Origin of the sequence: Methylotenera sp., assembly GCF_029946165.1 — a bacterium.
Lineage (GTDB): Bacteria > Pseudomonadota > Gammaproteobacteria > Burkholderiales > Methylophilaceae > Methylotenera.
Genome location: NZ_JAQSDZ010000006.1, coordinates 1 through 230,686, shown reverse-complemented (window position 1 = coordinate 230,686; position 230,686 = coordinate 1). Strand labels below are relative to the sequence as shown.

Genomic DNA, 230,686 nt, shown 5'->3' with positions numbered 1-230,686 from the left:
CTGTTGTGGGCGAATATATTGCCGCTATTCTGGGGCTTATGTCACTTGCGTTTTTACCACCATAGTCTGCGCGAACACCAGCATTGATTGCCCATTCGTTGTTCAACCTATATTCGTCTTGCAAATATCCGCTCCACATATAACTATCGTGTTTTATGTTGCCAGTGGGGAGATAAAAGTCTTGCTGATAATCGCTGTGATATTCAAACCCATAAACAAGCTGTTGATTAGCAAAACCAGTGTAAGCGAAGGTTGTTTGTGCACCCCACCACCTCCCCATATCATTCTCTGCAAAAGGCTCACCACTAGATGTGCTTTTTGCAGAATACATGTATTGTCCATAGTAAAGCCTAGATGCGTTTTTTAAATTTTGACTCAACTCCACTTCATGCTTGAGGTTAATAAACGCATTGGTATCTTGTAAATAACCTGGCTTGCTGTTGAAATCTGTACCGTAAGAGGCTGCGGGGTCATCTTTTTTTCTACTGACATAAGCAGATTCCAAAGACCAATTTTGATAGTTAGCTTTAAAAAATAATCGACGATTTTTATCTTCATCTTGATTATTGGCTACACCAAAGTTAGTTGCAGGCGTATCAAAAGCGCTAAAGTAAAGATCTTGCCCTTGACTGTGGAAACCGGAAACGGAGAGCAATACATTAGCGCCATTATCTAGCTTATTGCCATAGGTTATTCTACCCTTGTAACCATCGTGGCTTTGCGCATCAATGGCTACTTGTAAACCTCCAAAGTCACTGCCTTTCTTCGTAATGACATTGATAATTCCATAAAAAGCGCCATTCCCATAGATCACTGCGCCTGGGCCAGAAACATACTCAACTCGTTCTATTAGTTCAGTGTCGAGTAAGCCATCAGAAGCAAGATAAGATGCATTATATAAATTATCATTCCCTTGGTAACCATCAATAAGCAACATTACTCTACCAGGATAATCTCCTGAGCGCCCAAAGCCACGACCACTCATATAGGTATAAACATGATCGCTAGAGGTATTTAAACCACGCATGCTATTAATAATTTCGGCCAAAGTACGATAGCCATAAGATTTAATATCTTTAGCCGTAATAATACTGACGGCTGAGGGGGAGTCGCTAACTTGCTGAACAATCTTTGATGCAGTAATAACTTCTTTTGAGAGTAGGCTTTCAATGTCAATTTCTGTCAGATTTTCATTACTTTCGGCGAAAACTATCGTGCTTACTGAAATTAGGTAAATTCCAAGGAATGAAGCTGCCACTATTCTAATTAAATCAATAAGGTAGGGAGTTCTAGGCGGTCTGGTTTTTAATGCGTATATCATAGTTTAGCTGTTAATTTATGCCCAATACTGTTTATTTCGTAAGGTTAATTATTAAGATGCAAGTTGTATACCACATGAATTCCAGCAGATTATTTAGGCGCTAATATTATCGACCACAATAGGAAGCCCCTTTTTTTCGTGCGCCCCCTAGCCCTTCAATAGTACTCTATATAGAGATTATACTTAATTGTAACTAGGTTGTAACTATCTGTAATTTTCTGTAATAATCACTTTAACTACCCAACTCGAGTTAAATGAAATAATAATGAAAGTTACCCAGAATAATGGCAAGACGTTCCAAGAATATGCAAATTTATTTGATGATATTTTTGAAAACGCTAACATCGGAACCTGCTTAATAAACATGCAAGGGCGTATTGAGAAAGTCAATAACTGTCTCTGTCAGGTTTTAGGATATTGTCATTCAGAAATGATCCACCTTTCTTTCGATGAGATTACTTCCCATCACTCAGTTAATACTAAATTAGAATTTATTCAGCGAATAACTACACCAAACGCAACTCAATCATCGTTTGAAGATACATATATTCATAAAAATGGGAATATGGTTTTTATGGAAGTGTTTAGCTCACCTATTAAAAATCTTAATGAGCAACAGCCCTATTTTATTGTTCACATGGTTGATATTACAGAGCGAAGAAATATCAACAATAAATTACTGGAATGTGAGGAGCAGTTACGTACTCTTTATGAGCACTCTCCATTGGGAATTGCGCTAACAGATATACATGGAAACATTGTTGACGCCAATAGCGCCTTTAGTCTTATATGCGGTTACTCTAAAGAAGAGCTAAAAACCCTTTCCTACAAGACCCTTACCCCAAAAAGTTATGAGGTGAATGATATTGCTCAACTAGAGTCTGTAAAAAAGACGGGCAAATATGGGTCGTATGAAAAAGAATATATTCGTAAGGATGGAGCTTTGGTTCCCGTTCTTCTTAATGGAGTCATGCTGACAGATTCGAAGGGCAATGGCTATATATGGTCTTTTATTAAAGACATCGCTGAACAACGCGCCATGCAAAAAAATCTTCTTCTCGCAATTACGGCCATTGAAAAGAGTAAATATGCCTTTTTTTGGATCGGATCCAGCGGTAATGTTAGATTGGCAAACGATTTTGCATCTCACAGTCTTGGATATGCTAAGGATGAATTACTTGGAAAGTATATTTGGGATTTTGACCCAGATCAGACTCAAGAAACGATCGCCCCCATCTTTGATTACATTAAACAAAATGAGTTGGCTATTTTTGAGTCGCGCCACCGCCGTAAAGATGGCTCGATTTTTCCTGTCGAAGTGACCGCTAATTACTTCACATTTGAAACTGAAGAGCTAGTTTTTTGTTCAGTACAAGACATTACTCTTCGCAAACAGACCGAAAAGAATCTTTTACTCACCCAATTTGCTATTGACCAGTCTTCTGTGGCAGTTTATCAGCTAGATGCCGAAGGTAGGGTCTTGTATGCTAATGAGGTTGCATGTCGAAACTTGGGTTACTCGGCTGAGGAACTGAGGATGTTAGGAGTGTCTGATATAGATATTCTTTATAACAAAGATGAGTGGCCTAAGCATTGGAGGATATTACGTAATTTAAAATCACTTTCATTTGAAACAGTGCAAAAGCGCAAAGACGGTAGTACTTTTTCAGCTGAAGTTTCAGCTAATTATATCGCATATGAGGGCATGGAGTACAACTTTGCATTTGTTCGTGATATCAGTGAGCGAAAACTTGTAGAGAAAGAGATTCAATTAGCAGCTACTACATTCGACTCTCAAGAGGCTATTATTGTTACCGACGCGGAAGGAAACATTTTACGCATTAATAAAGCGTTTACTAAGATTACCGGATTTACTGCTGAGGAAGCGGTTGGAAATAAACCTTCTATGTTCAGCTCTGGATATCACGATGAGAGCTTTTATCAGGTAATGTATGAAAAGCTAGAAAGTGAAGGCTTCTGGCAAGGAGAAGTTTGGGATAAACACAAAGATAATCAGATATACCCAAAATTACTTTCAATCTCTGCTGTTAGTGATGCTACTGGAAATGTCAGTCATTATGTAGGAAGTTTCCTCGACATAAGTGAGCGTAAGAAGTCAGAGGAGGAGATTTATAATCTTGCTTTCTATGACTCACTCTCTAAGCTTCCTAATCGACGCTTAATGATCGATAGGCTAGACCATGCGCTAGTGGCAAGTGCACGCAATAGTCAGTATGGTGCATTGTTATATCTTGATATCGACCACTTCAAGCATCTTAACGACACCAAAGGGCATCATTACGGTGATTTGCTAGTTATTCAGATCGCAGAGAGATTAAAAGCGTGTTTGCGTGAAAGTGATACTGTTGCTCGTTTTGGTGGCGATGAATTTATTATCATGTTAGAAAATATTAGTGACAAAGCTGATTTGACTGCGTTAAGTATCCAAAAAGTATGTGACAAAATAGTGTTAGCTTTTAATTCACCTTTTTTGCTTGAAGGCTTTGAGTATTACACCTCAGCAAGCATAGGCATGACGATGTTTCATGGTCGAGAGAGCAATCGCAAAGCATTACTCACTCAGGCCGATATGGCGATGTATGAGGCCAAGAAAGCAGGTCGAAATACGCAGAGATTTTTTGATCCAGCCATGCAGCTAGCATTGGATGCGCGCGTTGCATTAGAGCACTCATTGCTAAAGGCATTACCAAATAATGAATTTAGACTATTTTACCAACTTCAAGTCGACAGTAATGCTCATCCAGTGGGGGTTGAAGCATTAATACGCTGGATTCACCCTGAACGAGGACTCGTGTATCCAATGGAGTTCATCCCACTTGCTGAAGAGATCCGTTTGATTGTAGCCATTGAGAAATGGGTACTGGAAACAGCCTGTGCACAACTTAAGGTTTGGGAAACTACAGATATTGCTAGTGGTTTATCTATAGCCATCAATATTAGCGCCTATCATTTCCAGCAAAGCACTTTTGTTGATGATGTAAGAACGATTACTTATCGCTACGGAGTTTCTCCAAATAAGCTAAAGTTGGAACTCACCGAAAGCATAGTGATTGGAGATATGCAGGATGCTATAGCTAAAATGGAACAATTGAAAGCGCTTGGATTTATTTTATCCATGGACGACTTTGGCACGGGTTATTCTTCTTTGAGTTATTTGAGGAGATTGCCTTTTAATCAACTGAAAATGGATCGTAGTTTTATCATAAATGCACTTGAAAGCACTAAAGATAGCTTTCTTATTCAAATGGTGACTACTATGGCTGCGCAATTTGATATGGATGTAATAGCAGAAGGCGTAGAGACTAAAGAGCAGCAGCAACACTTAATTAAACTGGGATGCAAAGCATTTCAGGGTTACTTTTTCGGCAAGCCTATGCCTGTAGAGGCCTTAGAAGCAGAGTTAATGAAGAATAGCAACAAGGGGAGAGAGCATCAATAGGCCTAAGTCTTGTTTGGTGTTATTCAGAGGCCATGAATGATCAAAATAACTATGGAACCCCAATAACTTTTAAGTACTCTTCCAATGTTATGGCAATATTTTCAAGCGAGGATTTAGCTTTTGCTAAATCTATGTCACTTTCTAAATGAAGTTTATCTAGCATGGATTTGTGCTCTTCAATCGCTTTGACATGCTCGTTAAATTTACGGTCTTTTGAGTCATTGGCCATGATGATATTTTCCCTTTCCCTACCGTTAAATTTAATTTCTCACTATAACATCATACGCTTTTGGTGATTTAGCTCAAGGTGGGATTGATTGAGGGCAAATCTTTTTTATATTAATTAAATCCAGGGTCTTGACGTTGGCAGCTGTTATAAGTATAGTGCCGGCCTTCGGCGTGTAGCGTAGCCTGGTAGCGCGCCTGCTTTGGGAGCAGGATGTCGGGAGTTCGAATCTCTCCACGCCGACCAAATTTATATAAGTTTTAAATTTACATAGTTTTAATAATTGGTGGCAAACCCCAATTAGCAAAAAAGGAGCTTCGGCTCCTTTTCTGTTTTTGTCCGTGTAGATAAATTTACTCCTATATATAAATTGACTGGCTTGGGAATTAGGGCTAAATTCCATTTCGTGGATTTATTAAATATTCCCCCTTCTTTGCCGAGTACAACTCAACAATCATGATTGCCAATATCACCGAAATTCACGCCGTGTCTGAGGCCATCCGCGATGCAGTTGCACCTGTATTTCTACTGACGGGTATTGGCTCAATTCTCGGTGTATTGATTGGCCGCTTGGGGCGATCTATAGACCGTGCGCGGTTGTTAAATGATATGCCGCGTGATAAGCGAGAAAAGTTTAGCCACGAGTTTAAGATTGTTATAAAACGCACTAAATGGCTTAGAAGGGCGATCGGCTTGGCGACCCTGGCGGCTTTAAGTGTATGCGTTTCTATTGCGGCTTTGTTTATTTCTGTCGAGACTGGTTTTAAGATGCCGCATATCGTGTTGCTGGCATTTATCACCTCTATGTTTTCGGTGATTTTGGCACTGCTATGCTTTCTACGCGAGATTGTGCTGGCCTCGCGCGAGGTGATTGTGTCATTTAATCAGGATTAATGGCGGGCGAATATACTCGCCGCTTCATTCAATTAACCACCTAAGAATCTTTTAAATTTTCGGTTGCGTGACTGGTGTCATTTTTCTGTCTATCTTCGTGTCGGTTAGAAAATCTGCAGAGATTAATCATCTTTAAATAGTGATGCCGAAATCATAAACTTAAGCCAGTTTTCGATTGGGAATGCAGTCTTTAGCATCAAGAAACAAAGCATTAGCTCCCTAATGCTAATCCTATGTAAATCATGATCGTGCTAGCTAAATTTCAATCAAAATGGTGAGTTATTATAGAAATTGCAAATTATTCTAGTTTTATTCAATCATGCTTGGAAATTTTTCTAAATTTCATGTAATATGCGCACCTCGTTAGTCAGGCAGGGTGCTTAGCTCAGTTGGTAGAGCGTCGCCCTTACAAGGCGAATGTCAGCGGTTCGACCCCGTTAGCACCCACCAGTAATCCTGCAAGTGTGACTATCGTTTCTCTTTTTGAAAAAAATGAGAAACGAGTTTAAATGTGTTTTAATTAAAACACATCGTTTTTGGAGTGGTAGTTCAGTTGGTTAGAATACCTGCCTGTCACGCAGGGGGTCGCGGGTTCGAGTCCCGTCCGCTCCGCCAATAAAAAATCCCTACAAGCATTAGCTTGTAGGGATTTTTTCTATTCTGCGGGAATTAATTCATGTTTGAAATACTAAGCGGCTTGTAATAAGCCGCCCGTTTCATTATTTTTTTGCTGGTAATTTGGCTGCTGTACCTGTGCTACCCGTACCACCTGTTTTTGAAGGCGCAACGGCAGCTTTTGCTGGAGGGGCAACTTTAACTCCAAGGTCTGAGCGCATATGGGTAGAAGTAGCAACGCTAGTGTCAGTTGGGCAACCACCCATCACGGTATTACATTGGTAAGCAAGCGCGCTTTGTGAAGAAATCGCTAGCGCTAAAACAATCAGGTTAAGTTTCAAACTAAACTCCATATTCAAAAAATTTATAGCTGAGAAATCAGAATATGCGAATTGTTCCAGATACGTTTTGTTTTGGTTGTCATAATTTGTAAAAAAGTTGTTTCAATTTATTTCAATTCATGCGTCTGATATCGATGAATTTGCATATTTATTAATTTATTGAGCCTAGAAAATCAGGTTTCCCGAGTTCGACACCATTGTGACGTAAGATGTTGTAGCAGGTAGTGATGTGAAAATACACATTTGGGTTCACCCATTTTAATAAGTAATCTTGCCCGCTAAATTTCAAATCGATTTTACGCACATTAACTATTACCTCGCGAGACTCACTGCCTTCTAATTGCGCAGAATCTACTGTATCCAAAAATGCAATGGTTTTGGCAATACGCGTATACAGGTCTGCAAAAGTGCTTTCGTTGTCCTCAAATTTTGGTACCTCAAGTCTAGCTAGCCTTGCTGCGGCACCCTTGCTCATATCCGTGGCGATTTGCACTTGGCGAATTAGCGGATACATATCGGGGAAGAGTCGTGCGTTGAGAAAAATAGCATGCTCAATTTTTTTAGCATCGGCGTGTTCTTCACCAATTTTTAGAATGGATGTTAGATTACTTAATGCCCGATCCAAAGGTGGAATGGCTATTTCATACATATTGAGCATAATAATTTCCTAAAATAAAAGTTGAGTTAACTGTAAATCATACGCTTAACATTAAGCAAACTTTTATAATATTGTTATTTAATCAATGGGATTGATTACCAGTGCATCAATGATGGAAATTTTTTGCTTGGTGTTTTTTAGGCTTATGAAGTCTCTTTTTGATATCCGAGTTAAAACTGGATAAAAAATAATCCACTTAACTTTACGCATTAGCTTATGATGAAGCTATATTTAACGTTAGGAGAACTATCATGGCTAAAGGTCAAATTAAAAGTAATAAAGAAACCAAAAAACCTAAGAAGAGCAAAGATGTCGTAGTGCCTTCAGGCTCTGTTATTCCAACAAAATCGAGCACACTCAAAAAGTAAGGTCAGTTTTTAAGCTGTAGATTATTCATGTGACATACGATCTGCAGGGATAACATTTTAAAAAGCAATTTTAGCCTAGACTCTCGTGCGCCTCTTGAAAGGTCACTTCTTCCACATGATAGTAGTGATCTTCATACCACACGGTCCAGTCTTCTGCGCTGTGCATTGCTATTTCAAGTTGTGAGTGCTCACTCACTAGCTTGTTTTCTTCGTCTACCACTTGATAAATAATCATTTCACACCTCGCTTATAAGCTACATTCGGATCTTTCCTATTTTGATAATTTCCATACTGTTACTAATACATCGGCAAGTTAAAGCGCAAACTTTAGGGCAGATTGGTGCTTGAACTGTAAGTAAACAATAACAAATAATTGCGGCAATCGATTCAAGGAAAACACGCCGATTATTAGCTCAATTTATGGAAGTAAAATAAGCCCGCGAGCATGTTTGTGCAAAGCGGGTTTAGAAATAAACTAAGACTGAGCGGTGGGTAGATTGTAGAGCTGCACTACAACCCCCACATCAATTGACTACCAAGGTAAGTTTTCACCTAGATGAGAGAAACTGCCACTAGCACCATCATTTGCGAGTGTTGCTAACAGCACACTGGTTTTTCCACCCTCCGCTAACTCCATAGGCGCATGGCTTCCGCCAAGTTCAGTTTTTACCCAGCCAGGATGTGCAGAATTAACCTTGATATTCGTGTCACGTAACTCATGTGCTAAATGCACTGTGTAAGCATTTAATGCAGTTTTAGATGCGTTATAGGCAAAGGCTTTTGCTGGTTCTATTGGTGAATCTGGCATGCTATGTAAAGTGAGTGATGCCAAAATGCTGGAGAGATTTACAATGCGTCCCGCGGGTGCCTTTTTGATCAGTGGCAATAGTTTTTGTGTCAGGTCTATCACGGCAAATAGATTGGTTTGAAAGGTTGCTTGCAATACTTGAATGCTCACAGAACTACTGTTGTTGGCCAACAGTGTTTCTTGCAAAATGCCTGCGTTATTCACCAAAATATCCAATTTGCCATAGTGGGTGTTTAAATACTCAAACGCTTCATCTGCTGATTTAGCTTGGCTTGCATCGTAATGTATGGCTGTAGCTTGATAGCCTAGCGTCTGCAGTTCTTTAACTGCCGCTGCGCCTTTTGCCATGTCACGTACGCCGAGTACTAGAGTTATACCGAGTTCGCCTAAACCTTTAGCTGTTTCAAAACCTAAGCCGCGATTAGCGCCAGTGATAAATGCTACTTTTGTTTCCATTTTGAGTCCTTTTATGTGGAATGCGTTAATTTAATACCGAGTGGTAAATAAATAATAGGGCACATGAAATGGTTTGTCAAATATATTTATACTAATTGGTACAAAATTAATTATTCTAACTAGGAATAGGGTTTGACTCTTATGGCTACATACCTAAGAGATGACGGAAATTATTAATTTAGTCATGCAATGAGAAATGCACGACTAAAAAATATTGGGAGTTATAGAGGTTAATGCAATTGGTGCAGTTCTAACTTTCTCAATTGTGGTGCAACTTTAGCCGTTACAGCGACTATGCCCAAAGTCATCATCCCGCCAAATATGACGGATGGCACTAAGCCTAATAAACGCGCCGCTAACCCAGATTCAAAAGCGCCCAATTCATTTGATGAGCCAATAAATATACCGTTAATCGCAGACACTCGGCCACGCATGGCATCGGGCATAGCAAGCTGCAAAATAGTGGTGCGCATCACCACAGAAACGCCGTCAAAAATGCCAGAAAGCACTAGCATTGCGCAAGCCATCCAAATGTAGCTACTTAATCCAAAACCAATAATACATAACCCAAACCCAGCCACTGAAGCTAACAGCCAACGCCCTGCATGAAGATTGATTGGGTTTCGCGATAACCAGATGCCTGTCATTATTGAACCAATTGCTGGCGCAGACCTCAATATTCCTAGCGCCTCTGGTCCGTAATGATAAACATCATGGATAAACGCGGGTAACATGGCAACCGCGCCGCCAAAGAGTACAGCGAACATATCAAGCGCAAGCGCGCCCCAAATAATTTGATTACTAAATACAAAGCGCAAGCCTTCGGCAATGCTTTTAAAAACAGGCAGGCTATTAGTTGCTGCAGGTGGTTCGTCAATTTTAATAGAGCGCATAGCAATGGCAGCCGCCAAACATAAAGTAGCCGCCATTGAGTAAGCAAAGGTTTTACTCGCAAAACCAACCAGCAAACCGCCAATCGCAGGGCCGATAATTAGCCCAGCTTGAAAAACAGAGCTACCAATGGCCGAGGCTTTGGCGTATTCCTTACGCGCCAAAATAAGTGCAAATAGAGTGCTGTAGCTAGGGGCAATAAAAGCACGTTCTATACCCGTCAGCATGATAGAGCCATAAATCCAGTAACTAGCAGTCGCAGTATCACCGATTAAACCCATGGTTAATGCGGTAAGTGTGAGTGCATTTATACCTAAGCTAATAGCAGCTAAAGTACCAAAAAATCGACGTGAGCAATAATGATCCACTGCATGCCCGGCAAATAGTGCGCAAATAAAATACGGCACTACTTCAGCTAAACCAATTAAGCCAAGTGCAAGCGGGTCGTGGGTGATTTCATAAATATGCCAACCAACAGCCACTGCCATAATTTGGTAAGCCAATACCATGAGGATGCGGAAAGACAATAATTTGAGAAAAGCATGATGGTGACGAGTAAAAATATGCATGAATAAACTTATAACATTAAAACAATTTCGAAAATAAAAAGGTAGTTAAAAAATGTGTAAAATAATTCTAAATGCTAAAATAGCCAGTAGTGCTGTGAATAAGGCAGTAAGACTATGCAAATAGTCCGATGAGTCGTCATTGACCTAGTGTGACTCTGCCGATATAGATTAGGCGCACTGCTTATTTAGCTGAATTATCAAACGCTATTTTGGCACATGCCACAAATACCAGCTAGCAATCGTGCGATACGGGCTCCATGCTTTGCCAATTTCAGTGATTTCTTTGCGCTTTGGCGCAAGCTCAAGATTTTTCAGTCGTTTATAACCTTGCACAATCCCAAAATCATCGGCGGGCAGAACGTCCATGCGCGCCATGGTGAACATCAGTAACATTTCAACCGTCCAGCGACCTATACCTTTAAGCGACGATAGGCGGACAATTAAATCTTCATCTGTCATGGTATGTGCAATGACTCTACTGGGAACAAGCCCAGAAATAGCCCCTTGTGCAATGCCGAGTATCGTTACAGTTTTGCGCGCAGAAAACCCACAAGCTCTCAAGCTATCAAAGTCGGTGGCTAATAATTGTGAAGGTGCAGGAAACGCATCACCATAAATGGCCATTAATCGCTTGATAATGGCATCAGCGGCTTTGGCGTGTAATTGCTGATAAGCGACTGCACGGATTAAGGCTTCGTAAGGCTCGCGCTCAGACTTTTGCTCAAATTTACACTCTCCAACTGTCGCGATTAGTTGCGCCCAATCGGCGTCTAAGCTAGTTAAAAATTCGGTGGCTTGCTGAAAGGGGTAAGTATTTATTAACATTTATTTATTCTTGAGATGAATCAAGAGTAATGATGAGTAATCAAGTTACTATTATCTACGTAATTTTATTCTCGTAGTTGAGCCAAGCTCACTAAATTTTAGGTCGGAACTATTAAACATTATGCAAATTAACATTAATAAACCTAGTGTAGAAAATGCAAATAAATTTGCACTATTTAATCTTGGTTTTCGACCTTTCTTTTTAGGCGCGAGTATTTTTGCCATTATTTCGATGGTCGCTTGGATGCTTATATATTTATCTTATATTTCCGTAAGCATTGAAAATATTTCTGTCAGCCAGTGGCACGCACATGAAATGCTCTATGGCTACGGCATGGCTGTAGTAGCAGGATTCTTACTCACCGCCGTTAAAAATTGGACAGGGGTTCCAACCGTATTTGGAAAGCCATTAATGGTATTGTTTGCGCTTTGGTGTGCTGCTCGAGTGCTATTTCTGTTTGGTACTGCTCAATTGCCTTGGGTTGCGGGTGCGGACTTACTATTTGGCTTAATGTTAATCGTTGCGATTGCTATGCCAATCGTTAAAGCTAAACAATGGAAGCAGCTCGCAGTTGTTAGTAAAGTGGTCTTATTATGGGTGGGCAACATCGTTTTTTATCTTGGATGCTTTGGCGTAATCACCAGCGGTATGCAATATGCCATCAATGGCGCGGTATTATTGTTTATTAGCCTGATTTTAATGATAGGCAGACGTGTCATACCATTCTTTATTGAACGGGGTACAGATACCAGAGTTCAGCTAAAACAATCTAAATGGCTAGACATCAGCATATTGGTATTTTTTGTCGCATTATTCATCAACGCTATATTTATACAAACACCTTATTTAACCGCGCTGTTTGCTTGGACTTTGTTTGTATTAAACGGCTATCGCTTAATTAACTGGCATGCGGCGGGAATATGGAGAGTGCCTTTATTGTGGAGCTTATATTTATCAGCTTGGTTTATTAATGTTGGATTTTTCTTTTACGGTTTACAAGCGCTATACAGCAGCTTATTTATTCTGACTTTGCATATTTTCACTATTGGAGGCATAGGCTTAATGGCGCTCAGTATGATGTCGCGTGTAGCATTAGGTCATACTGGGCGAGATGTTAGAAAACCTTCACGATGGTTAGGGCTGGCTTTTGCGGGTTTAGTTGTTAGCCTGTTATTCCGTGCAGCTGTGCCTATATATGCTTCTGAGTTTTATGTGAGCTGGATGCTAATAGCAGCTATTTTATGGACACTAAGTTTTGCAGTTTTTGTGGTGATATATACACCAATTTTGCTCAAACCAAGAGCGGATGGAGCATTCGGTTAAGCATTTATAATGCAGGTAATTTAGTGATCTTAAGCCCAATTCGATATTGTGAGAATGCGGCCATCTTTCTATTGTTATAGTGCCTATGCTATTTGACGGAATATAAAGCGTCGTTTAGGATGGTTATTTTAGGTTATGTTTCAGAAAATTGCATATGACCCATCTCGAGTTTATTAACGGTATGACCCAAACACTGGCTTGGCCCGTTTTGGTTCTGGCGCTCTTGTTCTATTACAGAAACAAACTAACTGAATTTGCAATAGAGATGTTGGGGGTTAAGTTTCAAGTCAAATTGTAAAAAGAGGGAGAAGTGCCAAAGGCAAATACCACATCGGTTGGCATAAAGCACGAAACGGCTTATTACAAGCTGTATTCGAATGGGCTACTAATTCAGAATATAAAGCTTCTGTTAGCGCCTGGAGTCGAGAAGCTTCCATTGGTCTACCCTATAACATTTCCTAATGAATTACTCTCTATCCAAGTTATTGGAGAGGAAGCAGCTTGGCCTGTAAGAGCATCACTCGGAAACTGTGAACTAAAAATAACTCCCTCAAGTCATGAAAGAGAAATTCAACTAAAAATATCAGGCATATGAAACATAACCCATCCATCAAGTGGGACGCGCTAAAGCGCGCCCCTTATGTCAAACGTTAGCCACCAATTCAAAATGAACGCCCATACTCAGTCCAGCAATGACGCCAAGCTCGGCATCAAAGCTTATCAGAATCTTGTAGGCTCCCTACATGCGTTTGATCGGTTCGTGGCACTCATTCCTACTGGTGATCACATTCTTCTCTCATCTGTTTTCTGCTTTGCCGTTGTCAAGTACGCCAAGCCATTTGTTGAAACCGAAACCTCTTTTGGAAAAACTCGTTACCCTGTGCGTCACTTAAAAAACGAAAAAGGTTTCGACAACGCAATACACATCCATCTCGTAGAACTCCGAAATACGTTAGTTGCCCACGATGATCTGGAAAGTATCGAGCCGAGAATATTGCAGTTTTGCCTCTCCGTTAATCCGAGCGGATTTTCTATTCCGGTGTCGGTTGCGGTATCCAACAAGTGCCTTGCGTACCCAATAAACGCTGAAAGCGTTTTGAAACTGAAGACGCATGTTGAGGCATGCGCACAAGGTGCACTGAACAAAATTCATTCGGATTTTGCAAAAATCCGTGATGCGGCGCTTAAACACCCAGAGCAAGCTGACGAAGGGGCGCGCTATAAAAAGGATTATGGGCAAGCCAGAATAGAAAAAACAGGCTCCCAGCTTCAACCACCAGATTTCATGACTGATGAATGGCTGAATAGTAACGAGCCGAATTTCAGTCATATCCATAATGGTCTGCTCTATGAAGAGCTAAGAATACGGAGAGATTTCTATGGCCCCGAGCGAATTAAGTTACCCGATGGAAGTGAAATTCATATTTCACCCCCTGTTACGAACCAGCCTGTTGGCTAACACATCATTCAACACGGACTGGCGCGATAAAACCGCGCCAGCCGGTTAATTCAGACGTTAGGCAATTACAACAAAATGATTGAAGCCTTATTTAAGTTTCCGTTTACCGCTGTAATTAGCCTAGTTCAATTAGCGTTTAATTGCTCAAGGTTAAAGCTTGAGTGTGGTACATCAGACGAACCTAATGAAGATGGGGTTGGCAACTATATTGCCTTTTGGATAAAAATCATTAACCCAACAAAAGATAGTATTTATCTTGAGCGAATTGAAGCGAAAGATTCTAGGGGTGAAATATTCTTCCCTATGCTTATGGGTGAAAACTCAGTACAAGAAATTCAACCGCAAAGAAACATCGTTATACTCATACCATGTGGGCACATTGTTAATACAAGCCCTAAAGTTATATCAGTTGTTGATGCCACAGAAAAATACCATAACTTAAAAGGTAAAAAACTCTTAAAAGCAGTTGTAAAACTTAAAACAGAAGTTGCTAGGCTCAAAAATTTAGGTTTTGAAGTAAATCCAAAAACAAGGTGGAATAAAAGTGTACCCTCACAAAAAATTGCTTAACCCATTCATCAAGCGGGACGTGCTAAAGCTCGGTAGGTTGGGCTTAACTTGTGAAGCCCAACATTTAACTGAAAGGCATTAAGCCTTAGGTAAGTTGTCGCTCTCGCGCGACGGGCGAGTTACTTTCTTTTGCTTGTCCAAAAGAAAGTAACCAAAGTATACCCGCAAGGGGCATCCCCAACCTCGCTAAGTGCTAAAGCACTAAGTCGGTTGTGAAATTCACCCCCTACCGCTTGTTTTCTGAGATTAATATTACTTTTGGACGACAAGCGGAAACTCGCTACACTCAGACAGCCGCTTGCCGAAAACCTCCAAAAGTAATATTAATCTCAGGCGCGTTAACAGGGGATTAGCAATGTGGCGGTTTATCGGCTGGTTATTTAATTACCATTCCAGCTTGCTTCTGTCTATTTGTGACATTGTTTGTGGGTATCGGCTTCGTCTCCACCCACATTACGCCACCCTACAAAAATCAATTCGGTTATTCGGTTAAGCATTGATAATGCAGGTTATTTAGTGCTTTTAAGGTACTATCTGCCTTCGCTTAATCAATCAATATTATTTCCTCATGCAAAAAGAAGTTAAAGAGAAGCCTAATTACGCCATCGTGGCTGCAGTTCAAGTCCCAAGTGTCACAGACATTGAGTTTGACGCCTCGTTAAACGAGTTGCGCGAACTGGCTAAAACATTGGGCTTTACGGTAGTTAAAACCTTTGTGCAGAAACGCGCTGGCTTTGATGTGACGGCTTATTTGGGAGCAGGTAAGCGGCAAGAAATTCGCGATTATGTGAATAATGAATACGAAATCACTGAGGTCGAAGAAGTTGCTGCTAACTTGGGCGGCCTTAACTTGGGTGACATAGAAATCAATACGCTGTTGGTTGACCATGAAATATCGCCTTCTCAAGCGCGTAATCTAGAGCTGGAAGTGGGTTGCGTTGTGATGGATCGCACCATGGTGATTTTAGAGATTTTTCACCGAAATGCCCGCTCACGTGCGGCGCGTGCGCAGGTTGAGATTGCTCGCCTTGGCTACATGGCGCCACGCATGCGCGAAGCGGCAAAGTTGGCAGGTTCGCAAGGCCGGCAACGCAGTGGTGAAGGCGGTCGTGGCGCGGGCGAATCGCAAACTGAATTAGATAGACGTAAAATTCGTGATCGTATCGCCGAGCTACAACTTGAAATTGTGGCGATGGATGCTGAGCGCAAAACGCAACGTGCCAGACGTCAAGAGCGCCAAGGCATTGCAGGCATCGCGCTGGTAGGCTATACCAATGCAGGTAAATCCACTTTGATGCGCGCATTAACTGGTAGTGAGGTGTTGGTCGCTAATAAACTGTTTGCCACGTTAGATACCACCGTACGTTCTCTTTACCCTGAAAGCGTGCCGCGCATTCTTGTGAGTGATACCGTGGGTTTTATTAAAAACCTCCCTCATGGTTTAGTAGCCTCGTTTAAATCAACATTAGATGAAGCATTAGATGCCTCTTTATTACTACACGTCGTTGATGCAAGCGACCCTGGCTTTGTGCGTCAACTTGAAGTGACTAATGAAGTGCTTGAGGAAATTGGTGCGGATGTAGTGCCGCGGCTGCGTATTTTTAACAAAATTGATTATGTGGGCGACGCGGCAGCGCAAGCCGAGTGTGAAGCAGCGCTGCGCGCAAAGTACCCTGATTGCATTGTCATGAGCGCACGTAATCCTGACGATGTGGCTAAACTTCACCAAACTATCGTTGCATTTTTTCAGCAAGATTTGATTGAGGCGGAGCTATTTTTACCTTGGTCAGCGCAGCAGTGGCGCGGGAAAATCTATGCAAGTTGCCAAGTATTGGAAGAACGCTCAGATAATGATGGCGCCTTTTTAAAGGTGCGCGGCGAAGCTGAGGCTATTAATAAGTTGCGTGAACAAGTTCAAGGTAGTGTTCTGGATTAACTATTTAGAGGATTTATCCTCTAAATATTCATACTCATTAATCATAAAAACGTGCACCATGCACCAAAATGGTGTGTTTAAGTTGCACCTTCAGCGTGCGTACATTGATTTATTGTCTGTCCGAAAAATTCAAGCTGTATAAAAATACTTAACAAAATCATTGCGATAGGCATGATTTTAAATTTTGGCACACTAATTGCTTTTATACATTCAAAGTATTAAAGATAAGTTGCCATGTTAAAAGTAATGATTGTTGATAACGATTTGGAGCGTACCAAACCACTCAAGCAATCTCTGCTTGATACGGGGTACGAAGTTATCGCACATCTAAAAGATACGGTTAACTTAGATGATGCCTGTTGCGAGTTGCAGCCAGATATTGTGATTATTGATACTGACTCACCAAGCCGCGACACGTTGGAGAACATTTGTGTGATGACCATGAACGACCCACGGCCGATTATGATGTTTACGCATGATGGTGATAAAGAACAAATTAAGTTGGCGACGCAAGCAGGTGTATGTGCTTATGTTGTAGGAAGCATACCGAATGAACGGTTGCGACCAGTGATAGATGCGGCAGTTGCGCGTTTTGAAGAGTTTAAGAATTTACGTGTGGCTTTAACTGAAGCAAATACAAAGTTAAGTGATAGAAAATTAGTCGAGCGAGCAAAAGGCTTGATTATGAAGCAACGTAAGATTGATGAAGATGAAGCGTATAACTTATTGCGCTCCATGGCGATGCAAAAACATATGCGCATCGGTGCTTTATCAAAACAAATTATTGAGGCGGCAGAATTGCTGCTTTAAGTTAGACAGAATTAAATAGGTTAATGCTTATATTCAATGGTGAATTTAAGCGTTAACAGAAGTAATGAATTTAGAGCCAAAGCGGGCTCAAATTAAAAGTAATTCAAGGCAAAGGCGTCTTGGTAATCGATTGATTCTCTGTGTGAGAGTCGGTTGCTTATCAGGCGCCTTTTTTATTGGCCGTAAGTTTTGTAAATGTAATTTTAAGGTTTGAAAAACAGTTTGATTAATAGGAGATTTAAAGATGATGACTAACGATAAAACACTAAATCTAGATGTTAAGCCAACGGTAGATAGTAGCCGTCGTGACTTCTTTCGCACGACGATGGCTGGCGCTTTAGGCGCAGCTACAGTAATGGGTATTGTGCCAAAAGGTATCAGCACAAACGCTTATGCGGCTGGTTCAGACGCACCAGAAATTACTGAGGTGAAAATCGGTTTCATCCCACTGACTGATTGCGCGCCAATTGTTGTGGCTGCGGAAATGGGCTTTGATAAAAAATACGGTATCAAAATTACCCCATCAAAAGAAGCTTCTTGGGCAGCGATTCGCGATAAAACAGTCAATGGTGAATTACACGCAGCTCACGTGTTGTATGGCTTGGTGTATGGCGTGCAATTGGGTATCGGCGGTCAACAAAAAGATATGGCTGTCCTGATGACTTTGAACCACAACGGTCAAGGTATTACGCTGGCTAACCAATTAAAAGATAAGGGCGTTAAAGATGGTCACAGTCTAAAACGCTTGCTCGATAATGAAAATCGTGACTTTACCTTTGCGCAAACTTTCCCAACGGGTACGCATGCAATGTGGCTTAACTATTGGCTTGCGGCAAACGGTATCAACCCAATCAAAGATGTTAAAACGATTGTAGTGCCTCCACCGCAAATGGTGGCGAATATGCGTATCGGCAATATGGATGGCTACTGTGTTGGCGAACCATGGAATGCTCGCGCAATTTACGACAAAGTGGGCTACACCGTGACTACCACACAGGATATTTGGGTTGATCACCCTGAAAAAGTATTGGGTACTACGGCTGAGTTCGTTGCTAAAAACCCAAACACTTCACGCGCCATGATTATGGCAATTCTAGATGCTTGCCGCTACATTGAAGCAACAGAAAACCGCGCGAAAGTGGCTAAATTAATTTCAGGTAAAGCTTATGTAAATGCACCTGAAGAAGTGATTGCTGGCCGTTTTGTGGGAGACTACGACAATGGTATGGGCAAAAAATGGAAAGATCCAAACTTCATGAAATTCTTCAGTGATGGCAAAGTGAACTTCCCTTATTTATCAGACGGTATGTGGTTCTTAACACAGCATAAACGTTGGGGCTTGTTGAAGTCTGATCCAGATTATTTAGCGATTGCTAAGAAAATTAATCAAGTGCAACTCTACACCGAAGCAGCAACGCAATTAGGTATTAGCGTACCTAAAGATGTGATGCGCTCTAGTAAGTTGATAGATGGCGTGGTTTGGGACGGTAAAAATCCAGCTGCCTATGCTGCTTCATTCAAGATTAGAGCGTAAGTATTTAAAGTAGTTTAGGTGAATGACGGTAAGTTTAAGAAACACTCAGGAGTCAATTATGAGCGCGACTAATATAAGTAAGGAAAGCTTGAAAGCCATCATGCAAAGTAAAGAAACTGTTGTAAGCAAAGGAGCGGCTATGGCTGATGCAGGAAATTTAGGGATTGCCGTGGGTGGCGAAACTGAGGTTGTAAAAACTGAGGTAGAAAAAGAAGTGGCTAAAACGAGTAGTGCGCTACTTAGCCATAAACCAAGTAAGCGCAAAACACAAATTTATAGTGTTTTGAACGTGGTTTTACCACCAGTGTTTGGTGTTTTGCTACTACTCGCAGTGTGGACATTGATTTCACATCAATCTCCCAGTCTTCCAGGCCCACTCAAAACTTGGTACTCAGCGATTGAGCTATTTAGCGACCCTTTTTATAACCATGGACCCAATGATATGGGCGTAGGTTGGAATATTTTAGCTTCATTGGAGCGAGTGGCGTTGGGTTTTGGCTTAGCAGCGCTAGTGGGTATTCCGCTTGGCTTCATTATTGGTCGTTTTGAGTTCATGTCACGCATGACCTCGCCAATCATCAGTTTGTTACGCCCTGTTTCACCTTTAGCATGGTTGCCAATTGGTTTGCTTGTTTTTAAAGCGGCAAACCCAGCGGCAATTTGGGTGATTTTTATCTCAGCAATCTGGCCGATGATTATCAATACCTCAGTAGGTGTAAGTAAAGTGCCACAAGACTATATGAACGTGGCTAAGGTGCTTAATTTAAGCGAGTGGAAAATCGTCACTAAAATTCTTTTCCCCTTCGTTTTACCTTACATGATGACAGGTGTACGTCTTTCAATCGGCGTGGCATGGTTAGTGATTGTGGCTGCGGAAATGTTAACAGGTGGCGTGGGTATTGGCTTCTGGGTGTGGGATGAATGGAACAACCTGAATGTAGAGCACATCATCATCGCGATTTTTGTAGTAGGGATTGTTGGCTTGCTTTTAGAGTACGCGCTGACTCAAATCGCTAAAAAATTCAGTTATGAGTAATTTGTTTGCTAACTAATTAAATTTTAGATATTACTTTAGGAATGATCATGGAAAAAATACTGAACCCAGAAAAAGCAAACGCGGACAGATACGTGCAATTAGAGAATGTTGATATGACATTCCCGACCAAAAAAGGTGATTTTAACGCGCTAAAAAATATCAACCTTAACATTAAAGAAGGTGAGTTTATCTCAATTATTGGTCACTCAGGTTGCGGTAAATCCACCGTATTAAACCTCATTGCAGGCTTAACACAACCAACAGAAGGTTTACTTTTCTGCGCAGGCCGCGAAATTGCAGGCCCAGGCCCTGAGCGTGCAGTGGTTTTTCAAAACCACTCATTATTACCTTGGCTAACTTGCTATGAAAATGTGTCTTTAGCGGTAGAGCGCGTATTTGGTGCAAGTGCAGAAGAACCTGAAAGTAAAGCGCAACTTAAAGCGCGCACTGATGCGGCATTAGAGTTGGTAGGTTTAACCCACGCAACCGACAAACGCCCGAATGAAATTTCAGGCGGTATGAAGCAACGTGTAGGCATTGCCCGAGCTTTAGCAATGGAGCCAAAAGTATTGCTACTAGATGAACCATTTGGGGCATTAGATGCTTTAACTCGCGCAAATCTACAAGATGAGCTCATGAAGATTATGGCGAAATCTGGCTGTACCGCGGTCATGGTGACGCACGATGTAGATGAAGCGATTTTGTTGTCAGACCGCGTAGTGATGATGACTAATGGGCCGTCAGCAGGGATAGGCGAGATTTTAGACGTGAATCTCCCTAGACCAAGAGCGCGTTTAGAACTGGCAGAAGACAAAGACTACAACCATTTACGTAGCGAAGTATTGCGCTTTTTATATGAGCGCCATGCCAAAAAAGCAGCATAACAACATAATAAATATAACGAATATATAAACTCAATATCTTAATTAAAGGGAATAATATGAAAGTCAACTCTACATTCAAGCTTAATTTAATCATGGCTTGCACATCTTTAGCACTTACTAGCATGGCGCAAAGTGCTTATGCAGAAGAGGTTACAGAGGTGCCAGAATACACCTTGCTCGACTCTATTAAGCAGGGTAAGCCAATGACTAGCTTCCGTTTGCGTTATGAAGCTATCGACCAAGATGGTTTTCAAGTTTCGCCAGCAAACACCAGTAAGAAATTGGAAGATGCGAAAGCATTTACATTGCGCAGCTTAATTGGTTGGCAAACAGCTCCATTTCATAATTTCAGTTTTGCAGCGCAAATTACCGATGTGCATGCATTTACCGATGATTACAATGACAGACGAGACAACCTGACGGATCGCGGAAATAGCCAATACCCTAACGTAGTAGACCCAACTTATACAGACCTTAATCAACTATATGTTGACTGGACTGGTATCAAAAACACGAAGTTACGTTTAGGTCGTCAACAAGTCAATTTAGACAATGTGCGTTTTATTGGTGATATTGCTTTCCGTCAAAACATGCAAGTATTTGATGGTATTTCAGTGTTAAATAAAAGTATCCCTAATACCGAAGTTTTTGTAGCTCATTTTAATAAAGTACGCCAAATCAATACGCAACTTCGTGATGGCAACATTGATATTGTGAATGCAAAATATCGCATTTCACCAAGCGAATCAGTTACTGGTTATGGCTACTTCATTGATGTCGCCAACCTAAGCCAAAATAATGGTAATCCAGTAGCTGTTGGAACTGCAGCTCAAGGTGGTAACGGCTTAGGGGCTAGCCAAGATGCAACAAAAACAGCAACAACAGATGCTAGTTCAAAAACATTTGGTGTGCGTTTAGACGGTGTGCATAAAATCGATGATAACTGGAAAGCGTTATATACAGCTGAATACGCAAAACAAGATGATTACAAAGGCGGCAATCCATTAATTGATGCGCATTATTACAAAGTTGGTGGTGGTGCAATGTTTGGTGCTTGGTCTTTACGCATCGATCAAGAAGTGCTTTCTAGCAATAATGGCAAATATGCTTTCCAAACACCTTTAGGCACTAATCATCTATTTCAAGGTTGGTCAGATCACTTCTTAGCCACTCCTCGTCAAGGTATGGAAGATACATTTGTAACTTTGGCAGGCAGTATCGAAAAAGCTAAATTTTATGCTGAATATCATGTGTTCAAGTCTGATGAGAAATTTGCAACACTCAATAGCAAGCAAGGCGATAAGTACGGTACTGAATTTGACGCCAGCGTTGCATATCCATTCACGGACAAAGTTTTGGGTAAATTAGAGTATGCGAAGTTCAGTGAAGATGATGTGTATGGCAGCTTAACAAATGCAGCACGTAAAGGTGATAAAGAAATTATTTGGGCAACTGCAATGTACACGTTCTAAGTTAGCGCTCCACAAGCCTGCGTCATTAAGCATTCGTTTAATGGCGCAGCAAGTAAGTAAAATACAGCCACATCAGAAGATTAGTTACTCATTATTTAACAGCCAAATTAAACGTTAATTTTACTTCAATCGTTTTATTTCTTAGATTGAAGACAGCTGTAAACAATTCAAATGGCTTTAAAAATTGACCACCAACGACGGTGACTTTTCTAAGTTTTTTTATTAAGGTGCATTCATGGCTATCGTCAACAATACAAATACATTTAATAAATATAGCGGCTTACTCATTGCCGTGACACTGTTTCTGTTATTCAACTTAAGTGTGTTGGGTCTTAATTTCTACACCTCATCTACACTCGATAATGATGCCATTTCGATTAACTTAGCGGGTCGACAAAGAATGTTGTCACAGCGTACTGCTAAGGTTTTGCTGACCATTCAGGTAGATGCAGCGCAAGGTAAGTTTAACGATAAAAATACAGCAGAACTTAAAAAAGTAGTGTTATTGTTTGATGCGACATTGAATGCTTTTAAATCGGGCGGGCAAGTACTTGGTGGTGATGAAAAGGCGGTCACTCTTAACAAAGTAAGTGATTCAGCCGCCACAAAAGCCGTAGATGCTGCATTAACGATTTGGCAGCCTTATAAACAATTATTAACCCCAGTTATTAATAGCCAAGTGGTTGAAGAATCTAGCCTAGATGCCGCTACAGATTATGCAAGAGATCATAATCTTAAGCTATTAACGCTGATGAATGACCTCACTACGCAGTTAGAAAAAAATACTAAAGCTAAAGCAGGCAATTTAAAGTTAATACAAACTATTGCTTTAGTGTTGTCTTTATTGCTGTTTGGCAACATTGTATTTAACGCGCTACGCAAGTTGCGTGCTGCAGATGGTGAAATTGAGAAAGCGCAACGCGAAACGACTGAGATTTTAAATACCGTCAAAGAAGGTTTGTTTTTATTAGATCCTGAATTATTGATTGGCACCCAGTTTTCTAGCTCAATGAATAAAATTTTGCAGCATGACATTAGCGCAAAAGTGCCTTTTATGCCAATTTTGGAGGCTTTGGTTTCGGCAGAAGTTTTTAGCCAAGCGACCAATTACATTAGCCTGTTATTTGGCAATAAAGTTAAAGAAAATTTAATTTTGAGCTTAAATCCGCTTATGCAAGTGCGGGTTTATTCGACCACCTCAAATAATATAGCCAGCGCGCCTCGATACTTGAGTTTTCAATTTAACCGCGTGATTGAAGATAAGCGAGTATTACATTTATTGGTAACAGTGCAAGACGTTACCGAGCAAGTGACGCAGGCAGAAGAGTTGCTTAAGCTTAAAGGTCAATCTAATATTAATTTAGATTTCCTCCGCAAGTTGTTGGAAGCCGATAGTTTTCAACTACAACAGTTTTTGAAAAACACCAATACTGGTCTTAGCGCTTTAAATACCATATTGGCTAATGCTGATAAACGTGCGTCAAACCATGATGACTTGGCAAATCAATGCTTTCGCATCGTGCACTCCATTAAAGGTGAATCTGCAGCAATGGGTTTAGAGGCAATTGAGGCGTATGCCCATCAGTTTGAAGAGCACTTGTCCTTACTGCGTAAGAAAACCAATTGGGATACGCAAGAGGTTCTAAGTTTGCCCGTCATGCTCAGTGCTTTATTTGACCAAATTAGTCAAATTGAAGTCATTGTAAATGCTATTCAATTACATCTTGAGTCAGCCAATACCACTCAAAAACAAACTTCGGTGTCTAGCAGCATTAGTCATAACTTAACGCGTTTGGCGGCCCAAGTGAGCCAAAATCAAAACAAAAATGTGCGGCTTAATTTAAGTTTGGCTTTGCTTGATCAAGTGGAAACTAAAACCGCGATTCAATTGCAGCAAATCGGTATTCAGTTAATACGGAATAGTATTTGCCACGGAATTGAAACGGCGGCAGCTAGAGCCGCAAAAGGTAAGCCTCCGCATGGTGAAATAACCATCAGTACGCAAATGACACCCCAAGGCGCGATTCACTTTAGTGTTCGTGATGATGGTCAAGGCATTGTCCCCGCGCGCATACGAGCCGCTATGGTGGCGTCGGGTCGTTATTCAATAGAAATGGTAGACCAGTTAACGGATAAAGAAGTTGTTAAAAAGCTTTTTGAGCCTGGTTTTTCTACTGCAAGTACGGCTGATAAAGATGCTGGTAGTGGCGTTGGTATGGATCTCATTCAATCATTGGTGAACGAGATTGGTGGTGAATTAAAGATTGATACTAAGCCAGATGTATTTACCCAGTTTACATTCCGTATTGCACAACATAAAGCGCCTGCCATTAATTTGGAAAGCAATTTATTTGACAGCACTGTAAATGTGTTGGAGCGCGTAACATGAAGCTCATGATTGTTGATGATTCAAATATCATTAGAAATCGTATTGCACGTATTGCCTCGGATTCCTTTTTAAACCAAAAGCTACCGAATATTGAAATTGTAGGCGCAGCGGCCTCTGGCGTAGAGGCGCATGCTTTGTTTTTAAAAACGCGCCCAGAAATTGTCACTATGGATTTAACGATGCCAGAAATGGATGGGGTGGAATGCACGACACTACTCACTCAAGTTGATCCTCAGGTGAAAATTTTAATTATCTCTGCGCTTAGTGATAAAGCCACGGCAATTCAAGCATTAATGAATGGTGCCGAGGGTTTTTTGTACAAACCGTTTACGGATGATGAACTCATTAATGCATTATTGGAGTTGGTAGAAGAATGAGTGACTTAAGCGAGAAAGATATTGATGTTTTTATTGAAGCGGTTGGCGATTATTTTAAAAAAACGACACAAGAAGCCGCTTCTGTTGGTGTAGCTTACCTTGCTCGCAATGCGTTTCCCATGAATGACTTTACGGGCATGATTAAAGTCAGTGCCGATTATGACGGCATACTCTATTTTTCTGCGCCAAGCGCAATGTTGCGACATTTATTAACCGTCATGAAAGAGACTAATCAGTCGGATGAAAATCTATTGGATGCGGTAGGGGAAATCGCCAACACCATTTCAGGCAATGCACGCAAATATTTTGGTGAAAATATGGTCATTTCCATTCCTGAAAAAGTTGCAGGATTACCGAGCAGTTTTAATCAGCAAGCGCGTTACTATGCCTACGTAATCATTATTAAATGGAAACATTACAGTGCATCTTTAATTGTTGATATCTCTAGAAAACGATGATTTTTAATCAATAAATTCAATCTGAGGAGTGAATCCAAGCTATTTTCAATCAAATATTATGAATTGGCACTTTTATAGTGCGTTAATTTATTGATTGACTACTTTGGTGCATATATTCTCCTATAGAAAATATATGTCATTGAATTTATTGTATTTTTAGTTAGGCATGGATGTTGCTTTATATGCCTTGTATTTAATTAACTTAAAGTCTTATATAAAATGCAAAAAATGAAATTAGTAGTAGTTGGTAACGGCATGGCAGGCATGCGTACTGTAGAAGAACTACTTAAGATAGCGCCTGATATTTACGACATTACTGTGTTCGGTGATGAGCCGTATCCTAACTATAATCGCATCATGCTATCGCCAGTCTTGGCGAATGAGCAGACGATTGACGACATCATTCTAAATACCCGTGAATGGTACGCCGAGCATAATATTACCTTGCATACCAATGCGCGCATCAACAAAATTGATCGTAAAAATCGCGTGGTTTATGCGGAAGATGGCACGAGTGCGGAATATGACCGCTTGCTATTAGCTACGGGTTCAAAACCATTTATGCCACCTATTCCAGGTAACAATCTTGAAGGTGTCTTAGGCTATCGCGACATTAAAGATACTAATGACATGATTGAGGCTGCAAAAAAATACAAGCATGCAGTTGTAGTGGGTGGTGGTTTGCTTGGTTTAGAGGCAGCTAACGGCTTAAGTATTCAAGGTATGGATGTGACTGTTATCCATCGAAACGAATGGTTGTTAGAGAAACAGTTAGATAAAACAGCAGGCATCATGCTGCAAAAATCTCTAGAAGCTAAAGGCCTTAAATTTCATCTATCTACCAATACAGAAACGATTATTGGTGATGAAAATGGTCGCGTTAAAGCGGTTCGTTTTGCCGAGGGTTTTGAGTTACCTGCCGATTTATTAGTATTAGCTGTAGGTATTCGCCCGAATTTCGCACTGGCTGAATCTGCTGGTATCCACTGTGACAAAGGTGTAGTGGTGAATGACACCATGCAAACTTTTGATCCGCGTGTATATGCCGTGGGTGAGTGCGTTGCGCACCGTGGCATTTCCTATGGTTTAGTTGCGCCTTTGTTTGAAATGGCAAAAGTCTGCGCTAATCATTTAGCTAATTATGGTATTGGTTTGTACAAAGGTTCTGTCACCTCAACAAAATTAAAAGTGACCGGCATTGATTTATTCAGCGCGGGTGATTTCACTGGTGATGATGAAACTGAAGAGATTGTTTTGCACGATGCAGTTGGTGGGGTATACAAAAAACTCATCATCAAAAACGACAAAATCGTTGGTGGCGTGCTTTATGGGGATACCACGGACGGTTCGTGGTATTTTCAAATGCTTAGGGATAGCAAACCTATCCACGAGATTCGTGATCACTTAATGTTTGGTCCCTCTGCGATTGGTGATACTGGTCATCAAGGTCAAAGTCAAGCATCACTAATGACCAATGAAATGGAAGTATGTGGTTGTAATGGCGTATGCAAAGGCACTATCGTTAAAGCCATTCAAGATCATGGTTTATTCACTCTTGATGATGTGAAAAAGCAAACAAAAGCTGGTTCAAGCTGCGGCTCATGTGTGGGCTTGGTTGAGCAAATTTTAGCGTCTACTTTAGGTGGCGGATATGCGCCACCGTCAACCAGCAAAGCGGTTTGCGGTTGTACTGAGAAAAACCATGAAGAAGTGCGTGAAGAAATTCGCACTCACAAATATTTAAATATTCCAGATGCGATGGCAGGCATGGGCTGGAGTACGCCTAACGGCTGTGCAACTTGCCGTCCAGCGCTAAATTATTACCTACTTTCTACTTGGCCGCATGAAGCGAAAGATGATCCACAGTCACGCTTTATTAACGAACGCGTTCACGCCAATATTCAAAAAGACGGTACTTATTCAGTCATTCCGCGTATGTACGGCGGTGTAACTACACCAAGCCAATTACGCAAAATCGCCGATGTGGCTGATAAATACTCAGTACCTATGGTGAAAGTGACTGGTGGACAACGTATTGACTTGCTAGGCGTTAAAAAAGAAGACCTAGTCGATATGTGGGCAGATTTAGATATGCCATCTGGCTATGCTTACGGTAAGAGTATTCGTACGGTTAAAACTTGTGTTGGTAGCGAGTTCTGCCGTTTCGGTACGCAAAATTCCACCCAAATGGGCATTGATATCGAAAAAGCATTTGACCACATGTGGGCGCCACATAAAGTTAAATTTGCTGTGTCAGGTTGCCCACGTAACTGTGCAGAATCTGGCATTAAAGACGTTGGCATTATCGCGGTAGAGTCAGGCTGGGAAATTTATGTAGGTGGTAACGGTGGTATTAAAACTGAAGCTGCGCAATTTTTATGTAAAGTAAAAACTTCTGATGAAGTGCTAGAGTATTCAGGTGCGTTCATTCAAGTTTACCGTGAAGAAGCCCGCTATTTAGACCGCACTGTGCATTGGTTAGAGCGCGTAGGTTTAGAATATGTAAAACAACGCATACTCGAAGATGTAGAAGGCCGTAAAGCCGCATACGAGCGCTTGCTATACACATTGCAAGGTGCAGTAGATCCTTGGGCGGAGCGTGTAAATAATCGCAATAAACATAAAGAGTTTGAAGTGATTGAGGTGTAGATTTTTTGGATTGATTAATAAATCTATTTCATTTTAGGGTGGTTAAGGAAGTTTTATGCAAAAAAGTTTTTGGCAAGTAGGACATAAACCAACGTTGTTCTCAGCGTTTCTATACTTTGATTTAAGCTTTATGGTATGGGTATTGCTCGGACCATTAGCGGTGCAAATGGCGGCAGATTTAAACTTATCTGCTTCACAAAAAGGCTTGATGGTGGCAACGCCAGTATTGGCTGGCGCATTATTACGTATTGTGATGGGTGTGTTGGTAGATCAAATCAAACCAAAAATGGCTGGTCTAATTGGTCAAATTATTGTGGTCTTAAGTTTACTATTGGCTTGGTTGCACGGTATACAAAACTTTCAACAAGCGTTAATGTTGGGCATAGGTTTGGGTTTTGCAGGTGCGGCGTTTGCTGTTGCTTTGCCGCTCGCAAGCCGTTGGTATCCACCAGAGCATCAAGGAACTGCGCTAGGTATTGCGGGTGCTGGTAACTCAGGTACAGTGTTTGCTGCATTATTTGCACCCTCGTTAGCGGTTGCTTATGGCTGGAATAACGTATTTGGCTTGGCGTTAATTCCGCTAGGCATTGCGATGTTTGTTTACATCATTTTTGCTAAAGATAGCCCAGATGCACCGCCAGCCAAATCGCTTAGCCAATACGTGGCTATTCTGAAAGATAAAGACGCGTGGTGGTTTATGTTCTTTTACAGTGTGACTTTTGGTGGTTTTGTTGGCTTAGCTTCATCGCTCACCATTTACTTTAATGACCTTTATAGCCTAGGAGCTGTTAACGCAGGGTACTGTACAGCGGCCTGTGTGTTTGCTGGATCGCTAGTTCGCCCAATTGGCGGTTTGGTGGCGGACCGTATTGGCGGAGTTCGTACGCTATTGGCTATGTATAGCGTTGCTGCCGTATTATTAGTTATCATGAGTTTTGGACAACCAACTTGGCAGTTAGCACTCGCGATAATTATTCCTGTGATGGCAATTCTAGGTATGGGTAATGGTGCAGTATTCCAATTAGTACCCCAACGCTTCCGTAAAGAAATCGGTGTAATGACTGGTTTAGTGGGTATGGCTGGCGGTGTAGGTGGTTTCTACCTAGCGGCAAGTTTAGGTTACTTTAAACAAACTTACGGTAACTACCAAATAGGTTTGTTGATATTTGCAGGCTTAGCAGTGCTAGCAATGATAGGTCTAGCTGGTGTGAAAACTAGATGGAGAACGACTTGGGGTAGTGTGACTACAGCGAAAGTTTAAATTTAGTGGTATTAGCGCTGTAAAATAATCCCATGTCATTAAAATTTGAAATTGGCCAATCCAGCCTAACGGGTCCGCGCGCACGTAATGAAGATTACGTGGGTGTGGTCACTCCAGCAGGTACGCAATTAAGCATTAAAGGCGCACTCTTGGCGGTAGCGGATGGCGTCAGCGGCAATGCGGGCGGTGGTGAAGCTTCTGAAATGACCATGCGCACGGTGACCTCAGATTACTACGCCACGCCAGATACATGGGAGCCGCTAACGGCATTAGATAAAGTGCTTACTGCTGCTAATCGTTGGTTAATTGCCCAAGCTAACGCAAACCGCGATATGGTTGGCATGGCGACTACGCTTTCATTATTGGTATTACGTGGGCAACGTTATTATTCTGCACATGTGGGCGATACGCGTATTTATTTACTTCGAGATGGCAAGTTAAAGAAGCTTACTACTGACCACGTTTGGGATAGACCTGAGATGCGTCACGTGTTAAAGCGTGCGGTTGGCTTAGATCGACATTTAGAAGTGGATTATGCCGATGGTGCGTTGCAAGTCGGTGACGTGTTTGCTTTGATGAGTGATGGTGTTTGGGATGCATTAGGCGAGCAGGCTATTCATAAAACGATGGCGCTTTATGATAGCCCGCAAATGATTTGCGAGGAACTCACAAAATTAGCCATTGAAAAAGGTAGCACTGATAACAGTACCGCAGTTGCCGCTAGAATTACGCAGCTTGGAGAGGAAACACTTTCGGAGTTGTTAGCTGATGGTAGACATTTGATTGTGCCAAATAAGTTGCAGATCGGTGAAACCATAGATGACTTTGAAATAATCGAGGTTTTATATGAGTCTCGAGCAAGTTTGCTATACAAAGTACGCCACCTTAATAGTCGGCAATTGTTTGTATTAAAAACATTACAGCCACTTTTAGCCAATGATGTAGAAAGCTGTAATGGCTTGCTCAATGAGGAGTGGCTGGCAAAGCGTGTGGTTTCTCAATATGTGCCGCAAGTTTTTCCAGTGACTGCTGAGAAACGTAGCAAGCTTTATTATGTAATGAGTTGGCATGAAGGTTCGACGCTACAGCAGCGCTTAGATAGCGGGCATCATTTCACGGTAGTGGGCGTGGCTAAAATTGGAATTGATTTATTGCGCGGTATGGCTGCATTGCATCGGCTCAATATCGTACATAGAGATATTAAGCCAGATAACATTCACCAAGCGACTGATCAACGATTGCGTATTTTAGATTTAGGTGTAGCCTTAAGTAGTATGATTGTTGCCACCGAAATGTCACAAAACCCTGGAACACCAAGCTTTATGGCGCCAGAGTTATTTGATGGTGAACCAGCTACAGTGCAAAGTGATATTTATGCGGCAGGAGTCACGCTTTATTACTTGCTCACACGTAAATACCCGCATGGTGAGATTGAGCCGTTTCAACGTCCGAAATTTGGTGAGCCGATTCCACCGACAAGATATAGACCGGATATACCCTATTGGCTCGAAAATATCATTCTTAAAGCCATCGCGCGCGACTTAAAGTTACGCTTTGAAACTGCAGAAGAAATGTTATTAGCGCTTGAGCATGGAGAGTTAAAACCAATCTTAGCGCCAGCACGTACACCATTAATCGCACGTGCTAGATTAGTTAAATGGCAGTGGATTGCTATTTTTTCATTTGTTTTAAATTTATTGTTAATTTATTTATTAGTTGTTTCATAAGTTTGAATTAAGGTTAAAAAATCATGAGTAATTGGGTAAAAGTAGCGCCATTTGAAGATATTCCTAGATTAGGCGCGCGCGTTGTTCGTACAAAGAACAAAGATAATGTCAGTATCGACATTGGCGTATTTCGTTTAGAAGATGACCGCATATTGGCCGTCAATAACAGCTGTCCACATAAAGGCGGACCACTGTCAGAAGGCATTGTCTATGGTGACAAAATTGCTTGTCCTCTGCATAGCTGGAAAATCAGTTTAGTCGATGGCAAAGCAGATGAGCCAGATGTGGGTGAAACTGCCTGTTTTAATACAAAAGTTGAAGATGGCGTTGTATATCTAGAGCTAAAAACCTGATTAAGCAAACTAGATTCAACAAACTAGCCTAACAAAGATTCATATTTAAAGATTAGCAAAAAAGTGATTAAAGAAACCAAATCGACTTGTTGTTACTGTGGCGTTGGCTGCGGTGTCATTATATCTAGCCAAAATGACAAGATTATTGACATAAAAGGTGACCCAAATCACCCTGCCAACTTTGGGCGCTTATGCACCAAGGGTTCTACGCTACATCTTACTGCCAAGCTTGATAACCGCTTACTTTACCCTGAAATGCGTTTAACGCGAGAAGAAACGCGCAAACGCGTTTCTTGGGACGAATCACTTGATTACTTAACTGAACAATTTGCCCAAACCATCGAAAAGCACGGGCCAGACTCCGTGGCTTTTTATATTTCAGGCCAGTTATTAACTGAAGACTATTATGTGTTCAATAAGCTCGCCAAGGGTTTGATTGGCACCAATAACGTCGATACGAATTCGCGTCTTTGCATGAGTTCTGCAGTCACAGGATACAAAGCTACGTTGGGTTCAGATGCACCACCCGCATGTTATGAAGATATAGACTCTACCGAGTGCTTATTTATCACGGGTTCAAATACCGCATTTGCGCACCCTATTATTTTCCGCCGCATTGAAGATGCAAAGAAAAATAATCCAAATTTGAAAATTGTCGTGGTCGATCCGCGCCGCACCGATACTGCGCAAGCTGCAGATTTGCATCTCGCTATTTTGCCAGGCACAGACGTTGCCTTGTATAACGGTATGTTGCATGTATTGCTGTGGGAAGGCTTGCTGGATATGGCTTATATCCAAGCGCACACTAATGGTTTCGATGCGTTAAAAGATACTGTGCGCGAATATACGCCCAAAATGGTAGCAGATATTTGCGGCATTAAAGAAGCTGACATTATCACGGCAGCAAAATGGTTCGGCAAAGGCCCTAGCCTTTCTATGTACTGTATGGGTTTGAATCAAAGCATCCACGGGACAGATAAAAACGCAGCCTTAATTAACTTGCATTTAGCCACTGGGCAAATCGGTAAATTAGGCGCAGGACCATTTTCACTGACAGGTCAGCCAAATGCTATGGGCGGCCGTGAAGTCGGCGGCATGGCGAATTTATTATCTGCGCATCGTGATTTAGCTAACCCAGAACATCGCGCCGAAGTCGCTACACTTTGGGGGGTAGAAAGCGTACCAGCAACACCTGGTAAAACAGCCATCGAAATGTTTGATGCTGTGAAAGACGGCAGCATTAAAGCCATTTGGATTGCCTGCACCAACCCTGCGCACTCTATGCCAGACGTGAATAATGTGATTACTGCCTTACAAAATGCCGAGTTAGTGGTGGTGCAAGATGCTTACAACAATATCGATACCAACCAATACGCAGATGTATTGCTGCCAGCCAGCACTTGGGGTGAAAAAGAAGGTTCAGTCACCAACACCGAGCGACGCATTACTCGCGTGAATCCAGCCGTCCCAACGCCAGCAGAAGCGCGCCATGATTGGGCAATTATGGTGGATTTTGCGCAACGCTTAGAAAAACGTTTAGCTAAAAACTCTAACTTGTTCCCCTATACAACAACCGAAGAAATCTTCAACGAGCATCGCGAAACTACACGTGGCCGAGATTTGGATATTACTGGTTTGAGCTACAGCTTGCTTAACGAGCAAGGTCCACAGCAATGGCCATTTAGAACTGGCGACACGACTGGCGCAGCACGTTTATACACCGATGGCGTGTTTCAAAAGCCAGATGGTAAAGCACAATTTGTGAATACTATCTACAAAGGCACTGCAGATAAAACCGATGCACGCCATCCGCTGCATTTACTCACGGGCCGTTTGCGTGACCAGTGGCACGGTATGAGCCGCACCGGCACGGTGGCACAACTGTTTAACCATGCCGAAGAGCCCGTCATACAGATGAACGCGGATGACATGATGCGCCGCTCAATCAAAAATGGCGACATCGTCAAAGTGAGCAATAAGCGCGGCAGTTTAGTGTTGGTTGCGCAATTGTCTGATGAAGTGCAAGCCTCACAAACCTTTATAGCGATGCACTGGGGCAGTCAATTTATGCACGGCTTGGGCGTGAATGCCCTAATGCCGCCAAATTTTGATAAAACCTCAAAACAACCTGAGCTTAAGCACACGGCCATCAAAATTGAAAAGCTAGAGTTACCGTGGCGCATGACTGTGATGCGTACCATTGAAAACTTAGAGATGTTGGAAAAAGTACGTGGTTTATTAACCAACTTTGACTACGCCACTTGTGGTTTATTTGGCCGCAAAACTGAACATCATGTCGGCATGCTAATTTTACGTGCAGCGCATACACAAGCGCCAGATAAGGCATTAATTGAGAAAATTGACCTGATATTAGCGATGACAGATGACATGCCATTGCTCAATTATCAAGATGCAAAACGAGGCATTAGCAAACGAATTTTAGTCAGTAGTGATAGCGGCAAGCCAGAAGTCACAGGCGTGCGCTTGGTAGGTGAAACGCTTGCTACCGATTGGCTGAAAGAAGTGATGACCTCAGGTGAGTTTACCGCAGAGCTCCGCCGCTGGGCGCTCGCGCCACTCAGTATCCCGCCAGCAGGCCAGCGTAGCCGTGGCAAGATTATCTGCAATTGTTTAGATGTTGCCGAAAACAATATTATCGAAACCATCCAACTAGGTGCAGATTTAATCACTCTACAAAATAAACTGAAATGCGGCACAGAATGCGGCTCTTGTGTACCAGAGCTCAAACGCTTAGTCGCGGCAAATAGCAAACATTAGGTTTGTTTGCTGTATATAGATATAGCTGTGATGGGAATGTTGTTTTTTTAAAGAGTGACAGAGTCTTCATGAAATCGAATTAAATTTCTGCCTTCATCTTTAGCTTTATACATTGCAGCATCCGCCCATTTCATCAGGTCAATTTGACTGGAGCTATCTTTAACAAATACAACTGCTCCAATACTAGCAGTGCATCCATGTTCTATTACTTTATCCTTTTGCCCAAATTGGGTGACGGTAAGTAAGTATGGCTCAGCTAATACGTTTAGTATTTTTTCAGCAATCAATTTAGTTTCTGAAATTGATTCTGCCTCGTCTAAGCTTAGCTCACTCAGTATTACAACGAACTCGTCTCCACCAAGGCGTGCAACAGTATCAACTTCTCTAATGCAGCCCTTTACGCGATTGGCAACTTCTATCAATAGCAAATCCCCTGCTTGATGTCCGTGATTATCATTAATGGGTTTAAAATTGTCTAAGTCTAGGAACATCACTGCTCCGTAATATCCGCTACGCTTACTGGTTGCAATAGCCTTGGTTAATCTGTCATCTAACAGACGCCGATTTGGCAGTTGGGTCAGCGCATCATAGAAAGCAAAATTGCGCACTTGCTCTTCCATATTCTTGCGTTCAGTAATGTCAGTATGGGTTCCACACATGCGAGTAGCCCGCTGGTCGGCATCCCACGAAACTACTTGCCCTTGATCAAGTACCCACCTGTATTCACCATTTTTGGTACGCATGCGGTACTCAAGTGCATGAATTTTTTTAACACCGTCAATATTATCGCGAACTGATTGCCATACCATTTCACGATCTTCGGGATGAATAAAATCCACCCATTGCTTTACTGTCAGTTCAATATCACTTGATTGATAGCCTAGCATTTCTGCACAACGCTCATTCCTAGTCACAATGTTGTTTTTGATATCCCAATCCCAAAATCCAAGCTGACTGGCTTTTAAGACTAATTGCAATCGTTGCTCACTTGCATGTAATGCTTCTTCCGATTTTTTATACTCATTAACTTCAATCAGTGTGGCTTGCGCCGCTTTTAATGCCTCATAGGCTAGTAAGCGCCCTTGAACTTCTTTATGGTATTGAGATGGAGAAGGCAATTTAAGAACCTGCGGTGTAATATAAACTAGGGTTATTGCTGTCACTGCTGATAGTGCTGCTGTGAGGCCTTTCATACTCGCATCTATCCAATAAATCGGATTCCATAAAACCACAATGCCTAGCAAATGTGTAGTACCGCATGAAAGAATAAAGGCGCTAAACAGCAAGTAAATACCACGAAATTTTAAGTCTTTTCTTCGCCAGGCAATGTAAGTTAAGGTGAATGGAATTGAGTAGTAAGCAAGCACAATTGTGGCATCGGAAACTACATAGAACCATAGAAGACTCGGCGACCAGTTAATACAATAGCCATGTGGCAGCAAATTGCTAGCATTAAGTAATGTCGACATGATTAATTTCCAAAAACAAAGTTATCACTAGTATGGTTAAAATCTGTTGTTTGAAACGTTATTAACTTCAGTCATTAGCGTCTATTTCTGATCATTCTTTTGCCACTAAGAATCTTCATCCAACTTTAATAGATATTGGAAAGACATGGTAAGGATAGGCGGGTGAATTAATTTAAATTATATGTGAAAATTATTTAAATTTTATGTATATATAGCATTATTTTGGCAGTTTTTATAAAAAATTAGGGACATAACTAAAGTAGCGCAAGTTAATTGCAAGAGTGACTTGCTTGTCTGAAAGCGCTCAAGAAACTTGCATAATTAAAAGCGCGCTATAACACGCTTAATGCATTATTAAAGGATGTTTGAATGGATTTGTTTGATGGTATCGAAACAAACAAATTAGAAATTTCTAATGAAGCCTTTTTGCTAAAAGGTTACGCACTAGCAAATGAAGTGGCATTATTGAAAGATCTGACGCAAGTACTCAGCCAAGCGCCATTGCGACACATGGTGACAAAAAATGGTTTTGCAATTTCTGCGGCTATGACTAATTGTGGCGCGCTAGGTTGGGTGAGTGACCGCCAAGGTTATCGCTATGATAGCAAAGACCCGATTACTGATAATCATTGGCCTTTGATGCCAGAAAGTTTTCAGCAACTTGCAATTTCCTCTGCTGAGAATGCAGGGTTTGTTGGTTTCCAACCCGATGCTTGTTTAATCAATCAGTATCAAGTGGGTACAAGCATGGGTCTGCATCAGGATAAAAATGAGTTGGATTTTAACCAGCCAATTGTGAGCGTTTCATTGGGAATCCCTGCTGTATTTAAATTTTGCGGCTTAACGCGTACGGACAAAACCCTCAAAATCCCTTTAGCGCATGGGGATGTTGTTGTTTGGGGCGGTCAATCACGGCTAAATTTTCACGCAATAGCGCCACTGAAAATGAATACGCACCCTATTTTGGGTGCGTATAGGTACAACCTTACTTTTCGAAAAGCCGGTTAAGTTATAGTTTTAGCGCAGCTTTGATGCGTTTAAATGTTTGCGTCACAATGTTGCCATCAAGTTGGTAATGTTTATGCAATGCTTGTTTTACTTCCCAAGTGATTTTCACACCCGCTGGAAAAGTTACTAAATCACCCTTACCAAACGTAACAGTTGTGCCGCAGCAGGTCGTCACGACGCATTCACCTTCCAAAATATAAGCAATTTCTTGCTCTGGGAATGTCCATGGAAAAGTAGAAACTTCTTTTTGCCAAGTTGGCCATTTACTCACGTTAAGCGTATCAAGTTTTGATTGCGCTGGATTCTGTTCAACGGTGATTTCTTTTAATGGCGTTTGTTTCATGATGGGTTCTTAATGAATTAGAGATGCGCTATTTTAACGTATCGCAGGCAAATGATGATTGTTTAGTAACATAAGTAGTAAAATAGTCGTTTTGTATCAGCAATTATTTTATATGCGCATTAGTTTACAAGAAGCCGCAGCAAGGCTTCAAAATGGCGAAGTTGTGGCGATTCCTACCGAAACCGTATACGGCTTAGCGGCGGATGCGACGAATGATATTGCGTTGCAGAAAATATTCACAACTAAGCAGCGCCCTGCTGACCATCCGCTGATCGTGCATATTGGCGATATTAGCCAAGTTGCCGAGTGGGCCACAGACTTCCCAGAAGTTGCAGTTAAGCTGGCTAAAACCTTTTGGCCCGGTGCGCTTACCTTGATATTGCCAGCAAAGAATGATGTTTCACCAGTGGTGCGAGCTGGCGAGCCAACTATTGCGCTACGTGTGCCAAATCATCCTTTAACTTTAGAGCTGCTAAGAATAAGTAAATTAAGTGTTGCCGCACCATCTGCCAATAAATTTACACAACTTAGTCCAACTACGGCGGCTCACGTAGAGGAGGGTTTGGGTGATAATATTCCTGTGTTAGATGGCGGTGCATGCCAAGTAGGCATTGAATCAACTATTGTGAGTGTTACAACTGATGGGCAATGGCAACTACTACGTCCGGGTATGATTAGCGAAGCCGATATTGCTAAAATAGCAGGTCAGCCGCAGCGTAAAACGGTAGTTGAACAGTCGATGGATAAAGCAAATACGGTAGCCTTAACCCCTAAAGCGCCTGGCCAACATGCATTGCATTACTCACCACGCACACCCATGTTGTTATTTAAAGATCGAGCTACTTTAATTGAAACTTCTGTGCAATTAATAAATACAGGCAAAACTTGTGTTGCTTTAATCATTGGCGATGGCATTAAGCCTAGTTGTTACATTAGCCAGTTAGCTAATCAACCAAGAGAAGTGGCTGCGCAACTATATGGCGCTTTGCATCAACTAGATTCCTTAAAAGTTGACAGTTTATTAGTTGAATTGCCGCCAGATACTCCAGAATGGGCTGCGGTGTTGGATAGATTAAGTCGCGCTGGTTTTAGTAAAGCCAATTAGAGTAGTAAAGTAATAGGCTAAAGCATAAAAGTCTAACGTATGTGTATGATTTGGGTTTGCAATAAATACGGAAATTTTTAAAGGATTCACAGTATGACGAAAAAATTAAATCAATTGATTATCGTGGCAAGCTTAGTTGCATTGCCATCATGTAGCTCTATTAACCTTAATCCATTTAGCAGCAATGAGCAAGAGCACTCAGCCACGCCACAAAATGCAATTGCTTACAAATGTGATGAAGGCAAACAATTTTATGTGCGTATGCTAAATAACGGCAAAGATGCTTGGTTGATTTACCCTGATCATGAAGTGAATCTCACTAAAACTGACAACAATCGCTATACCAGTGGCCTCATTACATTGTCGACTAACGGTGATGCAACAACCTTAACCGACGGTGAAAAAATCGCCTACACTGGTTGCAAGCCGCAGATTAAAAAGTAAATTAACGAGATTAATTAGCGCTTGCCTACAGCAATAAAAGGGCGTAATTTAACTATTCATCTTTGAACTCTTTGTATACCTATAGAGGTTTCACCATGGATAATAAATACGGTTTGGGTAGTACCAAGGTGGCTACCGAACAGCACGAAGCGAATCATAAAACGCCTATTGAGACTGCTAAGCATTGTAAGTTTTGCGGAAGTGTGGATTTGGTATTAAGCCCTACCATGCACGACCATCGCTGTGCGCAATGCGGTGAATTACAAAACGATGTGCCGCAAGGCTATTCATCTGGAAGAAGTAGTGATTTTTAGGCTTAAATCCAACTTGTATGTCTAAGGTCAAAGACAAGTCTTGTATTTTTTCTCAAAACATATAAATAAAGCAAAATAAACGGCTAAAAGTGCGAATTTATAACGATTTAATTCGCTAAAAGTTTTATAATCTTGCGTACAAAAATACCCTTTCCATTAAACAACTCCAAAAGAGAAGATAAATGTCTACACAAAATGCTGATATTGGCCTAGTTGGCCTTGCTGTTATGGGCCAAAACTTGGCTCTGAATATTGCCGATCATGGCTATACCATTGCGGTTTACAACCGTGATTCTAAAAAAATGGTGAACTTCATTGAAGAATGTAAAAAAAATGAGCCTTCACACGAACGTGTTGTAGGTCATGCTGATTTAGCATCATTTGTTTTAAGCATTAAACGTCCACGTAAAATTATTTTGTTAGTTAAAGCTGGTAGCGCAACAGACGTTACGATTAACGCTTTATTACCTTTCTTAGAGCAGGGCGACATCATTATTGATGGCGGTAACTCATTGTGGACAGATACGATCCGTCGTGAAAAAGAATTGGCTGTTAAAGGCATTGATTTCATCGGTTCTGGCGTTTCAGGTGGTGAAACTGGCGCACGTTTCGGTCCATCATTAATGCCATCAGGCACACGTAAAGCTTGGGCGAGTTTAGAGCCAATTTGGCGCGATATTGCAGCTAAAGTTGACGCTGTTACAGGCGAACCTATGGAAGGTGGTACACCTGGTAAGCCAGTTGTTGGCGGTTTCTCATGTGCTGAGTACATTGGTCCAGATGGCGCTGGTCACTACGTAAAAATGGTGCACAACGGTATTGAATATATCGACATGCAATTGATTTGCGAAGCTTACTGGTTAATGAAAAACTTGCTTGGCATGCCAGCAAATGAAATTGGTAAAGTATTTGAAGAGTGGAACAAAGGCGAATTATCAAGCTTCTTGATTGAAATTACTGCTGATATTCTGCAACAAAAAGACCCAATGGGCCCTGGCTTCTTGGTAGACAAGATTCTAGATACTGCTGGTCAAAAAGGTACAGGTCAATGGACTGCAGCGAACGCGCTTGAATTAGGTGCACCAGCTAACGCGATTGCAGCAGCAGTTTACGCACGTGCGCTTTCAAGCTTAAAAGAAGAGCGTGTTGAAGCTAGCAAAATCTTAAAAGGCCCAGAAATTAAAGTTGAAGGCGACAAAAAAGCGATTATCGACGCGATTAAAAATGCTTTATATTGTTCAAAAATCTGTGCTTACGCGCAAGGTTTCCAATTGATTGATAAAGCACAAGTGGCTTACAATTGGAAATTGAACTTCGGTGAAATTGCTCAAATTTGGCGCGGTGGTTGTATCATCCGCGCACGTTTCTTGCAAAAGATTACTGATGCGTATGCATTGAATTCACGTTTGAAAAACTTGATGTTAGATCCATACTTCACACAAGCCATGAATGATGGTCAAGCAGGCTGGCGTAAAGTGATTGCCTTGGCAGTCACAAACGGTATTCCAGCACAAGGTTTTGCGGCGGCGATGGCTTATTATGATGGTTACCGTAGTGCGGTATTGCCAGCTAACTTGTTACAAGGTCAACGTGACTACTTCGGCGCACATACTTATGAGCGTACTGACAAACCACGTGGCGAGTTCTTCCATTTGGATTGGCCAGAAGCTGGTCGTCCACAATTAGAAATCTAAAATTTAGACTCTAATAAATAAGTAATTTAGCAATGTAAAAAAGGGCAGATTTTCTGCCCTTTTTTATTGTTTAGCAATTCGCGAGTTTTTGCTAGTTTTTGGAAAGATGCCGTGTGTTTTTTAGGCTGAGTAATATACTAATGCCCAGCACTGCAATGACCACCGCTAGTGAAACGGCAACTGGAATTTTAAACCATTCCACAATCAGCATTTTAGTACCGACAAACATGAGTACAACGGCCAGGCCATATTTGAGTAAGTGAAATCTATCTGCCATGTCTGCCAATAAAAAGTACAGCGCACGTAGGCCTAGAATAGCAAAGATGTTGGAAGTAAATACGATAAAGGGGTCGCTAGTAATAGCAAAAATGGCAGGAATACTGTCCATTGCAAAAATTACATCTGAAAACTCGACAAGGACTAAAACTAAAAACATAGGCGTGAACCAGCGTACGCCATTTTTAGTTATCCAGAATCTGTCACCATGATAACTATCGGTGATACGCAAGTGTCGGCGAAGCCATTTGAGCAACGGATTTTGCGCTAGATTTGGTTCTTGGTCTGCAAAAATAAACATTTTGATGCCAGTGATAAATAAAAAGGCGCCAAACACATAAAGTACCCAATGAAACTCGGCAATCAGCCATGCGCCAAGCAGTATCATTAGTGCTCGCAGCACAATCGCTCCTAATACACCGTAAACTAACACGCGCTTTTGAAATTCAATTGGCACGGCAAAGTAGGAAAACAACATGACGAAAACAAAAATATTGTCCATTGCTAAAGTTTTTTCTAACAAGTAGCCCGTGAGATACTCCATTACCTTGGCATCGGCTATCTCTCGACCAGAGGTGTGGTCTAACCAAGCCCACAAGGCGCCACCAAATAATAGCGCTAACGAAAACCAAATGAATGACCAAGCTAGCGCTTCTTTAGCGCTGACTTTATGTGCACCTTTGCGGCCTAATGCGAACATGTCTATAGACAACATAGACACCACAAACATGCCAAAACCTGACCACATCCACCATGTTGCAATTGATTGCATTTCAGCCATTGGTTTTATTGTCTTTCTTCTTTAATTTAATATTAATCAATCTAGGTTTTTTGATCTAAACCTTTGAATCTTACTGCTCGTTATCTATTAACTCATCTTCATCCAAATGAGCCGTCCATTCACGCCAGACTGCCCATACCACTGACAGCACGATTGGTCCGATAAATAGCCCTACTAAGCCAAAAGCGAGTAACCCCCCTAGTACGCCAAACAGCACTAATAAAAATGGTATTGGGCTAATACTGCTAATAAATAACGGTCTGAGTACATTATCAAGTTGGCTAACGATAGCAGCTCCCCAAATCCATACGCCAATAGCTGCGCTAGTTTCGCCTTGCAACAATAATAATAGTCCTGCCGCGCCCCATGCTAATGGTGTGCCGAATGGAATTAGCGCTAATATCATGGTTAATACGCCAAACATTACTGGTGATGATAATCCCGCGACCCAGTATCCAAGCCCAGCTACAATCCCTTGGACTAAAGCGGTAAGTAAAATTCCATAGACTACAGCGCGAGTAGTGGTGCCAGCAGCATGTAGATAATCATGAGCATTGGCACCGATAAATCGTTCCAACACGTGCCGTAATTCGCGCATAATACGTGTGCCATCACGAAAAAAGAAAAATAAAATCACGACAACAAATATCATTTTCGCCAAACTTTTGCCTAATCCACCCGCTACCATGCTCAGGTCAGCTTTGTGCTCAGCAAGCCATGTTTTAACGATTAGTGAAGCGCCATGCGGATTAGCAGTTAAGTGAGCATGCTGTTGCATTAGCCAATCACCAATCCAAGGTAACTGGCGTAATGTTTCAGGTACAGGCGGTGGATTAGCTAAAAATGTTTGAAGCGCAGGTAATAAATGCCCAAGTTCTAATTGCGCCAGCCAGATTAGCCAGATTAAAGGTAAAAATAGTGTAAGCCCTAATAATGTTGTGGCTAAAAGTGCTGCAAAGGTATCTTTATTAGTGCACCAGCGTCGAATTTTCTCAGCCAATGGCCATGATGCATACGCCAAAACGCCTGCCCATGCGATAGGAGCCAGAAACGGAGCAATGACCATAGAGGCCAGCGTGATTAGGCCGCCTAATGCGAGCCATGGCACTATACGGCGACTAAACGTTGTTTTGGCGTTAAGCATTGATTAAACCACTTCTACTTTTACGCAATATTCCGCAATGCATCAATGCGCTCAGATAAGTCTGGATGGCTTGAAAATAAACGTTTGAAACCTTTAGAACCTTGACCAGAAATGCCAAAAGCAGCCATTTGTTTTGGTAAAGCATTAGGCTCATGTTCTGCTTGCAAACGTTCCAAAGCAGCAATCATTTTTTTAGCACTCGATAGTTTTGCCGCCCCTGCATCTGCACGAAACTCGCGTTGACGTGAGAACCACATCACAATAATCGATGCCAATATGCCCAGTAATAGTTCTGCAATGATCATTGTGACAAAGAACGCAGGACCGGTACCCTTTTCCGTTTTAAAGACGATTTTATCTACTGCATAGCCAATGACGCGTGACAAAAACATTACAAAGGTGTTGATCACACCTTGAATTAAAGTGAGCGTGACCATGTCGCCATTCGCAATGTGCGAAACTTCGTGGGCAAGAACCGCTTCAGCCTCATCTTTGCTCATTTTGTTGAGTAAGCCGCTTGATACAGCGACTAAAGAACTATTTTTAGTCATCCCAGTTGCAAAAGCGTTTACTTCAGGTGAGTTAAATACCGCTACTTCTGGCATTTTAATCCCAACCATATCGGCTTGTGCGCGCACCGTTTTAATCAACCAAACTTCAGTAGGCGTGCGGGCTTCTTCAATCACTACCGCGCCAGACATGCGCTTGGCAGACCACTTAGACATAGCCAGCGAGATAAATGCACCACCAAAACCCATAATGGCGGCAAATGCCAATAAGTTGCCTAAATCTAAACCGTTAGCATTGAGATATGGTTCTACCCCAAGAATGCGCATGGTTACTGAAAGTACTAACATAATGGCAAGGTTGGTGGCTAGGAAATAAATAATACGTTTCATTGCGAACTCCAAAACATCAAAATTGAGCAGTAAGTCTCATCTTTAGTTTGCTCAAGCTAAAGTAAATAGTTAAGTTTGTTTAATCATCTGTGGCTGATGGAATCGGAGCGGAGTCGTAAGTATGCTCACGTAGCTTCTCCAGTCTTCTGCTTAGTGTGCGTGAGCAGCGGTCACTCGCGCGGTCTATCGCCACATATAAATCAGCTTCGGTATCTTCTATCACAATGTTACTGTGACCAGCCAATACCAAATTAATTTGACATCTTTTATCGATCCCACCACGCGGCCCATTGATGTCCGCTAAGCTAATGCGAGCATGCATAACATGCCCATCATTTCTATCAAGCGCAAACTGCATGCGACGTGTGGCGTAGTCCCGAATCCCATCGGTTAATGAAAAACCATTTGTTTGAATATCAAGTTGCATCTTAATCTCCTAAATTAGCATTAACGTTTGCATATAGTAGGGGATTTAACACATCGTAAAAATAAAGATTATACTGATGAACAATTCGTAAAAAACTGATGATTAGCTGATTATGTTGAACTACAAACAACTGAATTATTTTTGGCAAGTGGCGCGTGCTGGCAGCATTGCCCGCGCTAGTGAGCAACTTGATTTAACACCGCAAACCCTTAGCGGCCAAATAGGTTTGCTAGAAACTTCCTTGGAGGCGACATTGTTTAAGCGCGTTGGCCGTGGCTTGGAACTGACTGAAACAGGCCGTTTAGCATTATCTTATGCTGATGAGATATTTGAAATAGGCGCAGAGATGGAGCAAGCGCTAATTGGCGGAACCGTAAAGCAAATAGCTACTTTTCGTGTGGGCATTGCTGATGTGATGCCTAAATCAATTGTTTACAACTTACTCGCGCCTGCGATGGCACTTAATGAGCCGATAAAAATCATTTGCAGAGAAGATAAGTTAGATAAGTTGCTCGGTGATTTAGCCATACACCGATTAGATTTAGTCTTGTCTGACAGACCTATGCCAGAACAATTAGATATAAAAGCTGATAACCATAAACTAGGTGAATGTGGTATCAGCTTTTTTGCTACGCCATCACTCGCAGCTAAGTATAGCAAAGGCTTTCCAGCTAGCTTAAATCACGCGCCATTATTAGTACCTAGCCTAGATACGGCAATGCGAGGCAGATTAATGCGCTGGTTTAATACGGAGCGTATACGCCCGCAAATTGTTGGAGAGTTTGACGATAGCGCTTTAATGAAGGCTTTCGGTCAAGCGGGGATTGGTATTTTTATGGCACCATCAGTCATCGCGTCTGAAATTACTCGGCAATATGGGGTCGTTGAACTTGGTAAAACTGAAGAGGTGCAAGATTATTACTACGCCATTTCAGTTGAACGGCGTTTTGATCATCCAGCCGTCGCGGCAATCCGCGATACGGCTAAACAAACGCTTTTTACAAATTAAAATACTTTTTTCGATTACATTGTTCTGCTGAATAGATTTAGCGCTAATTGATAGCATAGCATTGCAGTTTGCGCGTCGTAGCGTTCATCACCATCACGCATAAAGGCGTGTTGCGCATTGAATTCATGCCAAGTAAATGTGAGGTTAGCTTCCGTTAATTTATTGTAGACCTGTGTTCGCCCAGCGGTTGGGATATGATTATCTTGCTTGCCCCAAATCATCAACAACTCTCCAGTTATATCGCTCAGGCGCTCCATGCTATGCTGACCTGGTTTATTGGGGATGGTCATTGAGTGTAAATCGGTTGCATAGAAACAAGCGGTACTTTTGATTTCTGGTTGTAGGGCAGCGCGGAAAGCTAAGTGACCACCTATACAAAAGCCCATTGCGCCAATGTTGCCGTCATACCAATCTTGTTGTTTGATGTAGGCAATCATTGCTTGGTTATCTGTGTCGTAACCTTGCACGTCTTTGGCAGCTTTGTCTGCATTGCCTTTGTCACGACCCGCATCGTCATACGCCAACACAGTACCAATAGGATTTAACTCATGAAATACTTCAGGAACCAACACCACATAACCATGACTAGCGATGATTTTAGCTGCGCTTTCAATCGGACCAGTTTGCTGAAAAATTTCTGAATAAAATAAAATGGTAGGAAATTTGTCGCCAGCGCTTGGTTTGCCGCCTACAGGGCGATGTATATAAGTGCGCATCACGCCTGTTGGGGTATTAATGTCTGCGATTTGGCTTTGAACTTTCATTGCTTACCTTCTAAATGATGGTGTAAAAAAATAATTTTGCTATTGTACAACGATGAAATTCATTAAGGTAAGGATGGTGCTGAATAACATTGTAATTTGAGAGGCTTACAAATTAATCATTTCATAATACATAGCCTTATATTTTTAATTCTGGACTAATTTCAAAGTACTATGAAATTAGTCGAGATAAGGTTTGCTATACAGGCTATTAATTTCGTAAAATGATGTTTTATATTGTAATTATTTTGCACAGCATAAATAATTACTTCTTGCTAAAGTTCACGCGATGTCTGTCACTATGCAACTCATTATTAATGGTAAACCACGCAGTTTTGATGCGCAAAACTTCACAGTAGCGCAATTGGTCGCTCATCTTAATTTAGAAGGCAAACGACTTGCCATTGAACGAAACGGTGAAATTGTTCCACGCAGCCAGTTTGCAGATACCGATTTGGCCGAGGGTGATAAGTTGGAAATAGTGGGCGCAGTAGGTGGCGGCTAGTGCTGACAGAAATATTCTGACAAGCCACACCAGATAGCTACGCTAACCACTCACCACCATGTTAAAAGGATACAAAAATTGTTAGATTTATTAAAAATTGCAGGTAAAAGCTATCAATCACGTTTGTTAGTGGGCACAGGTAAATATGCGGATTTTGCGCAGACTCGTGCGGCGATTGACGCCAGTGGTGCAGAAATTATCACGGTAGCAATACGCCGTACTAACATTGGCCAAAATGCTGGCGAGCCTTCTTTGCTAGATTTCTTACCGCCAGAAGAATTTACATATCTGCCAAATACTGCAGGTTGTTATTCCGCCGATGACGCAGTGCGTACATTGCGCCTTGCTAGAGAGTTGTTAGATGGCCACAAACTGGTTAAGTTAGAAGTGTTAGGCGACCCTAATACGCTTTACCCAAATATGATAGAAACACTTTCTGCGGCAAAAACATTGGTAAAAGATGGTTTTGACGTGATGGTGTATTGTTCTGATGACCCGATCATTGCCAAACAGTTAGAGGAAATTGGCTGTTGCGCGGTGATGCCATTGGCGTCTTTGATTGGTTCTGGCATGGGCATCTTAAACCCATGGAATCTACAAATTATTATTGCCAATGCGCAAATTCCAGTACTAGTGGATGCTGGCGTAGGAACGGCTTCTGATGCAGCGATTGCTATGGAGTTGGGTTGCCAAGGTGTATTGATGAATACCGCGATTGCCGCAGCGCGCGACCCTGTTTTAATGGCCTCAGCCATGAACAAAGCTGTGAAAGCTGGACGTGAAGCTTATTTAGCTGGTCGTATGCCTAAAAAGTTATACTCCGCCAGCCCAAGCTCACCTTCTGAAGGCTTGATGACAAAATGACCACGGATAAGCATTATGAATGCACCGTGACGGTTGAAACGGAGTTTCTTGAAGATCAATCAGATATTGCACGGAACCGTTACGCTTTTGCCTACCACGTTAAAATTGTGAATACAGGTAATGTTGCTGCGCAATTAATTAGCCGTCATTGGGTGATTAAAGAAGCGAATGGTGAACAGCAAGAAGTCAAAGGCTTAGGTGTGGTTGGCGCACAGCCTTTATTAAATCCTAAGGCGCATTTTGAATATACCAGTGGTACCGTATTAGGTACGCCTATGGGTGAAATGCATGGTACTTACCAAATGGTCGCGGATGACGGTACTCAATTTGATGTTGTGATTAATCCGTTTAAACTTAATATGCCTAGAGTTTTACATTAGTGTTGAATTCCCGTTTAGCCTCTAAAGCGATAATAATCAATTGATAAAAAGAATTACAACCCTTATTTTTATCGCATCTATTTGCTGTGGGCTGACTGCCTGCGCTAGTAAAACTTTAAAAGCAACTCCGCCCACTAAGCCTATCGCTAAATGCGAATGTGGCCCCAATAAAAATCCTGTGAAGTCCTCTGATTCTAGCTCTGTGCAAATTACTGAGCCAGATAAGCAGATTATAGAACCCAAGCCTGTAGAGGCAAAATCAACCGATATTAAAACTGCTGATATTAAAATCTCCGACTACGGTTTATTAAAACCTGCGTTATGGGAAGACGTTGATGGTTTGGGTCAAACAAAACAAAATTTATCTGATTTGAGTTTATCTTGGCCAGCTTGGATGCAAAGTTGCAGCACCCTCATTAATAAACCTATGTGGCAAAAAGTCTGCAATGCCGCTATACAACTCAATAATCAAACAGCCAATAAGCCGAGTTCAGAGGCCATTCTTGCGTATTTCAAACAAAACTTCTCCGTGTATAAAACGACCAATATTGATGGTACTGATAGCGGATTAATTACAGGATATTACGAGCCAATACTCAAAGGTAGCCGTTTCAAATCGGCCAAATACTCCAACCCTTTGTATCAAGCACCGACTGATTTGATTTCAGTAGAGTTAGATAGTTTATTTCCAGAGCTTAAATACAAGCGCGTACGTGGGCGATTGGTGGGTAATAAATTAGTGCCTTATTACAATCGTGCGGATATTGAGTCAGAAGCTGCGCCTTTAAAAGGGCGTGAGTTTATGTACATAGACGACATCATCGATGTTTTCTTTTTACAGGTACAAGGCTCAGGGCTAGTGAAGTTGGAAAGTGGTGAGCAAGTACATGTTGGCTATGCAGACCAAAACGGACTTACCTATAACTCTATCGGACGCTTGCTCGTAGAACGCGGTGAGCTGACGATGGCTAACGCCTCCATGAATGGCATAAAAAATTGGGCGCGCAACAATCCAAGCAAGCTTCGCGAATTATTGAATAGCAACCCCAGTTACGTGTTCTTTAGAGAGCTACCCGCAGGTTTACCGGGCCCACTGGGTGCGCTTGGTGTGCCTATTCTGGGCGAACGCGTTGTGGCAATAGATCCAAAATATGTGCCCTTAGGTGCCCCCGTATTTTTATCTACCACTGAGCCCAATAGCGCCAAGCCACTTAAGCGTTTGATGATGGCACAAGATACAGGCGGTGCGATTAAAGGCGGCGTGCGCGCTGACTTTTACTGGGGTGATGGCAATGAAGCTGGTGCTAAGGCGGGTGCGATGAAGCAAACTGGAAAGATTTGGGTATTTTTACCGAAAGAGTTTGTCATTAAATAAGTGAGAATTTGATTTATTAATCGCATGCGATAGAAAATAAAAAAGGGTGCATAAAGCACCCTTTTTGCATAAGCATAAGCTTATTTTGAAACTATTTATTCATAACGTACATTGTAACTTCAAAACCGAAACGCATTTCAGTAGCAGCTGGTGTAGTCCACATAATAGTTCTCCTTTTTAGATTAATTTCGTATCGCATTGCTGCTAAACGTGTAGTTACTATATGCCTGTACTAAATTAATAGAATGACTAGAGTCATGAATGACAGCTAATGAAATTCATTAGATTTAAATTAGTTGGCGGCTAGATTCTGGCTCTACGCTTTATTAGTTTACGTATGAGCCAAGTCAATCCACCTATAATAAATATCAATACAGCGGCTACTGGCAGTGGGAGCAAAGATGGGGATTGTAGCTTTAACGCGGCGCCATCTTTAAGTCTTTCAGGTAATGGATTTGGCGTGGTGGGTACGATCTTCCATTGGCTGCGGTCTGCTGGTGCTTGCTGCATGTATTGGTCAAAACTATAAACGGGTGCTAAACCAAAGGCGCGGCTAGATGGAATTTGTGGAATCCGTACAAAGTAAATCGCTTCAATATCTTCACCAATTTGGCGCATGTAAGGTGTGGTTGGGTTGTTATCAGTGTAAAGCTTTCTTGACCACTGATTGGCACCCAATAATAAATCTTCTCCAACTGCATCAAATGTAACCGCTGGAAAAAGACGCGTAGTTTCGGTGTTTAGATAATCATAAATCGCACGGCCTTTTGTTAAGCTCATTTCTGTGGCGCTTACGTAAAAGTAAGCGGCGGTGGCTTTAAGTAGGCTTTCTACTCCACGTGCTGGGATGTTCCAGCCTAGAGTGCGTAAAGTATCAATGCTGATACCCGCACAGTTATTACGCGAGTGATCATAAGCAGAACCATTACGATAAAAATGCGTAAAGGTTTTATTGATAGACGCTTGGAATTGCGCAGGCACTTTGTCCGTTTTTAACACTGCTACCAACATATAAGATGGGCGATAATAACTTTGACCACTATTTAAGTCATCTAAGTATTTATCCATGGGCGTCACGGCGGCAATAATGCCTTTTTCACTATTGGATGCAAGATTATAAAAGTTGTTCACCAGCCAGCGTGAGTAATCGCCACTGGGTTCCATGCGGCCAGTGACTACCGCAAAATGGCCGCCGTGCGCTTCGTCATCATCACCTTGTGCACCGTTAAGCAAGAAGCCAATAACGGCTTTCCCAGCCAGTTGCCTAGGTTCATTTTCAATAGGATGCGTATTTTTGGCCCATATCAAGCGACTTTCATACGCACTTTTAGCGCCGCCATTTTCAAATTGTACTAAAGACTTTAAGCTCTCCTCTTTTTGTAATGGCTTAAGCAGATCTAATAGATCAATTTTATAATCCTCAGGCCAAATAGTGTGCGCAGTAATCCATAAAGGCTGGGTGTATTTAGAAGTTTTTCCTGCAAAATCCAATGTTTCATTAGACCAATTGCCGCGAATTCTTACACTACGCTGACTAAAAAATTGCAATGTGCTGTCATTCCAGTAAGATAAATTAGTGGCAATTTTAGGAGCAAGACGTAGGCTCATATCTTGGCTACCACTGGCTTGAGCTTGTTTACCATTTTCAGTCAATATGGCATCTGTCACCACACCTTCAGCCCCCACCCAAATCAATGGCGGTAAATCTTTAACTGCCATGTTTTCATCTGTGGAGTCAGCACCCCAGTACCATTTTTTGACGATAATTTTTTCTTTATTAAAATACCAAAACATTTGTTCGGGCTTATCTGCCGCACAGCTTTTGGTGCAAGATTCCCCCGTAGTCAATGCCATGCTGTTTTCAGGATAAAGCCCTAGTTTTTCGTCTTCGGCATCAAAGTTTAGTGCAAAAACATGTGTACTGACCAATAACAAGCAGGATGAAAGTATTATTTCATTGATTTTATGCATATTATTTCGCTAATTTAATCCATGCAATAAATGTTTTGAAATATTCAGGTTGGCGAATGCACAGGTAGATAGTCACCAATACATTGAGCAATGCTGTGGCCAAAAACAACTGCGGAATATTAAGACCTTTGCCTAATAAGAATATTGAAAAACCTGCGGAAACCACCATAAATAAAGCATTCATAATATTGTTTGCCGCAATCACACGGGATTGATGACTTTTTTCAGCACGCGTTTGAATTAAGGCATAAAGCGGAACGATGTAAAGCCCGCCAAAGAAGCCTGTTAACGCAATATCAACCAGCAAGCGCCAGCGCGCTAAGGATTCATGGTTAAAGCTATAGACCACAGGGTTATAAGCATGGCTGTAGGTGATAAAGGATTTGTAATCGAACATCGATTTAGGATTCACGATTTCATGAAGATAGGTACTAGAAAAGTATAAATCTGCACCAAATAGTGTGAGGCCAATGGCACCGAATACCACCAAACCAACTTCTAACTTGCCTTTAGATAGCTTTTCACACATAAGTGAACCAATGCCAATGCCGATTGAAAAAACAGAGAGTAATAAAATAAAAACACTTTCATTGCCGAGTAATATGTCTTTAGCAAAGTTGGGAAATTGCGCCAATAAAGTCGCGCCGTAAAACCAGAACCAAGAAATGCCAACAATCGCCAGCCATACTGTTTGGTCTGCCCAGATGAATTTAACATTTTTTATCGTTTCGGTAATCGGGTTCCAATTGATTTTAAGGCCGGCATCTGCGGCAGGGGAGTTGGGTATACCGCGACTGCTAAAGTAACCTAAAAAGCCAATGGTAATAATGGCAATGCTGGTGAATAGTTCGTGATGCGCAACGGTGGCAAGTGATGCCCCTAACACTTGGCCTAACAAAATTGCCACAAAGCTGCCCATTTCCACCATGCCATTGCCTCCTATGAGCTCAGTTTCTTTTAGATGTTGTGGCAGGTAAGAGTATTTGACTGGACCGAAAATGGTTGAGTGCATGCCCATCATGAATAGCGCGGCAGCGAGTAGCCAGATGTTATGCAAAAAGAATCCAGCGCTGGCAAAGGCCATAATCCCTATTTCAAATACTTTTACATAGCGAATGATTTTCGACTTTTCGAATTTATCAGCAATCTGCCCCGCAGTGGCTGAAAATAGAAAGAATGGCAGAATAAATAGCCCAGGTAATAAAGTAGCAAGCGTTGCACCATCAATACTACTTAGGCTTGAAGCATGAAAAGCCACCAATGTAATGAGCGCGGTTTTAAAAACATTATCGTTAAAAGCACCTAAAAACTGTGTAAAAAAGAATGGGCGAAAACGCTGCTCCTTCATTAAGGTGAATTGATTGCTCATGGAAAGATTCCTATTTTGTAGTTACTATTCGAACGCTTTTATCTGAATTTTTTTTTGCGCACATTTATTTGGTTGCGCTTATTCTTTAGTGTCTGTTTTAATTAAAGAGAATGCCATGCCAGCTAGTAGCAGTACCCCTAAAAATAAACCACCCCACAATAGCCAGCGTTTGTAATCGATAGGCGCAGTCCAAGTGTTGGCGGCTTGTTCAACTGTTGAGTTGTTAGCACTCACTTCCATCGTAAGGCCTGAATTTGCTAGAGCTTGTATTTTTTCTATCTTGTAATCTAGAATTAAGTTAGTGATAGGAACGTTGTTCACAATACTTGGTTTTTCACCAACATGCAGCGTGAAAGGTGCCTGCCCACGGGCGTTCCATACTACTGTTGATGGTAGCCAGCCTAAAGATAACGTTGGGCTTTCGACACCGATACCGCCACTAGCTTGGTTGAATTGTAAACGCCAATAACGCGCTACGGTTGGCGATAAAACTACATCTGGGCTAGTGAAAGTTTTGCCTTGTTGCATCAAGCGATACACTGATGCGGTAGTGAGATATTCCCAAGGCTCGTTAGTATTGTTACGCACTTGAATTGTTGCATTGGTAATCGTGTTATTTTGCGGTAGTTTGATTTGCAAATAACTGGCAGGAAAATGCCCAGCAGATTCAAAGTCAATATTCACTAAACCATTTTTAGTGTCTTCGCTTCGCTCTATCAATTGAATAGTTTGCAGCACTAACTTAGGGGTGATGCTTTGCATTTTGCTGTATTCTGCATTCGCTTTTGTTAGCTTGAAATTTGCGTTATTTGGTTCAGTGGTGCGAATTTGTAAATAACGCGCTTCGCTTGGGCTATTGAGCGAAATGTTATTTTGTAAGATGCTGCTGTTTGCATTGCTAGTTTTGAGTAATACCGCGTTCCCTGCATGCGACCAGTGTTGTAAATCGTCACTTGTGAGCACTTCTAAGGTGAGTAATTTGCCGTCAACACCTTGCCAATCAACCGAGATGGTTTCTAAGGGCGCATGTTTTTTGCCAGCATCTAGCAGATAAATCGAGTTGGTATTTTTGCTAACATCGGCTTTGTCATTGCTTGATACAATATCAATTAAAGTGTTGCCCGTATTTTTCTGTAGATGAATTCGCAATTCATTTGGGTTGTCTAGAGCACTTTCTTTAATCGGATAAATAATCAGCGGTTTGCTATCTTGATGCGTTGTGGTTTGCGGATGCAAGTCCTCATAGGGTATTAGCGCATAAGGCACTTGTTCGCCTGAAGCGTTTTGAATAGTCAGGTCTTGCAGCGTGCTGCTATGCGTATATTGATAGACTTCTTTGCTGATGGTCGTTTGATAAAACGGGTCATTGCCATTAGCATCTAGCTTAAAACTAGCAGCTGTAACAGGCATGCTTGTGCTGATTAGCAAACATGCGATGATCAGATTAGTCATTTTCATATTATTCCTTAAATAGTCTCAGTCTTTAAACCTGCTATCGAATCCGCATTAGCGACATCTTTTGTGGCAGGCGGCAAAGGGGCAAAATAACCCATCACTAGCAACATCACTCCAGCACCTATAAATGAAGCAATGCGTTCTACCGAGCCATGTTGGGATAAGTCGAGCAGGAATAATTTAGCCACTACCAAGCCCATTAAAGCCGCGCCGACAATCCAAATTTGGCGTTGACCACGCTTATGCGCAAGTAGCATGAGTGCGAAGGCAGTAATGCCCCACAAAAAGGTGAACGACATTTGTACCGTCGAGTTGTTAAAGATAGAGACCCATTCAAATGGAGTGCCTACCCAATGATGCAAGGTGCGCAACAACACGCCATTGAGCAAGGTAAAGCCCATGATTCCTGGTATAACAGGCATCATGTTTAGGAGCTTGCCTAAGTGTTTATTTACACCGCGATGCCAGATAAACAACATTAGTAAAACGGCCCCCAACGTAATATCTAGCGGGTTAATCAGCGGTACATAAGGCAGTGGTGCCGCGTTGCCGCTTGAGTTAAGTGACATGAACATAAACCAAGCGATGAGTGATGCAACCATTGGCACACAGCCAATCCAAGCCCAATTGCGTGCGCTACTGAGTTGAACGCTGGTGAGCGTGCTTTTGCTTGCGAACTGCCAGCGCGTGATGCCTAATACGATGGCAATTGGAATAATCGCCCAACCAATGTCTTTCCATACATTGGATTCTTGCACGTATAGACCAAGCTGATACTGCCACTCCATAACGCCTATAATTGCGCCTATCCATAACAATGGAGCGCGAAGAAACGAGCCATTTGGAATATGGTCGCGCTTAATCAGCCAGATGTAGGCGGCAAAACTACCCAGCCAACTATAGGCACCGTAATAAGCAAATGGGTGTTTGCTATCGAACGCGGCTAAGAAAAGCTCCCAAAGCAGGGAGATTGCCATGGCTGGCATTAATAGCAGGCTTAATTTAGTAAGCTTTTCCCATCTAAAGAAGCGCGAAACAAATGGTAGTAACACGCTAGTGATGGCGATAAATGCGAGGCTTGCGTGCATGAAGTAATTACTAGCTAACAGCTCATCTATTGCGGTTAAGCCCGATGAAACCCACCATAACCAGCCCCACAAGGCCAATATTGTAGTCAGCAATGAGAATTTTTCAGGACGCAACTTATTCCACAACGCACCGCAAGCCCAGCCAGAAAGCGCGATAAAGGCGACACCTAAATACATATTCTGGTTGGTCACACCTGTGTAACCAGTTAACCCCCAACCCTTAATAAAGGCCAGTGCCGCGAGTATTTGTAAGGCCAAGCCAGATAATGTTGGGAAAGTGCGATTTTGACGTAAACCAACCCAAAGCAAGCCTACACCTTCAACCGCCCAAGCGGCCGACGTCCAACGCCCATCTAAAGCAAGTGGTAAAGTCAGAGTTATAAAGCCTATGCCAAGCGCTAAAAAGCATTCACCCAAGAACTTAAGTGTTTCGAGTTTACGTTTGAACACCCACCAAGCTAAACCAATGTAGAACACACCAAGTGCTAACGCGCTATATGCCAGTCCAAAATGCGAGTCTCTCAGTAAAGCATATTGCAAACTAAATGCCACTAATGGCGTGCCAAATACCAAGGTGGCATCCACATAATCACTCGCTTTAGCCGCTTGGCGATGAGCGAATAACACCGCAATACCAGTATACAACAAGAAGAAAATAATCAGGAATGGTTCGGTGGTGGCAAAGTTATCTGGCACATAACTTTTTGCACCCCATAATGTGCCAATGATAAACGTGAAAGCCCAGCCCAGCACATTAAGCGGACGCCAGCTTTTATGAAATGCAACATAGGCTATGGCTAGATTAAGCACGAGGTAATAGCTAAATAAGCCTACATGGCTACCATGCCCTGTTGATGTTAATACAGGCGCTAAGAAACCACCTGCAAAGCCTAGTACGGCGAGTGGCATGGCCGATTGTTTGACTGCGATAAATGCTGAAAGGAACGCGATAGCCACAAGTAATGGAAAAGCTGCGCCTGCAGGTATGAGTAGATACAGCTTTAACGCGGCGAAAATCGTTAGATATAAAACACCAATACCACCGCCTTGTAAAGCCCATGAGTACTCGGTACGTTTATCGCGCAAGCGCCAGCCGATTACCAGTAAAGCAATGCCGCCTAAAGCCACTGCGGCTAAACGTAATTCGATAGGTATAAAGCCATTATCAACCGCAAGTTTTAGTAAAAAGCTAATGCCGATGAACAAAATGACAATGCCAGAACGCACGAGTGTATTGCCGCCAAATAGCCAATCTTTTGCCGCAGTAATGCCTTTTTCAATAAAATTGGGTTCTGCTGGTTTAATTGGTGGTCTTGTGATGGTTCTTGGGGCATGACCTGTACTAGAAGGACTAATTGGTTCTTTAGGGGTACTTTGTACATTAGCAGTTTGGATGCTGGGGTTTACAGAAGCTAAAACTTGCTCATTCAAACTGCTATCAGCGATTGTTTCTGCTGCAGTTGAGTTTGTTTCTTTAGCCATAGGTATGGTGTCGGCATTCAGTACATTCACTGGATTAATCACCAATGTTGGTGTTTCTGTTTTAAGCGCAGCAACTGGCAGCATTATATTCTGCTGCTGGCTTTCCACGATTTTTTTCAGGGCATCCAATCGTGTACTTAATCGAGTGATTTCAATATTTAATTTGTTAGTCTCTCGCTCGACCTCCCTAATCTTTGCGTCTTTATTATTAGAGGTGAATAGTGATAAAAATCCCGCTATGCCGCCGATTGCGATGACGATTCCTAATAATCCCAACATTAAAAATAATGACTCCATGATGCCCCCCCTTAATCTACTTGAGAATTTACTTAAGTATTTTTACTATGTTTTTTATCAAACACTCTTCTTGTTTCAAAAACCTCTTTTGAAAACCCTACACCTTGCCATTGCATTAAACGTTTCACTGCAAAATCAAACATTAATGGATTGTAATTGCGTAATGTTTGCAGAAATAATAAATGTGACTCTTCCAGCAAACCATCGCGGCAAAGCTGCTTGGTAGAAACGAGCGGCAATATGGCAGGTAACGGATAATCAGTGCCATTAAGTAAACGACCTTGCCAGTCAGTACGTGATAAAAGCGGCTTAATGACCCATGCATGGTTGAATAACGTGATGGCTGAAATTTCACCAAATACTAAATTTTGGTAATCAGGTGTATCCATCATACGGGTAAACAAATCAAAACTTTTTACCGTTACATTCTGATGGTCTAAGTCCTCATCATAGCCATCACTTGCGCAGTGAGCGAGTATCACACGCACGCCAGAATCCAGCGCTTTGCGCATTTTTAACGGATTACCAAAAGCTTGGTTGCCGACTTTCACTGCGCTTTCGCGACCAGTGTGGCTAATAATCGGCATGTCTAAATCATGTAGCTTTTGATAAAACTTAGCGCATTTGGGCGAAGCGGGGTCTATATTCATGCCCGTAGGTAGCCATTTAATCGCACGAGCCCCTTCGCTGTGAGCCTTTTCTAGCGCATCTATTGCATCAGGACGATATGGATGAATCGAAGCGACCCATTCAAAATACTGTGGATATTGATTGGCGATTTTTTCTGCGTATTCATTGGGTACGTGAAATATAGAGCTCTTACTATCAGCAACACCTTGTTCATTGCGAAACCAGTCAAATGCAAATAGCATGGTTTTATAACCGCTGGGCATCTCACTCGCTAATTGTGTCATCCGTGTAACAAAGCTAGCATCTTCATTATGCTCAACGATGCATCCACCATTCATGTAAAAGTTTTTCTGCACTTTTAAAATCGGGTGCATCCAACTTTCCATATTGGGGTTAAACCATGCGCCACTGCCGCTATCCCCAGCGCCTATGATATGGGCATGGCAATCCCATACTTGGCTTGCATCAATGCCTGCCCAAATTTTTGTCATCAGCGGGTGGTTTTTTAATTCGTCTGGTAGACCCGATAAGCATGGGTTGTTAAACCCAGATTCAGGCCAGAGTCTAATGCCAGCCACTGCGCTGCCTGATAGGCCAAGTGCTGCTGCGCTAAGTAAAAACTGTCTACGATTCATGTATTGTTGAGATTAAATAGCGAATTTTTACAGAAAGCCTGTAAAAGACGAGCGCACGCTAGGGCGAGTGCCTTCGAATGGCATGGGTTTACCTTTGACTAATTTTTCATATAAAGCTAAACCGTTCTCATCAAATTTGCTGTCGCTACCATCGTCAAATACTAGCTTGCCATCATGACCAAATAACACTAATTGCAATGGGTCAGTTTCTGTAGCACCCGCGCGCAGTGCAATATCGTCTGGCGTAATAGCAAAACTACCAAATACATTTTTAGTGACAAAATCCACCTGCGGATAGGCGATATAGACCAGCTCTGAACATACGATGGTATCAGTAGTGTTAACGTCAAAATTAAAGTCGTATTTCTTACCTAAATTGCCCAAGGCAAGCGTTACGGCCTCAAGTCTATCAGCTATTGTGAGGTGTTTTGGGCGCAAAATCGCCACGTCATCTACATTCATAAAGTCTTGTAATTTATTTAGCTGAACGCCATTCCTTAGTGCTTCCACCACACCGTGACCTTCAGTAATCTTAGCTAGATTCTTTTGCACAACGGGTAACTCCAGCGCATTCATTTCGCGCAATTGATCGGCAGTGCCTATGTAAATAGCTGCATGCCCAAAATGCCCTGGGATGCTTTTGTCGGTAAGCGTGAACGGTGTTTTCTCTAGCAAAATGTCGCCAGGTTGCAGTTGCGCCAGCATATTTTTTAACATCACGGCATCATCTTTAAGTTTGCCAGCGCGCCAGCGCACTACGCCCATGGTGTTGCCAACGACTTTTGAACTGGTGAATTTGATTTTATTTAAACCGCGCTCTGACAAATCAACCGCACCGCCAGCAGCTTTGACTGGTAAAGAAAAAATCTCTTTAAATACATTGCCGCCCTTTAAGCCTTTAATCATCGTGCTTAGCGCGATTTCGCGATACAGTGATTGAATGGAAGGTGAACTCTGACTTATTTGCAGTTCAATTTCAGATTTATTATCCGTAAAGAAATGCACAGCATCGTTAAACGTTTTACGATATTCAGGGTTGTTAGAGCGTATGGTTGAAGAGTCATAAAAACCTTCTGGAATGCCGAACTCTGGATAGCCCTCATTAAGTTTATTGCGTAATAAATGATTGTTATCCAAGGCGTTATGCATTTCTTTGCTATTTTCAAACAAAGTCACTGCGGCTGACATGGCAATAACGATCTCAGCCACCCGCGCTTTGTCATCAATTTCGTCATCTACACGATATAACGCACTTCGATGTGATAAGGCTTGTTTGAATAGGTTGTTGCGTAAGTCATGTGCCTCAGAAAGTGCTTTCGCCATGCGCAAGGCGTAAGCAGAAGGCAGTGCGCCATGATGTTTTTTAATTGCCTGATTTGAGTCATTCACAAAGTGAGGCAACTGTTCCCGCAGCTTTTTTGATTTATCAATGAGGCTTAATACTTGCAGCGCATCGTGCTCAAAATATGACGTGTTATTTAAGTTTTGGTTTTGAGTATTGGGGTTTATGAGGCTGCTGGATTCTGGTTTGCCTAAACTTTCAATTGAGGTGGTTGCATAAGCAGGAGCTGCCATTAGTAGCGATAGACCTACAACATGAAAAAGTATTTTATTAAAAACCGCTATTCTTTGAAGCGTGATTTTATTATGATTCAATTGAAAGTCCCCGATTTAAAGCTTATTTAAGCGGCTTCTGCCATTTTTTTAAGTGTGACGTAATCTGTTTTACCTGTGCCAAGTAAGGGTAACTCTTCTACATAAATTATTTTGCGGGCGATGGCAATTTCTGGGCTGCCTAGATTTTTAGCCACTATTTGTAGGTCTTCGCGCTTTAATCCACGGTCAGAAGTAAATAGAATGATATTTTCACCGCGCTGAACATCGGTTTGCGTACTAGCTGCATGTTGGTGCTCTGGTGCGGCTGTGCATGCGATTTTTTCAACCACTTCAAGCGAGACCATTTCCCCCGCCACTTTGGCAAAACGTTTCACTCGACCTTTAATATGAATAAAACCTTGCGCATCAATTTCTACAATGTCGCCAGTGTTGTACCAGCCCTCTTCAGGCGGAATCAGTACGCCGGGGTTATCGAATAAATAATAACCCTTCATGACGTTTTCGCCTTTTACATGCAGCAGACCGCCATTATCAATACCTGGTATCGATTCGAGTTTGTGTTCCAAGCCTGGCACGAATTGGCCAACACTGCCGTTTAAGTTGGCCATTGGTGTATTGGCAGAAAGTACTGGCGCGCATTCCGTGGCACCATAACCTTCCAAAATGCGAATACCGAATTTCTCAGTATAAGTTTTGCGCACTTCGTCATTAAGTTTTTCTGCACCAGCTACCACAATTCTAAGTTTGTAAAAATCGTAAGGATGCGCGAATTTTGCGTAATTAGCTAAGAACGTACTGGTGGCAAAAAACACGGTACAACCACGGTCATAAATCACTTCTGGAATCACTTTATATTGCAGCGGAGATGGGAAAAGGTGAATTTTGATACCGTTGAGTACGGGTAGTAATGAGCCAGTAAAACCAAAAGCATGGAATATTGGTAATACCATCATGAATTTGTCTGTTGGGCTAAAATCTAAAATTGCCATGATTTGTGACATGTTGGACAACAGACTTTTATGCGAATGCACAACGCCTTTAGGCTTACCTTCAGAGCCTGATGTAAATAGCACTACTGCAGATTCATCTGGTTTATTCACTTCCATGGCTGCACGTGGGTAATGCAGAGCGTAGCCCATTAACCAAGCGCGATCCACCACACCAAAACCTGCGCGTAAATCTTCTAAATATAGTACTTTAAGGTTTTTAAGCTCGGCAATCACGCTTTCTAACTTAGCCGTTTCAATAAATTTACGTGAAGTAATAACGGTTTTGATACTGGCCGCGATACATGCGTTTTGCATGCCAGCAGTGCCTGATGTGTAGTTAATCATGGCAGGTACGCGGTTGAATGCACTCATACCTAAGACCAGTGCGATAGTGTTGGTGATGTTCGGCATCAGCACGCCTACGGTTTCGCTGGCGCTACTCACTTTAGTCACAATACGGCCGAGCGCTAGACTCTTTTTTAGTAAGTCTTGATAGGTTTCTTCGGTCTCATTCATATCTTCAATAAGTTTGTAATTGCTACCAAATTTATCGATGGCATCTAAAAAAGATTCAAATAGCGTGCGTCTTTTTTGCGCCTGAAATAACATTTTTTGCATGACGCTACGCATACCTTCACCCGCAATGCGGCGGCGTTGCTTGCCTGTAGGAAAACCATGATGAGTCGCTTTAGGCATGACAATGTTTGTGGTTGGCATGACAGTGAGTGTGACTTTTGGCAGTAATCTTCTTGGATGATGACTGGTTAATCGCCCAAAATATGACTCAGCCGCGCCATCAATGCGTACAGGCAGAATAGAAGCACCAGTTTTTGCGGCGACAAAACCTGGGCCGTCATAAACCTTCATTAAGTTGCCTGTTAAAGTGATGCGACCCTCTGGGAAAATTACTACGTTTTCGCCAGATTCTAGTAATTTAATTACTTTTTTCATGGCAAGTGGGCTGCTTGGGTCTACCGCCAAATGGGGAGTTAAACGTAAAGCTTGCCTAAAACTCCATTTCTTTAACACCGAGGTATGTACGACAAAAGTGGCTCTTTTAGGTAAAAACAAACCGAGTAGTAAGCCATCTAAAAAGGATTCATGATTAGCGACAATGAGCAGCCTGTTTTCTGCGGGCACATTCTCCAAACCGCGTACTTGAACGCGAAACAGAATCTTGCAAATGAATCGTAAAATCTTGGCCAACATTTCAGCTCTCCCCAGCTTTAGTTGTTATAACTAGTAGTCAGTATTTATTTTTCTTTATATTTCGGTTTCAATATAATGCATTACGCCATTTATAGCGCTAATGATTAGGCTTTTATTTACCCAAAAATACACTTCTTTACCAATTTTCTCGCTTTGTAGTGCGCCGCTTTGATGCAGAATTTTTAGATGATGCGTCACCGCTGTACGGCTTAATGTTGAAGCCGCAGCGATTTGCATAATATTGAGTCGTTCTTCTTTTTCAAATGCCAATAGAATGCGCTGTCTATGCGCGTCACCAAGTGCAATAAATAGGTGCGCGATATTTTGCCATTCATCAGGAATCGTTGTGATTATCTTCATAACTATATAATTAGTTATTTAGTTTTATCTGTCAAGTGCTTTTATTGAAGTATTTTTATTTAGCGTTAATTATTGAGGCAGTATAAATAAAAACGGGCACCTAGGTGCCCGTTTTTAAATTACTGCCTAACTAACTATACATATTACTTATGAATGATATGCACGTTCACCATGTTCAGTTGTATCTAAACCTTCACGTTCAGACTCTTCAGAAACACGTAGACCGATTAACACATCCACAATTTTGAAAGCAATGAATGATACAACTGCAGAAACTACGATTGCTGTAACCACTGCGTAAATTTGTGCAGTCATTTGAGCAGCAAAGTCATAAGTACCTACAGCGTTTGCTACGTAGTCATACACGCCCATACCACCTAGTGCGGGGTTAACAAGCACACCTGTAGCTAGGGCACCAAAGATACCGCCAACAGCATGTACACCAAATACATCAAGTGCGTCATCGTAACCAAACATGTATTTCACTTTAGCTACAAAGAAGTAGCAGATTGGTGAAACAAGCAAGCCGATGATAATTGCGCCCATAGGACCAACAAAGCCGCAAGCTGGTGTAATTGCAACCAAGCCAGCAACCGCGCCAGAAGCAGCGCCTAACATTGATGGTTTGCCTTTGATGAACCATTCAGACAATGCCCATGATAATGTAGCCGCGCCTGTTGCAATCATTGTGTTAACTAAAGCTAAAGCTGCATAACCGTTAGCTTCTAAGTTAGAGCCAGCATTGAAGCCGAACCAACCAACCCATAGTAAAGCAGCACCTACCATTGTTAACGTCAAGCTATGAGGAGCCATAGACTCTTTACCGTAACCGATACGTTTACCAACCATAATTGCACCAACTAAACCTGCCACACCTGCATTAATATGAACAACAGTACCGCCCGCAAAGTCTAGTGCACCTTTAGCCCATAACCAGCCTGCGTTAGCAACAACAGTTTCAAGTGATTTAGCATCAGTAATAGCATCAGGACCATCCCAGTACCAAACCATGTGAGCCATTGGTAGGTATGAGAATGTAAACCACAACACCATAAACGCCAAGATTGCAGAGAACTTCATACGTTCAGCAAAAGCACCGATAATCAATGCTGGAGTGATAGCCGCAAACGTTAATTGGAAAGCCACGAATACTAACTCAGGAATTACAACGCCTTTGCTAAATGTTGCGCCAACTGAATCAGGTGTAATGCCAAGTAAGAACGCTTTACTTAATCCGCCAAAGAATGGATTGCCACCCGTGAACGCAACACTGTAGCCGTAAATAGCCCAAAGCACGCCCATGAAAGAGAAAATCATAAAAGTTTGCATTAAAACAGATAGCATGTTTTTCTGACGAACAAGGCCGCCGTAAAACAGACCTAAACCAGGGATTGCCATCAGCGTCACTAAAATAGTCGCTAGTAACATCCATGCAGTATCGCCCTTATTTGGCACAGGTGCTGGCGCTGCAGCAGCTGCAGGTTCCGCTTCAGTAGTTGCTGCTGGAGCAGCCGCTTCAGCAGAAGGTGCGGCCGCTTCAGGCATGACTGCTACATCAGCTGCTGGTGCAGCATCTTCAGCAAATGTATTAGCTGTAAAACCTAATCCAAGTGCCGTGACTAAAGCAAACATCGAGAGTAATTTTTTCATAATGATCCCCTTATAGAGCCTCAACGCCGGTTTCACCGGTGCGAATGCGAATTGCTTGTTCTAAATTGGTAACGAAAATTTTACCGTCACCGATTTTGCCTGTAGCAGCTGATTTTTCTATCGCTTCAATTACTTGATCGAGTAAATCGTCATCAATTGCGACTTCTAATTTAACTTTAGGTAAAAAATCCACTACGTATTCTGCACCACGATACAACTCTGTATGACCCTTTTGACGGCCGAAACCTTTTACTTCTGTTACGGTAATGCCCTGAACGCCAATGTTAGACAGAGCCTCCCGAACTTCGTCAAGCTTAAATGGCTTGATAATAGCTGATACAAATTTCATATATGCCTCCTAGTTATGTGAAGTCATGCAACAGAAAGTGTTGAAACTTCTTGTTACATTGTGAGCTATAAATGGCAAAAGTGCAGCCACATCAAACTCAAAGTAAAAAATACTTACGCAGAATACAAGCAAGGCACGTGCCAACATTTAATTTCATATAAATCAATCAGATAGGTTTATTTTTATTAATATATGCTTTTGTCTTTACTCTGTAAAACCTGATAAACTGGACATAATGTTCACAAAGTTTAGAAAGGTACGTCATGTTTAGTACAGATAAATTAAATGAAATATCAAGCAAAATCAAAGAGATAGTAAATAACTCGCCCTTAGGTGATGCAGACAAGAATATTCACGCACTAATAAAGAGCGTGCTCACCAAAATGGAGCTTGTTTCTCGTGAGGAGTTTGATGTGCAGGCTGAAGTCTTGCGAAATACGCGTGAAAAGCTCTATTTGTTAGAAGCAAAATTAGCTGAGTTAGAGTCCCTGCAAAAGCATCAGCAATGAGTTTGGCGGTTTGTATAGTTTCGCATTAATAAGGGGTGGATGCACCAGAGTGGTGGTTGAAGTCCATTTGCATACGGATTGTCGAGATTTAAGATTGGTGAAATAGTCTTACATGAGTTGATAATGTAGGCCATATCATCCGCCTACAGCTATTAGAGTGCTCAAGCCTGAGCAAATCTAAAGGTGACTTTCGACGGTCATTGTCTCAGGGGCTATGTGGTTAGTAAGTCATGCCAATATTGTGAAATGAGGTGAGGTTGTAACAGATGCAAGCCATCTTAACAAATCTGGCAAATAATCCAGCTAGATTAATACTATCAGTGGTTCGCTTCGGTTTGAAAGCAGGTAGATCCGATGAGATTTGAGTGTGGTGATCATCCCTTGAAAGTGGATGAGCTTGTAAAAACAGTGCAAGATTAAGCTTAAATGGCTTGATGATAGCGGATAAAATATCCGCTATCATCATATTGGTTGTTAACAATAACGGGCGAAAAGCCCGTTATTATTCTGATTTATTTAAAACGCACGACCTAATGTAACTATAAAGCGATCTTCACCTAAGTCATTCGTTGCTGCGCTAGCATCAAAGCTTGAACCGCCGTAACCTTTGCTGCCCCAGTAACTACCGTTGGAATTGCCCACATAGTAAAGACCTGCGTTCCAACCTTCGGAATTGGCAATTTTGAATGCTTTGCTTAAACCAATTTTGTAGTCGGTGTAATCAGGATTGCCACTTTCAGGAGTTGCTGATGGCATTTGACCTGAGCTAGATACATAGTCTTTATTAAGTTCGCCCGCAACATTTAAATGACCAACATGGCCCACTAAAGTCAAGTTATACCATGGCAATGGATACGCTGCATTTAATTCAATATAAGTAGAGCCTTTTGTGTCACCATCCCAACCTGTTTTCTTTTCAGCACCAAACCAGTCACCTAAAGTCACTGATGCTTTAGCACTTAGCCATTGATATGATAAGCCAAAGTTAGCTTCATAAGTATTAAAACTACCACCTTCGGGAGTTTGATCGGGAACACCTAGGTAATTATATTTTTTCCAGCTAGCACCTGGATAAAAGTAACCAATAGCACCTACAGTGTAGCCTAGGCCTTCTACTGCCGAGATTGAACCGTTATAGCCAGCATATGCATCTAGCTCTACTGATGCATCTGGGAACGTATTTGGTGAAATGCTTGAACCCCAAGCGCCAGCATAAAACCCGCTTGTGTGAACCACATCCATACCGAATTGTACTGCAGGTTTGTGCCAAGATTGTGAAACACCGCGTGTGTAGTAGTCTGAAACAACGCCAACGTTTGTTGTTACAGACCAGCTAGGTTCAGGTGCTTTAGATGCATCAACTTCTGCAGCCTCTTCCGCAGCAGACACGAACGAAGGTACTGCAAGAGCACTTAATACTGCTAATGATAATATTGATTTACGCATGCTATTAACTCCAAATAAAAAAAGTGTTATCTAAAAAGTACACGGTTTCATTAAGCAAGTGCCATGCCAGAAATAAAATGCTTTGTAATCAATGTGATATAAAGTTATGTGATTGTTATGTTTATATAATCATAGGAAATAATCTGCTAAACTAGGCCTAATAAATAATGAATTTAAAATGTTTGGAACGCAGGAAATTATATAAATGTATAATAAAATCAAACAGATAGTTACTGATTCGCCTTTGGCCAACTTAGAAAAAAGCATAAACGCACTATTAATGAGCGCATTCACCAAAATGGAGCCGGTGAATCGTGATGCCTTTAAAGTTCAGGCAGAGGTGTTGGGTAATGCCAAACACAAGCAGTTGTTAGGGATCAAATTTCCACAATGCTTATTATCAAAGCGGGCGTCATGAGTCTTGCTGTATTGTATAGCCGTGCATTAAACGGTATGGATGCGCCAGAGGTTGTGGTTGAAGTGCATTTGGCAAACGGATTACCTAGTTTTACGATTGTAGGATTGCCAGAGGCTGAGGTAAAAGAAAGTAAAGATCGAGTACGAGCCGCCTTGCAGACCGCCCAATTTGAATTTCCCGCGCGGCGTATTACTGTAAATTTGGCTCCCGCAGATTTACCAAAAGAGAGTGGGCGTTATGATTTGCCAATTGCTCTAGGCATATTGGCGGCAAGTGGACAAATACCAACTGAACCATTATCACGATATGAATTTGCAGGCGAGTTAGCATTAACGGGTGAATTGCGTCCAATTCGAGGCGCGCTGGCAATGACTTCAAGCATGATGCTTGATGCAAGTAATCTAAAAACTAAGGGTAATGCTACAAATGAAAGCATGCCCCAAAAGCGTGCATTTATATTGCCTCATAATAGTGCGGCAGAGGCTGCGCTCGTTAAAGAAGCTATTATTTATCCAGCGAATTCATTATTAGAAGTTTGTGCGCATTTGAGTGGGCATACGGCGTTAACGCAATTGGAATCAGCTGACTTTGTTCATGAAGTAAATTACCCTGACTTTAGCGATGTAAAAGCGCAAAGCATGTCTAAGCGCGCTTTGGAAATTGCCGCGGCTGGAGGTCATAGTGTGATTATGAGCGGTCCGCCCGGCACAGGTAAAAGCATGTTGGCATCGCGCTTTGTTGGCATTTTGCCTGAAATGACCGAGTCGGAAGCTTTGGATACTGCAGCCATACAATCGCTTAATGGAAATTACAAGCTAGAAAACTGGAAGCGTAGACCTTATCGAGCGCCACATCATACGGCTTCGGCGGTAGCATTGGTCGGTGGTGGTGGAATTCCACGGCCAGGTGAGATTAGCTTAGCACACCATGGCGTTCTGTTTTTAGATGAACTTCCAGAGTTTGACCGTAAAGTGCTTGAAGTATTACGAGAGCCATTAGAAAGCGGTCGCATTACAATTTCGCGTGCCGCAAGACAAGCAGATTTTCCTGCAAACTTTCAATTAATCGCAGCCATGAATCCCTGCCCTTGTGGATATTTAGGACATCACAACAATAAATGTCGCTGTACGCCAGACCAAGTGTCACGATACAAAGCTAAAATCTCAGGGCCGTTGTTAGACCGCATTGACATTCATATTGAAGTGCCTGCGCTGAGCGAAGATGAGCTAACAAAAGCCAGTGTAAGTGAACACTCACAAGCGATAAGGCTCAGAGTAGAAAGCGCTAGAGAGAAACAGCTTAACAGGCAAGCTAAGCCAAATAACCTGCTAGGCACTAAAGAAATCGAGCGGTATTGTGTGACCGATGAAGCGGGAATGCAGCTGCTTAAACAAGCGATTAGCCGATTAAGTTTATCCGCACGGGCTTATCACCGCATATTAAAAGTCGCCCGCACGATTGCCGATTTGGCAGGAGATGATGCGATAAAGCCTATTCATATTGCAGAAGCCGTTCAATATCGAAAATACGATAAAGCTGTTTAAAAGAAAGAATTAGCTAAGACTTTCAGATTATGCAAATGCAGTTCGCTGCAAGTCTGCAGAACTAATAGCATGTTAAAATGACATGCAATAGCAAACAAAACATATTGATTCACCGAAAGTAACTATGCAAGACAATCATTTATCCGCCACAGAGCAGCAACTACGTACATTAATGGCTCAGCGCATCTTAATTTTAGATGGCGCGATGGGTACGATGATTCAGCAATACAAGCTGTCCGAGGCTGATTATAGAGGTTCGCAGTTTGCTGATTTTAAGGCGCCAGCAGGTGAGCGCGAGTTGTTCGTTAAGGGTAATAATGAACTGCTTACTTTAACGCAACCACATATCATTCAAGAAATTCACGAAAAATATCTAGCCGCAGGTGCCGATATTATTGAAACCAATACTTTCGGTGCTACAAGCGTTGCGCAAGATGATTATCACATGGCGCATCTAGTGTACGAAATGAACGTGCAAGCCGCCAAGCTTGCAAAAGCATCATGCGATAAGTACAGCACTCCAGATAAACCGCGCTTTGTAGCGGGTACGCTTGGCCCTACACCAAAAACTGCCAGCATTTCGCCAGATGTGAACGATCCAGCCGCGCGAAATGTGAATTTTGATCAGTTAGTAAACGCTTACTTAGAGCAAGCTCGAGGCTTGGTCGAGGGCGGCTCAGATATCTTAATGGTTGAAACGATATTCGATACGCTTAACTGTAAAGCCGCTCTGTTTGCTATTGATACGTTTTTTGAAGAAGTTGGCTACACAATGCCAATCATGATTTCTGGCACGGTGACTGATGCATCAGGTCGTATTTTATCAGGGCAAACCGTTACCGCTTTTTGGAACTCAGTCCGCCATGCAAAACCTATCACTATCGGTTTAAATTGTGCATTAGGTGCAACGTTAATGCGCCCTTATGTAGAAGAGCTTTCGAAAATTGCCGAAACCTTTGTGTGCATTTACCCTAATGCGGGCTTGCCGAATCCAATGTCAGATACGGGCTTTGATGAAACGCCTGATGTGACTTCAAATTTGGTTAAGGAATTTGCAATCAGCGGCTTTTTAAACATCGCAGGCGGCTGTTGCGGCACCACGCCAGACCATATCAACGCAATCTATAACGAAATTAAAGATATCGCGCCGCGCCAAGTGCCAACCATACCCGCATACACACGTCTCGCAGGGTTAGAACCTTTTGTGATTGACGAGGATTCTTTGTTTGTTAACGTGGGTGAGCGTACCAACGTTACAGGTAGTAAAGCCTTCGCGCGCATGATTATTAATGAACAATATGATGAGGCACTTTCTGTTGCGCGCCAACAGGTAGAAAACGGCGCGCAAGTCATCGACATTAACATGGATGAAGGCATGCTTGATGCCGTTAAAGCCATGACACATTTCCTGAATTTAATCGCCAGCGAGCCGGATATTGCACGCGTGCCGATTATGATTGACTCAAGTAAATGGTCAGTCATTGAGGCGGGCTTAAAGTGCGTGCAAGGCAAGTCAATTGTTAACTCAATCTCAATGAAAGAAGGCGAAGCGGAATTTTTACGCCAAGCTAATTTATGCCGTCGTTATGGTGCCGCAGTCATCGTGATGGCGTTTGATGAAAAAGGCCAAGCCGATACTTACGCCCGTAAGATTGAGATTTGCAAACGTGCTTATGATTTATTGGTAGGCATGGATTTTCCGCCAGAAGACATTATTTTTGACCCGAATATTTTTGCCATTGCCACGGGTATTGAAGAGCACAACAACTACGCGGTTGACTTTATTGAAGCCACGCGTTGGATTAAGCAAAATCTGCCACATGCCAAAATTTCAGGCGGTGTGTCGAACGTGAGTTTTAGCTTCCGCGGCAACGACCCTGCGCGCGAGGCGATTCATACCGTGTTTTTATACCACGCCATTAAAGCGGGCATGACGATGGGGATTGTCAACGCGGGCATGATGGGCGTTTATGATGACCTTGCGCCAGAGTTAAAAGAACGCGTAGAAGATGTTGTCCTTAACCGCATTAGTGATCCAGACAATCTACTTGTACCAACAGAACGCCTGATTGAAATCGCAGGCACTTTGGTAGCAGGCGGTAAAAAAGAAGCTGCAACGCTAGAATGGCGCGGTTCGCCAGAAAACCCAGTGCCAGTTGAAAAACGATTAGCGCACGCTATGGTGCACGGCATTACCGAATTTATTGTAGAAGATACCGAAGAGGCACGGGCTGCAGTTGAAGCGAGTGGCGGTAGACCTATTCATGTCATTGAAGGTCCGCTTATGTCGGGCATGAACGTGGTGGGGGATTTATTTGGGCAAGGTAAGATGTTTTTGCCGCAAGTTGTGAAATCCGCGCGCGTGATGAAGCAAGCGGTAGCGCACCTTATCCCTTTTATTGAAGCTGAAAAAGCTGCGGACGAAAAACGCACTGGTATTGTTGCTAAGCCTAAAGGCAAAATGGTCATCGCTACCGTTAAAGGTGATGTGCATGATATTGGCAAAAACATTGTCTCTGTGGTGCTGCAATGTAATAACTTTGAAGTGGTTAACATGGGTGTGATGGTGCCAGCGGCCGAGATTCTAGCCATGGCAAAAGCCGAGAATGCCGACATTATCGGCTTGAGCGGTTTAATCACCCCAAGCTTAGAAGAAATGACGTATATCGCCAGAGAAATGCAGCGTGACCCGTATTTTAAAGACATGCAAATGCCGCTATTAATCGGTGGTGCTACTACCTCACGCGCGCATACCGCGGTGAAAATTGCGCCACATTATGATGGCCCAATTGTCTATGTACCAGATGCCTCACGCTCGGTTTCAGTCATGCAAAATTTGCTCACGCCAGAAACGCGCGGTGCCTATTTAGCCGAGATTCAAGCAGATTACGAAAAAGCACGTACTCAGCACGCTAACAAAAAAGGCGTGCCTTTACTTACGCTAGCAGATGCGCGGAAGAACAAAATGGCTTTGAGTTTTGCCGGCGAATTTGCACCTGTAAAACCGAAATTTATTGGTCGCCGCGTATTCAAAAACATTGATTTAAGCCTAATTGCCAAATACATCGATTGGGGACCTTTTTTCCAAACTTGGGATTTAGCTGGTCCTTACCCAGCAATTTTGAGCGATCACGTAGTGGGCGAAGCTGCCACTAAAGTGTTCGCCGAAGCGCAAGCAATGTTGAAAAAAATCATCGATGGTCGTTGGTTAAGCGCAAACGGGGTGATTGCCATCATGCCCGCCAATACGGTCAATGACGATGATATTGAAATCTATACGGATGAAACTCGTAATCAAGTGGCGTTCACTTATTACGGTATGCGTCAGCAAAGCGTTAAGCCCGTGATTGATGGCGTACCGCGCCCCAACCAATGCTTAAGCGATTTTGTAGCACCTAAAGGCATTGCAGACTATGTCGGTTTATTCGCCGTCACCGCAGGTTTGGGCATAGAGAAAATCGAAAGACGCTTCATTGATGCGCATGACGACTATAGCGGCATTATGTTTAAATCTATAGCAGATAGGTTGGCTGAAGCTTTTGCTGAATACATGCACGAACGTATCCGTACAGACTTCTGGGGTTATGCAGCTGATGAAAAATTAGCGGTCGAAGCGCTAATTAAAGAGCAATATCAAGGTATTCGCCCAGCGCCAGGCTACCCAGCATGCCCAGACCATACGGTAAAACCTGATATGTTCAAGCTATTGCAATGCGATGAAATTAGCATGACACTAACGGAATCATTCGCCATGCAGCCCGCCGCCGCCGTTTCAGGCTTTTATTTTGCGCACAAAGAAGCCAAATATTTTAGTGTAGATAAAATTGGCACCGATCAATTAGAAGACATAGCAAAACGTAGAAACTTGCCTAAAGACTATTTAGAGCGCTGGTTGGCGCCGAATTTGAGTTAAGAAAATAAATAATATGCACATTCACATTTCAGGTATTTGCGGTACATTCATGGGCGGCATCGCGGTGCTGGCTAAGCAAGCTGGGCATCGTGTTACGGGTTGCGATGCTAACGTTTATCCACCGATGAGCACACAGCTTGAGGCGCAGGGTATAGAGCTGATTGAAGGTTTTTCGCCTGAGCAAACCAAACTTAACCCTGATATTTATGTGATTGGTAACGTGGTTTCACGCGGAAATCCCTTAATGGAAGAGATTTTAAATCAAGGTTTACCTTATATCTCTGGCCCACAATGGTTGGCGGAGAATGTGTTGCAAGGTAAGTGGGTGCTTGCTGTGGCAGGTACGCATGGCAAAACGACAACGAGCTCCATGTTGGCTTGGGTGTTGGAATATGCGGGTTTAGCGCCAGGCTTTTTGATAGGTGGCGTTCCTGAGAATTTTGGCGTTTCTGCGCGTTTGCCGCAAACACCAAAGCAAGATAAAAAAAGCACTTCACCATTCTTTGTGATTGAGGCGGACGAGTACGATACGGCTTTCTTCGATAAACGCTCTAAATTCGTCCATTATCGCCCCCGTACAGCGGTACTTAATAACCTTGAGTTTGACCATGCTGATATTTTTGATGATTTAGCGGCGATTGAAAAACAATTCCATCATTTGGTGCGCACTGTTCCGCAACAAGGTTTAGTGGTGAGCAACAAGCAGGAAAGCTTGCAGCGCGTGATTGATAAAGGCTGCTGGAGTAATCTAGAATATTTTGGTGCTGGTGAATTAAAAGCGAGTGATGGTTGGGCAATACAAAACGTTGATGCACAAGGTCGTTTTGATGTGTTCTTTAAAGGTGAGCGTCAGGGTAATTTAAGCTGGGATATACTAGGCGAGCATAATCGAATGAATGCACTGGCTGTGATAGCCGCCGCGCGCCATGTAGGTGTTGCACCTTGTATTGCGATTGAGGCATTAAGTGAATTTAAAAATGTGAAACGCCGCATGGAAATCAAAGGTGTGGTGAACGACATTACCGTTTATGATGATTTTGCGCATCATCCAACAGCGATTGAAACTACGGTGGCAGGTTTGCGCAGTAAAGTGGGTAAGGCGCGAATATTAGCCGTATTAGAGCCGCGCTCTAATACAATGAAATTGGGCGTAATGAAAAGTGCATTACCAGCCAGTTTGCAAGAGGCCGATTTGGTGTTTTGCTATGATGCAAATCTGGGCTGGGATGCAGCTGAGGCCTTATTGACTATAAAAGACAAAGCCTCTGTATATCAAGATTTGAATGCACTAGTAGCAGCCATTACTAACGCCGCAAAACCGGGTGATTATGTACTCGTTATGAGTAATGGCGGCTTTGGAGGCGTACATCAAAAAATATTAGACGCAATCAAATAAGCGTTTAACAATATATTTTTGGTAGATTAAAACTTGGCTAAATCCATTAAGAAAAAACAAGTAGTGGCTACAAAGTCACTTATCGTTAAAGCTAAAACGATGAGCGTGATGGCTAAGGCTATTTGGATTTCATTATTGGTGCATGCAATCATATTAAGTATTCACTTTGAGCCCGCACTTAAAAAATTTAAAGATAAACTACCTACCTTAGAAGTCATGCTGGTGAATGCTAAAACGCTCACTAAGCCACATAATGCCGATGTGTTGGCACAAGCCGATTTAGATCGCGGTGGAAATACTGACCAAAATCGCAAAATGAAGTCTGCATTACCCGCTATTAAGCAGCAAAAATCCGAGTTTACCGTGAAGCCTTTGGCAGAAGTTAAGTCCGGCAAAAAAGCGGCAAAAATGATGGCCGAAGAAACAAAAGAGCAAAAGCATGTGGCAGAGTTAGAGAAGCAAGCGCAAGAGCTGATGACGCAACTGCAATCAAATCAAAAAGTAGAGTCCTCGCCAGTGCAAAAATCTGCCGCAAAAGAAGCTGACATGGGTAACCAAGAAAACCCCAATAAAAAGCTAAATATGAGCGATTTAACCGCAGCGGCACTAGAAATGGACAGGTTAGAAGCGCTAATTTCTAAACAGCAAGATGAATATCAAAAGCGCCCAAAGCGTAAATTTATTGGTGCAAGAACACAAAAATATAGTTACGCGCTTTATGTGGAGTCATGGCGTCAAAAGGTGGAGAAAGTTGGTAATCTCAATTACCCTGAAGCCGCTAAGAATCTAAAAATGTATGGTCAATTACGAATGACAGTTTCAATTAAAGCTGATGGAAGTATAGAAAAGGTTGTCATTAACCAAAGCTCAGGCCACAAAGTATTAGATGAAGCCGCCAAACATATTGTAGAACTCGCCGCACCTTATTCAAGATTTCCAGATGAAATGCATAAAGAGGTTGATATTCTTGATATGACGCGAACTTGGACGTTTACTAAAGAAGATAACCTAGCCACTGAGTAATTCTGTTTGAAAATTATAATACTCGGCGTCAGATTCGCCTTGACGTACTAATCGTACTGTTTGCGGCTCTCTTTCTTGAATATTTCAATTTTGAAGCAGAATAAATTAAGCGTTTTTTATTTTTGAGAATAAAGAAATTTTAAAATGACCAACTATTTTGAACACCACGTATTTTTCTGCCTTAATCAGCGTGCTGATGGCGCGGCTTGTTGCGCGGATAAAGGTGCCGAAGCCGCATTTGATTATATGAAGTCGCGTGTCAAAAAATTGAAGTTAAGTGGTCAAGGCAAAGTGCGCATCAATCGCGCTGGTTGTTTAGATCGCTGTGGTGAAGGGCCGTTATTGGTGATTTACCCGCAAGCGATTTGGTACACTTTTGTCGATAATGATGACATAGACGAAATCATTGAAAGCCATATAATGAATGGTAAAGTGGTGGAACGGCTTGCAATTTAGCTATTGGCGGATTCAGACTCTAATGCACACTCAATGAGTCTACTTACTTTTGCAGCTAGTTGTTTAATGGTAGCTTCATCAAGAGCAGCAGCGTCCCCATCACGCGTAGCTTCACCCCAATGAGAATTTGGAAAATGTTTGTCATTTTCAAACCGTGGAATCACATGCCAATGCACATGCGGTGTTTTATTGCCCAAGCTGGCTAAGTTGATTTTATCTGGATTAAAAATCTCCCTAAGCGCCGTTTCTACTGCAAACACTGTCTTCATCATGCGAGCACGTTGTAATGGTGCTAAATCGGTCATTTCTTTGATATGTTCGATTAACTCTACGCGACAATACGCGGGATAATCCGCGTCATTAAGTAACACTACACGGCAGAAATCATCTTGCCACAGTATAATGTGGGGCGTAGGTATGCATAAGGCGCATACATTTATTTCAGCCATTAAGAAGCCGCTAACATTCTATCAAGGGTTAATTTAGCAAGCTTAGCTTCATGCGCAGGTACTTTTATCTGATTCACTACATTACCCTCAACCAAATTTTCTAGCACCCAAGCCAAATGTTGTGGGTCAATTCTAGCCATTGTTGAACATTCACAAACTACATGGCTCATAAACTGAACTAATTTACCTTGCGGCTTCATTTGTTCAGCTAAGCGATTCACTAAGTTTAGCTCGGTACCAACTAACCATTTAGTATTGGCTGGCGCGTCAGAAACCGTTTTGAGAATATACTCAGTCGAGCCAACAAAATCAGAGTTCTGGCATACTTCAAATGGAGCTTCAGGGTGAGAAATCACAAAGCCATCAGGGTGTTCTGCACGAAATTTGGTAATATTTTGCAGGCGGAACATTTGATGCACCGCACAATGGCCCTTCCATAACAAGATTTTCGCTTTTTTGATTTGCTCTTCAGTCAAACCACCCATTGGCTGATCAGGATCCCAAATTGGCATTTCATCAAGCGGTATACCCATTTTGTAGCCTGACCATCTACCTAGATTTTGGTCAGGGAAAAATAATACTTTTTCGCGTTGCTTAAAGCTCCACTCCAATATCTTCGGAGCATTGGTGCTAGTGCAAACAATACCGCCATGTTCACCGCAAAAAGCTTTTAGGTCTGCGGCTGAGTTAATATAAGTGACGGGTGTAATCGTCTCATCAAAATCTAGTACCTTACTGAGTTCGCGGTAGCTGCGCTCAACCTTGGCCAGGTTTGCCATATCCGCCATAGAGCAGCCTGCTGCAAGGTCAGGCAGAATAGCAATTTGGTCTGGGCGGCTTAGAATATCAGCCACTTCTGCCATAAAATGCACGCCTAAAAACACGATATATTCGGCATCTAAAGTTTCGCAATAGCGCGATAGTTTAAGTGAATCACCAGTGAAGTCCGCATGGCGATAGACGGTTTCATTTTGATAATGGTGACCAAGAATCACCAAGCGCTTACCTAACTTTTCTTTAGCGGCAATAATGCGGCGCTGACAGTCAGCGTCTTCGCTCGCTTGAAAGCGCTCAAACTTAATAGGAATGCTTTTACTTTCGGTGCTAATAGTGTCTGTTTGCATGATTTTTACTTAATTAAGGCAATTAATTCAATGTGATAGTTTACAACTTTAAGCCGTGTCGTTCACCTAATTTACTTAACGCGTCTACATTCGTCCACGAAAAAACGCGTTTTGCAGCCTCACGCCAGTCAACCCATTCATAGCGCAAATGTTCATCTGGGGCTAATTTGATAGCTAATTGAGAAGGAAGTTCTAAGCCGAATAAGTGCTCTGTATTGTGACTCACCTCTGGCGCATAGCGATGCCGCCAATGTGGATAAATTTCATATACATTAGAGGCTTGCCAATCTTGCAAATCAAATTGAGTTGCGTTTAAGCCAGTCTCTTCTTGTACCTCACGTATCGCAGCTTGTCTTGGCGTTTCACCTTGCTCTAAGCTGCCAGTGACCGATTGCCAAAAGCCAGCTTTATCCGCCCGCTCCATAATCAGCACTTGCAAGTCTTTAGTGTGAATCAATACCAAGGCAGTAATAGGGGTTTTAAACATATTGAATAAAGCAGATTATTACGTACGCTCGTTATTGGGTTTTCTGGGCTTGCACTAGATTTTTTGGTAGTTGAAATACAACGCTTTCGATCACACCTTGTAATTCTTGCACGTTACTTGCGCCTAGTTTTTCCAATTTAGCAATCACTTCATTGACAAGCACTTCTGGAGCAGACGCGCCTGCGGAAACGCCGATTTTTTTCTTGCCTACCAACCATTCTGCTTTTAAGTAGCTGGCATTATCTACCATATAGGATTCAACCCCCTGATTCTCAGCCACTTCACGTAAGCGGTTTGAGTTGGAGCTGTTAGGTGAGCCAACAATAATCACCAAATCACAATCCTTTGCCATGATTTTCACTGCATCTTGACGATTTTGCGTGGCATAGCAAATATCATCACTTTTTGGCGCATTAATCGCTGGAAATTTAGTTTTTAGCGCGTTAATCACCAGCGATGCATCATCAATAGAGAGCGTGGTTTGTGTGACATAAGCCAACATTAATGGATTTTTAACGGTTAAGTTAGCAACATCTTCGGGCGTTTCTACTAAATAAATGCCTTGGCTCCCCGCCACTTGTCCCATAGTGCCTTCAACCTCAGGATGACCTTTATGACCAATCATCACAATTTCCATATTGGCAGCGCGCATTTTAGCCACTTCTATATGTACTTTCGTCACAAGTGGGCAGGTGGCATCAAAAGCGCTTAATCCGCGCGATTCGGCTTCGGCACGAACGGCTTTTGAAACGCCATGTGCACTGAAAATCACGGTGCTACCCGTTGGAATTTCGTCCAGTTCTTCAACAAACACCGCGCCTTTGCTACGAAGCTCGTCCACTACAAATTTATTGTGGACGACTTCATGTCGTACATAAATAGGCGCACCAAATTTTTCGAGTGCTTGTTCAACAATAATAATCGCCCGATCAACCCCTGCACAGAAGCCGCGCGGGTTTGCTAATACTACATCTGCTGAAATTTGGTTTTTTGAATCGATATCTGTCATACACACTTTTTAATCATTAAATTCACTTAAGGTATAATGCACATATTAACCTAAATTAGAGTGCGCTTAAAATTCAACTAAGCTTAAAACATGAACAATCCTGCTTTAAATACAACAGCCGTTAAAAACACGGCAACACTTTTAATTACCTGCCCAGATAGCAAAGGGATTGTAGCCGCCATTGCTGATTTCTTATATCAGCATAATGCCAATATTTTGCATGCTGACCAACATCAGGATGCTGAGAATAATCTTTTTCTGATGCGCGTTGAGTGGGATTTAGCTGGCTTTAACCTTTTGCCAGATGACTTCGAACAGCATTTTGCCGAGATTGCAAAGCGTTTCAGTATGGAGTGGCAGTTAAAGCTTTCACAAAAACCATTACGCGTTGCCATTATGGTTTCACAATATGACCACTGCTTAGCGGATTTGTTGCATCGCCATAAAAATGGTGAGTTGGTGTGTGATATTCCGTTGATTATTAGTAATCATCGAGATACTGAAGCTTTAGCTAAATTTTACGGCGTTGATTTTCACTATATTGAAGTTAAAAAAGACAATAAGCCAGAAGCCGAAGCGCAGCAATTTGCATTGTTTGACAAGTATGAAATTGATTTAATCGTGTTAGCGCGTTATATGCAGATTTTGTCACCTGATTTTGTGGCGCGTTATCCTAAGCAAATTATTAATATTCACCATTCATTCTTGCCAGCATTTATCGGTGCGAGGCCTTACCATCGTGCTTTTGAACGCGGTGTTAAGTTGATAGGCGCCACAGGCCATTATGTAACTGAAGTGTTAGATGAAGGGCCAATTATCGAACAGGATATTGACCGAATTTCGCACCGCGACCAAGTTGAACATTTGATTCAAAAAGGCCGTGATTTAGAGCGTGTAGTGTTATCCAAAGCGGTGCGCTGGCATATTGAAAATCGTATTTTGTTATATGATAATAAAACTGTAATTTTTGATTAAGTATTCAATTTGACAACAAAAAAGCGAAGCCGATTATGCTTCGCTTTTTACTTTTAAAGTAGCCTACTTAACTATTTATCATCTGCAGCTGGTGCATAAAGTGGTGAGATTCCCACTTCATCTCTGGTGAAATCATTACACCCAGAGAAAAGCCGATGCAACAAAAAAAGTCATTTTGGTTTATGGTAAACACTGTTCTAGTGCAAACAAATCAGCAATCTGTTCGCGCTTCCTAATTAAGTGGCATTGGTCACCATCCACCATAACTTCAGCAACGCGAGGTCTAGTATTGTAATTGCTAGACATGCTCATGCCGTAAGCGCCTGCCGACATAATTGCCAGTAAATCTCCCTCATGTAAGGCTAACTCTCTGTCGTGACCCAGAAAGTCTCCGCTCTCGCAGACGGGCCCAACAATTTCATAGTTCACCTTAGCTTCATCACGCGGGTTTACTGCTTGAATATCATGATAAGCATCATACAAAGCTGGACGCATTAAATCGTTCATTGCCGCATCTACAATCGCAAAGTTTTTTGTTTCAGTTTGTTTTATGTACTCGACCTTCGTCAGCAATAAACCAGCATTGCCAACTAAGGCACGCCCTGGTTCAAATACCAGCTTAACATCACGCTCTCCCAGCTTATCGAGCATCGCTTTTGCGTAGGCAGTGAACTCTGGTGGAGCTTCATTGTTATAGGTAATCCCAATACCGCCACCTAGGTCAATATGCTGAATTTGAATTTTGTTTTCTGCCAGTGCATCAACCAATGTTAATACACGATCAAAAGCATCTAAAAAAGGAGAAAGTTCTGTAATTTGAGAGCCGATATGGCAATCAACACCATGAATGGCGATATTTGACATCTCATCTGCTTGTAAATAGATGTCCAACGCATCTTCATAAGCCACACCAAATTTATTGTTCTTTAAGCCAGTAGAAATATATGGATGAGTTTTAGCATCTACATTCGGGTTTACGCGCAATGAGACGGGTGCAATTTTACCCATAGACTTTGCTACATCGTTTAGGCGGGCTAATTCGCTTGCAGATTCTACATTAAAGCAAAAAATATCAGCTGCTAATGCAGCACGCATTTCTTCCGCAGTTTTACCTACGCCAGAAAATACAATCTTTTGCGGGTCACCACCCGCTGCAATCACTCGCGCTAGCTCGCCGCCAGAAACGATGTCGAAACCAGCGCCTAATTTAGCGAACAAGTTCAAAATTGCAAGGCTAGGGTTGGACTTTACAGCAAAGCAAACCAAGTGATTAGTCTCTAAAAATCCTTTGCTGAAATTTTGAAAAGCTTCGATTAGGGCTGATTTTGAATACACATAGCAAGGAGTGCCGAAATTCTCTGCAATCTTATTAATGGATATATTTTCAGCGAATAACGCATTGTTATTAAGTATAAATTTGTTGGATGTCATGGCAATTTTTAATGAGTAACGCGTTTAATAAAACTGAGTTATTAGTTAGGTTGTGGATATTGTTGTTCTGGAATGTACAACGGCCCTTTTGTGCCGCATCCGCCACAAAGCAGAGAGGCTAATATGATGACTCCGATTAAGCGTGCCACAGTTAATTTCCTAAAAGAACATGTTTTGTAATATTAACATAAATGACATAGCTGACTTGCGACGAATAAATTACCGTTAGTCAGCCTGATATAGCCGATTGTCTGTGTTCGCTAGATTTTTGATTTTTTCTCTGGATAATACATAAAATATAAAAGTGAACTGGATTGGATATACCTATGAAAAGTAACAAGTACAGCGTGGGATTTACACTCATTGAGCTAATGATTGTGGTTGCGGTGATTGGTATTTTGGCATCAATTGCGTTGCCTAGTTACACTGAGTACGTTAAAAAAGGCAGAAGGTCGGCAGCGCAGTCGCACTTAATGGAAATTGCCCAGCGTGAGCAACAATATTTGTTAGATTCTAGAGCTTACACATCTTCTTTAAGTACGCTTGGTGTAACAACGCCTGGGGATGTAGCTAGTTACTATACTATTAGCGTTGCTCCTGGTGAGGGAGATGTACCATACTTTAAGATTACAGCCACTGCTACAGGCAGTCAAGCGTCCGATGGTAACTTAACCCTGGATAGTTCAGGTGAAAAAACTCCCGCTGAGAAGTGGTGATAAGACATGTTGAATCGCAAACAGTTAAATATTATAAGTAAGAAAAGCATGAGTATGTCACGTTTGTTAGGCTTTACTTTGGTTGAGTTGATGGTGGTGATTGCAATCATCGCCATAATGGCATCAATTGCGGTGCCCTCTTTCAGTGCCACTATCGCTAACATGCGGGCTAAAAACGCAGCTTCAAGTATATATGATGGTTTAGTAAGAGCACGAAGTGAAGCGGTAAAACGCAATCTTACTGTGACGTTGGCGCCCGCTACTAGCTGGGCTCAGGGTTGGCAAATAACATCAAGTGATTCGACAACGGTGCTTGAAAAGTACACTTCAACTGGCACCGTGACTATTAGCGGCCCTACCAGTGTAGAGTATAAATCTACGGGTCGAGCCATAGGTACAGGGACATTTAACATATCGGCGACTAGCGGGTCAGCAACCACATATCGTTGTGTTTCTGTGACCCTAAGCGGCTTGCCAAAAATAAAGGCTTCCGCATGCTAAATCAAAAACTATTGAAACTGCAGATGCAAACTGGCATGAGCTTGATAGAGGTTATGGTTACCATTGTGATTGTTGCACTTGGTTTGTTAGGTCTTGCAGGCTTGCAAATGAAAACGCGAACCATAGAGTTGGAGTCTTATCAGCGCACACAAGCAATGGTGATACTAAATGGTATGGCTAGTCAGTTTCAAATGAACAGGCAGAATGCAGCCACTTATACTAGTGCTGGGCTTATAGGCGGGACAGTTGAGAGCTGCGTAGGAAAAGCAGGGGCGGCTTATGACTTATGTGAGTGGGGTAATGCATTAAGTGGCGCCGCAGAGACTTCAAGTGGGGATAACCTAGGTGCAATGATAGGGGCTAAAGCTTGTGTCGTTCAGATAAGCGCTCCTGTTATTACTGGAGCTTGCGCACCTGGTATTTATGAGCTTACTGTTACTTGGCAGGGTATGTTCAAAACAATTGCTCCAAATAACACTTGCGCAGCAAACTCCTATGGAGATGATGCTTTACGTCGCGCTATTTCGCTTCGTGTTGCAACGGGGGCGACTGAATGCATATGATCAATAATAAATATAATTTACCGGCTTGTAAAACTCATAGCAAAGCTCGTGAGGGTGGCTTCTCCTTAATCGAATTGATGGTCGCGATGGTCATAGGCTTGCTGATATTGGTAGGTTTATCAAGTATATTTATAAGCAGTAATCGGTCAAGTGTGGAAATGAGAAAGTCCACTCAACAACAAGAAAATGGACGCTATGCTTCACAGTTACTTTACGATGATCTTATGTTAGCGGGATATACAGCAGAGTTTGACTCTAGCCTTTTGACCACACCTGCAACTTTGCCAAACATTTGTTCTACTGATATGGCAGTGCTCCTAGAAGGACTCCCGCTTCATGTGCAGGGCATAAATGATGCAACTGTTACACCATCATGTCTTACCGATTTAAAAGACAATACCGATATTATAGTTGTAAAACGTGCCTCAACCTGTGTTACAGGGGCGACTGGCTGTGATGCATTTTTAGCGAACGCACCGCATTTTCAAGCTTCACTTTGCACACCATCTAGTGGTAGCTCAGAGTTGGCGTTTGAAGCAACTAGCAATGCTGAATACGCTGCTAACCACTTTGCCTTTAGCGATACATCGGGATCCTTTACTCGCAAAAAAACCAGTTGCGGCACTACCGTAGCCGATATTCACCGCTACTTAGTACACATATATTTTATAGCCAATAATAATGAAGCTGGTGATAGTATCCCCACTCTCAAACGTGCTGATATAGGAGCTGGGAGTTTTTCTATTGTGCCTTTAGTTGATGGAATTGAGGACATGCAAGTGCAGTATGGGATTGATGCCAATGATGATGGGGTGCCTGATAATTATTCATCAGCCCCTGCTTCCGTCGATGACTGGCGTAATGCGATGGCCGCTCGTGTTTATTTGCTAGCACGAACCACTGTTAGTACCCCGGGTTGGAAAGACGCGCGCACATATGAACTTGGTGATAAAACTGTAGATCCTGTTGGCGATTCCTATAAACGACGTGTTTATAGTACAGCTGTTCAGTTTGTAAACCCGTCTTGGAGGCGTCAATGAAACAATTAGCATTACCAAAGCGGTCTAAAGGTGTCGTGCTATTGCAAGCAATGGTCTTAATGATCCTGCTGTTTTTAATTGCGGTAGCTAGCTTTAATATGGGTAGGCAAAACACGATTATTGCGGGCAATATGCAAAACAAGGCTGAAGTATTAACTGCTGCTAATCAAGCTGTTGAAAAAGTTATCTCATCTACAAACTTTATAGATAACCCTAGTGCGGCCTTGCCATCAAACACGATAAGTTATGACGTGAATGGAGATGGTACTAATGATGTCACGGTGAAACTTGCACCTAAGCCTTGTGTAAAAAAATCACAGGTCATAAAAAACTCAGAGTTAGACGTCGACAACAGTAACGATTTGGCCTGTGCTATGGGCTCAGGTCAAAACTTAGGTGTAGAAGGGGCTACGACTGGCAACTCATTGTGTGCGAATACTATTTGGGAAGTGGTGGCAGAAGCTCAAGAAACTGCTACAGGGGCGAAGGTTGCAGTTACGACGGGTGTGGGTGTAAGGGTCTCTACAGATAACGCCACAAATACTGCCAATATGTGCCCATAATAAAAAGGAAGTCATCATGAACATTACTTTTAAATCGTTTCTAATTAATCTATTTGCAGTATTACTATCAATACAAGTGTCTACTTCAATAGCAGAAGATATTGATATTTTTACGGGCGATAGTGGGGGTTCAAGTGCAGATCCTAATGTATTGATTATTCTGGATAATAGTTCTAATTGGGCAGCCAATAATCAGGGTTGGCCCACCGATGCCGTCCCTCCTGTGGCTTGCGGTAATGATTGCAACAAGCAGGGTTATTACGAACTTGTAGCACTTCGTAAAGTGTTAACGAGCTTGAAAAAAGATGTTAATGGCAATATTGGTGTGAACTTAGGCTTAATGTTGTTTAATAACTCTAATGCCACTCGCGATGGTGCATATGTACGCTCTGCCATTACGCCAATGACGGCTGCAAATATCACTGCGTTTATTGCTAAAATTGACAGTATTATTACAAACTTTAACACGGAAACAGCGGCGTCTTCTGTGCAGTATAGTGCAGCCTTATTTGACGCATTTAAATATTTTGGTGGTTATACAGAAACCTTGCTTGCCAATAAAAATCAGTCACCTGCAACGAACCCTAGTTATAGTGGGATTCCCGTTTTTGGTACTCAATTCTGGGGTTCTAATAATGCTGACGGTACTAAACCAGATGCTGCAGCATACAGTGGTAGCAATTACGTGCCACCAGCACAATCTTCTTGCGGTAGAAATTATATTATTTTTATTGGTAATGGTTTTCCTGCTAAGGATAATATATCGCCTGATATGGGGCAAGTACTGAAGTATTTGACCAACCCATCGAGCCCGCCAGCATCCATTACCGAGTTTAAAATGCCTACTTATTCTTGTGCTAGTACGTTTGCTGATATTAGCCCTAGTACATGCTATAACAGTGATACCTTATGTGCGGCGGCAAAACCATCAGATTTAATCGAAGGTAAAAGTACTGACGTCCTTTATCAGTGTGCAAAGAGTTCTTGTAGTGGTAGTAAAAGGCTTGTGCAGAAATGCACCTCAGTTACCTCGACTTATACTACGCCAGCGTCAAATTCTGCCGACCGCTATGCAGACGAATTTGCATCGTTTTTAGCGAATACTGACGTATCTGAGACCATTGATCAGCAAAATGTCACTATGTTCACTATTGATGTCTATAAAGATCAACCTAGTGCAGATCAGTCTAGCTTGTTAAGAAATATGGCAAGTTATGGTAAAGGTTCATATTTTAGTGCAACAAACGCTGATGCTATTGCGGCAGCCATTGCTAAGGCCTTTAACAGTATTTTGGCGGTAAACTCTACTTTTGCTTCAGCCTCTTTACCTGTTAACTCTACCAACCGAGCTCAAAATGAGAACCAAGTGTATATCGGTATGTTTAGACCAGACGCAGATAGAAAGCCACGCTGGTTTGGTAATTTAAAACGCTACCAGATTATTAAAGCTGGTAATGATGTAGAACTAGCTGACAAAGATGGTGCTTCTGCAGTTAGTCCAACCACAGGTTTTATCCTAGATAGTGCCACTAGTTATTGGACCACAGACTCCCCTATGGATGTTGAAAAGTCTACTTATTATTGGTCTGACACCAATGTCTCTGTGACGCCTAGCCCAGCTAATCCTGATATAACTGGAGTAGCTGCTTTCTCAGATTTACCAGATGGACCTGTGGTAGAAAAGGGTTCTGTTGCTGAGTTGCTTCGTATCGGTAGTGGTAATTGGACGTCAAGCCGTACATTGTATACGACGCTTACCGCTTCGAGCACGTCACTTACAGCGACAACGAACTTATCAGCTGCGCCAAATTTGAATGATAGTCAGAAAAAATGGATGAGTGGGCTAAATACAGAGGCTGAAGCAAAGATGTTGTCTGCAACACAATCCAGACCATCAATTCACGGGGATGTGGTGCACTCTAGACCATTGCCTATTAGCTATGGAGAAGGCGACACCGTCATTTATTACGGAGCCAATGATGGCATGTTTAGAGCTATTAATGCGCAAGATGGAAGTGAAATGTGGGCGTTTATGCCATTTGAATTCGCTCAATCAGCTTTTGTAGATCGCCTACGTACTAATGACCCATTGATAAAGTTTTCGAACGACACTTCTGCTGATGCAGCAGCCTACTTGCCTAAACCTTACGGTTGGGATGGATCTATTGGTGTTGCACAAAGTCTGGATAATACTAAAGTATGGATTTACCCAAGCATGCGACGTGGTGGGCAAATGGTTTATGCTTTAAACGTTACCACTAAAAACTCTCCTAGCATTTTATGGAAGCAAGGATGTTACTCAGGTACTTGCACATCTGGTTTTGAAAATATGGGTCAGAGTTGGTCTGCCCCTGTGATTGCTCCAGTGGCCGGATATACCACGGAAAAAGTGGCTATGTTTGGCGGTGGTTACGATCCATGTGAAGATGAAAACTCAGCTTCACCCTCTTGTAACTCTCCAAAAGGCGCTAATGTATATATGGTTGATGCAGGAAGCGGAACGCTTCTTAAAAAATTTAACACTGATCGCAGCGTAGTTTCAGAAGTATCAGTTCTAGACGTAAATGGTGATGGTAAAGCTGATTATGCCTATGTGGCAGATACAGGTGGCAATTTATACCGTATAGACATGGTGCAAAGAGCAAGCTCTGGTGGCAATATTACTTATCCATCATTAGCTTACGCAGATTGGACAATAAGAAAAATTGCTTCTGCAGGAGGCAATAGAAAATTCTTTTTCCAACCTGCCTTGTTAGGAGTAGCGGGGCGTGTCTATATAGCGATAGGTTCTGGCGATAGGGAGCATCCACTGAAATCTCAATATCCTTACGATAGTGTAGTTAATCGTTTTTATGTCTACCTCGATAACTTGAGCGTAACATCGGGCGATAGTATTGATTTAAATAATCTTGTAAATAAAACGACGGATCTTGGTTGCGACTCTGCTTCTATTACACCGAGTTCAACTGCGACTGGTTGGTTCATGGATCTAAATCAGTACGGTAAAGGTGAGCAGGCTGTGACGTCAGCCTTGATTCTTGCTGGACAAGTTGTTTTTAGTACCAATCGTCCGATAGACCCAGCCCTGGGAAGTTGTTCTACTGGGCTTGGTGAGGCAAGAGGTTACTGGATGAATTTATTGAATGGCTCTGGAACCATTGATCAAACTAACCCAGGCAGTTGCGGTGGAGATAGGTCATCAAAATTTGTCAGTGATGGTATGCCCCCTTCACCAGTTGTGGGCACCGTATTAATTGATGGAAAACCAGAAACTATTGTGATTGGTGCAGTCGACCAAAGTAAAGGTTTGAATACACCAATTTCACCTGGTAAGGTAAGCCCTGCAGTTAAACCAATTCGTAAGCGAATCTACCATAAGGTACAGGGCCTAGATTAGTAGTGATAAGTTAATTTACGTTTTCACAACTACCACGATTAATCCTCGTGGTAGTTTGATATTCTAACTTTTCATTAATACTAGATTATTGAACACTCTTAAACTATTCGCGCTTAATTTTTCTTTATAAACGCAATATAATCGGTCATGCAAATATCGTCTATTTGCAATCACGCACTAGTTGAGGTATCTGAGCTAATGGTGCTATCTGGATCGTGAGTCAGTAGTTGATGCGTAATTAGGCCGTTGACTAAGCCAAAAAATAAGGCAGCTCCCGCAAAAACTGGAATTAAATACCCAACACCTGCATGTGGAATCAGCCATAACCTCACCACGATTAATTGCCCTGCAATATGTGCTAAAGCTGCGATTGTGCTTAATGATACAGCCCCAAAGTATTTTTTAGGTAAATGCATACTTATACCCAAAGCCCCCAAACTTACTAGTGCGCCAGTTAAGCTTAATAAGAATGTTGGTGACAAAAATTGACCCAATAATAGACTACTTGCAAACACCCGTAGAATGCTTACCCAGGCTGCCGTTGCAAAGCCGTATTTATATAGCACATATAAGGTAACAATATTAGCGACACCAGGTTTAACGCCTGGTAGTGGTGATGGAATAACCGCTTCCACCATATGCAAAACAATGGCAATTGCTGCTAATTTTGCAATACGGTGGACGTCCTCAGTAGTTTCTATCTGCGTGATTTTCAATTTGGCTGCTTGGTATTATGGCTAGTAATTAAGTGTGTCGTAGGGTTTGCTTTAACCAAGCAATTCCAAACTGATTTGATTCGGCAAGCAAATGGCAGCTTGCCCAGCGCGCGTTAACCAGCCTTGAAGCACACAGTATTGCGAATGACAGGGAGAATTTGCAATCCGTGCTTTACCTTGTGCGATGCTAATGGTGGCATCACCTAATTTACCATGCAGATTAATCTCGCGTTGTTGGTTTAAGCTGTAAGTGGCGTAAACCTTATCACCTAGCCGGATTTGCACTTTGGTGGCATGTTCATTAGTCCACAAAGTTTGAAATAAATAAATGACGCATAAGGTACTGGTTATCAGTACCAGTCAGTCACCTCGCCAAAAATTCTTGAGTAAGACCTTTAAGCTACGCGAATAGATTATTGCATCGTGCTGAATTTAACATTGGGGCTTAACCAATTGAGTTTTGTTCCCATATTCTTAGAAACAAAGATATTGGATTTATCATCAATGACCATATAATTTTCAATGTTAAATGCTTGTGCGGCCTGGCTTTTTCTTTCAGGTGATTCAATGAAAATAGGTTTTGATACCACATCTGAAAGCACACCTGCTTGAATTTGACCTGTTGCTTGAGGTGGCACAAGCACCGTAACCGCTTGTGTGTGCTGCGTTGGGTAGCCTGATCTAGGGTCAATGATATGACTGTAACGTTTACCCTCCAGCATGAAGTAACGCTGGTAATCACCTGAAGTGCCAATCGCCCAGCCATCGGGTAAATCTAAAGTTGCAATTGCGGTCGGGTCACGCGGATTTTGGATACCCACACGCCAAGGCTTATCTCCATGATTGCCGATGGCGATTATGTTGCCACCTACATTGATAAGCGCACCTTTAACATGTTGTTCACGTAAATAGGCCGCCGCAATATCGAGCGCATAGCCTTTGGCGTATCCACCTAAATCAATTTTTACTGAAGGATTATTGCTGTAAGCTGTGTTACCTTTAAGCACAATATCTGTCATCCTAGGATTAGCCTTTACGAGAGATTTTATTTTCTCAGCATCAATATTCACTGGGCTAAAGTCATCGCGCTGAAAGCCCCAAACTCCTATTAATTGGCTAATGGCTGGGTCAAACAAGCCATTTGATTTTACTGATAGTTTAGTAATATCAGCTAACATGTATGCTAAGTCTGGGCTGATGCTAATAGGTTTATTGCCCCGTGCAAACGCGGCATTGAGTTCACCGATTTCACTTAATTTATTAGCAGAGATTGGTTTCCATGCATGCAGACGATTATGCAACGATTGAAAGTCTTGCATAATTTTATCGCTTAGGATATTTGCACGAGAGTCAGTTTCCCCATAAATTTTAATGTCAACCAGAGTGCCAAAAATATAGCCCCGACTTTGATAGAGAGGTTCTTTTGCACAGCTGGTAAGGAACACACAAAGTAAAATTAAAAAGAAACGCATAGGCAGAAGAAGGGCATTAGGTTAAGGTTTAGTCAGTCAATATGGCATGCAATTAATTAGATAATTCTAGTTTAAATACTTTCAAGTCTATCCATAAATATCTGAGCTGGCTTACAAATAGATTGCTTGGCGATTTCTACCATACCTGTGGGGCTAGTGACATTGATTTCGGTTAAATGCTCACCAATCACATCTAAACCCACTAAAAACAAACCTTCAGCTTTAAGTACCTTACCTACTGTTGTAGCGATTTCTAAGTCACGCTCGCTGAGTAATTGTGCGACCCCCGTGCCGCCAGCGGCCAAATTACCACGTGTTTCGCCAGCTTTTGGGATGCGGGCTAATGAATAAGGTAACGGAACGCCATCAATCACAATGATACGTTTATCGCCTTGCAAAATTGCGGGTAAATAACGCTGCGCCATAATCGTGCGCTTACCGAAGTCGGTAATAGTTTCCAATATCACACTGATATTGGGGTCAGTCAAATTTAGCCTAAATATGCTACTGCCACCCATGCCATCAAGTGGCTTAACGACTATATCTTGGTGAGTATTTAAAAATGCTCTTATTAAATCGTTATTGGCGGTGACTAAAAACTCAGGTGCGAATTGCGGAAAACGCGTAACTGACAGTTTTTCATTCCAGCTACGAATTGCACTTGGATTGTTATAGACTTTTGCACCCTGATTAGCTGCAATTTCAAGTAAATAAGTACTGTAGAGATACTCGTTATCAAATGGCGGATCTTTGCGCATGATAATGCCATCAAAGTCTGCTGGTGCGAATTCTATAGACTCTTCTAATGTGTAACTTTGCTCAGTAAAAATTAATTTTTTCGCGCTGATTTTTGCTGTTGCGCCACGTAAAAAAAGCTCATGCTGCATGCTGACAAACAACTCATGACCACGCAGCCCGGCCTCGCGCATGATGGCTAAGCTGGTGTCTTTGTAACTTTTGAGGTTCTCGAGCGGGTCGAGAATAAAGTTGAGTTTCATGTCCGTATACTCATAGTCGCATGCTTTATTGGCTAAGCGGATCTTGTTCTTGCAACTCAATCGCGGCAGCGAGTAAAGCTAAACGTGCTACTACACCATATGCATAAAAACGGTTAGGCGTGGCATCAGGTGCGCCAGCGCAATCTGGTGTGCTGCATGGTTTTTCGAACGCAAGTGGCACAAATTGTGAGCCTGGTGCATTGAGGTTTTCATCTACACCGCGACCAGTATGTACGCGGTAGAATCCACCAATCACAAAATGGTCCATCATATACACCACAGGCTCTGCAACTGCTTCATTAATGCTCTCAAAGGTATAAACGCCTTCTTGTATGATGACCTCAGAAACTTGCAAACCTTCTTTTACCACAGACATTTTATTGCGCGCTTTACGATTTAAATCGCGTACATCATCGGGTGATTTCACCGTCATAATGCCCATGCCATAAGTACCTGCATCAGCTTTTACAATGACAAAGGGTTCTTGTGTGACGCCGTATTGAGTATATTTTGTCTTGATTTTTGCCAGTAATTCTTCTACTTTAAGGGCAAGGCATTCTTCACCGGTACGTGCGTGAAAATCTACTTCGCCACAGGTATCGAAATAAGGGTTTAACAACCACTCATCTATGCCAAGTAGTGCAGCGAATTCACTTGCTACGCGATTATAAGCAGAAAAATGCTGAGATTTACGGCGCGTACTCCAGCCAGCATGTAACGGTGGAATTAAATTTTGTTCGAGATTCTCAAGAATTGCAGGAATACCCGCAGACAAATCATTGTTAAGCAAAATCGCACAACTATCAAAGTCGCCAAGCTCATTGTTAATGAGTTTGATGCGATTGCCTATACGCACTACAGGCTCTAATAAAAGCGTATGACCATCCTGTGTTTCGAGCTTGGTGGGTTCGGTAATCTCTGGTGAAATAGAACCAACTCTTACATCTAGACCCGCTTTTTTCATAATATTCACAAGCTCAACTACATTGCGTAGGTAGTAGGTATTGCGAGTATGATTTTCAGGAATAATGAGCAATCGATGAGCTTCAGGGCAGACCTTCTCAACCGCCACCATTGCTGCTTGAACGCTTAAAGATAAGAAATCAGGATTGAGATTATTGAAGCCCCCAGGGAATAAATTGGTATCAACCGGCGCTAATTTGAAGCCAGAGTTACGTAAATCTACACTGGCATAAAATGGTGAGGAATATTCTAGCCATTGCGAGCGAAACCAATGTTCGATTTTCGGCATGGCTTCAAGCATGCTTTTTTCTATGCTAAGTAATGGACCATTGAGCGCGGTTGTTAGGTGTGGAACCATAGAATCTCTTTTCGGTATCTAGTTAAGGCTACTTTATCATCGCGACGTTAGTGTTGTCTTTTTTTGAATGGCTTTAAATGACTTCATGCGCTTGAACGTCAGCGTGATAGCTGCTTCTTACCATGGGGCCACTAGCCGTATTATTAAAGCCCATAGCCTCAGCTTTTTCTTTTAATTTTTCAAATGATGCAGGTTCTACATAGCGCATGACGGGCAAATGATGCACGCTTGGTTGTAAGTATTGACCCAAGGTTAACATGCTGACGTTGTGCGCACGTAAGTCGGCCATTACCTCTAAAATTTCTTCGTCTGTCTCACCCAAACCAAGCATTAGGCCCGATTTTGTGGGTACTTCTGGGTACATTTCGCCAAAGGTTTTTAATAGTTGTAATGAATTATTGTAGTCTGAGCCTGGACGCGCTTGTTTGTAAAGGCGCGGAATCGTCTCAAGATTGTGATTCATGACATCAGGTGGCGCATTACGCAGAATTTCCATGGCAACCTCTAAGCGACCACGAAAATCTGGCACGAGGATTTCAATTTTAATATTGGGCGACTGCGCACGCACAGCCTTTATGCAATCTACAAAGTGTTGCGCACCGCCATCTTTTAAATCATCACGGTCTACACTGGTAATCACCACATATTTGAGTTTCATTTGTGCGATTGTGCGCGCTAAGTTCTCTGGCTCATTCACATCAGGCGGCAGTGGTTTACCGTGAGCAACATCGCAAAATGGACAACGGCGTGTACAAATGTCCCCCAAAATCATAAAAGTAGCGGTTCCGCCACTAAAGCATTCACCGATGTTTGGGCAACTAGCTTCCTCACACACGGTATGAAGATTATTATCTCGTAGAATCTTTTTAATTTCTTGGTACCGCGCTGAATCAGGTGCTTTCATGCGTATCCACTCAGGCTTGCGCAGCATAGGCATCGGAATGATTTTGATAGGAATGCGTGAAGTTTTAGCGCTATCTATCTCTTTTACACCAGCAATTTTTGATGTTCTTACCTCAGTCATTTGTATTTCCATTTGCTAAATTATTTTGTGAGCCAAGATTTCTCATGAGCCGAGATTTTTCTTGAGTATGTTCAGTAACAACTCACTGATGGTTTCTAAATTGGCATTGATGCCTAATGCTCTAGTTTGTGTGACTTTTAAGCCCACATAGCCACATGGATCAATGGCACCGAACGGTGATAAGTCCATGTTTATATTTAAACTTAAGCCATGATAACAGCAATTATTTTTGATGCGTAAGCCTAATGAGGCAACCTTAGCTTCATCAATGTATACGCCAGGGGCATCGGCTTTTGCAATAGCTTTTTTACCAAAACTGTCTAGTAGCTCTATCACGGTATTTTCAAGCAAGCTTACTAATTTCCGAATATTAAGATTGCGCCGTTTTAGATCAAACAGCACGTAAATAATCAGCTGACCAGGCCCGTGATAAGTGATTTTTCCGCCTCGGTCAGTATGTACCAAAGGGATATCATTTCGAAATGGTAAGCGCACATTTTTACGATTTAAGCCCAGCGAGTATACGGCTGAATGCTCTGTTAACCATAATTCATCTGGCGTGTTGGCAGTGCGCTCTGCCGTAAACTTTTGCATGGCGTGCCAAGTGGTTTCAAAATCAGTCAAACCTAGCTGCCTGATTAAGAAAGATTGCTGCACGGTCATTGGTTTTAGTCGGGTGAAATTACTTTAAAAATTATTTATTAGTTTTAAAGCGCAAATTTAACTAATGGGTGTGTACTAATTAAACGATAAATATCATCTAATTGTACTTGTGATTCCACATGCACGGTGCAGGTGAGACTGGTATATTTCCCAGAGGAGCTTATCCTAGATTCAATATTTTCAGGATTGAAGGTTGGAATGATGGTTTGGATAAGCGAAATCACAGTCTCAGGAAACTGACTCTCAGTCTTTCCCATGACTTTAATAGGAAAGTCAGTTGGGAAGTCAATTAACGGGGGGGCGGTGTGAGGTTCTATGTCAGCCATAATGTGAGTCCGGTAATGTTTTTTATTGCATTAACAGTTTAATCGTATCCCAAGCGCGTCCTAATATGCCCGCGCCATCAATAGATTTTGCGGCAACTAAATTGCGCTCTTCTATGGTTTTGCCGTTGAGGGTGAATTTCACAGTGCCGACTACTTGACCTTTTTTTATCGGGGCAACAAGCGGTTGAGTGCTAGACATGACGGCCTTAATGTTGGCATAGTCACCTTTTGGAACGGTCACAAATAAATTGTTAGCTACGGTGGAAGCCACTTGATTTTCAGTGCCTTTCCAAACCTTAAGCTGATTAATAGCTTGCCCTTGTTTGTAGATTAATTTTGAATCAAAGTATTGATAACCATAATTTAGCAATTTCTGGCTTTCACTTGCTCTGGCTGAATCCGTTGGTGCACCTAGCACTACAGAAACGCGACGAATACCATCTCGTTTTGCTGAAGAAATTAAACAATAACCTGCGGATTCAGTATGACCTGTTTTCATGCCGTCTACATTGGGGTCAGACCACAACAAACGATTGCGGTTAGGCTGAGTGATTTTGTTATAGGTATATTCTTTAGTAGAGTATAAGCGCTGATATTGATCAGGAAAGTCACGTATCAGTGCCGTAGCTAGCGTAGCTAAGTCATCGGCAGTAGTAAAGTGTTGAGGATCTGGCAAGCCAGTTGAATTCATGTAATGGGTATTTTTCATGCCTAATCGAGCAGCTTCTTTGTTCATCATATCTGCGAATTGTGGCTCAGTTCCTGCAATACCTTCAGCTAACGCAATAGAAGAATCATTACCAGATTGAATAATCGTGCCATGTAAAAGCTCATCTACTGTTACAGGTTTGTTAGGTTCGATGAACATTTTTGAACCTTCCACTCGCCATGCAAATTCGCTTACTGGTAGTGTCTGTGTAAGAGATAGATGTCCATTTTTTAGTGCTTTAAAGGCTAAATATGCAGTCATGATTTTAGTCAGTGAAGCTGGCTCAATACGCATACTGCTATTTTGTGATGCGATTATGTAATTACTATTAAAATCTTTAAGCAAGTAAGCCTTAACCGCTAAATTTGGAGGCGGTGCGATTTGTGCACTCTCAGCTTGGACTAAGCCAGACATGGTCACTGTGCTCAGTACAACAGCGTATAAAATATTTTTTAATGGAGTAAAAGTTAAATTTTGCATGGGATTATGTTTTGATATTGTGGATTAATTAGTGACATGTGCGGCAATGTTTAATTGTCTGCGGATGTTAGCTGCCGAAACATCGGCATCAGATTTACTGGCATATGGCCCAAGTTTCACGCGATATAGGCCTCTATTATACACGTTAGCTACCCCTACATTTTCGCCTAGCTCTAAACTTTGGATTTTTTTCTGTAGTAAGTCGCCATTTGCTTCATTCTTAAAAGCACCTGCCTGAACATAAAATTGTGAGTGTAATGCGCTCGGAGCTGCACTCGTTGTGATGGTTATTACCGTGGATGCGGGCTCTAACGAAGAAGTTTTGGCAATAGGAGTTGTATTGCTCGGCGGTATGCTTTCATTCGATGGATTTTGTGTTGCGCTCGCCGTCTGCATTGATGGGTCAGTTGAGATTTTACGTAAAGCCTCAGGACTCGTATCTATTGTTTCCACTTCAACCAAGCCGCTACCTTGTTTAATTAAGCGCAATTGATAGGCTGCGGCATAAGATAAGTCAATCAGTCGATCACGTTTAAACGGTCCTCTATCGTTAATGCGCACGATGACAGAACGACCGTTTGCAGGGTTTGTGACTTTTGCAAAGCTCGGAATTGGCAAAATGGTATGTGCTGCAGTCATGGCGTACATGTCATAAATTTCACCCGTAGAAGTTTTTTTGCCATGGAAACGTTTGCCGTACCAAGAAGCAACGCCTTGTTTTTTATATGGCAAATAGTTAGTCATGGGCGTGTAACGCTGGCCCAATGCTGAATATGGCTTATTCGCACGTTTGTAAGGCTGTTCCGTTTTTAATGTTGCGCCAGGAATACTATCTATATTCGAGGGTGCATTTTCACCTGGACCATCATCTAAATAGTAGCCGCCTGAGCCTGGCTTGGGTTCTGTATTAGTGGGCTCGCTGGCAGGTAAAGCTGGGGTAGGCGGTTTATCTACGGATTTGAGTGGCGGACTCTGTCCGCATGCAGCCAGCATTGCGGTGATTAGCAGGACGAATACGTGACGATTTAGTGATTGATGGTTTGAAATTTTGAAATTCATTAAGTGGCTACCAATTTTTTGTGGGTATTAATGCTCATTAGAATACCTAAGCTAAGGCAAAGCGTCACCATAGAAGTTCCCCCATAGCTAATTAATGGTAATGGTACACCTACCACGGGTAATATGCCGCTTACCATGCCCATGTTAACAAATGCATAGGTAAAAAAAGTGAGTGTAATACTACCTGCTAATAATCTACCAAAAGTACTCTGCGCCTGTGATGCAATGTATAAGCCACGTAAAATAATTAAAGTAAATAATAGTAACAGCAATAAATTACCTAACAAGCCAAACTCCTCACCGAACACAGCAAAAATAAAGTCAGTTGTTCTTTCTGGTAAAAATTCTAACTGTGTTTGAGTGCCATTAAGCCAACCTTTACCTGCCGTGCCTCCAGAGCCAATCGCAATGATAGCTTGAATCGTATGGTAGCCTGCGCCTAATGGGTCTTGTGTTGGGTCTAATAAAATTTCGACACGCTTACGTTGATAATCATGCAACATCGACCAAAGTATAGGTGTAGAAGCTGCAAGTACAACTGCGCTACCAAGCATTAATTTCCAGCTTAAGCCAGCTAAAAACAAAATATAAAAGCCAGATGCAGTAATAAGCAATGAGGTGCCTAAATCAGGCTGTTTCATAATCAAGGCGACAGGTACTAGTAGCAATAGCCCACCTATCGCAAAATCCACCATTTTAGGTTTGCCTTCTTGCTTAGAAAAATACCAAGCAAGCATCATCGGCATGGCGATACGCATAATTTCTGAAGGTTGTATTTTAGTAAAACCTACATTCAGCCAGCGCTGCGCGCCATGACTAATCGAGCCGAACAATGCGACAGCAATTAATAGTAAAACGCCTAACACATAGAGTGGAAGTGCAACCCGCTCAAGTTGATTGGGCGCAATATTTGCGGCGATCCACATAAAGCTTAAGGCAAGCACAATGTTAATCCCTTGCCCGTATATGCGCTCTATACTTTGTCCTGATGCGCTGTAAAGCACAAATAAACCGAGCAATAAGGTAAAGAATAGGCACACCATGAGGAACGGGTCGATGTGCTTAAAAAAACGCTTAAGCAATTTATTAATCATGCAATTCTTCTTCTGGCAAAGGATGAGTTGTCACAGTACCTAATGCGTTATTAGGTGGTTTAACTGGATTTTTTTTATCATCCTTGGCTTGGGCAGGCTCTGGCATTTTGCCGAGTAAATAGTAATCCATCACCTTTCTGGCGATGGGTCCGGCAGTAGTGCCGCCGTGATTACCATTTTCTACGATAACCGCTATCGCGATCGTCGGATCATCGGCAGGGGCGTAGGCAATAAATAAAGCGTGATCACGATGGCGTTCATTTATGCTACTCGCATTATATTTGGCATTTTGTTTGATGCCAATGACTTGAGCGGTGCCAGTTTTCGCAGCAATGGCATATGGCGCATTTGCACCTACCCCAGCTGCGGTACCACCAGGTTGCGTTACCGCAATCATGCCTTGTTTAACGATATCGATATTTTCTTGTTTTAGTGGAATGGTGTCTTGCACCACGAGTGGTAAGGTTTGCACCTCATTAGTAATGGCTGTTTGGATCTTTGCGACTAAATGCGGTTTCATTGCAACACCATTATTCGCTAAGGTCGCGGTGGCTTGTGCTAGCTGCAGCGGTGTTACCAAGGTATAACCTTGGCCAATGCCAACTATAACCGTTTCACCTTGGTACCAAGGTTGTTTAAAACGTCGCATCTTCCACTCTGGCGTTGGTAAAAGACCGCCATTTTCACCTTGAATATCTATGCCCGTTTTACGGCCAAAATTAAAATGACTGACAAAACTCGTTAACTTCTCAATACCCAATTCTAACGCTAGGCCATAAAAAAATGTGTCGCAAGATATGGTGATAGCACGCTGCATATCTACCATGCCATGACCGCTCGGTTTCCAATCTCTATATCTATGCACGCTATTCGCTAATGTAAAATAACCTGGATCGCTAATGCTAAAAGGTGGAACACGTTTATTATTTTCCAAGCCAGCCATTGCCACAAAGGGTTTAAAAGTTGAGCCAGGTGGATAGATGCCGCGTATAGGTCGATTGATAAGAGGCTTGTCTAAAGAGTCATTAAGTAGTCTCCAATTTTCCACATCAATGCCATCTACAAACAAATTCGGGTCAAAAGTAGGTTGGCTGACGTAACTTAACACCTCCCCAGTTTTTGGGTTAATGGCAACTAATGCACCGCGATGTTCGCCAAAAGCGGTTTCTGCAATCTCCTGAATTTTACTATCAATAGTTAAAATAAGATTACTGCCAGGCACAGGCGGAGTGCTTGATAATACTCGAACGGCACGACCATCCTTATCAATTTCTACTTGTTGAAATCCAGTAGTGCCATGTAGTTGGCGCTCATAAAACTGCTCTATGCCACTTTTGCCTACATGATCGGAGCCTTTGTAGTTGGACAGGTCGCCGTTAATTGCGAGGGTTTCTAAATCTTTATCGTTGATGCGTCCGATGTAACCTACCAAATGCGAACCTTGTTTACGAAGGGGGTAGTGCCTAAATAGTCTGGATTTGATTTCTACTCCAGGAAATCGGTAGTGATTCACCGCAAAACTTGCCGCTTCTGCTTCATTTAAGTGGGTGCGAATTGGTACGCTTTCAAAGTTTCGGCTTTCCTCGCGAAGTTTGTTGAAGCGTTTGCGGTCTAATGAACTGACTTCCACTAACTTGCTAACTTCGGAGATGGTTTTTTCAAGATCATCCACCCTCGATGGGATAATTTCTAAGGTGTAAACAAAAAAGTTGTGGGCAAGTATTACCCCATTTTTATCGAGGATTAGCCCACGATTAGGCACAAGCGGCACAAGTGAAATACGATTGTTCTCAGCCAGCGTTTGATAGTGTTTATATTGGTTTAATTGTAAATATGAGAAACGTAGGGCTAGTCCGCTAAATAGTGCTAAAACAACAAAACCTGTAAAGCCCAGTCTAAGCTTAAAGTAATGCTGTTCGTGCTGAAAGTTCTTAAGTTCAGCGCGCATAATTAAATGCCTGTCATGAGAATATTAAGTCCCACGCGAGCGACCGCCCGTATTCAAGCCAAAAATGACCGCGACTCTCCATAATAAAACGCCAAGAATACTTGGTAAGAAGTAACTCCAACCTAAAGCATCAGCACCAGAGAAAGTCTTGATAATGAGCAGCACTATTTGCGAAATCATCAATAACAAAAATACATAAAATAATTGCTGGGTATGATTAAACAAAACAAGGCGGCGTTGATAAGTCACAGCAAAAAACGCAGTAATAGTGTAAGCCAAGGCATATTGGCCAAATATACCGCCCGTAGCTAAATCTACAAAAAGGCCTGTAAACCAAGCTGTGCCTACATTGCATAAGTTTGGTGCGCGTATTAACCAAAAAATAATGACCAGTAATATAAAATCTGGACGTATTTTCAGTGCAAACCCAGACCAAGGTAATAGTAGAAAAACGAACGCTATAATTAGCGACAGGTAGATAGATTTGAGCTTACTCGGCGGCATGTGGCTTGCTCGTATTGTTGGGAGGGGCGACTAGCGCTGGCTTGGATTCTGATGGTAATTGTATTTTTTCAGGCTCCGCTTTAATTGCAGCAGGTTTTGCGATTTCAGGTTTAGCTACTTCTGGTTTTACTACTTCAAGTTTTATTGGTGTGTTCTCAGATCTTTTGACTTTAGCCTCTTGCTTAATTGGGCTAATAATCTCTGTTTCAACAGGCTCGACCTTAGCTGGAATGCTGACTAAAAGCACTTGCTTATGATTTTCTACGCGCCCAGTCGGTACACAAATAATGCGTGCGAATGGTGAATCAGGTGTAACTTCAATCTGTGAAACTGTTGCAACGGCAAGCCCTGCAGGATAAACACCATCTATGCCTGAAGTTACTAATTTGTCGCCATGTTGAATGTCTACATTGGTTGGCAAATAGGGCAAATCTAAAGTGTTATCGCGACCATGCCCAAAAGCAATCGCCCGCAACCCATTACGTTCGACTTGTATTGGAATGGCTAATGATTTGTCGGTAATAAGCGTGACTTCACTGCTCAGTGGATAAATGCGCGTGACTTGACCAATTACACCCGTCGCGTCCACAACTGCCTCACCTGCAACGATATTATGTGTAGCGCCACGATTCACGATAATTTTCTTGGTGAATAGATCGCGCCCCACGTGCATAATTTCCGCTGCCACACTGGTTTCAACGATGGACTTGTTGATTTGTAATAATTGGCGAAGATTGTTATTTTCAAGTTCCAGTGCATTGAGTTTTTGCAAATCAACCGATTGTTTAAGCGCAGTTTGTTTTAACGTTCGATTCTCACTGAGTAAATACTGATGCGTTGAAAAGTACTCAGTAGTATCGCGGTAAAGCCTTGATGGTGCATTGGCTAATAATTGCAAAGGATGTAGCATCCCTTGAAGACTTTGGCGTACGCTCGTTAAGTACTCCAAGCGTGAATCTGCCGCCATTAATGCGAGAGAAAGTGCGGAGAAAAAAGCTAAGCGCGCAAGCGGGCTCGGGCCGCGCACAAAAAATGCTGGGGCGGATTGTTGCTCGAGTCTGTGATTAAAACGGCGTTCCATTGGTTAAGCGTTATTCAATTTCTTTTATTGGAAGTTTAACTTACTTAAGAACATCTTTATAAATACTAGTTTCTACCAGCTCTTGGCATCCCCACCAATCTAAGCCGCTTAAGCGGCTTAGATTGGTGCGATAAATTAGACAAGGCGCGAGGGAAAAAATAATGACGCGGTAAATATCTAAATATATTTATAGAGATGACCTTATGTGATTTAGGCCGTATAGTACGGCCTAAATTTAGTGCATTTCTAGGCCCATAAGCCCTTATTTTTCAATTATTCGTAAGCGAAAATGCTACCTAATTTATCCATCTCTTCTAAAGCTTGGCCACAGCCACGCGCTACGCAAGTCAGTGGGTCTTCTGCAACGATGACAGGTAACCCCGTCTCTTCTATTAATAGTCTGTCTAAATCCCGCAATAACGCGCCGCCGCCAGTTAAAACCATGCCTTTTTCGGCAATATCAGCACCTAGTTCAGGAGGAGTTTGTTCTAAAGCTGACTTGACTGCGCCAACGATTGAATTCAATGGCTCAGTCAAGGCTTCTAAAATTTCATTGCTAGAAATAGTGAATTTACGTGGTAAGCCTTCTGCAAGATTACGGCCAGTGACTTCCATTTCTAAAACAGCTGAACCTGGGAAAGCAGAACCAATCGTTTTCTTAATGTTTTCAGCCGTAGGCTCAGAAATTTGCATGCCGTAATTGCGGCGAATGTAATCAATAATTGCTTGGTCGAATTTGTCGCCACCAACGCGCTCAGACTTCGCGTAAACAATACCGCCAAGTGAAATCACACCCACTTCGGTGGTACCGCCACCAATATCTACCACCATTGAACCAGTGGCTTCTGAAACTGGCATGCCAGCACCAATCGCTGCTGCCATTGGCTCTTCAATTAAAAATACCTGTTTAGCGCCTGCGCGCTCAGCAGACTCTTTAATTGCACGGCGTTCCACTTGAGTAGAGCCGACTGGTACGCAAATAATGATACGTGGGCTTGGTGAAAACCAACGTGCATCATGCACACGGCGGATAAAGTATTTGAGCATTTGCTCGGTAATCGTGAAGTCTGCAATCACGCCGTCTTTCATCGGACGAATCGCTTGAATATTTGCAGGTGCGCGACCCAGCATGCCTTTAGCTTCAGCGCCTACAGCCAGTAGAATTTTTTTGCCGCCTGGGCCGCCTTCTAAACGTATTGCAACTACTGAAGGTTCATCTAAAACGATACCTTTGCCGCGAGAGTAAATCAGCGTGTTCGCTGTACCCAAGTCAATAGCAAGATCGTTTGAAAAATAGCTAGTTATAAAACCGAACATTGTGTTTTTCCTGTGATTTGATGCAAGATGACGATTTGGGGCGCTAAGTAAATGTTAAAGCGCAATTAAGACGTCAGTAAATTGCAGGTATAATACCGCATATTACGTTGAAAATTAAGATGTGATTGCAACTTAATTGTAAAGTGAAGTTATAACAAGTCACTCATTTTGAACATTAAAATGTATTAACTAAATTTCGGATTAATGAAACATGGCATTAAGCATTGAAGACATTAAAAAAGTTGCACATTTAGCTCGTATTGAGGTGAGCGAAAGTGACGCTGTGGCAACGCTCACTAAGTTGACAGGAATTCTAAGTCTAATTGAGCAAATGCAAGCTGTAGACACCACTGGCATTGAGCCGATGTCGCATTCGCAAGATTTAAGTCAGCGTTTGCGTGACGATATTGTCACTAAAACTAATCTGCGTGATGAGTTTCAGAAAAATGCCCCTCTACTTGGCAATGGTTCAACAGAGCAGGCGGTAGCAGGTGGTTTGTATCTGGTACCTAAGGTAATTGAGTAAGCACTTAAATATAAGACTTTAAAATAAGACTTGAATATGATTAACAGCAGCCTAAAACAGCTGGGCGAGATGCTCCAAGCTAAAAAAATTTCTAGTGTTGAACTAACACAAACTTTTCTAGATAGAATTCAGCAATACAACCCTAATATTAATGCCTATATTGCCTTAGATGAAGGTAAAACACTTGCTCAAGCAAAAGCAGCAGATGCGCGCATCGCCGCAGGGAATGTTGCGCCATTAACGGGTATTCCCATTGCGCAAAAAGACATATTTTGTGCAAAAGGCTGGCAGACCACTTGCGGCTCTAAAATGCTCGCCAATTTTATTGCACCTTACGATGCGCATATTATCACTCAGTTTGATGCTGCAGGTGCAGTGAATTTGGGTAAAACCAATATGGATGAATTCGCGATGGGTTCATCAAATGAAACATCCTATTTCGGTGGCGTTAAAAACCCATGGAGTTTCGACCGTGTTCCAGGCGGCAGTAGCGGCGGTAGCGCGGCGGCGGTTGCTGCAAGGCTATGTGCAGCTGCAACAGGTACAGACACTGGCGGCTCAATTCGCCAACCAGCTTCTTTGTGTGGCTTTACTGGATTAAAGCCAACTTATGGGGCAGTGTCACGCTTTGGCATGATTGCATTTGCTTCATCATTAGACCAAGCTGGCCCGATGGCAAAAAGTGCAGAAGACTGCGCGCTGATGATGAACGTGATGGCAGGCTTTGATGAGCGTGATTCAACTAGCTTGAATCGCGAAAAAGAAGATTACACCCGTGACCTGTATAATTCAAATCAAGCTAAACCTCTACAAGGCTTAAAAGTTGGCCTACCAAAAGAATATTTCTCAGAAGGTTTAGATGCCAACGTAGGCAATGTGATTGAGGCGGCGATTGCCGAATACAAAAATCTAGGCGCAGAAATTGTTGATATTTCATTACCCAATACGGGCTTATCAATTCCCGTTTATTACGTGCTAGCGCCTGCTGAAGCTTCAAGTAACTTGTCGCGTTACGATGGCGTGCGTTACGGGCATCGTGCGGCTGAATACACGGATTTGATGGACATGTATAACAAGAGCCGCGCTGAAGGTTTTGGTGCGGAAGTTAAACGCCGTATTTTGATTGGTACCTATGTATTAAGCGCAGGTTATTACGATGCCTATTATCTAAAAGCCCAACAAATTCGTCGTTTAATCGCGCAAGACTTTGTAGAAGCTTTCAAAAAATGTGATGTGATTATGGGGCCAGCCGCGCCATCCACTGCGTTTAAAGCAGGTGAAAAAGTGGATGACCCAGTCGCCATGTATCTGCAGGATATTTATACCATTTCTACTAATTTAGCTGGCTTGCCAGGCATGAGTATACCTGCCGGCTTTGCGCAAAGTGACGATGGCGTATCGTTGCCCGTTGGTTTGCAAATTATCGGTAATTATTTTGATGAAGCGCGTATGTTGAATGTAGCACATCAATATCAACAAGTGACAGATTGGCATACACGTATGCCAGCAGGTTTGGAGTAAAGCATGGAATGGGAAGTCGTGATTGGGTTAGAAACTCACACCCAACTAAAAACAAATACAAAGATTTTTTCTGGCGCATCCATTAAGTATGGCGCAGAGCCAAACACACAAGCCTGTGAAGTTAGCATCGCCTTGCCAGGCGTGTTACCCGTGTTGAACAAAGAAGCTATGCAATGTGCCATTAAATTTGGCTTGGCGATTAATGCCCATATTGCACCACGCTCTGTGTTTGCCCGTAAAAATTATTTTTACCCTGACTTACCAAAAGGTTATCAAATCAGTCAGTTTGAGTTGCCTGTTGTTGGCAAAGGCGCTGTCACTATTCAAGTGCCTGCGGTTGGTAAGAATGCAGCGTATGAAAAAGTGGTGAATATCACGCGCGCACATTTGGAAGAAGATGCAGGGAAATCAGTGCATGGCGCGGTTGAGGGCATGAGTGGTATTGATTTAAACCGTGCAGGCACGCCGTTACTGGAAATCGTGACCGAGCCAGATATGCGTAGCGCGGCTGAAGCTGTGGCTTACGCTAAGAAATTGCATGAATTAGTGCAATGGATAGGTATATGCGATGGCAATATGCAAGAAGGTAGCTTCCGCTGTGATGTTAACGTATCCGTCCGCCCGAAAGGCAGCGAAAAGTTAGGTACGCGCCGCGAGATTAAAAACCTGAACTCGTTCAAATTTATGACCCAAGCCATTGAGTATGAAACTCGCTGGCAAATTGAAACACTAGAAGATGGCGGCACGATTCAACAAGCTACGGTTTTGTTTAACCCAGATACTGGCGAAACACGCGCTATGCGTAGCAAAGAAGAAGCCAATGATTACCGCTACTTTCCAGATCCAGATTTGTTACCATTAGTCATTTCAGAAGCTGATAAAGATGCGGTAAGAGCGCAAATGCCCGAGTTGCCAGAAGCCATGAAAGCACGATTTGAAGCACAATATGCGTTATCAAGTTACGATGCAAACGCGCTGACTACCTCACGAGATTTAGCCAATTATTTTGTTGCAACCGTTGAAGCAGGTGCAGATGCTAAACAATCGGCGAACTGGGTAATGGGTACACTGGCTGCTAAATTAAATGCAGAAGATACAAGTATTAGTGATTCACCAATCAATGCACAGCAATTAGCACAACTATTAAAACGTATTAGCGATAATACGATTTCAAACAACGCAGCCAAACAAGTATTTGAGGCGCTATGGAATGTTGAAGGCAGTGTTGACGACATCATTGCCGCCAAAGGTTTAAAACAAGAATCTGATAGCGGAGCAATTGAAGCGATTGTCGACGAAGTATTAGCCGCAAATGCCGCGATGGTTGAAGAGTTTAAGGCAGGTAAAGAAAAGGCGTTTAATGCTTTAGTTGGGCAAGCCATGAAAGCCTCAAAAGGTAAAGCCAACCCAACGCAAGTGAATGATATTTTAAAGAAAAAACTAAGCTAGATTCCTGCTAAATCAAAAAACCGCAGTGGTATTAAAGTAATTTGCCGCCTATGCCGAGAATGTTTGGCAAATAGGCGGCATTTTTATTAAGTATTGTTTATTGTTTATTTTTTTAGTGTTTTATTGAGGCTTTAATTCAATATATCTAGATCTATATTGATTAAAACGAACTTTTGTTTGAGCAATGCTATTTTGTACTGCAACAATTTGTGATTTTGTTTGTTTTAATTCCGTCTGATAGGTTTGAGCTTCTATGGAGGCTTGGTTAGACATTTTTTTGCCAGAAAAATTTGCATATATCTTAGCCAACAACTTTTTGGTTTCTTCTTGACTTTGATTTAGCGTGAGTAAGGCGGATTCGTCACTCTTCAAATTACGTTTTTCCGCCATATCAATTTCTTCGATAGATGAATAAGAGGCTAACAAGGCCTTGTCTTGTCTATGTTGCTCAATTGAATGCTTATCTTTTTCTTCAGAGTTAACCTGAGGATTAAAGGACTTATTCGTTTTAATCACCGTACCATGGTTATTTAATTCACTATTACTCCGACCGGACTCTTGCGCCGGCATTTTGTCGCCGTAATGAGTAACGCCATTTGCATCTTTCCATTTCACTATTTTGCTGGCATCCGCATGCGCCAGAGGCGCAAAGCTCGTCAAAATCAGTAGGCTGGAAAACAGCAACGCAAATAAGGCAGAACTGGAATGACCAAGTTTCGCCACGTTAATAAAGGTTGAATTATTTGCAGCTAATAGTTTCATTAAGAATTAAAATTACTTTATCAATTGTTTAGAATAACTTTAAGGTGCTGTATTCAACCTTATTTAAATAACGCCATACATCTGGCGATACGACATAACTTTATCGATTAGCAAACTTTGTGCCATATCGTTTTGATTCTCTAGATAGGTTAATAAGTCATTCAAATTAGCGATTGCACATACGGGAATTCCATTATTTTTAATCACTTCTTGCACTGCCGATAATTCACCCAACCCCTTCTCTTGTCTGTCTATGGCAATAGCTACGCCACATGCAGTCGCGCCATTTTCGCGTATGAGATCAACAGATTCCCTCACTGATGTACCTGCTGAGATTACGTCATCGATGATAAGAACTCGACCTTTAAGAGGGCTGCCAACAATCACGCCACCTTCGCCATGATCCTTAGCTTCTTTACGATTATACGCGTAGGGCACATTGTGACCATTTTTGGCAAAGGCAATGGCAATACTGGCTGCCAAGGTAATGCCTTTATAAGCTGGGCCAAATAACATATCAAATTCAATACCAGAGTTTTTAATGGCTTCAGCGTAAAATTCGCCGAGTTTCATCAAGCTTTCGCCATCATTAAACAACCCGGCATTAAAAAAGTAAGGGCTTAGGCGACCTGCTTTAGTTGTAAATTCGCCAAAGCGCAAAACCTCTTTTTTAATGGCAAATGCGATAAACTCTTGCCTGAATTGGTCAGACTGCTCAATTGTGTGATTCGTGCTCATGTTCTAGATAATTATATTAAGGATAAAAGTTTTGAAGATTATATCGCTAAACCTCAATGGCATACGCTCTGCAACAAATAAAGGCGTACAGAAATGGCTGCAAACGCAAAATGCTGACATCGTTTGTATGCAGGAAGTCAAAGCGCAACAAGCTGATATGACGCCAGAAATGCTTAATCCGACAGGCTATTATGGCTATTTTCACTATGCTGAAAAAAAAGGGTATAGCGGTGTTGGCATTTACTGCAAAACTAAACCAGATGCTGTGATTGAGGGATTAGGAAGCTCAAATGACGGTGTACAAGATATCGACAGTGAAGGGCGGTATATAGAATGTCAATTTGGTAATTTAAGCGTGGTTTCCCTCTATTTGCCAAGCGGCTCTAGTGGAGAAGAACGTCAAGCCTTTAAATTTAGCGTTATGACACGCTTTATGTTACACATGCAAGCGTTGATTAAATGCGGTCGTGAAATCGTTATTTGTGGCGATTGGAACATCGCCCACAAAGAAACTGACCTTAAAAATTACAAAGGCAACAAGAAAAATTCAGGATTTTTGCCGGAAGAACGCGCATGGCTGACCACCTTATTTGATGAAGTGGGCTGGGTAGACGTTTATCGAACCTTACATCCTGATACCACCGATGAGTGTTACACATGGTGGAGTAACCGTGGGGCGGCGTATGAGAAAAATGTGGGTTGGCGGTTAGACTACCAAATTGCTACGCCTGGCATCGCCAAGAAAGCGGTTTCAACCAGCATTTATAAGGCAGAGAAGTTTAGTGATCATGCGCCGTTGACAGTTGAATTTTTGGACTAGCTACGCTCGATAAGTATTTGGAATCTGCCCTGCGACCCCCCCCATGGATATTGGTTACAGAGCAGGCGTATTAACATTCTTTAGTTCGATTTTTATAAGCTATTTTACTAAAAACCAATAACCCACCCCGTGGTGCCTTCAGCTAGTGGAATAAAGTGTAGGGCGCTGATGAACTTTAAGTAGATATTCACCATGCATAAGCCGCGAATAATTTGTAGTTTGGAGTTTTTAGTGGTGATGAGTGTTTTTAATGATGGTGGCCTTAAAGCAACTATCATTAGCGAAATATGCACTACATATCTCACCCATAGCACCATCACCACGGGTAAAAGTTGGTGAGATATTTGGAAAGCGCATCGCTACTTGCAAAGAGAAACACGGCGGCATAGATGAATAAAATGCCTTTTTCGGGGTGTTCGGTATTCACGTAGACGCTGCTATATTAAGGGTTGAGCAACATTCTATCTTAAATACACTTCAGTTTTTGCTCACGTCAAATTTTGGTTGGTCAATTTAACAATCTAAATTTCGCTACAAAACGGCAACTGCAAACTCTGCAAAATCTCACCATTTTTTGAATTTTGCACAAATATCACCGCTCCCGCTTGTCTGCCTTTCCACTCAGGTTTTAAGGTAAAGTTTTTTGCAAATTCATTTTTATTGCTTAGTTGATAAGCGCCTAATAAATCACGCACCACGTAATCATGCTTTAGCTCGCGACCGCTGTTTTCACCTGCATTTACTTGGCTGACCAATTTATTTTCATAAATTGCCACAAAAATATCGGCATTGTTAATGTCAGCTGGGTTAACCGCCTGTGCAGTGGCTTTGAGTGTGATTTCACCATTTGTCTGCGTGATAGCATTTAGGCTTAAATTGGCACGAGAGGCAAGTTTTTGGCTGGCAGAAATTGCTTGGTTTAAACGCGAGGCATCTGCGCCTTTCATGTCACGTCCACTTAATATAAATTGCGGTGTATAGACAAAACCAGTGCCTGCAAACGCGGCAGTTTTACGTTGGCGGTCTGAATATTCTGCTTTAGAGAATTTATCTTTCCAGCCTATGTAATCCCAATAATTTACGTGAAAAGCCAGAGGGATGATTTTTTTAGTGTCTGGTTTTAAGTCACTTAACCACTTATCTGCTGGTGGGCAGCTACTGCAACCTTCTGAAGTGTATAGCTCGAGTAACGGTACAGTCGCGGCTCCGCTTTTAGCGCTGCATTCTGCAGCAATTGCGGGTTGTGCGGCAAGGTTAAATAAGCTCAAAACGAATGCTATTTTAGCGATAAGTTGCATGGTCTAACTCCTTTTTGGTCATAGGAGTTGGTCGGAGTGATTGCAGAAAACTTACAAAATTTTTTATACCGTCATTCCGACGCAGGTCGGAATCCAGTGTCTTCAGCAATGCTTGCTAACTTGAGGTATTACTTACCGATTGGATAACATACCGCTGGATTCCGTGGTAACCACGGAATTTAGTACTAATCATTGGCTTTAACCGTATGCCACGGCGCAACTTTTAACAAAAGCACCATCCCCGGAATGGCTAATAGCGTACAAACGTAGAAGAAATTCTCCCAACCTAAATTTTCTACCATGCCGCCTGTTAGCGCGTTAAACATTGAGCGTGGTACGGCGGATAAGCTGGTGAATAAAGCAAGCTGAGTAGCGGTGTAAATGGGGTTGGTTTCGCGCGCCATGTAGGCAACGTAGGCCGCGGTACCTAAACCTACGCCAAAGGCTTCTGCACCAATCACAATGGCTAACATCGTACGTTCTGCTGTGCCAATGACTTCAAAAGGGCCTGCGTGCGCGAGCCAAGCAAAACCTAAAATAGTCACAGCTTGCGCAATACCAAATATCCATAATGCTCGATTTATGCCTAGTTTAAGCATCCACAAGCCGCCCGCAAAAGCGCCTGCAATCTGTAAGACTAAACCACTACCTTTTGCGATGGCGCCAATGTCACTTTTACTAAAGTGCATATCTAGATAGAATGGCGTAGCGAGTGCGGTTGCCATGCTGTCGCCCAGTTTGTAGAGCAAAATAAATATCAACACGAGCAATGCGCTCTGCCAACCTTGTCGGGTAATAAATTCATGGAATGGCTCAAATACTGAGTCATAAAGTGTTTTTGGCGCAGCAGTTTTGTTAGATTCTTTGATTACCAAAGTCATGATAATGCCAGGCAACATAAACAGCGCAACAATCCAAAATACGGATGACCAAGGCAAATGGTCAGCCAATATTAACCCTAACGACCCTGGCACAAGCCCTGCAATGCGGTAAGCATTCACATGGATGCTGTTGCCTAAACCTAGTTCATGATCGCTTAAAATTTCGCGCCGAAACGCATCAATGACGATGTCTTGGCTGGCAGAGAAAAATGCAATGATAGTAGAAATAATCGCAATGGTTGTGATGTCAAGCTTTGGCTCGTAAAACCCATAAGCCACCATGCTGAAAAATAGCGCGACTTGCGTGATGAGCATCCAACTACGTCTGCGCCCAAGCGGGGCAATAAGGTTGTATCTGTCCATCAACGGCGCCCATACAAACTTCCATGAGTATGGCAGTTGAATAAAAGCAAATGCTGCAATCGTTTTAAGATTCATTCCTTCAGAACGTAGCCATGCAGGTAGAAGTTGCAAAAGCAAATATAAAGGCAAGCCTGAGGTAAAGCCCAAGAATACGCAGGCCAGCATTCTTTTAGTGAAAATCGTTTGCCAAATTGTAGGCTGTGCTGCGTTATGCAACACTATTAATTAGCTTTCAAGCGATAAATAGCCAAATTGCCCAAAAAGTTAGGCATAAAATCAATTTGATTACCGTCGGTAATTACTTTGCGTTCAAGCACTGAAATTTTGTGATTTTTACAAAATTCGTCAAAGTCATTAATTGTACAAAGGTGCACATTAGGTGTATCAAACCACTGGTATGGCAGTATTTTAGACACTGGCATATTGCCCGAGAGAATTTGTATGCGATTGCGCCAATAGCCAAAGTTAGGAAAAGTGACAATCACTTCGCAACCAACGCGCAACATTTCAAGCACGATTCTTTCTGTATTATGCATGGCTTGCAGTGTTTGCGAGAGGATAACAGTATCAAACGATTGATCTTCAAAGCCTGATAAACCGTCTTCTAAGTCCATTTGAATAACATTTACGCCATTATTCATACACGCAATCCAGTTAGCATCATCTTTTTCTACGCCATAGCCTTTTACTTCTAAGCCGCTGCGTAAAAATTGCAATAATGCGCCATCGCCACAACCTAAATCGAGTACTTTTGAGCCAAATTTTACCCAACCAGAGATAATTGCAAAGTCTTGCCTGAATTCTTGCGTTGAATTTGTAATATTTACATTATTTTGCATGATGAATACCAACTTCAATACTATTTAAATAGGCGCGCAAAATGTTGTGGTAGTGCACATCTCGCATTAAGAATGCATCATGGCCATGCGCAGCAGTGACTTCTGCATAACTTACGGTACGTTCGTTGTCGAGCAATGCTTTTACAATTTCGCGTGAGCGCGCAGGTGAAAAGCGCCAATCACTGGTAAAAGAAACCACTAGAAATTTTGCAGTGACTTTGTTTAAAGCTGTACTTAAATCACCATCGAAATTGAGCGCAGGGTCGTAATAATCTAAAGCTCGCGTCATGCGCAAATAAGTGTTTGCATCAAACTCACCCGCAAACTTATCGCCTTGATAACGCAGGTACGATTCCATTTCAAATTCAGCATCAAAACTGTATTTAATGTCGCCTTTAAGTTTACGACCAAATTTAGCGCCCATTGCATCGTCACTTAAATAGGTAATGTGGCCTAGCATGCGCGCGATGCGTAAGCCACGGCGAGGCAATACATGGTGTGCGTAATAATCGCCACCATGAAATTCGGGGTCGGTAATAATGGCTTGGCGAGCCACTTCGTTAAATGCTATGTTTTGTGCGGTGAGGTTAGGCGCAGAGGCGATGACCAAAGCATGGCGAACGCGCTCTGGATAAGCAATTGTCCATTGCAGGGCTTGCATACCACCAAGGCTGCCGCCAATAACCGCGGCGAGTTGCGCAATGCCTAAGTGGTCGGCTAATAAAGCTTGAGATTTAACCCAATCCTCAACGGTCACAATAGGAAATTGCGATCCCCATTGTTGATTGGTCTCAGGATTGATGCTAACTGGCCCAGTGCTGCCGTGACAGCCGCCAAGGTTGTTGAGCCCAATGACGAAGAATTTATTCGTGTCTAAAGGCTTGTTCGGGCCAACTAAATTGTCCCACCAGCCTGCGTATTTATCATTTTCAGTATATTTCCCAGCAACGTGATGCGTGCCAGAAAGCGCATGGCAGATTAAAACCGCATTGGATTTATCTGCATTCAGCGTTCCGTAAGTTTCATATACAAGGTCGAATTGAGGCAACACTGCGCCACTTTTTAGCGTAAGCGGTGAGTTGAAGTGTGCGGTTTGTGGGGCAACTATTCCAACAAAGTCAGAGCCTACAGAGTTGTTGCCAACAGGGTTATTTTCAGTCATTTTGTGATTATACTATGTGTAAATTAAATACGGCTGTTAGTCATACTTGATAGTGTGATTTTAACTTGAAGGAAGCTGGCTTGTAAAAAAACGGCCCGCAACAAAGAGGTGTGAAAATGCAACGCAAAAACATTCAAACTTTCCAGAATAAAACACCGCAATTGGCAGACAGTACTTACGTACACGAATCCGCTATCATTATTGGTGAAGTGAGCATCGGCGAAGATAGCTCAGTGTGGCCAAGCACGGTGATAAGGGGTGACGTGAATTTTATTCACATTGGCAGAAATACCAATATTCAAGATTTAAGCATGCTGCATGTAAACCATAAATCTAGCGAAGACCCACAAGGTTCGCCGCTCATTATTGGCGATAACGTCACCATTGGGCACACGGTTATTTTGCATGGCTGCACGATTGAAGATGAATGTTTAATCGGCATGGGCAGTATTGTGATGGATAAAGCCGTGGTGCAAAAACAAGTGTTGCTCGCCGCAGGCAGTTTAGTGCCAGAAGGCAAAGTGCTAGAAAGCGGCCATTTATATATCGGCCGCCCAGCAAAGAAAATACGCGCTTTAACGCAAGATGAAATAACAGGTTTAAAAGCCTCCGCAGATAATTATGTAAAACTGAAAAACCTTTATTAAGGGTTTTGTTACATTGTTAATCCCAATGCGTACTAACAATCAAAGGATTTTTACCAATAGTCACGCGGTCATTGTTACCTAAATCTTTAATCGTTTCAATGTTAGTTAAACCCGCGCCTGCCATTAAGTCTGCAACCTGTAACGCCTGATTAAAGCCATGTTCCAACATCAACCAACCTTGCGGCTTTAGGTAAATCAAACAGTTATCGATGATTTTGCGAATATCATCCAAACCATCCGCGCCAGAAGCTAATGCGCTGATAGGCTCAAAACGTAAATCGCCTTGGCTAAGATGCACGTCATTTTCTTCAATATAAGGTGGGTTGCTCACAATCATGTCAAACGTGGAATTTTCTAATTCATCAAACCAGTTACTTAAAACAAATTCTATGTTCGTAATGTTTAAGTTTTGTGCATTTTTTTTGGCGATTTCTAAGGCTGCTTTGGAGGCATCTACCGCTGTTACAAAAGCTTGCGGACGGCTTTTGGCAATCGCTAGGGCGATAGCACCAGTGCCTGTGCCAAGGTCAAGTACGGTAAAGCTCCCTCGCCCGCTGGCGGGAGAGGGTTGGGGTGAGGGGGGCGGCTTAACGTCACTAGATTCCGACCTGCGTCGGAATGACGGGTTAGCGATTTTTGCTAAAGCCGCTTCTACCAGCGTTTCAGTATCAGGCCTTGGAATCAAGGTGTCAGGTGTCACCAATAAATCTAAACCGTAAAACTCACGAACGCCTAAAATATAAGCAATAGGCTCGCCCTTTAGCCGTCTATTAAGTAATAACTCAAATGCCTCGTGGCTATTGGCTTGCATGGAATCATTTGCATGTGAAATGAGCCACGCACGATTTACATTCAGCACGTGTTGCAAAAGCAATTGCGCCTCTAACGTAGCTTCATCATTGTTAAGTTGAGCTGCAGCAGACGTAAGAATGGTTTTGATAGATTGTGTGTTGGTCATTAGGTGTGATGATAACAGTTGGCGTAAGTTTCTCAATCGTCACCGTTCGGCGAGAATGACAGCGTGAAATATCAGGTTTTGTAGGGTGTTCAAATTGTTGCACACGCGGTTTTACGCTGTTTCAGCGTGGGCAAGATAAAGCATTTTGCCCACCCTACCTGACTTAGGTGTTGTAGGTTGGGTTAGCGTAGCGTAACCCAACGTTTGAGAGGCTTCAATTAACGTTGGGCTTCATACTTCAGCCCAACCTAAGCTAGCTTGAGCATTTTCATACCCTGCCTCAGTTCAGATCCAAACCCAAGGCATCATTTTATTAGCCAACTTTCTCATGATCAGTTTGTAATTCATGTCTTTATAACCTCGACCATAAAACCCCTAACACCGATTAACTCTGGTGTGCATTTGAAGCGTTTGTGAATTTTTGATTTATATTTTTTATTATCTAAAATTTCTCGGAAATATTGCTCTGCAACTCTACCATCACCTTTTTCATTAAGTTGAGTGTAAATATTATTGATGATTTCACCATATGATCTTTTATTCCAGCAAAGTAAATATAAGTCAATCCAGTAAGTGGGAAAGTTACGACAATTACTGTAAAAATCACATTTTTTCGGAATGCTTTTGATCATAGAGTTTAGATTGTTAAGTATATAACGCCCAGTTACTTTCCATATATTTGCATTTTCAGGGAGCTGATTAATGAGAATAGATTTTGTCATCACATAATCAATTAATTTAAACTCACCATATCCTCTTCCATAATTTAACGGATAGTCTAAGCCATTAAAAGAGAGTAGTTCTATACTTTCACTCATTTCGTGTTGATTACATATTAATTGTAAGTTGGATATATCTGATGCTGAATTGTCACAAAAAACAATGCCTGTAATTATTTTTTTGGATAAACAATCTAGGTAAAACTCTAATGCTTGTGTGTAATCCTTTAGGCGAAGTTCTGGGTCAATTCTTGCTAAGTTTGGTGCATCAAGAGGTGGCGTAATTGTGGCTGTAAGTATGATGATATTTTGTTTAGTCATAAGGTTTATTAGTCCGAGCAAAAGTTACTTCCGCTTCTGTAAGCGTATTATTGATATGTTATTAATTTTATGAAGAAACAGGAAAGGAGTTTAATGAAATCAGACGATCAATTTTAAAAAAATCAATTATCATCACCCAAAGTCGCCAACAAATCAGCCTGATGCTCAGTCGCGAGCGCACCAATCAATTCATCCATATCGCCTTCTGTAATCGCGTCAATTTTGTACAGAGTTAAGTTAATGCGGTGGTCGGTGATGCGGCCTTGCGGGTAGTTGTAGGTGCGAATGCGTTCTGAGCGGTCGCCAGAGCCAATTAAGTTGCGGCGCTCGCTGGCGATTTTGCTATTTTGCTCATCTACTTGTTTGGCTTTAATTCTTGCGGCTAGCACCATCATGGCTTGTGCTTTATTGCTGTGCTGGCTTCGGCCGTCCTGGCATTCCACCACAATACCTGTAGGAAAGTGCGTAATGCGCACGGCAGAGTCGGTTTTGTTAATGTGTTGTCCGCCCGCGCCAGATGCACGGAAAGTATCTAGACGAATATCGGCAGGGTTAATCACCACATCGCTCACTTCGTCGACTTCTGGCAAAATCGCTACAGTGCAAGCGCTGGTGTGAATGCGGCCTTGCGTTTCAGTATCAGGAACCCTTTGAACACGATGCCCGCCTGATTCAAATTTCATTTTAGAGTACGCGCCATAGCCTTCAATTTTGGCAATGATTTCTTTGTAGCCGCCGACTTCGCCTTCGTTGGCAGAAAGCACTTCTACTTTCCATTTTTGTTTTTCCGCATAGCGGCTGTACATGCGGAATAAATCGCCCGCAAATAAGCCAGATTCGTCACCACCCGTACCTGCACGAATTTCTAAAATGATATTTTTTTCATCATTCGGGTCTTTTGGTAACAGTAAAATTTGCAGTGCGCTTTCTACGGCCTCAAGTTTGGCCTTACCATTTTCAATTTCTTCTTGCGCAAACTCTTTCATGTCAGGATCGCTCAACATCGATTGCGCTTCTTTAATGTCGGCTTCAGCTTGAACAAAAGCGTGATATTGCTCAACAATCGGCGTAATTTCAGCGTGTTCTTGGTTGAGCTTTCTGTAGGTGTCCATATTATTGGTCACACCTTCACTGCTCATTAGGCGGTTAATTTCTTCTAGGCGCTCGCTTAAGGTAGCGAGCTTTCTCATCATGCTTGGTTTCATACGGGGGCTCTTTTAGAGAATTACTTTAATTTTACTAATTTTTGGTTAAATACAGCTGTTTAATGACATCTTCCAGCTTGGCATGTTCTTCACCATGTGCTCGATTTAAAGCATGGCTAGGTGCGTGTAAGAATTTGTTAGTCAGCGCATTACTTAATGCTTCCAATACTTTTTCAGCACTTTCACCTTTCTGAATCAGCCTGAGCGCTTTTTCTAACTCCATTTGGCGAGTGGCTTCCGCTTGGTCGCGTAAGGCTTTGATGGTTGGTATGGCATCACGCTTTTTCATCCACTGCATGAAATTTTCAACACGCGCGGTCACAATTACTTCAGCATCTACAGCCGCTTCTTGGCGGTTCGCCATGCCATCGGTCACCACTTGCGCTAGGTCATCAACGGTATATAAAAATACGTCATCAAGTTGCGCAACCTCAGCTTCAATGTCGCGCGGTACGGCTAAATCGACCATAAAAATCGGGCGATGGCGACGGGCTTTAATGGCACTTTCGACCATGCCTAAGCCTACAATTGGCAATTGGCTTGCAGTACTGGTAATCACAATATCAAATTCGGCAAAGCGTTCTGGTAGGTCGTTTAGCAGAATCGCCTGCGCCTTAACGCCTTGCAAAGAGATTTTTTCTGCTAAGGCGGTGCCACGTTCTAGGGTACGGTTAGCCACCATGATGCTTTTAGGTTTTTGTGCGGCAAAATGGTCAGCGCATAGTTCTATCATTTCACCTGCGCCAATAAACAACACTTTTTGCTGGCTGATGTCGCCAAAAATACGTTGCCCCAACTTGACCGCAGCTGCGGACATTGAAATAGAGTTTGCGCCAATGTCTGTGTTGGTGCGCACCTCTTTTGCCACTTCAAAAGTGCGTTGAAATAATTTATGTAGCAAGGTGCCTAAAGTGCCTGCATCTTGAGCGATTTTAACGGACTGCTTAAATTGCCCCAAAATTTGTGCTTCGCCTAACACCATGCTATCTAGGCCAGAAGCTACTCTAAAGGCGTGTTTTACGGCTTCGTCATTGGGTAAGGTGTAAATGTAAGGCTGAATGCTGCTTGTATCTAGCTTATGATAGTGCGACAGCCATTGCAGTGGTTTTTCAGGATTTTCTGCGCTGCAATAGAGTTCAGTGCGGTTGCAGGTTGATAGAATTGCCGCTTCAGTCGCATCGTGCGAGGTGAGTTCGCGCAAGGCGCTACCTAGATGTTCGCTGTTGAAAGCGACATTTTCTCGAATCTGGACGGGTGCGGTCGTGTGGTTAACGCCGATTACATATAGCTGCATAAGTATGCTTGTATCAATACATTTTTCGTTATTATACTGCGTTGCTCATTAAAAATAATTCCTTACATATACATCCATATGCTGCGTCATTATTTTTCACTTGCGCCTTGTCTAATATAGAAACCTGTATTCATACAAGCATCCTTAAAGCCGTAATTTTGATGTATTGGCTTATGTTAAGCAAGGCACATATCCAAAAAGTGCAAAATGGCGTTAAAATAACGACTTATTACTTAATTTTTTGGACTTTTGGATTTTCGTCATGGATAAAACTTTTAGAATTGCCCCTAGTATTCTTTCTGCAAACTTTGCTAAATTAGGCCAAGAAATCGATGATGTAATTACATCAGGTACAGATTTAGTGCATTTTGATGTGATGGATAACCACTACGTGCCTAACTTGACGATTGGCCCTTTAGTTTGTGATGCGATTCGTGAAATTTCACAAAAAGCTGGCGCGCTGATTGACGTGCATTTAATGGTAAAACCAGTGGATCGTATTATTCCTGACTTTGCAAAAGCAGGCGCGAACATCATTACTTTCCATCCAGAAGCTTCTGAGCATATCGACCGCAGCCTTGCTATGGTGCGTGATTTAGGCTGTAAATCTGGCTTGGTATTTAACCCAGCGACTTCATTAAGCTACTTAGATCACGTGATGGATAAAGTCGATATGATTTTATTGATGTCAGTTAACCCTGGCTTTGGTGGTCAAAAATTTATTCCAGAAACATTGGAAAAATTGAAATTGGCTCGCGCTAAGATTGATGCTTACTACGAGAAAACAGGCCGTCAAATTTGGTTAGAAGTTGATGGTGGCGTTAATGCGCAAAACATTGCTGAAATCGCTCGTGCAGGTGCTGACACATTTGTAGCTGGTAGCGCGATTTTCACTAAAGGTAACGACGCTGATAAAAACCGCTATAACACGGTAGTTGGCGAAATGCGTGCTGCATTGGCAACTGTTTAAAAGCTCAATTATCTTTAGCATTTAAGTCGACTGTTCATGTTTAGAGTAAAAGCCGTCATGCTGGATCTTGACGGCACTTTGGTAGACAGCGCGCCAGAAATCGCATCCGCAATCAACTTAATGCTGGCTGATTTGAATTTGCCAGTGTTGCCCGAGAAGCAGGTTGAAAGTTATATTGGTGAAGGCGCGGCAGTGCTGATTAAGCGCTGCTTGAATAGTCAGTTGCACATTACTCGCTTGAACGATGAGCCTGATACCGCGTTATTTGCTCAAGCTGAGAGTTCGTTTTTCTCTCATTACGCAAATAATGTAAGTGATAGTAAGCCGTATGACGGTGTTGTAGAAGGCTTACAAGCCTTGCGTAACAAAGGTTTGAAGCTGGCTTGTGTAACCAATAAGCCAGAAAAATTCACTTTGCCTTTGTTGCATAAAAGTGGTTTGGCAGAATTTTTCGAGATTGTGGTGTCTGGTGATAGTTTGCCAAAAAAGAAGCCTGACCCTATGCAGTTGCAGCACATTTGTGAAAAGCTAGATATTCATACTTTTGAGGCGATGTTAGTCGGTGATTCAGATACGGACATTACAGCGGCACACGCTGCGGGTTGCTTTATTGTTACCGTGCCTTACGGTTATAATCAGGGACGGTCGATTGATGAGTCTAAAGTCGATGCAATGATTGAGAATTTAACTGAATTGGTCTCAAAGAATTTAATTACAGTTTTGCTTTAATAACTTTACGAACAGAATTAAGTGAATATGATGAATTTTAATAATACTTTTCTAAGCTGGCGTGGCTCTTGGCGAAGCTGAGCCGACCTTGCCAGCAACCAACAGGCGTGTAGCCAATGCGGTCGAGTTATACCGCAAAAGTGCAGCCGCAAATACTAGAAAATTATTAGAAAGATTTTTACATCATGTTTACCACAATTAATAAAACAGAATTCGATGCTCTAGCAGCAAAAGGATTTAACCGCATCCCGCTAGTGCTGGAAACCTTTGCCGATTTAGATACGCCTTTGTCACTGTATCTAAAATTAGCCAATCAACCTTTTTCATACCTGCTTGAGTCCGTACAAGGTGGTGAGCGCTTTGGTCGCTACTCAATTATTGGCTTGCCTGCCAAAACACGTATCATAGCGTACGATAATCAAGTACAAGTGCTTGAAAATAATGTCGTTGTTGAAACTGTAGAAAACACCAATCCATTAGACTTTGTTAAAAGCTTTCAAGCACGCTACAAAACGCCGCCTTATGAAGGTTTGCCGCGTTTTACTGGTGGTTTAGCTGGTTATTTTGGCTATGAAACCGTGCGCTATATTGAAAAACGTTTAGCTGGCGTACAAAAGCCCGATGCGATTAACGTGCCTGACGTATTGCTCATGGTGTCAGAAGAAATTGCTGTTGTTGATAACCTAAGCAGCAAGCTATATTTCATAGTTTATGCTAACACAGACCAAGCCAACGCTTACGAGACAGCGCTAAATCGCTTAAATGAGCTAGCCAAAATGTTACGTAAAAATGCAACGATTCCACAATCTAGCCCATCAGAATCTTCAGTAGCCGTTTCAGAGTTTGGTGAAGATAATTTCAAAGCCGCGGTTAAAAAAGCCCAACAATACATTTTAGATGGCGACATTATGCAGGTTGTTTTGTCGCAACGTATGTCGCAAAAATTCACAGCGCCACCATTAAGTTTGTATCGCGCCTTACGCAGCTTAAATCCATCACCTTATATGTTCTATTACGATATGGGCGATCACCATGTGGTCGGCGCATCACCTGAGATTTTAGTGCGCTTAGAAAATGGTACTGTGACGGCAAGACCGATTGCAGGTACGCGCCCACGCGGCAAAACCCGCGAGCAAGATTTGGCGCTGGCAGTGGAGTTATTAGCAGACCCTAAAGAGCGTGCAGAGCATGTACAACTGATGGATTTAGGCCGTAATGATGTTGGTCGCGTCGCACAAACTGGTAGTGTAAAAGTTACCGATAATATGATGATTGAGCGCTATTCACACGTGATGCATATCGTCAGCAATGTGGAAGGCAAACTCAAAGCTGGTATGGACGCGATTGATGTGATTAAAGCAACCTTCCCCGCAGGTACGGTAAGCGGCGCGCCAAAAGTCCGCGCGATGGAAATCATTGATGAGCTAGAACCAAGCAAACGTGGCATTTACGCAGGTGCGGTGGGCTACTTAGGCTTCAACGGGGATATGGATGTGGCAATTGCCATTAGAACTGGTGTGATTAAAAACAATATGCTCTACGTGCAAGCAGGTGCTGGCATTGTTGCAGATTCCGTGCCACTCTCGGAATGGGAAGAAACGCAGAACAAGGCCAAGGCAGTGCTACGTGCGGCTGAATTAGTTCAAGCAGGGTTAGACTCGAATATAGATGCGGCACCGAAAGCAGGGAGTTAATATGTTACTCATGATAGATAATTACGATTCTTTTACTTATAACTTGGTGCAGTATTTAGGTGAGTTAGGGCAAGACGTGCAGGTGTATCGCAATGATGAAATTGATTTAGCTAAGGTTGCCTCACTTAAGCCTGACCATATCGTTATTTCACCAGGTCCATGTACGCCGAATGAGGCTGGTATTAGCGTGCCGCTTATTAAAGAGTTCGCAGGTAAGATTCCATTGCTTGGCGTTTGCTTAGGCCATCAAAGTATCGGTCAGGCTTTTGGCGGTCATATTATTAAAGCTAAAACTTTAATGCATGGCAAAACTTCATTGATTCACCATAAAAATATTGGTGTGTTTAAAGATTTGCCAAACCCTTACACCGCAACACGTTATCACTCATTGGTGATTGAAAAAGAAACCATACCAGATTGCCTAGAAATCACCGCATGGACTGACGATGGCGAAATTATGGGCGTGCGTCATAAAACCTTGCGTGTAGAAGGGGTGCAATTTCACCCAGAATCCATCCTCACGGAATACGGCCACGAGTTGCTGGATAATTTCCTGAAGGAAAAGTAATGGCTGAAGGAAAGCAAATCGACATCAGCTTCAAAGAAGCCTTACAGCTACTGCTTGATCGCAAGGACTTTACCCATGCGCAAATGCTAGAAATCATGCGCATGATGATGTCTGGCGAGTTAACTGCGGTGCAAATTTCCAGCTTGTTGATGGGCTTACGCATGAAAGGCGAAACGGTCGATGAAATCTCTGCCGCCGCTAAAGTCATGCGCGACCTTTCAACTAAAGTCACGATTAACGACACAAGCCACTTGATTGATACTTGCGGCACGGGTGGCGATGGCATTCAAACATTTAACGTGTCAACGGTATGTGCCTTTGTTGCAGCAGCAGCGGGTGCAAAAGTAGCCAAGCATGGTGGACGTTCTGTTTCATCAACCTGCGGCAGTGCGGATGTGTTAGAAGTTTTAGGTGTGAACGTGAACTTATCTCCAGAGCAAGTCGCTCAATGCGTTGATAGCATCGGTATTGGCTTTATGTTCGCCCCCAACCACCATAGTGCTATGAAGCATGCCGCGCCTGTACGTCGTGAGATGGGCATTCGCACTCTGTTCAACTTGCTTGGCCCGATGACTAACCCTGCGGGCGCTAAACGGCAAGTGATGGGCGTGTTTCATAAAGACCTTACACTGCTACTTGCGCAAGTATTGCAGCGCTTAGGCAGCACGCACGTCATGGTTGTGCACGGCGCTGATGGTATGGATGAGATTTCTTTTACGGGTGACACCTATGTGGCCGAGTTAAAAGACGGTGCAGTTAATCAATACACCATTAACCCCAACCAGTTTGATATGCCAATACATGACTTAAACACCATACAAGTGCAAAACGCTGAAGAATCAAAAGCGATGATTTTAGATGTGCTCAATGGTAAAAAAGGCGCAGCGCGCGACATTGTGTTGTTGAATGCAGGCGCAGCAATTTATGTTTCTGGTGTTGCGGATAGCTTGCAAAGTGGCATCAATAAAGCGCGTGAAGTGATTGATAATGGTCTTGCTTTAGCTAAATTAAATGCATTGAAAGCAGCTTAAGGCTTTGGGGAAATGCATTTTAATCATAAAAACTTATAAACTCGTCATTCCGTCGGAGGACGGAATCCAGTCAAGGTTAAATATTAGAGTGCTAAATTACAATCACTAAGATTGAAATCTGACTGGATACCAGCCTACGCTGGTATGACGGACTTTTGATAATTTTGCTAAAAATACAGCTAAATTTAAGTTTGTGCAAAGCACTTAAAATGAAAACAAGATTATGAAAAAGCAATTTTTAATATTATTAGCAATCTTTTTAGCACTTAGTTTTGCCGCTTGCCACGCACCTAACAACCCACAACTGCTAGAGTCAGCATCTGTTTATTCATCTGACAATATAGACGCTGGCGCGATTGTTGAAGCCTATGGTGCGCATCGCAATTTACCGCAAGTTCAAGGCAGTGGTGTTGTGGTTAAGCTGTTAAAAGATGACACTAACGGCTTGCAGCACCAAAAGTTTTTACTAAAAGTCAGTGACAATATTACGATTTTAATCGCCCATAATATTGATTTGGCACCGCGTGTGGATGATATTCACGAAGGCGACACTGTGAGCTTTAAAGGTGAATACGTCTATACGCCAAAAGGCGGCACAGTACATTGGACACACAAAGACCCACGCGGCAATCATGCGGCTGGTTGGTTAGAACATAAGGCAAAAAAATATGAGTGATATCTTAAAGAAAATTTTAGCGACTAAAGAGCAAGAAGTTGCCGCCAGCAAAGGTCTAGTCAGTTTGGCTGAGCTGCAAAAGCAAGCTGAAGCGCAAGGCGATCCGCGTGATTTTGTTGGCAGTATCTTTAAAAAAGTTAGTGCTAACAAACCTGCGGTGATTGCAGAAATCAAAAAAGCGAGCCCATCAAAAGGCGTTATTCGGGAAGATTTTAACCCCGCTGAAATCGCCAAAAGCTATGAAAAAGGCGGCGCGGCGTGTTTGTCAGTGCTTACTGACGTTGAGTATTTTCAAGGCAGCGCAGACTATTTAAAACAAGCACGCAAAGCATGCAAACTGCCAGTGTTGCGTAAAGACTTTATGATAGACCCATACCAAGTATTTGAAGCACGGGCGATGGGTGCAGATTGTATTTTGTTGATAGTAGCCGCGCTGGAAGTTAAGCAAATGCGCGCTTTAGAACAGCTCGCACATGACTTAGGCATGGCAGTATTGGTAGAAGTGCACGATGCAGATGAGCTTGAATTGGCTTTGCAGTTAGATACACCGCTCATTGGCATTAACAACCGTAATTTACGCACTTTCGATGTAACGCTACAAACGACACTAGATTTACTCAAAGTGTTGCCAGAAGACCGCTTTGTGGTCACGGAGTCAGGTATTTTCACGCCAGAAGACGTGAAGTTAATGCGCGATAACGATGTGCATGCGTTCTTAGTGGGCGAAGCGTTTATGCGCCAACCAGATCCAGGTGCCGAGCTAGCTAGAGTATTTGCATAATTATAAGATATTCCTTCCCCATTCAAGGGGGAAGGCTAGGATGGGGGTAGAACATTATAAGTTTCATCGATTTTACCCCGCCCCAACCCTCCCTCTTAAAATGGGGAGGGAGTATAAAGTTATATAACTGAGGTAATCCAAATGAGCTATCCCTATTCCCGCCCACGCCGTATGCGTAAAGATGATTTTTCACGCCGTTTGATGCGTGAAAATGTGTTAACGACTAATGATTTAATCTACCCAGTATTTGTGTTAGATGGCGAGAATCGCACAGAAGAAGTCGCTTCTATGCCAGGGGTTAAACGTCAAAGCATTGATGCTTTACTTAAAACGGCGGCTGAATGTGTGGAACTTGGCATTCCGCTAATTGCATTGTTTCCAGTTGTGGATAGTAAATTTAAAAGCTTAGATGCTGCAGAAGCATATAACCCAGAAGGCTTGGCGCAGCGCGCTGTGATGGCATTAAAAGCCGCATTCCCGCAACTTGGCGTGATGACCGATGTGGCTTTAGACCCCTTCACGACACACGGCCAAGATGGCTTGATTGATGACTCTGGCTATGTGATGAATGACGAAACTATCGAAGTGTTAGTGAAACAAGCTATTTCTCACGCTAATGCTGGGGCGGATATTGTCGCACCTAGTGACATGATGGATGGCCGCATTGGTCAAATTCGTGAAGCATTGGAAAGTACACGTAATATTCACACCAAAATTCTGGCTTATTCAGCTAAATACGCGTCTGCATTTTATGGTCCTTTTAGAGATGCTGTGGGTTCTGCGGGCAATTTAGGTTCAGGTAATAAATATACCTATCAAATGGATCCAGCCAATAGTGACGAGGCAATGCAGGAAGTGGCTTTGGATATTTCAGAAGGTGCAGATATGGTGATGGTAAAACCAGGCATGCCGTATTTGGATATTGTGCGCCGCGTGAAAGATGAGTTTGGTGTGCCAACCTTTGCGTATCAGGTGAGTGGTGAATATGCCATGTTGAAAGCGGCCGCGCAAAATGGTTGGTTGGATGAAAAGGCTTGTGTGATGGAGAGTTTATTAGCGTTTAAACGGGCTGGGGCAGATGGGATTTTGACTTATTTTGCGATGGATGCGGCAAGATGGTTGAAGAGGGAAGTAATTTGAAAAAATTTGGTATGGTGTTAGCGTTCTTAATATTTCTTATAGTGGCACTAGATGCCACATTGTTTTTTTATGGTTTGCCTAAAGCAAAAATTAATCAAATTACTTCTTGCACTCATTATGGGGCGAGATTATTGAGTGCGACAGATAGTCAAATTAGAATCCCATATAGCTTGAGAGATATAAACTTTTATTTGCCATTTAGTCCATCTCTTTGTGATATTCATTTAAAAAAATATAGGGGTAACGCAGAAGATATTGGATATTTGAATGCTACCGCTGGTGCCTATAATATAGCTAGTGAGAATGAGGGTGCTGGTGGACTCAGAAATAGAAGGAAAAATATAGAAAATTTACAGTTTCTAATTAGCAAGGGTTTGGATGTTAATGCTAAGACAGATTATTCAAAAGTTTTAAAAACCAATACGGATGTAAAAATACAAGTTACATCTTTATATTTAGCCGTCGCTTCACATGATTTGGAAGCGGTGCAGATGTTGCTCGACAATGGCGCTAATCCTAATATTAAGGGCGGAATAATGGGACTTACCCCATTAGAAATGGCCATTAAACTGGAGGAAGCTCGTCAGGACCCAAGTTATGACAGCACTAAAGACATTAGTGGTGTTATAGGTATATTGAAAGAAGCTATTGTAGTGCGCAACAACTGAAGGCATTACGCCGTATGTAAGTGGTCGCTTTCGCGCGACTTGCGAGTTTCTTTCTGTTGCTTAGCCAAAAGAAAGAAACCAAAGAAAAGGCTACCCCTTCCCGCTTGAATCCTGTTCTGCTAAGCTTAATGGGCGTCAAGCGGAAACTCGCTACGCTCAGACAGCCGCTTGCCGAAAGCTCCCATGAAACTTAGAAGAACAAGCGCGGTAGCAGGGGATTTTAAGTTCAAAACCATCCGTCATTCCCGCGTAGGCGGGAATCTAGGTAGCTAACAAGTTTAGCAACGAAAGGCTAACCTAAATACCTTCGTGCAATATTAAAAAAATCCGTGTGGGCAATGACTCAACTTAATTGTTAAGTGAGTTAATGCTAATTTAATAAGGCTTTCACATCGCTAATATTTGCGCGATCTGCGTTGCTTCCATCGGCGGTACGTTTGGTGGCAACTCTTATTTCATCCACTTCAAACACGCTTAATTTAATGACGCCTGTTGACATCTCTAGTGAAAAAACAGGTACTTTTTTACGGTGATCGCCTTTTTTATCGCGTTTTCCATCATTGAGAACGCGGTAGGTTTTTTCATTGGTTTCAAAAGGAATGTCTTGGTTAAGTAGAAACATTTCCACTTCTTTTAAGCTGTCTGCAAACAAATGAATATGTGTTTCTGAGCCTAATCCAGCCGTGCCATCTAACACTGAACCCGTTAAATAAGGGTTAAATTTCTCTAATAGTTTCATGGTGAACAGCGCGTTTTTACGTAGTTCACGCAAGTTTTCTGGCTGTTCTTCACTTAAAAACAATGCGTTGTAGAGTTTTAGCTCTTCTTCAATTTCTGCATTTGAAGGTAATACATCGTTATCTGATGCGCCTACTTGCCGACCCGCCTTTTTCTTCGCATAGGCATAATCTGAGATGCCATCTTCCGCCATCATTCTGGCGGCTGATTGAGCTATAAGCTGTCTTAATTGTTGAAGGTTTTCTTTCGCCATGAGGTGATTTAGTGACCACTTAGAAGTCTAGCCGCTGCATTCTGCATGTTTCTATTGTTTGACTGGTGTTTCTGTTCAGTAGGTGTAGGTATCACCGAGGCTGGGTTAGTGCCCGCGTTAGGACTTTGGGGTAAGCTCTGCTTTTGGTTTAGATTGTTAGGTATTGGAGCTATAGGTTTAGAAATCGCTCCGGGCTTAGAGTTTGGTGCTAAAGGGTCAGGTTGCAACAGCTGTTGGGCCTGATTGGGCGATGCTGTATTAAAGTCATCTGAATTTTGCCCATCCTCTAAAAGTGGGGGGAGATTTTCAAGAAGCGGCGGTGGGTTTTCGTGATAAAAATACTCTGTAATGCCATTTTCATCTCGCGTACCTGTAGTCGGATTAATATTCATGGCTATTACGCCGTCAGGCATACGCATTGCCATTTCAGGCGTATCTTTTAATGCAGTTGCCATATATTTGATCCAAATTGGCAAGGCTGCTGCTGCGCCAGTTTCACCTCTGCCTAACGGTCTTGGTGAATCAAATCCTACCCATGCGATAGCCACTTGCTTGGGGCTATAACCTGCAAACCAAGCATCTAAGTGATCATTGGTGGTTCCCGTTTTACCAGCAATGTCGCTACGGCCTAGTTTAAGTGCTTTGGTGGCAGTACCATTGCGTACCACGCTTTGCATCATAGAATTCATAATGAAAGCATTCCGGCTATCAATCACACGCGGCGCACCATTGCTGGCATGGTCAAAAACAGTTCTGGAAATCACTTTGCCATGTTGATCTACAATTTTTGAAATCAAATTGGGTTTAACGCGATAACCACCGTTGGCAAACACAGCGTAAGCGCTAGCCATTTGCCAAGGTGTTGTTGAACCAGCGCCCAGCGCCATAGTAAGGTAAGCTGGGTGGTTTTTGGCATTAAAACCAAAACGGGTGATATAGCTTTGCGCATACTCTGGCCCGATATTTTGCAACACCCGAATAGCTACCGTGTTGACTGAATGTGCTAATGCTTTTCTTAAATTGATTGAACCTTCAAACGAGTTCTCATAGTTCTGTGGCGACCAATCTTTATTACCTGTTTGAGCTGCTGAAAAGTTTAAAGGGGCATCTTCTAAAATTGTTGCTGGGGTGTAACCTTTTTCTAAAGCTGCGGAATAAATAAAAGGCTTGAAGCTAGAACCTGGTTGACGCCATGCCTGAGTAACATGATTAAACTTACTCTGGTTAAAATCAAAACCACCCACCAAGGCTCGTATCGCACCATTTTCGGGATCAAGTGCGACTAATGCCGATTCAACTTGAGGAAGTTGCACGATGCGCCAAGTATCATCTTTATTAATAACGCGGATGACTGCGCCTTCTTTCAATAGGCGCTTAGCAGGGTCTTTGTTGTTCAGCATTTTATTTACAAAGGTTAAACCCTTGTCGTTAATAACAATATCCTCGCCGCTTTTGGTATGTGCCTCAACAGACTTGGGTGAAACGCTAGTAATAATTGCAGGGATAAAGCCATTAAATGTTTCAAAATCATCTAAAGCTATGTCTAGTGAATTTTTCTTATTCTTAGTTGTATATTCAGGTATTGGCAATGATGCAATGTCTAATATCTTTTCTGGGCCGCGATAGCCATGACGTAAGTCATAGTCTAAAACGCCTTCACGCACTGCTGCATTCGCAGCATCCTGATTCGCTTTCAAAATGGTGGTGTATACATTCAGACCACTGCTATAAATTTCATCTTGATATTGGCCATAAAGTGCTTCTCTAACAGTTTCGGCGACATAATCAGCCGACAAATCACGTGATTGTTTTGTTACTTTGAAACGCAACGGTTGTGTAAGCGCATTCTGATAGTCACTCTCTTTTAAAAAGCCAAAGCGAAACATGTCATGCAAAACTTCTTGCTGGCGGCCTATTGAGCGTTTTGAATTGGTAAAAGGATTGTAGTTAGATGGCGCTTTAGGTAGTCCAGCTAATAACGCAGTCTCCGCAAGGTTTAACTTATTAAGTGGTTTTCCATAATACACTTGTGAAGCTGCTGCAAACCCATAGGCACGCTGGCCTAAATAAATTTGATTGATATAGAGCTCAAGTATTTTATCTTTACTTAAGCTATGTTCAATTTTAATCGCCAATAACGCCTCATTGACTTTGGTAATCAATGTACGTTTGCCATTTGGTACAGTAAAAAAGTTTTTGGCAACTTGCATTGTGATGGTGCTAGCACCTTCGTGAGATCTGCCTGATACATTGTTTTTAATCGCTCTTAATATCCCGGTAGTATCAATGCCGTTGTGTTGATAGAAACGCCGATCCTCAATTGCCAGCACGGCATCTTTAAGGTTTTGCGGAACTTGGTCGATATTAATAAATGCACGACGCTCTTCACCAAATTCGCCAATTAAATAGCCATCTTCAGAATAAACTCGTAATGGAAGCTTGGGTTGGTAGTTGGTAAGCGCATCAAGAGAGGGGAGTGAGGGGTAAATTATTGCGGCAGCAATAGTCACCAGAGCTGCAACGGATAAACCGCCAACTAGTATAGCGAGTAAAACATAGTGCCACCATTTTGTAGGAGTCATGAAGTTTACAATTTCAATGGTTAGAATCGATACTATTATAAATTGCTATCACCCACCTTGCTAATAAACAACAAAATAAAGCATTAAAAGTTTCAATTAAACCAACAATAAATTTGACGAATAAAAAAATTGCTTTACAGGGCTTAAAGTTGTTGATAGGATTTAATGTAATTTATTAGAATTGAACGTAACTAACGAACCCAGAAAGGGAATTTCAGTTTGAAATTCAACTTTTTTAAAGAAAAGACCCCCCCGCTGATTGGAATCGACATTAGCTCTACTTCTATTAAGATGGTAGAGCTCTCTGAAGACGGGCATGGCGGCTATAAGCTTGAGGGATATTCAAGCGCACCTTTGGCGAAAGATGCAATGGTCGATGGCAATGTGGGCGACCTAGAAAAAGTGGCTGATGCTATCAAGCTTGCATGGAAACTTTTAGGCTCCCGTGAGAAGCGTGTGGCACTGGCCTTACCTGCCTCAGCGGTGATTAGCAAAAAAGTTTTAATGTCCGCTGACCTTCGTGAGGAGGACATGGAGGTGCAAGTAGAGGCAGAAGCCAACCAATACATTCCATTCTCTTTAGATGAAGTGAATATTGATTTTCAAACCCTTGGTGTCGCACCCAATAATCCAGATGAAGTAGAAGTATTAATTGCTGCGTCACGTAAAGAAAAAATAGAAGACCGAGTTGCCGCTGCCGAGGGTGCTGGACTTAAAGTGACGGTCATGGATGTTGAGAATTATGCAACTGAGGCTGCTTACTCTTTGGTTTGTAGTCAGCTTCCAAATGCAGGCCGCGAACAAACCGTAATTATCATTGATATAGGTGCATCTATGATGCATATTAATGTGCTGCACGATAATAAGTCTGTTTACACCAGAGAGCAAAGTTTTGGCGGTGGTCAGCTGACGCAAGAAATTCAGCGTCGATTTGGCTTGTCATTAGAAGAGGCCGAAATTGCTAAGCGCAAAGGCGGCTTGCCCGAAAGTTATGATAGTGAGATTTTGCAACCATTTATGCAGACGCTTGCTATGGAAGTTGCTAGGGCACTACAATTTTTCACAAGTTCCACCCAATACAATCGCATAGATCACATAGTGCTGGCTGGTGGATGCGCAGCGATTCCAGCAATTGATGCTGTTGTGCAAGATCGCACGCAAGTGCATACAATTGTCGCCAACCCATTCCACAGTATGAAAATGAATGCTAGGCTAAAACAGCAACAGGCAGCTACTGATGCGCCTGCACTTCTTATTGCATGCGGTCTTGCCATGAGGGGGGTGGCGCTATGATACGCGTAAATCTGCTACCCCACCGCCAAATTAGACGTGAAGAACGTCAGCGTGAGTTTGGCTTAATGGCATTGTTTGCAGCCATTGCTGCTGCAACCGTTATCTTTATGGGTTATACCTATATCAATGCGAAATTAGATGCACAGGTTGAGCGCAATACGCGCTTGGATACCGCGATAGTGAAGCTAGATAAAGAAATTGCTGATATTAAAGATTTGAAAGATCAGATTAGTACTATGTTAGAACGTAAGCAAGTCGTTGAGAACTTGCAGATAAATCGCAGTCAAGCTGTGATTGTGTTGGATGAGCTAAGTCGGCAACTACCAGAAGGTATGTACCTGAAAAGTATCAAACAGCAGGGGGAGGTTATTACCATAGAGGGTGTAGCTGATACCAATGCGCGTGTCGCAACTCTGGTGAGAAATCTATCTACCTCGAATTTGATGGAGTCCCCTAGCTTGGTTGAAATTAAATCTGTAATAGTCAATACGTTAAAGCAAAATGCATTTGTGTTGAATGTGAAAATTAAAGTCCCTAAAGTTGAGACTGATGAAAAGCCAGTTAAAGGTGGGAATTAATCATGAAATTAGAGGATTTTAATAATATAGATTTTAATAATGCAGGCAGCTTGCCAGCTGCGGTTAAAGCTGTATTGCTTACATTTGTCTTTCTTCTTGTTTTTGCATTTGGCTACTATTTTTTTTGGACTGATGCTTTTACTTCGCTTGACACAGCAAAGGCCAAAGAAGAAGAATTGCGGACAGTTTTTCTAGATAAGCAGGCACAGGCAATTAATTTAGTTGGCTATAAGCAGCAGATGGTGGAAATTGAAAAAACCTTCGGCGCATTGTTAAAGCAATTACCTGATAAATCTCAAATGGATGGATTGCTTACTGATATTAATCAGGCTGGATTGGGACGTGGTCTTGAATTTGAACTATTTAAGCCCGGTCAAGAAACCCAAGCAGAATTTTATGCGGAAATGCCAATCTCTATTAAAGTGCTCGGTACTTATCATGACTTAGGAGCATTTGCCTCTGACATCTCTAAATTGTCACGTATCGTTACCCTTAATGACATTGCCATCACCAATGGTAAAGACGCTAAACCTAGCAATGCTGATGCGACACTTATAATGGAGGTTACCGCCAAAACTTATAGGTATTTGGATACGGATGAGATCGCAGCAAAGAAACAAAATGATGTAAAAATTAAAGCAGGTGGAAAATAGATGAATTCATTGAATTTTCGGTTTAAACGACCATCCGCCCATAAGATGCTAGTAAAAGCCTCATTAATAGGTTTGTTAGCAATGAGTTTGGTTGCTTGTAACGGAGATGGTGGGGATGATTTGGATAGCTTTATTAAAAATGCTGCAAATACCATGCATCCTAAAATCAAACCTCTTCCTGAAGTAAAGCCATATCTAGCACTGCAATATAATGCAGACGGCAAACTAACTGACCCATTCCGTGCACGTAAGGCCTCAAATAATAATAGTGTTTTACAACCTAATATGAATAGACCCAGAGAGCCTATGGAAGCATATCCATTAGAAAGCGTTAAATACGTGGGTCAATTATCTAAAGTTAAGCTCACTTATGCGTTATTGTTAACACCAGATAATGGTGTACAGCAAGTTAAAATAGGTAATTATGTAGGCCAAAATTACGGCATGGTTACAAAAATTACAGATAGTGAAGTGGAGTTAAAAGAGATTGTGCAAGATGATCTTTCAGGGGATTGGATAGAGCGAGTTTCTAATTTGCCATTGCAAGAGTAGTTTGCGACTTAGTAGAAACCCCTATTTAAAGTAATTGGTAATTTAAGGTGAAACAATGAAAAACAACACATGGTTAGATAAATTCTTGCAGGTCTTTTTACTGTTAGGGTTAACAATAATTTCAAATTTATCATACGCTGAAGAGCAATCTGCGCTTAAAAATAAAATAGAAAGCGTAGATTTTTCGTCTTTGCCTGGTGGTAGAGTTGCCATTCATATAAAAACCACATTACCACTAAAAAATGCACCTGCAGGGTTTACATTAAATAGTCCTGCACGTATAGCTTTAGACTTTCCCGGTATTGCAAATGGCACTAATAAAACCAATATTCAAGCAGATCAAGGCTCCCTTAAAAGTGTCACGCTTGCGCAAGCTAAGGAACGTACTCGCATAGTATTAAATCTTTCTAAGAATGTAGCTTATAACACTACTGTTGATGGTAACGATGTAACAATAATGTTGCAAGCCAATGAATCAAATGCAAATGTAGGGGTGGAAACAAAATTTGCCGAGCCGGTGATGGGTCAACAACAATTTGCAATTAATAATGTTGATTTTGCACGTGGTAGAAATGGTGAGGGTCGTATCATCGTAGATTTATCATCTGCTTCAGCAGGTATTAATATTAAGCAAAAAGGTAAAACAATTGTTGTCGACTTCCTTAATACTGATGTTCCAGCGAACCTGCAACGCAGATTAAATGTGACCAATTTTAATACACCAGTCATTTATGTTGACACAATGAAGCAGGGTAAAAATGGGCAAATGATCATTGAGCCTAAAGGTAATTGGGAGCAATCAGCCTATCAGGCAGACAAAAAATTCATTATTGATGTGCGCCAAGTAGTTGAAGATCCAAACAAACTAGTACGCGGATCGAAACCTGGTTATGCAGGTGAGAAACTTTCCTTAAATTTCCAAAATATTGAAGTCCGTTCTGTACTGCAAGTGATCGCTGACTTTACGGGTTTGAATATTATTACAAGTGATACGGTCACTGGTAATTTAACCTTACGGCTAAAAGATGTGCCTTGGGATCAGGCTTTGGATATTATTATACAAAGCAAAGGCTTATCAATGCGCAAAACAGGCAATGTTATTTTAATTGCACCTGCTGAAGAAGTTGCAGCTAAAGAGAAACAAGTGCTTGAGGCTGCGCAACAAATAGATGATTTAGAGTCCGTTAGGACTGAAGTATTCACTTTAAAATATATGAAAGCAGAATCGCTTAAAAGTATATTAAGTGATCCAAAACAGAAAATTTTGTCTAAACGTGGAAGTGCGGTATTAGATGTTCGCACCAATACTGTGTTCGTTCAAGATACTCCTAAATATTTGGAGCAAGTACAGGCAATAATCAGTAAGGTAGATGTTCCAGTTAAGCAAGTGATGATCGAATCTAGATTAGTGATTGCTGACGATAAATATAGCAAGGCTTTGGGTGCTAGACTTGGTATTACTCAATATGGAAGATCAGGAAATACCGCTAACACTATAAGTGGATCATTAGGTAATAGGCCTACAGCAGTTACGGCAGCAACTGCAACAACGCCAGCAAGAATTACACAAGGTACACATAATGGTGCTATTCAAACCAACCTAACGGATGGTTCTATACTTACTAGTTCGGATGGTCAACCAGATTTAATGTCGAATTTAGCTGTCGCAAATGCAACTGGTTCTTTAGCCTATAGTATTTATAATGTAGCAGCTGGTTTATTGTTAAATATGGAATTAACCGCAATGGAGTCTGATGGGCGAGGTAAAATTGTATCTAGCCCTCGCGTGACAACAGCGAACCAGCATAAAGCTAAAATTGCGGCAGGTACGGAGATTCCATATCTAGAAGCAAGTAGTAGTGGAGCTGCGACAGTATCATTTAAGTCTGCTGTATTGAGTTTAGAAGTAACGCCGCAAATTACGCCAGACGATAAAATCATCATGGAGCTGGATGTTAAGAAAGATCGTGTTGGACAGGTATTCAGTGGCGTGCCTTCAATTGAAACGCAAAACATTAATACTCAGGTTCTTGTTGGAAATGGTGAAACGGCAGTGTTAGGCGGTATTTTCGAACAAACAGTGCGTAATGATGTAGAAAAAGTACCGTTCTTTGGAGACTTGCCAATTATGGGTAATTTATTCAAACGTAAAAGTTCACAAAATGATAAACAAGAGTTGCTAATATTCATTACACCAAGAATCATGGATGATAGCTTGAACTTACAGTAATTGGATAACTTTGAATTCTGCGGTTATATAAACTAAGCTTAACCTGACAGAAACTCAAGATTGCCTTAAAATGCCCATCATAACTTTGATGGGCATTTTTTATGCATAATGGTGGCAGTAATGGCGATTAAATCAAACAATATCTATTTTATAGGGCTGATGGGAGCAGGTAAAACTACTATCGGCAGGTTAATTGCTAAACAATTGGGTATGATCTTTTACGATACAGATCATGAAATTGAACGTAAAACTGGCGTTAAAATCCCACTTATATTTGAATTAGAAGGTGTTGATGGATTCCGAAAGCGTGAGACTGCCGCGTTAGAAGAGTTATGCCAATTAGAAAATATAGTATTGGCTACAGGTGGGGGCGCGGTATTACTTCCAGAAAACCGTGAGATTCTAAAAAATAATGGCAAAATTGTCTATTTGCGTGCAAATGTGCATGACTTATGGCTTAGAACTCGTAATGATAAGTCTCGTCCTTTGCTTCAAGGGGGTAATATTAAGCAGAAGTTGGAGCAACTTTATATTGATCGAGACCCAATATACACTGCATTAGCAGATTGCATCGTTGATACAGGTGCGCAATCTGCAAATGAAATAACTAGCGATATTGAACAATTGATAAAAGAAGCCCGTGATAAAGAAGCTGTAAATGTAAACATTTAACAGTTAATATGAAATTTAATTTATCTATACAACAGAAATAAAATGCAAACACTTAAAGTAGAGCTGGCTAATAGAAGTTACCCAATACATATAGGGCGCAATCTGCTTGCTGATGCAAGCTTAATATTGCCCCATCTTAAGCGCAAGCATGTTGCGATTGTCACTAATACAACAGTTGCTCCATTGTATTTGGAGCAGTTGAGTCATAGTTTGCAAGCTGCTGGTGTCACCGTTATTTCAATTATATTACCTGACGGTGAAGCCTATAAAAATTCTGAAACGCTCAATGTCATTTATGATGCCTTACTAAAAAATCGTTGTGAACGCAATACAACATTAATTGCGTTAGGTGGTGGCGTGATTGGTGATTTAACTGGTTATGCTGCTGCTACCTATCTACGCGGTGTGCCTTTTATTCAAGTGCCTACTACTTTGCTATCTCAAGTAGATTCATCTGTAGGAGGCAAAACTGGCATTAATCACCCGCTGGGTAAAAATATGATAGGTGCCTTTTATCAGCCGCAATTGGTTTTGGCTGATATTGATACACTACAAACACTACCGCCAAGAGAATTTTCTGCTGGAGTTGCTGAAATAATCAAATATGGCTTAATTCGCGATGCTGATTTCTTTGATTGGCTAGAAATTAATATGACAAGTTTGATGCAATTGGATGAACAAGTGCTCAGTTATGCAATTTACCATTCATGTCAAAATAAAGCAGATGTCGTCGCTAAAGACGAGCATGAGCAAGGTGAGCGTGCCCTGTTAAATTTAGGTCATACTTTTGGGCACGCCATTGAAAATGCAATGGGCTATGGTGTTTGGCTACATGGTGAGGCAGTTGCCGCAGGCACGGTCATGGCGGCGGACTTATCAAAACGTATGGGCTGGTTAAATGAACTTGAAGTGACAAGGATTAAGAATAGTTTTGAAGCAGCAAACTTACCGATAATACCGCCAAGCTTAGGTGTGGAAAAGTATTTAGATTTAATGTCATTAGATAAAAAAGTAGAAAATGGCAAAATTAGATTGATATTGCAGCAAGGCATTGGTAAGTCAGTTATCACTAGTGACTATGATGCAGAAAAGCTAGAAGAGACATTGGCGATATAAAGTATTAGAGAAAATTAATGTTAAAAATTGGAAAATATTAACCCTAATGAATAACCTTGCGCCTTATGCTGCAAAACCAGAAGAAACAATAGGGCGTCATTTTGACGAGCCCGCCTCTGAAACGCGCAACGCTTTTCAGCGTGACCGTGATCGTATCATTCATTCCACTGCTTTCCGTCGGCTAGAATACAAAACGCAGGTCTTTGTGAATCATGAAGGCGATTTATTCCGTACACGGTTAACGCATAGTTTAGAAGTAGCGCAAATGGCGCGCGGTATTGCACGAACACTAAATCTGCATGAAGACTTAACTGAAGCAATCGCATTAGCGCATGATTTAGGCCACACGCCATTTGGTCACGCAGGGCAAGACGCACTGAATGCTTGCATGCGTGACTTTGGCGGCTTTGAACATAACTTACAATCATTAAGAGTGGTTGAAAAGCTAGAACAGCGCTACGCAGAATTTGATGGTCTAAACCTTACATTTGAAGTGCGAGAAGGCATACTCAAACATTGCTCAATCAAAAATGCAAAGCTATTGGGCGACGTTGGTCAGCGCTTTTTAGATAAAACTAGTCCAAGTTTAGAGGCACAGCTCACTAACTTTGCCGATGAAATCGCCTATAACAACCACGATATTGACGATGGATTGCGTTCCGGCTTAATTACCGTAGATCAACTTGCAAAAGTTGAATTGTTTGCCAATAACTTAGCAATAGTTAAAGCTAAATATCCAAAATTAGAGCAAAAGCGACTCATACACGAAACAGTACGTCGCATGATCAACACCTTAATGGTCGATCTATGTACACACAGCGCGCAAAATATAGCGCAATCAAATGCTAAAAGTATTAGTGATATCCGACAACTACCTCAGCTAATTAGTTTTAGTAGTCAGGTGGCAGAGCAAAACCAAAAACTTAAACAGTTTTTACGCAAAAACTTATATCACCACTACAAAGTTAACCGCATGAGTGCAAAAGCGGCACGCATCGTACGTGAGCTTTTTGAAGCTTTTTTTGAAAATACTGGGCTACTACCCAATGAATTTCAAGTATCTGCAGAAACTGACAAAGCCCGTGCCGTAGCGGACTACATTGCAGGGATGACAGATCGCTTTGCAATTAGAGAGCATCGTAAACTATTTACAGTTGAAGAGTATTTGTAATATATCTTCGCGGCTGCAAGCCGCTCCTACATATGGTAGGAGCGGCTTGCAGCCGCGAATGCTTTGTACAATTTTCACTACTGCTTTCGGGGCGACAAGCCCCTACTACAATCCCAAATGTTGCAAATTTACAACAAATGTAAACAAATGTGACAGAAACACCAATATTTAGTTGTTTAGCCTAAATGGTTTAGGCATACTCTCATTCACCTTCTTAATGATTTTCATTGAGAGAGTTTGCAAACTCTTTCGCTGTTGTCTCAAGTCACCATGACTAGATAATAGTGAGGTTATTTAGTTATAAAAATAGCAATACATAATTAGGAGATTCATATGAATAACACAATTAAATTAGCAGTTGCTTCAGCTCTATTAGCTGCAGCATCAAACGCTTCAGCTGGTATCATGATTCCAGCTGGCGATTGGACATTAGACATTGGTGGCGTTGTAAACGCTTACTACACATCAACACGTACTAGTGGTGATGCTGTAACTGTTATTGGTGGTGTAAATTCTACTGGTGATAAAACAGAATCAAACATTACTACAGGATTGTTACCAAACTACCTATCAGTTTCTGGTAAAACACGTCAAAACGATTTAGATGTTGCTTTCACAATCAGCATCAACCCAGGTGCATCAACAAAGAATTCTGGTATTCAGGGCGCTAACCAAGAAAACCGTCAAGCATTCTTAACTTTTGGTGATGCTTCATGGGGTTCTATCAAGTTAGGTAAAGATCTAGGTATTTACGCTTCTGATGCTATCTTAAACGACATGACATTGTTAGGTGTTGGTTCTGCTGCTGGTGGTTTAGCTGGTAACACAACTACGCTAGGTCGTATTGGTACTGGTTTCATGTACGCTGACTGGAAATCACAAGTTGCTTACTCATCACCAAACTGGAACGGCTTTAGCTTCACAGCTGGTGTTACTCAAGCTTGGAATGCAATAGCCGCAGGTGATTCTGCTGGCGTATCTGGTGTGCAAAGTGCTTCTAACCCATTTGGTAGTGCTATTGGCACAGGCCGTGGTGGTTCTTCACCAGCATTTGAAGGTAAAGCTTCATACGCATGGGCAGGTGATTTTGCAGGTAAAGTTTGGGTTTCTGGTTTATCACAAAAAGTCGAATTCAATAGCGCTTTAGGTAATGATCGTGCTAATGCATGGGATATGGGTGCTACAGTAAACGTAGCTGGTTTTGGTTTAACTGGCTACTACGGTCAAGGTGAAGGTACAGGTACAACAGTCCTATTACGTGACGGTTTTGATGCTGCTGGTAATTCACGTGATTCAGATGACTGGTACGTTCAAGGTACATACACACTTCCAGGTGTAGGTACTAAATTAGGTGTTTCATACGGTGAGTCTACACTAGATGGTAACAGCGGTGAATTTGATGAGTACCAAAACAGTATGTGGACAGTTGGTGCATACCACCCACTTACAAAACACTTAAACTTAGTGGCTGAATACTCAGATGCTCAATCTGAAATTAATGCTTTAGGTCGCGTAGGTGGTGTTGGTGGTACAAACGTTGATGGAAAATCAAAAACTATCGCTTTAGGCGCAATCTTATTCTTCTAGGATAAGGCAGGGTTAACCCTGTTGTGATTTAAAGTTATAAATTAAAACGGCATCTTCGGATGCCGTTTTTTTTGGTTGTAAAAATATATAATTCCAATACGGATTTATAATCATGCAGATTGAATATAGCCCCCATTGAGCAAAACTATAGAGTTAACGAATATGAATTTATACCCTGTCACTGTAATTGAAAACTTTTATGATAATCCTGATGCGATAAGAAAATTCGCATTAGCGCAGAAATATAAATTTCGCCATGAAGAAGGGGATGTGGGGTATGTTTATCCCGGTTGTAGAACCAGGGATTTATACGAATTAGATAAAACCTTACAAGAAAAAGTGCTGAAAAAGCTTATTTCAGTTTTCCATATTCCTGAACATGATCGTATGCAATGGGCGGTTTCATCAAGCTTTCAAATCGTTTCAGAACAATATAAACGCGGAGTGATACATACTGATAACAATACTATATTTGCTGGCGTTCTATATTTAACACCAAATGCACCGTTAGACTCGGGCACCTCTATATTTAGAAGTAACGCTACATTTACACAAGAAAAATACAAGCGAGCTTCAGAACAGAATGATGAAAAATTCAAAGCGGGTGAAATTGTTATGGATACTAGTTTTCATAGCATGTTTGATGAAGTAATTAGAATTAACAACGTTTACAACACCCTCATTTTGTTTGAAGGCGATATATTTCATTCTGCCAATAACTTCTTTGGGTCCACTCCACAAGACTCAAGGTTAGCGCAAGTGTTTTTTGTGAATAGAATAGACGCAAATAAAGCTGATTCATTTCCTATTAATAGAGTAAAAGCCATAAAAGTTTAAACGCCTAATGTAGGAGCGGCTTGTAGCCGCGAAGTTTTCCGCAAAATTCTACTATTGCTTCGGGGCTGCAAGCCCCTCCTACAATTACTCTTCTACCTCTGACTTTTATTCTTCAATACCCAATTTTTTAATCTTATGGGTAAGTGTCTTCTGTATGAGCGACGCCCTCGTCGCGAAAATGAATGTAGCGTGTATGCGACCATTTCGGCACGAGGGCGTTCGCGTGGAATATATGTGCTTCAACAAATATATTCCACGGAGACAACCTTTACGATTGCCTCCTGACATGTCTTTAGATTCGCTTTTTTTGTAGGAGCGGCTTGTAGCCGCGAAGTTTGTGCAATAAATCTACTATTGCTTTCGGGGCTGCAAGCCCCTCCTACAGATATGCTCTATATCCAATAATTACTCTTCGATTCCCAATTCTTGAATCTTTCTGGTAAGCGTGTTGCGTCCCATGCCTAGTTGATTGGCTGCTTCTATGCGTCTACCATGTGTATGCTCTAGCGCTTTAATGATTAATATTTTTTCAAATATATTGGTGCGGGTTTCTAGTATGTTTTGCTCGTCTCTTGTTAGCGCATCCATCACTTCAGCCGCTAGTGCATCTTGCCAAGAAAGTGCAGCGTTTGATTTACTGCTGTCTTCTTTAAGCTCTGGCGGTAGGTCTGCGATATCAATATTCTGACCAGGTGCCATGACGGTCAGCCAATGGCAAACGTTTTCTAACTGGCGTACATTGCCGCTCCAATTGACGGCGCTTAAGTACTTTAGTGCCGCGACTGAAGGTTGCTTGGTCTCTACGCCTAACTCAGTAGCGCTATGCTGTAAGAAATGCTTTATCAATAACGGAATATCTTCTCTACGTTCGCGTAGCGCTGGTAATCTTAAGCGAATGACATTTAAGCGGTGAAACAAATCTTCACGGAATAAGCCATTCTTAACGCGTTCTTCTAAATCTTGATGGGTTGCGGCGATAATGCGAACATTCACTTTAATGGGTTGATGCCCGCCGACACGGTAGAATTGTCCGTCACTTAATACACGTAAAAGGCGGGTTTGAAGGTCTGGCGGCATGTCGCCAATTTCATCTAAAAACAAAGTGCCAGTATCTGCTTGTTCAAATCTGCCGCGTCTGGCCGCTTGTGCGCCTGTAAACGCGCCGCGTTCGTGCCCAAATAATTCTGACTCTAACAAGTCTTTTGGAATAGCTGCGGTGTTAATGGCAATAAATGGTTTATCACCTCTTGGGCTGTGGCGATGTAAAGCGCGTGCTACAAGCTCTTTGCCGCTACCTGATTCACCATTAATTAATACTGTGGCGTGTGATCTACTTAATCGGCCTATGGCTCTAAAAACCTCTTGCATGGCGGGTGCTTGACCAATTATTTCTGGTGTTGCTTCAATGGCAGTGCTTTCAGGTGCTTGTCTGGTACTCTCGTCTACTGCACGCTTAATCACATCAATCGCCTGATCAACATCAAAAGGCTTGGCTAAGTACTCAAATGCGCCACCTTGAAAAGCTGCGACTGCGCTTTCTAAGTCTGAATAGGCGGTCATAATGATGACGGGAATATCTGGAAACTTCTGTTTGATTTCGCTTAGAAAATCTAAGCCAGAACCATTTGGCATGCGTATGTCACTTACCACGACTTGCGGTTGCTCACGCTCTAAAGCATTGAGCGCTTCTGCGACGGAAGAAAATGTTTTAAATTCTAAATCCGTGCGTGCTAGGGCTTTTTCAAACACCCAGCGTATAGATTTGTCGTCGTCGATGATCCAGATTGGTTTCATTGTTATCTCAATATTCAAAAATTTAACTTTATTGCTTAATAATGTTTTTCACAAAAACAGGCTTGATTGCCGTTGTTTCAATCGGCAGTAGTATCGTAAAGCAAGTATTGCCCGGAACGCTTTCGCATTCAATCATGCCGTGGTGTTGGGTGATAAATGTTTGGGCAAGCGTTAAGCCCAGACCAGAACCACCTTCACTGCCTGATACCAGTGGATAAAAAATACGGTCACGAATGTCGGCTGGAATACCTGGGCCGTTATCTGTGATTTCTAATTTAATTGCGACGCGATAGCGTTTTCTTGCTAATGTCACCTGACGTTCTGCGCGCGTTCTAAAGGTAATTTGGCTGCCAGTTGTATTGTTTGATTGCATAGCCTGTACCGCATTGCGCGCAATATTAAGCACCGCCTGAATTAACTTTTCGCGGTCTCCAATGAGTTCAGGCAGGCTTAAATCATAGTCACGTTTAATCAGCACGGTTTTGGGCGTTTCGGCTAATAACAAACTACGCACACGTTCAAGCACTTCATGAATATTGGTCGGTTGATATTTGGGTGCACGATGCGGTATCAGCAATCTATCCATCAGCGATTGCAGACGATCAGCTTCTTTAATAATCACTTGTGTATATTCACGTAAGCTGGGTGATGGTAATTCGTGCTCTAGTAATTGTGCAGCGCCGCGTAGCCCGCCTAGTGGGTTGCGAATTTCATGCGCAAGGTTGCGGAGTAATTCAGCATTGGCTTGTTGTTGAATCAACATGCGTTCTTCACGCGCGATGCGGAGTTGCGCATCCATTTGCTGAAACTCAAGTATTAAACATGCCTTAGGTGAATCTATAGGGGTTGCTGTGCAAGTGACCGCAAACGAATTATGCCTATTGGTGGTGATGGTAAATTCATGCTCGCGAAATGGGCTTTGTTGCTGGATTGCATTTTTTATTGCGGACATTAAAATTTCGCAATCAGGAAATACATCGCTAATGAACATGCCAGTCACATGCGTTGCGCTAAAGGCAAATATGATTTCTGCCCCAGGGTTGATATACACCACGCGACGGTTTTCATCTAAAAGGATGATGGCGGTTGCTAAATGTTCTAAGCCAGAAAAATGATTGGGTGTGGGTTGAACCATTAAATTTTAGCCATTAAAAATTGAGTCATAGTTATATTGAGTTTAGCGTTTTTTTAAACGACTTTTCAATGATGATACTATGACTAAGCAAAAGATAGACCAACTTCGCAGGTAGGTCGTTCTTTAATTTTGATGACTATAAAATGATACTTTAAAAGACGATTTGTACTATTTTTAGTCTAGATCCATTAGAACATTTAATTTTGTAGAGTTACCTACTCATACTGTTGCAGATGTCTGTAGGAGGGGCTTGCAGCCCCGAACAAACATTACTCGTACCAGCGCAATTCGGGGCTAAAAGCCCCTCCTACATTTGGATTTACGTTAACTTTAGTATTCCTAATGAATAATCTGGATTTAACGTAGATTATCAAGCTCTTTTTGCAGTAGTTTGATGTTGTTTTCATGGCTATCCACATCATTTTGCAAGCTTTTCATTTTTTCTTGAAATTTAGGCACGTTGCGCATGGTGGCGCCGTTAGCCGTTTTGTATACTTCTGGCTTTGATTCGCCTTCGGCATAGGCTTTTTTGGCTTCTTCTAAAGCAGCTTTTTCAGAATCAAGCTCATTTTGTAAAATCTCTTGGCGTTTATTATCGCGTTGATTTTGTGTTTGTTTATCCACCTTAGGAAAGCCTTCTGGTGTTGCAGTGCGCTTGTTGCTAGAAGTTGAGTTTCCAGAGCTTTTTGGACGGTCATTTTCAATGGTGTTCATATCAGGATCAAACTCTAAGCGCATTGCTCCTTTTGTCTTGATATTGGAATAAGTAATGCGCCCCTCTGCATCTACGCGCTTGTATATTTCAGCAATCGCGGTAGTAGAAAACGCGATAACAATGAGTGTGACTATAGGCAGAATTTTTTTCATAGCAGATAGTTTAGTAGAGTTAGTCTAGTTAGGCAATGTGCTTAGAAAACGCATAACTGTTGTAAAAGGTTGACCTGATTTAAAAATGAAAAAAGGGGCGAAAATTGCCCCTTTTTTATTGCCGATATTTCAATTGCTAATTAAAAGTTAACTTAGCAAAAGATAACTTAGCAAGAGTAGTACAAACCAAACTCAACTGGGTGTGGAGTCATACGTACTTTGTTAACTTCTTCCATTTTTAAACCAATGTAAGCGTCAATCCAGTCGTTAGTGAATACGCCACCTTTAGTTAAGAATTCGCGGTCTTTATCTAATTCCGTTAATGCTTCTTCTAATGATGCACACACTGTTGGGATTTTTGCATCTTCTTCTGGAGGAAGATGGTACAAGTCTTTAGTTGCTGGCTCGCCTGGGTGAATCTTGTTTTGAACGCCATCTAAACCAGCCATTAGCAATGCAGAGAAAGCTAAGTACGGGTTAGCGATTGGATCTGGGAAGCGGGCTTCAACACGACGGCCTTTGTCGGAATGCACAAAAGGAATACGGATAGAAGCTGAACGGTTTTTAGCTGAATAAGCTAATTTAACTGGCGCTTCGAAGTGTGGCACTAAGCGTTTGTATGAGTTTGTACCTGGGTTGGTAATCGCATTCAAGGCTTTAGCATGTTTAATGATACCGCCGATGTAATAAAGCGCGAACTCGCTCAAACCTGCATAGCCACTACCTGCAAACAAGTTTTTGCCATCTTTCCAAACTGATTGGTGAACGTGCATACCTGAGCCGTTATCGCCTGCGAATGGTTTTGGCATAAATGTCGCTGTTTTGCCGTATGCGTGAGCTGTGTTCAAAATGACGTATTTTTGAATTTGAGTCCAGTCAGCGCGTTGCGTTAAGGTGCTGAATTTAGTACCAATTTCACATTGACCAGCCGTTGCAACTTCATGGTGATGCACTTCAACAGGTACGCCCATTGCTTCTAAAGTCATACACATTGCTGAACGGATGTCATGCAATGAATCGACTGGAGGCACTGGGAAATAACCGCCCTTAACACCTGGACGGTGGCCAGTGTTGCCGCCTTCAAATTTCTCGTTTGAAGCCCAAGCGCCTTCTTCTGAGTTGATGCGTACTGAACTACCGTTCATTGCAACATCCCATTGAATGCTGTCAAAAATGAAAAATTCTGGTTCTGGACCGAAGTAAGCTGTATCGCCTAAACCAGTTGATTTTAAGTAAGCTTCAGCGCGTTTAGCTAAGCTACGTGGGTCACGTTCGTAACCTTTACCATCTGTTGGGTCAACTACATCACAAGTTAATACTAGTGTAGGCTCGTCCATGAATGGATCGATATTTGCTGTTGATGCATCTGGCATCAATTGCATGTCTGAGGCTTGAATACCTTTCCAACCTGCGATTGAAGAACCATCAAAAGCGTGACCTTCTGTAAATTTTGATTCATCAAAATGTGAAACAGGCACAGTCACGTGTTGTTCTTTACCGCGAGTATCAGTAAAACGAAAATCAACAAACTTAATGTCGTTTTCTTTTACCATTTTCATTACATTAGCCACTGACATCAGAATCTCCTATTGGGTGTGGGGATTAAAACTAAAACACAAAAAAACAAAATAATTCAACTCAATACATTAGCAGGAAACGTGCCATTCTGAAAAGAGCAAACTGCGGCTTTTTTACAGAAGTGGTAGAATCCATTCCAAAAGTAAGCACCAAATATGTGCGACTTGGATAATTAATGCACCTTTATAGTGCGTAGCTGTTGATGGATAAATGCCTGTATTTTTTCAAGATTTTGAAGTTATACTTTACGCATATTTTGACCCGCAATTTCGAATGTTAATTTATTGAAATTCGGTACTAGGCAAGGTTTGTAATATAGAGTAGAAACATTCACAAAGGTCATTCAAATGAGTAATTTAGACGAAATTTTACAATTAGCGCACAAGCGAGCAACTGATAACAATTTTCCATATGCGGGAGCATTGACGCCTAGGGAAACATTTGAGTTATTGCAAGGCAATTCTGAAGTGATTTTAGTCGATGTGCGCACGCAAGCAGAATTAGAATTAGTTGGTAGAGTGCCAAATGCCATGAATATAGAATGGGCGACTTTTCCCGGTATGGTGAAAAATCAGGACTTTGCCAATCAACTTGCTGATAATGTAGATAAAAACCTTACTGTGATATTTATGTGCCGCACAGGTGGCCGTTCACATAATGCAGCAGTAGTGGCTGAGCAACTTGGTTTTGATAAAGCTTACAATATGCTTGAAGGCTTTGAGGGTGAAGCAAACGAACTTAAGCAACGCACGCTAATTAACGGCTGGAAAAATGCTGGTTTGCCTTGGACTAACTAAATAATGACTGATAAGTATGCCAAGCCTTTTAATAGTTTAGACCGCTATGCGGTGGTGGGCAACCCAATTGCACACAGCAAGTCACCACTAATACATGAGGCTTTTGCTAAACAAACCAATCAAGATATTAGTTATGAGCCGATATTGGCGCCTTTGGACGGTTTTGAAGCTACCGTTCGAGATTTAATCGCCAGCGGGTATAAAGGTGCGAATGTCACTGTGCCTTTTAAGTTTGAGGCGTTTCAGCTAAGTACTAGTCTCGCGCCACAGGTTGATTTAGCGGGTGCAGTTAACACGATGATTTTTTCCGACATAGGCATTATTGGACATAATACTGATGGTGATGGTCTGGTGCGAGATATTACCCAGAATCTAGCTACTAATATCGAAGGTAAGCGCGTTTTATTATTAGGTGCAGGCGGTGCGGCAGAAGGTGTTTTTCAACTACTATTGGTTAAAAAGCCTGCAAAACTGGTAGTGGCAAATAGAACTTATAAAAAAGCTCTACGCTTAGTTGAAAAGTCATTCGATAAAGCCAGACGCGCGGAAGCTTGTACTTTCGATGATTTAAACGATCAACAATTCGATATTATTATCAACGCAACCTCAACAGGTTTAACTGATACAGCCTTACCTATCCCCAATACCATTTTCGCCAAAGGCTGTTTAGCTTACGACATGATGTATGGTCGTGAAACGCCATTTATGAAGCAGGCGCGTGAAAATGGCGCACAGGTGGCGGATGGTCTGGGGATGCTAGTAGAGCAAGCGGCAGAGGCTTTTTATATTTGGCGAGGCGTTCGGCCTGAAACGCAAAGTGTGATTCAGCTCATTAGAAATTTGGCTTAGCCAATTTAAGTTTAGAAAAATTATAATTAATGAAAAATTGGATATTTAATAACAGGCCTAATGCTAAGCCATTGGGGTTTGGTGGTTTTGTCACTAGGGTTTTAGTAATATTTTTTATACTACTTTTTTTATATCAACTGTGGATTTTTTTGCACATTTGCTGGTGGATAAAATTCAATCCAACTTCTAGCGCGTTTATGGTTGATCGTTTGGAAGTCATTCATGAAAAAAAGCCCGATGCTGAGTTGAAATATCAATGGGTGGATTACGCTAAAATTTCAAACAATCTCAAACGTGCAGTTATCGCCAGCGAAGATGCCAAGTTTGTAGACCATGAAGGTTTTGATTGGGAAGGCATTGAGAAGGCTTACGAAAAAAATATAAAAAAAGGCAAAATTGTTGCAGGTGGTTCAACCATCAGCCAACAACTCGCTAAGAATTTATTTTTATCGACCAAGCGCACTCCTTGGCGCAAAGGCGAGGAGGTGCTTATCACTGTGATGCTGGAGAAGGTATTAAGCAAGCGCCGAATTTTAGAGATTTATTTAAATGTGATTGAGTGGGGTAATGGCGTGTTTGGTGCGGAAGCTGCATCGCGGCATTATTACAAAACCAGCGCGGCAAAGTTAAGTCGTGCGCAAGCAGCAAAACTAGCCGCAATGATTCCCAATCCGCGCTATTACGATGCACATAAATCAACTTCCTACCTAAACCGTAGAACAGCTACCATACAAGCTAGAATGCGCTTTGCAGAGGTTCCGTAAGGTTTACTCAGTAAGGCTTGCGACTATTTTTTTAACGATAGGCGCAACCAACAAGACTGCTGGAAACGCCACTGGCCAAGCGTGAATAAATGCGCCGATCCAGTGTGAAAAAAACTGTGCGCCAATACCCGCAAATAACGCTGTTAACACGCCAGACATGATGAAAGCCATAAGCAAAGACATAACAAAAGCAAATAGGATATTTGAGTATTTCTTTGGTACTTTCATACAGTTTCTTAATCAGATTAGCACTAGGTTTTACAGCATAGTCTTGAGGTATTTAGCCGTATAGCTTTCGGTGCTTAAAGCAACTTCTTCTGGTGTACCTTGTGCAATAATTGTACCGCCGCCATCGCCGCCTTCTGGTCCCATGTCCACTATCCAGTCCGCAGTTTTAATCACATCTAGATTGTGTTCAATAATGACGATGGTATTGCCTGCGTCACGTAGGCGATGAATTACATCAAGCAATAATTGAATATCGGCAAAATGCAAACCAGTCGTTGGTTCATCCAGAATGTAGAGTGTGCGACCTGTGTCACGTTTACTGAGTTCTAGCGCTAGTTTAACGCGCTGCGCTTCACCACCAGATAAGGTCGTCGCACTTTGTCCAAGCGTGATATAGCCTAAGCCTACATCTAATAATGTTTTCAATTTTCGTGAAATCACTGGCTGTGCGCTAAAGAAGCTATGTGCTTGTTCAACGGTCATTTCTAATACTTCGCGGATATTTTTACCCTTGAATTGAATCTCTAAAGTTTCGCGATTGTAGCGATGACCTTTACACACATCGCAAGGCACGTAAACGTCTGGTAAAAAGTGCATTTCTACGCGTAATACACCGTCACCTTGGCAAGCTTCACAGCGCCCACCTTTAACGTTGAATGAATATCGACCTGGGCCGTAGCCGCGAACACGGCTTTCTGGCACGCCTGCAAATAAATCACGAATCGGCGTGAATAGTCCTGTGTAAGTCGCAGGGTTTGAACGTGGCGTACGACCAATTGGGCTTTGATCAACATCGACCACTTTATCGAAAAATGCCAAACCGTCGATTTCGTTATACGGCGCTGGTTCAGTACTGCTTCCGTATAAATGCTGAGAAACCACACGGTATAAGGTGTCGTTAATCAGAGTTGATTTGCCGCTACCAGAAACGCCTGTAATGCAGCTTAGTAAGCCCACAGGTAGTTTTAATGTGACATCTTTTAGATTATTGCCTGTCGCATTGCTTAATTTTAACCAGCGCGCTGGATCTGGTGGCGTACGTTTTTTGTTATAAATTATTTGTTTTTTGCCGCTCAAATACTGACCAGTGAGCGAGTTCGGGTTAGCTAAAACTTCAGCAGGGGTGCCTTCCGCCACAATTCTGCCGCCATGTTCACCTGCACCTGGTCCAATATCCACCACGTAATCTGCCGTTAAAATCGCATCATGGTCATGTTCCACCACAATCACACTGTTACCAATATCACGCAGACGCTTTAACGTTTCTAGTAGTCTGTCATTGTCGCGCTGATGCAAACCAATTGAAGGCTCATCCAGTACGTACATCACGCCTGTTAAGCCGCTGCCGATTTGAGAGGCTAAACGAATACGTTGCGCCTCGCCGCCAGAAAGCGTTTCAGCTGAACGTGAAAGTGATAAATACTCTAAGCCAACGTTAGTTAAAAACTTCAGGCGGTTGCTAATTTCTTTTACGATTTTATCGGCAATCGCAAGTTTTGAGCCAGTCAATTCAAGCGTATCAAAGAAAGTGAGCGCTAACTTAAGCGGTACTTCGCATACTTCGTGAATGTTCTTATTACCTACTTTGACATGGCGCGCTTCTTTGCGTAAGCGTGTGCCAGAACACTCAGGGCAACTTTGTGAGTTTAAATATTTTGCCAGCTCTTCACGCACAGTTTGCGAATCAGTTTCGTGATAACGGCGTTGCAGGTTATTTAAAATACCTTCAAACGCATGGGTTTTTTCGAAGAAAACACCGCGTTCATTCAGGTATTTAAACGGCATTACCTCTTTACCGCTGCCGTTGAGTAATACTTTTTGAATGTATTCAGGTAGTTTTTCAAACGCGGTATCAAGGTTGAAGTTGAAGTGCGTTGCTATACTTGCCAGCATTTGAAAGTAAAATTGATTACGTTTATCCCAGCCTTTAATTGCTCCAGCAGCCAGTGATAAATGTGGAAATGCTACCACGCGTTTGGGGTCGAAAAAGTTAATATTACCTAAGCCATCACACTTCGGACAAGCGCCCATCGGGTTGTTGAAGGAGAATAGGCGTGGCTCTAATTCAGCAAGTGAATAGTCACACACGGGGCAAGAAAATTTGGCAGAGAACAGGTGCTCTTTGTCGGTATCCATCTCAACTGCAATGGCTTTTCCTTCAGCTAAACGTAATGCAGTTTCAAATGATTCAGCAATACGCTGCTTCATGTCTTGTTTAACTTTGATACGATCTATTACAACTTCAACTGTATGTTTTGTGGTTTTGGTGAGTTGCGGTAAAGCATCCACCTCATAGATTTTTCCATCTACGCGCAAGCGTACAAAACCTTGTGCTTTTAGCTCTTCAAATAAATCGACTTGCTCGCCTTTGCGGTTACTTACCACTGGCGCTAAAATCATCAGCTTGGTTTCTTCAGGCAGCGCTAACACGCTATCTACCATTTGACTCACGGTTTGCGCTTCTAGCTTAATGCCATGTTCAGGGCACTCTGGGTCTCCCGCGCGCGCATAAAGCAAACGTAGGTAATCGTGAATTTCTGTCACTGTACCAACCGTAGAACGCGGGTTGTGCGAGGTGGATTTTTGCTCAATAGAAATCGCCGGAGATAAACCTTCAATCAAATCCACATCAGGCTTATCCATACGTGCCAAAAATTGGCGAGCATAAGCTGACAACGATTCGACATAGCGGCGCTGACCTTCTGCATACAGTGTATCAAAAGCAAGTGAGGACTTGCCCGAGCCTGATAAGCCCGTAATCACGACCAGCTGATTGCGTGGAATATCCAGTGAAATGTTTTTAAGATTGTGCGTTCGCGCACCGCGTATTTTGATGAATTCCATAATGCTTTTACGAAAATTAGGGCAACCTGCTAATATACATACTTTTACGCATTTAGCTACATTTTTAGGCCTTTAGTTTTTTTATGTCAACACCCAACAACCATTCAAGCAATCAAACGCAAGACCTTTTTGCAGACATTGCAGCAGATGCGGATAAATCAGCAGCGGTTACCACAGAAGGCAATAATGCAACAAACGCAAAGAGTGTTATCGATTTGCCAGCAGATAAAATGACACCTGTAGAAGTGCGTGCCACTATAAGCTTGGCGGCGATTTACGGTTTACGTATGTTTGGCATGTTTTCTATTTTGCCAATTTTTGCCATTTATGCATCAAACAATTTTCTACCAAGACCAAATGCCTTGCAAATTGGACTAGCGCTTGGTGCTTATGGATTAACGCAAGCTTTGTTCCAATTGCCGTTTGGCATGGCCTCAGATAAATTTGGTCGCAAGCCTATGATTTACTTAGGACTAGCAATCTTTGCAATTGGCAGCATGGTGGCTTCATTGGCGATGAATATAGAAGGTGTTATTTTAGGTAGAGCCTTACAAGGCGCTGGGGCTGTTTCTGCCGCTGTAACCGCCTTGTTAGCAGATTTAACTCGAGATGAAAACCGCACCAAAGCCATGGCAACCATAGGCGGTACCATTGGTATCGCCTTTGCCGTTTCATTAGTGATAGGCCCTTTACTTAATCAATGGATTGGCGTGCCAGGCATATTCGCGATGACAGCAATTTTAAGTTTAGCTGCAATCGCTGTGATGAAATTTGTGGTGCCAGAACCATTGCATAGCCACTATCATTCTGATGCCAGCGCAGCGCCAGCTAAATTAAAAGACGTTCTTAAAAACAAACAATTACTACGCTTAAATTACGGTATTTTTGCACTACACGCCGCTCAAATGGCGATGTTTGTTGTTGTGCCATTTGCCCTTGCTAAATCAAGTGATTTGCATGAAAACCAGCATTGGATGATTTACTTACCTGTATTAATTGCTTCCTTCGTATTTATGGTGCCAGCAATTATTTATGCGGAAAAGAAAGCCAAAATGAAGCAGGTTTTCGTAGGTGCAATCGCTACTATGTTCATTGCGCAATTAATGTTCTCAGCTTCCATTCAGCTATTCTGGGGCATAGTGCTTTCACTTACACTGTACTTTATAGCATTTAACGTACTTGAAGCCTCCTTGCCTTCAATCATTAGTAAAATTGCACCAGCTGCAGCAAAAGGAACGGCGATTGGCGTTTATAATACTTCGCAGTCACTAGGCGTATTTGTCGGTGGAGCTTTTGGTGGTTATTTATCACATAAAGCAGGTTTTGCCAGTGTGTTTATTTTCTGTAGCGTGATGATGCTTTTATGGCTAATATTTGCTTATTCAATGCAAGCGCCACCTGCAGTAAAAACTAAAATGTACGGCTTGGATGAAGATGCGCCTGAGTTAACAGCAGACGCTGCTGAGTTGTTAAAGGGCAAGTTGCTAGCGCTGGTAGGGGTGATAGAAGCTGTGGTATTGCCGCAAGAATACACCGTCATATTAAAGATAGATAAATCGCAACATGGGGATGAAACCCAATTGCAAACACAAGTACATCAATTGTTGAGGGGATAAAAATGGCATCAGTAAATAAAGTCATCTTAGTAGGTAATTTAGGCCGTGATCCTGAAGTAAGATTTATGCCAAATGGCGAAGCAGTTTGTAACTTTAGCATTGCGACTACCGATAGTTGGAAAGATAAATCGGGCGCAAAGCAAGAGCGCACTGAATGGCACAATATTGTGATGTATCGCAAACTTGCGGAAATTGCAGGTGAGTACCTTAAAAAAGGTCGCCCAGTGTATGTTGAAGGCCGCTTGCAAACACGTAAATGGCAAACTAAAGAGGGTCAAGATCGCTATACGACAGAAATCATTGCAGATCAAATGCAAATGCTAGGCGGCCGTGATGGTTCTGGTTCAAATGCTAGCTATGAAGGCGGTATGGATCAAAGTAGCGGCAGTAGCGATTACGATCAAAGTTCATCAAGTGCTAGCCAGTCTTCAGCAAAACCAGCGTCTGCGCAATCAGCCCCAAAAGCAGCGACTAGCGGTTCGGGCTTTGATGATTTTGAAGACGACATTCCATTTTAGGACTTACCTATAGCAGTCGTGTAAAGTATTAGGTTCTAAGCCCCTGTTTTCAGGGGCTTTTTTATTGGCATGAGCAAATTTAAAATGTAATTTATTTTCAATATTTTTTTGTGTATTGGATACCTTAATTTGTGTAAAGATTAAATAAGGTTTATATAAAAACTATTGATTATTACTTAGCAACAGATTCAAAATTTCCACAGCCCTCTATAAATACCCACTCTATTTTTATCAATCCATCAATGAAATATAACATTGATTTTTTCATGTTTTATTCTATTGATGACGATGCTCATAACAAATATTCTTTAATTAAGTAAATCAAAAAACTAAATATTTTTTTCTAAATTAAATGTTCGTTTAAGGGATTAAATGGTTATGAGGATTTTTGTCAGAAGGTTTGTGATGGCTAATGGGGAGCGCAGCAGCTTGCTTGTCGATATAACTCCGGCATACCACTTTTTTATCCTAACTTATATGTCACAACACAAATAAGAAATAACTCTTTGTCATTGTCAGCGATGCTTACTTCTTTGAGTGCAATAACTGTATTACTAAAGTTCATGGAGGGGCGAAAAGAAAATCTTGAACTTAGATTCAGAAAGAAATTGTACTTTGAAGTCTTTGAGTTAGATGCAAGTAGAGACTTTTGTCAGATTAATTTTAAGTCTTGTCTGGGCTATGGAAATGCGCTTCATAGCTAAACAAGGGGTGTAGATTGGCTCTTTAATTGATAGCCAGTATTGGCTTTAGATCCAAAGTAACTTTCAATTTATCTAATGAATTTTGTTAGCAGAATCATGAGCAGATCCCCTTTTCTAAATCGGGCCTAGCACATCACATTAAGGGATATGCTGCATTTGAATAGGGGAGGTGTATTTAGCTGCGTGCATACCCATTGATGAAATAAAACATGCAAAAATAACAGGAGTTACTGAAGCTAGGACTATACAACCAAACGGAAGTGCAAAGTCTTTAAAATATTGATCCAAGATGATAATGCATTGCAGTCAACGACTCCAACTCTTGAGTTTATTCTATTTAATTAGTAACTTACTTGCTGTCATCTTAAATGCTATTGGTTAAATTAACTTTAATTACGCACAGACTGCCCGCACCTGAGCGATGTCGGTCAGACCTTGTATCACTTTGTGAATGCCATCTTGCTTTAAAGTATTCATCCCATTGGCCAAAGCTCCTTGTGTTATTTCACTTACAAGCGCACGCTTTTGTATCATTCTTCTGATGGAGGGAGTCACAGTCATTAGTTCATAGAGTCCTAATCGTCCTCGATAGCCCGTGTGGTTGCAATATTTACAACCTTTAGCTTTATAAAGAATAAGTTTGTTATTAGCGCTATGCTCTCTCCAACGTTCAAGAATTAGAGTTGCGTTACCTTCAGTGTTATCAACATATTCAGCTGCAAGCACTTCTAATTCATTTTCAGCAGGCTCATAAGCCTCCTTACATTTTGAGCAGAGTGTTTTTGCTAAGCGCTGAGCCAATATGGCTAACAAAGCATCAGCAAAATTAAATGGATCCATGCCAAGGTCAAGCATCCGCACTATACTTTCTGGCGCACTGTTAGGTGGAGCGTGGAGAGTACAAGATGTCCAGTAAGAGAGGCCTCGATGCCAATCTTGGTGGTTTCTTCATCACGCATTTCACCTACCATAATTACATCTGGGTCAGCGCGCAAGAAACTTCGCATCGCCGCAGCGAAGGTCCAACCAATCTTTGCATTTACCTGAACTTGTCTTAAACCAGTTTGAGTGATTTCGATTGGGTCTTCAGCAGTCCATATTTTGCGTTCTGGGGAGTTGATATGACCCATGAGTGAGTGCAATGTGGTGGTTTTACCCGAACCTGTAGGCCCGCAGACTAGTATTAAGCCATGCGGATGCGCTATCATTCTTTTTACTGTTTCGAGAACTTCATCGGATAATCCTAACTTATCCATTGGTAAAGGCTTAGATGCTGCCAGCAAGCGCATCACGATATCTTCAAGTCCATTTGTCGTAGGGATAGTCACAACCCTTAGTTCCACTTTTGCGGGGCCATATTGCTGGAAATCTAATTTGCCATCCTGTGGTTTGCGACGTTCTGATATATCGAGTTGTGCCATAATCTTAATACGTGAAATCAAGGCATTACGAAAGTTAGCTGGGACTTCTAAATAATGCATAAGCGTTCCATCTTTACGGAAACGCACACGTGTATTTTTTTTATCAGGGTAAGTTTCAATGTGGATGTCTGATACACCGTCCTTGAAAGCATCAAGAATAATCTTATTGACCAGTTGTACTAATGTGTTATCTGACTCTGCTATTGGCTCATTAACAATTTCTTTGACTCTGGACTTATCTTCATCAAACAACTTACTTGCGAGGTCATTGATACCAAAGTCAGCATCAGCGCTTTCATTTTGACTATACTCAATAGAGCCATCAACCTTTTCTTTAACGCTACTTTGTTCATCTTCTGACCAACTGAAATTGCCATAATTTTCTTCAACAGCTAGTTTAATGTCCTCATGCGACGCCATGGCTGGAAGTATTTTCATCTGAGTAACGAAGCGTAACTCATCAATTACTTTTGAATTCATTGGATCTTCAAATGCAACTACCAACTTATCCTCGTGGATACATAGCGGCATCAGGTTAAATCTTTTTGCGATGGACTTGCCCACCAATCTAATTGCATTTGGATCGAAGTTAAATTTGGGTAAATTGACAAATGGAATGCCAAGCTTTTTCGATAATGTGCCTTTCAAAGCGCGTTCATCAACTACGCCCATATCGACAAGAATTTGACCAAGCCGCAGTGAGCGATTTTGTTTCTGTTTCTCTAATGCATCTTCTAATTGTTCATTAGTCAGCAGATTAAGTTGTATTAGCGCCTCACCTAGTTTTATGACAGGCTGCTTTTCTTGATGGGTGATGGCTTGCCTGAGTTGTTCAGCCGTCAGAATCTGATTTTCATATAAATAATCGCCAATTAACTTTGAACGCAACTGTTGTTGATGCTCTAAAGCACTTTCAACTACTTTGGCAGTCGCAAGATTTTCCTCTATCAGTACTTTGCCAATATGCATACCAATTTGATAATTTTTAATTGAGTGCTGAGGGATGAAGTGCCTCTCAATTTTTTCATTTTTTGTTGCAGGATAAATATATAAACCAGCTTCCGTATTTAAGTAACCGAAAGTATCGCCAGTCAGAGTCGAATCATTGATGATCTCTATTTTATAAGTTTGCTTGTCAGATACTGGAAGCGTATCCTGCGCACGCGCTTCAAGAAAGCCTTGTTCTCTTACTAGCGAAATAGGACGCAATAATTGTAAATCGCTGATTTGATCAAAATGTATGACTTCACTAGTACTTTGATTCACTGGTTGAAGTAAAATACGCTTCTCATCTGGTGAAAATCTAATCAGGTAACCAGCCAATTCTTTGCCATCAATTAAATGAACGAAACAGGTTTCGAGCGCTGTCTTGCCAAAGCTTGATATGAATTTGAAATAGGGTGGCTCAGGCCACATAAATTCATCACTTACCAATTCATTCTTTAAAATTAATTGTGACATGTGAGGATAGATCCGATAATTTATTGTTTATGCTTCTTAATTAGGGCTTAAATGATTTCATCTCAAGTAAGCAAGGTTTACTAACAAAGCTTTATGTCATGTGCTGGTATTTACTGAGCACGAATTTCACCATCTGATTAATATGAATAGATATTGCTACATTCGAATTACTTTTAAATATAAGAGTAGAAGCGGAAAAGTCACTTAAATTAATATAACGCCATACTTAAATTTCCAGAGTGAGTGATAACCTTCAAAATCATCCCCTAACCTACCAATAGGATACCAAGCTAGGTAGATTGCACAGCTCAAGTAGGTTGAAAGCAGACTTCAGGCTTTAATCGCCAATTAAAACTTAACTGTTGAATTGAATAAGTTAGGTAATTGCTGGGTATTAGTAAATCAAAATCAGCAGCCAAATTATGAGGTTTATAATCAAATACCTGAAGAATTTGTGTTGTTGCTTCAACGTGTAGTCACAAAGATTGCCGATTATCTTGCCGAGAATCCTACACATAACGAACCAACTTTACTTAACTTTTATTTTGAAGCATTACAGTTTCCACTTTGGCAGAATCCTGTGGCTCACAAAGTTGCTTGAATAAGTATGTTTACAACAAATATTGTTTATTATCAATTAGTTAAAAGTTAATAATTTAATTTAGTTATATATGAACTACCATTTTAGGATCTACCATTCTTTTTAATGTAAACAACCCCGTCATCTTGATAAGTTAATGGGGTTTATTTATTCTAATTTTTCTAGTTAGACATATTTTCAAACGAAGTTTCTAAAACGTATATTTGTAAAATCTTCATAGTGCCATCGTAAAAGCGCAACGATGCTGCTCACGAAATTTATTAATGTTAAAGGTAAGGTTAAGCATTGTAGCTTGCCGACTGACCTCGCATATTTTAAACCCAGAGATATGGTCAAAAAGTTAAATCATGTTATGCTCTAAAAAAACTTGGCAAGTCTCTGCGGTTCAATATACTATCAACTCACCGATTAATTACTCATTCAAATAGGATGAGTTTCTATTAAAATGACAATCATGATTGAAAATAACAAGGCTTTACAACTTGAGGTTGCTGAATTAATGGTTCAGGCACTAAATCTGGATACTTCAGCAAATGAAATTGACCCAGACGCACCGCTTTATGGCGACGGACTAGGTTTGGATTCTATTGATATTCTTGAAGTTGCTTTGGTCATTTCGAAACGTTATGGTTTGCAGCTCAAGGCAGATAGCGAAAATAATCATGAAATTTTCAGTTCGCTACACAATCTTACAAGCTATGTTGCAGCAAATAAGGCAAGCTGAGATTTCAGTAAAGGATGATGCTCAAGTTCATCAGAATTGCACGTGGATTAGGCATTACGGCATGTATTGTAATTTATGCGTTGTTGGTACACCACGTTAACACGTCCAACGTTCCCAGTTCACTCGCTGCAGTATTAGCCTTAATACCCATATTCATAATTGTGCTTAGCTATGCTTGGAAGAGTAGATCGCACTTATTTAGCATAAGTATATTGCTTACGTTATCTATTATCTCTTGGTTTTTATGGGCATTTTTAAAAGAGCATTCTGGGCTTGTATTCTGGATATTGGATGTTGGATTAATGTTAGCCTTGATGATGACTTTTGGACAAACGCTGTTACCAGGTCGTAAACCTTTATGCGTGCATTTTGCCGAAATAATTAATAGAGGTTCGCTCCCAGCAGAGCATGAAATTTATGCTCGTAGAGTGACTGTGGCTTGGGTGATATTTTTTGCAGCAATCAGTATTACCTCGACATTGTTTTTTTTTATGACGCCGTTAGCAACGTGGTCAATCTTCGTCAATTTCTTCACCTTACCGCTGGTAGCACTTATGTTTATAGTGGAGTTCTTGTTGCGTCGACGTTTATTAACAAACCTTCCTACAGGCCATGTGCTTGACGCAGTAAAAGCTTATTTAGATAAATCTACACGTGTTCGTTAAGTTTTAGTATGGCCCTCATGCAAACCCTACCTCTCATCACTCATACTTCATTTGCTAAACCCATCGCATGGCGTAAGGGGATTAGTGTTTCTGTGGAGGAGTTTCTTGCAGATGTTAATTATTTAGCGACATTACTTCCAGCTGGCAAACATATCCTTAATGTATGCAAAGATCGCTATCATTTCAGTGTGGGTTTAGCTGCAGCTATTATTAGTAATAAAGTTAGCGTATTGCCTCCGACGCACACACCAGAAATGTTACGTCAACTACAAATATTTTCTCCAGATGTGTTTTGTCTATATGACAATGATGATTGTGATATTGCATTGCCGCGATTTAACTACCCAACGATGCCTAAGCATCCCGCTAAAAAAGTTTCAATTCCGCGAATTAATACACAACAATTAATCGCGATTGTCTTTACCTCTGGCTCTACGGGTCAACCTAATCCGCATCCCAAAAAATGGGGATCTCTAGTACAGAATGTTCAGGCACAGGCAAAACGGCTTGGCTTATCAGAAAGCAACGAATACAGCTTTATTGGCACTATTCCACCTCAGCATATGTATGGTTTTGAATCTACAGTCTTGCTGCCTTGGCAAAGTGGCAATGCCATAAGTAGCGCGCAACCATTTTATCCAGCGGATATTTGCAGCGCGATGCAATCCATACCTGCACCGCGCATTTTAGTTTCTACCCCTTTACATTTAAGGTTGCTATTAGACTCTGAACTAAATATTGCAGAGCCCGCACTGCTACTCTCAGCAACGGCTCCTTTGAGTTATACCTTGGCAGATAAAGTTGAAACTACTCTTAAAGCGCCATTAATAGAAATATATGGCAGTACAGAAACAGGACAAATAGCGACTCGACGCACCATTGATGGTGATTCTTGGCAATTATTACCTCAGATAAAGTTAACACAGCAAGGTGAGCAAGTATTTGCGGAGGGTGGTCATGTAGAAGTTGCAACCACGCTTAATGACATCATAGAGTTAACCGAGCCAGGTTTCTTTTTACTGCATGGACGCACACAGGATTTAATTAATATTGCAGGTAAACGTAGCTCTCTGACTAATCTTAACCATCACTTGAATGCCATTGAGGGGGTAATTGATGGCGCTTTCTTTATGCCTGATGAGTTATCACATGATCATGTCACTCGGCTAAGTGCATGTGTTGTTGCGCCCAATTTAACGGCTAGTCAGTTATTAGCCGCATTGCGTACCAAAATTGACCCTGCTTTCTTGCCTCGCCCATTATTATTCTTGGAAACTTTACCCAGAAATGCCACAGGTAAATTACCACGTGAAGCCCTGAAAAAACTTTTCGATACCTCAATAAATAAAGATTTAAGTTGTACGCAAAACTGATAATGAAAAAACATATCCAACTTATACTACCTGCTGATCATCCAGCTTTCGCAGGACATTTTCCTGGAACGCCCATTGTTCCTGGCGTAGTGCTACTAGATGAAGTGATGCATGCTATTTCTATTGAGACGGGTTTAGTTGAAAGTGATTGGAAAATTAGTTCTGTTAAATTTTTGAACCCATTAAAGCCTAACGAGATAGTGATTATTGAGCATGAGCAACTCCCAAATGGTTCAATCAAATTTGAAGTGCTTGAAGGAAATCGTCAAATTGTTATCGGTAATCTTATTGCAGCACAAATTGCTGCGGATGCTTAGCATGACAACGACTAATAAAAATGATCCTATAGAATTAGCGCCTATAAAACCTGCTGTTTGGTTACAACGACAAGAGCGTAGCAATATGCTGATGTTGGGTATCATGTCTTGGATATCACTGCGTTTAGGTCGCACTGTTGCCCGCTCGGTGCTACATTTAATCGCTACTTATTTTGTATTGTTTTCGCTGGATAGCCGCCGTGCCTCTCTTAGCTATTTGCCGCGGGCACTAGGTCGCCCTGCTACTTGGGTAGATTTGTATCGTCATTTCTTTTGTTTCGCGGCCACCATACATGACCGCATATATTTGATTAATCGTCGTTATGATTTATTTGATATTGAAATACAAGGCGAAGAAAATATTCGCTCACTCATAGATGAAGGTAAGGGCGTGTTTTTAATGGGCGCACATCTTGGCAGCTTTGAGGTCATGCGTGCAATAGGGCGCAAAGTTCCAGGTTTGCGCGTCGCGATGGTCATGCACAAAGATAATGCACAAAAGATCAACTCCATGTTGGGCGCAATCAACCCAGAAGCTACTATGGACGTTATCCCCTTAGGACGCATTGATTCTATGTTACAAGTGCAGCAACGGCTTGACGATGGCATGCTGGTCGGCATGTTGTCAGACCGTACATTAGGCGATGAGCCAATGACCGAAATTGATTTGCTTGGGGCAAGCGCTGCGCTACCAACAGGCCCTTTTCGCATGGCGGCTTTATTGCGCCGTCCTGTAGTGTTTATGGTTGGCTTATATATGGGTAATAACCGTTATCAGGTACATTTTGAGACTTTGGCAGACTTCTCTAACATCCCCGCAGGAGGGCGTAATAAGGCAGTAGAAATAGCCATTTTGCGTTATGCAGAACTGCTAAATCGTTACACACGTTTAGCTCCCTATAATTGGTTTAATTTTTTCGATTACTGGCAATCTGTGCCTGGATCCTTGAATGAAAAGCTGAATAAAAAATTAATTAAGAAATGAGTAAGTCTATGAAAACCATCAAGTTAATTAATAAAAATTCTTTACATTGTTCGCTATGCGGCTTGTTATTGTTGAGCATCATGTTAATGGCGCCCCTCGCTAAAGCGGAGGGTAGTTGGGGTATTGATCAGTTAATGCAGTCTTTAGCTACTACGCGTTCCAGTCATGCAAGCTTTATTGAAAAAAAATCGATTGCCATACTTGAAAAGCCTGTGGAGTCATCTGGAGAGTTATTTTATAGCGCACCAGACCATTTAGAGAAACGCACACTTAAACCCAAAGCAGAAAGCATGCTGTTGGATAAGGATAAATTGATTGTTGAGCAGCGTGGCAAAAAGCATGTATTAGCCTTGCGTAACTATCCAGAGATCGCTGCATTCATTGATAGTATTCGAGGGACTTTAGCGGGCGACCGTCAGGCATTAGAGCGCAATTATCACTTAAGTATGGATGGAAATGAGCAAAGTTGGAATCTCACTTTAATTCCCATAGAAGATAAAATGAAAAAAGTGGTCGCAAAGATCAGCATTGCAGGCTTAGGCAATGCTCTGCAGACAATAGACATCTTACAAGCTGACGGCGACAGCTCACAGATGAGCATCACACCATTACCCGTTTTAGAGTAGATATTTTTGCTACTTCTAAAACTGCCCATCTTATGAATTTAACTGGATTACAACGACCTCGTAGTGCAATCGTTATTTGGTTGCTAATGTTAATCGTATGCGCTGTTATTATCAGCCGCAGTCACTTCACCGCCGACTTGTCCGCTTTCTTGCCCAGCAACCCTACTGCTGAACAACAATTACTCTTGGATCAGCTTAAAGATGGAGTGGCATCTCGGCTGATATTGGTTGGAATTGAAGGGTCTGATGCCAACACTCGTGCAAAACTCTCTAAAGAAGTTGCACAGGGTTTACGTAACAACGATGAATTTGTAACAGTTAATAATGGTGAGCCTATCAGTAGTGAGCGTGACCGTCTTTATCTATTTAATAACCGTTACTTATTAAGCCCTGCGGTTACACCAGCGCATTTCAGTGTTGATGGATTGCATTCGGCCATCAGTGATAGCATTGATCAGATTGCTTCGCCCGCTGGTTTACTGCTTAAGTCGCTACTTCCGCACGACCCTACTGGCGAGATGCTTCAATTACTAGACCAAATGAATGCGGAAAGTCGTCCGCAGTTATTTGATGGCGCTTGGGCATCGCATGATGGTAAGACGTCTTTATTACTCTTACAGACTCGCGCCGTAGGTTCTGATACCGATGCACAAAAACTGGCGATGCAAACAATTCAGGCAGCTTTCGACCAAGCTAGCCTATCTGTAATTAGCCAAAAGTATATAGTGACCGAAAATAAGCCAAAACTCTTAATGACTGGACCAGGCGTATTTTCAGTCGTGTCACGTGACGCTATTAAAAGCCAAGTGCGATTAATATTTATAGTCAGCACCGTGCTTATCGCTCTTTTATTGCTGTACGTTTATCGTTCATTGACTGCATTGCTGCTAGGTTTTCTGCCTGTTGCAACTGGCATACTGGCAGGCATTGCCTCCGTTAGTCTGGGATTTGGTGTCGTGCATGGGATTACATTAGGTTTTGGTACGGCTCTAATCGGTGAGGCGGTAGATTATTCTATATATTTATTCATACAGTCTGATTATGCGGCGGATGGAAAGAGTGAGAAAAATCGTCAACAATGGATAGCGAATGTATGGCCTACAGTCAGATTAGGCGTGCTAACCTCTGTATTTGGTTTTGCAGCATTAATGTTATCGGGCTTTCCTGGATTAGCCCAGCTTGGTTTATATTCAACAGCTGGGCTGATTGCAGCTGCTACCATGACACGTTATGTTTTGCCGCATTTGTTGCCCGCAGGTTTTAAAATCCAAAACTTAAACAATGCAGGGCTAAAACTATCCTATTACGCACATTTAGCTTCGCGCTTAAAATGGCCGGCAATTGGTCTGATTGTTGCATCCAGTCTGGTTGTATATCAACACCACGATCATTTATGGAATAGTGAACTTACTGCGCTTAGTCCTGTTTCAAGCGCAGATTTGGCGCTCGATACACGTTTGCGAGCTGGAATGGGCGCGCCTGATGTACGCTACTTAGTGGTTGTTTCTGGCAATAGTCAAGAAGCGGTACTGATGTCTTCTGAAAAAGTATCCATTGCGCTACAACCATTGGTCGAATCTGGTGAACTCACAGCATTTGACAGCGCCAGCCATTACCTACCTAGCCAACACACACAACAGGCACGATTAGATAGTCTGCCTAATGCCGAAGAATTAAGACCGAATTTAGAAAACGCCATTAAAGACTTACCAGTTCGCGCCAAAGTATTTACACCTTTTGTGCAGGATGTAGAAGCATCCCGCACAAAACCTTTATTGCAGCGAAGTGATTTAGATGGCACTTCAATGGCAATGGCAGTCGATGCAATGTTGCTGCAGCAAGGCAAGCGCTGGAGTGCACTAATACCGCTAACTGCACCAAAAAGTGGCAACATTGATGCAACTCAAATGCGTAAAGCTATAACTCAGGCACAAGTTTCAAATGCATTATTTGTAGATATGAAAACTGAATCCAATCGCCTATATTCGTCTTATATGCATGAAGCCATTATGCTGTCGCTGGCAGGTTTAACGGCAATTGTAATGCTGCTATTGTTTGCATTGCGCTCACCAGTGCGCGTACTCGCTATCATTGCCCCCCTAATCGCCTCTGTACTCACTGTCACGGCAGGCTTGGCTTTATTGGGACAGCAATTGATTATATTGCACTTGATTGGCCTATTACTGATTGTGGCGATTGGCTCTAATTACGCACTTTTTTTTAATCCGCCACTTAATCAACATACACAGGCGATTTCATCGCACACTTATGCATCACTGCTACTTGCCAATGTGGCTACAGTACTAGGTTTTGGTTTACTCGCATTTTCCAATGTGCCCGTATTGCAGGCTATGGGGATTACGGTAGCACCAGGTGTCATACTCGCATTAATATTCTCAGCAGTGTTTGCACGTCATGCACCACCTGATAAGGCCAAAATCTGATGCGTTATCTGAGCCACTTGGCGCAGGTTGGGCAACAGGCTGATACGCTTATTATATTATTACCTGGCGCATATCAACACCCAGAAGATTTTATCGAGCAAGGCTTTGTAAGTGCATTGCAAGAACGTAAATTAGCAGTGGATTTAATTATGGCAGAGTTAGAGTTCAGCCATATTGCCGATCAAACCGCGCTCACTGAAATCCATAGCGAGTTAATACAAGTTGCCATCACAAAAGGTTATAAAAGTATCTGGTTGGCGGGTATTTCCATAGGCGGCTATGTCGCTATTGCATATGCCAATCGCTATCCCGCAGGACTGACAGGTCTTTTACTATTAGCGCCTTATCCTGGCAATCGTATCACTACTGGTAAGCTAGCCTCAGCAGGCGGTGTTCAGGCATGGACACCAGAATTTATACCTAGTGATGATGTCGAACTGGGTAATTGGAGTTGGCTAAAAACTCATGCAACTGCTACAAATATTGAAGTATATTTAGGTTACGGTGAAGATGACCGCTTCGCAGAAAGCTATTTGATGATGGCGGAAATGATGTGCGAAGATCGAGTTAACAAAATTGCTGGTGAGCATACATGGCCAGTATGGCAGCGGTTATGGCAAAATTTTTTGGATAAACGATTCATTAAAACAATTCATGAATAAAGCTATTCAACCATCTTGGCATTCCCCCGTGCTGATTAAGCTATCTATAACGCTTCATTTACTTTTATTGGTGGCATTGTTAATCACGCCAAACTTATGGAAGTGGATATTGGCTATATTTGTTTTTAATCATTTGCTAATTGCCGCAGTGGGATTGTGGCCGCGAAGCAATTGGTTAGGACCAAATTGGACACAATTGCCATCTACAGCAGCTAGCCGGAATGAGATCGCGCTGACGATTGATGATGGCCCTGAGCCATTGGTGACACCACAAGTGCTGGATATATTAGATCATTATCATGCGAAAGCTACATTTTTTTGCATTGGTAAAAATGTGACGAAATACCCTGAACTAAGTCGTGAAATTTTACGACGTGGTCATAAGATAGAAAATCATAGTCAACAGCATAGGCATTATTTCTCTCTGCTAGGGCTAAAAGGATTCACTCGTGAAATTGAGGCAGCGCAGAAAACACTTTTTGATGTCACAGGATCACGTCCTCAGTTTTTTCGGGCTCCGGCAGGGTTGCGTAATCCTTTTTTAGAGCCAGCACTTAATCGCTTAGGGTTAAAGCTTGCAAGCTGGACGGTACGTGGTTTTGATACGACGGTTAGAGATGCAGAAAAGGTGAGTAAGAAATTATTATCAGGATTGCGTCCAGGGGCAATTTTATTGTTACATGATGGCAATGCTGCTATTACAAAACTCAATATTCCGATTATTCTTACGGTACTTCCCACTCTGTTGGAAGAAGCTAAAAAGAAAAATTTGCACTGGGTCACCCTGCAAGAGGCACTCTAAGATTCAGATCGTAACAACATAACAGCGAAGCAAAAAATGTATAAATTACTAACCACACTCAAAGCGTTAAGGGGGATTCATTGAAACCTTTATTGTTATCGCATTTCACAGCTACCAGTTGTATTGGGCAAGGGCTGAAGCAAACATTAGATGCACTGCAACAAGGTCGAAAAGGCTTAAAGCCGTGTGATTTTGAAACGGTAGAATTAAACACGTTTATTGGCGAAGTCAGTGAAGTCAACCAGGTGAAAATGACGGCAGATATGAGTGAGTATAATTGCCGCAATAACCGTCTGGCAAAGTTAGGATTACAACAAGACGGATTTGATGAAGCGGTTAAACTTGCCGCAGAAAAATATGGGCGCAATCGTATCGGTGTATTCATAGGCACCAGCACTTCTGGCATCCTAGAAACAGAGATTGCTTTTCGTTCCAGAGATTCTGTTTCTGGAGCGTTGCCTGACGATTTTGTTTATAGAAAAACTCAAAACACTTATTCAGTTGCAGATTTTACCCGACAATATTTCAAACTTACTGGCCCAGCTTTAGCCGTATCCTCAGCATGCTCCTCAAGTGCCAAGGTATTCAGCGTGGCGCGTCGCATGATTGAAGCTGGCTTAATTGATGCCGCCGTCGTAGGTGGTGTCGATTCGCTGTGCTTAACCACTTTGTATGGCTTCCATTCATTAGGGCTGCTCTCCACACAAGCTTGTCGACCATATAACACTGCACGTGATGGAATTTCGATTGGCGAAGCTGCAGCTTTCGCCCTATTGGAAAAACCTTCTGCTAATCTACAGCCAAATGACGTGCTACTGCTTGGGATAGGGGAGTCGAGTGATGCTTACCATATGTCTTCACCTCATCCAGAAGGTTTAGGTGCGCGTATGGCCATGCAACAAGCCTTGGAAAGTGCTGGCTTGGTACCAAGTGATATTGATTATATTAATCTGCACGGTACGGCAACGCCAAGTAATGATGCAGCGGAAGCGAAGGCGGTTACTGCTGTTTTTGGCAACGACACACCACCTTGCAGCTCTAGCAAAGGTGCTACTGGCCATACATTAGGTGCTGCAGGTGCGGTGGAAGCGGTGATTTGTGGGCTTGCATTACAAAATGGATTTATAGTTGGCGGACTTAATACCAATGAGGTTGATCCATTGCTTAAAATGAATTACCAGTTAAAAAATCAGCCTCAAGCTTTATCCTACGTGATGAGTAACTCATTTGGCTTTGGCGGTACTAATTGCAGCCTAGTTTTTGGACTTGCAAAAAATGGAGATCAAGTCTGATGAACGCTGAACCTATTACTTATCTGAATGCTTATATTGAAGGCATCGGTCTATTAGGCCCTGGCTTATCTGGCTGGTCAAATAGTCAGGCTATATTGAATGGTTTACAACATTACCAACCCTCAAAAACAATCATTCCAGCGCCTGAATTATTGCCAGCTGCAGAACGACGACGCGCCAGTGATATTGTTAAACTGACCTTGGCGACTTCTTTAGAAGCCATCACTACTGCTGGATTACAAGAAGAAAATTTACCTAGTGTATTCTCATTTTCTAATGGTGATGGTCTGAACTGCCACACTATTTGCGAAATGCTGGCCTCTGAGGACAGGCAAATTTCACCTACGCGCTTTCATAACTCTGTGCATAATGCTGCCGCAGGCTACTGGAGCATTGCGACTGGGAATATGGCAACTTCATCAGTGCTATGTGCGTTCGATGCCAGCTTTGGCGCAGGATTATTAGATGCATTGACACAGGTTGTAGTTGATCATACACGCTGCATATTAATGGCGAGCGATACGCCATATCCTGAACCCATGTTTGCTAAACGACCTATCCCTAACAACTGCGGTATCGCATTAATACTTGCACCGCAAGCGAGCCAAAAATCTCTTGCTCAAATAAAAGTTAGCCTTACTCAGGACCCCGCAGACCAATTTGATGATGTTGCGCTAGAAGCCTTGCGTTTGGCGATTCCAGCAGCACGCGGTTTACCTTTATTGCAGGCTTTAGCCCAACAAAAAGACCGTCGCGTTGTGTTAGATTACCTCGATGACTTACGTTTAGCCATTGAGGTAAGCGCATGTTAACTCAGCAGGTGAATCAGAAACTAGATCATGCTTGGATCGAAAGTCATATTCCGCATCAAGGCAGCATGTGTTTATTAAGCAATGTACTGGCGTGGGATCAAGAAAAAATTACTTGTCTTGCCGATAGTCATCGTACCCCTGATAACCCATTGCGCGCACACGGAAAATTAGGCATCTCATGCGGTATTGAATATGCCGCTCAGGCAATGGCTGTGCATGGTGCATTGTTAGCACCTGCTGATAGCGAAACACCTAAAGTAGGCTATTTAGTGAGCGTACGTGGCGTTACTATGGCCGTGACAAGATTGGATGATATCGTTTCAGATTTGCTGATAACGGCTGTTTGCATTATGGCAAGTGAAAGTAATATGCTTTACCAATTTACCGTGTCAGCTGATGACAAACTATTACTAGAAGGGCGTGCCGCTGTGGTTTTAGATGCAGATGCACTCGCCATTAAATAATGAATTTACACGAAGGCAGTTTATGAAAAGAGCTTTAGTTACAGGTGGTAGTGGAGGAATAGGCTGCGCTATTAGCCGTCGTCTCGCGGCGGATGGTTACCATGTTTATATCCACGCAAACCAAGGCATTGCTGCTGCTCAGCAATTAGCCGTTGAAATCTGTGCGGCTGGTGGTAGTGCAGAGGCTTTGCAATTTGATGTGACTGACAGCGCTGCAGTGCATGCTGTACTAACCCCATTAGTCGAGAATGACCCCATCCAGATTCTGGTTAATAATGCTGGCATCCATGATGATGCAGTTTTTCCAGGTATGCGGCCAGATCAATGGCATAAGGTAATCGACGTATCTGTACATGGTTTTTTTAACGTAACACAACCATTAATGATGCCGATGATCCGCAGTCGCTGGGGACGTATCGTTAATGTATCCTCTGTCGCGGCACTGACTGGTAATCGTGGTCAAACCAATTACTCAGCGGCTAAAGGTGCAATTAATGCTGCGACTAAATCCTTGTCTTTAGAAATCGCCAGTAGAGGCATTACTGTTAACGCAGTTGCCCCCGGAATTATTGATACCACAATGAGTGAAACTGCATTTGACGCAAAGACCATTGCCAATATGGTGCCAATGAAGCGTGCCGGTACGCCAACGGAGGTGGCTGATTTGGTTAGTTTCCTAGTTTCAAATCAAGCTACTTACATTACAGGGCAGATTATCTCTATCAATGGCGGCATGATTTAACCTAATCAGTTGTTTAGCAAGCGCCTTATCAATAACAATGGTAGGCGCAGTAAAAAACCGATAAATAGCCGTGAGTACATCCACGTGAGTAGTATGTTGTCACGTAGATAACGGAAGTGCGAAACACCACCTTCATCCACACTAAAATAGCGCACAGGTGCAGGTAAGTTAACCACCTTTACGCCGCGCCAGCTTAATCTTATTGCGGCTTCAGGGTCAAAATCAAAATGGCGCATCCAAGGCTGAAAGCGCATGACTTTTATCAGCGGCTCGATGGGGTAAACACGAAAGCCAAATAATGAGTCGCCAATTCCTGCCCATAAAGTTTCAACATTAGCCCACCAATTTGAGAGTTTTCGTCCTTGAACCCTGATGTTGGGAGCACTCGCATCGAATATTGGTTTACCTAATACCATCGCGCCAGGTTGCTTCATGGATTCAGCCATGAACACAGGAATCAATTCTGCTGGATGTTGGCCGTCAGAATCCATCGTCAATACATGTGTGTAACCTTCTGCGAAGGCTAAGTGTAAACCATGTAAAACCGCAGCGCCTTTACCTTTATTTTCTAATAAATGGATGACTCGCAAGCCATTATCTTCTGCAGCCATCGCTTGTAAGGTAACTTCCGAGCCATCAGTACTGCCATCTATTATTACCCATACTGGATTCCAATATTGACGTGCTGAACGTACAGTTTCATACACTTTTTCGCCTGGGTTATAACTAGGAATAAGGACGATGTGACTAGAAGAAGTGGTTATCATGAATAATTTGTTCCCTTTGGTTTCAATTTATCTAACTCCGCACTCCGTTGAGCTTTGTCAGGGCAAGCAAAATTTTCATTAGCTGCAGGATTACTCGAAGATGTTAATGCCTGCGAAAAATAGTCTTCTAGCTCTGCGATGAAGTGATGCGTATCTATTGGTGGATTAAAACGCTTACCTAACCTAACTTTGTAACTTACAGGCAATATAGGCTTGCGAAACAAAGGCCAGCCTTTGCTTAAATAAGGCGAGTTTGTTTCAATCAGTACCGTTTGTACTGGCAATTTTGCTAGCTTAGAGATAAGTGCGATACTGCCTTTAAGAGAATTGATTGGTTGATTAATTGTGCGAGTACCCTCTGGAAATAATAGCAAGTGACTACCTATATTAAGATCTTCACTGGCTTGTTTTACCATGTCGCGTATAGGGCCATTGCAAATATAACGCGCTAAACGTGCGCCTGCACCCAAAAATAGATTGTTCATCAGCTCGGCTTTCATAACACAAGCCACATTCGGTAAACGTGAAATAATCATCACAGCATCAAGTAAACATGGATGATTTGGCGCAATAATCAGCGGTGCTTCGTCTTTTAATACATCAAGTTCAGATAAATCGAAATTACATCGGCGCGAGATAGTTAAGCTAGCAAGATAAGCCCGAAAAGATATCATGATGACATGTCGACCTAACAGCGTTGCATAACGCGCAGGCAAGAAAGGGTATAGTAGGGTCGCTAATATTGTCCAACTCAGGCTTAAAAAACCTAACCAAAGCAAGCCCATATACAACACAAAATAGTCATAGATAGTCAGCAATATGTCTCTCATGAGTTTCAACTATATTGCGCCCATGTGGTTGCTGGCAGGGGAGAATGCAGTGGCTTCAATCTCTAATAGAAGCTCTTTGCGGCATATATCCGCCTGTATAAAAACAGCTTTTACTGCGCCGCCCATATATCGCTCCATTTCATTTCGCACTAAAGATAAATCAGACGCACTGCGAATATAAACCCGGAAATAGATATTGCGTAAATCAAATTTTTTCTCACCTAACATCTGATTGGCCTCGTTAATTACAGCGTCCAGATTCTCTAGGGTTTCGTTTGTTTGTGCCACTGCATCTAATGGATGCATGGTTAAATGCCCAACGATGCTAGCAGTACCTGATATAAATAATATCTCATTTTGTTCTGTATGCAATAAAGTCGCACGTGAAAAACTCGGTGCACGTGGTCCATATTCTTCTGGATATTCATAAGCACTGATTTGCCGTGGATTTTCTACTGCAATAGGTGCCTGACGACCCAACAGAAAAGCAATGGTCAATGGACCGCTCTCCAAACCTAAAGCACAAGCAGCAGGCAACTGGGTGCCAACGCTCGTAGCATATGCCAGAAATGCATTCTTGCGCCCCACATTAAACTGGCGATAACGTTCTAGCTCATGACTAATGCCATTAATATCAGCCATGTAATTCCAGAACCGATAAATATAGGGGTAATCCATTTCTTCCATCAACGCAAATATTTGGCGATAAGCAGACTCTGCGGCATTTTGTAATACGCCATTTTCTGGCACAGTGATCACACCAAACAATAACTCGTCACTCAATCGATATTGAATTGCGTTTTTGGCCCCATTCACCAAAGGTTTAGCTTGTGACGAAGCGAGGCTATTAAGCCAAACCTCGGTGGAGGTCTCGTTTTCATCTAGAAGGGGAGCTTGCAAATAAATTGTAGGAATTTCAGCCGCACCTTCAATTTTCATATCTATGAGGGACGCACTAAAACAGATAGCCCCCAGCGCTTTGTCTTTCCAAGATTGTTCTTGTTGCTCAATATTTGCAAAAGGCATGCATATAGTTTCTATGCCTGTTATAGGTAAACTCATTGCTTAAGTGGCATCCTGAAAATGATATGAAAGGCGGTGGGAATTCATGAGTTAAAACTTTTTTACAATCTAACATATGGATTATATATTACGAGCAAGAAGCTCAATCGAATAAGATGGCTTACTCAAAGTCTAAATCCAAAGTACCTCTGATCAATATAAATTCATTTTCGCCTACAATCCCAGGCACTTAAATTCTTAACATTCCTGCTAAAAGTGATTGATTTTTGCTGAGTGTGATTAGCTAAGTCGTAAAATTAAGTGATCAAATAAGGTATAATTCGCGGTTATCTAACTGTTTAATGAGGTATTTATGCCTATTTACGATTACCAATGTACAAGTTGCGGCCATAAGGCTGAAGTCATGCGCAAAATTAGCGCTGCCAGCACTGAGGCCTGCCCATCCTGTGGCGCTGAAACTTTTAGCAAACAATTATCTGCTCCTAGCTTTCAGTTAAGCGGTAGTGGCTGGTATGCGACTGACTTTAAAAATGGCAACAAGTCTGCACCCGCAGCAAAAAGTGAGACTTCGACTGAAAAAAAGTCTGAGGTAGCAGCTGCACCAGCTGCTTGTGCTACTGGCTGTGCTTGCCATTAATTCTTATGATCTATCTGATTCTCTAAGTACATGAAAAAATATTTTATTACTGGTTTGCTAGTGTTAGTGCCACTGTTTATTACAGTATGGGTGCTATCAAGCGTTATTGGCATCATGGATCAAAGCTTATTTCTATTGCCCATGAGTTGGCGTCCGAAAGCTTTACTCGGTCATGAGATAGTCGGTATCGGCGCATTGCTTACCGTGGTGATTATTCTCAGCACGGGCGTAATAGCTACCAATTTCTTCGGAAAGCAGTTGATTAACCTATGGGAGGCAATGCTCGCACGCGTTCCAGTCGTAAAGTCTATTTATGCCAGTGTTAAACAAGTGTCAGATACCTTGTTTTCAGATTCTGGTAATGCTTTTCGTCAGGCCGTATTAGTGCAATTTCCAAGAGAAGGTTCTTGGACTCTGGCTTTTATCACAGGTCAACCTGGTGGAGATATTGTCAATCACTTGCAAGGTGACTTTGTCAGTGTTTACGTTCCTACAACGCCCAACCCCACAGGTGGATATTTTTTAATGATGCCGCGCGCTGAAGTCATAGAACTAGATATGAGTGTGGATGAAGCACTTAAATACATTATTAGCATGGGCGTAGTGGCACCTTCTAAAAAGCTTAAAAACAAAATAAGCTACTAGCAATAAAAAACAATTCAATTAACCGACTATTTAACAAGAACTTAACATTATGCGTACACATTACTGCGGTCATTTAAACCGCGAACACATCGGCCAAACAGTTACTCTATGTGGTTGGGCACACCGTCGCCGTGACCACGGAGGCGTGATTTTTATTGACTTGCGCGACCGTGAAGGTTTGGCGCAAATCGTGATTAATCCTGATGCAAAAGCAGCATTTGCTATTGCTGAAAGTGTGCGTAGTGAATATGTGCTAAAAGTTACTTGTGTTGTTAATGCGCGCCCAGAAGGCGCAACTAATGCAAACTTGGCCACTGGCGAAGTTGAAATGATTGCCACTGAGATTGAAATTCTCAATGCTTCACTCACGCCTCCGTTCCAGTTAGATGATGAAAACTTAACTGAAACCGTGCGCCTAGAGCACCGTTACATTGATTTACGTCGTCCAGCGATGCAAAAAAACATGATGTTGCGCTATCGCGTTTCTAAAACTTTGCGTGATTATTTAGATACCAATGGCTTCATTGAAGTTGAAACGCCCATGCTCACACGTTCAACACCAGAAGGTGCGCGTGATTACTTGGTGCCTAGCCGCGTTCATGCTGGTCAGTTCTTTGCATTGCCGCAATCACCGCAATTATTCAAACAGTTATTGATGGTATCTGGCTTCGATCGTTATTTCCAAATCACCAAATGTTTCCGCGATGAAGATTTACGTGCTGACCGTCAGCCAGAATTCACGCAAGTGGATATAGAAACATCGTTCATGACCGAAAATCAAATCATGGACATCGTTGAAGAGATGATTCGTCAAATGCTTAAATCTGTGCAAAACGTAGATTTGCCAGCGGCGTTCCCACGCATGTCATTCCACGAGGCAATGACGCGTTATGGTTCAGATAAACCAGATATGCGCGTAACGCTAGAAATCACCGAGCTTTCAGATGTGATGAAAGACGTAGATTTTAAAGTGTTTGCAGGCGCAGCAAATATGGCCGGTGGTCGCGTGGCGGCATTGCGTGTGCCAGGTGGCGCGGCAATTGCTCGTAGCGAAATTGATGCTTACACAGAATTCGTCAAAATATACGGCGCTAAAGGTTTGGCGTACATCAAGATTAACGACGTGACAAAATTAAACGAAGAAGGTCTACAAAGCCCAATCGTTAAAAACATTCATGTGACGGCATTGCAAGCAATTATCGACCGTACAGGCGCACAAAACGGCGACATCGTTTTCTTTGGCGCAGATAAATCTAAAGTGGTCAACGAGGCGCTTGGCGCATTACGCCTTAAAGTCGGTCACGATAAAGGCCATGTTGATGGTCGTGCATGGGCGCCATTGTGGGTGGTTGATTTCCCAATGTTTGAACATGACGAAGAAAATGATCGTTGGGCTGCATTACACCATCCGTTCACTGCCCCAAAAGATGGTCACGAAGATTTACTTGTTTCTAACCCAGGAGCTGCGCTTTCAAAAGCTTATGACATGGTGCTAAACGGCTGGGAAGTAGGCGGCGGTTCAGTACGTATCCATAAACAAGACGTGCAATCTAAAGTATTCGACGCACTAAAAATCAGCAAAGAAGAAGCCCAAGAAAAATTCGGCTTCTTGCTAGACGCCTTGCAATACGGCGCACCTCCACACGGCGGCCTAGCCTTCGGTTTAGATCGTTTGGTCACTTTAATGACAGGTGCAGAATCTATCCGTGACGTGATTGCCTTCCCTAAAACCCAGCGTGCTCAGTGCTTAATGACGAATGCGCCGAATGAGGTTGATGAGAAACAGTTGAGAGAGTTGCATATACGCGTTCGCTCGCAGACTCCTGCTACTTAATACGGGGATGTTAATATTTTAACTTTATTGAAAATCGGAATGGCGACTTTGTTTTTAGTCGCTTGTTCTGATACAAGTAATGGCGAAATATTCACGCTTTACCGAAATAGTTTGACGGATTCAAATATGCGCATTCATGTGGCTACCTTTGATTCACAGGATGGTGAGGTTTACAATAAAGGTAATTGTGATCAGGCTCAATTACTTTTTCAGAACCAACCTGAGATAAATACCAAATTTTGGTGTGAAAAAGGTCAATTTAAGCAGTAACTATTTGGCTACAGCATGCAATTAAAATCCTTAATACGCACCATTCCGCATTACCCCAAGCAAGGCATTCAATTTCGCGACATTACCACTTTGTTGAAAGACCCTATCGGCTTTCGCATGGTGGTTGATGCGCTCGCTCATCATTATGCCAATCAAAAAATAGATAAAATCGCGGGTATCGAAGCGCGTGGTTTTATCATTGGTGCGGCACTGGCTTATACGCTGGGTGTGGGTTTTGTGCCTATTCGTAAATCTGGCAAGTTGCCTGCTGAAACTATCGGCCACGATTATGCTTTGGAGTATGGTGCTGACCGCGTGGAAATTCATACCGATGCGGTTGCGCAGGGCGAGCAGGTATTGCTAGTGGATGACTTGATTGCTACTGGTGGCACGACAGAAGCCGCTGCGGCGTTGATTCAGAAGTTGGGCGGCGTTGTCATGGGCTGTGCATTCGTGATTAATCTGCCGGATTTGGGTGGCTCGAAACGATTAATTGAAATTGGACTCAAACCTTTCTCATTATGTGAGTTTGAAGGTGACTAATGTTTTACAGGTTTTGCCTGCACCTTGCATTAGCGGTAAATTTCCCACAAACTGTTTAAATATACTTAAATCTAGATTGTTAAAATATTATGCCAGTCACCCAACTAAACCACGTTAACCTTCGCACGCCTTACGAGACGATGCTGAAACTTAAAGATTTCTACTGCGATGTTGTGGGCTTAAAAGTCGGGCCGCGCGAAGGGTTTACTAGCCGCGGTTTTTGGTTATACATCGGCGATACGCATGTGATGCATCTGGCGGAGTATCGCGGTGAGGGTGAACCGCTGACTAATGTGCTTACCACCATAGACCACGTTTCATTCACCTGCACTGACATGCCTGCGACCGAAGCGCATTTAAAGGCGCATAACGTTGACTACTCCATTCGCGATTTGCCAGTATTGAATGTTAAACAAATTAACTTTAAAGACCCAGTAGGCAATGGCATTGAACTGTTTTTCTACATGGATAATGAGTAAATTTCACTCATTCAAGCAATTGAATTTTCTTATGTGACTGCTGTCACATACATTGAAGTTAAACCCATAGAATATGCGTTTAACAATACATTTTGGGTTAATGAAGTTTGGGGAGAATAATTAGAATGAAACAAATTACGCAGCATATTTATTTAAAGTTAATGCTAGCAACATTAATGTCTGTTGTTTTGGCAACGCCAGCCAGTGCCGAACCCGACCCAAAGCTGTGGCCTGTGATGAAAGAAGCTTTCTTCGCCAAGCGTGATATGCAGGATGCGAGCTTCATTAAGATAGATGCGCCACGCCGTGCTGAAAGTGGTGCGCAAGTGCCTGTGACTTATAGCATTGATAACGCCGCAGCCAATGGTGTGAAAATCACTAAATTGTATGCGTTTGTGGATGCTAACCCAATCCCATTAACCGCTACTTATCACTTAACGGATGCGCTGGGAAACTTTCAGTTAGCCACACGCATTCGCTTTGAAACTGATGCCTTTGTCCGTTTAGTTGGTGAAGATGCTAACGGTAAGTTATACCTTGCCTCTCGCGAGATTCGCGCTGCTGGTGGTTGTGGCGGTACGGTTGAAGGTGATGAAGCAGCTATTCGTGCCAGCGCAGGCAAAATTAAATTTAAAGTAGATGAGCCAGCAACGATAGGCAGCGCTACTTCAACCACTTTTAACATTAAACATCCAATGCGTACAGGCTTGCAACGTGAGTTAGTTTCACAAGGTTTTGTACCAGCGTTTTATATTAATAAAACAGAGTTTTTATATAACGGCCAGCCATTGTTGTTGATAGATGTAGGCGTAGGGACTGCAGAAGACCCTTATTTTAAATTTAACTTTGTGCCACAAGCCGCTGGTAAATTAGAAGTAACGGCTACTGATAATGAAGGTAAAACTTTCGTACAGCAAGTGGATGTTAAGGGCTAAGTTAATTGCGTGTTCACAAAGGTTTCCAGTAGGAAGCCTTTTTTATTGCCCTGTTTATATACATACCTTTGCGCGAATATAAAAGCAGCAGAATTATTACCAAAATTTTCAAAAAGCCGTCATACCAGCGAAGGCTGGTATCCAATCAGGTTTGAATACAAGTGATTGTAATTTAATGCTCTAATATTTAACCTTGACTAGATTCCGTCCCGACTGAATGACGAATCGATAAGTTTTAATGAATAAGATGCACTCGTGCATAGCACAGGTGAAATGTTAAAATGATGCTTGTTAATATTCTAGAGAGCCTACAATGAAAAGCTATCGTAAAGAATTATGGTTTAACCCGCCAACCCGCGTGGCGTTTATTCGCATTACCGAGCAAGTGAATGAGTGCTTGCGCGAGAGCGGCGTAAAAGAAGGCTTGGTATTAATCAATGCCATGCATATTACTGCCAGTGTTTTTATTAACGATGACGAGCGTGGTCTGCATCACGATTACACGCAATGGCTTGAGAAGCTTGCGCCGCATGAGCCTGTGAGCAGCTATCGCCATAATGATACAGGCGAAGATAACGCCGATGCGCACATGAAGCGCCAGTTAATGGGTCGTGAGGTTGTTGTGGCAATTACCGAAGGCCGCTTGGATTTTGGCCCTTGGGAGCAGATTTTTTACGGTGAGTTTGATGGCCGCAGAAAGAAGCGCGTGTTAGTTAAAATTATTGGCGAGTAGCTGATTTATATCAAATCACTCTAGTAACCTATTTGTTATTCTGCTGGCGATTTTCTGAGCATTTTGCTTGGAATGCATGACAGAACTGGTAATAAAAAGTGAAACTCCCTGAATTATTAGCCCCAGCGGGTGATTTAGACCGCATGCACACGGCGTTTGATTATGGCGCAGATGCTGTTTACGCTGGGCAACCGCGCTATAGTTTGCGCGTGCGTGAAAATGATTTCTCAATGGCTAATTTAGAAATCGGCATTAAAGAAGCGCACACACGTGGTAAAAAGTTTTTTGTGGCGAGTAATATTTCACCGCATAACGCCAAGGTTAAAACCTATATGCGCGACATGGAACCCGTGATTGCAATGCAGCCTGATGCTTTAATTATGGCTGACCCTGGCTTGATTATGATGGTGCGCGAACGCTGGCCTGAAGTGCCAGTGCACTTATCAGTACAAGCTAACGCCGTCAATTATGCATCGGTTAAGTTTTGGAAAAATATGGGCTTAACACGCGTTATTTTATCGCGTGAATTGTCGATGGATGAGATTGAAGAAATTCGCCAAGAATGCCCAGATATAGAGCTAGAAGTATTTATCCACGGCGCGTTGTGCATTGCATATTCTGGTCGCTGCTTGCTTTCAGGCTATTTCAACTCGCGTGACCCTAATCAAGGCTCATGCACGAATAGTTGCCGTTGGGATTACAAAGTACATGACGCTAAAGAAGATGCTGCAGGCGTCATTCGTTTAAATGATTTTGACTTTGAAGCTGAGATGAGTAAATCGCAGCTTTCAGCCTGTGGCAGTTTGCCACGACATCCAGAGGCAAACAAGATTTTCTTAATTGAAGAAAAAGGTCGGCCAGGTGAGTTGCTACCCATTATGGAAGATGAGCACGGCACTTACATTATGAATAGCAAGGATTTACGTGCAATTGAACACGTGGAGCGCTTAGTTAAAATTGGTGTGGATTCACTTAAAATTGAAGGCCGCACAAAATCACGCTACTACGTGGCGCGCACCAGTCAAAATTACCGTCAAGCGATAGATGATGCCGTTGCAGGCAGGCCATTTGATTTGCGTTTATTAGGCGAGTTGGAAAACTTAGCTAACCGCGGTTATACCGATGGTTTCTATCAGCGTCACCATACGGCGGAACATCAAAACTATATGCAAGGGCACTCAAAATCTAACCGAAGTTTATACGTCGGTGATGTGGTGGCTTACGACGCTGAAAAAGGCTTGGCCGATATCGAAGCGCGCAATAAGTTTGCGGTCGGAGATCGTTTGCAAATCATTCATCCAACAGGCAATCAGGAATTAGTAGTCGAACAAATGTTTAATAAAAAAGGCGAGAATATACAAGAGGCTTCAGGCAGCGGCTATTATGTTCGCATACCTATTAAGGCTACTAATTTAAGTAATGCCATGATTTCAAGGTACATTTAGTTATAGTTTAATTCGAGAGCTAAGTAATTTTAAAAAGGGGGCTTAATGTTCCCTTTTTTATGTTTAATCGATTTATTTGTTTATGCCAATTAACTTTAATAAAGTGATTTGAATAAATGCGGCACAGAGAAATCAAATATATTGTTGACATCTCAAATGAGAATGATTATCATTAACTATAAATTAATGATATGGAAAGTTAATCATGAAAAAGCAGCTAATCATTAGCCAAGCCAAGTTGGCAGGTAATCAAGAATGCAAAGTGCTTTATAACAAAGCAAAAGACATGATTGAGTTAGAGGTTGGCGGCACTTCATTAAGATTTGAAGCGCGAAACTTTTTTATGATGAACGAGATGCTGCGTAAAGCAGCAGCCAAGTTGGTCATGCAAACTGAATTGCATCACGCGTGAATAAGTATCACTGTGATTGATGAGGATGAAAACGATGACAACTAAGAATCAACATTCAAGAATGCTTTTATCTAAAAATGAAAGTGGGGCCATTACATTTTGTGAAAGCTGTGATGTGCTGGAACTGGAAATTGGTGCAATTAGCCTACGTATAAACTCACTCTCATTAGAACTGTTAAGTCAATTAATGATAGAAGCTACAAAAAGCATGAATACATATAAACAAGAGCAGGCAGGATTTACGCAAATAAAGCCGCAAAATTTTGGATTACATTGATTATTAATGAACAAATAAACATATGATTGCATTTACAAATGATAATTGTTATCATTTGTATTTGAGTTTAAGTAGTGCTAACAATTAATTTAAATGAAGAGTGAAATGCTTAGTCAATTGGAGTTTGATCATCTAAATAAAGGAACAGCACAAATAGTCACCGGCAATCGAATGGTGACAAGTGAGATGTTATTTTCTGGCGCTCGTGAATTGATCATTAAGCACGCAGGTGAAGACTATCGTTTGCGTTTGACTAATCAAGGCAAACTAATTTTAACTAAGTAGTTAGAGTATTTTGCTATAGGAAATGAAAGTCAAAATATGCAAACCTTAACCCTAGTAAATAATAATGTAGATAGAGGCTTGAAATTTGAAGGTCGGGCATCTTCACAAGTAACTTCAAAGAATGAGCAGCTCAATCTCCATCAAAAGCAAGGCGATGTAGGTAGCGTTTATGCTTGGAAAGTAAAAGGATTAACTAACGCTCACGATGCACGTGTCAGTAATCCTAAGAAAACGAAAAGCGCTTATGGGGTGTTGGCATTAGTGGTATGTGCCCACGTCATTGCAGTATTGGCTTTACTAAATGCCAAGGCTACGCAACCAGTCATTAAAAATTTGCAAGTGCCGATGATGGTTAGCTTGGTAACTAGCCCAGCGCCAGAACCTGAAATTGTACCTTTAATACCCACGCCGCCGCAGCCTGTAGTTAAGAAGCAAAAGCCTATCATTAAAAAGGTGCAACCAACCCCAACGCCTGTTGCTGTTACGCAAGAGCTTGCACAGCCAGTGGTAACGGAGGCTCCGCCTACACCAGCCACACCTGTAGAAGTTGCAAAGGCGCCTGAAGTAATAGAGGCGCCGCAACCAAAACCAGTAGCAGAGCCAATTGTGGAACCTCCTCGCTTTGGTGCGGCTTATTTGAATAATCCTGCGCCTGATTATCCAAAGATGGCAAGAAGGTTAGGGCAGGAGGGGCGCGTGTTACTGAAGGTCCTAGTCGCTGAAAATGGTATTGCGGAAACCGTAGCGCTGGCAACGAGTAGTGGCTTTGATAAGCTTGATGAAGCGGCGATAGAGGCGGTGAAAAAGTGGAGCTTTATTCCCGCTAAACGAAGCGATCAGCCAATAAGTGCTTATGTGCTGGTACCAGTGAAATTTTCACTCAAAAACTAAACGAAAATATATAGTTAAAAAAATAGTTAAATAAATAAGTTCAACTTAACAAAAATCAGAGATTCAAAAAAGGAAACAAAAAATGCAAAACGGATATGAGTTTAATAGCTTAGCGTTTATCACAGCGGGTGGTGCAGTATCTATTGGGGTGGCGTTAATTTTACTGGCAATGTCGGTAGTAAGTTGGTACTTAATTGTTGCAAAAGGTTTGCAAGCATTGCGAGTACGCCAAGCATTTAAAGCCTACGCTCAACATTTTTGGAATGCACCAAATTTGGCAATTGCAATCAAGCAAAACAATAACACTGCGCTGGCTAGCCTAGCAAAAAATGCAATAGCAGCAGCAGAGCACTATAAAACACATGCATCTAAGAATAGTGAAAAAGTGGCGCAAGACGAATTTATAGCACGTGCCTTGAACCGTAGTATTGCTGAAGAAAATACAAAGATGGAAAGTGGTTTGAGCGCATTAGCGTCGGTTGGTAGTGTGTCGCCATTTGTAGGATTATTTGGAACGGTGTGGGGTATTTACCACGCACTTGCAAGTATTAGTCAGAGCGGTCAGGCCACGCTTGATAAAGTAGCCGGGCCAGTAGGCGAAGCGTTAATTATGACCGCTTTAGGTTTGGCAGTAGCAATACCTGCGGTGCTGGCTTATAACGCTTTGGTGCGTAGCAATAGATTGCTAGCTGCTGAACTTGAGGGCTTTGGTTACACGCTGCACACATTGCTTACAACAGGCGCGGTGATTAACGTTAATCTTGAGGATTCAAAAGCAGCAATAGAAACTAAAGAACGTGCTCACATTGCAGGAGTGCCAGCATGATAGGCTCTGGAAACGGCGTGGGTTCTGCTTCCCACACAGCACCTATGTCAGAAATTAATACCACACCTTTAGTGGATGTGATGTTAGTGCTCTTAGTCATCTTTATTATTACCGCACCATTGTTGACGCATGCAGTGAAAATCGATTTACCACAAGCGAGCAGTCAGCCATTGCCTGAAAAACCAGAAGTAATTTCTGTATCGATAGATGCAACAGGCAAAATGTATTGGAATGACGCACCATTGGTGCAGGGTGAGTTAAAAGTCAAGCTGCAAGAAATTGCCAATAAAAAACCACAGCCAGAGTTGAATATTAGGGCAGATAAAGAAACACGTTATCAAGTATTGGCAGAAGTAATGGCTGACGCACAAAATTCTGGCGTGACAAAATTAGGTTTTGTCAGTGAACCAAAAAACTAATTATTAGTTTTAATCATTCATCTTTAGTAATAAAACCAATTAAAAAGCAAGAAAACCAATTAACACTCCATTAGCCAGCCAGCATATTGCAAGCCAGCCAAGTTTAAAAAATTAAGTTTAATTTTAGGGAAAATTATGAAATCCAAACAAATGCCTAGGCTGGCATTGAATGTCGTTGCCATTGCAATTGCATCAGCTTACCCGTTAGTTAGCATGGCAGAAGATGCCGTTAGTAATGAAAAAGCAGTGCCAACCACTGTCAATAAAGCGGAAAGTGCGCCAGCAGAACTCAGTGAAGTTACAGTGAATGCTAAAGTCGAACCAAAAGCCGACGGCTACCAAGCCACTAAAACGCGCGTTGGCAAAGTGCTGCAAGACCCACAAGACATACCACAAGCGATTACCACCGTAACTAATCAGCTGATGCATGATCAACAGGTAGGATCTTTGCGTGAAGCGCTACGTAACGTTTCAGGCTTGACATTTAATGCGGCAGAGGGTGGTCGTGCGGGTGATAACTTCAACTTACGTGGTTTTTATACATTTGGTGATATTTATTTAGACGGCATTCGTGATACTGCGCAATATAACCGCGAAACTTTTAACTTAGAACAGGTCGATGTATTACGCGGCTCTGCAGCGATGTTGTTTGGTCGCGGCCAAGCGGGTGGCGTCATCAACCAAGTGAGTAAAATGGCAGAGTTGAATGATAAAAACACCGTGACAGGTAGCTTAGGTAATTATGATTACCACCAGTTTACGGGTGACTTTAATAAACAACTAACCGAAACAGCTGCTATCCGCGTTAATGTGATGGATAGACATGAGGAAACATATCGTACGAATCCTTCTGATGGGGATCATCCAGAAACGGACAGAAAAGGCATTGCGCTTAGCTTCGGGGCTGGGATTGGTACTAATAATGAGTTATTTTTAAATCATATTTATACACAAACACGTGATGTACCCGATTTTGGTATTCGCTTTGATACAGACCATAGGCCGTTAAGTAACAGTACTAACGGTAGAAGCGATAAAACTTTTTGGGGAAACAGTGACAACTTTGATGATAGTGACACCCGAGTGACTACAGGTATATTCACACATAAGTTTAGTGAAGATACTCAGTTGAGAACTCAGCTAAGACAGGCAGATTATAAACGTGGCTACTGGGCGAAAACACCAGGTACTGTTTTGCCAACTGAGGATAACAAAATTGGTGGCAACGTCACGCGTAAAATGCATTATGAAACACTCAATTTGCAATCTGACTTTAGTACAAAGCTTGAGCTTGGCGGTATGAAACATGAAATTTTGGCTGGCTTAGAGTATTTGAAAGAGGAAAACTATAGAAATAGTTTACAACCGATTAACCCTTTGACAGGTCAGGCTTACACACAAACGGGCGCTGCTCTCAATACTGCGATTGCTGTAAACGGTGTAACATACAACCGACACTTGGCTTCTTTGACGGCAATACCGGCAAAATTTGATGCGGATAATTACGCCGTGTATTTGCAAGACACGGTTGAGTTTGTGAAGGACTGGAAATTATTGTTTGGTATACGCCGTGATGAATTACGTGCTGATTACTCAAGTGCAACATCACCAAAGCTAAGTTATGGCGAAAATAGCTATCGTACGGGATTGTCTTGGCAACCCACGCCAGCTACACACTATTATGCAGCTTGGAGCGATTCATTTAGCCCTACTGCCGACTTATATCAATTGACTGTTGCGCCTCAGCCACCTGAACGTAGCAAAACACTTGAATTAGGTACAAAATGGTTATTTTTGGATGGTGATTTAGCCTTTAGAACGGCGCTATATACATCTACGAAAGACTGGGAAAGAAATACCGACTTAGAGTCTACCTCAGCAATTTTGACCAAAAAACGTAGAACTAATGGTTTGGAGTTAGAAGCAACTGGCAAAGTAACTGAAGACTGGGAAATTTTTGCTGGCATCAGCTTTATGGATGCAGAGATTTTAGAGGTGGCTGAAAACGTGAATGCGACAACAGGCAACATTACTGTGGCAGATGCTCGATTTAAAGGGCAGCGCCCACGTAATACACCTGCTGCCACATTTAACTTTTGGACGACATATAACTTAACCAGTGCTTGGAAAATTGGTGGTGGAGTTGAAGCTAAAGGTACGCGTACAGCCTATCAACCCAGCGCCGCCAATGGCGGAACCGCGTTTGCGGGCACGGGTTTTCATCCAAATTATGCCCCTGGCTATGCACGAGTTGACGCAATGTTCGCTTACGAGCAACCTAAATGGGCTTTACGCTTGAATGTTAAAAATCTATTAGATAAAGAATATTATGATGCTGTTTATGACAATGGCGGCTTAGTAACACCAGGTAACCGCCGTCAAGCCATTATCACTACTGAATATAAATTTTAATGGTAACTTACATGAAGTTTTAGGGTCATAAATCGGGCGCCATTATCTCATCGCGTTAGTGACGAATAATGGATATGCATAATGTAGATTTTCCCTTTATGCAAAATCAATTACGAACAAAGGTCTGGAATACAAAATGTTGTTGCGCGTACCCCAAGTGTTAAATGCTGATGAACTTGCCAAGTTGCAAGCGCTTATGGCTAAGGCCGAGTGGACAGATGGCAAGGTCACTGCGGGTACGCAATCGGCACAAGTTAAACGTAATATTCAGTTGCCTGAAACATCACCGGATGCTGAGGCGGCGCGAGAAATTGTGCTTAGAGCTTTAAGTCGTCATGCGCTGTTTTTTTCTGCGGCCTTACCTAAAAAAATCTATCCGCCGCTGTTTAACCAGTATCGTGTAGGTATGGATTTTGGTGCGCATATTGATAATGCAGTGCGTACCCATGCTATTACCGGTTTGCATGTTCGTACTGATATTTCTTGCACGCTTTTCATTGCTGAGCCTGATAGCTATGAAGGCGGTGAATTGGTGATAGAAGACACCTATGGGCATCAGGCGGTTAAATTGCCAGCGGGTGATATGGTGCTTTATCCTGGCACCAGTTTGCATCATGTGCGCCCTGTTACAAGCGGGGCACGCTTAGCCTGCTTTTTTTGGGTGCAAAGTATGATCCGAGACGATGCGCAAAGAACCTTGCTGTTTGATATGGACGCGGCAATTGTGACTTTGCGTCAGCAAATTGGGGATAATGCGGCGGTAATTAGATTAACTGGTAATTATCATAATTTGATTCGTATGTGGGCAGATACTTAAACGCTTGCTCGGCCACAATTGCTTACTATCAAACCATTAATACACAACAGTCTCGAAACTTAACTATAGGAAAAAAATTATGCGTTTTATATTCGCACTATTGAGCTTACTTCCATTGCAAGCATTTGCTTCAGCGGATTGTCCCGTTTATCCAAAATCGGAGTGGGCGGCTGAGGAAACCTTAAAAAAAGCCTTAACAGATGAAGGTTACACGATTAAAAAATTCAAAGTAGATGGCAATTGCTATGAAATGTACGGTAGAAATAAAGAAGGTAAAAAAGTAGAAATTTACTTTGATACAAAAACGCTTGCTATCATTAAAGCAGAAGGCATTAAAGAATAAGCGCTTAGACAACTCGGTTTTATCTAGCTTAACTTAATGAGTATTTGCGATAAGTCACCACAAGCCGTTATATGGACGGCTTTTGTACGTATCACGCATTGGTTAATAGCAACCTTTGTACTCATTAATTTCTTTTACGAGTCGGGTTTCTGGCATCGTTTTATGGGTTACTTTTGTTTGGTGCTTGTACTGGCAAGAATCAGCTATGGACTTTGGCTAAGTAAGGTCGCGTCTTCTCAGTTTTACATGCCGACTATTGCAGGTATTAAACACCATATTCATGAAATTCGCACACAAATATTTGCACCACATCCTGGTCATAACCCACTTGGACAGCTAGCTGTCTACCTTATTTGGGCATTAATAGCAGCGCTAGCAGTAACTGGTTGGTTAAGCCGTACAGATGCTTATTGGGGAGAAGACTGGCCTGTCGATTTACACTTGATTTGTTCTAATTTTTTGCAAGGCTTGGTGATACTGCATATAGCCGCAGTGGTATTGATGTCAAAATTACAAAAGAGAAATATTGTGAAACAAATGATTTCTGGCAAGTCATCAGACACCACTGGCTAAGCTCCTGCGCATTTGCAAGTGGTGCTGATGACAGTTGGATTAATGGATCAATTTAGCTACCCAGTGATATAGCTCTCAAGCTGTTTAATGAGCGTTTGCTGATACTCAATAGTTTCTTTCACTAAATCCCCAATCGATAGCATGCCGATGACTTTTTCACCTTCCATCACAGGTAAATGGCGGATATGTTTATCAGACATAATATTCATCGCGTGCTCAACTGTATCGTTAGGTATAACTGTGAGCACATTAGATGACATGACTTCACTAATGGGCGTGGTTTTTGAAGATTTACCTTTAAGTATGATTTCCCGCGCATAATCACGTTCTGAAAAAACGCCGACTAACTTGTCGCCATCTAGTACCACTAATGCACCTATTTTATATTCCGCCAGTATCACTAAAGCATCATATACAGGACGATGTGGAGCAACTGAAATAACGGATTTATGTTTTTTATCATCGAGTAATTGTTGTAATGTTTTCATTTTGTTCTCCTCACATTTAGTACTAGCATAAAAATATACACCTTATAATGGTGTAAGCAAATTCAAAATCATCTAATTCTGCAAAAAAACATTCATGCAAACAGAAACTGATAGTAAGCAACAGAAAAAGCTCATCGTTAAAGCGTTCGTAGCACTTTTTATACTCACCATTATTTGGGGATATAACTGGGTGGTGATGAAGCAAGCGGTGCAATTTGCGAGCCCTTTTCAGTTTGCTGCAATCCGCACATTCTTTGGTTCTATTGTGCTGTTTATACTCATTTTTTTGACTAAAAGACCCCTAGCTCTCAAAGAGTTTCCTACCATGTTAATGCTGGGGCTTTTGCAATCTTGTGGCTTTACGGGCGTGCTGATTTGGGCGTTAGTAGAAGGTGGGGCAGGTAAAACCGCAGTGTTAACTTACACAATGCCATTTTGGGTGATGTTGTTTGCTTGGCCAATGTTGGGCGAGAAAATTCAGGGTTGGCAGTGGTTGGTGGTATTGTTCGCGCTATTTGGCATGGTGCTTATTTTTGACCCGCTGCATATTAAGGCTGACGGTTTTAGTATGTTCTTGGCGGTTTTTTCAGGAGTTTCATGGGCTATTTCAGCCATTGTCTCTAAGAAACTGCATCAACGCGCGCCGCATTTGGATTTGCTCAATCTCACCGCTTGGCCGATGTTTTTAGGTTCAATACCCATCGTGGCAATTGCTTTTATTTTGCCAGCACCGCCCATGCAGTGGGCGCCGACTTTTGTCTTTGCCGTGCTGTTTAATGTTTTGTTAAGTGGATGCTTGGCTTGGGTGTTGTGGTTATATGCGCTTCAGCGTTTGCAAGCTGGTGTGGCAAGTATGGCGAGTATGTTGGCACCAGTCATCGGTGTGATAGCTGCTTGGATTCAATTAAATGAAGTGCCAAATACCTATGAATTAGTTGGTATGGTGCTTATAGCGCTTTCTTTAGTGACTATCTCTGGTATCAGTATTAGTAAACATACGCAGATTGACCCAGCGCAAGGGCAAGAGTGAGTGACAGCGTAAGCTTGTGTTAAAATTCAATTATTTTTCAAGAACTAAGGGTTAGTAACATGGCTGGTCATAGTAAATGGGCAAATATTCAGCACCGCAAAGGTCGTCAAGACGCAAAGCGCGGCAAAATTTTCACAAAAATTATTAAAGAAATTACCGTTGCTGCACGAATGAGCGGTGGCGACGTGAACATGAATCCACGTTTACGTGCGGCGGTGGCTGAAGCCAAAGAAGAAAACATGCCGGCAGACAATATCATTCGTGCCATTAAAAAAGGCACAGGTGAGTTAGAAGGTGTGAACTACGAAGAAATTCGTTACGAAGGTTACGGCATTAACGGTGCAGCGATTATTATTGATTGCCTAACCGATAACAAACAACGTGCGGTAATGGATGTACGTCATGCGCTAAGCAAGCACGGTGGTAATTTAGGTACAGACGGCAGTGTGGTATTTATGTTTAAACACTGCGGCAGCTTAATTTATGAACCAGGTACCGATGAAGATAAAGTCATGGAAGTTGCGCTAGAAGCTGGCGCAGAAGATGTAGTGACGGATGAAGATGGCAGTATAGAAGTCATCACGCCACCAAATGATTTTATGGTGATTAAAGAAGCCATGGAAGCCGCAGGCTTAAAAGCTGTGATGGCAGAAGTCACCATGAAACCAAATATGGAAACAGTGTTTACGGGTGATGATGCCGTTAAAATGCAAAAAATCTTAGATGCCTTAGATGATCTAGATGACGTGCAGGATGTATATACCAGCGCAGTTATCGAAGACTAAAATGAGCCGCTTAAGCTCTTTTTCGATTCTTACCGTGTCTAGCATTTCAAGCTTTAGAGTATTTTGAGCAATGTTAGAATCTTAGGTATAGACCCCGGCCTGCGCTTAACAGGCTTTGGGGTTATTGAAAAAGTTGGTGAGAAAATCACCTATATTTCAAGTGGCACCATTAAAACTGCAAGTGGTAAAAAGAATAAGATTGAAGGCGAAGATGACCGAGAAGAATTGCCAGCTCGGTTGAAGATTATTTTAGATGGCTTATTTGAAGTGATTGATACCTATCAGCCAAACCAAGTGGCGATTGAAAAAGTCTTTGTCAATGTCAATCCACAATCAACGTTATTGCTCGGGCAAGCCCGCGGTGCGGCCATCAGCGCGGCTGTAATTCGTAATTTAAGCGTAGCTGAATATACGGCATTACAAGTCAAACAAGCCGTAGTTGGCAACGGCCATGCGCAAAAAGAGCAAGTGCAAGAAATGGTCAAACGCTTACTCAATTTACCCGCAACCCCTAAACCAGATTCAGCCGATGCTTTGGCTTGCGCTATTTGCCATGCACATGGCGGGCAAGGGTTGGGTCGGTTGGCTACCGCTGGCTACCGAGTGCGTGGTGGGCGACTAGTGTGATGACGGCTTTGCGCTGCTAAATTTTAAAAAACAGCATCCAATCCAATCAACAACTATGTTCTTAACTAAATAATCAAATGCATACTTGCAGTCAAGCTTTGCAATACGGTATTGTTAGCGCTTATTCTACTTGGACAGCACCATGATCGCTCGCTTAAACGGCACCTTAATTGAAAAATCTCCCCCATTAATCGTAATAGACTGTAGCGGCGTAGGCTACGAGGTTGAAGTGCCCATGAGTACTTTCTACAATTTGCCAGAGTTGGGGCAGAAAGTGCAAATTCTTACGCATTTTGTGGTGCGGGAAGATGCTCAACTACTCTACGGTTTTGGTAGTGAGCAAGAAAAAAACACCTTTAAGCAATTACTTAAAGTGAATGGTATTGGTGCTAAGTCGGCGCTCTCTATTTTAAGTGGTGTGAGTGTGGATGATTTAGTTAGCGCTGTAAGTCAGCAAGAGGTTGGGATGCTTACGCGCATTCCTGGTATAGGTAAAAAAACGGCGGAACGCTTGCTGCTAGAATTGAAAGATAAATTCATCGTGACAGGCTCAACCACAGCTCAGCCACAAGCTAAATCAGCCACGCATGATGTACTTAATGCCTTAATCACCTTAGGCTATAACGAACGCGAAGCTTCTGCTGCGGTAAAATTACTAGATAAAGAAGTAAGTGTAACCGACGGCATTAAACAAGCTTTAAAGAGTCTGTCTAAATAGTTTCTAAAGTGGCTAGGAGTGCACCTGTAATCACTTCTTATACTGGTGGGTGCTGATAAAAACAAATTTTGGTGCAAGGCATGTTAAATATAAGGCAGTATCTCTATGATTAATATCAATCAAGTCACTCGAATAGCGCTGATCACTTTATTAGCGATAGGCTGCATTTATGTATTACAACCTTTTATGGCAGCAGTATTATTTGCCGCTATATTTTGTTTATTTACTTGGCCGTTTTATCACCGTTTATGGTTGCGCTTAGGCAAGCGAGATACTTGGGCAGCTATCATTATGACCTTATTATTGCTAATAGCCTTGATTCTGCCTATGGCATACCTCGCTATGAATCTGGCAGAGTCATCAGATCAATTATTTAATGCTTTGGGTAGTGGTTTGCCAAATTTTCAGCCAAAATTGCCAGATTGGATGCGCAACCTGCCCATTTTTGGTGAGCAAATTAGTCTTACATGGGAGCGCGCTACTGTCAGCCATGAAGAGATGTTGCAGATATTACGTCAGTACTATGAACCTATGCGGGCTTTTGCCTTACGAGCGGTACAATTAGTTGCGGGTGGGTTTCTACAATTACTTTTGGTCCTTTTTGTGGCTTTTTTCTTTTATCGTGATGGTGAAAAGATTGCCCAGAGCCTAATTGCCATCGTGTGTAGATTAGGTGGTGAACTTGGCAAAGAGATGCTTATTCTTTCTTGCAATACAGTAAAGGGCGTGATGCTAGGCATATTTGGTACAGCTTTAGCGCAATCAGCCGTGGCCATGGTTGGATTTTTGTTGGCTGGAGCGCCAGCGCCGTTATTGTTAGCATGTGCCACATTCTTCTTATCAGTTGTTCCTATTGGACCACCCATTATTTGGGGAGGGGCGTCTTTTTGGCTTTATAATCAAGGCGAGCTTGGATGGGCAATATTCTTAGGGTTATATGGCTTACTCGCCATTAGTACGGTTGACAATATAGTTAAGCCTATACTCATTAGTCATACTTCACATCTGCCCTTATTGCTTATTGTATTTGGCGTGCTTGGCGGTGCTTTAACCTTTGGATTTATCGGTATTTTCCTTGGTCCAACCCTGCTCGCGGTAGGATTTACGTTAATACAACATTGGATGGCCTTGCAAAACAAAAAATTAATAGAGATTCCAGAGTAAGATGCTTTAATTTTCTGCTGAGGTTTATTAAAAGTTAGGACAAAACTAATGATTAATAAGTTAATTCATAACAGTTTTTTTGCGTTAAGTCTGATGTTTTTCCTAAGCATTAGCTCGGTTTGGGCGGCTGCAGTAGAGCCTATCAAAGAAGTCACTGAAGATGACTACATTGGAGATTTACCTCGTGTGCTTACAGTCTCTCGCTTATCACAATCTGTCACCGATGCACCATCAGCTGTGACAGTAATAGACCGCGAAACCATACGCGCGTCTGGGATTGTTGATCTCCCAGAAATCTTTCGTTTAGTACCAGGATTTTATGTGGGGACTAATGCCGGCTTTATTTACAATACTAATGCAGTCGTTAGCTACCATGGTATGGCGACATCTTTTGCGGGTACGATGCAAGTGATGATTAATGGTCGCTCCGTATACACTCCAATATTTGGTGGCGTGAAATGGAGTGAGTTGCCAATTTCCATTGCAGATATTGAGCAAATTGAAGTGACCCGAGACCCCAATGCGGCAAGTTACGGTGCAAATTCCTACTTTGGCGTGATTAATATTTTAACTCAGCACCCAAGTGAGGCTGAAGGCAATAGTGTGAGCATTTCACATGGCAATTGCCGAAATGAAGCCTTTTATAGACATGGCGGAAAACTGAAAGATTTAAATTATCGTATAACAACCGGTTATAGAGAAGATAATGGTTTAGATAATCGAAATGACTTCAAACGTACCCGCTTGTTAAATGCGCAAGCCGATTACCAAATTAACGATACCAATAATCTAGAGTTCGAATTTGGCATAGCAAACGGTACCCGTGAAGATGGCAATCCAGACAAAGACTACGTCTTATTTGTACCTAGAGAACGTGAAATGTTTAACCATTTCGAGCTTGTACGTTGGCAACATAGCATTAGTGATAGTAGCGACTTTCAGCTACAGGCCTACCATAGCACTGATCGCTCAAATGATAACTTTACTTCAACCAATTTACGCGCTAATGCAGCTAAATTTCTAAAAGAAAATGGATACTCCTCAGCTGCGGCTTCTGCTGTTGTTTCCACATTTCGCGATGATCAAGTCAGTATCAGTAATGATATTGATACTGAGCGCTATGATATTGAAGCACAACACACATTCTCACCGGCCAAAGATTTGCGTGTAGTGTGGGGAGCAAGCGCAAGACAAGATGAAATCTATGCGCCTTATTGGTTAGGTACTAAAGAAAAAGATAAATTCAATTTGCAACGTTTGTTTGGACATGCAGAATGGAGAATAAACCATAAAATATTATTTAATATTGGTGGGATGGTAGAGCATAATAGTTTTACTGATACTGATTTCTCACCTAGAACAAGTTTAAATTTCAAATTAACGCCCAAGCAAACCCTTCGATTAGGCGTTTCTTCAGCATTGCGTACACCAAATTATGTGGAAGAAAAATTCAACGCAAAAGTGATGATTCCTTTAATTGCTCCATTTCCGACTGGCGTTGTATATGCCTTTCAGGATGCAGGAAATGTGAAGCCAGAAAAAATTGTTTCAAGAGAGATTGGCTACTTAGGAGATTTTGGAAAACTTTCATTAGACGCAAAAGTATTTAATGATGAGATTAGCGATTATATTATTACGCCAAAAATCCAAGGCTTTGTAAGTCCACCTGGCACGGTAAACCTAAGTGGCAGACCTAGAAGCGGTGAAAACGGCGGAAATGTTTTGATCAATGGTTTTGAAACACAAGCCAAGTGGAAGCCAACCAATAAAACAAACTTTTTATTGAATTATTCATATGTAGATATTTCAAGCAAAGAAGAAGAAACTGCTAGAGACATTGGCATGTCTATGCCTCGCCATACTTTTAGCGGTTTGTTAACTCATCGTTTTAACGCTCTGTGGGATGCGAGTTATGCCTATTACCAAACCAGTGAAGTTGCAGCTTTAGGCGATGGCGGATACGTTGGTTTAGCGAGAAGATCTGATGTTCGAGTGGCGCGCAAATTTAAAGCAGAACGAACCAGTGGTGAAATTTCTGCCGTCGTTGAGAACTTATTTAACGAACATTATCAAGAATTTGCAGATTACAACACACTCAAGCGGCGTGCTCGTGTTAATGTAAGGCTAGATTTTTAATACAATTAAATCATGGTTTAAGTGATTGAGAAACCAATGGTGTTATTAAAGTTAAATAGAAAAGTACGGATGAAAGGCATACTTGCATTTGTAATGCTAGTGCTGGGTTTTTTTATGCCATTTGTTGCACACGCCTATATTGGTGTGACGATTGTGATGAGTGTGCAAACGCCTGCTAACCTCGAGTTTGTCGAGCAATTTAATGCTGAGCTTGCTAAGAATAAGCAGGTTAATCTAAAAGTAAATGTGATTACGTTAGCAGATGAAGAGAAGCTAGTAGTAGCCGATAATAGTGAATTGGTGATTGCGCTGGGCGTAAAAGCGCTGGAGGCTGCTAGTAAATTAAAGCGGTCAACTCCAGTACTCGGTGTTTTTACGCCATTACCTGCCTTCAATAGCATCATTGCAAAAAGTGGGCGAGAGTTAGGTAACTTTAGTGCCATTCTCTTAGACCAACCGTTTTCGCGGCAAATGTCCTTGATTAAACAGGTGCTACCTAAAGCACAAAAAATAGGCGTTTTACTCAGTAACACTTCTTTAAAATATATTGAGTATGTGCGTGATGAGGGTGAAAAGCGTGGTTTCAGTATTGAGGGGGGAAAAGTGAAACAAGAGACTGACTTAATTCCACAATTGAGAAAACTCTTGGATTCAGTCGATGCTATTTTAGCGATTCCAGACCCTGCAATTTACAACCGTGAAACAGCACAACCAATTTTACTAACCAGCTATCGCTATCAAAAACCTATATTTGGCTACTCCCAATCTTATGTACGTGCGGGCGCTATAGCTGCTGTTTATAGTACTAGCAATCAGTTAGCTAAACAGGCGGCAGAAATTGCGATTAAGGCGCGGCCTTCTTCCAGTTATTTGCCCCTACCCCAAGTGCCTAAATACTTTTCAATCATGCTGAATTATCAAGTAGCGCGCTCACTTAACATTCCGTTATTGGATGAAGATGAGGTGCTACAGAGAATGCTTGAATCTGATGCATCAGAGGATATGTAAATGAAGAATATTGGTATTAAATCACGTGTTATATTTTTGGGCACGATACCCGCTTTGCTATTCGCTATTATTCTAGTCGGATATGCCATTACCAATATTTTTAGTGTGTTGGATCAATCACTTCAAGATCGTGGCAAAGTGATTGCATCCCAGCTGGCGCCAGCCGCTGAATACGGTGTGATTTCTGGAAATAGTCAGGTGTTACAAAGGCTGGCTCAACAAACACTTTCTAATGAGCAAGATTTAAGAACTGTCATGTTGGTCAATAGCCAAGGTTTAATACTGGCATTAAGTGGCCGTGAATTGCCCGCAACGCTCATAACAAAGATAAACCAAGAAAATTTACAGCAACTTCCGCTGGATAAAGGCACTATTTTTACATTCCCTATTTATCAAAGTCTGGTTGAAATAGAAGATTTTTCTAATCTAAGTAGTAAGGAATTAGCGCTTAAAGAGTCTTACACGCCACGTAAAATTGGTCAGGTGTATGTTGAACTGAGTAATCAAACTTTACACAATATTAAGCAAGATTTAATCGTCAAAATTTTCTTAACGGCTATGTTTGGTTTAGTTTTAAGTGGCTTGTTAGCATGGAAACTTGGTCGACATATTACCAAACCCATTCAAGAAATCGCGAATGCTGTAAATCGCATTGGTGAGGGCGTGTTTTCCCAAACTATTATGGAAGATTCCAGTGGGGAATTGAAAACCTTACAAAAAGGTTTTAACTCCATGTCCAGCAGCCTGAAACATGCTTATGACGGAATGCAAGAAAAAATCAATGATGCAACTTCAATGTTGCGACATCAAGCGCAACATGACGATTTAACAGGATTAATTAACCGCCGTGAGTTTGAGGTGCGTTTAGAACGTTGTTTAAAAAGCGTACATGGTCATAACGCGCAACATATTTTCTGCTTTTTAGATTTAGATCAGTTTAAATTAGTCAATGATACTTGTGGTCACTCAGCAGGTGATGAGCTACTTAAACAAGTCAGTATTTTATTAGCTAATAAAATGCGTGATAGAGATACATTGGCGCGCTTAGGTGGTGATGAGTTTGGTTTGCTGCTTGAAAACTGTACTTTAGCGGATGCGAACCAAATTAATAACGCATTATTGAAAACAATTCGAGATTATCGTTTTATTCACGATGATAAGATTTTCAATATTGGCGTCAGTATTGGTTTAGTTGTGATAAATAAAGGCTTTGAAAACGTAAGCGAAATTATTCATGCTGCTGATTTGGCCTGTTATTCGGCCAAATCAGCGGGTAGAAACCAAAGCTTTTTATTTAATCCTGGTGATGTGGAAGTCGTTAGCCGGCGAAGTGCAGTGGAATCAATATCAGATATTACCGATGAAATTAATGATGAACAGTTCATGCTCTACTGTCAGCCGATAGTTCCGCTCATTTCCACGACCACACTGGTTCAACATTATGAAATTTTGTTAAGAAAAATTGATCTCGATGGCAAAATAATTCTGCCAACTACATTTATACCATCGGCAGAGCGGTATCATTTGATGCCAAATATCGATAGGTGGGTCATTAAAAATGTATTTTTAGCTTACCAAAAATTGTTAGAAATCAATTCAGAAAATTGTAACTATGTATTTTCAATTAATTTATCTGGTACCTCATTAGGCGATAAAAGTCTGTTGAGTTTTATACAAGATATGTTTGTCCAATATCCAATTCCACCAGAATGTATTTGTTTTGAAATTACCGAAACCGCTGCGATTGTTAATCTTAAAAATACTATTCTTTTATTCAGCGCCTTGCGCAAAATTGGCTGTAGCTTTGCCTTAGATGATTTTGGTAGTGGCATGTCATCATTTACCTATTTGAAAAATTTTGACGTGGATTATTTAAAGATTGATGGTACCTTTGTTAAAGAAATGCATATTAATAAAATTGACCACGCCATGGTGAGTTCTATTCATAGTGTCGCAGAAGCCATGAATATCAAAACGGTAGCTGAATTTGTCGAAAATGAAGAGATATTAAGAGAGCTGAAAAGCATCGGCGTACACTATGGTCAGGGACTTTATTTAGGTGCACCTGTGACCGTTAACGGATTAATTGAACGCGCTAAAATGCATGCACAATAAATAGGCGCGTGCTTTAATGTCGCCTTAGCGATAAACCCCAATTAACAAGATGAACTTATGATAGAGACAGACCGCCTAATTGCCCCAGATGCTGAAAGCCCTCGCGAAGAAGCCTTAGAGCGTGCATTGCGTCCTAAACTTTTAGACGAGTATGTCGGGCAAGAAAAAGCGCGTAGCCAGTTGGAGATTTTTATTAATGCCGCGCGTGGTCGCAGTGAGGCGCTAGATCATGTGTTGCTGTTCGGCCCACCCGGTTTAGGTAAAACTACTTTGGCGCACATTATTGCCAAAGAAATGGGCGTGAATATGCGCCAAACCTCAGGCCCAGTGCTAGAGCGCGCAGGTGATTTAGCGGCGTTGCTGACTAATTTAGAACCCAATGATGTGTTGTTCATTGATGAGATTCATCGACTTTCACCCGTGGTAGAAGAGATTTTGTACCCGGCGATGGAAGATTATCGCCTAGACATTATGATAGGTGAAGGCCCAGCCGCACGCAGTGTGCGTTTGGATTTACCTCCTTTTACCTTAATTGGTGCAACGACTCGTGCAGGTATGTTAACCAACCCCTTGCGTGACCGTTTTGGTATTGTTTCTCGTTTGGAGTTTTATACCTCTGAAGAGTTGGCTAGAATTGTTCATCGTTCAGCAGGTTTGTTAGAAGTTGAAATGGCGGATACAGGCTCGCTGGAAATCGCTCGTCGTTCACGCGGTACGCCACGTATCGCCAATAGGTTGTTGCGCCGTGTGCGAGACTATGCTCAAGTGAAAGCGAATGGCATCGTGTCATCAGAAATCGCTGATGCTGCCTTGAAAATGCTAGATGTTGATAAATTAGGTTTTGACGTGATGGATAGAAAGCTTTTGCTCGCGGTTATAGAAAAGTTTGGCGGAGGTCCAGTTGGTTTGGACAATTTAGCCGCAGCTATTGGTGAGGAGCGCGATACGATTGAAGATGTACTTGAACCTTACTTGATTCAACAAGGTTATTTAATGCGCACACCACGTGGACGTATCGCAACACAGCAAGCCTATCAGCATTTTGAATTGCCCATGCCTAAGCATTTAAATAGTGAAACGTGGCAACAGTAAGTATGAGCATTCATCAATTTAGTTGGCCTGTTCGTGTGTATTACGAAGACACCGATGCAGGCGGCGTGGTTTACCACTCAAACTATTTAAACTTTATGGAGCGTGCTCGCACCGAATGGCTACGCGCTTTGGGTTACGAGCAAACCACGGTTAAAGATGAATTAGGCGTAATTATTGTGGTGCATAGTTTGTCGATTAATTTCAAGAAGCCTGCAAGATTCAATGACATGTTAGAAATACATTGCAAGCTGGCAAATGTCAGACATGGCAGCATTGAAATGGCACAAACCATTATTTGTGATGGCGTTGAGTTAATACAAGCGCATATTAAAGCGGCATTTGTCGATGCGGAAACTTTTAGACCAGTCGCCATTCCTAATGTAATAAAACAAGATATGCTTAAAATACAAGCTGTGCATTTACATGTAGTGAAATAAACAGTTGTGAATTAATTAGTATTGAATTAACAAGAAGTGAAATATAAAGTAGTGAATTAACCGTGGAGAAGTTATGAGTATAAGTGCGACCGATGATATGTCAATTTTTTCGCTAGTGGCTGGCGCCAGCCTGCCTGTGCAGTTGGTTTTAGTGGTGTTGATAGGCACCTCATTATTTTCATGGTGGTATATTTTCATTAAGATAGCCACGATTAAAAAAGCAGAGACTAATGCTGAGGACTTTGAAAAAGCATTTTGGTCGGGGGGGGATTTGAATAAGTTATTTGAAGGTCTTGCCTCAAGTCGTCGCAAGCCTCAAGGCATGGCGAGCATATTTGAAGGCGGTTTTAGAGAATATGTGCGACACAAACAGCAAACAAATATGGACGTTTCAGATGTCATGGAAGGCTCTCGCCGTGCGATGCGGGCGGCTTATAATCGAGAGTTAGATGATTTAGATGCCCATCTACCATTTTTAGCTTCAGTTGGCTCGGTAAGCCCATACATAGGCTTATTCGGCACAGTGTGGGGCATTATGAATGCGTTTAGAGGCTTGTCCAATGTGGCGCAAGCCACCCTTAGCCAAGTGGCGCCCGGTATTGCCGAAGCTTTGGTGGCCACAGCGATTGGTTTATTTGCTGCGATTCCAGCCGTAATTGCTTATAACCGTTTCGCAAGCTCAGTCGATAGGCTTTCTGTACGTTACGAAAGCTTTATGGAAGAGTTCACTAATATTCTGCAAAGAAAGAGCTAAGTCATGGCGCGTACTCGTAAACGTCGCGTAATGAATCAAATCAATGTAGTTCCCTACATTGACGTGACTTTGGTATTGCTGGTTATCTTTATGGTCACTGCCCCTATGACTAATCCTGGGGTTGTTGATTTACCTAAAGTCGGTCAGGCACTTAAGCAGCCACAGGTCCCGCCTCTAGTACTAACGGTTAAGCTTAATAACAAAATTGAATTTGACAATAAACCTATGCCACGCGATGAGTTGCTTTTGGCTGTGCGTCAAGCACTTACAAAGGCGCCAGAGCGCTCAGTAGTAATTGCCGCTGATAAAAACGTTAAATATGACGATGTGATAGGCGTGATGGATTTACTGAAGCAAAATAAAGTGGATAAAGTTGGACTATTGTTAGGGCCGGCGAAATAAATTCATGGGAATTTTGACAAAGCCAGTTTATTAAAATGATTAGAGCGTACGAAAAAGAAGTTTCATGGAAAGCCGGAGGGCTGGCAATTGCCGTGCATTTAGTTTTGCTTGGAGCCTTATTGATTTCCTTCAATTGGAAAGCCGCGCATACAACTTTAGATGTTACAGAAGTTGAGCTATGGGATAGCATTCCTAATCAAGCCGCACCCACACCAGAGCCAGTAGTGCCGCCAGAACCAAAACCTGTTGTTAAAGAGGAAATTAAGCCTGAGCCTAAACTAGAGCCAAAACCAATAGTAGAAGAAAAGCCAAAAGAAGAGCCGCAAGTTGATATTGCACTAGAAAAAAAGAAAAAAGAATTAGCGTTGAAAAAAGCTGATGAGCAACTGAAAAAAGACAAAGTATTAGAGCAAAAGAAACAGTTAGAAGCGCTAAAGTTAGAAGCGCTCAAAGATGAGGCTAAGCCTCCAGTAAAAGTTAATAAAACTAGCGATGCTTTAAAGAGGCTACAACAAGAAGCATTAGCAGAAGAAAAAACGGCGGGAGATCAGCAGGCGATAGGCGCTAAAGCTGCTGCCAATGCAGGTGCTATAGGTGAGTTTACCGACAAAATTAAAGCCAAAATTCGCGGAAATGTGAATAAAACTTTATGTGGTGAAGGCAATCCTGAACTGAAATTTGAAATTGGTTTACTGCCTACTGGCGAATTAAATGGTAGCCCTAAACTTGTTAAATCAAGTGGCAGTGCCGCCTGTGATGAGGCCGTAGAGCGCGCAATTATGGCATCGGAACCGTTACCACTTCCAAAAGACCCATCACTTTTTTCACAATTTAGAAACTTAAATTTAAAATTCCGCCCTAATGATTAATCTGGTTTCTCAGGCGCTATAAAGCATGCTCGAATGTAACAAAGTGTAAATCGTGTAGCGCCAAAATGCTTGAAGCGTCAAAATATGCTTGGGACGGAATTCAAAGCGAATTTACGTAATGCTTATAATCCCCAATCTTAATTTTAATGTGTGATTAATTAAAGATATTAAACATAGCCTATGCATATACTTAGATTTTTCAAACTACAATTTGCAACATCAATGCCGTCAAAATTAAGTTTCTTTAGACTGCCAATCTCCAAAGTGCTTAATGTAGCTATATTTTCTGCAAGCCTGTTTATTCCATCGTTAGCGAGTGCAGCATTAGACATTGAAATTAGCGGCGGTAGCGCTCAACAAGTGCCAATTGCAATTGTGCCTTTCCAGCAAGCTGGCAATAGCGCAGATAATATTAGCAATATTATTGCGGCAGACTTGAAACGCAGCGGCTTATTTCGTGTGTTAGAAACTGGTGGTGTGGTGAATAAACCGACTGATATGACGCAAATCAAATATTCTGAGTGGGCAAATCTACAAGCGCAGGCTATGGCCGTTGGTACTGTAGAGGTGCTTCCGAATAATCGCTTGAAAGTCACATTTCAGTTGGCAGATGTGCTTAAGCAAACGCAATTAACGGGCATGCAATACACCATTGCACCCAATCAACTAAGAACCACCGCTCATAAAATCGCAGATGTGATTTATCAGAAACTGACTGGCGAATCTGGTATCTTCGCCAGCCGCATCGCTTATATCACTAAGGTTAATGAGCGTTATATGCTCAAAGTGGCGGATGCGGATGGCGCAAATCCACTGACGATGGTGTCATCGAAAGAGCCTATTATTTCGCCAGCATGGTCACCAGAAGGCAATAAAATTGCCTATGTGTCTTTTGAAAAGAAAAAACCGATTATTTACGTGCAATCATTAAGTGGTCAACGTACTGTATTAGCTGGTTTTAAAGGCAATAATAGCGCGCCAGCATGGTCACCAGATGGTAGTAAATTGGCGATTGTACTCACTTATGGCGCCAACTCTCAGGTTTATACTATTAATGCGGACGGTTCAGGCTTAAGTCGCGTTACAAAAGGCAATGCGATTGATACCGAGCCGACTTGGTCATCGGATGGTAAATGGATATACTTTACGTCAGATCGTGGCGGCAGGCCGCAAATCTACAAAGTATCAGCTAATGGCGGTGATCCACAACGTGTGACTTTTGAAGGTGCGTATAACGTGAGTCCGCGCTTTTCCCCTGATGGTAAATCCTTGGCGATGATACGAAATGAAGGCGGTAAATTCCGCGTGGCTTTGCAAGATTTAGCTACAGGTCAAGTGCAACTATTAAGCGATGGCTCACAAGATGAGTCACCAAGTTTTGCGCCAAATGGTCGTGTGATTCTTTATGCAACTAGATCAGGCGGACATGGAGCGCTAGCTGCAGTATCGGCAGATGGGCGCGTTAAGCAAAAACTTAATGAGTCTGGTGGGGATATTCGTGAGCCAGCATGGGGGCCGTTAATTAAATAGCGTCCATTAATTAAATAGTGGCCTTTGATTAATGGACATTAAGACATTAAGACATTTAGAGTAATTATTTTGTAGTAAAAGAGTTGTAATAACATTGTTTGAAAAGAAATAATAAGTATTAAGTTTGAATATATTTTATAAAGCAAGACTATTTAAGGAGAGTAAATATGAATAAATCTACATGGAATACCAAGTTATTAAGTACCTTAGTATTGGCATTAGTACTAAGCGCTTGTAAAAGTACACCAATGAACACCAAGCCTGTTGCTGTTGAAGATAAAAGTCCTGGGCAAACGACTACGTCGACAGCAGATACTGGCGCAGATACCTCAGGTATTAAAGAAGTGGCAATAGATGGCAATGCAATGGATTCAGATAAGGCATTAAAAGATCCGAATAATATTTTATCTAAACGTAATGTTTATTTTGATTTTGATAGTGATGCAGTTAAAGCTGAATTCCGTCCGTTACTTGAGGCTCATGCTAAATACTTGCTTGCTCATACTTCTGCAAAAGTCATTTTACAAGGTAATACCGATGAGCGCGGTACTCGCGAGTACAACTTATCACTAGGTCAACGCCGTTCAGTAGCTGTAAAAAATTCACTTAACTTACTTGGCGTGCAAGATGCGCAAATTGAAACTGTAAGTTTCGGTGAAGAAAAAGCTACAGAAGGTTGTGCGGACGAAGTATGTTCAAAACAAAATCGTCGCGTAGATGTAGTGTACGAAAACGAGTAATTTAATATCGCTTACTCAGAACTGACTATTTAGGACTTAAAAAGTATGATGAAAAACCTGATACTGGCTAGTATATTATTGTCTGCGCAGCTATTTGCTATAAGTAGCCATGCGGCTTTGTTTGACGACAAAGAGGCGCGAAAAAAGATTCTAGAAATAGAAACGACAATGAAAAGCCAGGATCAGGCGAATAAGACTGAGATAGCGAATATTAAAAAGAATTTTGAGCAGCGTTTGGAAGCCATTGAAGCCATCACCAAGGGTGGTGGCTTGTTAGAAATGCAAAATCAGATCGAATCTTTAAAGAAAGAGGTATCATGGCTTAAAGGTGAGCTGGAAGTAGCAAATCATAATATCGAAGCGACTCAACAACGCCAAAAAGATTTATATGGTGATACCGATACACGTTTGCGCAAACTAGAAAGCGTGCCTTTATCGCCCGCGGCAACTGGGGTCGATGATTCGTCTGCAGTACAGCCTACCTTAGATACAACCGCACCCGCTAAGAATACCCAAGAGTATCAATTGCTTGAGCTTGCTAATGGGTTATCAAGAGAATCAAAGCATAAAGATGCTTTTAATGCTTATGATAAATTCTTAAAAGATTATCCAAATAGTGCGCTAGCGGCAGAGGCAACTTACGGTTTAGGTTATTCTCAATATGCACTAAAAAACTATAAATCGGCGATTGCCACACAGCAAAAAGTAATCAATCTACATCCAGAAAGTACCAAAGCGCCAGATGCAATGATGAACATGGCTAATAGCCAGATTCAGCTAGGCTTAGTGCCAGGTGCGAAAAAAACTTTGCGTGACTTAATTGCTAAGTTTCCAAATAGCGAAGTTACACCTACTGCACAGAAGCGCTTGAAAGCATTAGAGGCAATTAGGTAACTTGTAATTATTTACAACTAATTAATATACGATTGATTAAATAATATCTTTTGCTAAAACATTCACTTAGCTCAATTTAAGTAAATCCATATTTAAGTTACAATGGCGCCAATTCAAGTTGGCGCTATTTTTTTATAAATCAGAATTTCTGGCACATTAACTATTTAATGAAACTCAAGTAATGAAGCTCAAAGTCCACGAAATTTTCTACTCAATACAAGGTGAGTCCTCACGCATAGGATTACCCACGGTATTTGTGCGCCTAACAGGCTGTCCAATGCGCTGCGTGTATTGCGATACCGCTTATGCATTCAGTGGCGGTAGCAATGTTGAGATTGCTGATATTTTGACTAAGGTTGCTGAATATGGCACAAAATACGTCACAGTCACAGGCGGTGAGCCGTTAGCGCAAAAAGATTGCCATGTGTTATTAAAAGATTTATGTGATGCAGGCTACAGCGTATCGTTAGAAACAGGCGGTGCGATTGATATTAGCCTAGTGGATAAACGCGTTTCAGTCATATTAGATGTGAAAACGCCAGATTCAGGTGAGCTGAAAAATAACGTGTGGAGTAATTTAGAGCATTTAAAAAGTTCAGACGAAGTGAAATTTGTATTGTGTAGTCGAGAAGATTACCAATGGGCGAAAGAGCTATTGAATACCCATAAAATTACTGAAAAATGCCCTGTATTATTTTCACCCGTCTATAGTCAGGTTAACCCTACAGAGTTGGCGGAGTGGGTGCTAGCTGATAAGTTGCCTGTACGTATGCAAGTACAGCTGCATAAAATTTTATGGGGCGAAAAACCCGGGGTTTAAATTAGAGTTTCGGCATGGATTTCAATATGGAAAATAAAACAAAAAAGAATGCGGTTGTTCTACTCTCTGGTGGACTAGACTCTGCCACTTGCCTAGCGATAGCCAAATCTCAAGGTTTTGACTGTTATTGCTTGAGCTTAGATTATCATCAGCGCCATATTGCCGAATTACATGCGGCGAAAAACGTAGCGAATATTATGGGTGCATCAGCACATAAAACCGCTAATTTAGATTTATCTTTATTTGGCGGATCTGCATTAACAGATGATGCGATTGCCGTGCCAGAAAGTGAAACAGCTGGAATACCAATCACATACGTGCCCGCAAGAAACACCATTATGTTGTCTTTAGCTTTGGCATGGGCCGAGGTGTTAAAAAGTCAGGATATTTTTATCGGCGTGAATGCGCTTGACTACTCAGGGTATCCTGATTGTCGGGGTGAGTACGTTAAAGCTTTTCAAGCGATGGCGAACCTAGCGACCAAAAGCGCGGTAGAAGGGCATACAATTACAATACACGCGCCACTGATTGATATGACCAAAGCACAAATTGTTACGCTGGGTACAGAGCTCGGTGTGGACTACGCGATGACAGTCTCTTGCTATCAAGCTGACAGCCATGGCGAGGCATGTGGATTGTGTGATTCATGCCGTTTAAGGCGAGAAGGTTTTGCCGCCGCAGGCTTGGCAGATCCAACGCGATATAAAAAACACAACTAAACATGGCGCTAAAACTGTGTATAAGCAGCGCAGTTTTAAAACGACAGATTTTGCACAAAGATTAATTATGGGATTAATGCACAAACTACTTGCCAAACCCATCATTAATAACGTAAAATCCGCGCCTTTCTGCTTTAAAATTTTCTAAAAGAGAACAAAGATTATGGTTATTATTCGTTTAGCTCGTGGTGGCGCGAAAAAAACTCCTTTCTACAACGTGGTAGTTGCTGATTCACGCAATCGTCGTGACGGCCGCTTCATTGAGCGTGTTGGTTTTTACAACCCGTCAGCAAAAGCTGGTGCAGAAGCGCTTCGTGTAGATCAAGAGCGTGTTACATTCTGGCAAGGTCAAGGTGCACAACTGTCTGATACAGTGGCACGTTTGGTTAAATTTCACGCTAAAGGCCCAGAGTACGCTATTGCTGCTAAAGCAAAAGATGCTGCTAAAGCCGACGCTGTAAAAGCAAAAATTGCTGCTGCTGAAGCTGCAAAACAAAAAGCTGCTGCAGATGCTGCTAAAGCTGAAGCCGATGCTAAAGCTGCTGAACAAGCTGCTCAGGCCGCTGAAGCTGCAGCCGCAGCAAAAGCTGCTGAGGCCGAAGCTGCCGCTGCTCCAGTTGAAGCCGCTGCAGAAGTTGCTGAAACACCAGCTGCAGACGCTTAATAACATCGCTCTGGTGATTTTTGTCACCGAGCGATTGACTAAGTCTGTAGCTAATTTTGGCAAGTACTAAGGTTTTGGCAAATACAAAGCAAACAAGCAATAGTATGGTAGTCATGGGGCGCATCGTTGCGCCCTACGGCGTTTTTGGCTGGCTGAAAATTGTGCCAGATACAGAAGCGTTTGATGGCTTATTTGACTACGACACTTGGTGGCTTGGTAAAGGCGATGATTGGCGTGAAATGGTGGTTGAAACTGCCAAAACGCACAATGACGTACTAGTTGTTAAGCTTAAAGGCATAGATGACCGTGATGCGGCGCTTGCTTGCAAAGGTAAGCAAATTGCCGTGCCAAGAGAGCAATTGCCAGAAGCTGAAGAAAATGAGTATTACTGGTCAGATTTGATTGGTTTACGCGTTAAGAACAAACAAGATGTTGATTTTGGCTTGATTGTTGATGTTTTTGAAACTGGCGCTAATGATGTGATTGCAGTGCGTGCAGATGCCGTTAAGCAAGAAGATTCAGCTGATAAAGCCGTAGCCAAAGAAAAACCGCAAGAAAGATTATTGCCATTTATTGACGCAGTAGTGCTTGAAGTAGATACAGTAGCAAAAACAATGTTGGTGGATTGGGATGCAGATTTCTAGTCATGGCTTGTAGATTTGCATATGGCTTTTAAATTTGATGTGGTTACGCTGTTTCCTGAAATGTTTGATGCCATTACCAAATATGGCATTACTAGTAGAGCGTTACAGCAAAAGATTTATGATGTGCGGTTTTGGAATCCACGCGATTTCACTACAGATAATCATAAAACGGTAGATGACAGGCCATATGGTGGCGGGCCTGGTATGGTGATGCTGGTAGAACCATTAGAGCAAGCCATTAATTCAGCGAAAGTAAGCCAAGCTGAAAAGAATATAGAAAGTTGGGTGATCCATCTTTCACCAGCGGGTAAACCGCTGACGCATGAAAAAGTCATGCAATTGAGTCAGAAACAAGGTTTAGTGTTGTTGGCAAGTCGTTATGAAGGTGTAGACCAGCGACTGATAGATGCCTTAGTCGATGAAGAAATCTCGATAGGTGACTATGTGTTAAGTGGTGGTGAGTTACCTGCCATGACGTTGATGGATGCCATAGTCAGGCAATTGCCGGGTGCTTTAGGTGATAGTGATTCTGCGATTGAAGACTCATTCGTAGATGGCTTGTTAGATTGCCCGCACTACACAAGGCCAGAAGAATATAAAGGTGTGAAAGTGCCAGAGGTTTTAACATCGGGCAATCATGCAAAGATTAAGCAGTGGCGTTTGAAAATGTCGCTGAAAAGAACTCGGGATCAACGTCCCGATTTATTGGCCGCAAGGCCGTTGACGAAAGAAGAAGCACGGCTGCTCAGTGAGTTAGAGCAGGAACAAGTTTCTTCATAATTAAAAGGAACCACACAGGGGAAACCCAGTGGATATAGAAAATGGCAGATATTATTAAAATGTTGGAAGAGGAAGAAATTGCCCGTTTAGGCAAAACGATTCCATCTTTCGCACCAGGCGACACAGTAGTAGTTGGCGTGAACGTAGTTGAAGGTACACGTAAACGTGTACAGTCATACGAAGGCGTTGTGATTGCTAAACGTAACCGTGGTTTGAACTCATCATTCATCGTACGTAAAATTTCATCTGGTGAAGGTGTTGAGCGTACATTCCAAACTTACTCACCGCTAATCGCTAGCATTGAAGTTAAACGTCGTGGTGATGTTCGCCGTGCGAAACTTTACTACCTACGTGAGCGTTCAGGTAAATCAGCACGTATTAAAGAAAAATTGTTCACACGTGAAAAAGAAGTCATGGCTCCAGCAGAAAGCGCTTAAATTTAAGCCCTTCTTGTTGAAAAGCAAAAACCCAAATGTCGAAAGGCCTTTGGGTTTTTTTACGTCTATTATTTTACAAAAAGTTATATGCACGAATTTTCACCCATGACTCTTCGTTTGCATCTGCAACAGATTGGTTTAACATAACACTGATGATTCCTCAATATGAAGCTCTTGTTAATGCGCCTTTTGGTATGGTTGCCATTGCCATGCAAGGCAATCAACTTGCGATTGATTTATTGCCTGAATCACCCCCGCAAGAAAGTCTGCAGCTTTATCATCCAACGGCGATAAAAAACTCGCTAGTCAAGCAAGCTTACGAGCAGATACAGCAATACCTAAAACAATCCAACACTCAATTTAACTCATCGCTTCAAGAGCAGCAAGGCACAGCCTTTCAGCAACGTGTTTGGCAGGCTATTGCCGCCATTCCATTAGGCCAAGTAGCTACCTATGGGCAGGTTGCCAGTCAAATCGGTTCAGGGCCACGTGCCGTGGCAAATGCTTGTGGTGCAAATAACATTCCACTGATCATTCCATGCCATCGCGTAGTTGCGCAAAATGGCATAGGGGGATTTATGCAGGGTAAAGAATATGGATTATCTTTTAAACGCTGGCTGTTAGCGCATGAAGGTGTGAAAGGCTATGCGCATGAGTGAGCACACGCTCTCGCCACAAGACGTAGCAGAGCTGGATACTTTCATTGACCATTTATGGCTAGAAGATGGCTTATCAAAAAATACGTTAGAAAGCTATCGCTTAGATTTAACCTCATTTGCGCTTTGGCTCACACCACAAAACAAGCAATTACTCACCGTAGATCAAGCCGATATTCAGCAATATCTAGCGGTTAAGTTTCCACTGAGCAAGCCGCGGAGCATTAGTCGATTAATTGCCAGCATGCGCAGATTTTATCGCTATTTAATGCGTGATAACAAAATTAACCTAGATCCCACAATCCAAATTCAATCACCTAAACTGCCGCGCAGCTTACCTAAAAGTTTGAATGAAGAAGAAGTCATTGCCTTGCTCAATGCCCCGAATATTGACGAGCCAGCAGGATTGCGCGATAGGGCGATGTTAGAGTTACTCTACGCCTGCGGACTGCGTGTATCTGAATTAGTAGGTGTTAAAGTCACAGAAGTCAGCTTGGGCGACGGCGTTGTGCGAATTACGGGTAAAGGCAGTAAAACGCGATTAGTACCGATGGGCGAAGAGGCTGTTGACTGGATTTCGCGTTACTTAAGCGGCGCACGCGCGGCAATTTTGCAAAAGCGATTATGTGATGCGCTATTTGTCACAAATCGGGGCGAGGCGATGACGCGTCAGGCTTTTTGGTATTTGATTAAGCGCCATGCTTTGCTAGCAGGCATTACCAAACATATGTCGCCGCATGTATTGCGTCATGCGTTTGCTACACATTTGCTGAATCACGGTGCGGATTTACGTGTGGTGCAAATGCTACTTGGGCATTCGGATATTTCCACCACGCAGATCTATACGCATGTGGCGCGCGAGCGCTTGAAGCAGTTGCATAGTATGCATCACCCGCGTGGGTAAGCTTGCCTTAGTAACTGCATTCCATAGCAGGATTAATGCCTTCTTTATCCATCGTTAGCATGGCTTTGCCATCTTGGTAAGTGATTATCCAAATTCTATCAAAGTCTTTGTCAGCCCATAGCGGCGCGTCTTTCACACCAAGCGCACCAGCCAATGCCTGAATAGCGCTATGTTCCCATACCATCAGCACTAGACCGTCTTTGTTAAATACATTCTTGGCGATTTTTTCATTCTCGTCTGCGCTATATTTACTGTTAATAGGCAGATTATATTTAATCGCAAATGGGCTAATGGTTTGAAACATCCGACTATGTTTAGTCTCATCGTCACTTTTTAGCGCAGGCACATAAATATAATCTGGAGTATTTAATTTTGCATACAGCACAGTAGGCAATTGCAATGCGCGATTTTGACCTTGGCAGGATAAATTGTCGCCGTCTTTTGGTTTTTCAGCGTGGCGAATAATGACTATTTTTAGATTGTTACTTGGCGAATTTTTGTCAGGCTGATGTTTTTTATCATCGCAACTTGTTAATAGAACCGCTGCGATTACGAAGAAAAGCGCTAAGTAATATCTTTTGAATAGAATGTTTTGCATGTAAATTATCATACAGGCTTTTATTAGTAAAAGCATCGGGCTGGGAGGCGCGTAGATATTGGTTCGGAGGGCAGATTTTATGCCGTATATTCCGTCATTCTCGCGTACGCGGGAATCTTTTTACTATTCCCTCTCCCTTAAGGGAGAGGGCTAGGGTGAGGGTAAAGTCCATCTTCAATCGTCATTCCGATGAGACCGTAAAGGTCTTCCCCAGTTTACTAAGCCGCTTAAGTGGCAAGTAAAATGTGAAAAATCGGAATCTAGCGGCTTTGGCAGTATATGTAGATGATTGAACCATGTCGGGGGTAGCCCGACAGCTAGTCACTTTCTTTTAACTGCCTAAAAAGTACCAGTACTTGGCATGTCCGCCAAGTGCCCGCTGTTACACAGCGACCTTGGCGCCAAAAGTAACCAAAGACAACGAAGTTGCGGTGTAGGCTAACCTTTAGGTTAAGCCACTTTAGTGGCGGCCGAAGCCAAAACGGCACCCCAACACCACGGCCTGACGGCTACCCTGCGCTACTCAACATAAAGGCAGCAATCGGAAACTCGCCTACGGCTCAAACAGCCGCTTGCTGAAAGCTTCCTTTATGTCTGCGTTGCTCGGCGTGTTGAAAGGGGATTTTTAGGATGATTTTAATGACTGAATAATTTTACCTAGCTGTTCAAGCCCATCAAATGTTGAAGGTAGGTTTTCTTCGTTTGCAATTATTCCGCTAAAAATCAAATTTTCAAATTTTTCAAGAGAAGAGTTATCAGTAGTTTTCATTTCTTTTGCATAAGTTGAATAGCTTTGAATGAATTGACAGAGTGTTTTTCTTAACTCAAGTTGGAGAAGTTGTGCTTTTACGGATTTGTAATTGAAAAGTGCAACTCTAAAAAAGTAAACCAGAACTATTTGTAGTGTAAGCGTAGGAAGTATTGCATATTTTAATAAATCTAAATAATGATTTTTTATTGTTTCAGTTTTAAACATTAACAAGTAAAGCTCCACTCCTACAGGTGCAATTGCTAATGATGCTAGCACAATTAAAAATCCTAAAGCCCAGTTTAGTTCCTTCCTTTTAGAGCTTGATAGGTCATTAAATCCTTTAAATAAGCCAACAAAATTAAAACCTGTTTTGTATTCATCTAATTTGTTTTTAAGTGCATTTACTGCTTTTTCTTTATTGTCTAACTCAATACTCCAGTCGGATTTTAACTTTTCAGCATTGTCGTATTTTTCGTTATATGACTTAATTTCATTAAAATTGGGATGATTTATTAGCCGTTTAGCAATGTCAGCAGGCATGATGTAGTTAGCATATATAATTTGCTGTTTATCGTTGCCAGTAAATAAGTCAATCACTTCGTCAACACGAGTTTTAATTTGTCTTAGTTCATGGTTGAGGTCATTAGGTGAGGAAAATTCAGCTTCACAAAGGAATCTATATGCTGATGTGAAAATACTTTTAATGCTCACATCTAATTTATCTTCTAATTTAGTCCCTGTATTTTTTTGATCATTAAACCGTTGTATCTCCGAGATAAATGCTTGACCTATCCATTCGATATTTGTTTGACAATTCTGATCAAAGAACTGACCATCATTTAACATGAAATGAGTGATGGTCTCTACATTTTTAGCTAAAACTGCTAAATTTGAATCTGTAATCTCAGTAGCTTTTAATTTCTTTAAAAATCCACGTAAAAGTTGAATATTTTCACTTAAAGTAAAAAAATCCTTAATCTCTTGGCTCATTTTTTCCCCTAGCAATTTTAATTAGACTTATTATTACGCTGAATCACCACTCCCAACGCCTTGAGCCCAGGCAATATCGCAGGCTTCGCCACTTTAATTTTCACACTTAACGCCCCAAACTCATTCAAAATCAGTTGGCAAACATGTTCTGCCAAAGCTTCCACTAATTGAAAGCTATGTTCAGTTAGGGTTTCACGTATTCGGCCCACCACTGCGCCGTAGTCTATAGTCTCTGCAATAGCGTCACTTTTGCAGGCGTTGGTTAAATCGTAGCCAATTTCAATGTCTAGAATAATGGTTTGCGGCATCATGCGTTCCCATTCGGGTACGCCTAATTTGGTTTGTACTTTCACTTGCTCTAAAAATATGATGTCCATTGGTTTTATTCTCTTGTTGTGATTCTTGTAGTATCCAGAATCCAGTAATATTTTGAATATTAAACTACAATATATAGTTGTGATTAAAAGTTGTGTGATTAAAAGTTGCTTGATTGATTATTTGTTCGAATGTTCGCTTCGGTGAGCTTCCTGACTAAGAGAGTTTAAATGAATGAATTAGGATTTGTACCAGTCACGTTGATTCCTGTGGTTTGGATTGTTGCTGCGTATCTATTGGGTTCTGTCGCATTTGGGATTATCGTGAGTAAGCTGTTTGGCTTGCCTGATCCGCGCACTGTAGGTTCTGGTAATCCGGGCGCGACAAATGTATTGCGTAGTGGAAAAAAATGGGCGGCAGCGCTTACATTATTGGGTGATGTACTAAAGGGTTGGTTGCCCGTTTGGTTGGCGTTACAGTCTAATATGTTGATGTGGGTTGTTGCCTCAGTTGGCTTAGCTGTATTTTTTGGGCATTTGTATCCGATTTTTTATAAATTTAAAGGCGGCAAGGGCGTGGCTACTGCGCTGGGTGTAATGTTAGCTATTTCGCCATTACTCGGTTTAGCGGCGATAGTTACGTGGATTGTGGTATTCGCGGTTTCGCGCTTTTCATCACTCGCTGCAATTGCGGCAGCGGCACTTGCGCCAGTGTATGCGTGGTTTTTATTGTCAGCGTACAAAGATTATGTGATTGCGGTTGCTGTTATGGCAGTAATGCTCATTTGGCGGCATAGAGGCAATATTCAAAAATTGTTAGCAGGTACCGAATCAGGTTTTGGTAAGAAAAAGTAAGCGGTTTCTAAATCGTAGGTTTCTGTAACTCTGCTAAATCCCAACGTGGGCGCACACTAAAGCCGTAGTTTTTATTGCCATTGCCTTGCATAGCTTTCAAGCGCATTGCACCGGCAAAGGCAATCATCGCGCCGTTGTCGGTACAGAACTCTAAACGGGGATAGCTCACTTTGCATAATTTACGTTTGGTCGCGGCATTCAGTTTTTCACGCAGTTTTGAGTTGGCACCTACACCACCTGAAACCACTAAGTTATCTAAACCCGTTTCACGCAAAGCTGTCATGCATTTCAGCGTTAATATTTCTGTGACCGCTTCTTGAAACTCCCAAGCAATATCCGCAGTAGTTGTGGCATCTAAAGGCTGGTGTTGATTCACCAATGTTAACACCGCCGTTTTTAAGCCACTAAAACTAAAATTTAAATCGCCGCTATTTAATAATGGGCGAGGTAATTTAAACCGTGCTTTGCCGCTTTGCGCTAATTTAGACAACGCAGGACCACCTGGATAACCTAAACCTAATAATTTAGCCGTTTTATCAAAAGCCTCACCAGCGGCGTCATCTAAGGTGTCGCCAAGTAATTCATATTCACCAATGCCATCCACACGCATGAGTTGGCTGTGTCCACCCGAAACAAGAAGCGCCACAAATGGAAAGGCGGGAGGATTAGCTTCAAGCAAAGGTGCAAGCAAATGTCCTTCAAGATGATGAACATTAATCGTAGGGATTTGTAAGCTAAACGCGAGCGATTCGGCAAAGCTAGTACCAACCAATAGCGCGCCAGACAAGCCCGGACCTTGTGTGTAGGCGATTGCATCAATATCTTGCAGAGTTATATTGGCGGTTTTTAGCACGTTTTCAGTGAGCGGTAGCACGCGACGAATATGGTCGCGCGAGGCAAGTTCTGGCACTACGCCGCCATATTCAGCATGCATTTCAACTTGCGAGTGCAACGCGTGCGCAAGCAAACCTTGCTCGGTATCGTATAATGCAAGCCCTGTTTCGTCGCAGGATGATTCCACACCTAACACTATCATATGAGAAATTCTGGCATCTAATTAATTACTTTAAAGATTTTAAAAGTGGAATTATTACGCATTTAGCGCATAAATGCATAAAAGTAATTGAATAAAAACAATTATGCGATTAAAATAGTCGGCTTTTCTCAGTTTCTAAATCAGAAGCGCGACAGTGCCTGTTAGAAATTTGAGTAATCCCATATTAAATTTGTTGTTATAAGAGAGATCGAATGTCTAGTGTACGCGTAAAAGAAAATGAGCCGTTTGACGTTGCCCTTCGCCGTTTTAAACGCCTAATTGAAAAAACAGGTTTGTTGAATGATCTTCGCGCTCGCGAGTTCTACGAAAAACCAACTTGGGAACGTAAACGTAAAGCTGCTGCTGCCGTTAAGCGTCAGTATCGCCGTTTACTAAAACAAACACTTCCAGCTAAACTTTACTAGTTCATCGTAATGGCTGGTGAAAATATTACAGAGCCAAAGCAAGAGGCTAGTGCGGATGATGCTGCATTTTGGAGCTTGACAGATAAGTTCATTGGTTTTGCCAATGAACAAGCTGCAAGCAACGATGTGAGTGTGGTGAATGCCAGTTTCTTGTTTGCATCTGCTAGATTCAATACATTCTTAATTGCCAATCAATGTGGCACTAAAGAAAACTTTGAAGCTGAAAAAGCGGCCGCGTTAGACTATTTTGTAAATCAATACAAAATTGCACTAACTGAGCACATGGCAGATTATCAAGCTAAGTTTGATACTTACATCAAAAATACCTAAGACCAGAACGCCTGAGTCTAGAATACCTAAGTTAAGATGAGCCTTAAGTTACAAATCACTGAAGATATGAAAACCGCAATGCGCGCTAAAGATAGCGCGCGTTTAGGTGCTATTCGTTTATTGCAAGCGGCTATCAAACAGCGTGAGGTTGATGAGCGTATTGAGTTAAGCGATGCTGATGTGATTACAGCTATTGAAAAAATGCTCAAACAACGCCGTGATTCAATTGCTGCATATGAGTCTGCCAATAGAACAGATTTGGCCGATGTTGAAAAGTACGAAGTGAGCGTGTTGCAAGAATACTTGCCCCAACAGTTAACTGAGGCAGAAATTCTAAGTATTTTAGATCAAGTGGTCGCTGATACAGGCGCCGTTGGTGTAAAAGATATGGGCAAGGTGATGGCTGCGATTAAGCCACTTGTTGCTGGTAAAGCTGATATGGGGAAAATGTCAGGTTTGATTAAAACTCGATTAGCTTAAGTAAAAAATTGGTTGGTAAAAATATTAAAGGAGCGAAAAGCTCCTTTTTTGTTTCTGCAGTTTTCTATTAATTGAAGCGACTCTAATTGTAGAAACGCCCCTTCGAAATTAAGCTAAAATTAACTAAAATCTTATAAAAGCAGAACACTTTGATTCCAGAGAGCTTTATTCAAGAGTTGTTAAATCGCGTTGATATTGTTGACGTGATTGATAAAAGCACGCCCTTGAAAAAAGCCGGGGCGAATTATTCTGCTTGTTGTCCGTTTCATAACGAAAAATCCCCTAGTTTTACCGTTAGTCCTACTAAGCAGTTTTATCACTGCTTTGGTTGCGGCGCACATGGCACTGCCGTTGGTTTTTTAATGGAATACCAAGGTTTGAGTTTTGTAGAAGCGATTAATGACCTTGCCCGAATGGTCGGCATGGTTGTGCCGCAAGAAACGCGCGATACTAACAAGCCTGAGCATAAAGTGGTAGTTGGTTTACAAGAATCTTTGCAGCAAGCCGCTCAGTACTACAAAGCGGAACTTAAAAAATCTCCTCGAGCCATTGAATATCTAAAAGCGCGGGGCTTGAGTGGTCAAGTCGCGGCTAAATTTCAAGTGGGTTACGCGCCTGCGGGTTGGCAGAATTTACAGAGCGTATTCCCTAACTACGATAATGAAGCTTTGAGTGTTGCGGGCTTGGTGGTAGAGAACGATCAAGGTCGTCGCTATGACCGATTTCGTGATCGGATTATGTTCCCAATTCATGACCAAAAAGGTCAGGTAATTGGTTTCGGCGGGCGCGTGATTAATCCAGAAGATACCCCAAAATATTACAATTCGCCAGAAACGCCGCTATTTCAAAAAGGCCATGAACTTTACGGTTTGTTTCTAGCGCGTAGAGCCATTCGCGATGCAGGTCGTGCCTTAGTGGTTGAAGGTTACATGGATGTAGTGGCCTTGGCGCAGTACGGTATTGAATACGCGGTGGCAGCGTTAGGTACGGCCACTACGCCATTTCACATTACCAAACTGATGCGGCAAACCGATGAGGTGGTATTTTGTTTTGATGGTGATAAAGCAGGGCTAACGGCTGCTTGGCGTGCAGCCATGAATGCATTGCCTGCACTTACGGATGGCTTGAAGTTGTCTTTCCTATTTTTGCCTAAAGAGCATGATCCTGATTCTTATGTACGTGAGTTTGGCAAAGAAAAATTTGAGGCGGAAATTAAAACGGCAATGCCACTTTCGCAATATATTCTCAAGCATTTAAGTGAGGATAATCCTTTGCAAAGCCAAGAAGATAAAGTGCGTTTCTTGAACGAGGCTGAACCGATTATGCAGCAAATCAATGCACCGCGAAGCGCGATGTATTTGCGAAAAAAAGTGGCGGAGTTAGCACAGTTGTCCATAGATGAAATGCAAAGCTTGCTTAAGTTGCCCAATCTGAATAAAGCGCCAGTGCAAGCTAGACCAAAACTTACGCGTACGACTAATTCATTGCATCACCATTTTTGTTTAACCATGATTATGCAACCTGCACTGGTGGATAAATCTGACTTGCTGTGGATAACGGGTAGCTCGGACGATGATTTATTATTGAGGCAAACTATTGAAACTTGCCTGATGCATCCTCATTCTAAACCAGTGGTGATTATGCGTGAGTTGGAAAGTAAAGTTGACGCCAATATCATTGCGGAAATTAAGAAAGAACTTAATGTGCTGGATGAAACGCTGGATTTGGCGCAAGCAATGTCTGGTGCAAGACAGCAATTAAAGCAGCTTTATTTGCAGAAAAACGAAAGTGCATTACTGGCACAGGTAAGTGAAAAACCTTTAAGTGCATTGACGGATGATGAGCGAATTTTACTTAGAAATTTAGGAAGTAAAGCTAAAAAATAGGTTTTAAGGACTGATTCAAGTGTCACGAAGTTGAATTATTAGTAGCTCTTGGGGGTCAAAATAGCGTTATTTTCTGCTATAATCGAGGGTTACGGAAATTACATTCACCATGCTCATTTTTAAATAAAAACATGGTAATTGCATAAATTAGAGGTGAGTACATGGCAAGACCAAAGAAAAGCGATCAGTTAGCAGAAAAAAATAAAATGGAGTTTGTTAGCCCTGAGCTTCAGGAAGCTAGCGCTGAAGAACGCCGTTCTCGTTTAAAGTCTCTCATTGTATTAGGTAAAGAACGTGGCTACTTAACCTACGCTGAGATTAACGATCACCTTCCAGATGACGTGCAAAACTCAGAGCAAATCGATGGCATCATCGGCATGATTAATGACATGGGTATTCAGGTGTACGAAGAAGCGCCTGATGCTGAAGTGTTGTTAATGTCGGATGCACCACCTGCGGTAACTGATGAAGATGCGGTTGAAGAGGCTGAACAAGCGCTTGCCACAGTTGATTCGGACTTTGGTCGTACAACTGACCCTGTGCGTATGTACATGCGCGAAATGGGTACAGTAGATTTACTTACCCGTGAAAGCGAAATTGAAATCGCACGTCGTATTGAAGACGGCCTTAAGCACATGGTGCAAGCTATTGCCGCTTGCCCAACGACTATCGCGGCTTTATTAGCATTGGTTGATAAAGTTGAAAATGATGAGTTAAGCGTTGATGATTTGGTCGATGGCTTGATTGACTCTGATGTTGGTGCAGTTGCGGACGTTGTAATCGAAGCTGCTGAAGACGAAGAAGAAGTTGATGAGGATGTTGAAGAAAGCGAAGACGAGGATGGTGCTAAAGCTGCAGCTATCTCCGCTGAGGCGCTAGCAAAACTTAAAGAAGAGGTAGTTAATCGTTTTGCTGTAATTCGTGCAGCTAATAAAAAAATGACAGTAATCTTGCCTTTAAAAGGCTCGCAAGATCCTGAATATCAAGCTTTACTATCAGAAATCTTGGTTGAATTAACTGCATTCAGATTTTCACCAAAACAAGTAGAAGGCTTGTGCGATCAAGTACGCGATTTAGTTGAAACTATTCGTAGCCATGAGCGCAAAGTACTGGATTTTTGTGTAGAAAAATCTGGCATGCCTAGACTGCATTTCATTAAATCATTCCCAGGCAATGAGAGTAATTTAGGTTGGTTGGCTGAAGAGCTTAAGGCGGATAAACCTTACGTTGAGAAATTAATACGTTATAACCACTCGGTTTTAGATCAACAACAACGATTAATTGATTTAGAAGCAAAGGTTGGCATTCCAATCAAAGAGCTTAAAGAAATCAATAAGCAAATGACGACTGGCGAAGCGCGTGCACGTCGTGCTAAGCGTGAAATGATTGAAGCTAACTTGCGTTTGGTGATTTCGATTGCTAAAAAATACACGAATCGCGGCTTACAATTTTTGGATCTAATTCAAGAAGGCAATATTGGTTTGATGAAAGCCGTTGATAAGTTTGAATACCGTCGTGGTTTCAAATTCTCAACCTATGCAACATGGTGGATTCGTCAGGCGATTACCCGTTCTATTGCCGACCAAGCACGTACTATTCGTATTCCTGTGCACATGATTGAAACGATTAACAAAATGAATCGTATCAGCCGTCAGATTTTACAAGAAACAGGTGTAGAGCCAGATCCAGCCTTGCTTGCAGAGAAAATGGAAATGCCTGAAGATAAGATTCGTAAAATCTTAAAAATCAGTAAAGAACCAATTTCAATGGAAACGCCAATTGGTGACGATGAAGATTCACATTTAGGTGACTTTATCGAAGATGGTCAAACCTTAGCGCCTGTTGATGCAGCCATTTACGCAAGCTTGCGTGATGCAACAAGTGAAGTGCTAGAGTCACTAACACCACGTGAAGCTAAAGTATTGCGTATGCGCTTTGGTATTGAAATGAATACGGATCACACGCTAGAAGAAGTGGGTAAACAATTTGATGTAACCCGTGAGCGTATTCGCCAAATTGAAGCAAAGGCGTTGCGTAAACTGCGCCATCCAACTCGTTCAGAAAGATTGCGTAGTTTCTTAGAAACTGGGCAAGATTAACTAGTCTTAATTTCAACTCTTAGTTTAAAATAGCGTCTTTAAAGTTTTGGCCCCCTAGCTCATGCTTGGTTAGAGCAGCGGACTCATAATCCGTTGGTGCTGTGTTCGACTCACAGGGGGGCCACCAAAATAAACGACTTAGGGAGAAATCTCTAGGTCGTTTTTCTATAGGCTTAATCCCTTTTAACTGTCAGTTTTCTTTCAAAGTTTTATAAGTTCGTGTATTCTGATTTTGTACTAATAAAATAAAAAAATAAGGGGTGCTTAATGAATTGGTCAAATATTATTGTCGCTATATTAGAAATATTAGCGGCACTAGTTGTAACAGGGCTATCTATAAAGTTTATTGTTAAACGTAGTTCTAATAATAAATCAAAGACTAGTTTCGTCTCACAAAAGAATAATATTGCCTTCGGAGATATTGTCGCTGGCAATAAAACAACAAAAATTAAAAAATAATTACGATGTTTACAAGCCAAAATGGAAATTTGGTTCAAGGTGATTTGGTAGCTGGTGACAAAGAGGTCAATAACTACTTTGTACAGTCTAATGGCACCGCAATAGTTAGTCTTTATTCCCGTTTACGCTCGGGAGATCAAGCATATAAATCTAAAATTTCAGAACAACTACAGCATTACTGTAACGAAAGTACAGATGGTGATGTTAGGGGATTGGAAGTTAAACTCCATGCTTCTAATAGGCAAGATATGCTTAGAATTGCTGCACGTTTAAAACAAGATGCAACAATGTTGATAATGAAATATCAAACATCTCCAATAGCCCAAGATATTCTCACATTAGTACTATCGAAGATTTATTCTGACTTTCTACTTCAGGTTACACCTTCAATTGAGGAGGGTGCTTCACGTAGTTATATCGATAATTTAATTGTTGAAAAAGTCATCAACCCTGCGATTGTAATGCTAGGTGAAAACGACTTAATGATTACAGATGCTGATGTATTAGGGCTGCTTTATTACTTGGGCGGGAATTGCCATGTGCGGTGGGATAAATGTTAATTTATCATCCTGCTTACGATGCTTATCACTGCATTTTTAGACTTTTAAAAATTGTTCAAGTAACTAAAAGTATTGAAATATCTAAATTAAGAATTTTAGACTTCTATTTAGTATTCCCAAGTGAAATTTCAAAAATAAGATTGACAGAAAAAACCGAAATCAAAAAACTAGCTAATAATTTTCAGAATATATATCACGGCCCGGTCAATGCATATCAGACATTTAGAGACATGCAAGATCTGCAATTAGCTGCAATCAGTACTTTGATAGCTTCTAAGATAATTGATAGTGAAAAGGCAAGTCTTGGAATAATTCATAAAACTACAGAACCCTTACCTGAAGAATTGACTTTCAAACATGATGGAATTGAGGATGAAGATAATAAGATAAATGATTTTATATTAAATTATTTATCTAAAATCAATTTAAACGGTACCGATGGACTAAAGCATCGAACAGGACTTATGGAATATAGATATGACAATGTTTAAACCTTCTTTATTTGTGGATGAATTAGCTATTTTTAAGGAAGCTAAGGAAGTATTTAGAGCTAAATTTCACAAGGGTGTAAATATTGTAAAAGGGCATAATAGTTCGGGAAAAACAACAATACTTGATTTTCTTGCCTATACTATGGGGGCAGAAAATATTCCTTGGAAACCTTACGCCTTGCTTTGTGATACATCCATTGCACAAATTTCATTGAATGGACGTGCAATTACAATTAGACGAGATGTCAATCAAAAGATAATGAATCCAATGTACATATATTGGGGAGATATCAAAGGGGCATTGCAGGCCAATTTTTCAGAATGGGAAATATTTCCTTTCAAAAGGTCAACATCAAAAATTAGTTTTACCCAAGCGCTATTATTAGCTTTAGATTTATCAGAGGCGCAAGGTGATGGAGCTTCTAATCTAACAATGCATCAATTTTTAAGAGTGTTGTATGCGGACCAACCCTCATTACATAGCCCAATATTTAGAGTAGATAATTTTGACAGTGCTTTAACAAGAGATACAGTTGGAAATTATTTGTGCGGTATCTATGATGACAATTTATATTCTGCTCAGCTAGAAAAAAGAGAATTAGACAAACAAATCACTTCGTTAACTAGTGAGTTAAAAAGCATTTTTTCAGTGTTAGCTAGGTCAGGTCAGGACATAAGTCTTGATTTTTTTCAAAACCAGATTACTTCAATGGAAAAAGCCAGATCTGAGGTAATCAATCAGTTGAGTGTAATTAAAACTGAGAGAGTTGTTAGGAAATCAAACACGAGCAATATTGCCGATATTAATCTACGAAAAAATCTAGATAAAGCTAAATCTTTATTATTCAATGAGCAAGATCGTTTGACAACTACAGAACTTCAACTAGCTGATACGAATAAGTTTGTTAAAGAAGTTAAAAGTAGGTTGAAAAATATAGATGAGTCAAATTTGACTCGACAGTTTTTTGGCAATATAGAATTTACTTTTTGTCCATGTTGTTTAACTGAAATTAAATCTAAACAAGATGACAAGACTGAATGTTCTCTGTGCAAAAACACATCTGAGAGTTCAGCAGCAGATGGTCAAGTTTTACGAATGAAGAATGAGCTAAGAATCCAGCTCCAAGAGTCGCAAGTCATACAATTAGAACTTCAATCTGAAGCAACAAAACTAATTTCTAACATACCAGCACTTAAACAGAATTTAAAAAGACTTGAATCTCTCTACATTGAAGCTACCAATACATGGTCGACTGACATGGAAGCGGCTATTGAAGGTTTGTCTCGTCAAATCGGAGGATGTGATCAAGAGATAAAAACCTTATATGAGAGCCAAAAACTAGCTTTAGTTATACAAGAGTTGCAATCCAGAAAAGAATTAATGCAAGCTCGAATGATTGAAATTGATTCAATTATAGAAAAACTAGAATTTTCTCAACATGAAAGACAAAAGGTTATTTCATTACAGATAGTTGATACGTTGGGTAAACTTCTTAGAAAAGATATGTATAGGCAGGAGGAATTTAAAGAAGCATCTTCAGTTACGTTTTCCTTTTCTGATAATGAAATTACGGTTAACGGCGCTACTAAGTTTTCTGAAAGCTCAACAGTAGTGCTGAGACATTTATTTCATATTTCTTTACTAAGTGCAGCAGCAAATATTCCTATGATGCGATTACCTAGATTTATGATCCTAGATGGAATTGAGGATGGAGGTATGGAACTGCCTAGAGGACATTTATTACAAGAAATAATTGTCGAAGAATGTAATACATTTGAAACTGATTTTCAGTTAATTTTTGCCACTTCACAAATAGCACCATCTTTGGATAACAAAGATTATGTAGTTGGACGGTCTTTTTCAGAGGAAAGCAGATCCTTGAATATCATGTGACTGTAGAGGATATTTGGGATTATCAGTCGAATACTATTTTAAGTACAATTTGACTGTGATAACGCCTATTCAGGTGGCACTTCTTTATAAGAGAAGTTATACGTACAACAACAAGTTGTTAACCACCATCGCTGACTAGTAGTCCGAAGTTCACTATGTAAAAGTTATTTTTCAGTTTCACTTAGAAGTAAATAAGCCTTAATACCAAGCGCATCAGCAATTTTCAACAAATTAATTATGGCGACATTATGCTCGCCTCTTTCAATCCCACCCATGTAGGACCTATCAATACAAGCCTTATCAGCTAGAGCTTCTTGAGATAAACCTTGAGACAGTCTTGCGGCACGAATAGCTATACCCAAACTAACAAGCGCAGGATTTCCAGAATATGTAGGTGTTCTTAATTAAAGTTTCATCCCAATAGAAGTAGTTAAACGTGTAACACCTAAAAGCCTACCAAATAACTTGTGAGCCTTTTCTGAATGGTTTTGGAAGGTAACTGCAGTTATGAATTATCTTTTCTGAAAGTTTTTAACAAGGCGGCTACTTCATTCTTTTGAGTATCATCAAGTATATTAAAGTCTAAGATAAAGTTAGCCAAATCATCATCTTTGGTAAATAAATAGGCAGTTTGTACTTCAAGTACTGCGGCAAGTCTTTCAACTAAAGAAAAATCAGGAACCCTTTTAGCAAGCTCATAGCGATTCATGCGTGCGCTTGCAGACATTGCGTCCAGTCCAGCCTCTAAACCAAGTTGCTCTTGCGAGATACCTTTTCTAAGTCGTGCTTCCTTCAGACGTTTGGAGAAAATCGACATAATTACCCGATAAATTACGATGGGTAATAGTCCCAGTTAGACAACTTCAATTTACTAACGTATCGGTAGTCTTTCACATATAATCATTTCATAAACATCAGTTAAAAAAGGGGGGGTAAATGTGCATTGTTCTAATTGCAATAAAGAGATTCAAGCTAACGCAAACTTTTGTGAGCATTGTGGTATTCAAAGAGGAGGTGTCAATGAGATAGTGCAGGAGGAGGCATCTAATGAAATGTCATCAAAACTAAAATCTGCTTACACCTCTGTTGGGCGTTCACTTGGTCGTGTATCGAGCGTAGTAGGCAGCATGGCTAATACAGTAGCAATGGAAATTGGTGATTTAAATGGTGACGGAAAGATAGATGCTGAGGATTTTAAGATTGCTACTAGCAAAGCGAAAGAAATTGGCGCAGCTACAGCAAACGAAGCAATTCGGATTGGTAAAGAAGCTTTAAATTCTGAACTAGTCAAGGACACAGCCGCAGCTGCCGTTGTTGGGGCTGCCATTGCAATTCCAATTCCAGTTATTGGACCCGTCGCGGGTGCAACAATCGGTGCAGGAATGGGAATCTACAAAAACATCACTAAATAGAAAAGTCCTTTTATGAAATGGCACAGTTGATAGCAGCAATCACAAGTAATAATAAATTAATACTGATTAAGGTGATTCATATCTAAATGGCTGTGCCTAACTCTATTTTAAAGATGTATGGAAGTTAATTACTATATTAATAAAAAAAGGAAATTTAATGATTAGAAAACCGGTTATAGCAATGTTGTATTTGTATTCATCTCTTGTTATTGCTAGCACAGAGCAAATTGAGGTGATTGGATTAACTCCAAGTCTGACGACATTAGCCGAATATAAGGCTATAGCTTTATCAAACAAAGGCACATCTGCCCTAATGGAAATAGGTGGATATAAGCTAATTTGTTCTGCTAAATTTAGGAATGACACTTTAGATGAATTTTCTTGCCCTTTAAACAGCGATCTTACTAAAGACTCAAATCTCGTAATATTTGACACACTTAGCAAAGGCTTTACTGAGAAATTTGGACCGCCCACTTTTACTGTGGAGGCTCCAATCAGAAATCGTTTAGGTGTAGAGTATAAGTCTAGTCAAATTTCATGGACTGATACTCTAGGGAATATTTTAACTATCCAATCTATTGCTGGCCGTATAGATAGTGGTATGTTGTTAATGCTTTCCTCCGAAAAAATGAAAGAAGCAACTGCATTAAAATCAGAAAAGGATAGCAACAGGAAGTTTTGATAGTATTGTCAGAAGTCTAAAATCCATCTAAGTATTCGCCCGTATGCCATCCTGGTATACGGGCTTTTTTACGTCTATACCAAGGAGATTTATGATTACCAGTCACCACTTCAAAGAAACCTATCAGCAATACCAGCAAGACTTAATTCCCTTCCGACTACTCCAAGAGCAAGCAATCGTCATGCTAGGTTTGTGTAGTAACACCTCTTGTTCACCAGTAGACAGCCCTCTAACTATCAACAATGACCATCTCCACTGGCTACTACTACAACCCGAAGCTGCTTATGATTATTCAGAATATCTAGGAGGTTATATGTATGTCTGCGAGTCTGAAGATGACCTCAAGCAAATTGTAGGCTGTGATTTTGAATGGGCAGAAACTCATGATGGCGCTTGGCCAAATGTCACTGACCTACCTATGGTATGGGATAGCTGTTGTTATTTACCTGAGGCTACTAGTGAGCCTCTATGGGCAATGTTTCTCATGTGTTGGAACAATGCTGGTGGCTCCGTCTATTACGTACCTAAACATCTATGGAAAGCAGCGAGAGTGACCGAACATATCGAACTAACAAATAATGCCTGATCTAGTCCTGCGGCTTTTTAGCCATCTTATATGAAGTACGTTTTAACTAACAATCTTAAACTAAGGATCACTAATATGAGCAATCCAGTAGCACCAAATCGTATCGTCAAAATTGGTACCACTACCAATGTTTCAGGTAAACATAAAATTACTTATCACATTGGCTGCAATGCAGAACATGACATCTATTTTCGGGTATATGAAAACAGTGGTGGAGGTTTCTTTAGCACAGAGTGGATATCGTTCAAGACAGTACAGCAAGCCATTGAACAAGGCAGAAAGCCCACTACCTCATTTGTTTTATACGGCATATTCAATGGTAAGTCTGTCAACACACCAGCATTCTTGCTAGCTGCATTATTAAAAGAAGGTCTAGTAGGCATCCACGAAGACAATCAACGTTGTTACGCAGCCACCGACCCTGATCCCTTCATCACACAAATCAATCTACTGATTGCATCTGATACCAATATCCAAGTTGAACCCAAACCCCGAAAGAAGCACAAGCGTGTTGAGTTATTTGAGGCTGGCCCAGTTAAGCATAAAGGCCAAGCTAGGTTAGCCAAGAAATTAGAAAAATTGGCAGCTAATCAGTCTTAAATTTCTCTACGTTGTAGTTGAAGTCCGCCGCTCCAAAAAATTAATCGTCCGTAATCCCAAGCCAGGCAAGGCCCTTTCAGTTTCGCAACGAAACAAAATAGTTATACCGGTCTTATACCGACCTTGAACCTCAAATATACCCTTAATTTTTAACAATCCGGAGTTACCTATGGAGTTTGTCACCTTAGTCGTGATTACTTTTCTGTGCCTACTTTTCGAGACCACCCGAAAGTTTGGGATTTTTTTATTCATCCTACTGTTTTTAGCATTTCCACTCAGTTTTATCTCACTTGCAGCAATTGCAATTCACTTTATTAACAGATGCAAAATTAAAAGGAGAAATATCTATGTTCCGCCAACATTACCTAGAAGCCATTGAAGTCGTTCTAGCTTGGGATTTACCAGATGAGGCACTAACAGATGCAATCAATCATCAAGTCATGCATCACATTGATACAGATGATGTGTATGGCTGGCAGAACTACCCAAGCACATCACTTGCCTTCAACCATTAACTTCATCTTCCTACCCCTCCCACCACCTACCAACTAAAACACACCACACTAAAAAACGATCCGGCACTATGTGGAGGATTTTGCACGTCTGTTGTAAGTGGGGTGGGTGGGGGTGGCAACTATCTACAAACTTTAGGAGTTCATTTATGACACAGTTAAAAATTACTCGTCAGCAAGTCGCTGACAAGTTACGTATTCAACATACCTCAGATTTATTTGGCATTCGTTTTCCACTCAATATAGAACCTACTATTTATTCCATCACTAGTAATATATCCGAGAAATACAATGGCGCTTATTGGGAGTTTTACGCTTTAAGTAATGATGGCTTTTACATGGCACCATGTTCTGATGATGCGTTTCAAGTCAGCTGTGAGAATGGTTATCAAGGTCAATTATCAGCAGATGCATTAGGTATTACAGCTTGTTTGTATGCTTACAGTCATTTGTCGTTTAGTAACAATCAAAAATTTGCTGAAATATGCGCTAATCATTATCACTGGTTGCGTGAGTTTATGCTGGAGCATGATGAGGCTGGTGCAATTTTGGGTGCTATTGATTAGGTTTTGCCGCTAAATTAACCGTAACGGTAAAATGATAAATGTCACCATCGTGAAGCATTGCAGAATTTAAAACGAATTCTGCAAAATATCCATAATGCGTTGTGTCATAACGACTGTCGCTATTGCGGTAAATCGAAGAGCCGAGAGCAAAAACTATTTAACTTAGCATGAACTAGCCACCATTTTCCTGTAGCCAGTCATCAGCCTCGTCGCCATTAGCATCATCATACACGTCACCGAAGTCTTTGGGTTTTGCATCCATGTGCACATGGATTGCTTCTTTTTTAGCTCGCTCATCGCTATTTCTTCTGTCATCGATTATAGTGAATTTGGGTTTATATCCATCCGTTTCATTTGGTTTATAGAAAGGATCTCCAGATAATTTTGTAAGTTGTATAAGTGACTTTTTAAGCTTTGAAATAATAGTTTTATGTTTGCCCTCAAGGGTTTTGGTTGGTGGGTACTTTCTTCTGAGGCTCAACACTATTAACGTTACACCAAGATGATTTGGTTCAAGTTTACGCTTACCCATTAAACCTATATCCATAAAAGAAACGCGTATATAAGTGCCGTTCCCAATTGCATAACCAAGCTTATGGCCTGCATAAATTTTGATTGTGACATTCTCCCAGCTAGGTAATTGTGTGTTGATAACTGCGTTTGGTTTTTCATGTACAGAATTTGTTTCGTTTGAAATGGCAATTCCAAAGCGATCAAAAGCCCAATCAATCAAACTCTCCAGCGTTACAAGCGGGTTTTCATCAGTAGAATATTCTGCACATTCAATCAGTGTATCTTCAGTATAGGTTGCGTCTTCAAAAAGTGACTCTTTAAGCAAAATCGCTAGATCACGCCTTATCGTGCAAGCTTTCATTCGATTTTCAAGAAGTTTAAGCTGAAATTCATCAGTACTTAAAGCCTTTTCATAATCCACAGATGCTATTTCTAAATATGCTTCAGTCATGCTAAGAACAGTTTCCCCGTCGGGGATGAAGTCCATATTAATCATTAGTGCGACAGCATTTTCTACAGTGATTGATGTACCCAATTTCAAAATTCCTTAATAGCACTTAATCTTTTTTCGATATAGCCAATGAGCAGCTCACATTAAAAGTTACCAGTAACCATTATGTGGAAAATTAATTAATAAAAATATTTAGTTTATAACTTATTGTTTTGTATGTTAATTATTAAATTTATTGCAAATAATAATCAGAAAAATGTTACTAGTAACGTGTATATATTAAGAGATGCTGGTGGAAAGTCGCTTAATAACTTATTACTAACATCTCCTGTAATGCGAAACCATCATTTAGTTGGAATCGTTAATCAAAACTTAAACGGGAGTAACAAATGAACATTCAATCTAATTTATATCAATCAACAAATAATTTTTTCATTATCGGTGATTACTTAGTTCCTATGCATTTTTTGAAGCGGTTACACGCCGAAGTTAGTAAATACTTTATCGATAATGAGGCAGTTTCTTTAATTAACGAATATTGCACAGAAGAATTTTGGGATAGCTTAACACTTGAAGAAAGCCAAGTTGTTGGTCCTTGTTTTCTGATGCTGATAGAAAACCACTTATTACGTATCAATTAAATTTCTCGATATTTTATATCTAAGAAGAGTGCCTAATTTAATTTAGGCCTCTATCGAACTAAGTTTAAAAATCAAAAGGATAAGTAATGGGCAACAATATAGCTAATAACTTGAAACCACCCCCTCTCAATTCGCTACTTCACCTAGATGAAAAAAGCTTACCAAAAGTAATGGATGAGATGCACCCCGATTTAAGTGTATTTAATAAATCTAAACACATCTCTGCTCTAGTGGCTAACGCATTCCCTCATCCGCCTAAAAACGGTAGTCAGTTATTGTTAGGCACAATAGAGAATACTATTTTTTTATTGGATGGCTATGGAATTAAAGTTAGTTACAACGTAATCAATAAAAATCATTCCATCATTATCCCGTATGCAGAAGGAACTAATGCTAGTACTGGTTTAGCATATATTTATAGCTTGGCCAATTTAAATGGCCTTCCAACGGCACAAATAGCAAATTTCATTGAAGTAATTGGTGACATGAATCAAATTAATCCAGTGCAAAGCTGGATTCTTAGTAAATCATGGGATGGTCGTGACCGACTTGAACTATTTTATGCAACGCTAACTCACCACCCTGACTTTCCAAAACATCTTAAAACAACATTGATGTATAGATGGGCGTTAAGTGCTGTTGCAGCAGCGCTTAAACCTAATGGATTTAAAGCACGTGGTGTCCTTACATTACAAGGATCACAGTCTATGGGCAAAACGAGTTGGATTAGCGCATTGATTCCAAATGATCTATTGCGCGAGGCTTTCATAAAGCTAGATCATCATCTTGATGCTAGCAACAAAGATTCCATTATCACTGCGGTTAGTCACTGGATTGTTGAAATAGGTGAACTAGATTCAAGTTTTAAGAAGGACATCGCCAGGCTAAAAGGGTTTTTAACCGCAGACTACGATAAATTACGCAGACCCTACGGTAAGGCCGACTCTGAATATCCTAGACGCACCGTTTTTTGCGCAACTGTCAATGAACATGAATTTTTGATTGATTCTACTGGTAACTCCAGATTCTGGACTATACCTGTTACTGAGATTAACTATAACCATGGCATTGATATGCAGCAGTTGTTTGCACAATTAGCGATTGATTTTTCAAATAATCAACAATGGTGGCTAACCAAGGACGAAGAGGCACTACTTGAGCTGCATAACAAAGATCATCGGGTAACTAGCGTTATTCGCGAGCGTGTTTTGGACGTATTAGATTTAGCACGCATCAACGAAAATGGCCTTGAAGCCATGAGCCCAAGTCAATTGCTGCAGCGCCTACAGTTCAAGTTTCCTACCAATCAACAAATGCGTGAATGTGGTGGTGTACTTCGAGAGTTCTTAGGTAGCCCTAAGAAAATTCAGGGGTATATGAAGTGGCGCGTACCTTTCAAAAACTCACCTCAAATTACCAGCATCTCAGACTCAGACCTTTATTAAATATTGGTCTGCATTTACCCCCCCACCCCCCCCACGGTTCAGAGTATTAGGTGGGGGGGGAGTGGAATGTATTTTAAATTTATCAAATTAGGACAAACATGAAACATCAAACTCAGCAAATTATAGCAACTCGTTCAGAAATTACCCCTGTTAAAAACATAGATCTTTTCGGAGGCTATAAGGCCCCAGTGGCATTGTATGACGCAGTTGAAAAACAGGTTGGCGATTCTATTACTCATCTTCAGCATGAAAAGTTATACAGATTGCGTTTAATTTGTGGTGATGAGTTTTGGGCGCTTTTAGATAATGCATTTACTAGAAGAATTGCAGGCAGATGCTTTGCTCACATGATCTATCACGGTCAATTTCCCTTTGAATTTGTCCAGTACAAGCGAAGCCCAACTAAACGTTATCAATTACTCACAAACTAAGGAGTTAAGTATGGCAATTATAAAATTAACGCAGCACCTCATTGATCACAGTTTGCATACTTATGCTGGACCTAGCAGGGTTGAACTTGTCTCTGATGAGCGTAATGGTTTGTACGTTGAAGTTAGAGAATCAAGCAATGGTAACGGCACTTACTATCTTCGTTATAAAGATGCAAATGGTAAGTCCTGTCACCAGAAAATTGGCCGTACTGTTGACATGAGTTTGGCTATGGCTAGAACTAAAGTTAAAGCACTCAAAGCAGAAATTGCTTTAGGGGCAGACCCTCGTGCTGAAGAAAAATCCAGAAAAGCAGTGATTACGCTTGATGAATTGTTCACAGACCACTATCTACCTTATGTGAAACAACATAAACGTAGTTGGGACCGTGACGAAGAACTTTATCGTCTTCGTATCAAGGCTGTATTTGGTGACAAACGCTTAAATCAAGTAACACGCTTGCAGATTCAAACTTTTCATTCAGGATTGATGACAGAAGGCTTGGCTGCAGCAACGGCTAACCACCATATTAAGTTAATTAGACACATGCTTAACTTGGCAGTGGAATGGGAGATGTTGGATAAGAACCCAGCTAGTCGTATTCATATGTTTGCAGAAGATAACAAGGTAGAACGTTATATGAATGACATACAGTTAGGTAATTTACTTGAAGTACTTAGAACTGATTCATGAGCCTGTAAATAATTCTGTGTAAATGCAGTTTGAGTGCATTAATTCAAGGGTG

General features: G+C 41.7%; 229 protein-coding genes, 4 tRNA genes and 1 pseudogene (1 of these 234 cut by a window edge). 155 read left to right on the top strand and 79 right to left on the bottom strand.

The annotated features are described in order from the left end of the window. Nucleotides 1–1,321 carry the 5' portion of a TonB-dependent receptor gene (locus PSV17_RS05315; protein ID WP_300480328.1) on the bottom strand. The gene continues 689 nt to the left of window position 1, outside the view, so 1,321 of the gene's 2,010 nt are visible here — the first part of the coding sequence; it begins with the start codon at nucleotides 1,319–1,321; its stop codon lies beyond the left edge, outside the window. 265 nt (nucleotides 1,322–1,586) lie between these two features. Here PSV17_RS05315 and PSV17_RS05310 point away from each other — a divergent pair, with 265 nt between their 5' ends. After that, entirely contained in the window at nucleotides 1,587–4,781 is a 3,195-nt protein-coding gene (locus tag PSV17_RS05310; RefSeq protein ID WP_300480326.1) for a PAS domain S-box protein, read from the top strand. A 49-nt stretch (nucleotides 4,782–4,830) separates the two neighbouring features. On the opposite strand, the gene PSV17_RS05305 is transcribed toward PSV17_RS05310, so the two are convergent. Next, on the bottom strand, nucleotides 4,831–5,010 hold the full coding sequence (locus tag PSV17_RS05305) for a hypothetical protein (protein WP_300480324.1): 180 nt from the start codon (nucleotides 5,008–5,010) through the stop codon (nucleotides 4,831–4,833). Nucleotides 5,011–5,176: 166 nt separating this feature from the next. Between PSV17_RS05305 and PSV17_RS05300 the strand changes: the two genes are divergently transcribed. From PSV17_RS05300 to PSV17_RS05285, 4 genes are all read left to right on the top strand, one after another. Next, nucleotides 5,177–5,253, top strand: a tRNA-Pro gene (locus PSV17_RS05300). 210 nt (nucleotides 5,254–5,463) lie between these two features. Beyond that, entirely contained in the window at nucleotides 5,464–5,901 is a 438-nt protein-coding gene (locus PSV17_RS05295) for a DUF2721 domain-containing protein (protein ID WP_300480321.1), read from the top strand. Between the two features lie 374 nt (nucleotides 5,902–6,275). After that, a tRNA-Val gene (locus tag PSV17_RS05290) sits at nucleotides 6,276–6,351 on the top strand. An 88-nt stretch (nucleotides 6,352–6,439) separates the two neighbouring features. Beyond that, nucleotides 6,440–6,516: transfer RNA gene (locus PSV17_RS05285), tRNA-Asp, on the top strand. Nucleotides 6,517–6,620: 104 nt separating this feature from the next. On the opposite strand, the gene PSV17_RS05280 is transcribed toward PSV17_RS05285, so the two are convergent. The 6 genes from PSV17_RS05280 to PSV17_RS05255 form a co-directional block, all read right to left on the bottom strand. Further along, on the bottom strand, nucleotides 6,621–6,857 hold the full coding sequence (locus PSV17_RS05280) for a hypothetical protein (protein ID WP_300480318.1): 237 nt from the start codon (nucleotides 6,855–6,857) through the stop codon (nucleotides 6,621–6,623). 151 nt (nucleotides 6,858–7,008) lie between these two features. After that, nucleotides 7,009–7,515 carry a DUF1993 domain-containing protein gene (locus tag PSV17_RS05275; RefSeq protein ID WP_300480316.1) on the bottom strand — a complete coding sequence of 169 codons (507 nt, stop codon included), beginning with the start codon at nucleotides 7,513–7,515 and terminating at the stop codon, nucleotides 7,009–7,011. Nucleotides 7,516–7,953: 438 nt separating this feature from the next. Next, nucleotides 7,954–8,118, bottom strand: a complete 165-nt coding sequence (locus tag PSV17_RS05270; RefSeq protein ID WP_300480314.1) for a hypothetical protein — start codon at nucleotides 8,116–8,118, stop codon at nucleotides 7,954–7,956. A gap of 297 nt (nucleotides 8,119–8,415) precedes the next feature. After that, nucleotides 8,416–9,147 carry an SDR family oxidoreductase gene (locus PSV17_RS05265; protein ID WP_300480313.1) on the bottom strand — a complete coding sequence of 244 codons (732 nt, stop codon included), beginning with the start codon at nucleotides 9,145–9,147 and terminating at the stop codon, nucleotides 8,416–8,418. 230 nt (nucleotides 9,148–9,377) lie between these two features. Further along, entirely contained in the window at nucleotides 9,378–10,607 is a 1,230-nt protein-coding gene (locus PSV17_RS05260; protein WP_300480312.1) for an MFS transporter, read from the bottom strand. 204 nt (nucleotides 10,608–10,811) lie between these two features. Beyond that, complete coding sequence (locus tag PSV17_RS05255; RefSeq protein ID WP_300480310.1) at nucleotides 10,812–11,432, bottom strand: DNA-3-methyladenine glycosylase; 621 nt, start codon at nucleotides 11,430–11,432, stop codon at nucleotides 10,812–10,814. A 121-nt stretch (nucleotides 11,433–11,553) separates the two neighbouring features. Between PSV17_RS05255 and PSV17_RS05250 the strand changes: the two genes are divergently transcribed. The 17 genes from PSV17_RS05250 to PSV17_RS05170 all read left to right on the top strand — a co-directional run bounded on the left by PSV17_RS05250 (nucleotide 11,554) and on the right by PSV17_RS05170 (nucleotide 34,449). After that, the gene (locus PSV17_RS05250) at nucleotides 11,554–12,756 is read left to right on the top strand and encodes an NnrS family protein (RefSeq protein ID WP_300480309.1); all 1,203 of its coding nucleotides are present in this window, start codon (nucleotides 11,554–11,556) and stop codon (nucleotides 12,754–12,756) included. 640 nt (nucleotides 12,757–13,396) lie between these two features. Further along, nucleotides 13,397–14,215 (top strand): hypothetical protein, encoded by an 819-nt coding sequence (locus PSV17_RS05245; RefSeq protein WP_300480307.1) that lies wholly within the window; start codon nucleotides 13,397–13,399, stop codon nucleotides 14,213–14,215. A 75-nt stretch (nucleotides 14,216–14,290) separates the two neighbouring features. Continuing rightward, complete coding sequence (locus PSV17_RS05240; RefSeq protein WP_300480305.1) at nucleotides 14,291–14,785, top strand: hypothetical protein; 495 nt, start codon at nucleotides 14,291–14,293, stop codon at nucleotides 14,783–14,785. A gap of 568 nt (nucleotides 14,786–15,353) precedes the next feature. Further along, complete coding sequence (gene hflX / locus PSV17_RS05235; RefSeq protein ID WP_300480304.1) at nucleotides 15,354–16,721, top strand: GTPase HflX; 1,368 nt, start codon at nucleotides 15,354–15,356, stop codon at nucleotides 16,719–16,721. A 234-nt stretch (nucleotides 16,722–16,955) separates the two neighbouring features. After that, on the top strand, nucleotides 16,956–17,531 hold the full coding sequence (locus tag PSV17_RS05230; RefSeq protein ID WP_300480302.1) for an ANTAR domain-containing protein: 576 nt from the start codon (nucleotides 16,956–16,958) through the stop codon (nucleotides 17,529–17,531). Between the two features lie 244 nt (nucleotides 17,532–17,775). Next, nucleotides 17,776–19,065: a CmpA/NrtA family ABC transporter substrate-binding protein gene (locus PSV17_RS05225; protein WP_300480301.1), complete on the top strand. Its 1,290-nt coding sequence runs from the start codon at nucleotides 17,776–17,778 to the stop codon at nucleotides 19,063–19,065. A gap of 58 nt (nucleotides 19,066–19,123) precedes the next feature. Further along, nucleotides 19,124–20,101, top strand: coding sequence for a nitrate ABC transporter permease (ntrB, locus tag PSV17_RS05220; RefSeq protein ID WP_300480300.1), 978 nt, complete (start codon nucleotides 19,124–19,126; stop codon nucleotides 20,099–20,101). A 47-nt stretch (nucleotides 20,102–20,148) separates the two neighbouring features. Further along, complete coding sequence (locus PSV17_RS05215; RefSeq protein ID WP_300480298.1) at nucleotides 20,149–20,985, top strand: ABC transporter ATP-binding protein; 837 nt, start codon at nucleotides 20,149–20,151, stop codon at nucleotides 20,983–20,985. Between the two features lie 56 nt (nucleotides 20,986–21,041). After that, complete coding sequence (locus PSV17_RS05210) at nucleotides 21,042–22,457, top strand: alginate export family protein (RefSeq protein WP_300480296.1); 1,416 nt, start codon at nucleotides 21,042–21,044, stop codon at nucleotides 22,455–22,457. Between the two features lie 235 nt (nucleotides 22,458–22,692). Beyond that, nucleotides 22,693–24,846, top strand: coding sequence for an ATP-binding protein (locus tag PSV17_RS05205; RefSeq protein WP_300480294.1), 2,154 nt, complete (start codon nucleotides 22,693–22,695; stop codon nucleotides 24,844–24,846). Further along, complete coding sequence (locus tag PSV17_RS05200) at nucleotides 24,843–25,223, top strand: response regulator (protein WP_300480292.1); 381 nt, start codon at nucleotides 24,843–24,845, stop codon at nucleotides 25,221–25,223. Before PSV17_RS05205 ends, PSV17_RS05200 begins: the two co-directional genes overlap by 4 nt. Continuing rightward, nucleotides 25,220–25,681, top strand: a complete 462-nt coding sequence (locus PSV17_RS05195; RefSeq protein WP_300480290.1) for a chemotaxis protein CheX — start codon at nucleotides 25,220–25,222, stop codon at nucleotides 25,679–25,681. The genes PSV17_RS05200 and PSV17_RS05195 overlap by 4 nt, the downstream gene beginning before the upstream one ends. A 219-nt stretch (nucleotides 25,682–25,900) precedes the next feature. Further along, the gene (nirB, locus tag PSV17_RS05190; RefSeq protein WP_300480289.1) at nucleotides 25,901–28,330 is read left to right on the top strand and encodes a nitrite reductase large subunit NirB; all 2,430 of its coding nucleotides are present in this window, start codon (nucleotides 25,901–25,903) and stop codon (nucleotides 28,328–28,330) included. Nucleotides 28,331–28,385: 55 nt separating this feature from the next. Next, on the top strand, nucleotides 28,386–29,591 hold the full coding sequence (locus PSV17_RS05185) for a nitrate/nitrite transporter (RefSeq protein WP_300480287.1): 1,206 nt from the start codon (nucleotides 28,386–28,388) through the stop codon (nucleotides 29,589–29,591). A gap of 32 nt (nucleotides 29,592–29,623) precedes the next feature. Beyond that, nucleotides 29,624–31,318, top strand: a complete 1,695-nt coding sequence (locus PSV17_RS05180) for a bifunctional protein-serine/threonine kinase/phosphatase (RefSeq protein WP_300480285.1) — start codon at nucleotides 29,624–29,626, stop codon at nucleotides 31,316–31,318. A gap of 23 nt (nucleotides 31,319–31,341) precedes the next feature. Beyond that, nucleotides 31,342–31,671: a nitrite reductase small subunit NirD gene (nirD, locus tag PSV17_RS05175; protein WP_300480283.1), complete on the top strand. Its 330-nt coding sequence runs from the start codon at nucleotides 31,342–31,344 to the stop codon at nucleotides 31,669–31,671. 63 nt (nucleotides 31,672–31,734) lie between these two features. Continuing rightward, the gene (locus PSV17_RS05170) at nucleotides 31,735–34,449 is read left to right on the top strand and encodes a nitrate reductase (protein WP_300480281.1); all 2,715 of its coding nucleotides are present in this window, start codon (nucleotides 31,735–31,737) and stop codon (nucleotides 34,447–34,449) included. A gap of 47 nt (nucleotides 34,450–34,496) precedes the next feature. Here PSV17_RS05170 and PSV17_RS05165 read toward each other — a convergent pair whose 3' ends face one another. Then, complete coding sequence (locus PSV17_RS05165; protein ID WP_300480280.1) at nucleotides 34,497–35,918, bottom strand: sensor domain-containing diguanylate cyclase; 1,422 nt, start codon at nucleotides 35,916–35,918, stop codon at nucleotides 34,497–34,499. A gap of 369 nt (nucleotides 35,919–36,287) precedes the next feature. Here PSV17_RS05165 and alkB point away from each other — a divergent pair, with 369 nt between their 5' ends. Further along, the gene (gene alkB / locus PSV17_RS05160) at nucleotides 36,288–36,926 is read left to right on the top strand and encodes a DNA oxidative demethylase AlkB (RefSeq protein WP_300480279.1); all 639 of its coding nucleotides are present in this window, start codon (nucleotides 36,288–36,290) and stop codon (nucleotides 36,924–36,926) included. 1 nt (nucleotide 36,927) lies between these two features. On the opposite strand, the gene PSV17_RS05155 is transcribed toward alkB, so the two are convergent. Then, nucleotides 36,928–37,269, bottom strand: coding sequence for a cupin domain-containing protein (locus PSV17_RS05155; RefSeq protein ID WP_300480277.1), 342 nt, complete (start codon nucleotides 37,267–37,269; stop codon nucleotides 36,928–36,930). A gap of 112 nt (nucleotides 37,270–37,381) precedes the next feature. On the opposite strand from PSV17_RS05155, the gene PSV17_RS05150 reads away from it, so the two are divergent. The 4 genes from PSV17_RS05150 (at nucleotide 37,382) to gndA (ending at nucleotide 40,826) form a co-directional block, all read left to right on the top strand. Then, nucleotides 37,382–38,374 (top strand): L-threonylcarbamoyladenylate synthase, encoded by a 993-nt coding sequence (locus PSV17_RS05150; RefSeq protein WP_300480275.1) that lies wholly within the window; start codon nucleotides 37,382–37,384, stop codon nucleotides 38,372–38,374. Between the two features lie 93 nt (nucleotides 38,375–38,467). Then, entirely contained in the window at nucleotides 38,468–38,818 is a 351-nt protein-coding gene (locus PSV17_RS05145; RefSeq protein WP_300480273.1) for a hypothetical protein, read from the top strand. A gap of 95 nt (nucleotides 38,819–38,913) precedes the next feature. Beyond that, complete coding sequence (locus PSV17_RS05140) at nucleotides 38,914–39,132, top strand: hypothetical protein (RefSeq protein WP_300480271.1); 219 nt, start codon at nucleotides 38,914–38,916, stop codon at nucleotides 39,130–39,132. 182 nt (nucleotides 39,133–39,314) lie between these two features. Next, nucleotides 39,315–40,826, top strand: a complete 1,512-nt coding sequence (gndA, locus tag PSV17_RS05135; protein ID WP_300480269.1) for an NADP-dependent phosphogluconate dehydrogenase — start codon at nucleotides 39,315–39,317, stop codon at nucleotides 40,824–40,826. Nucleotides 40,827–40,917: 91 nt separating this feature from the next. Here gndA and PSV17_RS05130 read toward each other — a convergent pair whose 3' ends face one another. The 4 genes from PSV17_RS05130 to PSV17_RS05115 form a co-directional block, all read right to left on the bottom strand. Then, entirely contained in the window at nucleotides 40,918–41,883 is a 966-nt protein-coding gene (locus tag PSV17_RS05130; RefSeq protein WP_300480267.1) for a TerC family protein, read from the bottom strand. A 70-nt stretch (nucleotides 41,884–41,953) separates the two neighbouring features. Further along, entirely contained in the window at nucleotides 41,954–43,027 is a 1,074-nt protein-coding gene (locus tag PSV17_RS05125) for an AI-2E family transporter (protein WP_300480265.1), read from the bottom strand. Between the two features lie 20 nt (nucleotides 43,028–43,047). Further along, the gene (gene htpX, locus PSV17_RS05120) at nucleotides 43,048–43,926 is read right to left on the bottom strand and encodes a protease HtpX (protein WP_300480264.1); all 879 of its coding nucleotides are present in this window, start codon (nucleotides 43,924–43,926) and stop codon (nucleotides 43,048–43,050) included. A 79-nt stretch (nucleotides 43,927–44,005) separates the two neighbouring features. Then, nucleotides 44,006–44,353 carry an HPF/RaiA family ribosome-associated protein gene (locus PSV17_RS05115; protein ID WP_300480263.1) on the bottom strand — a complete coding sequence of 116 codons (348 nt, stop codon included), beginning with the start codon at nucleotides 44,351–44,353 and terminating at the stop codon, nucleotides 44,006–44,008. Between the two features lie 112 nt (nucleotides 44,354–44,465). On the opposite strand from PSV17_RS05115, the gene nhaR reads away from it, so the two are divergent. Further along, on the top strand, nucleotides 44,466–45,362 hold the full coding sequence (gene nhaR, locus PSV17_RS05110) for a transcriptional activator NhaR (protein WP_300480261.1): 897 nt from the start codon (nucleotides 44,466–44,468) through the stop codon (nucleotides 45,360–45,362). A 14-nt stretch (nucleotides 45,363–45,376) separates the two neighbouring features. Here nhaR and PSV17_RS05105 read toward each other — a convergent pair whose 3' ends face one another. Beyond that, nucleotides 45,377–46,126 (bottom strand): dienelactone hydrolase family protein, encoded by a 750-nt coding sequence (locus PSV17_RS05105; protein WP_300480259.1) that lies wholly within the window; start codon nucleotides 46,124–46,126, stop codon nucleotides 45,377–45,379. 298 nt (nucleotides 46,127–46,424) lie between these two features. Between PSV17_RS05105 and thiS the strand changes: the two genes are divergently transcribed. The 4 genes from thiS to PSV17_RS05085 all read left to right on the top strand — a co-directional run bounded on the left by thiS (nucleotide 46,425) and on the right by PSV17_RS05085 (nucleotide 49,247). Beyond that, nucleotides 46,425–46,628, top strand: coding sequence for a sulfur carrier protein ThiS (thiS, locus tag PSV17_RS05100; RefSeq protein WP_300480416.1), 204 nt, complete (start codon nucleotides 46,425–46,427; stop codon nucleotides 46,626–46,628). A 78-nt stretch (nucleotides 46,629–46,706) separates the two neighbouring features. Beyond that, nucleotides 46,707–47,492: a thiazole synthase gene (locus PSV17_RS05095; protein ID WP_300480257.1), complete on the top strand. Its 786-nt coding sequence runs from the start codon at nucleotides 46,707–46,709 to the stop codon at nucleotides 47,490–47,492. After that, nucleotides 47,489–47,872 (top strand): Co2+/Mg2+ efflux protein ApaG, encoded by a 384-nt coding sequence (gene apaG, locus PSV17_RS05090; protein WP_300480255.1) that lies wholly within the window; start codon nucleotides 47,489–47,491, stop codon nucleotides 47,870–47,872. Before PSV17_RS05095 ends, apaG begins: the two co-directional genes overlap by 4 nt. A 70-nt stretch (nucleotides 47,873–47,942) precedes the next feature. Continuing rightward, nucleotides 47,943–49,247, top strand: a complete 1,305-nt coding sequence (locus tag PSV17_RS05085) for a murein transglycosylase A (RefSeq protein ID WP_300480414.1) — start codon at nucleotides 47,943–47,945, stop codon at nucleotides 49,245–49,247. 91 nt (nucleotides 49,248–49,338) lie between these two features. Here the strand turns inward: PSV17_RS05085 and pqqA are convergent, their stop codons facing one another. The 11 genes from pqqA to glnK all read right to left on the bottom strand — a co-directional run bounded on the left by pqqA (nucleotide 49,339) and on the right by glnK (nucleotide 64,348). Continuing rightward, nucleotides 49,339–49,410: a pyrroloquinoline quinone precursor peptide PqqA gene (gene pqqA, locus PSV17_RS05080; RefSeq protein ID WP_012777389.1), complete on the bottom strand. Its 72-nt coding sequence runs from the start codon at nucleotides 49,408–49,410 to the stop codon at nucleotides 49,339–49,341. A gap of 140 nt (nucleotides 49,411–49,550) precedes the next feature. Then, entirely contained in the window at nucleotides 49,551–51,218 is a 1,668-nt protein-coding gene (locus tag PSV17_RS05075; protein ID WP_300480253.1) for a hypothetical protein, read from the bottom strand. A gap of 1 nt (nucleotide 51,219) precedes the next feature. Further along, nucleotides 51,220–52,587 carry an MFS transporter gene (locus PSV17_RS05070; protein WP_300480251.1) on the bottom strand — a complete coding sequence of 456 codons (1,368 nt, stop codon included), beginning with the start codon at nucleotides 52,585–52,587 and terminating at the stop codon, nucleotides 51,220–51,222. A 78-nt stretch (nucleotides 52,588–52,665) separates the two neighbouring features. After that, nucleotides 52,666–54,039, bottom strand: coding sequence for a DUF3999 domain-containing protein (locus tag PSV17_RS05065; RefSeq protein WP_300480249.1), 1,374 nt, complete (start codon nucleotides 54,037–54,039; stop codon nucleotides 52,666–52,668). Nucleotides 54,040–54,053: 14 nt separating this feature from the next. Next, nucleotides 54,054–56,909, bottom strand: a complete 2,856-nt coding sequence (locus PSV17_RS05060) for a DUF2339 domain-containing protein (protein WP_300480247.1) — start codon at nucleotides 56,907–56,909, stop codon at nucleotides 54,054–54,056. A gap of 32 nt (nucleotides 56,910–56,941) precedes the next feature. Further along, nucleotides 56,942–58,174, bottom strand: coding sequence for an amidohydrolase family protein (locus PSV17_RS05055; protein ID WP_300480245.1), 1,233 nt, complete (start codon nucleotides 58,172–58,174; stop codon nucleotides 56,942–56,944). Nucleotides 58,175–58,201: 27 nt separating this feature from the next. Next, the gene (locus tag PSV17_RS05050) at nucleotides 58,202–59,749 is read right to left on the bottom strand and encodes a YiiX/YebB-like N1pC/P60 family cysteine hydrolase (protein WP_300480243.1); all 1,548 of its coding nucleotides are present in this window, start codon (nucleotides 59,747–59,749) and stop codon (nucleotides 58,202–58,204) included. A 107-nt stretch (nucleotides 59,750–59,856) separates the two neighbouring features. Then, on the bottom strand, nucleotides 59,857–61,989 hold the full coding sequence (gene aas, locus PSV17_RS05045) for a bifunctional acyl-ACP--phospholipid O-acyltransferase/long-chain-fatty-acid--ACP ligase (protein ID WP_300480241.1): 2,133 nt from the start codon (nucleotides 61,987–61,989) through the stop codon (nucleotides 59,857–59,859). 54 nt (nucleotides 61,990–62,043) lie between these two features. Then, complete coding sequence (locus PSV17_RS05040) at nucleotides 62,044–62,349, bottom strand: ArsR family transcriptional regulator (RefSeq protein WP_300480239.1); 306 nt, start codon at nucleotides 62,347–62,349, stop codon at nucleotides 62,044–62,046. Between the two features lie 147 nt (nucleotides 62,350–62,496). Further along, entirely contained in the window at nucleotides 62,497–63,999 is a 1,503-nt protein-coding gene (locus PSV17_RS05035) for an ammonium transporter (RefSeq protein ID WP_300480238.1), read from the bottom strand. A 10-nt stretch (nucleotides 64,000–64,009) separates the two neighbouring features. Continuing rightward, nucleotides 64,010–64,348 (bottom strand): P-II family nitrogen regulator, encoded by a 339-nt coding sequence (gene glnK, locus PSV17_RS05030; protein ID WP_013149302.1) that lies wholly within the window; start codon nucleotides 64,346–64,348, stop codon nucleotides 64,010–64,012. Between the two features lie 263 nt (nucleotides 64,349–64,611). Here glnK and PSV17_RS05025 point away from each other — a divergent pair, with 263 nt between their 5' ends. Next, complete coding sequence (locus PSV17_RS05025; protein ID WP_300480236.1) at nucleotides 64,612–64,857, top strand: accessory factor UbiK family protein; 246 nt, start codon at nucleotides 64,612–64,614, stop codon at nucleotides 64,855–64,857. A 516-nt stretch (nucleotides 64,858–65,373) separates the two neighbouring features. On the opposite strand, the gene PSV17_RS05020 is transcribed toward PSV17_RS05025, so the two are convergent. Next, nucleotides 65,374–66,303 (bottom strand): TorF family putative porin, encoded by a 930-nt coding sequence (locus PSV17_RS05020; RefSeq protein WP_300480234.1) that lies wholly within the window; start codon nucleotides 66,301–66,303, stop codon nucleotides 65,374–65,376. Nucleotides 66,304–66,508: 205 nt separating this feature from the next. Between PSV17_RS05020 and PSV17_RS05015 the strand changes: the two genes are divergently transcribed. From PSV17_RS05015 to PSV17_RS04990, 6 genes are all read left to right on the top strand, one after another. Further along, complete coding sequence (locus tag PSV17_RS05015) at nucleotides 66,509–66,721, top strand: hypothetical protein (RefSeq protein WP_300480232.1); 213 nt, start codon at nucleotides 66,509–66,511, stop codon at nucleotides 66,719–66,721. Further along, a complete protein-coding gene (locus PSV17_RS05010; RefSeq protein ID WP_300480231.1) occupies nucleotides 66,718–68,265 on the top strand; it encodes a YifB family Mg chelatase-like AAA ATPase in 1,548 nt (515 codons plus the stop codon). The genes PSV17_RS05015 and PSV17_RS05010 overlap by 4 nt, the downstream gene beginning before the upstream one ends. Before the next feature lie 124 nt (nucleotides 68,266–68,389). Next, complete coding sequence (gene metH / locus PSV17_RS05005) at nucleotides 68,390–72,178, top strand: methionine synthase (RefSeq protein ID WP_300480230.1); 3,789 nt, start codon at nucleotides 68,390–68,392, stop codon at nucleotides 72,176–72,178. A gap of 13 nt (nucleotides 72,179–72,191) precedes the next feature. Next, a complete protein-coding gene (gene mpl, locus PSV17_RS05000; RefSeq protein WP_300480229.1) occupies nucleotides 72,192–73,574 on the top strand; it encodes a UDP-N-acetylmuramate:L-alanyl-gamma-D-glutamyl-meso-diaminopimelate ligase in 1,383 nt (460 codons plus the stop codon). Nucleotides 73,575–73,673: 99 nt separating this feature from the next. Beyond that, nucleotides 73,674–74,597, top strand: coding sequence for a TonB family protein (locus PSV17_RS04995; RefSeq protein ID WP_300480412.1), 924 nt, complete (start codon nucleotides 73,674–73,676; stop codon nucleotides 74,595–74,597). A 144-nt stretch (nucleotides 74,598–74,741) separates the two neighbouring features. After that, a complete protein-coding gene (locus tag PSV17_RS04990) occupies nucleotides 74,742–75,053 on the top strand; it encodes a (2Fe-2S) ferredoxin domain-containing protein (RefSeq protein WP_300480228.1) in 312 nt (103 codons plus the stop codon). Here PSV17_RS04990 and PSV17_RS04985 read toward each other — a convergent pair. Genes PSV17_RS04985 through ispH form a run of 4 tightly spaced genes read right to left on the bottom strand, consistent with a single transcriptional unit; the run spans nucleotide 75,050 to nucleotide 78,122 of the window. Further along, on the bottom strand, nucleotides 75,050–75,502 hold the full coding sequence (locus tag PSV17_RS04985) for an HIT family protein (RefSeq protein WP_300480226.1): 453 nt from the start codon (nucleotides 75,500–75,502) through the stop codon (nucleotides 75,050–75,052). The genes PSV17_RS04990 and PSV17_RS04985 overlap by 4 nt on opposite strands. Beyond that, complete coding sequence (gene nadA, locus PSV17_RS04980) at nucleotides 75,502–76,626, bottom strand: quinolinate synthase NadA (protein ID WP_300480225.1); 1,125 nt, start codon at nucleotides 76,624–76,626, stop codon at nucleotides 75,502–75,504. The genes PSV17_RS04985 and nadA overlap by 1 nt, the downstream gene beginning before the upstream one ends. A 40-nt stretch (nucleotides 76,627–76,666) precedes the next feature. Then, nucleotides 76,667–77,113, bottom strand: coding sequence for a dihydroneopterin triphosphate diphosphatase (nudB, locus tag PSV17_RS04975; protein ID WP_300480224.1), 447 nt, complete (start codon nucleotides 77,111–77,113; stop codon nucleotides 76,667–76,669). A gap of 31 nt (nucleotides 77,114–77,144) precedes the next feature. Continuing rightward, nucleotides 77,145–78,122, bottom strand: a complete 978-nt coding sequence (gene ispH, locus PSV17_RS04970; protein WP_300480223.1) for a 4-hydroxy-3-methylbut-2-enyl diphosphate reductase — start codon at nucleotides 78,120–78,122, stop codon at nucleotides 77,145–77,147. Nucleotides 78,123–78,212: 90 nt separating this feature from the next. On the opposite strand from ispH, the gene purU reads away from it, so the two are divergent. Further along, nucleotides 78,213–79,097, top strand: coding sequence for a formyltetrahydrofolate deformylase (purU, locus tag PSV17_RS04965; RefSeq protein WP_300480221.1), 885 nt, complete (start codon nucleotides 78,213–78,215; stop codon nucleotides 79,095–79,097). A gap of 180 nt (nucleotides 79,098–79,277) precedes the next feature. On the opposite strand, the gene lysA is transcribed toward purU, so the two are convergent. Together lysA and PSV17_RS04955 are read right to left on the bottom strand one after the other, a co-directional pair. Continuing rightward, a complete protein-coding gene (gene lysA / locus PSV17_RS04960) occupies nucleotides 79,278–80,528 on the bottom strand; it encodes a diaminopimelate decarboxylase (RefSeq protein ID WP_300480219.1) in 1,251 nt (416 codons plus the stop codon). Nucleotides 80,529–80,569: 41 nt separating this feature from the next. Further along, a complete protein-coding gene (locus tag PSV17_RS04955) occupies nucleotides 80,570–80,677 on the bottom strand; it encodes a lipoprotein (protein WP_300480218.1) in 108 nt (35 codons plus the stop codon). Between the two features lie 177 nt (nucleotides 80,678–80,854). Here PSV17_RS04955 and PSV17_RS04950 point away from each other — a divergent pair, with 177 nt between their 5' ends. Genes PSV17_RS04950 through PSV17_RS04925 form a run of 6 tightly spaced genes read left to right on the top strand, consistent with a single transcriptional unit; the run spans nucleotide 80,855 to nucleotide 87,308 of the window. Then, nucleotides 80,855–81,244, top strand: coding sequence for a type IV pilin protein (locus PSV17_RS04950; RefSeq protein ID WP_300480216.1), 390 nt, complete (start codon nucleotides 80,855–80,857; stop codon nucleotides 81,242–81,244). Nucleotides 81,245–81,292: 48 nt separating this feature from the next. Next, nucleotides 81,293–81,745: a GspH/FimT family protein gene (locus PSV17_RS04945; RefSeq protein WP_300480215.1), complete on the top strand. Its 453-nt coding sequence runs from the start codon at nucleotides 81,293–81,295 to the stop codon at nucleotides 81,743–81,745. Continuing rightward, a complete protein-coding gene (locus tag PSV17_RS04940) occupies nucleotides 81,739–82,308 on the top strand; it encodes a prepilin-type N-terminal cleavage/methylation domain-containing protein (RefSeq protein WP_300480213.1) in 570 nt (189 codons plus the stop codon). The genes PSV17_RS04945 and PSV17_RS04940 overlap by 7 nt, the downstream gene beginning before the upstream one ends. Continuing rightward, the gene (locus tag PSV17_RS04935; RefSeq protein WP_300480212.1) at nucleotides 82,299–83,348 is read left to right on the top strand and encodes a PilW family protein; all 1,050 of its coding nucleotides are present in this window, start codon (nucleotides 82,299–82,301) and stop codon (nucleotides 83,346–83,348) included. Before PSV17_RS04940 ends, PSV17_RS04935 begins: the two co-directional genes overlap by 10 nt. After that, nucleotides 83,345–83,911 carry a hypothetical protein gene (locus tag PSV17_RS04930; protein ID WP_300480210.1) on the top strand — a complete coding sequence of 189 codons (567 nt, stop codon included), beginning with the start codon at nucleotides 83,345–83,347 and terminating at the stop codon, nucleotides 83,909–83,911. Before PSV17_RS04935 ends, PSV17_RS04930 begins: the two co-directional genes overlap by 4 nt. Before the next feature lie 16 nt (nucleotides 83,912–83,927). Further along, on the top strand, nucleotides 83,928–87,308 hold the full coding sequence (locus PSV17_RS04925) for a PilC/PilY family type IV pilus protein (RefSeq protein WP_300480208.1): 3,381 nt from the start codon (nucleotides 83,928–83,930) through the stop codon (nucleotides 87,306–87,308). Nucleotides 87,309–87,478: 170 nt separating this feature from the next. Here the strand turns inward: PSV17_RS04925 and PSV17_RS04920 are convergent, their stop codons facing one another. From PSV17_RS04920 to PSV17_RS04850, 15 genes are all read right to left on the bottom strand, one after another. Then, on the bottom strand, nucleotides 87,479–88,024 hold the full coding sequence (locus tag PSV17_RS04920) for a Gx transporter family protein (protein WP_300480207.1): 546 nt from the start codon (nucleotides 88,022–88,024) through the stop codon (nucleotides 87,479–87,481). Nucleotides 88,025–88,075: 51 nt separating this feature from the next. After that, complete coding sequence (locus PSV17_RS04915; protein ID WP_366910393.1) at nucleotides 88,076–88,375, bottom strand: NusG domain II-containing protein; 300 nt, start codon at nucleotides 88,373–88,375, stop codon at nucleotides 88,076–88,078. A gap of 62 nt (nucleotides 88,376–88,437) precedes the next feature. Beyond that, nucleotides 88,438–89,496, bottom strand: a complete 1,059-nt coding sequence (locus PSV17_RS04910; protein ID WP_300480206.1) for an FAD:protein FMN transferase — start codon at nucleotides 89,494–89,496, stop codon at nucleotides 88,438–88,440. A 71-nt stretch (nucleotides 89,497–89,567) separates the two neighbouring features. Then, nucleotides 89,568–90,494, bottom strand: a complete 927-nt coding sequence (gshB, locus tag PSV17_RS04905) for a glutathione synthase (protein WP_300480205.1) — start codon at nucleotides 90,492–90,494, stop codon at nucleotides 89,568–89,570. A 25-nt stretch (nucleotides 90,495–90,519) separates the two neighbouring features. Beyond that, nucleotides 90,520–91,815, bottom strand: coding sequence for a glutamate--cysteine ligase (gshA, locus tag PSV17_RS04900; RefSeq protein WP_300480203.1), 1,296 nt, complete (start codon nucleotides 91,813–91,815; stop codon nucleotides 90,520–90,522). A 73-nt stretch (nucleotides 91,816–91,888) separates the two neighbouring features. Beyond that, on the bottom strand, nucleotides 91,889–92,839 hold the full coding sequence (lipA, locus tag PSV17_RS04895) for a lipoyl synthase (protein ID WP_300480201.1): 951 nt from the start codon (nucleotides 92,837–92,839) through the stop codon (nucleotides 91,889–91,891). A gap of 42 nt (nucleotides 92,840–92,881) precedes the next feature. Continuing rightward, entirely contained in the window at nucleotides 92,882–93,502 is a 621-nt protein-coding gene (gene lipB, locus PSV17_RS04890; protein ID WP_300480200.1) for a lipoyl(octanoyl) transferase LipB, read from the bottom strand. Nucleotides 93,503–93,546: 44 nt separating this feature from the next. Further along, complete coding sequence (locus PSV17_RS04885) at nucleotides 93,547–93,828, bottom strand: DUF493 domain-containing protein (protein WP_300480199.1); 282 nt, start codon at nucleotides 93,826–93,828, stop codon at nucleotides 93,547–93,549. Between the two features lie 22 nt (nucleotides 93,829–93,850). After that, complete coding sequence (locus tag PSV17_RS04880) at nucleotides 93,851–94,951, bottom strand: D-alanyl-D-alanine carboxypeptidase family protein (RefSeq protein WP_300480406.1); 1,101 nt, start codon at nucleotides 94,949–94,951, stop codon at nucleotides 93,851–93,853. A 90-nt stretch (nucleotides 94,952–95,041) separates the two neighbouring features. Beyond that, the gene (locus PSV17_RS04875) at nucleotides 95,042–96,076 is read right to left on the bottom strand and encodes a septal ring lytic transglycosylase RlpA family protein (protein WP_300480198.1); all 1,035 of its coding nucleotides are present in this window, start codon (nucleotides 96,074–96,076) and stop codon (nucleotides 95,042–95,044) included. Continuing rightward, nucleotides 96,076–97,170: a rod shape-determining protein RodA gene (gene rodA / locus PSV17_RS04870; RefSeq protein ID WP_300480197.1), complete on the bottom strand. Its 1,095-nt coding sequence runs from the start codon at nucleotides 97,168–97,170 to the stop codon at nucleotides 96,076–96,078. The genes PSV17_RS04875 and rodA overlap by 1 nt, the downstream gene beginning before the upstream one ends. Next, nucleotides 97,163–99,118, bottom strand: a complete 1,956-nt coding sequence (gene mrdA / locus PSV17_RS04865) for a penicillin-binding protein 2 (protein WP_300480195.1) — start codon at nucleotides 99,116–99,118, stop codon at nucleotides 97,163–97,165. The genes rodA and mrdA overlap by 8 nt, the downstream gene beginning before the upstream one ends. Nucleotides 99,119–99,142: 24 nt before the next feature. Beyond that, a complete protein-coding gene (gene mreD / locus PSV17_RS04860) occupies nucleotides 99,143–99,622 on the bottom strand; it encodes a rod shape-determining protein MreD (protein ID WP_300480193.1) in 480 nt (159 codons plus the stop codon). After that, complete coding sequence (gene mreC, locus PSV17_RS04855) at nucleotides 99,609–100,703, bottom strand: rod shape-determining protein MreC (RefSeq protein WP_300480191.1); 1,095 nt, start codon at nucleotides 100,701–100,703, stop codon at nucleotides 99,609–99,611. The genes mreD and mreC overlap by 14 nt, the downstream gene beginning before the upstream one ends. 273 nt (nucleotides 100,704–100,976) lie before the next feature. Further along, the gene (locus PSV17_RS04850; protein WP_300480190.1) at nucleotides 100,977–102,020 is read right to left on the bottom strand and encodes a rod shape-determining protein; all 1,044 of its coding nucleotides are present in this window, start codon (nucleotides 102,018–102,020) and stop codon (nucleotides 100,977–100,979) included. A gap of 211 nt (nucleotides 102,021–102,231) precedes the next feature. Here PSV17_RS04850 and gatC point away from each other — a divergent pair, with 211 nt between their 5' ends. The 3 genes from gatC to gatB are packed head-to-tail and all read left to right on the top strand — an operon-like array spanning nucleotide 102,232 to nucleotide 105,516. Continuing rightward, entirely contained in the window at nucleotides 102,232–102,546 is a 315-nt protein-coding gene (gene gatC, locus PSV17_RS04845; RefSeq protein WP_300480189.1) for an Asp-tRNA(Asn)/Glu-tRNA(Gln) amidotransferase subunit GatC, read from the top strand. A gap of 36 nt (nucleotides 102,547–102,582) precedes the next feature. Then, nucleotides 102,583–104,067, top strand: coding sequence for an Asp-tRNA(Asn)/Glu-tRNA(Gln) amidotransferase subunit GatA (gene gatA / locus PSV17_RS04840; RefSeq protein ID WP_300480188.1), 1,485 nt, complete (start codon nucleotides 102,583–102,585; stop codon nucleotides 104,065–104,067). Nucleotides 104,068–104,070: 3 nt separating this feature from the next. Then, on the top strand, nucleotides 104,071–105,516 hold the full coding sequence (gatB, locus tag PSV17_RS04835; protein WP_300480187.1) for an Asp-tRNA(Asn)/Glu-tRNA(Gln) amidotransferase subunit GatB: 1,446 nt from the start codon (nucleotides 104,071–104,073) through the stop codon (nucleotides 105,514–105,516). 120 nt (nucleotides 105,517–105,636) lie between these two features. On the opposite strand, the gene PSV17_RS04830 is transcribed toward gatB, so the two are convergent. Both PSV17_RS04830 and pyrE read right to left on the bottom strand, forming a co-directional pair. Beyond that, nucleotides 105,637–106,278 carry a DUF4124 domain-containing protein gene (locus PSV17_RS04830; RefSeq protein ID WP_300480186.1) on the bottom strand — a complete coding sequence of 214 codons (642 nt, stop codon included), beginning with the start codon at nucleotides 106,276–106,278 and terminating at the stop codon, nucleotides 105,637–105,639. A 63-nt stretch (nucleotides 106,279–106,341) separates the two neighbouring features. Continuing rightward, the gene (pyrE, locus tag PSV17_RS04825; RefSeq protein WP_300480185.1) at nucleotides 106,342–107,016 is read right to left on the bottom strand and encodes an orotate phosphoribosyltransferase; all 675 of its coding nucleotides are present in this window, start codon (nucleotides 107,014–107,016) and stop codon (nucleotides 106,342–106,344) included. 31 nt (nucleotides 107,017–107,047) lie between these two features. Between pyrE and PSV17_RS04820 the strand changes: the two genes are divergently transcribed. After that, nucleotides 107,048–107,836, top strand: a complete 789-nt coding sequence (locus PSV17_RS04820; protein WP_300480183.1) for an exodeoxyribonuclease III — start codon at nucleotides 107,048–107,050, stop codon at nucleotides 107,834–107,836. Nucleotides 107,837–108,086: 250 nt separating this feature from the next. Beyond that, nucleotides 108,087–108,233: a hypothetical protein gene (locus PSV17_RS04815; protein WP_300480182.1), complete on the top strand. Its 147-nt coding sequence runs from the start codon at nucleotides 108,087–108,089 to the stop codon at nucleotides 108,231–108,233. A gap of 124 nt (nucleotides 108,234–108,357) precedes the next feature. Here the strand turns inward: PSV17_RS04815 and PSV17_RS04810 are convergent, their stop codons facing one another. The 4 genes from PSV17_RS04810 to PSV17_RS04795 all read right to left on the bottom strand — a co-directional run bounded on the left by PSV17_RS04810 (nucleotide 108,358) and on the right by PSV17_RS04795 (nucleotide 112,379). Then, complete coding sequence (locus tag PSV17_RS04810) at nucleotides 108,358–109,134, bottom strand: DUF1223 domain-containing protein (RefSeq protein ID WP_300480181.1); 777 nt, start codon at nucleotides 109,132–109,134, stop codon at nucleotides 108,358–108,360. Nucleotides 109,135–109,319: 185 nt separating this feature from the next. Next, nucleotides 109,320–110,543, bottom strand: coding sequence for an AmpG family muropeptide MFS transporter (locus tag PSV17_RS04805; RefSeq protein ID WP_300480403.1), 1,224 nt, complete (start codon nucleotides 110,541–110,543; stop codon nucleotides 109,320–109,322). Between the two features lie 56 nt (nucleotides 110,544–110,599). Next, a complete protein-coding gene (gene metW / locus PSV17_RS04800) occupies nucleotides 110,600–111,217 on the bottom strand; it encodes a methionine biosynthesis protein MetW (protein WP_300480179.1) in 618 nt (205 codons plus the stop codon). Continuing rightward, nucleotides 111,207–112,379 (bottom strand): homoserine O-acetyltransferase, encoded by a 1,173-nt coding sequence (locus PSV17_RS04795; RefSeq protein ID WP_300480177.1) that lies wholly within the window; start codon nucleotides 112,377–112,379, stop codon nucleotides 111,207–111,209. The genes metW and PSV17_RS04795 overlap by 11 nt, the downstream gene beginning before the upstream one ends. A gap of 116 nt (nucleotides 112,380–112,495) precedes the next feature. Between PSV17_RS04795 and PSV17_RS04790 the strand changes: the two genes are divergently transcribed. Then, nucleotides 112,496–113,026 carry a gamma carbonic anhydrase family protein gene (locus PSV17_RS04790; protein ID WP_300480175.1) on the top strand — a complete coding sequence of 177 codons (531 nt, stop codon included), beginning with the start codon at nucleotides 112,496–112,498 and terminating at the stop codon, nucleotides 113,024–113,026. Nucleotides 113,027–113,042: 16 nt separating this feature from the next. Here PSV17_RS04790 and prmC read toward each other — a convergent pair whose 3' ends face one another. From prmC to hemA, 4 genes are all read right to left on the bottom strand, one after another. Continuing rightward, nucleotides 113,043–113,984, bottom strand: coding sequence for a peptide chain release factor N(5)-glutamine methyltransferase (prmC, locus tag PSV17_RS04785; protein WP_300480173.1), 942 nt, complete (start codon nucleotides 113,982–113,984; stop codon nucleotides 113,043–113,045). Nucleotides 113,985–114,328: 344 nt separating this feature from the next. After that, entirely contained in the window at nucleotides 114,329–115,024 is a 696-nt protein-coding gene (locus PSV17_RS04780; RefSeq protein WP_300480171.1) for a hypothetical protein, read from the bottom strand. Nucleotides 115,025–115,146: 122 nt separating this feature from the next. Further along, on the bottom strand, nucleotides 115,147–116,229 hold the full coding sequence (prfA, locus tag PSV17_RS04775; protein WP_300480169.1) for a peptide chain release factor 1: 1,083 nt from the start codon (nucleotides 116,227–116,229) through the stop codon (nucleotides 115,147–115,149). 34 nt (nucleotides 116,230–116,263) lie between these two features. Further along, nucleotides 116,264–117,523, bottom strand: a complete 1,260-nt coding sequence (gene hemA / locus PSV17_RS04770) for a glutamyl-tRNA reductase (protein ID WP_300480167.1) — start codon at nucleotides 117,521–117,523, stop codon at nucleotides 116,264–116,266. Nucleotides 117,524–117,785: 262 nt separating this feature from the next. On the opposite strand from hemA, the gene rpe reads away from it, so the two are divergent. From rpe to PSV17_RS04725, 9 genes are all read left to right on the top strand, one after another. Then, on the top strand, nucleotides 117,786–118,493 hold the full coding sequence (gene rpe / locus PSV17_RS04765) for a ribulose-phosphate 3-epimerase (protein ID WP_300480166.1): 708 nt from the start codon (nucleotides 117,786–117,788) through the stop codon (nucleotides 118,491–118,493). Nucleotides 118,494–118,529: 36 nt separating this feature from the next. After that, nucleotides 118,530–119,222 (top strand): phosphoglycolate phosphatase, encoded by a 693-nt coding sequence (locus tag PSV17_RS04760; protein WP_300480165.1) that lies wholly within the window; start codon nucleotides 118,530–118,532, stop codon nucleotides 119,220–119,222. 185 nt (nucleotides 119,223–119,407) lie between these two features. Beyond that, nucleotides 119,408–120,916, top strand: a complete 1,509-nt coding sequence (trpE, locus tag PSV17_RS04755; protein ID WP_300480163.1) for an anthranilate synthase component I — start codon at nucleotides 119,408–119,410, stop codon at nucleotides 120,914–120,916. Between the two features lies 1 nt (nucleotide 120,917). Continuing rightward, nucleotides 120,918–121,484, top strand: coding sequence for an aminodeoxychorismate/anthranilate synthase component II (locus PSV17_RS04750; protein WP_013149243.1), 567 nt, complete (start codon nucleotides 120,918–120,920; stop codon nucleotides 121,482–121,484). After that, on the top strand, nucleotides 121,484–122,515 hold the full coding sequence (trpD, locus tag PSV17_RS04745; RefSeq protein ID WP_300480160.1) for an anthranilate phosphoribosyltransferase: 1,032 nt from the start codon (nucleotides 121,484–121,486) through the stop codon (nucleotides 122,513–122,515). Before PSV17_RS04750 ends, trpD begins: the two co-directional genes overlap by 1 nt. Nucleotides 122,516–122,738: 223 nt before the next feature. Then, nucleotides 122,739–123,191 carry a DUF3465 domain-containing protein gene (locus tag PSV17_RS04740; protein ID WP_300480158.1) on the top strand — a complete coding sequence of 151 codons (453 nt, stop codon included), beginning with the start codon at nucleotides 122,739–122,741 and terminating at the stop codon, nucleotides 123,189–123,191. Further along, complete coding sequence (gene trpC, locus PSV17_RS04735; RefSeq protein WP_300480157.1) at nucleotides 123,184–123,972, top strand: indole-3-glycerol phosphate synthase TrpC; 789 nt, start codon at nucleotides 123,184–123,186, stop codon at nucleotides 123,970–123,972. The genes PSV17_RS04740 and trpC overlap by 8 nt, the downstream gene beginning before the upstream one ends. A 141-nt stretch (nucleotides 123,973–124,113) precedes the next feature. After that, nucleotides 124,114–125,112, top strand: coding sequence for a porphobilinogen synthase (gene hemB / locus PSV17_RS04730; RefSeq protein WP_300480156.1), 999 nt, complete (start codon nucleotides 124,114–124,116; stop codon nucleotides 125,110–125,112). After that, complete coding sequence (locus PSV17_RS04725; protein ID WP_300480154.1) at nucleotides 125,109–125,780, top strand: hypothetical protein; 672 nt, start codon at nucleotides 125,109–125,111, stop codon at nucleotides 125,778–125,780. The genes hemB and PSV17_RS04725 overlap by 4 nt, the downstream gene beginning before the upstream one ends. A 370-nt stretch (nucleotides 125,781–126,150) precedes the next feature. Here the strand turns inward: PSV17_RS04725 and PSV17_RS04720 are convergent, their stop codons facing one another. Both PSV17_RS04720 and PSV17_RS04715 read right to left on the bottom strand, forming a co-directional pair. Next, the gene (locus tag PSV17_RS04720; protein ID WP_300480152.1) at nucleotides 126,151–126,771 is read right to left on the bottom strand and encodes a hypothetical protein; all 621 of its coding nucleotides are present in this window, start codon (nucleotides 126,769–126,771) and stop codon (nucleotides 126,151–126,153) included. 8 nt (nucleotides 126,772–126,779) lie between these two features. Beyond that, the gene (locus PSV17_RS04715; RefSeq protein ID WP_300480151.1) at nucleotides 126,780–129,353 is read right to left on the bottom strand and encodes a penicillin-binding protein 1A; all 2,574 of its coding nucleotides are present in this window, start codon (nucleotides 129,351–129,353) and stop codon (nucleotides 126,780–126,782) included. A gap of 219 nt (nucleotides 129,354–129,572) precedes the next feature. Here PSV17_RS04715 and PSV17_RS04710 point away from each other — a divergent pair, with 219 nt between their 5' ends. The 10 genes from PSV17_RS04710 to PSV17_RS04665 all read left to right on the top strand — a co-directional run bounded on the left by PSV17_RS04710 (nucleotide 129,573) and on the right by PSV17_RS04665 (nucleotide 140,042). Next, on the top strand, nucleotides 129,573–130,646 hold the full coding sequence (locus tag PSV17_RS04710; protein WP_300480150.1) for a pilus assembly protein PilM: 1,074 nt from the start codon (nucleotides 129,573–129,575) through the stop codon (nucleotides 130,644–130,646). Next, on the top strand, nucleotides 130,643–131,224 hold the full coding sequence (locus PSV17_RS04705; RefSeq protein ID WP_300480149.1) for a PilN domain-containing protein: 582 nt from the start codon (nucleotides 130,643–130,645) through the stop codon (nucleotides 131,222–131,224). The genes PSV17_RS04710 and PSV17_RS04705 overlap by 4 nt, the downstream gene beginning before the upstream one ends. A gap of 2 nt (nucleotides 131,225–131,226) precedes the next feature. After that, nucleotides 131,227–131,877, top strand: a complete 651-nt coding sequence (locus PSV17_RS04700) for a type 4a pilus biogenesis protein PilO (RefSeq protein ID WP_300480148.1) — start codon at nucleotides 131,227–131,229, stop codon at nucleotides 131,875–131,877. Then, nucleotides 131,878–132,429, top strand: a complete 552-nt coding sequence (locus PSV17_RS04695) for a pilus assembly protein PilP (RefSeq protein WP_300480146.1) — start codon at nucleotides 131,878–131,880, stop codon at nucleotides 132,427–132,429. 55 nt (nucleotides 132,430–132,484) lie between these two features. Further along, nucleotides 132,485–134,659 carry a type IV pilus secretin PilQ gene (locus tag PSV17_RS04690; RefSeq protein WP_300480144.1) on the top strand — a complete coding sequence of 725 codons (2,175 nt, stop codon included), beginning with the start codon at nucleotides 132,485–132,487 and terminating at the stop codon, nucleotides 134,657–134,659. Between the two features lie 120 nt (nucleotides 134,660–134,779). Then, complete coding sequence (locus PSV17_RS04685) at nucleotides 134,780–135,331, top strand: shikimate kinase (protein ID WP_300480143.1); 552 nt, start codon at nucleotides 134,780–134,782, stop codon at nucleotides 135,329–135,331. Between the two features lie 42 nt (nucleotides 135,332–135,373). Continuing rightward, nucleotides 135,374–136,447, top strand: a complete 1,074-nt coding sequence (gene aroB, locus PSV17_RS04680; protein WP_300480142.1) for a 3-dehydroquinate synthase — start codon at nucleotides 135,374–135,376, stop codon at nucleotides 136,445–136,447. A 46-nt stretch (nucleotides 136,448–136,493) separates the two neighbouring features. After that, complete coding sequence (locus PSV17_RS04675) at nucleotides 136,494–137,618, top strand: deoxyguanosinetriphosphate triphosphohydrolase (protein WP_300480140.1); 1,125 nt, start codon at nucleotides 136,494–136,496, stop codon at nucleotides 137,616–137,618. 333 nt (nucleotides 137,619–137,951) lie between these two features. Further along, entirely contained in the window at nucleotides 137,952–139,205 is a 1,254-nt protein-coding gene (locus tag PSV17_RS04670; RefSeq protein ID WP_300480138.1) for a porin, read from the top strand. A 162-nt stretch (nucleotides 139,206–139,367) separates the two neighbouring features. Then, complete coding sequence (locus tag PSV17_RS04665) at nucleotides 139,368–140,042, top strand: DUF6445 family protein (protein ID WP_300480137.1); 675 nt, start codon at nucleotides 139,368–139,370, stop codon at nucleotides 140,040–140,042. Nucleotides 140,043–140,447: 405 nt separating this feature from the next. Here the strand turns inward: PSV17_RS04665 and ntrC are convergent, their stop codons facing one another. The 4 genes from ntrC to glnA form a co-directional block, all read right to left on the bottom strand. Further along, nucleotides 140,448–141,836, bottom strand: coding sequence for a nitrogen regulation protein NR(I) (gene ntrC, locus PSV17_RS04660; protein WP_300480136.1), 1,389 nt, complete (start codon nucleotides 141,834–141,836; stop codon nucleotides 140,448–140,450). Nucleotides 141,837–141,864: 28 nt separating this feature from the next. Continuing rightward, nucleotides 141,865–142,971, bottom strand: a complete 1,107-nt coding sequence (glnL, locus tag PSV17_RS04655; RefSeq protein WP_300480135.1) for a nitrogen regulation protein NR(II) — start codon at nucleotides 142,969–142,971, stop codon at nucleotides 141,865–141,867. A gap of 357 nt (nucleotides 142,972–143,328) precedes the next feature. Beyond that, entirely contained in the window at nucleotides 143,329–143,838 is a 510-nt protein-coding gene (locus PSV17_RS04650) for a DUF4124 domain-containing protein (RefSeq protein ID WP_300480133.1), read from the bottom strand. A 167-nt stretch (nucleotides 143,839–144,005) separates the two neighbouring features. Next, nucleotides 144,006–145,415 carry a type I glutamate--ammonia ligase gene (glnA, locus tag PSV17_RS04645; protein WP_300480131.1) on the bottom strand — a complete coding sequence of 470 codons (1,410 nt, stop codon included), beginning with the start codon at nucleotides 145,413–145,415 and terminating at the stop codon, nucleotides 144,006–144,008. A 348-nt stretch (nucleotides 145,416–145,763) separates the two neighbouring features. On the opposite strand from glnA, the gene PSV17_RS04640 reads away from it, so the two are divergent. From PSV17_RS04640 to mtgA, 3 genes are read left to right on the top strand one after another with little or no spacing between them, the layout of a single operon-like run. Next, nucleotides 145,764–146,213, top strand: a complete 450-nt coding sequence (locus tag PSV17_RS04640; RefSeq protein ID WP_300480130.1) for a rhodanese-like domain-containing protein — start codon at nucleotides 145,764–145,766, stop codon at nucleotides 146,211–146,213. Between the two features lie 3 nt (nucleotides 146,214–146,216). Then, nucleotides 146,217–147,062 (top strand): shikimate dehydrogenase, encoded by an 846-nt coding sequence (gene aroE / locus PSV17_RS04635; protein WP_300480128.1) that lies wholly within the window; start codon nucleotides 146,217–146,219, stop codon nucleotides 147,060–147,062. Between the two features lie 29 nt (nucleotides 147,063–147,091). Beyond that, the gene (mtgA, locus tag PSV17_RS04630; RefSeq protein WP_300480127.1) at nucleotides 147,092–147,826 is read left to right on the top strand and encodes a monofunctional biosynthetic peptidoglycan transglycosylase; all 735 of its coding nucleotides are present in this window, start codon (nucleotides 147,092–147,094) and stop codon (nucleotides 147,824–147,826) included. Between the two features lie 3 nt (nucleotides 147,827–147,829). Here the strand turns inward: mtgA and PSV17_RS04625 are convergent, their stop codons facing one another. Together PSV17_RS04625 and uvrA are read right to left on the bottom strand one after the other, a co-directional pair. Beyond that, complete coding sequence (locus PSV17_RS04625; protein WP_300480126.1) at nucleotides 147,830–148,054, bottom strand: DUF2798 domain-containing protein; 225 nt, start codon at nucleotides 148,052–148,054, stop codon at nucleotides 147,830–147,832. A 30-nt stretch (nucleotides 148,055–148,084) separates the two neighbouring features. Further along, nucleotides 148,085–150,898 (bottom strand): excinuclease ABC subunit UvrA, encoded by a 2,814-nt coding sequence (uvrA, locus tag PSV17_RS04620; RefSeq protein ID WP_300480125.1) that lies wholly within the window; start codon nucleotides 150,896–150,898, stop codon nucleotides 148,085–148,087. 230 nt (nucleotides 150,899–151,128) lie between these two features. Here uvrA and PSV17_RS04615 point away from each other — a divergent pair, with 230 nt between their 5' ends. Together PSV17_RS04615 and ssb are read left to right on the top strand one after the other, a co-directional pair. Then, on the top strand, nucleotides 151,129–152,514 hold the full coding sequence (locus PSV17_RS04615; protein ID WP_300480400.1) for an MFS transporter: 1,386 nt from the start codon (nucleotides 151,129–151,131) through the stop codon (nucleotides 152,512–152,514). 2 nt (nucleotides 152,515–152,516) lie between these two features. Next, nucleotides 152,517–153,032, top strand: coding sequence for a single-stranded DNA-binding protein (gene ssb / locus PSV17_RS04610; protein WP_300480124.1), 516 nt, complete (start codon nucleotides 152,517–152,519; stop codon nucleotides 153,030–153,032). Between the two features lie 1,097 nt (nucleotides 153,033–154,129). Here the strand turns inward: ssb and PSV17_RS13920 are convergent. Continuing rightward, nucleotides 154,130–154,576, bottom strand: coding sequence for a hypothetical protein (locus PSV17_RS13920; RefSeq protein WP_366910357.1), 447 nt, complete (start codon nucleotides 154,574–154,576; stop codon nucleotides 154,130–154,132). A 20-nt stretch (nucleotides 154,577–154,596) separates the two neighbouring features. Further along, complete coding sequence (locus PSV17_RS04605) at nucleotides 154,597–156,618, bottom strand: ATPase, T2SS/T4P/T4SS family (RefSeq protein WP_366910355.1); 2,022 nt, start codon at nucleotides 156,616–156,618, stop codon at nucleotides 154,597–154,599. A 457-nt stretch (nucleotides 156,619–157,075) separates the two neighbouring features. Between PSV17_RS04605 and PSV17_RS04600 the strand changes: the two genes are divergently transcribed. The 14 genes from PSV17_RS04600 (at nucleotide 157,076) to fabG (ending at nucleotide 169,127) form a co-directional block, all read left to right on the top strand. Next, entirely contained in the window at nucleotides 157,076–157,219 is a 144-nt protein-coding gene (locus PSV17_RS04600; RefSeq protein ID WP_300480123.1) for a hypothetical protein, read from the top strand. Between the two features lie 454 nt (nucleotides 157,220–157,673). Further along, complete coding sequence (locus PSV17_RS04595; RefSeq protein WP_300480121.1) at nucleotides 157,674–157,943, top strand: phosphopantetheine-binding protein; 270 nt, start codon at nucleotides 157,674–157,676, stop codon at nucleotides 157,941–157,943. Between the two features lie 212 nt (nucleotides 157,944–158,155). Continuing rightward, nucleotides 158,156–158,608: a hypothetical protein gene (locus PSV17_RS04590; RefSeq protein WP_300480120.1), complete on the top strand. Its 453-nt coding sequence runs from the start codon at nucleotides 158,156–158,158 to the stop codon at nucleotides 158,606–158,608. Nucleotides 158,609–158,625: 17 nt separating this feature from the next. After that, entirely contained in the window at nucleotides 158,626–159,981 is a 1,356-nt protein-coding gene (locus tag PSV17_RS04585) for an AMP-binding protein (RefSeq protein WP_300480118.1), read from the top strand. Nucleotides 159,982–159,983: 2 nt separating this feature from the next. Beyond that, nucleotides 159,984–160,298 (top strand): hypothetical protein, encoded by a 315-nt coding sequence (locus PSV17_RS04580; RefSeq protein WP_300480116.1) that lies wholly within the window; start codon nucleotides 159,984–159,986, stop codon nucleotides 160,296–160,298. Between the two features lies 1 nt (nucleotide 160,299). Then, nucleotides 160,300–161,283 carry an acyl-CoA synthetase gene (locus PSV17_RS04575; RefSeq protein WP_300480114.1) on the top strand — a complete coding sequence of 328 codons (984 nt, stop codon included), beginning with the start codon at nucleotides 160,300–160,302 and terminating at the stop codon, nucleotides 161,281–161,283. An 8-nt stretch (nucleotides 161,284–161,291) separates the two neighbouring features. Further along, the gene (locus PSV17_RS04570) at nucleotides 161,292–161,909 is read left to right on the top strand and encodes a LolA-related protein (RefSeq protein ID WP_300480112.1); all 618 of its coding nucleotides are present in this window, start codon (nucleotides 161,292–161,294) and stop codon (nucleotides 161,907–161,909) included. A gap of 32 nt (nucleotides 161,910–161,941) precedes the next feature. Continuing rightward, nucleotides 161,942–164,353, top strand: coding sequence for an MMPL family transporter (locus tag PSV17_RS04565; protein WP_300480110.1), 2,412 nt, complete (start codon nucleotides 161,942–161,944; stop codon nucleotides 164,351–164,353). Beyond that, nucleotides 164,353–165,015, top strand: a complete 663-nt coding sequence (locus PSV17_RS04560; protein WP_300480108.1) for an alpha/beta fold hydrolase — start codon at nucleotides 164,353–164,355, stop codon at nucleotides 165,013–165,015. The genes PSV17_RS04565 and PSV17_RS04560 overlap by 1 nt, the downstream gene beginning before the upstream one ends. Continuing rightward, nucleotides 165,008–165,817 carry a polysaccharide deacetylase family protein gene (locus tag PSV17_RS04555; protein ID WP_300480106.1) on the top strand — a complete coding sequence of 270 codons (810 nt, stop codon included), beginning with the start codon at nucleotides 165,008–165,010 and terminating at the stop codon, nucleotides 165,815–165,817. Before PSV17_RS04560 ends, PSV17_RS04555 begins: the two co-directional genes overlap by 8 nt. A gap of 80 nt (nucleotides 165,818–165,897) precedes the next feature. Next, entirely contained in the window at nucleotides 165,898–167,109 is a 1,212-nt protein-coding gene (locus tag PSV17_RS04550; protein ID WP_300480105.1) for a beta-ketoacyl-[acyl-carrier-protein] synthase family protein, read from the top strand. Beyond that, nucleotides 167,109–167,921: a beta-ketoacyl synthase chain length factor gene (locus tag PSV17_RS04545; RefSeq protein WP_300480103.1), complete on the top strand. Its 813-nt coding sequence runs from the start codon at nucleotides 167,109–167,111 to the stop codon at nucleotides 167,919–167,921. The genes PSV17_RS04550 and PSV17_RS04545 overlap by 1 nt, the downstream gene beginning before the upstream one ends. Next, complete coding sequence (locus tag PSV17_RS04540; protein ID WP_300480101.1) at nucleotides 167,915–168,385, top strand: hotdog family protein; 471 nt, start codon at nucleotides 167,915–167,917, stop codon at nucleotides 168,383–168,385. Before PSV17_RS04545 ends, PSV17_RS04540 begins: the two co-directional genes overlap by 7 nt. A 22-nt stretch (nucleotides 168,386–168,407) precedes the next feature. Next, complete coding sequence (fabG, locus tag PSV17_RS04535) at nucleotides 168,408–169,127, top strand: 3-oxoacyl-ACP reductase FabG (protein WP_300480099.1); 720 nt, start codon at nucleotides 168,408–168,410, stop codon at nucleotides 169,125–169,127. 5 nt (nucleotides 169,128–169,132) lie between these two features. On the opposite strand, the gene PSV17_RS04530 is transcribed toward fabG, so the two are convergent. Genes PSV17_RS04530 through PSV17_RS04520 form a run of 3 tightly spaced genes read right to left on the bottom strand, consistent with a single transcriptional unit; the run spans nucleotide 169,133 to nucleotide 171,786 of the window. Beyond that, on the bottom strand, nucleotides 169,133–169,894 hold the full coding sequence (locus PSV17_RS04530; RefSeq protein ID WP_300480098.1) for a glycosyltransferase family 2 protein: 762 nt from the start codon (nucleotides 169,892–169,894) through the stop codon (nucleotides 169,133–169,135). Then, nucleotides 169,891–170,724, bottom strand: a complete 834-nt coding sequence (locus PSV17_RS04525) for a lysophospholipid acyltransferase family protein (RefSeq protein WP_300480097.1) — start codon at nucleotides 170,722–170,724, stop codon at nucleotides 169,891–169,893. Before PSV17_RS04525 ends, PSV17_RS04530 begins: the two co-directional genes overlap by 4 nt. A 9-nt stretch (nucleotides 170,725–170,733) precedes the next feature. Then, nucleotides 170,734–171,786, bottom strand: a complete 1,053-nt coding sequence (locus PSV17_RS04520; protein ID WP_300480096.1) for a hypothetical protein — start codon at nucleotides 171,784–171,786, stop codon at nucleotides 170,734–170,736. A 313-nt stretch (nucleotides 171,787–172,099) separates the two neighbouring features. Here PSV17_RS04520 and PSV17_RS04515 point away from each other — a divergent pair, with 313 nt between their 5' ends. From PSV17_RS04515 to PSV17_RS04425, 19 genes are all read left to right on the top strand, one after another. Next, nucleotides 172,100–172,384 carry a zinc ribbon domain-containing protein gene (locus tag PSV17_RS04515; RefSeq protein WP_300480094.1) on the top strand — a complete coding sequence of 95 codons (285 nt, stop codon included), beginning with the start codon at nucleotides 172,100–172,102 and terminating at the stop codon, nucleotides 172,382–172,384. A 30-nt stretch (nucleotides 172,385–172,414) separates the two neighbouring features. After that, entirely contained in the window at nucleotides 172,415–173,029 is a 615-nt protein-coding gene (locus PSV17_RS04510; RefSeq protein ID WP_300480092.1) for a DUF502 domain-containing protein, read from the top strand. Nucleotides 173,030–173,078: 49 nt separating this feature from the next. Further along, complete coding sequence (aspS, locus tag PSV17_RS04505) at nucleotides 173,079–174,863, top strand: aspartate--tRNA ligase (RefSeq protein WP_300480090.1); 1,785 nt, start codon at nucleotides 173,079–173,081, stop codon at nucleotides 174,861–174,863. A gap of 39 nt (nucleotides 174,864–174,902) precedes the next feature. Then, a complete protein-coding gene (locus PSV17_RS04500) occupies nucleotides 174,903–175,133 on the top strand; it encodes a hypothetical protein (RefSeq protein ID WP_300480089.1) in 231 nt (76 codons plus the stop codon). Nucleotides 175,134–175,148: 15 nt separating this feature from the next. Next, nucleotides 175,149–175,676 carry an adenine phosphoribosyltransferase gene (locus PSV17_RS04495; protein WP_300480088.1) on the top strand — a complete coding sequence of 176 codons (528 nt, stop codon included), beginning with the start codon at nucleotides 175,149–175,151 and terminating at the stop codon, nucleotides 175,674–175,676. Between the two features lie 89 nt (nucleotides 175,677–175,765). Then, nucleotides 175,766–176,155 (top strand): VOC family protein, encoded by a 390-nt coding sequence (locus PSV17_RS04490; protein WP_300480087.1) that lies wholly within the window; start codon nucleotides 175,766–175,768, stop codon nucleotides 176,153–176,155. Between the two features lie 125 nt (nucleotides 176,156–176,280). Beyond that, nucleotides 176,281–177,090: a quinoprotein dehydrogenase-associated SoxYZ-like carrier gene (locus PSV17_RS04485; protein WP_300480085.1), complete on the top strand. Its 810-nt coding sequence runs from the start codon at nucleotides 176,281–176,283 to the stop codon at nucleotides 177,088–177,090. A gap of 313 nt (nucleotides 177,091–177,403) precedes the next feature. Beyond that, nucleotides 177,404–177,823 (top strand): secondary thiamine-phosphate synthase enzyme YjbQ, encoded by a 420-nt coding sequence (locus PSV17_RS04480; protein ID WP_013149202.1) that lies wholly within the window; start codon nucleotides 177,404–177,406, stop codon nucleotides 177,821–177,823. Between the two features lie 98 nt (nucleotides 177,824–177,921). After that, entirely contained in the window at nucleotides 177,922–179,268 is a 1,347-nt protein-coding gene (gene yegQ / locus PSV17_RS04475) for a tRNA 5-hydroxyuridine modification protein YegQ (protein ID WP_300480083.1), read from the top strand. Between the two features lie 205 nt (nucleotides 179,269–179,473). After that, complete coding sequence (locus PSV17_RS04470; RefSeq protein ID WP_300382601.1) at nucleotides 179,474–179,680, top strand: hypothetical protein; 207 nt, start codon at nucleotides 179,474–179,476, stop codon at nucleotides 179,678–179,680. A gap of 34 nt (nucleotides 179,681–179,714) precedes the next feature. After that, entirely contained in the window at nucleotides 179,715–179,957 is a 243-nt protein-coding gene (locus PSV17_RS04465; protein ID WP_300480082.1) for a hypothetical protein, read from the top strand. 105 nt (nucleotides 179,958–180,062) lie between these two features. After that, nucleotides 180,063–180,242: a hemin uptake protein HemP gene (locus tag PSV17_RS04460; RefSeq protein WP_300480081.1), complete on the top strand. Its 180-nt coding sequence runs from the start codon at nucleotides 180,063–180,065 to the stop codon at nucleotides 180,240–180,242. Nucleotides 180,243–180,278: 36 nt separating this feature from the next. Beyond that, on the top strand, nucleotides 180,279–181,133 hold the full coding sequence (locus PSV17_RS04455; protein ID WP_300480080.1) for an energy transducer TonB: 855 nt from the start codon (nucleotides 180,279–180,281) through the stop codon (nucleotides 181,131–181,133). An 82-nt stretch (nucleotides 181,134–181,215) separates the two neighbouring features. Next, a complete protein-coding gene (locus tag PSV17_RS04450) occupies nucleotides 181,216–181,959 on the top strand; it encodes a MotA/TolQ/ExbB proton channel family protein (protein ID WP_300480078.1) in 744 nt (247 codons plus the stop codon). Further along, complete coding sequence (locus PSV17_RS04445; RefSeq protein ID WP_300480077.1) at nucleotides 181,956–182,378, top strand: biopolymer transporter ExbD; 423 nt, start codon at nucleotides 181,956–181,958, stop codon at nucleotides 182,376–182,378. Before PSV17_RS04450 ends, PSV17_RS04445 begins: the two co-directional genes overlap by 4 nt. A 135-nt stretch (nucleotides 182,379–182,513) precedes the next feature. Beyond that, nucleotides 182,514–184,790 carry a TonB-dependent receptor gene (locus PSV17_RS04440; RefSeq protein ID WP_300480076.1) on the top strand — a complete coding sequence of 759 codons (2,277 nt, stop codon included), beginning with the start codon at nucleotides 182,514–182,516 and terminating at the stop codon, nucleotides 184,788–184,790. Between the two features lie 136 nt (nucleotides 184,791–184,926). Continuing rightward, on the top strand, nucleotides 184,927–185,607 hold the full coding sequence (locus PSV17_RS04435; protein WP_300480075.1) for a Fe2+-dependent dioxygenase: 681 nt from the start codon (nucleotides 184,927–184,929) through the stop codon (nucleotides 185,605–185,607). Nucleotides 185,608–185,686: 79 nt separating this feature from the next. After that, nucleotides 185,687–185,950, top strand: a complete 264-nt coding sequence (locus tag PSV17_RS04430; protein WP_300480073.1) for a PepSY domain-containing protein — start codon at nucleotides 185,687–185,689, stop codon at nucleotides 185,948–185,950. Between the two features lie 36 nt (nucleotides 185,951–185,986). Further along, nucleotides 185,987–186,523: a cytochrome b/b6 domain-containing protein gene (locus PSV17_RS04425; protein WP_300480072.1), complete on the top strand. Its 537-nt coding sequence runs from the start codon at nucleotides 185,987–185,989 to the stop codon at nucleotides 186,521–186,523. 56 nt (nucleotides 186,524–186,579) lie between these two features. Here PSV17_RS04425 and PSV17_RS04420 read toward each other — a convergent pair whose 3' ends face one another. Further along, a complete protein-coding gene (locus PSV17_RS04420; protein ID WP_300480071.1) occupies nucleotides 186,580–187,011 on the bottom strand; it encodes a CBS domain-containing protein in 432 nt (143 codons plus the stop codon). 94 nt (nucleotides 187,012–187,105) lie between these two features. Here PSV17_RS04420 and PSV17_RS04415 point away from each other — a divergent pair, with 94 nt between their 5' ends. The 24 genes from PSV17_RS04415 to xerD all read left to right on the top strand — a co-directional run bounded on the left by PSV17_RS04415 (nucleotide 187,106) and on the right by xerD (nucleotide 208,936). After that, the gene (locus PSV17_RS04415; RefSeq protein WP_300480069.1) at nucleotides 187,106–188,041 is read left to right on the top strand and encodes a DMT family transporter; all 936 of its coding nucleotides are present in this window, start codon (nucleotides 187,106–187,108) and stop codon (nucleotides 188,039–188,041) included. A 59-nt stretch (nucleotides 188,042–188,100) separates the two neighbouring features. Next, the gene (locus PSV17_RS04410) at nucleotides 188,101–188,826 is read left to right on the top strand and encodes a YebC/PmpR family DNA-binding transcriptional regulator (RefSeq protein ID WP_013149188.1); all 726 of its coding nucleotides are present in this window, start codon (nucleotides 188,101–188,103) and stop codon (nucleotides 188,824–188,826) included. A 63-nt stretch (nucleotides 188,827–188,889) separates the two neighbouring features. Continuing rightward, nucleotides 188,890–189,453 carry a crossover junction endodeoxyribonuclease RuvC gene (ruvC, locus tag PSV17_RS04405; RefSeq protein ID WP_300480067.1) on the top strand — a complete coding sequence of 188 codons (564 nt, stop codon included), beginning with the start codon at nucleotides 188,890–188,892 and terminating at the stop codon, nucleotides 189,451–189,453. Nucleotides 189,454–189,595: 142 nt separating this feature from the next. Further along, entirely contained in the window at nucleotides 189,596–190,171 is a 576-nt protein-coding gene (ruvA, locus tag PSV17_RS04400; RefSeq protein ID WP_300480065.1) for a Holliday junction branch migration protein RuvA, read from the top strand. Nucleotides 190,172–190,276: 105 nt separating this feature from the next. Then, the gene (locus tag PSV17_RS04395; protein WP_300480063.1) at nucleotides 190,277–191,335 is read left to right on the top strand and encodes an AI-2E family transporter; all 1,059 of its coding nucleotides are present in this window, start codon (nucleotides 190,277–190,279) and stop codon (nucleotides 191,333–191,335) included. 48 nt (nucleotides 191,336–191,383) lie between these two features. Next, nucleotides 191,384–193,471 carry a TonB-dependent receptor gene (locus tag PSV17_RS04390; RefSeq protein WP_300480061.1) on the top strand — a complete coding sequence of 696 codons (2,088 nt, stop codon included), beginning with the start codon at nucleotides 191,384–191,386 and terminating at the stop codon, nucleotides 193,469–193,471. Nucleotides 193,472–193,507: 36 nt separating this feature from the next. Beyond that, complete coding sequence (locus PSV17_RS04385) at nucleotides 193,508–194,479, top strand: ABC transporter substrate binding protein (protein WP_300480059.1); 972 nt, start codon at nucleotides 193,508–193,510, stop codon at nucleotides 194,477–194,479. Next, the gene (locus PSV17_RS04380; RefSeq protein WP_300480057.1) at nucleotides 194,480–196,594 is read left to right on the top strand and encodes an EAL domain-containing protein; all 2,115 of its coding nucleotides are present in this window, start codon (nucleotides 194,480–194,482) and stop codon (nucleotides 196,592–196,594) included. Between the two features lie 57 nt (nucleotides 196,595–196,651). Further along, nucleotides 196,652–197,686, top strand: a complete 1,035-nt coding sequence (ruvB, locus tag PSV17_RS04375; RefSeq protein WP_300480055.1) for a Holliday junction branch migration DNA helicase RuvB — start codon at nucleotides 196,652–196,654, stop codon at nucleotides 197,684–197,686. A 2-nt stretch (nucleotides 197,687–197,688) separates the two neighbouring features. Then, on the top strand, nucleotides 197,689–198,123 hold the full coding sequence (ybgC, locus tag PSV17_RS04370) for a tol-pal system-associated acyl-CoA thioesterase (RefSeq protein ID WP_300480054.1): 435 nt from the start codon (nucleotides 197,689–197,691) through the stop codon (nucleotides 198,121–198,123). A 79-nt stretch (nucleotides 198,124–198,202) separates the two neighbouring features. Continuing rightward, on the top strand, nucleotides 198,203–198,877 hold the full coding sequence (gene tolQ / locus PSV17_RS04365) for a protein TolQ (RefSeq protein ID WP_300480398.1): 675 nt from the start codon (nucleotides 198,203–198,205) through the stop codon (nucleotides 198,875–198,877). Nucleotides 198,878–198,880: 3 nt separating this feature from the next. Beyond that, a complete protein-coding gene (locus PSV17_RS04360) occupies nucleotides 198,881–199,279 on the top strand; it encodes an ExbD/TolR family protein (protein ID WP_300480052.1) in 399 nt (132 codons plus the stop codon). Nucleotides 199,280–199,314: 35 nt separating this feature from the next. Next, nucleotides 199,315–200,148, top strand: a complete 834-nt coding sequence (locus PSV17_RS04355; protein WP_300480049.1) for a cell envelope integrity protein TolA — start codon at nucleotides 199,315–199,317, stop codon at nucleotides 200,146–200,148. 222 nt (nucleotides 200,149–200,370) lie between these two features. Then, the gene (gene tolB / locus PSV17_RS04350; RefSeq protein WP_300480047.1) at nucleotides 200,371–201,678 is read left to right on the top strand and encodes a Tol-Pal system beta propeller repeat protein TolB; all 1,308 of its coding nucleotides are present in this window, start codon (nucleotides 200,371–200,373) and stop codon (nucleotides 201,676–201,678) included. A 167-nt stretch (nucleotides 201,679–201,845) separates the two neighbouring features. Further along, a complete protein-coding gene (gene pal, locus PSV17_RS04345; RefSeq protein WP_300480045.1) occupies nucleotides 201,846–202,418 on the top strand; it encodes a peptidoglycan-associated lipoprotein Pal in 573 nt (190 codons plus the stop codon). A gap of 45 nt (nucleotides 202,419–202,463) precedes the next feature. Further along, nucleotides 202,464–203,312: a tol-pal system protein YbgF gene (gene ybgF, locus PSV17_RS04340; protein WP_300480044.1), complete on the top strand. Its 849-nt coding sequence runs from the start codon at nucleotides 202,464–202,466 to the stop codon at nucleotides 203,310–203,312. A gap of 181 nt (nucleotides 203,313–203,493) precedes the next feature. Beyond that, nucleotides 203,494–204,132 carry a 7-carboxy-7-deazaguanine synthase QueE gene (queE, locus tag PSV17_RS04335; protein WP_300480042.1) on the top strand — a complete coding sequence of 213 codons (639 nt, stop codon included), beginning with the start codon at nucleotides 203,494–203,496 and terminating at the stop codon, nucleotides 204,130–204,132. 26 nt (nucleotides 204,133–204,158) lie between these two features. Then, nucleotides 204,159–204,851, top strand: a complete 693-nt coding sequence (gene queC, locus PSV17_RS04330; protein WP_300480041.1) for a 7-cyano-7-deazaguanine synthase QueC — start codon at nucleotides 204,159–204,161, stop codon at nucleotides 204,849–204,851. Between the two features lie 163 nt (nucleotides 204,852–205,014). After that, complete coding sequence (gene rpsP / locus PSV17_RS04325; protein WP_300480039.1) at nucleotides 205,015–205,515, top strand: 30S ribosomal protein S16; 501 nt, start codon at nucleotides 205,015–205,017, stop codon at nucleotides 205,513–205,515. A gap of 104 nt (nucleotides 205,516–205,619) precedes the next feature. Beyond that, entirely contained in the window at nucleotides 205,620–206,159 is a 540-nt protein-coding gene (gene rimM / locus PSV17_RS04320) for a ribosome maturation factor RimM (RefSeq protein WP_300480396.1), read from the top strand. A gap of 21 nt (nucleotides 206,160–206,180) precedes the next feature. Beyond that, nucleotides 206,181–206,939, top strand: coding sequence for a tRNA (guanosine(37)-N1)-methyltransferase TrmD (trmD, locus tag PSV17_RS04315; protein ID WP_300480038.1), 759 nt, complete (start codon nucleotides 206,181–206,183; stop codon nucleotides 206,937–206,939). 41 nt (nucleotides 206,940–206,980) lie between these two features. Further along, a complete protein-coding gene (gene rplS, locus PSV17_RS04310; protein ID WP_300480036.1) occupies nucleotides 206,981–207,376 on the top strand; it encodes a 50S ribosomal protein L19 in 396 nt (131 codons plus the stop codon). A gap of 35 nt (nucleotides 207,377–207,411) precedes the next feature. Beyond that, nucleotides 207,412–208,035: a methylated-DNA--[protein]-cysteine S-methyltransferase gene (locus PSV17_RS04305; protein ID WP_366910339.1), complete on the top strand. Its 624-nt coding sequence runs from the start codon at nucleotides 207,412–207,414 to the stop codon at nucleotides 208,033–208,035. Then, the gene (gene xerD, locus PSV17_RS04300; RefSeq protein WP_300480035.1) at nucleotides 208,028–208,936 is read left to right on the top strand and encodes a site-specific tyrosine recombinase XerD; all 909 of its coding nucleotides are present in this window, start codon (nucleotides 208,028–208,030) and stop codon (nucleotides 208,934–208,936) included. The genes PSV17_RS04305 and xerD overlap by 8 nt, the downstream gene beginning before the upstream one ends. A gap of 7 nt (nucleotides 208,937–208,943) precedes the next feature. Here the strand turns inward: xerD and PSV17_RS04295 are convergent, their stop codons facing one another. The 3 genes from PSV17_RS04295 to folB all read right to left on the bottom strand — a co-directional run bounded on the left by PSV17_RS04295 (nucleotide 208,944) and on the right by folB (nucleotide 211,652). Beyond that, nucleotides 208,944–209,534 (bottom strand): histidine phosphatase family protein, encoded by a 591-nt coding sequence (locus tag PSV17_RS04295; protein WP_300480034.1) that lies wholly within the window; start codon nucleotides 209,532–209,534, stop codon nucleotides 208,944–208,946. A 625-nt stretch (nucleotides 209,535–210,159) separates the two neighbouring features. Next, the gene (locus tag PSV17_RS04290; protein WP_300480033.1) at nucleotides 210,160–211,275 is read right to left on the bottom strand and encodes a hypothetical protein; all 1,116 of its coding nucleotides are present in this window, start codon (nucleotides 211,273–211,275) and stop codon (nucleotides 210,160–210,162) included. A gap of 17 nt (nucleotides 211,276–211,292) precedes the next feature. Continuing rightward, nucleotides 211,293–211,652 (bottom strand): dihydroneopterin aldolase, encoded by a 360-nt coding sequence (gene folB, locus PSV17_RS04285; RefSeq protein WP_300480031.1) that lies wholly within the window; start codon nucleotides 211,650–211,652, stop codon nucleotides 211,293–211,295. A 168-nt stretch (nucleotides 211,653–211,820) separates the two neighbouring features. Between folB and plsY the strand changes: the two genes are divergently transcribed. Further along, nucleotides 211,821–212,444: a glycerol-3-phosphate 1-O-acyltransferase PlsY gene (plsY, locus tag PSV17_RS04280; protein ID WP_300480030.1), complete on the top strand. Its 624-nt coding sequence runs from the start codon at nucleotides 211,821–211,823 to the stop codon at nucleotides 212,442–212,444. Nucleotides 212,445–212,451: 7 nt separating this feature from the next. Here the strand turns inward: plsY and tsaD are convergent, their stop codons facing one another. Then, entirely contained in the window at nucleotides 212,452–213,480 is a 1,029-nt protein-coding gene (gene tsaD, locus PSV17_RS04275; RefSeq protein WP_300480029.1) for a tRNA (adenosine(37)-N6)-threonylcarbamoyltransferase complex transferase subunit TsaD, read from the bottom strand. Nucleotides 213,481–213,692: 212 nt separating this feature from the next. On the opposite strand from tsaD, the gene rpsU reads away from it, so the two are divergent. From rpsU to PSV17_RS04225, 10 genes are all read left to right on the top strand, one after another. Beyond that, nucleotides 213,693–213,905, top strand: a complete 213-nt coding sequence (rpsU, locus tag PSV17_RS04270; RefSeq protein WP_013149160.1) for a 30S ribosomal protein S21 — start codon at nucleotides 213,693–213,695, stop codon at nucleotides 213,903–213,905. 9 nt (nucleotides 213,906–213,914) lie between these two features. Next, nucleotides 213,915–214,235: a DUF3144 domain-containing protein gene (locus PSV17_RS04265; RefSeq protein WP_300480028.1), complete on the top strand. Its 321-nt coding sequence runs from the start codon at nucleotides 213,915–213,917 to the stop codon at nucleotides 214,233–214,235. Between the two features lie 36 nt (nucleotides 214,236–214,271). Next, nucleotides 214,272–214,715, top strand: coding sequence for a GatB/YqeY domain-containing protein (locus tag PSV17_RS04260; RefSeq protein ID WP_300480026.1), 444 nt, complete (start codon nucleotides 214,272–214,274; stop codon nucleotides 214,713–214,715). A gap of 149 nt (nucleotides 214,716–214,864) precedes the next feature. Further along, nucleotides 214,865–216,601 carry a DNA primase gene (dnaG, locus tag PSV17_RS04255; protein WP_300480024.1) on the top strand — a complete coding sequence of 579 codons (1,737 nt, stop codon included), beginning with the start codon at nucleotides 214,865–214,867 and terminating at the stop codon, nucleotides 216,599–216,601. Nucleotides 216,602–216,762: 161 nt separating this feature from the next. After that, nucleotides 216,763–218,700, top strand: a complete 1,938-nt coding sequence (gene rpoD / locus PSV17_RS04250; RefSeq protein ID WP_300480023.1) for an RNA polymerase sigma factor RpoD — start codon at nucleotides 216,763–216,765, stop codon at nucleotides 218,698–218,700. Nucleotides 218,701–218,748: 48 nt separating this feature from the next. Continuing rightward, nucleotides 218,749–218,827: transfer RNA gene (locus PSV17_RS04245), tRNA-Ile, on the top strand. A gap of 140 nt (nucleotides 218,828–218,967) precedes the next feature. Continuing rightward, the gene (locus PSV17_RS04240; protein ID WP_300480022.1) at nucleotides 218,968–219,159 is read left to right on the top strand and encodes a hypothetical protein; all 192 of its coding nucleotides are present in this window, start codon (nucleotides 218,968–218,970) and stop codon (nucleotides 219,157–219,159) included. A gap of 5 nt (nucleotides 219,160–219,164) precedes the next feature. Beyond that, nucleotides 219,165–219,719 carry an ABC-three component system protein gene (locus tag PSV17_RS04235; protein WP_300480008.1) on the top strand — a complete coding sequence of 185 codons (555 nt, stop codon included), beginning with the start codon at nucleotides 219,165–219,167 and terminating at the stop codon, nucleotides 219,717–219,719. Then, nucleotides 219,713–220,210 (top strand): ABC-three component system middle component 5, encoded by a 498-nt coding sequence (locus PSV17_RS04230; RefSeq protein WP_300480006.1) that lies wholly within the window; start codon nucleotides 219,713–219,715, stop codon nucleotides 220,208–220,210. The genes PSV17_RS04235 and PSV17_RS04230 overlap by 7 nt, the downstream gene beginning before the upstream one ends. Beyond that, entirely contained in the window at nucleotides 220,197–222,104 is a 1,908-nt protein-coding gene (locus tag PSV17_RS04225; RefSeq protein WP_300480004.1) for a hypothetical protein, read from the top strand. The genes PSV17_RS04230 and PSV17_RS04225 overlap by 14 nt, the downstream gene beginning before the upstream one ends. Before the next feature lie 164 nt (nucleotides 222,105–222,268). Here PSV17_RS04225 and PSV17_RS04220 read toward each other — a convergent pair whose 3' ends face one another. Together PSV17_RS04220 and PSV17_RS04215 are read right to left on the bottom strand one after the other, a co-directional pair. Beyond that, on the bottom strand, nucleotides 222,269–222,466 hold the full coding sequence (locus PSV17_RS04220; RefSeq protein ID WP_366910334.1) for a helix-turn-helix transcriptional regulator: 198 nt from the start codon (nucleotides 222,464–222,466) through the stop codon (nucleotides 222,269–222,271). Between the two features lie 143 nt (nucleotides 222,467–222,609). Beyond that, a complete protein-coding gene (locus tag PSV17_RS04215) occupies nucleotides 222,610–222,921 on the bottom strand; it encodes a helix-turn-helix transcriptional regulator (protein WP_300480003.1) in 312 nt (103 codons plus the stop codon). A 121-nt stretch (nucleotides 222,922–223,042) separates the two neighbouring features. Between PSV17_RS04215 and PSV17_RS13915 the strand changes: the two are divergent. The 7 genes and pseudogenes from PSV17_RS13915 to PSV17_RS04185 all read left to right on the top strand — a co-directional run. Beyond that, a pseudogene (locus PSV17_RS13915) lies at nucleotides 223,043–223,102 on the top strand (zinc-ribbon domain-containing protein); the annotation flags it as partial. A 54-nt stretch (nucleotides 223,103–223,156) separates the two neighbouring features. Continuing rightward, nucleotides 223,157–223,516 (top strand): hypothetical protein, encoded by a 360-nt coding sequence (locus PSV17_RS04210; RefSeq protein ID WP_300480002.1) that lies wholly within the window; start codon nucleotides 223,157–223,159, stop codon nucleotides 223,514–223,516. Between the two features lie 157 nt (nucleotides 223,517–223,673). Further along, nucleotides 223,674–224,198 carry a hypothetical protein gene (locus PSV17_RS04205; protein WP_300480001.1) on the top strand — a complete coding sequence of 175 codons (525 nt, stop codon included), beginning with the start codon at nucleotides 223,674–223,676 and terminating at the stop codon, nucleotides 224,196–224,198. Between the two features lie 91 nt (nucleotides 224,199–224,289). Beyond that, entirely contained in the window at nucleotides 224,290–224,784 is a 495-nt protein-coding gene (locus PSV17_RS04200; protein ID WP_300479999.1) for a hypothetical protein, read from the top strand. A 75-nt stretch (nucleotides 224,785–224,859) separates the two neighbouring features. Further along, entirely contained in the window at nucleotides 224,860–225,384 is a 525-nt protein-coding gene (locus tag PSV17_RS04195; RefSeq protein WP_300479997.1) for a hypothetical protein, read from the top strand. Nucleotides 225,385–225,731: 347 nt separating this feature from the next. Next, nucleotides 225,732–225,899: a hypothetical protein gene (locus PSV17_RS04190; RefSeq protein ID WP_300479995.1), complete on the top strand. Its 168-nt coding sequence runs from the start codon at nucleotides 225,732–225,734 to the stop codon at nucleotides 225,897–225,899. Nucleotides 225,900–226,045: 146 nt separating this feature from the next. After that, nucleotides 226,046–226,462: an antirestriction protein gene (locus PSV17_RS04185; RefSeq protein ID WP_300479994.1), complete on the top strand. Its 417-nt coding sequence runs from the start codon at nucleotides 226,046–226,048 to the stop codon at nucleotides 226,460–226,462. Between the two features lie 172 nt (nucleotides 226,463–226,634). On the opposite strand, the gene PSV17_RS04180 is transcribed toward PSV17_RS04185, so the two are convergent. Continuing rightward, nucleotides 226,635–227,510, bottom strand: coding sequence for a hypothetical protein (locus tag PSV17_RS04180; protein WP_300479992.1), 876 nt, complete (start codon nucleotides 227,508–227,510; stop codon nucleotides 226,635–226,637). 305 nt (nucleotides 227,511–227,815) lie between these two features. Between PSV17_RS04180 and PSV17_RS04175 the strand changes: the two genes are divergently transcribed. The 4 genes from PSV17_RS04175 to PSV17_RS04160 all read left to right on the top strand — a co-directional run bounded on the left by PSV17_RS04175 (nucleotide 227,816) and on the right by PSV17_RS04160 (nucleotide 230,634). Next, the gene (locus PSV17_RS04175) at nucleotides 227,816–228,067 is read left to right on the top strand and encodes a hypothetical protein (RefSeq protein WP_300479991.1); all 252 of its coding nucleotides are present in this window, start codon (nucleotides 227,816–227,818) and stop codon (nucleotides 228,065–228,067) included. A gap of 86 nt (nucleotides 228,068–228,153) precedes the next feature. Next, complete coding sequence (locus PSV17_RS04170; protein ID WP_300479989.1) at nucleotides 228,154–229,512, top strand: VapE domain-containing protein; 1,359 nt, start codon at nucleotides 228,154–228,156, stop codon at nucleotides 229,510–229,512. A 98-nt stretch (nucleotides 229,513–229,610) separates the two neighbouring features. Then, entirely contained in the window at nucleotides 229,611–229,943 is a 333-nt protein-coding gene (locus tag PSV17_RS04165) for a hypothetical protein (RefSeq protein WP_300479988.1), read from the top strand. Between the two features lie 10 nt (nucleotides 229,944–229,953). Continuing rightward, nucleotides 229,954–230,634: an integrase arm-type DNA-binding domain-containing protein gene (locus PSV17_RS04160; RefSeq protein WP_300479987.1), complete on the top strand. Its 681-nt coding sequence runs from the start codon at nucleotides 229,954–229,956 to the stop codon at nucleotides 230,632–230,634. The last annotated feature ends 52 nt before the right edge of the window (nucleotides 230,635–230,686 follow it).

Excerpts from the sequence above, each read along its gene's own strand:
- PSV17_RS04385 (WP_300480059.1), top strand. The coding sequence starts at position 193,508 with ATGGTGTTATTAAAGTTAAATAGAAAAGTACGGATGAAAGGCATACTT.
- PSV17_RS05195 (WP_300480290.1), top strand. The coding sequence starts at position 25,220 with ATGAGTGACTTAAGCGAGAAAGATATTGATGTTTTTATTGAAGCGGTT.
- PSV17_RS04560 (WP_300480108.1), top strand. The coding sequence starts at position 164,353 with ATGCGTTATCTGAGCCACTTGGCGCAGGTTGGGCAACAGGCTGATACG.
- PSV17_RS05215 (WP_300480298.1), top strand. The coding sequence starts at position 20,149 with ATGGAAAAAATACTGAACCCAGAAAAAGCAAACGCGGACAGATACGTG.
- PSV17_RS04625 (WP_300480126.1), bottom strand. The coding sequence starts at position 148,054 with ATGAAAGTACCAAAGAAATACTCAAATATCCTATTTGCTTTTGTTATG.
- pyrE (WP_300480185.1), bottom strand. The coding sequence starts at position 107,016 with ATGAGCACGAATCACACAATTGAGCAGTCTGACCAATTCAGGCAAGAG.
- trpD (WP_300480160.1), top strand. The coding sequence starts at position 121,484 with ATGGCTGAAGGAAAGCAAATCGACATCAGCTTCAAAGAAGCCTTACAG.
- PSV17_RS04200 (WP_300479999.1), top strand. The coding sequence starts at position 224,290 with ATGATTACCAGTCACCACTTCAAAGAAACCTATCAGCAATACCAGCAA.
- PSV17_RS04790 (WP_300480175.1), top strand. The coding sequence starts at position 112,496 with ATGCAACGCAAAAACATTCAAACTTTCCAGAATAAAACACCGCAATTG.
- PSV17_RS04225 (WP_300480004.1), top strand. The coding sequence starts at position 220,197 with ATGACAATGTTTAAACCTTCTTTATTTGTGGATGAATTAGCTATTTTT.
- ispH (WP_300480223.1), bottom strand. The coding sequence starts at position 78,122 with ATGACAGATATCGATTCAAAAAACCAAATTTCAGCAGATGTAGTATTA.
- PSV17_RS04605 (WP_366910355.1), bottom strand. The coding sequence starts at position 156,618 with ATGTCACAATTAATTTTAAAGAATGAATTGGTAAGTGATGAATTTATG.
- PSV17_RS04195 (WP_300479997.1), top strand. The coding sequence starts at position 224,860 with ATGAGCAATCCAGTAGCACCAAATCGTATCGTCAAAATTGGTACCACT.
- PSV17_RS04480 (WP_013149202.1), top strand. The coding sequence starts at position 177,404 with ATGAAAAGCTATCGTAAAGAATTATGGTTTAACCCGCCAACCCGCGTG.
- PSV17_RS04700 (WP_300480148.1), top strand. The coding sequence starts at position 131,227 with ATGAAATTAGAGGATTTTAATAATATAGATTTTAATAATGCAGGCAGC.
- PSV17_RS05250 (WP_300480309.1), top strand. The coding sequence starts at position 11,554 with ATGCAAATTAACATTAATAAACCTAGTGTAGAAAATGCAAATAAATTT.
- nhaR (WP_300480261.1), top strand. The coding sequence starts at position 44,466 with ATGTTGAACTACAAACAACTGAATTATTTTTGGCAAGTGGCGCGTGCT.
- PSV17_RS04390 (WP_300480061.1), top strand. The coding sequence starts at position 191,384 with ATGATTAATAAGTTAATTCATAACAGTTTTTTTGCGTTAAGTCTGATG.
- PSV17_RS04985 (WP_300480226.1), bottom strand. The coding sequence starts at position 75,502 with ATGGCTGAAATAAATGTATGCGCCTTATGCATACCTACGCCCCACATT.
- rpsU (WP_013149160.1), top strand. The coding sequence starts at position 213,693 with ATGTCTAGTGTACGCGTAAAAGAAAATGAGCCGTTTGACGTTGCCCTT.
- PSV17_RS04165 (WP_300479988.1), top strand. The coding sequence starts at position 229,611 with ATGAAACATCAAACTCAGCAAATTATAGCAACTCGTTCAGAAATTACC.
- purU (WP_300480221.1), top strand. The coding sequence starts at position 78,213 with ATGAACAATCCTGCTTTAAATACAACAGCCGTTAAAAACACGGCAACA.
- mpl (WP_300480229.1), top strand. The coding sequence starts at position 72,192 with ATGCACATTCACATTTCAGGTATTTGCGGTACATTCATGGGCGGCATC.
- mtgA (WP_300480127.1), top strand. The coding sequence starts at position 147,092 with ATGAAAAATTGGATATTTAATAACAGGCCTAATGCTAAGCCATTGGGG.
- PSV17_RS05145 (WP_300480273.1), top strand. The coding sequence starts at position 38,468 with ATGACGAAAAAATTAAATCAATTGATTATCGTGGCAAGCTTAGTTGCA.
- mrdA (WP_300480195.1), bottom strand. The coding sequence starts at position 99,118 with ATGCGCGCTGAACTTAAGAACTTTCAGCACGAACAGCATTACTTTAAG.
- gatB (WP_300480187.1), top strand. The coding sequence starts at position 104,071 with ATGGAATGGGAAGTCGTGATTGGGTTAGAAACTCACACCCAACTAAAA.
- nirD (WP_300480283.1), top strand. The coding sequence starts at position 31,342 with ATGAGTAATTGGGTAAAAGTAGCGCCATTTGAAGATATTCCTAGATTA.
- PSV17_RS04690 (WP_300480144.1), top strand. The coding sequence starts at position 132,485 with ATGAAAAACAACACATGGTTAGATAAATTCTTGCAGGTCTTTTTACTG.
- htpX (WP_300480264.1), bottom strand. The coding sequence starts at position 43,926 with ATGAAACGTATTATTTATTTCCTAGCCACCAACCTTGCCATTATGTTA.
- glnL (WP_300480135.1), bottom strand. The coding sequence starts at position 142,971 with ATGGTTCAACCCACACCCAATCATTTTTCTGGCTTAGAACATTTAGCA.
- gatC (WP_300480189.1), top strand. The coding sequence starts at position 102,232 with ATGGCATTAAGCATTGAAGACATTAAAAAAGTTGCACATTTAGCTCGT.
- PSV17_RS04720 (WP_300480152.1), bottom strand. The coding sequence starts at position 126,771 with ATGGCGAAAGAAAACCTTCAACAATTAAGACAGCTTATAGCTCAATCA.
- PSV17_RS04500 (WP_300480089.1), top strand. The coding sequence starts at position 174,903 with ATGGCGACTTTGTTTTTAGTCGCTTGTTCTGATACAAGTAATGGCGAA.
- lysA (WP_300480219.1), bottom strand. The coding sequence starts at position 80,528 with ATGACATCCAACAAATTTATACTTAATAACAATGCGTTATTCGCTGAA.
- PSV17_RS05275 (WP_300480316.1), bottom strand. The coding sequence starts at position 7,515 with ATGCTCAATATGTATGAAATAGCCATTCCACCTTTGGATCGGGCATTA.
- nirB (WP_300480289.1), top strand. The coding sequence starts at position 25,901 with ATGCAAAAAATGAAATTAGTAGTAGTTGGTAACGGCATGGCAGGCATG.
- PSV17_RS05140 (WP_300480271.1), top strand. The coding sequence starts at position 38,914 with ATGGATAATAAATACGGTTTGGGTAGTACCAAGGTGGCTACCGAACAG.
- PSV17_RS05035 (WP_300480238.1), bottom strand. The coding sequence starts at position 63,999 with ATGAAAAAATTACTCTCGATGTTTGCTTTAGTCACGGCACTTGGATTA.
- PSV17_RS04230 (WP_300480006.1), top strand. The coding sequence starts at position 219,713 with ATGTTAATTTATCATCCTGCTTACGATGCTTATCACTGCATTTTTAGA.
- PSV17_RS04640 (WP_300480130.1), top strand. The coding sequence starts at position 145,764 with ATGAGTAATTTAGACGAAATTTTACAATTAGCGCACAAGCGAGCAACT.
- PSV17_RS04685 (WP_300480143.1), top strand. The coding sequence starts at position 134,780 with ATGGCGATTAAATCAAACAATATCTATTTTATAGGGCTGATGGGAGCA.
- PSV17_RS13920 (WP_366910357.1), bottom strand. The coding sequence starts at position 154,576 with ATGGATCCATTTAATTTTGCTGATGCTTTGTTAGCCATATTGGCTCAG.
- PSV17_RS04295 (WP_300480034.1), bottom strand. The coding sequence starts at position 209,534 with ATGCAAAACATTCTATTCAAAAGATATTACTTAGCGCTTTTCTTCGTA.
- PSV17_RS04525 (WP_300480097.1), bottom strand. The coding sequence starts at position 170,724 with ATGAGAGACATATTGCTGACTATCTATGACTATTTTGTGTTGTATATG.
- PSV17_RS04235 (WP_300480008.1), top strand. The coding sequence starts at position 219,165 with ATGTTTACAAGCCAAAATGGAAATTTGGTTCAAGGTGATTTGGTAGCT.
- PSV17_RS04215 (WP_300480003.1), bottom strand. The coding sequence starts at position 222,921 with ATGTCGATTTTCTCCAAACGTCTGAAGGAAGCACGACTTAGAAAAGGT.
- prmC (WP_300480173.1), bottom strand. The coding sequence starts at position 113,984 with ATGACCAACACACAATCTATCAAAACCATTCTTACGTCTGCTGCAGCT.
- tolB (WP_300480047.1), top strand. The coding sequence starts at position 200,371 with ATGCCGTCAAAATTAAGTTTCTTTAGACTGCCAATCTCCAAAGTGCTT.
- fabG (WP_300480099.1), top strand. The coding sequence starts at position 168,408 with ATGAAAAGAGCTTTAGTTACAGGTGGTAGTGGAGGAATAGGCTGCGCT.
- PSV17_RS04910 (WP_300480206.1), bottom strand. The coding sequence starts at position 89,496 with ATGCGTTTCTTTTTAATTTTACTTTGTGTGTTCCTTACCAGCTGTGCA.
- PSV17_RS04780 (WP_300480171.1), bottom strand. The coding sequence starts at position 115,024 with ATGACTAAACAAAATATCATCATACTTACAGCCACAATTACGCCACCT.
- trpC (WP_300480157.1), top strand. The coding sequence starts at position 123,184 with ATGAGTGATATCTTAAAGAAAATTTTAGCGACTAAAGAGCAAGAAGTT.
- PSV17_RS04935 (WP_300480212.1), top strand. The coding sequence starts at position 82,299 with ATGCATATGATCAATAATAAATATAATTTACCGGCTTGTAAAACTCAT.
- PSV17_RS04565 (WP_300480110.1), top strand. The coding sequence starts at position 161,942 with ATGAATTTAACTGGATTACAACGACCTCGTAGTGCAATCGTTATTTGG.
- PSV17_RS04675 (WP_300480140.1), top strand. The coding sequence starts at position 136,494 with ATGAATAACCTTGCGCCTTATGCTGCAAAACCAGAAGAAACAATAGGG.
- PSV17_RS04555 (WP_300480106.1), top strand. The coding sequence starts at position 165,008 with ATGAATAAAGCTATTCAACCATCTTGGCATTCCCCCGTGCTGATTAAG.
- PSV17_RS05265 (WP_300480313.1), bottom strand. The coding sequence starts at position 9,147 with ATGGAAACAAAAGTAGCATTTATCACTGGCGCTAATCGCGGCTTAGGT.
- mreC (WP_300480191.1), bottom strand. The coding sequence starts at position 100,703 with ATGGAACGCCGTTTTAATCACAGACTCGAGCAACAATCCGCCCCAGCA.
- PSV17_RS04990 (WP_300480228.1), top strand. The coding sequence starts at position 74,742 with ATGACCAACTATTTTGAACACCACGTATTTTTCTGCCTTAATCAGCGT.
- PSV17_RS05125 (WP_300480265.1), bottom strand. The coding sequence starts at position 43,027 with ATGCTTAACGCCAAAACAACGTTTAGTCGCCGTATAGTGCCATGGCTC.
- PSV17_RS04615 (WP_300480400.1), top strand. The coding sequence starts at position 151,129 with ATGACACCTGTAGAAGTGCGTGCCACTATAAGCTTGGCGGCGATTTAC.
- PSV17_RS05065 (WP_300480249.1), bottom strand. The coding sequence starts at position 54,039 with ATGACTAATCTGATCATCGCATGTTTGCTAATCAGCACAAGCATGCCT.
- PSV17_RS04715 (WP_300480151.1), bottom strand. The coding sequence starts at position 129,353 with ATGACTCCTACAAAATGGTGGCACTATGTTTTACTCGCTATACTAGTT.
- PSV17_RS04705 (WP_300480149.1), top strand. The coding sequence starts at position 130,643 with ATGATACGCGTAAATCTGCTACCCCACCGCCAAATTAGACGTGAAGAA.
- PSV17_RS04750 (WP_013149243.1), top strand. The coding sequence starts at position 120,918 with ATGTTACTCATGATAGATAATTACGATTCTTTTACTTATAACTTGGTG.
- PSV17_RS04545 (WP_300480103.1), top strand. The coding sequence starts at position 167,109 with ATGAACGCTGAACCTATTACTTATCTGAATGCTTATATTGAAGGCATC.
- PSV17_RS05185 (WP_300480287.1), top strand. The coding sequence starts at position 28,386 with ATGCAAAAAAGTTTTTGGCAAGTAGGACATAAACCAACGTTGTTCTCA.
- queC (WP_300480041.1), top strand. The coding sequence starts at position 204,159 with ATGGAAAATAAAACAAAAAAGAATGCGGTTGTTCTACTCTCTGGTGGA.
- PSV17_RS05105 (WP_300480259.1), bottom strand. The coding sequence starts at position 46,126 with ATGAAAGTTCAAAGCCAAATCGCAGACATTAATACCCCAACAGGCGTG.
- PSV17_RS04945 (WP_300480215.1), top strand. The coding sequence starts at position 81,293 with ATGAGTATGTCACGTTTGTTAGGCTTTACTTTGGTTGAGTTGATGGTG.
- PSV17_RS04580 (WP_300480116.1), top strand. The coding sequence starts at position 159,984 with ATGAAAAAACATATCCAACTTATACTACCTGCTGATCATCCAGCTTTC.
- PSV17_RS04520 (WP_300480096.1), bottom strand. The coding sequence starts at position 171,786 with ATGAGTTTACCTATAACAGGCATAGAAACTATATGCATGCCTTTTGCA.
- hemB (WP_300480156.1), top strand. The coding sequence starts at position 124,114 with ATGAGCTATCCCTATTCCCGCCCACGCCGTATGCGTAAAGATGATTTT.
- ntrC (WP_300480136.1), bottom strand. The coding sequence starts at position 141,836 with ATGAAACCAATCTGGATCATCGACGACGACAAATCTATACGCTGGGTG.
- PSV17_RS05210 (WP_300480296.1), top strand. The coding sequence starts at position 21,042 with ATGAAAGTCAACTCTACATTCAAGCTTAATTTAATCATGGCTTGCACA.
- PSV17_RS05050 (WP_300480243.1), bottom strand. The coding sequence starts at position 59,749 with ATGGCAGCTCCTGCTTATGCAACCACCTCAATTGAAAGTTTAGGCAAA.
- PSV17_RS04880 (WP_300480406.1), bottom strand. The coding sequence starts at position 94,951 with ATGTCTGGCTTAGTCCAAGCTGAGAGTGCACAAATCGCACCGCCTCCA.
- lipB (WP_300480200.1), bottom strand. The coding sequence starts at position 93,502 with ATGACCGTGCAGCAATCTTTCTTAATCAGGCAGCTAGGTTTGACTGAT.
- PSV17_RS04570 (WP_300480112.1), top strand. The coding sequence starts at position 161,292 with ATGAAAACCATCAAGTTAATTAATAAAAATTCTTTACATTGTTCGCTA.
- PSV17_RS05240 (WP_300480305.1), top strand. The coding sequence starts at position 14,291 with ATGATTGAAGCCTTATTTAAGTTTCCGTTTACCGCTGTAATTAGCCTA.
- ntrB (WP_300480300.1), top strand. The coding sequence starts at position 19,124 with ATGAGCGCGACTAATATAAGTAAGGAAAGCTTGAAAGCCATCATGCAA.
- gshB (WP_300480205.1), bottom strand. The coding sequence starts at position 90,494 with ATGAAACTCAACTTTATTCTCGACCCGCTCGAGAACCTCAAAAGTTAC.
- PSV17_RS04470 (WP_300382601.1), top strand. The coding sequence starts at position 179,474 with ATGAAAAAGCAGCTAATCATTAGCCAAGCCAAGTTGGCAGGTAATCAA.
- PSV17_RS04665 (WP_300480137.1), top strand. The coding sequence starts at position 139,368 with ATGAATTTATACCCTGTCACTGTAATTGAAAACTTTTATGATAATCCT.
- PSV17_RS04530 (WP_300480098.1), bottom strand. The coding sequence starts at position 169,894 with ATGATAACCACTTCTTCTAGTCACATCGTCCTTATTCCTAGTTATAAC.
- alkB (WP_300480279.1), top strand. The coding sequence starts at position 36,288 with ATGGATTTGTTTGATGGTATCGAAACAAACAAATTAGAAATTTCTAAT.
- PSV17_RS04260 (WP_300480026.1), top strand. The coding sequence starts at position 214,272 with ATGAGCCTTAAGTTACAAATCACTGAAGATATGAAAACCGCAATGCGC.
- PSV17_RS04485 (WP_300480085.1), top strand. The coding sequence starts at position 176,281 with ATGAAACAAATTACGCAGCATATTTATTTAAAGTTAATGCTAGCAACA.
- PSV17_RS05075 (WP_300480253.1), bottom strand. The coding sequence starts at position 51,218 with ATGCATAAAATCAATGAAATAATACTTTCATCCTGCTTGTTATTGGTC.
- PSV17_RS04650 (WP_300480133.1), bottom strand. The coding sequence starts at position 143,838 with ATGAAAAAAATTCTGCCTATAGTCACACTCATTGTTATCGCGTTTTCT.
- PSV17_RS04240 (WP_300480022.1), top strand. The coding sequence starts at position 218,968 with ATGAATTGGTCAAATATTATTGTCGCTATATTAGAAATATTAGCGGCA.
- PSV17_RS04435 (WP_300480075.1), top strand. The coding sequence starts at position 184,927 with ATGTTGTTGCGCGTACCCCAAGTGTTAAATGCTGATGAACTTGCCAAG.
- PSV17_RS04805 (WP_300480403.1), bottom strand. The coding sequence starts at position 110,543 with ATGCTGGCCTGCGTATTCTTGGGCTTTACCTCAGGCTTGCCTTTATAT.
- PSV17_RS05130 (WP_300480267.1), bottom strand. The coding sequence starts at position 41,883 with ATGGCTGAAATGCAATCAATTGCAACATGGTGGATGTGGTCAGGTTTT.
- PSV17_RS05260 (WP_300480312.1), bottom strand. The coding sequence starts at position 10,607 with ATGCATATTTTTACTCGTCACCATCATGCTTTTCTCAAATTATTGTCT.
- PSV17_RS04290 (WP_300480033.1), bottom strand. The coding sequence starts at position 211,275 with ATGAGCCAAGAGATTAAGGATTTTTTTACTTTAAGTGAAAATATTCAA.
- folB (WP_300480031.1), bottom strand. The coding sequence starts at position 211,652 with ATGGACATCATATTTTTAGAGCAAGTGAAAGTACAAACCAAATTAGGC.
- glnK (WP_013149302.1), bottom strand. The coding sequence starts at position 64,348 with ATGAAATTTGTATCAGCTATTATCAAGCCATTTAAGCTTGACGAAGTT.
- PSV17_RS05155 (WP_300480277.1), bottom strand. The coding sequence starts at position 37,269 with ATGAAACAAACGCCATTAAAAGAAATCACCGTTGAACAGAATCCAGCG.
- aas (WP_300480241.1), bottom strand. The coding sequence starts at position 61,989 with ATGTTGGCCAAGATTTTACGATTCATTTGCAAGATTCTGTTTCGCGTT.
- thiS (WP_300480416.1), top strand. The coding sequence starts at position 46,425 with ATGCAACTCATTATTAATGGTAAACCACGCAGTTTTGATGCGCAAAAC.
- PSV17_RS04170 (WP_300479989.1), top strand. The coding sequence starts at position 228,154 with ATGGGCAACAATATAGCTAATAACTTGAAACCACCCCCTCTCAATTCG.
- PSV17_RS04585 (WP_300480118.1), top strand. The coding sequence starts at position 158,626 with ATGCAAACCCTACCTCTCATCACTCATACTTCATTTGCTAAACCCATC.
- PSV17_RS04460 (WP_300480081.1), top strand. The coding sequence starts at position 180,063 with ATGCTTAGTCAATTGGAGTTTGATCATCTAAATAAAGGAACAGCACAA.
- PSV17_RS04950 (WP_300480216.1), top strand. The coding sequence starts at position 80,855 with ATGAAAAGTAACAAGTACAGCGTGGGATTTACACTCATTGAGCTAATG.
- PSV17_RS05200 (WP_300480292.1), top strand. The coding sequence starts at position 24,843 with ATGAAGCTCATGATTGTTGATGATTCAAATATCATTAGAAATCGTATT.
- PSV17_RS05255 (WP_300480310.1), bottom strand. The coding sequence starts at position 11,432 with ATGTTAATAAATACTTACCCCTTTCAGCAAGCCACCGAATTTTTAACT.
- PSV17_RS04850 (WP_300480190.1), bottom strand. The coding sequence starts at position 102,020 with ATGTTCGGTTTTATAACTAGCTATTTTTCAAACGATCTTGCTATTGAC.
- PSV17_RS04395 (WP_300480063.1), top strand. The coding sequence starts at position 190,277 with ATGATTAATATCAATCAAGTCACTCGAATAGCGCTGATCACTTTATTA.
- PSV17_RS04810 (WP_300480181.1), bottom strand. The coding sequence starts at position 109,134 with ATGCAACTTATCGCTAAAATAGCATTCGTTTTGAGCTTATTTAACCTT.
- PSV17_RS04450 (WP_300480078.1), top strand. The coding sequence starts at position 181,216 with ATGCAAAACGGATATGAGTTTAATAGCTTAGCGTTTATCACAGCGGGT.
- queE (WP_300480042.1), top strand. The coding sequence starts at position 203,494 with ATGAAGCTCAAAGTCCACGAAATTTTCTACTCAATACAAGGTGAGTCC.
- PSV17_RS04355 (WP_300480049.1), top strand. The coding sequence starts at position 199,315 with ATGATTAGAGCGTACGAAAAAGAAGTTTCATGGAAAGCCGGAGGGCTG.
- gndA (WP_300480269.1), top strand. The coding sequence starts at position 39,315 with ATGTCTACACAAAATGCTGATATTGGCCTAGTTGGCCTTGCTGTTATG.
- PSV17_RS04420 (WP_300480071.1), bottom strand. The coding sequence starts at position 187,011 with ATGAAAACATTACAACAATTACTCGATGATAAAAAACATAAATCCGTT.
- ruvB (WP_300480055.1), top strand. The coding sequence starts at position 196,652 with ATGATAGAGACAGACCGCCTAATTGCCCCAGATGCTGAAAGCCCTCGC.
- PSV17_RS04360 (WP_300480052.1), top strand. The coding sequence starts at position 198,881 with ATGGCGCGTACTCGTAAACGTCGCGTAATGAATCAAATCAATGTAGTT.
- PSV17_RS05015 (WP_300480232.1), top strand. The coding sequence starts at position 66,509 with ATGTATAATAAAATCAAACAGATAGTTACTGATTCGCCTTTGGCCAAC.
- ruvA (WP_300480065.1), top strand. The coding sequence starts at position 189,596 with ATGATCGCTCGCTTAAACGGCACCTTAATTGAAAAATCTCCCCCATTA.
- PSV17_RS04490 (WP_300480087.1), top strand. The coding sequence starts at position 175,766 with ATGCCAGTCACCCAACTAAACCACGTTAACCTTCGCACGCCTTACGAG.
- PSV17_RS05270 (WP_300480314.1), bottom strand. The coding sequence starts at position 8,118 with ATGATTATTTATCAAGTGGTAGACGAAGAAAACAAGCTAGTGAGTGAG.
- PSV17_RS05310 (WP_300480326.1), top strand. The coding sequence starts at position 1,587 with ATGAAAGTTACCCAGAATAATGGCAAGACGTTCCAAGAATATGCAAAT.
- PSV17_RS04670 (WP_300480138.1), top strand. The coding sequence starts at position 137,952 with ATGAATAACACAATTAAATTAGCAGTTGCTTCAGCTCTATTAGCTGCA.
- PSV17_RS04410 (WP_013149188.1), top strand. The coding sequence starts at position 188,101 with ATGGCTGGTCATAGTAAATGGGCAAATATTCAGCACCGCAAAGGTCGT.
- prfA (WP_300480169.1), bottom strand. The coding sequence starts at position 116,229 with ATGAAACCAAGCATGATGAGAAAGCTCGCTACCTTAAGCGAGCGCCTA.
- PSV17_RS04160 (WP_300479987.1), top strand. The coding sequence starts at position 229,954 with ATGGCAATTATAAAATTAACGCAGCACCTCATTGATCACAGTTTGCAT.
- PSV17_RS04440 (WP_300480076.1), top strand. The coding sequence starts at position 182,514 with ATGAAATCCAAACAAATGCCTAGGCTGGCATTGAATGTCGTTGCCATT.
- PSV17_RS04575 (WP_300480114.1), top strand. The coding sequence starts at position 160,300 with ATGACAACGACTAATAAAAATGATCCTATAGAATTAGCGCCTATAAAA.
- PSV17_RS04740 (WP_300480158.1), top strand. The coding sequence starts at position 122,739 with ATGAAAAAGCAATTTTTAATATTATTAGCAATCTTTTTAGCACTTAGT.
- PSV17_RS04305 (WP_366910339.1), top strand. The coding sequence starts at position 207,412 with ATGTCGAAAGGCCTTTGGGTTTTTTTACGTCTATTATTTTACAAAAAG.
- xerD (WP_300480035.1), top strand. The coding sequence starts at position 208,028 with ATGAGTGAGCACACGCTCTCGCCACAAGACGTAGCAGAGCTGGATACT.
- PSV17_RS04695 (WP_300480146.1), top strand. The coding sequence starts at position 131,878 with ATGAATTCATTGAATTTTCGGTTTAAACGACCATCCGCCCATAAGATG.
- PSV17_RS04415 (WP_300480069.1), top strand. The coding sequence starts at position 187,106 with ATGCAAACAGAAACTGATAGTAAGCAACAGAAAAAGCTCATCGTTAAA.
- PSV17_RS04510 (WP_300480092.1), top strand. The coding sequence starts at position 172,415 with ATGAAAAAATATTTTATTACTGGTTTGCTAGTGTTAGTGCCACTGTTT.
- PSV17_RS05040 (WP_300480239.1), bottom strand. The coding sequence starts at position 62,349 with ATGAAGATAATCACAACGATTCCTGATGAATGGCAAAATATCGCGCAC.
- gatA (WP_300480188.1), top strand. The coding sequence starts at position 102,583 with ATGATTAACAGCAGCCTAAAACAGCTGGGCGAGATGCTCCAAGCTAAA.
- PSV17_RS05020 (WP_300480234.1), bottom strand. The coding sequence starts at position 66,303 with ATGCGTAAATCAATATTATCATTAGCAGTATTAAGTGCTCTTGCAGTA.
- PSV17_RS04175 (WP_300479991.1), top strand. The coding sequence starts at position 227,816 with ATGAACATTCAATCTAATTTATATCAATCAACAAATAATTTTTTCATT.
- PSV17_RS04875 (WP_300480198.1), bottom strand. The coding sequence starts at position 96,076 with ATGAATTTCAAAATTTCAAACCATCAATCACTAAATCGTCACGTATTC.
- hemA (WP_300480167.1), bottom strand. The coding sequence starts at position 117,523 with ATGCAGCTATATGTAATCGGCGTTAACCACACGACCGCACCCGTCCAG.
- PSV17_RS05055 (WP_300480245.1), bottom strand. The coding sequence starts at position 58,174 with ATGAATCGTAGACAGTTTTTACTTAGCGCAGCAGCACTTGGCCTATCA.
- PSV17_RS04940 (WP_300480213.1), top strand. The coding sequence starts at position 81,739 with ATGCTAAATCAAAAACTATTGAAACTGCAGATGCAAACTGGCATGAGC.
- PSV17_RS05025 (WP_300480236.1), top strand. The coding sequence starts at position 64,612 with ATGTTTAGTACAGATAAATTAAATGAAATATCAAGCAAAATCAAAGAG.
- PSV17_RS04430 (WP_300480073.1), top strand. The coding sequence starts at position 185,687 with ATGCGTTTTATATTCGCACTATTGAGCTTACTTCCATTGCAAGCATTT.
- PSV17_RS05245 (WP_300480307.1), top strand. The coding sequence starts at position 13,397 with ATGTCAAACGTTAGCCACCAATTCAAAATGAACGCCCATACTCAGTCC.
- PSV17_RS05225 (WP_300480301.1), top strand. The coding sequence starts at position 17,776 with ATGATGACTAACGATAAAACACTAAATCTAGATGTTAAGCCAACGGTA.
- PSV17_RS04540 (WP_300480101.1), top strand. The coding sequence starts at position 167,915 with ATGTTAACTCAGCAGGTGAATCAGAAACTAGATCATGCTTGGATCGAA.
- PSV17_RS04455 (WP_300480080.1), top strand. The coding sequence starts at position 180,279 with ATGCAAACCTTAACCCTAGTAAATAATAATGTAGATAGAGGCTTGAAA.
- uvrA (WP_300480125.1), bottom strand. The coding sequence starts at position 150,898 with ATGGAATTCATCAAAATACGCGGTGCGCGAACGCACAATCTTAAAAAC.
- PSV17_RS04185 (WP_300479994.1), top strand. The coding sequence starts at position 226,046 with ATGACACAGTTAAAAATTACTCGTCAGCAAGTCGCTGACAAGTTACGT.
- ybgF (WP_300480044.1), top strand. The coding sequence starts at position 202,464 with ATGATGAAAAACCTGATACTGGCTAGTATATTATTGTCTGCGCAGCTA.
- PSV17_RS04885 (WP_300480199.1), bottom strand. The coding sequence starts at position 93,828 with ATGGCTGACATAGAACCTCACACCGCCCCCCCGTTAATTGACTTCCCA.
- metW (WP_300480179.1), bottom strand. The coding sequence starts at position 111,217 with ATGCAAAATAATGTAAATATTACAAATTCAACGCAAGAATTCAGGCAA.
- nadA (WP_300480225.1), bottom strand. The coding sequence starts at position 76,626 with ATGCAAACAGACACTATTAGCACCGAAAGTAAAAGCATTCCTATTAAG.
- PSV17_RS04495 (WP_300480088.1), top strand. The coding sequence starts at position 175,149 with ATGCAATTAAAATCCTTAATACGCACCATTCCGCATTACCCCAAGCAA.
- mreD (WP_300480193.1), bottom strand. The coding sequence starts at position 99,622 with ATGCCGCCGAGTAAGCTCAAATCTATCTACCTGTCGCTAATTATAGCG.
- PSV17_RS04425 (WP_300480072.1), top strand. The coding sequence starts at position 185,987 with ATGAGTATTTGCGATAAGTCACCACAAGCCGTTATATGGACGGCTTTT.
- ssb (WP_300480124.1), top strand. The coding sequence starts at position 152,517 with ATGGCATCAGTAAATAAAGTCATCTTAGTAGGTAATTTAGGCCGTGAT.
- PSV17_RS05010 (WP_300480231.1), top strand. The coding sequence starts at position 66,718 with ATGAGTCTTGCTGTATTGTATAGCCGTGCATTAAACGGTATGGATGCG.
- PSV17_RS05305 (WP_300480324.1), bottom strand. The coding sequence starts at position 5,010 with ATGGCCAATGACTCAAAAGACCGTAAATTTAACGAGCATGTCAAAGCG.
- metH (WP_300480230.1), top strand. The coding sequence starts at position 68,390 with ATGCAAGACAATCATTTATCCGCCACAGAGCAGCAACTACGTACATTA.
- PSV17_RS04830 (WP_300480186.1), bottom strand. The coding sequence starts at position 106,278 with ATGAAACTATTAGCTGCAAATAATTCAACCTTTATTAACGTGGCGAAA.
- PSV17_RS04795 (WP_300480177.1), bottom strand. The coding sequence starts at position 112,379 with ATGACTGAAAATAACCCTGTTGGCAACAACTCTGTAGGCTCTGACTTT.
- nudB (WP_300480224.1), bottom strand. The coding sequence starts at position 77,113 with ATGTTTAAAACCCCTATTACTGCCTTGGTATTGATTCACACTAAAGAC.
- PSV17_RS05150 (WP_300480275.1), top strand. The coding sequence starts at position 37,382 with ATGCGCATTAGTTTACAAGAAGCCGCAGCAAGGCTTCAAAATGGCGAA.
- rplS (WP_300480036.1), top strand. The coding sequence starts at position 206,981 with ATGGCAGATATTATTAAAATGTTGGAAGAGGAAGAAATTGCCCGTTTA.
- ybgC (WP_300480054.1), top strand. The coding sequence starts at position 197,689 with ATGAGCATTCATCAATTTAGTTGGCCTGTTCGTGTGTATTACGAAGAC.
- PSV17_RS04995 (WP_300480412.1), top strand. The coding sequence starts at position 73,674 with ATGAGCGTGATGGCTAAGGCTATTTGGATTTCATTATTGGTGCATGCA.
- PSV17_RS05070 (WP_300480251.1), bottom strand. The coding sequence starts at position 52,587 with ATGAGCAATCAATTCACCTTAATGAAGGAGCAGCGTTTTCGCCCATTC.
- PSV17_RS05060 (WP_300480247.1), bottom strand. The coding sequence starts at position 56,909 with ATGGAGTCATTATTTTTAATGTTGGGATTATTAGGAATCGTCATCGCA.
- PSV17_RS05165 (WP_300480280.1), bottom strand. The coding sequence starts at position 35,918 with ATGTCGACATTACTTAATGCTAGCAATTTGCTGCCACATGGCTATTGT.
- hflX (WP_300480304.1), top strand. The coding sequence starts at position 15,354 with ATGCAAAAAGAAGTTAAAGAGAAGCCTAATTACGCCATCGTGGCTGCA.
- PSV17_RS04815 (WP_300480182.1), top strand. The coding sequence starts at position 108,087 with ATGATGGTGGCCTTAAAGCAACTATCATTAGCGAAATATGCACTACAT.
- rpoD (WP_300480023.1), top strand. The coding sequence starts at position 216,763 with ATGGCAAGACCAAAGAAAAGCGATCAGTTAGCAGAAAAAAATAAAATG.
- PSV17_RS04930 (WP_300480210.1), top strand. The coding sequence starts at position 83,345 with ATGAAACAATTAGCATTACCAAAGCGGTCTAAAGGTGTCGTGCTATTG.
- pal (WP_300480045.1), top strand. The coding sequence starts at position 201,846 with ATGAATAAATCTACATGGAATACCAAGTTATTAAGTACCTTAGTATTG.
- PSV17_RS05205 (WP_300480294.1), top strand. The coding sequence starts at position 22,693 with ATGGCTATCGTCAACAATACAAATACATTTAATAAATATAGCGGCTTA.
- PSV17_RS04265 (WP_300480028.1), top strand. The coding sequence starts at position 213,915 with ATGGCTGGTGAAAATATTACAGAGCCAAAGCAAGAGGCTAGTGCGGAT.
- PSV17_RS04760 (WP_300480165.1), top strand. The coding sequence starts at position 118,530 with ATGTTTAGAGTAAAAGCCGTCATGCTGGATCTTGACGGCACTTTGGTA.
- PSV17_RS05180 (WP_300480285.1), top strand. The coding sequence starts at position 29,624 with ATGTCATTAAAATTTGAAATTGGCCAATCCAGCCTAACGGGTCCGCGC.
- apaG (WP_300480255.1), top strand. The coding sequence starts at position 47,489 with ATGACCACGGATAAGCATTATGAATGCACCGTGACGGTTGAAACGGAG.
- glnA (WP_300480131.1), bottom strand. The coding sequence starts at position 145,415 with ATGTCAGTGGCTAATGTAATGAAAATGGTAAAAGAAAACGACATTAAG.
- aspS (WP_300480090.1), top strand. The coding sequence starts at position 173,079 with ATGCGTACACATTACTGCGGTCATTTAAACCGCGAACACATCGGCCAA.
- aroE (WP_300480128.1), top strand. The coding sequence starts at position 146,217 with ATGACTGATAAGTATGCCAAGCCTTTTAATAGTTTAGACCGCTATGCG.
- PSV17_RS04190 (WP_300479995.1), top strand. The coding sequence starts at position 225,732 with ATGTTCCGCCAACATTACCTAGAAGCCATTGAAGTCGTTCTAGCTTGG.
- PSV17_RS04515 (WP_300480094.1), top strand. The coding sequence starts at position 172,100 with ATGCCTATTTACGATTACCAATGTACAAGTTGCGGCCATAAGGCTGAA.
- trmD (WP_300480038.1), top strand. The coding sequence starts at position 206,181 with ATGGCTTTTAAATTTGATGTGGTTACGCTGTTTCCTGAAATGTTTGAT.
- aroB (WP_300480142.1), top strand. The coding sequence starts at position 135,374 with ATGCAAACACTTAAAGTAGAGCTGGCTAATAGAAGTTACCCAATACAT.
- PSV17_RS04210 (WP_300480002.1), top strand. The coding sequence starts at position 223,157 with ATGTCATCAAAACTAAAATCTGCTTACACCTCTGTTGGGCGTTCACTT.
- PSV17_RS04465 (WP_300480082.1), top strand. The coding sequence starts at position 179,715 with ATGACAACTAAGAATCAACATTCAAGAATGCTTTTATCTAAAAATGAA.
- PSV17_RS04925 (WP_300480208.1), top strand. The coding sequence starts at position 83,928 with ATGAACATTACTTTTAAATCGTTTCTAATTAATCTATTTGCAGTATTA.
- PSV17_RS05230 (WP_300480302.1), top strand. The coding sequence starts at position 16,956 with ATGTTAAAAGTAATGATTGTTGATAACGATTTGGAGCGTACCAAACCA.
- PSV17_RS04205 (WP_300480001.1), top strand. The coding sequence starts at position 223,674 with ATGATTAGAAAACCGGTTATAGCAATGTTGTATTTGTATTCATCTCTT.
- PSV17_RS05295 (WP_300480321.1), top strand. The coding sequence starts at position 5,464 with ATGATTGCCAATATCACCGAAATTCACGCCGTGTCTGAGGCCATCCGC.
- PSV17_RS04445 (WP_300480077.1), top strand. The coding sequence starts at position 181,956 with ATGATAGGCTCTGGAAACGGCGTGGGTTCTGCTTCCCACACAGCACCT.
- rodA (WP_300480197.1), bottom strand. The coding sequence starts at position 97,170 with ATGATTAATAAATTGCTTAAGCGTTTTTTTAAGCACATCGACCCGTTC.
- tsaD (WP_300480029.1), bottom strand. The coding sequence starts at position 213,480 with ATGATAGTGTTAGGTGTGGAATCATCCTGCGACGAAACAGGGCTTGCA.
- rimM (WP_300480396.1), top strand. The coding sequence starts at position 205,620 with ATGGTAGTCATGGGGCGCATCGTTGCGCCCTACGGCGTTTTTGGCTGG.
- rpsP (WP_300480039.1), top strand. The coding sequence starts at position 205,015 with ATGGTTATTATTCGTTTAGCTCGTGGTGGCGCGAAAAAAACTCCTTTC.
- PSV17_RS05115 (WP_300480263.1), bottom strand. The coding sequence starts at position 44,353 with ATGCAACTTGATATTCAAACAAATGGTTTTTCATTAACCGATGGGATT.
- trpE (WP_300480163.1), top strand. The coding sequence starts at position 119,408 with ATGTTTACCACAATTAATAAAACAGAATTCGATGCTCTAGCAGCAAAA.
- gshA (WP_300480203.1), bottom strand. The coding sequence starts at position 91,815 with ATGGTTCCACACCTAACAACCGCGCTCAATGGTCCATTACTTAGCATA.
- PSV17_RS04380 (WP_300480057.1), top strand. The coding sequence starts at position 194,480 with ATGAAGAATATTGGTATTAAATCACGTGTTATATTTTTGGGCACGATA.
- rpe (WP_300480166.1), top strand. The coding sequence starts at position 117,786 with ATGGATAAAACTTTTAGAATTGCCCCTAGTATTCTTTCTGCAAACTTT.
- PSV17_RS04595 (WP_300480121.1), top strand. The coding sequence starts at position 157,674 with ATGATTGAAAATAACAAGGCTTTACAACTTGAGGTTGCTGAATTAATG.
- lipA (WP_300480201.1), bottom strand. The coding sequence starts at position 92,839 with ATGACTGAGGTAAGAACATCAAAAATTGCTGGTGTAAAAGAGATAGAT.
- plsY (WP_300480030.1), top strand. The coding sequence starts at position 211,821 with ATGAATGAATTAGGATTTGTACCAGTCACGTTGATTCCTGTGGTTTGG.